Source organism: Kitasatospora sp. NBC_00039, from assembly GCF_045160625.1.
GTDB lineage: Bacteria > Actinomycetota > Actinomycetes > Streptomycetales > Streptomycetaceae > Kitasatospora.
Genome location: NZ_CP108289.1, coordinates 2563116 through 2793007, shown reverse-complemented (window position 1 = coordinate 2793007; position 229892 = coordinate 2563116). Strand labels below are relative to the sequence as shown.

The 229892-nt window shown below is 73.0% G+C and carries 199 protein-coding genes, 3 rRNA genes, 2 pseudogenes and 1 riboswitch (1 of these 205 only partly in view); of the genes and pseudogenes, 125 read left to right on the top strand and 79 right to left on the bottom strand.

Annotation, left to right across the window (positions count from 1 at the left end):
- Positions 1-217 precede the first annotated feature (217 nt).
- The 5 genes from OG286_RS12470 (at position 218) to OG286_RS12450 (ending at position 1878) form a co-directional block, all read left to right on the top strand.
- On the top strand, positions 218-586 hold the full coding sequence (locus tag OG286_RS12470) for an ATP-binding protein (protein WP_405365241.1): 369 nt from the start codon (positions 218-220) through the stop codon (positions 584-586).
- Positions 583-843, top strand: coding sequence for a hypothetical protein (locus tag OG286_RS12465; RefSeq protein WP_405365239.1), 261 nt, complete (start codon positions 583-585; stop codon positions 841-843). Before OG286_RS12470 ends, OG286_RS12465 begins: the two co-directional genes overlap by 4 nt.
- Positions 831-1073, top strand: coding sequence for a hypothetical protein (locus OG286_RS12460; protein WP_405365237.1), 243 nt, complete (start codon positions 831-833; stop codon positions 1071-1073). Before OG286_RS12465 ends, OG286_RS12460 begins: the two co-directional genes overlap by 13 nt.
- The gene (locus OG286_RS12455; RefSeq protein ID WP_396320495.1) at positions 1070-1351 is read left to right on the top strand and encodes a hypothetical protein; all 282 of its coding nucleotides are present in this window, start codon (positions 1070-1072) and stop codon (positions 1349-1351) included. Before OG286_RS12460 ends, OG286_RS12455 begins: the two co-directional genes overlap by 4 nt.
- 113 nt (positions 1352-1464) lie before the next feature.
- Positions 1465-1878 carry a DUF3592 domain-containing protein gene (locus OG286_RS12450; RefSeq protein WP_405365235.1) on the top strand — a complete coding sequence of 138 codons (414 nt, stop codon included), beginning with the start codon at positions 1465-1467 and terminating at the stop codon, positions 1876-1878.
- A 40-nt stretch (positions 1879-1918) separates the two neighbouring features.
- Here OG286_RS12450 and OG286_RS12445 read toward each other — a convergent pair whose 3' ends face one another.
- Both OG286_RS12445 and OG286_RS12440 read right to left on the bottom strand, forming a co-directional pair.
- Complete coding sequence (locus OG286_RS12445; RefSeq protein ID WP_396320572.1) at positions 1919-2638, bottom strand: ABC transporter permease; 720 nt, start codon at positions 2636-2638, stop codon at positions 1919-1921.
- A 47-nt stretch (positions 2639-2685) separates the two neighbouring features.
- Complete coding sequence (locus OG286_RS12440) at positions 2686-3612, bottom strand: ABC transporter ATP-binding protein (RefSeq protein WP_405365233.1); 927 nt, start codon at positions 3610-3612, stop codon at positions 2686-2688.
- A 192-nt stretch (positions 3613-3804) separates the two neighbouring features.
- Between OG286_RS12440 and OG286_RS12435 the strand changes: the two genes are divergently transcribed.
- Genes OG286_RS12435 through OG286_RS12400 form a run of 8 tightly spaced genes read left to right on the top strand, consistent with a single transcriptional unit; the run spans position 3805 to position 10626 of the window.
- Positions 3805-4647, top strand: coding sequence for a helix-turn-helix transcriptional regulator (locus OG286_RS12435; RefSeq protein WP_396320492.1), 843 nt, complete (start codon positions 3805-3807; stop codon positions 4645-4647).
- A gap of 9 nt (positions 4648-4656) precedes the next feature.
- Positions 4657-6072, top strand: coding sequence for a Fe-S cluster assembly protein SufB (gene sufB / locus OG286_RS12430; RefSeq protein WP_396320491.1), 1416 nt, complete (start codon positions 4657-4659; stop codon positions 6070-6072).
- A 56-nt stretch (positions 6073-6128) separates the two neighbouring features.
- Positions 6129-7373, top strand: coding sequence for a Fe-S cluster assembly protein SufD (sufD, locus tag OG286_RS12425; RefSeq protein ID WP_396320490.1), 1245 nt, complete (start codon positions 6129-6131; stop codon positions 7371-7373).
- 5 nt (positions 7374-7378) lie between these two features.
- The gene (locus tag OG286_RS12420) at positions 7379-7696 is read left to right on the top strand and encodes a bifunctional 3-phenylpropionate/cinnamic acid dioxygenase ferredoxin subunit (RefSeq protein ID WP_396320489.1); all 318 of its coding nucleotides are present in this window, start codon (positions 7379-7381) and stop codon (positions 7694-7696) included.
- A gap of 6 nt (positions 7697-7702) precedes the next feature.
- Positions 7703-8467: a Fe-S cluster assembly ATPase SufC gene (gene sufC, locus OG286_RS12415; RefSeq protein WP_396320488.1), complete on the top strand. Its 765-nt coding sequence runs from the start codon at positions 7703-7705 to the stop codon at positions 8465-8467.
- A gap of 23 nt (positions 8468-8490) precedes the next feature.
- Entirely contained in the window at positions 8491-9738 is a 1248-nt protein-coding gene (locus OG286_RS12410; protein ID WP_396320571.1) for a cysteine desulfurase, read from the top strand.
- 16 nt (positions 9739-9754) lie between these two features.
- Entirely contained in the window at positions 9755-10219 is a 465-nt protein-coding gene (sufU, locus tag OG286_RS12405; RefSeq protein ID WP_396320487.1) for a Fe-S cluster assembly sulfur transfer protein SufU, read from the top strand.
- A gap of 23 nt (positions 10220-10242) precedes the next feature.
- On the top strand, positions 10243-10626 hold the full coding sequence (locus OG286_RS12400) for a metal-sulfur cluster assembly factor (RefSeq protein ID WP_396320486.1): 384 nt from the start codon (positions 10243-10245) through the stop codon (positions 10624-10626).
- 216 nt (positions 10627-10842) lie between these two features.
- Here OG286_RS12400 and OG286_RS12395 read toward each other — a convergent pair whose 3' ends face one another.
- A complete protein-coding gene (locus OG286_RS12395) occupies positions 10843-12132 on the bottom strand; it encodes an MFS transporter (RefSeq protein ID WP_396320485.1) in 1290 nt (429 codons plus the stop codon).
- 431 nt (positions 12133-12563) lie between these two features.
- Here OG286_RS12395 and OG286_RS12390 point away from each other — a divergent pair, with 431 nt between their 5' ends.
- Positions 12564-14219: a hypothetical protein gene (locus OG286_RS12390; protein WP_396320484.1), complete on the top strand. Its 1656-nt coding sequence runs from the start codon at positions 12564-12566 to the stop codon at positions 14217-14219.
- 4 nt (positions 14220-14223) lie between these two features.
- On the opposite strand, the gene OG286_RS12385 is transcribed toward OG286_RS12390, so the two are convergent.
- The gene (locus tag OG286_RS12385; RefSeq protein ID WP_396320483.1) at positions 14224-14667 is read right to left on the bottom strand and encodes a VOC family protein; all 444 of its coding nucleotides are present in this window, start codon (positions 14665-14667) and stop codon (positions 14224-14226) included.
- 165 nt (positions 14668-14832) lie between these two features.
- On the opposite strand from OG286_RS12385, the gene OG286_RS12380 reads away from it, so the two are divergent.
- Both OG286_RS12380 and OG286_RS12375 read left to right on the top strand, forming a co-directional pair.
- On the top strand, positions 14833-16032 hold the full coding sequence (locus OG286_RS12380) for a hypothetical protein (RefSeq protein WP_405361624.1): 1200 nt from the start codon (positions 14833-14835) through the stop codon (positions 16030-16032).
- A gap of 218 nt (positions 16033-16250) precedes the next feature.
- Entirely contained in the window at positions 16251-17732 is a 1482-nt protein-coding gene (locus OG286_RS12375; RefSeq protein ID WP_405361626.1) for an alkaline phosphatase PhoX, read from the top strand.
- Positions 17733-17779: 47 nt separating this feature from the next.
- Here the strand turns inward: OG286_RS12375 and OG286_RS12370 are convergent, their stop codons facing one another.
- A complete protein-coding gene (locus OG286_RS12370) occupies positions 17780-19384 on the bottom strand; it encodes a PucR family transcriptional regulator (protein ID WP_405365231.1) in 1605 nt (534 codons plus the stop codon).
- Positions 19385-19710: 326 nt separating this feature from the next.
- Between OG286_RS12370 and pruA the strand changes: the two genes are divergently transcribed.
- Both pruA and OG286_RS12360 read left to right on the top strand, forming a co-directional pair.
- Positions 19711-21339, top strand: coding sequence for an L-glutamate gamma-semialdehyde dehydrogenase (gene pruA / locus OG286_RS12365; protein ID WP_396320479.1), 1629 nt, complete (start codon positions 19711-19713; stop codon positions 21337-21339).
- Between the two features lie 128 nt (positions 21340-21467).
- On the top strand, positions 21468-22397 hold the full coding sequence (locus OG286_RS12360) for a proline dehydrogenase family protein (protein ID WP_396320478.1): 930 nt from the start codon (positions 21468-21470) through the stop codon (positions 22395-22397).
- 94 nt (positions 22398-22491) lie between these two features.
- Here OG286_RS12360 and OG286_RS12355 read toward each other — a convergent pair whose 3' ends face one another.
- Positions 22492-23085, bottom strand: coding sequence for a Uma2 family endonuclease (locus OG286_RS12355; RefSeq protein WP_396320477.1), 594 nt, complete (start codon positions 23083-23085; stop codon positions 22492-22494).
- A gap of 149 nt (positions 23086-23234) precedes the next feature.
- Here OG286_RS12355 and OG286_RS12350 point away from each other — a divergent pair, with 149 nt between their 5' ends.
- The gene (locus OG286_RS12350) at positions 23235-23927 is read left to right on the top strand and encodes an RraA family protein (RefSeq protein WP_405365229.1); all 693 of its coding nucleotides are present in this window, start codon (positions 23235-23237) and stop codon (positions 23925-23927) included.
- Between the two features lie 12 nt (positions 23928-23939).
- Here the strand turns inward: OG286_RS12350 and OG286_RS12345 are convergent, their stop codons facing one another.
- From OG286_RS12345 to OG286_RS12335, 3 genes are all read right to left on the bottom strand, one after another.
- A complete protein-coding gene (locus OG286_RS12345; RefSeq protein WP_396320475.1) occupies positions 23940-24428 on the bottom strand; it encodes a GNAT family N-acetyltransferase in 489 nt (162 codons plus the stop codon).
- Between the two features lie 85 nt (positions 24429-24513).
- On the bottom strand, positions 24514-25809 hold the full coding sequence (locus OG286_RS12340; protein ID WP_405366049.1) for a TerD family protein: 1296 nt from the start codon (positions 25807-25809) through the stop codon (positions 24514-24516).
- A 151-nt stretch (positions 25810-25960) separates the two neighbouring features.
- Complete coding sequence (locus OG286_RS12335; RefSeq protein WP_405365227.1) at positions 25961-27373, bottom strand: hypothetical protein; 1413 nt, start codon at positions 27371-27373, stop codon at positions 25961-25963.
- Between the two features lie 425 nt (positions 27374-27798).
- Here OG286_RS12335 and OG286_RS12330 point away from each other — a divergent pair, with 425 nt between their 5' ends.
- Positions 27799-28302 carry an SsgA family sporulation/cell division regulator gene (locus OG286_RS12330; RefSeq protein WP_396320473.1) on the top strand — a complete coding sequence of 168 codons (504 nt, stop codon included), beginning with the start codon at positions 27799-27801 and terminating at the stop codon, positions 28300-28302.
- Here OG286_RS12330 and OG286_RS12325 read toward each other — a convergent pair.
- From OG286_RS12325 to OG286_RS12315, 3 genes are all read right to left on the bottom strand, one after another.
- A complete protein-coding gene (locus OG286_RS12325) occupies positions 28254-29756 on the bottom strand; it encodes a GAF domain-containing protein (RefSeq protein WP_405365225.1) in 1503 nt (500 codons plus the stop codon). The genes OG286_RS12330 and OG286_RS12325 overlap by 49 nt on opposite strands.
- 180 nt (positions 29757-29936) lie before the next feature.
- Positions 29937-31061 carry a M48 family metalloprotease gene (locus OG286_RS12320; RefSeq protein ID WP_405365223.1) on the bottom strand — a complete coding sequence of 375 codons (1125 nt, stop codon included), beginning with the start codon at positions 31059-31061 and terminating at the stop codon, positions 29937-29939.
- Positions 31058-31468: a BlaI/MecI/CopY family transcriptional regulator gene (locus OG286_RS12315; RefSeq protein ID WP_396320470.1), complete on the bottom strand. Its 411-nt coding sequence runs from the start codon at positions 31466-31468 to the stop codon at positions 31058-31060. Before OG286_RS12315 ends, OG286_RS12320 begins: the two co-directional genes overlap by 4 nt.
- Positions 31469-31583: 115 nt before the next feature.
- Here OG286_RS12315 and OG286_RS12310 point away from each other — a divergent pair, with 115 nt between their 5' ends.
- From OG286_RS12310 to OG286_RS12300, 3 genes are all read left to right on the top strand, one after another.
- A complete protein-coding gene (locus tag OG286_RS12310) occupies positions 31584-32258 on the top strand; it encodes a DedA family protein (protein WP_405361639.1) in 675 nt (224 codons plus the stop codon).
- Positions 32258-32932: a phosphatase PAP2 family protein gene (locus tag OG286_RS12305; protein ID WP_405363819.1), complete on the top strand. Its 675-nt coding sequence runs from the start codon at positions 32258-32260 to the stop codon at positions 32930-32932. Before OG286_RS12310 ends, OG286_RS12305 begins: the two co-directional genes overlap by 1 nt.
- Before the next feature lie 156 nt (positions 32933-33088).
- Complete coding sequence (locus tag OG286_RS12300) at positions 33089-33601, top strand: pyridoxamine 5'-phosphate oxidase family protein (RefSeq protein ID WP_405361641.1); 513 nt, start codon at positions 33089-33091, stop codon at positions 33599-33601.
- Between the two features lie 16 nt (positions 33602-33617).
- On the opposite strand, the gene OG286_RS12295 is transcribed toward OG286_RS12300, so the two are convergent.
- Complete coding sequence (locus OG286_RS12295) at positions 33618-33980, bottom strand: hypothetical protein (RefSeq protein ID WP_396320467.1); 363 nt, start codon at positions 33978-33980, stop codon at positions 33618-33620.
- A 168-nt stretch (positions 33981-34148) separates the two neighbouring features.
- Positions 34149-34610: a MarR family winged helix-turn-helix transcriptional regulator gene (locus tag OG286_RS12290; protein WP_396320466.1), complete on the bottom strand. Its 462-nt coding sequence runs from the start codon at positions 34608-34610 to the stop codon at positions 34149-34151.
- A gap of 117 nt (positions 34611-34727) precedes the next feature.
- Between OG286_RS12290 and OG286_RS12285 the strand changes: the two genes are divergently transcribed.
- From OG286_RS12285 to OG286_RS12270, 4 genes are all read left to right on the top strand, one after another.
- The gene (locus tag OG286_RS12285; RefSeq protein ID WP_396320465.1) at positions 34728-35969 is read left to right on the top strand and encodes an alpha/beta hydrolase; all 1242 of its coding nucleotides are present in this window, start codon (positions 34728-34730) and stop codon (positions 35967-35969) included.
- 197 nt (positions 35970-36166) lie between these two features.
- The gene (locus OG286_RS12280; RefSeq protein ID WP_405365220.1) at positions 36167-37288 is read left to right on the top strand and encodes a TIGR03364 family FAD-dependent oxidoreductase; all 1122 of its coding nucleotides are present in this window, start codon (positions 36167-36169) and stop codon (positions 37286-37288) included.
- A 12-nt stretch (positions 37289-37300) separates the two neighbouring features.
- Positions 37301-37981: a phosphonatase-like hydrolase gene (locus tag OG286_RS12275; protein WP_396320463.1), complete on the top strand. Its 681-nt coding sequence runs from the start codon at positions 37301-37303 to the stop codon at positions 37979-37981.
- A gap of 60 nt (positions 37982-38041) precedes the next feature.
- The gene (locus OG286_RS12270) at positions 38042-38179 is read left to right on the top strand and encodes a hypothetical protein (protein ID WP_405365218.1); all 138 of its coding nucleotides are present in this window, start codon (positions 38042-38044) and stop codon (positions 38177-38179) included.
- A 112-nt stretch (positions 38180-38291) separates the two neighbouring features.
- Here the strand turns inward: OG286_RS12270 and OG286_RS12265 are convergent, their stop codons facing one another.
- From OG286_RS12265 to OG286_RS12255, 3 genes are all read right to left on the bottom strand, one after another.
- Positions 38292-38741 carry a hypothetical protein gene (locus tag OG286_RS12265; protein ID WP_405365216.1) on the bottom strand — a complete coding sequence of 150 codons (450 nt, stop codon included), beginning with the start codon at positions 38739-38741 and terminating at the stop codon, positions 38292-38294.
- 79 nt (positions 38742-38820) lie between these two features.
- Entirely contained in the window at positions 38821-40770 is a 1950-nt protein-coding gene (locus OG286_RS12260) for a phosphocholine-specific phospholipase C (protein WP_396320461.1), read from the bottom strand.
- A gap of 14 nt (positions 40771-40784) precedes the next feature.
- Positions 40785-42203, bottom strand: a complete 1419-nt coding sequence (locus tag OG286_RS12255; protein WP_405361645.1) for an endonuclease/exonuclease/phosphatase family protein — start codon at positions 42201-42203, stop codon at positions 40785-40787.
- A 430-nt stretch (positions 42204-42633) separates the two neighbouring features.
- On the opposite strand from OG286_RS12255, the gene OG286_RS12250 reads away from it, so the two are divergent.
- Positions 42634-43410: an SDR family oxidoreductase gene (locus OG286_RS12250; protein WP_405361647.1), complete on the top strand. Its 777-nt coding sequence runs from the start codon at positions 42634-42636 to the stop codon at positions 43408-43410.
- A 260-nt stretch (positions 43411-43670) separates the two neighbouring features.
- On the opposite strand, the gene OG286_RS12245 is transcribed toward OG286_RS12250, so the two are convergent.
- From OG286_RS12245 to OG286_RS12215, 7 genes are read right to left on the bottom strand one after another with little or no spacing between them, the layout of a single operon-like run.
- Positions 43671-43994 (bottom strand): hypothetical protein, encoded by a 324-nt coding sequence (locus OG286_RS12245; RefSeq protein WP_396324248.1) that lies wholly within the window; start codon positions 43992-43994, stop codon positions 43671-43673.
- Positions 43995-44022: 28 nt separating this feature from the next.
- On the bottom strand, positions 44023-44343 hold the full coding sequence (locus OG286_RS12240) for a DMT family transporter (protein ID WP_396324247.1): 321 nt from the start codon (positions 44341-44343) through the stop codon (positions 44023-44025).
- 6 nt (positions 44344-44349) lie between these two features.
- Positions 44350-45024, bottom strand: coding sequence for an HAD family hydrolase (locus OG286_RS12235; RefSeq protein WP_396324246.1), 675 nt, complete (start codon positions 45022-45024; stop codon positions 44350-44352).
- A gap of 35 nt (positions 45025-45059) precedes the next feature.
- Positions 45060-46145: an ABC transporter ATP-binding protein gene (locus OG286_RS12230; protein ID WP_396324245.1), complete on the bottom strand. Its 1086-nt coding sequence runs from the start codon at positions 46143-46145 to the stop codon at positions 45060-45062.
- A 20-nt stretch (positions 46146-46165) separates the two neighbouring features.
- A complete protein-coding gene (locus OG286_RS12225; RefSeq protein WP_396324244.1) occupies positions 46166-47014 on the bottom strand; it encodes an ABC transporter permease in 849 nt (282 codons plus the stop codon).
- Positions 47002-47961 (bottom strand): ABC transporter permease, encoded by a 960-nt coding sequence (locus OG286_RS12220; RefSeq protein ID WP_396324243.1) that lies wholly within the window; start codon positions 47959-47961, stop codon positions 47002-47004. The genes OG286_RS12225 and OG286_RS12220 overlap by 13 nt, the downstream gene beginning before the upstream one ends.
- 37 nt (positions 47962-47998) lie before the next feature.
- On the bottom strand, positions 47999-49171 hold the full coding sequence (locus OG286_RS12215; protein ID WP_396324242.1) for an ABC transporter substrate-binding protein: 1173 nt from the start codon (positions 49169-49171) through the stop codon (positions 47999-48001).
- A gap of 331 nt (positions 49172-49502) precedes the next feature.
- Between OG286_RS12215 and OG286_RS12210 the strand changes: the two genes are divergently transcribed.
- Positions 49503-50318 carry a GntR family transcriptional regulator gene (locus OG286_RS12210; RefSeq protein ID WP_396324253.1) on the top strand — a complete coding sequence of 272 codons (816 nt, stop codon included), beginning with the start codon at positions 49503-49505 and terminating at the stop codon, positions 50316-50318.
- A 94-nt stretch (positions 50319-50412) separates the two neighbouring features.
- Here the strand turns inward: OG286_RS12210 and OG286_RS12205 are convergent, their stop codons facing one another.
- A complete protein-coding gene (locus tag OG286_RS12205; RefSeq protein WP_405365214.1) occupies positions 50413-51993 on the bottom strand; it encodes a phosphonate degradation HD-domain oxygenase in 1581 nt (526 codons plus the stop codon).
- Between the two features lie 253 nt (positions 51994-52246).
- Between OG286_RS12205 and OG286_RS12200 the strand changes: the two genes are divergently transcribed.
- On the top strand, positions 52247-53887 hold the full coding sequence (locus tag OG286_RS12200; protein ID WP_396324240.1) for an APC family permease: 1641 nt from the start codon (positions 52247-52249) through the stop codon (positions 53885-53887).
- A 55-nt stretch (positions 53888-53942) separates the two neighbouring features.
- Here OG286_RS12200 and OG286_RS12195 read toward each other — a convergent pair whose 3' ends face one another.
- Entirely contained in the window at positions 53943-55064 is a 1122-nt protein-coding gene (locus OG286_RS12195; RefSeq protein WP_396324239.1) for a pyridoxal-phosphate-dependent aminotransferase family protein, read from the bottom strand.
- 95 nt (positions 55065-55159) lie between these two features.
- On the opposite strand from OG286_RS12195, the gene OG286_RS12190 reads away from it, so the two are divergent.
- The 4 genes from OG286_RS12190 to glnII all read left to right on the top strand — a co-directional run bounded on the left by OG286_RS12190 (position 55160) and on the right by glnII (position 59522).
- Positions 55160-56251: an amidohydrolase family protein gene (locus OG286_RS12190; protein WP_396324238.1), complete on the top strand. Its 1092-nt coding sequence runs from the start codon at positions 55160-55162 to the stop codon at positions 56249-56251.
- A 138-nt stretch (positions 56252-56389) separates the two neighbouring features.
- Entirely contained in the window at positions 56390-57067 is a 678-nt protein-coding gene (locus OG286_RS12185; protein WP_405365212.1) for a uracil-DNA glycosylase, read from the top strand.
- 190 nt (positions 57068-57257) lie between these two features.
- The gene (locus OG286_RS12180; protein ID WP_405365210.1) at positions 57258-58253 is read left to right on the top strand and encodes an SCO1860 family LAETG-anchored protein; all 996 of its coding nucleotides are present in this window, start codon (positions 57258-57260) and stop codon (positions 58251-58253) included.
- A gap of 246 nt (positions 58254-58499) precedes the next feature.
- On the top strand, positions 58500-59522 hold the full coding sequence (gene glnII / locus OG286_RS12175) for a glutamine synthetase (protein WP_396324235.1): 1023 nt from the start codon (positions 58500-58502) through the stop codon (positions 59520-59522).
- Between the two features lie 102 nt (positions 59523-59624).
- Here the strand turns inward: glnII and OG286_RS12170 are convergent.
- The 3 genes and pseudogenes from OG286_RS12170 to OG286_RS12160 all read right to left on the bottom strand — a co-directional run.
- Positions 59625-59777, bottom strand: a pseudogene (locus OG286_RS12170) (GNAT family N-acetyltransferase); the annotation flags it as partial.
- Between the two features lie 23 nt (positions 59778-59800).
- A complete protein-coding gene (locus OG286_RS12165) occupies positions 59801-60472 on the bottom strand; it encodes a glyoxalase (RefSeq protein ID WP_396324234.1) in 672 nt (223 codons plus the stop codon).
- A 276-nt stretch (positions 60473-60748) separates the two neighbouring features.
- A complete protein-coding gene (locus tag OG286_RS12160) occupies positions 60749-61060 on the bottom strand; it encodes a putative quinol monooxygenase (protein ID WP_396324233.1) in 312 nt (103 codons plus the stop codon).
- Between the two features lie 101 nt (positions 61061-61161).
- On the opposite strand from OG286_RS12160, the gene OG286_RS12155 reads away from it, so the two are divergent.
- Positions 61162-61524 (top strand): ArsR/SmtB family transcription factor, encoded by a 363-nt coding sequence (locus tag OG286_RS12155; protein WP_396324232.1) that lies wholly within the window; start codon positions 61162-61164, stop codon positions 61522-61524.
- A 229-nt stretch (positions 61525-61753) separates the two neighbouring features.
- Here OG286_RS12155 and OG286_RS12150 read toward each other — a convergent pair whose 3' ends face one another.
- Complete coding sequence (locus tag OG286_RS12150; RefSeq protein ID WP_405365208.1) at positions 61754-63640, bottom strand: serine/threonine-protein kinase; 1887 nt, start codon at positions 63638-63640, stop codon at positions 61754-61756.
- A gap of 316 nt (positions 63641-63956) precedes the next feature.
- Between OG286_RS12150 and nadE the strand changes: the two genes are divergently transcribed.
- Positions 63957-64787, top strand: a complete 831-nt coding sequence (gene nadE / locus OG286_RS12145; protein ID WP_405365206.1) for an ammonia-dependent NAD(+) synthetase — start codon at positions 63957-63959, stop codon at positions 64785-64787.
- 219 nt (positions 64788-65006) lie between these two features.
- Complete coding sequence (locus OG286_RS12140) at positions 65007-65798, top strand: MOSC domain-containing protein (RefSeq protein WP_396324229.1); 792 nt, start codon at positions 65007-65009, stop codon at positions 65796-65798.
- Positions 65799-65891: 93 nt separating this feature from the next.
- Here the strand turns inward: OG286_RS12140 and OG286_RS12135 are convergent, their stop codons facing one another.
- The 3 genes from OG286_RS12135 to OG286_RS12125 all read right to left on the bottom strand — a co-directional run bounded on the left by OG286_RS12135 (position 65892) and on the right by OG286_RS12125 (position 68962).
- On the bottom strand, positions 65892-66533 hold the full coding sequence (locus OG286_RS12135) for a hypothetical protein (RefSeq protein WP_396324228.1): 642 nt from the start codon (positions 66531-66533) through the stop codon (positions 65892-65894).
- Between the two features lie 156 nt (positions 66534-66689).
- Positions 66690-67760: an Rv2231c family pyridoxal phosphate-dependent protein CobC gene (gene cobC / locus OG286_RS12130; protein WP_405361654.1), complete on the bottom strand. Its 1071-nt coding sequence runs from the start codon at positions 67758-67760 to the stop codon at positions 66690-66692.
- Positions 67757-68962 carry a cobalamin biosynthesis protein gene (locus tag OG286_RS12125; RefSeq protein WP_405365204.1) on the bottom strand — a complete coding sequence of 402 codons (1206 nt, stop codon included), beginning with the start codon at positions 68960-68962 and terminating at the stop codon, positions 67757-67759. Before OG286_RS12125 ends, cobC begins: the two co-directional genes overlap by 4 nt.
- A gap of 261 nt (positions 68963-69223) precedes the next feature.
- Between OG286_RS12125 and OG286_RS12120 the strand changes: the two genes are divergently transcribed.
- From OG286_RS12120 to OG286_RS12105, 4 genes are all read left to right on the top strand, one after another.
- Positions 69224-70144, top strand: coding sequence for an alkaline phosphatase family protein (locus OG286_RS12120; protein ID WP_405365202.1), 921 nt, complete (start codon positions 69224-69226; stop codon positions 70142-70144).
- Between the two features lie 5 nt (positions 70145-70149).
- Positions 70150-71475 carry an MFS transporter gene (locus OG286_RS12115; protein ID WP_405361659.1) on the top strand — a complete coding sequence of 442 codons (1326 nt, stop codon included), beginning with the start codon at positions 70150-70152 and terminating at the stop codon, positions 71473-71475.
- Positions 71472-72509, top strand: coding sequence for a TolB family protein (locus tag OG286_RS12110; protein ID WP_396324223.1), 1038 nt, complete (start codon positions 71472-71474; stop codon positions 72507-72509). Before OG286_RS12115 ends, OG286_RS12110 begins: the two co-directional genes overlap by 4 nt.
- Before the next feature lie 105 nt (positions 72510-72614).
- Entirely contained in the window at positions 72615-73523 is a 909-nt protein-coding gene (locus tag OG286_RS12105) for a hypothetical protein (RefSeq protein ID WP_405361661.1), read from the top strand.
- Between the two features lie 17 nt (positions 73524-73540).
- Here OG286_RS12105 and OG286_RS12100 read toward each other — a convergent pair whose 3' ends face one another.
- Positions 73541-74152 carry a DUF3995 domain-containing protein gene (locus OG286_RS12100; RefSeq protein ID WP_405365200.1) on the bottom strand — a complete coding sequence of 204 codons (612 nt, stop codon included), beginning with the start codon at positions 74150-74152 and terminating at the stop codon, positions 73541-73543.
- Between the two features lie 87 nt (positions 74153-74239).
- Positions 74240-75319, bottom strand: a complete 1080-nt coding sequence (locus OG286_RS12095; RefSeq protein WP_405361663.1) for an alpha/beta fold hydrolase — start codon at positions 75317-75319, stop codon at positions 74240-74242.
- Positions 75320-75437: 118 nt separating this feature from the next.
- Between OG286_RS12095 and OG286_RS12090 the strand changes: the two genes are divergently transcribed.
- Complete coding sequence (locus OG286_RS12090) at positions 75438-76163, top strand: TetR/AcrR family transcriptional regulator (RefSeq protein WP_405361665.1); 726 nt, start codon at positions 75438-75440, stop codon at positions 76161-76163.
- A gap of 68 nt (positions 76164-76231) precedes the next feature.
- Here OG286_RS12090 and OG286_RS12085 read toward each other — a convergent pair whose 3' ends face one another.
- The 6 genes from OG286_RS12085 to OG286_RS12060 all read right to left on the bottom strand — a co-directional run bounded on the left by OG286_RS12085 (position 76232) and on the right by OG286_RS12060 (position 84870).
- Positions 76232-77794: a D-alanyl-D-alanine carboxypeptidase/D-alanyl-D-alanine-endopeptidase gene (locus OG286_RS12085; protein WP_405361667.1), complete on the bottom strand. Its 1563-nt coding sequence runs from the start codon at positions 77792-77794 to the stop codon at positions 76232-76234.
- Between the two features lie 418 nt (positions 77795-78212).
- Positions 78213-79589, bottom strand: coding sequence for a cobyrinate a,c-diamide synthase (locus OG286_RS12080; RefSeq protein ID WP_405361669.1), 1377 nt, complete (start codon positions 79587-79589; stop codon positions 78213-78215).
- A gap of 89 nt (positions 79590-79678) precedes the next feature.
- Positions 79679-80284, bottom strand: a complete 606-nt coding sequence (gene cobO / locus OG286_RS12075) for a cob(I)yrinic acid a,c-diamide adenosyltransferase (protein ID WP_396324216.1) — start codon at positions 80282-80284, stop codon at positions 79679-79681.
- A 5-nt stretch (positions 80285-80289) separates the two neighbouring features.
- Positions 80290-82398, bottom strand: coding sequence for a putative cobaltochelatase (locus OG286_RS12070; protein ID WP_405365198.1), 2109 nt, complete (start codon positions 82396-82398; stop codon positions 80290-80292).
- On the bottom strand, positions 82391-83908 hold the full coding sequence (locus tag OG286_RS12065) for a cobyric acid synthase (protein WP_396324214.1): 1518 nt from the start codon (positions 83906-83908) through the stop codon (positions 82391-82393). Before OG286_RS12065 ends, OG286_RS12070 begins: the two co-directional genes overlap by 8 nt.
- Positions 83905-84870, bottom strand: coding sequence for a cobalamin biosynthesis protein (locus tag OG286_RS12060; protein ID WP_396324213.1), 966 nt, complete (start codon positions 84868-84870; stop codon positions 83905-83907). Before OG286_RS12060 ends, OG286_RS12065 begins: the two co-directional genes overlap by 4 nt.
- A gap of 95 nt (positions 84871-84965) precedes the next feature.
- Positions 84966-85097, bottom strand: a riboswitch (cobalamin riboswitch).
- Positions 85098-85348: 251 nt separating this feature from the next.
- On the opposite strand from OG286_RS12060, the gene OG286_RS12055 reads away from it, so the two are divergent.
- The 3 genes from OG286_RS12055 to OG286_RS12045 all read left to right on the top strand — a co-directional run bounded on the left by OG286_RS12055 (position 85349) and on the right by OG286_RS12045 (position 89121).
- Positions 85349-86059: a helix-turn-helix domain-containing protein gene (locus OG286_RS12055; protein WP_405361673.1), complete on the top strand. Its 711-nt coding sequence runs from the start codon at positions 85349-85351 to the stop codon at positions 86057-86059.
- 170 nt (positions 86060-86229) lie between these two features.
- Positions 86230-87345, top strand: a complete 1116-nt coding sequence (locus tag OG286_RS12050) for an alpha/beta hydrolase (protein WP_405361675.1) — start codon at positions 86230-86232, stop codon at positions 87343-87345.
- 450 nt (positions 87346-87795) lie between these two features.
- A complete protein-coding gene (locus OG286_RS12045; RefSeq protein WP_405361677.1) occupies positions 87796-89121 on the top strand; it encodes a hypothetical protein in 1326 nt (441 codons plus the stop codon).
- Positions 89122-89217: 96 nt separating this feature from the next.
- Here the strand turns inward: OG286_RS12045 and OG286_RS12040 are convergent, their stop codons facing one another.
- From OG286_RS12040 to OG286_RS12000, 9 genes are all read right to left on the bottom strand, one after another.
- Entirely contained in the window at positions 89218-90096 is an 879-nt protein-coding gene (locus OG286_RS12040; RefSeq protein ID WP_374105984.1) for a phosphatidylcholine/phosphatidylserine synthase, read from the bottom strand.
- Positions 90083-90775: a phosphatidylserine decarboxylase gene (locus OG286_RS12035; protein WP_396324209.1), complete on the bottom strand. Its 693-nt coding sequence runs from the start codon at positions 90773-90775 to the stop codon at positions 90083-90085. Before OG286_RS12035 ends, OG286_RS12040 begins: the two co-directional genes overlap by 14 nt.
- A 532-nt stretch (positions 90776-91307) precedes the next feature.
- Positions 91308-92510 carry an acyl-CoA dehydrogenase family protein gene (locus tag OG286_RS12030; RefSeq protein ID WP_396324208.1) on the bottom strand — a complete coding sequence of 401 codons (1203 nt, stop codon included), beginning with the start codon at positions 92508-92510 and terminating at the stop codon, positions 91308-91310.
- 249 nt (positions 92511-92759) lie between these two features.
- Complete coding sequence (locus tag OG286_RS12025; RefSeq protein WP_030059972.1) at positions 92760-93263, bottom strand: MaoC family dehydratase; 504 nt, start codon at positions 93261-93263, stop codon at positions 92760-92762.
- 19 nt (positions 93264-93282) lie between these two features.
- Positions 93283-94245 carry an HpcH/HpaI aldolase/citrate lyase family protein gene (locus OG286_RS12020; protein WP_396324207.1) on the bottom strand — a complete coding sequence of 321 codons (963 nt, stop codon included), beginning with the start codon at positions 94243-94245 and terminating at the stop codon, positions 93283-93285.
- 25 nt (positions 94246-94270) lie between these two features.
- The gene (locus OG286_RS12015; protein WP_396324206.1) at positions 94271-96298 is read right to left on the bottom strand and encodes a protein meaA; all 2028 of its coding nucleotides are present in this window, start codon (positions 96296-96298) and stop codon (positions 94271-94273) included.
- 10 nt (positions 96299-96308) lie between these two features.
- Positions 96309-97646: a crotonyl-CoA carboxylase/reductase gene (gene ccrA / locus OG286_RS12010; RefSeq protein WP_405361681.1), complete on the bottom strand. Its 1338-nt coding sequence runs from the start codon at positions 97644-97646 to the stop codon at positions 96309-96311.
- A 369-nt stretch (positions 97647-98015) separates the two neighbouring features.
- On the bottom strand, positions 98016-98933 hold the full coding sequence (locus OG286_RS12005) for a TetR family transcriptional regulator (protein ID WP_405361683.1): 918 nt from the start codon (positions 98931-98933) through the stop codon (positions 98016-98018).
- 182 nt (positions 98934-99115) lie between these two features.
- The gene (locus OG286_RS12000) at positions 99116-100891 is read right to left on the bottom strand and encodes a 3-hydroxyacyl-CoA dehydrogenase family protein (RefSeq protein ID WP_405361685.1); all 1776 of its coding nucleotides are present in this window, start codon (positions 100889-100891) and stop codon (positions 99116-99118) included.
- A 516-nt stretch (positions 100892-101407) separates the two neighbouring features.
- Between OG286_RS12000 and OG286_RS11995 the strand changes: the two genes are divergently transcribed.
- From OG286_RS11995 to OG286_RS11975, 5 genes are all read left to right on the top strand, one after another.
- Positions 101408-104107 carry an MXAN_6230/SCO0854 family RING domain-containing protein gene (locus OG286_RS11995; protein WP_405361687.1) on the top strand — a complete coding sequence of 900 codons (2700 nt, stop codon included), beginning with the start codon at positions 101408-101410 and terminating at the stop codon, positions 104105-104107.
- Between the two features lie 76 nt (positions 104108-104183).
- Positions 104184-105647 carry a glutamine synthetase gene (locus OG286_RS11990; RefSeq protein WP_405361689.1) on the top strand — a complete coding sequence of 488 codons (1464 nt, stop codon included), beginning with the start codon at positions 104184-104186 and terminating at the stop codon, positions 105645-105647.
- Positions 105648-105658: 11 nt separating this feature from the next.
- Complete coding sequence (locus OG286_RS11985; RefSeq protein ID WP_405365196.1) at positions 105659-106777, top strand: amidohydrolase family protein; 1119 nt, start codon at positions 105659-105661, stop codon at positions 106775-106777.
- A 271-nt stretch (positions 106778-107048) separates the two neighbouring features.
- Complete coding sequence (locus OG286_RS11980) at positions 107049-108554, top strand: S8 family peptidase (protein ID WP_396324199.1); 1506 nt, start codon at positions 107049-107051, stop codon at positions 108552-108554.
- Positions 108555-108764: 210 nt separating this feature from the next.
- Positions 108765-109130 (top strand): hypothetical protein, encoded by a 366-nt coding sequence (locus OG286_RS11975; RefSeq protein ID WP_405361691.1) that lies wholly within the window; start codon positions 108765-108767, stop codon positions 109128-109130.
- Between the two features lie 12 nt (positions 109131-109142).
- Here OG286_RS11975 and OG286_RS11970 read toward each other — a convergent pair whose 3' ends face one another.
- Both OG286_RS11970 and OG286_RS11965 read right to left on the bottom strand, forming a co-directional pair.
- Positions 109143-110036, bottom strand: a complete 894-nt coding sequence (locus tag OG286_RS11970) for a HipA family kinase (protein WP_396324197.1) — start codon at positions 110034-110036, stop codon at positions 109143-109145.
- A gap of 10 nt (positions 110037-110046) precedes the next feature.
- Complete coding sequence (locus OG286_RS11965; RefSeq protein ID WP_396324196.1) at positions 110047-110946, bottom strand: winged helix-turn-helix transcriptional regulator; 900 nt, start codon at positions 110944-110946, stop codon at positions 110047-110049.
- Between the two features lie 123 nt (positions 110947-111069).
- Here OG286_RS11965 and OG286_RS11960 point away from each other — a divergent pair, with 123 nt between their 5' ends.
- The 5 genes from OG286_RS11960 to OG286_RS11940 all read left to right on the top strand — a co-directional run bounded on the left by OG286_RS11960 (position 111070) and on the right by OG286_RS11940 (position 117456).
- On the top strand, positions 111070-111873 hold the full coding sequence (locus OG286_RS11960; protein WP_405365194.1) for an ABC transporter permease: 804 nt from the start codon (positions 111070-111072) through the stop codon (positions 111871-111873).
- 155 nt (positions 111874-112028) lie between these two features.
- Complete coding sequence (locus OG286_RS11955) at positions 112029-113036, top strand: ABC transporter ATP-binding protein (protein WP_396324194.1); 1008 nt, start codon at positions 112029-112031, stop codon at positions 113034-113036.
- On the top strand, positions 113033-114016 hold the full coding sequence (locus tag OG286_RS11950) for an ABC transporter permease (protein WP_396324193.1): 984 nt from the start codon (positions 113033-113035) through the stop codon (positions 114014-114016). Before OG286_RS11955 ends, OG286_RS11950 begins: the two co-directional genes overlap by 4 nt.
- A gap of 230 nt (positions 114017-114246) precedes the next feature.
- Positions 114247-115548 (top strand): hypothetical protein, encoded by a 1302-nt coding sequence (locus OG286_RS11945; RefSeq protein ID WP_405361698.1) that lies wholly within the window; start codon positions 114247-114249, stop codon positions 115546-115548.
- Positions 115549-116151: 603 nt separating this feature from the next.
- Positions 116152-117456, top strand: a complete 1305-nt coding sequence (locus tag OG286_RS11940; RefSeq protein WP_405361700.1) for a hypothetical protein — start codon at positions 116152-116154, stop codon at positions 117454-117456.
- A 36-nt stretch (positions 117457-117492) separates the two neighbouring features.
- Here OG286_RS11940 and OG286_RS11935 read toward each other — a convergent pair whose 3' ends face one another.
- Together OG286_RS11935 and OG286_RS11930 are read right to left on the bottom strand one after the other, a co-directional pair.
- Positions 117493-118560 (bottom strand): peptidase, encoded by a 1068-nt coding sequence (locus OG286_RS11935; protein WP_396324190.1) that lies wholly within the window; start codon positions 118558-118560, stop codon positions 117493-117495.
- Between the two features lie 31 nt (positions 118561-118591).
- Positions 118592-119014, bottom strand: a complete 423-nt coding sequence (locus tag OG286_RS11930; protein ID WP_396324189.1) for a hypothetical protein — start codon at positions 119012-119014, stop codon at positions 118592-118594.
- Positions 119015-119736: 722 nt separating this feature from the next.
- Between OG286_RS11930 and OG286_RS11925 the strand changes: the two genes are divergently transcribed.
- On the top strand, positions 119737-120672 hold the full coding sequence (locus OG286_RS11925) for a virginiamycin B lyase (protein WP_405361702.1): 936 nt from the start codon (positions 119737-119739) through the stop codon (positions 120670-120672).
- 86 nt (positions 120673-120758) lie between these two features.
- Here the strand turns inward: OG286_RS11925 and OG286_RS11920 are convergent, their stop codons facing one another.
- From OG286_RS11920 to OG286_RS11910, 3 genes are all read right to left on the bottom strand, one after another.
- The gene (locus OG286_RS11920; RefSeq protein ID WP_396324187.1) at positions 120759-120941 is read right to left on the bottom strand and encodes a hypothetical protein; all 183 of its coding nucleotides are present in this window, start codon (positions 120939-120941) and stop codon (positions 120759-120761) included.
- A 726-nt stretch (positions 120942-121667) separates the two neighbouring features.
- Positions 121668-121802, bottom strand: coding sequence for a hypothetical protein (locus OG286_RS11915; RefSeq protein WP_396324186.1), 135 nt, complete (start codon positions 121800-121802; stop codon positions 121668-121670).
- Between the two features lie 224 nt (positions 121803-122026).
- Positions 122027-122770 carry an IPT/TIG domain-containing protein gene (locus OG286_RS11910; RefSeq protein ID WP_396324185.1) on the bottom strand — a complete coding sequence of 248 codons (744 nt, stop codon included), beginning with the start codon at positions 122768-122770 and terminating at the stop codon, positions 122027-122029.
- 1231 nt (positions 122771-124001) lie between these two features.
- On the opposite strand from OG286_RS11910, the gene OG286_RS11905 reads away from it, so the two are divergent.
- From OG286_RS11905 to OG286_RS11855, 11 genes are all read left to right on the top strand, one after another.
- The gene (locus OG286_RS11905) at positions 124002-126299 is read left to right on the top strand and encodes a beta strand repeat-containing protein (protein ID WP_405365191.1); all 2298 of its coding nucleotides are present in this window, start codon (positions 124002-124004) and stop codon (positions 126297-126299) included.
- Between the two features lie 511 nt (positions 126300-126810).
- Complete coding sequence (locus OG286_RS11900; RefSeq protein WP_405361710.1) at positions 126811-127347, top strand: hypothetical protein; 537 nt, start codon at positions 126811-126813, stop codon at positions 127345-127347.
- A 62-nt stretch (positions 127348-127409) separates the two neighbouring features.
- Positions 127410-127850 carry an SRPBCC family protein gene (locus OG286_RS11895; RefSeq protein ID WP_396324181.1) on the top strand — a complete coding sequence of 147 codons (441 nt, stop codon included), beginning with the start codon at positions 127410-127412 and terminating at the stop codon, positions 127848-127850.
- Positions 127851-127990: 140 nt separating this feature from the next.
- Entirely contained in the window at positions 127991-129145 is a 1155-nt protein-coding gene (locus OG286_RS11890; protein ID WP_396324252.1) for a glycosyltransferase, read from the top strand.
- 332 nt (positions 129146-129477) lie between these two features.
- Complete coding sequence (locus OG286_RS11885; RefSeq protein ID WP_396324180.1) at positions 129478-131001, top strand: exopolysaccharide biosynthesis polyprenyl glycosylphosphotransferase; 1524 nt, start codon at positions 129478-129480, stop codon at positions 130999-131001.
- Between the two features lie 5 nt (positions 131002-131006).
- Positions 131007-132326 carry an O-antigen ligase family protein gene (locus OG286_RS11880; RefSeq protein ID WP_396324179.1) on the top strand — a complete coding sequence of 440 codons (1320 nt, stop codon included), beginning with the start codon at positions 131007-131009 and terminating at the stop codon, positions 132324-132326.
- Positions 132323-134029, top strand: a complete 1707-nt coding sequence (locus OG286_RS11875) for a lipid II flippase MurJ (RefSeq protein WP_405365189.1) — start codon at positions 132323-132325, stop codon at positions 134027-134029. Before OG286_RS11880 ends, OG286_RS11875 begins: the two co-directional genes overlap by 4 nt.
- A complete protein-coding gene (locus tag OG286_RS11870) occupies positions 134019-134933 on the top strand; it encodes a polysaccharide deacetylase family protein (protein ID WP_396324177.1) in 915 nt (304 codons plus the stop codon). Before OG286_RS11875 ends, OG286_RS11870 begins: the two co-directional genes overlap by 11 nt.
- Positions 134930-136045 (top strand): glycosyltransferase, encoded by a 1116-nt coding sequence (locus tag OG286_RS11865; RefSeq protein WP_396324176.1) that lies wholly within the window; start codon positions 134930-134932, stop codon positions 136043-136045. The genes OG286_RS11870 and OG286_RS11865 overlap by 4 nt, the downstream gene beginning before the upstream one ends.
- 65 nt (positions 136046-136110) lie before the next feature.
- Complete coding sequence (locus OG286_RS11860; protein WP_396324175.1) at positions 136111-136875, top strand: hypothetical protein; 765 nt, start codon at positions 136111-136113, stop codon at positions 136873-136875.
- Positions 136872-138035, top strand: a complete 1164-nt coding sequence (locus OG286_RS11855; RefSeq protein WP_396324174.1) for a GNAT family N-acetyltransferase — start codon at positions 136872-136874, stop codon at positions 138033-138035. Before OG286_RS11860 ends, OG286_RS11855 begins: the two co-directional genes overlap by 4 nt.
- A 46-nt stretch (positions 138036-138081) precedes the next feature.
- On the opposite strand, the gene OG286_RS11850 is transcribed toward OG286_RS11855, so the two are convergent.
- On the bottom strand, positions 138082-139296 hold the full coding sequence (locus tag OG286_RS11850) for a glycoside hydrolase family 26 protein (RefSeq protein WP_405365187.1): 1215 nt from the start codon (positions 139294-139296) through the stop codon (positions 138082-138084).
- A gap of 344 nt (positions 139297-139640) precedes the next feature.
- Between OG286_RS11850 and OG286_RS11845 the strand changes: the two genes are divergently transcribed.
- The 9 genes from OG286_RS11845 to OG286_RS11805 all read left to right on the top strand — a co-directional run bounded on the left by OG286_RS11845 (position 139641) and on the right by OG286_RS11805 (position 146565).
- Complete coding sequence (locus OG286_RS11845; protein ID WP_396324172.1) at positions 139641-140570, top strand: hypothetical protein; 930 nt, start codon at positions 139641-139643, stop codon at positions 140568-140570.
- Between the two features lie 213 nt (positions 140571-140783).
- Complete coding sequence (locus OG286_RS11840; protein WP_396324171.1) at positions 140784-142382, top strand: ABC-F family ATP-binding cassette domain-containing protein; 1599 nt, start codon at positions 140784-140786, stop codon at positions 142380-142382.
- A gap of 327 nt (positions 142383-142709) precedes the next feature.
- On the top strand, positions 142710-142943 hold the full coding sequence (locus OG286_RS11835) for a helix-turn-helix domain-containing protein (RefSeq protein WP_049658450.1): 234 nt from the start codon (positions 142710-142712) through the stop codon (positions 142941-142943).
- 231 nt (positions 142944-143174) lie between these two features.
- On the top strand, positions 143175-143981 hold the full coding sequence (locus tag OG286_RS11830) for an enoyl-CoA hydratase/isomerase family protein (RefSeq protein WP_396324170.1): 807 nt from the start codon (positions 143175-143177) through the stop codon (positions 143979-143981).
- 165 nt (positions 143982-144146) lie between these two features.
- Positions 144147-144656, top strand: coding sequence for an Asp23/Gls24 family envelope stress response protein (locus tag OG286_RS11825; RefSeq protein ID WP_396324169.1), 510 nt, complete (start codon positions 144147-144149; stop codon positions 144654-144656).
- A gap of 55 nt (positions 144657-144711) precedes the next feature.
- On the top strand, positions 144712-144903 hold the full coding sequence (locus OG286_RS11820) for a hypothetical protein (protein ID WP_396324168.1): 192 nt from the start codon (positions 144712-144714) through the stop codon (positions 144901-144903).
- Positions 144903-145262, top strand: coding sequence for a hypothetical protein (locus OG286_RS11815; RefSeq protein ID WP_396324167.1), 360 nt, complete (start codon positions 144903-144905; stop codon positions 145260-145262). Before OG286_RS11820 ends, OG286_RS11815 begins: the two co-directional genes overlap by 1 nt.
- Positions 145259-145909: a DUF6286 domain-containing protein gene (locus tag OG286_RS11810; protein ID WP_396324166.1), complete on the top strand. Its 651-nt coding sequence runs from the start codon at positions 145259-145261 to the stop codon at positions 145907-145909. Before OG286_RS11815 ends, OG286_RS11810 begins: the two co-directional genes overlap by 4 nt.
- Positions 145906-146565: an alkaline shock response membrane anchor protein AmaP gene (locus OG286_RS11805; protein WP_396324165.1), complete on the top strand. Its 660-nt coding sequence runs from the start codon at positions 145906-145908 to the stop codon at positions 146563-146565. Before OG286_RS11810 ends, OG286_RS11805 begins: the two co-directional genes overlap by 4 nt.
- A 9-nt stretch (positions 146566-146574) precedes the next feature.
- Here the strand turns inward: OG286_RS11805 and OG286_RS11800 are convergent, their stop codons facing one another.
- On the bottom strand, positions 146575-147336 hold the full coding sequence (locus tag OG286_RS11800; RefSeq protein WP_396324164.1) for an SDR family oxidoreductase: 762 nt from the start codon (positions 147334-147336) through the stop codon (positions 146575-146577).
- Positions 147337-147541: 205 nt separating this feature from the next.
- Here OG286_RS11800 and OG286_RS11795 point away from each other — a divergent pair, with 205 nt between their 5' ends.
- On the top strand, positions 147542-147967 hold the full coding sequence (locus OG286_RS11795) for a MerR family transcriptional regulator (protein ID WP_396324251.1): 426 nt from the start codon (positions 147542-147544) through the stop codon (positions 147965-147967).
- Entirely contained in the window at positions 147968-148300 is a 333-nt protein-coding gene (gene trxA / locus OG286_RS11790) for a thioredoxin (RefSeq protein WP_396324163.1), read from the top strand. It begins immediately after the preceding gene.
- An 18-nt stretch (positions 148301-148318) separates the two neighbouring features.
- On the opposite strand, the gene OG286_RS11785 is transcribed toward trxA, so the two are convergent.
- Both OG286_RS11785 and OG286_RS11780 read right to left on the bottom strand, forming a co-directional pair.
- Positions 148319-149119, bottom strand: coding sequence for an SURF1 family protein (locus OG286_RS11785; protein ID WP_396324162.1), 801 nt, complete (start codon positions 149117-149119; stop codon positions 148319-148321).
- Positions 149120-149150: 31 nt separating this feature from the next.
- Entirely contained in the window at positions 149151-150146 is a 996-nt protein-coding gene (locus tag OG286_RS11780; RefSeq protein WP_396324161.1) for a DEDDh family exonuclease, read from the bottom strand.
- Positions 150147-150324: 178 nt separating this feature from the next.
- On the opposite strand from OG286_RS11780, the gene OG286_RS11775 reads away from it, so the two are divergent.
- The gene (locus OG286_RS11775; protein WP_396324160.1) at positions 150325-151368 is read left to right on the top strand and encodes a zinc-dependent alcohol dehydrogenase family protein; all 1044 of its coding nucleotides are present in this window, start codon (positions 150325-150327) and stop codon (positions 151366-151368) included.
- A gap of 74 nt (positions 151369-151442) precedes the next feature.
- On the opposite strand, the gene OG286_RS11770 is transcribed toward OG286_RS11775, so the two are convergent.
- Positions 151443-154625 carry a hypothetical protein gene (locus OG286_RS11770; RefSeq protein WP_396324159.1) on the bottom strand — a complete coding sequence of 1061 codons (3183 nt, stop codon included), beginning with the start codon at positions 154623-154625 and terminating at the stop codon, positions 151443-151445.
- A 375-nt stretch (positions 154626-155000) separates the two neighbouring features.
- On the opposite strand from OG286_RS11770, the gene OG286_RS11765 reads away from it, so the two are divergent.
- From OG286_RS11765 to moaA, 3 genes are all read left to right on the top strand, one after another.
- Positions 155001-155357: a DUF485 domain-containing protein gene (locus tag OG286_RS11765; protein ID WP_396324158.1), complete on the top strand. Its 357-nt coding sequence runs from the start codon at positions 155001-155003 to the stop codon at positions 155355-155357.
- Entirely contained in the window at positions 155354-156964 is a 1611-nt protein-coding gene (locus tag OG286_RS11760) for a cation acetate symporter (RefSeq protein WP_396324157.1), read from the top strand. Before OG286_RS11765 ends, OG286_RS11760 begins: the two co-directional genes overlap by 4 nt.
- Positions 156965-157059: 95 nt before the next feature.
- Positions 157060-158049: a GTP 3',8-cyclase MoaA gene (moaA, locus tag OG286_RS11755; RefSeq protein ID WP_396324156.1), complete on the top strand. Its 990-nt coding sequence runs from the start codon at positions 157060-157062 to the stop codon at positions 158047-158049.
- 89 nt (positions 158050-158138) lie between these two features.
- Here moaA and OG286_RS11750 read toward each other — a convergent pair whose 3' ends face one another.
- From OG286_RS11750 to OG286_RS11725, 6 genes are all read right to left on the bottom strand, one after another.
- Positions 158139-158375, bottom strand: a complete 237-nt coding sequence (locus OG286_RS11750) for a hypothetical protein (protein WP_396324155.1) — start codon at positions 158373-158375, stop codon at positions 158139-158141.
- Positions 158376-158638: 263 nt separating this feature from the next.
- Positions 158639-159031 (bottom strand): DUF3099 domain-containing protein, encoded by a 393-nt coding sequence (locus OG286_RS11745; RefSeq protein ID WP_405361723.1) that lies wholly within the window; start codon positions 159029-159031, stop codon positions 158639-158641.
- A 159-nt stretch (positions 159032-159190) separates the two neighbouring features.
- Positions 159191-159739 carry an RNA 2'-phosphotransferase gene (locus OG286_RS11740; protein WP_396324153.1) on the bottom strand — a complete coding sequence of 183 codons (549 nt, stop codon included), beginning with the start codon at positions 159737-159739 and terminating at the stop codon, positions 159191-159193.
- A gap of 33 nt (positions 159740-159772) precedes the next feature.
- Complete coding sequence (locus tag OG286_RS11735; protein ID WP_396324152.1) at positions 159773-161170, bottom strand: metallopeptidase TldD-related protein; 1398 nt, start codon at positions 161168-161170, stop codon at positions 159773-159775.
- Positions 161170-162732 carry a TldD/PmbA family protein gene (locus tag OG286_RS11730; RefSeq protein ID WP_396324151.1) on the bottom strand — a complete coding sequence of 521 codons (1563 nt, stop codon included), beginning with the start codon at positions 162730-162732 and terminating at the stop codon, positions 161170-161172. The genes OG286_RS11735 and OG286_RS11730 overlap by 1 nt, the downstream gene beginning before the upstream one ends.
- Before the next feature lie 152 nt (positions 162733-162884).
- A complete protein-coding gene (locus tag OG286_RS11725) occupies positions 162885-164030 on the bottom strand; it encodes an MBL fold metallo-hydrolase (RefSeq protein ID WP_396324150.1) in 1146 nt (381 codons plus the stop codon).
- Positions 164031-164400: 370 nt separating this feature from the next.
- Between OG286_RS11725 and fabG the strand changes: the two genes are divergently transcribed.
- Complete coding sequence (gene fabG, locus OG286_RS11720) at positions 164401-165120, top strand: 3-oxoacyl-[acyl-carrier-protein] reductase (protein ID WP_396324149.1); 720 nt, start codon at positions 164401-164403, stop codon at positions 165118-165120.
- Between the two features lie 2 nt (positions 165121-165122).
- On the top strand, positions 165123-165890 hold the full coding sequence (gene fabI / locus OG286_RS11715; RefSeq protein WP_396324148.1) for an enoyl-ACP reductase FabI: 768 nt from the start codon (positions 165123-165125) through the stop codon (positions 165888-165890).
- 169 nt (positions 165891-166059) lie between these two features.
- Here the strand turns inward: fabI and OG286_RS11710 are convergent, their stop codons facing one another.
- Positions 166060-166734: a FadR/GntR family transcriptional regulator gene (locus OG286_RS11710; RefSeq protein WP_396324147.1), complete on the bottom strand. Its 675-nt coding sequence runs from the start codon at positions 166732-166734 to the stop codon at positions 166060-166062.
- Between the two features lie 171 nt (positions 166735-166905).
- On the opposite strand from OG286_RS11710, the gene OG286_RS11705 reads away from it, so the two are divergent.
- The 3 genes from OG286_RS11705 (at position 166906) to OG286_RS11695 (ending at position 169133) form a co-directional block, all read left to right on the top strand.
- The gene (locus OG286_RS11705; protein WP_396324146.1) at positions 166906-168207 is read left to right on the top strand and encodes a CynX/NimT family MFS transporter; all 1302 of its coding nucleotides are present in this window, start codon (positions 166906-166908) and stop codon (positions 168205-168207) included.
- Positions 168208-168274: 67 nt separating this feature from the next.
- Entirely contained in the window at positions 168275-168397 is a 123-nt protein-coding gene (locus OG286_RS11700; RefSeq protein WP_396324145.1) for an SGM_5486 family transporter-associated protein, read from the top strand.
- Positions 168398-168605: 208 nt separating this feature from the next.
- On the top strand, positions 168606-169133 hold the full coding sequence (locus OG286_RS11695) for a SixA phosphatase family protein (protein WP_396324144.1): 528 nt from the start codon (positions 168606-168608) through the stop codon (positions 169131-169133).
- A gap of 154 nt (positions 169134-169287) precedes the next feature.
- Here the strand turns inward: OG286_RS11695 and serB are convergent, their stop codons facing one another.
- A complete protein-coding gene (gene serB, locus OG286_RS11690; RefSeq protein WP_396324143.1) occupies positions 169288-170550 on the bottom strand; it encodes a phosphoserine phosphatase SerB in 1263 nt (420 codons plus the stop codon).
- Between the two features lie 324 nt (positions 170551-170874).
- Between serB and OG286_RS11685 the strand changes: the two genes are divergently transcribed.
- The 3 genes from OG286_RS11685 (at position 170875) to OG286_RS11675 (ending at position 175516) form a co-directional block, all read left to right on the top strand.
- Entirely contained in the window at positions 170875-173478 is a 2604-nt protein-coding gene (locus tag OG286_RS11685) for an FHA domain-containing protein (RefSeq protein WP_396324142.1), read from the top strand.
- 291 nt (positions 173479-173769) lie between these two features.
- Positions 173770-174867, top strand: a complete 1098-nt coding sequence (locus OG286_RS11680; protein WP_405363822.1) for a GAF domain-containing sensor histidine kinase — start codon at positions 173770-173772, stop codon at positions 174865-174867.
- A complete protein-coding gene (locus OG286_RS11675) occupies positions 174860-175516 on the top strand; it encodes a response regulator (protein ID WP_396324141.1) in 657 nt (218 codons plus the stop codon). The genes OG286_RS11680 and OG286_RS11675 overlap by 8 nt, the downstream gene beginning before the upstream one ends.
- A gap of 29 nt (positions 175517-175545) precedes the next feature.
- On the opposite strand, the gene OG286_RS11670 is transcribed toward OG286_RS11675, so the two are convergent.
- Positions 175546-176349, bottom strand: coding sequence for a hypothetical protein (locus tag OG286_RS11670; RefSeq protein ID WP_396324140.1), 804 nt, complete (start codon positions 176347-176349; stop codon positions 175546-175548).
- A gap of 149 nt (positions 176350-176498) precedes the next feature.
- Here OG286_RS11670 and OG286_RS11665 point away from each other — a divergent pair, with 149 nt between their 5' ends.
- The 7 genes from OG286_RS11665 to OG286_RS11635 all read left to right on the top strand — a co-directional run bounded on the left by OG286_RS11665 (position 176499) and on the right by OG286_RS11635 (position 182619).
- Positions 176499-177290, top strand: a complete 792-nt coding sequence (locus OG286_RS11665; RefSeq protein WP_396324139.1) for an ABC transporter ATP-binding protein — start codon at positions 176499-176501, stop codon at positions 177288-177290.
- 154 nt (positions 177291-177444) lie between these two features.
- On the top strand, positions 177445-177867 hold the full coding sequence (locus OG286_RS11660) for an NfeD family protein (RefSeq protein ID WP_396324138.1): 423 nt from the start codon (positions 177445-177447) through the stop codon (positions 177865-177867).
- A 10-nt stretch (positions 177868-177877) separates the two neighbouring features.
- A complete protein-coding gene (locus OG286_RS11655; protein WP_396324137.1) occupies positions 177878-178930 on the top strand; it encodes an SPFH domain-containing protein in 1053 nt (350 codons plus the stop codon).
- Positions 178931-179206: 276 nt separating this feature from the next.
- The gene (locus OG286_RS11650; RefSeq protein ID WP_396324136.1) at positions 179207-179965 is read left to right on the top strand and encodes a sulfite exporter TauE/SafE family protein; all 759 of its coding nucleotides are present in this window, start codon (positions 179207-179209) and stop codon (positions 179963-179965) included.
- Between the two features lie 34 nt (positions 179966-179999).
- Positions 180000-180176, top strand: a complete 177-nt coding sequence (locus OG286_RS11645; RefSeq protein WP_396324135.1) for a DUF1272 domain-containing protein — start codon at positions 180000-180002, stop codon at positions 180174-180176.
- 42 nt (positions 180177-180218) lie between these two features.
- Entirely contained in the window at positions 180219-180521 is a 303-nt protein-coding gene (locus OG286_RS11640; RefSeq protein WP_396324134.1) for a 4a-hydroxytetrahydrobiopterin dehydratase, read from the top strand.
- 100 nt (positions 180522-180621) lie between these two features.
- Positions 180622-182619, top strand: a complete 1998-nt coding sequence (locus OG286_RS11635) for a PQQ-binding-like beta-propeller repeat protein (protein ID WP_396324133.1) — start codon at positions 180622-180624, stop codon at positions 182617-182619.
- 122 nt (positions 182620-182741) lie between these two features.
- Here OG286_RS11635 and OG286_RS11630 read toward each other — a convergent pair whose 3' ends face one another.
- Entirely contained in the window at positions 182742-183272 is a 531-nt protein-coding gene (locus OG286_RS11630; RefSeq protein WP_396324132.1) for an HNH endonuclease, read from the bottom strand.
- Positions 183273-183564: 292 nt separating this feature from the next.
- On the opposite strand from OG286_RS11630, the gene tyrS reads away from it, so the two are divergent.
- The 6 genes and pseudogenes from tyrS to OG286_RS11600 all read left to right on the top strand — a co-directional run bounded on the left by tyrS (position 183565) and on the right by OG286_RS11600 (position 193144).
- Positions 183565-184833 (top strand): tyrosine--tRNA ligase, encoded by a 1269-nt coding sequence (gene tyrS, locus OG286_RS11625; protein ID WP_396324249.1) that lies wholly within the window; start codon positions 183565-183567, stop codon positions 184831-184833.
- 629 nt (positions 184834-185462) lie between these two features.
- Positions 185463-186986: ribosomal RNA gene (locus OG286_RS11620) — 16S ribosomal RNA — on the top strand.
- 276 nt (positions 186987-187262) lie between these two features.
- Positions 187263-190385 (top strand): 23S ribosomal RNA (locus OG286_RS11615).
- Between the two features lie 109 nt (positions 190386-190494).
- Positions 190495-190611: ribosomal RNA gene (gene rrf / locus OG286_RS11610) — 5S ribosomal RNA — on the top strand.
- The 16S, 23S and 5S rRNA genes sit together here, the layout of an rRNA operon.
- A 394-nt stretch (positions 190612-191005) precedes the next feature.
- A pseudogene (locus tag OG286_RS11605) lies at positions 191006-192178 on the top strand (hypothetical protein); the annotation flags it as partial.
- Positions 192179-192385: 207 nt separating this feature from the next.
- Positions 192386-193144 (top strand): hypothetical protein, encoded by a 759-nt coding sequence (locus OG286_RS11600; protein ID WP_405361736.1) that lies wholly within the window; start codon positions 192386-192388, stop codon positions 193142-193144.
- Positions 193145-193278: 134 nt separating this feature from the next.
- Here the strand turns inward: OG286_RS11600 and OG286_RS11595 are convergent, their stop codons facing one another.
- Entirely contained in the window at positions 193279-194649 is a 1371-nt protein-coding gene (locus OG286_RS11595) for a DUF1015 family protein (protein ID WP_396325813.1), read from the bottom strand.
- Between the two features lie 93 nt (positions 194650-194742).
- Here OG286_RS11595 and OG286_RS11590 point away from each other — a divergent pair, with 93 nt between their 5' ends.
- The gene (locus OG286_RS11590) at positions 194743-195459 is read left to right on the top strand and encodes a tetratricopeptide repeat protein (RefSeq protein WP_396325814.1); all 717 of its coding nucleotides are present in this window, start codon (positions 194743-194745) and stop codon (positions 195457-195459) included.
- 12 nt (positions 195460-195471) lie between these two features.
- Positions 195472-196515: an HAD-IIA family hydrolase gene (locus OG286_RS11585; RefSeq protein ID WP_405361738.1), complete on the top strand. Its 1044-nt coding sequence runs from the start codon at positions 195472-195474 to the stop codon at positions 196513-196515.
- A gap of 55 nt (positions 196516-196570) precedes the next feature.
- On the opposite strand, the gene OG286_RS11580 is transcribed toward OG286_RS11585, so the two are convergent.
- Positions 196571-196918, bottom strand: coding sequence for an SCP2 sterol-binding domain-containing protein (locus OG286_RS11580; protein WP_405361740.1), 348 nt, complete (start codon positions 196916-196918; stop codon positions 196571-196573).
- A gap of 159 nt (positions 196919-197077) precedes the next feature.
- Between OG286_RS11580 and OG286_RS11575 the strand changes: the two genes are divergently transcribed.
- The 4 genes from OG286_RS11575 (at position 197078) to OG286_RS11560 (ending at position 200082) form a co-directional block, all read left to right on the top strand.
- A complete protein-coding gene (locus OG286_RS11575; RefSeq protein WP_405361742.1) occupies positions 197078-197998 on the top strand; it encodes a hypothetical protein in 921 nt (306 codons plus the stop codon).
- Complete coding sequence (locus OG286_RS11570) at positions 197991-198227, top strand: hypothetical protein (RefSeq protein ID WP_396325818.1); 237 nt, start codon at positions 197991-197993, stop codon at positions 198225-198227. Before OG286_RS11575 ends, OG286_RS11570 begins: the two co-directional genes overlap by 8 nt.
- Before the next feature lie 53 nt (positions 198228-198280).
- Complete coding sequence (locus tag OG286_RS11565; RefSeq protein ID WP_396325839.1) at positions 198281-199087, top strand: TlyA family RNA methyltransferase; 807 nt, start codon at positions 198281-198283, stop codon at positions 199085-199087.
- A 92-nt stretch (positions 199088-199179) separates the two neighbouring features.
- Positions 199180-200082: an NAD kinase gene (locus OG286_RS11560; RefSeq protein ID WP_396325819.1), complete on the top strand. Its 903-nt coding sequence runs from the start codon at positions 199180-199182 to the stop codon at positions 200080-200082.
- 33 nt (positions 200083-200115) lie between these two features.
- On the opposite strand, the gene OG286_RS11555 is transcribed toward OG286_RS11560, so the two are convergent.
- Entirely contained in the window at positions 200116-201627 is a 1512-nt protein-coding gene (locus OG286_RS11555) for a PLP-dependent aminotransferase family protein (protein ID WP_405365184.1), read from the bottom strand.
- A 134-nt stretch (positions 201628-201761) separates the two neighbouring features.
- Between OG286_RS11555 and OG286_RS11550 the strand changes: the two genes are divergently transcribed.
- From OG286_RS11550 to OG286_RS11540, 3 genes are all read left to right on the top strand, one after another.
- The gene (locus OG286_RS11550; protein ID WP_405361746.1) at positions 201762-202436 is read left to right on the top strand and encodes a YitT family protein; all 675 of its coding nucleotides are present in this window, start codon (positions 201762-201764) and stop codon (positions 202434-202436) included.
- Between the two features lie 75 nt (positions 202437-202511).
- On the top strand, positions 202512-204245 hold the full coding sequence (gene recN, locus OG286_RS11545; RefSeq protein WP_396325840.1) for a DNA repair protein RecN: 1734 nt from the start codon (positions 202512-202514) through the stop codon (positions 204243-204245).
- A gap of 167 nt (positions 204246-204412) precedes the next feature.
- Positions 204413-205594: a glycosyltransferase family 4 protein gene (locus OG286_RS11540; protein WP_396325822.1), complete on the top strand. Its 1182-nt coding sequence runs from the start codon at positions 204413-204415 to the stop codon at positions 205592-205594.
- A gap of 39 nt (positions 205595-205633) precedes the next feature.
- On the opposite strand, the gene OG286_RS11535 is transcribed toward OG286_RS11540, so the two are convergent.
- Positions 205634-207631, bottom strand: a complete 1998-nt coding sequence (locus OG286_RS11535) for a glycoside hydrolase family 15 protein (RefSeq protein ID WP_396325823.1) — start codon at positions 207629-207631, stop codon at positions 205634-205636.
- A 738-nt stretch (positions 207632-208369) separates the two neighbouring features.
- On the opposite strand from OG286_RS11535, the gene OG286_RS11530 reads away from it, so the two are divergent.
- The 10 genes from OG286_RS11530 to OG286_RS11485 all read left to right on the top strand — a co-directional run bounded on the left by OG286_RS11530 (position 208370) and on the right by OG286_RS11485 (position 221951).
- Positions 208370-210052: a CTP synthase gene (locus tag OG286_RS11530; protein ID WP_405361749.1), complete on the top strand. Its 1683-nt coding sequence runs from the start codon at positions 208370-208372 to the stop codon at positions 210050-210052.
- A gap of 92 nt (positions 210053-210144) precedes the next feature.
- Complete coding sequence (locus OG286_RS11525; RefSeq protein WP_396325825.1) at positions 210145-210783, top strand: NUDIX domain-containing protein; 639 nt, start codon at positions 210145-210147, stop codon at positions 210781-210783.
- A 163-nt stretch (positions 210784-210946) separates the two neighbouring features.
- Positions 210947-213202, top strand: coding sequence for an AAA family ATPase (locus tag OG286_RS11520; protein WP_405365182.1), 2256 nt, complete (start codon positions 210947-210949; stop codon positions 213200-213202).
- Positions 213203-213463: 261 nt separating this feature from the next.
- Positions 213464-214579 carry an alanine dehydrogenase gene (gene ald / locus OG286_RS11515; RefSeq protein WP_396325827.1) on the top strand — a complete coding sequence of 372 codons (1116 nt, stop codon included), beginning with the start codon at positions 213464-213466 and terminating at the stop codon, positions 214577-214579.
- A 519-nt stretch (positions 214580-215098) separates the two neighbouring features.
- A complete protein-coding gene (locus OG286_RS11510; protein WP_396325841.1) occupies positions 215099-216166 on the top strand; it encodes a ParA family protein in 1068 nt (355 codons plus the stop codon).
- Entirely contained in the window at positions 216163-216759 is a 597-nt protein-coding gene (locus tag OG286_RS11505) for a hypothetical protein (protein WP_405365180.1), read from the top strand. The genes OG286_RS11510 and OG286_RS11505 overlap by 4 nt, the downstream gene beginning before the upstream one ends.
- A 320-nt stretch (positions 216760-217079) precedes the next feature.
- Positions 217080-218036, top strand: coding sequence for a segregation and condensation protein A (locus OG286_RS11500; protein ID WP_396325829.1), 957 nt, complete (start codon positions 217080-217082; stop codon positions 218034-218036).
- A 332-nt stretch (positions 218037-218368) separates the two neighbouring features.
- The gene (locus tag OG286_RS11495) at positions 218369-218962 is read left to right on the top strand and encodes an SMC-Scp complex subunit ScpB (RefSeq protein ID WP_396325842.1); all 594 of its coding nucleotides are present in this window, start codon (positions 218369-218371) and stop codon (positions 218960-218962) included.
- Between the two features lie 64 nt (positions 218963-219026).
- The gene (locus OG286_RS11490) at positions 219027-220505 is read left to right on the top strand and encodes a pseudouridine synthase (RefSeq protein ID WP_405361752.1); all 1479 of its coding nucleotides are present in this window, start codon (positions 219027-219029) and stop codon (positions 220503-220505) included.
- Between the two features lie 462 nt (positions 220506-220967).
- Positions 220968-221951: a helix-turn-helix domain-containing protein gene (locus tag OG286_RS11485; RefSeq protein WP_396325831.1), complete on the top strand. Its 984-nt coding sequence runs from the start codon at positions 220968-220970 to the stop codon at positions 221949-221951.
- Positions 221952-222092: 141 nt separating this feature from the next.
- Here the strand turns inward: OG286_RS11485 and OG286_RS11480 are convergent, their stop codons facing one another.
- From OG286_RS11480 to OG286_RS11470, 3 genes are all read right to left on the bottom strand, one after another.
- Positions 222093-222455, bottom strand: coding sequence for a DUF952 domain-containing protein (locus OG286_RS11480; RefSeq protein ID WP_396325832.1), 363 nt, complete (start codon positions 222453-222455; stop codon positions 222093-222095).
- A gap of 103 nt (positions 222456-222558) precedes the next feature.
- Positions 222559-224106 carry a mucoidy inhibitor MuiA family protein gene (locus OG286_RS11475; RefSeq protein ID WP_396325833.1) on the bottom strand — a complete coding sequence of 516 codons (1548 nt, stop codon included), beginning with the start codon at positions 224104-224106 and terminating at the stop codon, positions 222559-222561.
- Between the two features lie 3 nt (positions 224107-224109).
- Positions 224110-226365, bottom strand: a complete 2256-nt coding sequence (locus OG286_RS11470; protein ID WP_405365178.1) for a DUF4139 domain-containing protein — start codon at positions 226363-226365, stop codon at positions 224110-224112.
- A gap of 415 nt (positions 226366-226780) precedes the next feature.
- Between OG286_RS11470 and OG286_RS11465 the strand changes: the two genes are divergently transcribed.
- The 3 genes from OG286_RS11465 to der form a co-directional block, all read left to right on the top strand.
- Positions 226781-227866, top strand: a complete 1086-nt coding sequence (locus OG286_RS11465) for a prephenate dehydrogenase (protein ID WP_396325835.1) — start codon at positions 226781-226783, stop codon at positions 227864-227866.
- A 342-nt stretch (positions 227867-228208) separates the two neighbouring features.
- The gene (gene cmk / locus OG286_RS11460; RefSeq protein WP_396325836.1) at positions 228209-228922 is read left to right on the top strand and encodes a (d)CMP kinase; all 714 of its coding nucleotides are present in this window, start codon (positions 228209-228211) and stop codon (positions 228920-228922) included.
- 270 nt (positions 228923-229192) lie between these two features.
- Positions 229193-229892 carry the start of a ribosome biogenesis GTPase Der gene (gene der / locus OG286_RS11455; protein WP_396325837.1) on the top strand. The gene runs 755 nt beyond the window's last position, so 700 of the gene's 1455 nt are visible here — the first part of the coding sequence; it begins with the start codon at positions 229193-229195; its stop codon lies off the right edge, out of view.

The following is a 229892-nucleotide window of genomic DNA, read 5'->3' as shown; positions in this document are numbered from 1 at the left end:
GAGGGAACCTTCTCGCATTCGGATTAACTTTAAGAGCGGGTGCGCTATGGTCTATGTCACAGCGATCCGACGGATCGTCAGTAAGGCCTGTTTCCGGGGCAGTAGGCGCCTGCTGCCCTCGCACCGCAGAGCAGCCATGTCCTGGCCTGGCTCACGGTGACGTATCCGCCGGTGAATGCCGAGTCCCTCTCCGCTCAACCTCATCCGGAGGTCCCTCATGTGTGCCTTCAACCCGCCCGACTGGTCCGCCGCCCGCGAGGCGCTGCGCCACGCGCTGTCCGCCGCCGGATGGCCGGACGGCCTCATCCACGACGCCGAACTCGCCCTCTGTGAGCTGTTCGTCAACGCCTGGAAGCACGGGGGCAGCCCCGCCCCGGCCGTGGTCGTCGTCCTCCTCGCCACCCGCACCCTGCGGGTCTCGGTCGCGGACGACAGCCCGGAGTTGCCCGAGCCGCACGTCTCCGCCGACCCCTACGAGCTGTCCGGCCGCGGCCTGCACCTGGTCCGCTCGCTCACTCACCGCTTCGGGGCCAGTCCCCGTAAGAACGGCAAGTTCGTCTGGTTCGAGCTGGACTGCGCCGCGTGAGCGCCGCCCGCCGCACCCCGCTCGCCCCCGACGACCCCCGGATGCGTGACTACAGCGACACCCAGGTCGCCGCCCTCCTCCGTGAACTCCACACCCGAGGAGCGAAGTTCGGGATCCGCTGGGGTTCCGCCGCCACCGTCAACGGCGCCGTCGACGGCCGCATCCTGATCGACTTCGGCAACGCTCCCATCAGCACCGCCCTCAACCTCCTCCACCTGCTCCGCGACACCGAAAGGGACCAGCCGTGGGAGTCCTGATCCCGATGGTCGCCACCGGGGCGATCCACACCGAGCGCACCACCGCCCACTACCTCGCCGTCGAGCACGTCCCCGACGCCGCCCTCCAGTTGCGCCTCGCCGTGGACCTCGACGTCCACGCCGCCCCCGGCGAGCAGCTGGCCTTCCCCCTCACCCGCGACCAGGCCCACGACCTGCTCCAGTCCCTCGCCGCCCACCTCGGCCACCGCGTCCTCGGGATCCGCCGATGAGATCCGGCACCGCCGGCTTCCTCGTCGGCGCCGCGCTGATCACCCTTCTCGCACTGGCCCTCGTCACCGTGGCCCTCGGCGTGATCGCGACGATCAAGATGCCGCACCCGGACGCAGAGGCCCCGCCGCCCCCGATCAGCCGACACGGCCGGTGGGAGCTGCGCCGACTCCCCGACGGCACCTACGAGTACGCCTGGATCGCCCGCCAGGCCGGCCACTTCGGCCCCGAGATCCCTCAACCGTCCACCAAATCCGGCCGACACCGCATACCCGACTGAGCGCGACCACGAAGGCCCTCGCCGACCCGGGCGAGGGCCTCGCCGCGCCATCCCGGCGTTCTCGCCGGCGTCCGGGGAGCGGGCCTCGGCTTCTCCCCTATGCTCCGGGGTCCATGAACACAGTCGCTCTCGGGGTCGGTGCCGTGCTCGGTGTCCTCACGTGCTTCGCGGCACGGGAGACCCACCAGGTCCACCGGATCCGCAGCCGCGGCGTTCACACTGTCGGCCAGGTGCTCTATGTTCGGACCGACACCGACGGGGACGGCGACCTCCAGCACCACCCGGTGGTCCGCTTCGAACTTCCCGACGGCACGCCGGTCGAGGCGGAGAGCGCCACCGGCACGCCCCACTCCTGCCCACTCGACAGGGGAGACCCGGTCGCAGTCGCCTACCACCCGCGCCGTCCCGAGAAGATCGTCATCCTCGGTTTCGACGGCCCCGCCAGCCCGTGGCTCTACGGCTGCATAACCCTCTTCCTCGGCGGCTTCTCGGCACTACTGCTGCTGGGCGGCGTCGCCGCTCCCTGACGGCGGCTCATCGCCTCGGTGCCGGGTGCGACCGCCGGGATCACTCCCAGCGGAAGAACCGGGCGGCCGCGGCCAGGCCGAGCACCGCCCAGCCGCCCAGGATGCCGAGGTCGGCCCAGGGCACCCCGGCGCCGGTCTGGAGGACCGAGCGCAGGCCGTCCGAGAGGGCGGCGATCGGCAGCAGCTCCAGCACCGACTGCACGGCCGACGGGAACTTCGACAGCGGCACGATCACGCCGCCGGCCAGCAGCAGCAGGATGAAGACCAGGTTGGCGGCGGCCAGCGTGGCCTCCGCCTTGAGCGTGCCGGCCATCAGCAGGCCGAGGCCGGAGAACGCGGCCGTTCCGAGGACGAGCAGGGCGACAACGCTGAAGGGGTCGCCCTGCGGGGACCAGCCGAGCGCCAGCGCGATCACCGACAGCAGCGCCACCTGCAGCGCCTCGGTGACCAGCACGCACCCCGTCTTCGCGGTGAGCAGGGCCCAGCGCGGCAGCGGGCTGGCGCCGAGCCGCTTGAGCACGCCGTAGCGGCGCTCGAAGCCGGTGGCGATGGCCTGTCCGGTGAAGGCGGTGGACATCACGGCAAGTGCGAGCAGGCCGGGCGCCAGGAAGTCGACGCGCTTGCCGGGGCCCTCGACGGCGACGATGTCGACGGCGGAGAAGAGGACGAGCAGCACCGTCGGGATGATCACGGTCAGCAGCAGCTGTTCGCCGTTGCGCAGCAGCATCTTCGTCTCGAAGGCGGTCTGCGCGAGCAGCATCCGGCCGACGGGGGCGGCGCCCGGCTGCGGGGAGTAATCGGTGGTCGTCACGAGCGGAGGTCCCGTCCGGTCAGGTCGAGGAAGACGTCTTCGAGGCTGCGGCGCTGTACGGCGAGCCGCTCGGGGAGGATGCCGGAGGCCGCGCACCAGCCGGTGACGGTGGCCAGCAGCTGGGGGTCGACGGGTGCCTCGATGCGGTAGCTGCCGGGGGAGGCCTCGGTGGCGGTGGCGCCCTCGGGCAGCTCCTTGAGCAGCGGGGCGAGGTCGAGCCCGGGCGGGCCGTCGAAGCGCAGCGAGGACTCGGCGCCGCCGCGGCAGAGCTCCTCCGGGGTGCCCTCGGCGATCACGCGGCCGCGGTCGACGATGGCGACCTGGTCGGCGAGCTGTTCGGCCTCGTCCAGGTGGTGGGTGGTGACGACGACGGTGACGCCGTCCCGGCGCAGGTCGCGGACGAGGTCCCAGGTGGCGCGGCGGGCCTGCGGGTCGAGGCCGGCGGTGGGCTCGTCCAGGAAGACCAGTTCGGGGCGGCCGACCACGGCCATGGCCAGGGCGAGCCGCTGCTGCTGCCCGCCGGAGAGCCGGCGGTAGGTGGTGCGGCCGCAGGAGCCGAGGCCGAGCCGCTCGACCAGGGCGTCCACGTCCAGCGGGTGGGCGTGCAGCTTCGCGGTGTGCCGGAGCATCTCGACGGCGCGCGCCCCGGCGTACACGCCGCCGGACTGCAGCATCACGCCGATCCGGGGGCGCAGCTCGGCGCTCTGGGCGACGGGGTCGAGGCCGAGGACGCGGACGGTGCCGGCGTCCGGGCGGCGGTAGCCCTCGCAGGTCTCGATGGTGGTGGTCTTGCCGGCGCCGTTGGGACCGAGCACGGCGGTGATCGCGCCGCGCGCGAGGGTGAGGTCGAGACCGTCCACCGCGGTCTTCTCGCCGTAGCGCTTGACCAGCCCGGTGATCTGGACCGCGGGTTCGGAATGCATACCGGCGAGTGTAGAAGGCGTGAACACGGGGCCCGTCGCGGGACCCCGGTGCGGCCGCGGGGAAGGGGCGGCCGGATTGATCGTCCACGCAGGCCAGGTAAGCCTTACCTGCGTGACAGATGACACCAGTGAGGCCTGGATCACGGCTTGTCCTGTCGGAAGTAATTACGCAACACTGGTGTTGTGAAAAACATGCGCGAGCACACCACGCAGCAGGAGGCCGAGTCGGCCCCCGGCTGTGCCGTGCCCGCGACGGCGGCCGAGGTGCTGCTGGAGGGCCACCGTGCGACCCGGGACCGGGTCGCACGTTCGATCCTCGACCACGGCCCCTCCTCCGCCACCGACCTGGCGAACCGGCTCGGTCTGACCACCGCGGCCGTCCGCCGTCACCTGGACGGCCTCGCCGCCGCCGGCCTGGTCGACGCCCGTGAACAGCGGGTGTACGGCAGCCGCGGCCGGGGCCGCCCCGCCAAGGTCTTCGCCCTCACCGACGCCGGCCGGGACGCCTTCTACCAGGCGTACGACCAGCTCGCGGCCGACGCGCTGCGGTGGATCTCCGACTCGGTGGGCGGCGGCAAGGCGGGCGAGGAGGCGGTCGCCGCCTTCGCCCGGGCCCGGTTCGGCAAGCAGGGCGAGCGCTACCTCGCCACGCTGCGCCAGGCCGAGGCCGGGGAGCGCACCGAAGCGCTTGCCCAGGCGCTGAGTGCGGACGGGTACGCTGCCACCGTGCGGCGTGTTCCGTCGGCCGCGGCGAAAGCCCCGGCGGGCGCGCAGCTCTGCCAGCACCACTGCCCGGTCGCGCACATCGCCGAGCAGTTCCCGCAGCTCTGCGAGGCGGAGACCGAGGTCTTCTCCCAACTGCTGGGCACCCATGTGCAACGGCTGGCCACCATCGCCCACGGCGACGGGGTCTGCACCACCTATGTGCCGGCACCCGGTGCCGCATCGTCGCCCGCACTGCGCCCCGCAGGCCCGGGTACCGATGCAGTGCCGACTGCCGGTACGTCCACCGAAGACTCAGCGTCCGCGCGTTAGGAAGCTCGCATGACTGACACCGTTTCGCACCCGGAGCTCGAAGGCCTGGGCACCTACGAGTACGGCTGGGCCGACCCGGACGCCGCCGGCGCCGCCGCCAAGCGCGGGCTCAGCGAGGACGTCGTCCGCGACATCTCGGCGAAGAAGAACGAGTCCGAGTGGATGCTGAACCTGCGGCTCAAGGGCCTCAAGCTGTTCGGCAAGAAGCCCATGCCGACCTGGGGCTCCGACCTCACCGGCATCGACTTCGACAACATCAAGTACTTCGTCCGCTCGACCGAGAAGCAGGCCGAGTCCTGGGAGGACCTGCCGGCGGACATCAAGGCGACGTACGACAAGCTGGGCATCCCGGAGGCGGAGAAGCAGCGCCTGGTCGCCGGTGTCGCCGCGCAGTACGAGTCCGAGGTGGTCTACCACCAGATCCGCGAGGACCTCGAGGAGCAGGGTGTCATCTTCCTGGACACCGACACCGCTCTGAGGGAGCACCCGGAGATCTTCAAGGAGTACTTCGGCACTGTCATCCCGGCCGGCGACAACAAGTTCGCCGCGCTGAACACGGCCGTCTGGTCCGGTGGCTCCTTCATCTACGTCCCGAAGGGTGTCCAGGTGGACATCCCGCTCCAGGCCTACTTCCGGATCAACACCGAGAACATGGGCCAGTTCGAGCGGACGCTGATCATCGTCGACGAGGACGCCTACGTCCACTACGTCGAGGGCTGCACCGCGCCGATCTACTCCTCGGACTCGCTGCACTCCGCGGTCGTGGAGATCATCGTCAAGAAGGGCGGCCGCTGCCGCTACACGACCATCCAGAACTGGTCGAACAACGTCTACAACCTGGTCACCAAGCGCGCCGTGGCGTACGAGGGCGCGACCATGGAGTGGATCGACGGCAACATCGGTTCCAAGGTCACCATGAAGTACCCGGCCGTCTACCTGATGGGCGAGCACGCCAAGGGCGAGACCCTGTCGATCGCCTTCGCCGGCGAGGGCCAGCACCAGGACGCCGGCGCCAAGATGGTCCACATGGCGCCGAACACCTCCTCCAACATCGTCTCCAAGTCGGTGGCGCGAGGCGGCGGCCGGACCTCCTACCGCGGTCTGATCGAGATCGGCGAGGGCTCCAAGGGCGCCAAGTCCAACGTGCTCTGCGACGCGCTGCTGGTCGACACCATCTCCCGCTCGGACACGTACCCGTACGTGGACGTCCGCGAGGACGACGTGTCCATGGGCCACGAGGCGACCGTCTCCAAGGTCAGCGAGGACCAGCTCTTCTACCTGATGAGCCGGGGCATGACCGAGTTCGAGGCGATGGCGATGATCGTCCGTGGCTTCGTCGAGCCGATCGCGCGCGAGCTGCCGATGGAGTACGCGCTGGAGCTGAACCGGCTGATCGAGCTGCAGATGGAGGGCTCCGTCGGCTGACGAGCAGCCGCACGCAGTCCAGTCCGCATCGTTAGGAAGAGAGCACCACGACAGCCATGGCTGACGTCAACACCCCCACCGGCTCCACCACCGCCGGTTCGATCGAGGTCGGCACCGCCGGGGCGGGCGCGCAGCTCGCCGGCCCCGGCACCGGCCGCGCCTCCGTCCAGCAGCCGATCGACGCCCGCGTCGCGGTCAAGCCCTCCTTCGAGGTCGGCGACTTCCCGGTGCCGACCGGCCGTGAGGAGGACTGGCGCTTCACCCCGCTCCACCGCCTGAACGGCCTGCACGACGGCACCGCCGCTGCCACGGTCGAGAAGGACGGCGAAGGCACGGACAAGGTCGAGCTGAGCCTGCCGGACGGCGTCACCGCCGAGGCCGTCGGCCGCGACGACGCCCGCCTGGGCAAGGCCGGCAAGCCGGTCGACCGGGTCGCCGCGCAGGCGTTCAGCGCCTTCGAGCAGGCGCTCGTGGTCACCGTCCCCAAGGAGACGGTGCTCACCGAGCCGGTCAAGATCGACGTGCACGGCGAGGGCGGCACCCGCTTCGCCCACGTGGTGGTCGACGTCAAGCCGTTCGCCGAGGCCGTCGTGGTGATCAACCACACCGGTACCGGCACCCGCGCCGCCAACGTCGAGCTCCTGGTCGGCGACGGTGCCAAGCTCACCTTCGTCTCCGTCCAGGACTGGGACCGCGACGCGGTGCACGCCACCCAGCAGACCGCCCTGGTCGGCCGGGACGCCTCGCTGAAGTCCGTGGTCGTCACCTTCGGCGGCGACGTGGTCCGCATCCACCCGCGGGTCTCCTACGCCGCGCCGGGCGGCGAGGCCGAGCTGTTCGGCCTCTACTTCGCCGACGCCGGCCAGCACCTGGAGCACCGTCTGGTCATCGACCACGACACCCCGCACTGCCGCTCCAACGTGGTCTACAAGGGCGCGCTGCAGGGCCAGGACGCGCACGCCGTCTGGGTCGGCGACGTGCTGATCCGCGCCGCCGCCGAGGGCACCGACACCTACGAGCACAACCGCAACCTGGTGCTCACCGACGGCGCCCGCGTCGACTCGATCCCGAACCTGGAGATCGAGACCGGCGAGATCGTCGGCGCCGGCCACGCCTCCGCGACCGGCCGCTTCGACGACGAGCAGCTCTTCTACCTGCAGGCCCGCGGCATCCCGGCCGACGAGGCCCGCCGCCTGGTGGTGCGCGGCTTCTTCGCCGAGCTGGTCCAGCAGATCGGCGTCGCCGAGATCCAGGACCAGCTGATGGAGAAGATCGAAGCCGAGCTGGAAGCGGCGGTCTGAGCCAGATGAGCTTTCTCCGCGCCTGCGCGCTCAGCGAGCTCGCCGAGGACGTGCCCAAGCGCGTCGACCTCAACGGCGTGCCGGTCTCCATCGTCCGCACCGACGAGGGGGTGTTCGCGATCAACGACATCTGCTCGCACGCGAACGTCTCGCTCTCCGAGGGCGAGGTCGAGGACTGCATGATCGAGTGCTGGCTGCACGGCTCCAGCTTCGACCTGCGCACCGGCAAGCCCTCCGGCCTGCCCGCCACCAAGCCGGTCGCTGTCTACCCCGTAAAGATCGAAGGGGACGATGTGCTCGTCTCCGTCAACCAGGAGTCCTGAGTACACATGGCAACCCTTGAAATCCGCGACCTGCACGTCTCCGTCGAGGCCGAGAACGGCCCCCGGGAGATCCTGAAGGGCGTCGACCTGACCGTGAAGCAGGGCGAGACCCACGCGATCATGGGTCCGAACGGCTCCGGCAAGTCCACCCTGGCCTACTCGCTCGCCGGTCACCCCAAGTACACCGTCACCGGCGGCTCGGTGCTGCTGGACGGCGAGAACGTCCTGGAGATGTCCGTCGACGAGCGCGCCCGGGCCGGCGTCTTCCTGGCCATGCAGTACCCGGTCGAGGTCCCCGGTGTCTCGGTCTCCAACTTCCTGCGCACCGCCGCCACCGCCGTCCGCGGCGAGGCCCCCAAGCTGCGGCTCTGGGTGAAGGAGGTCAAGGAGGCGATGTCCGCCCTCCAGATGGACCCGGCCTTCGCCGAGCGCAACGTCAACGAGGGCTTCTCCGGCGGTGAGAAGAAGCGCCACGAGATCCTCCAGCTGGAGCTCCTCAAGCCGAAGATCGCGATCCTCGACGAGACCGACTCCGGCCTGGACGTCGACGCGCTGCGGATCGTCTCCGAGGGCATCAACCGGGTCCGTTCGACCGGCGAGGTCGGCACCCTGCTGGTGACCCACTACACCCGCATCCTGCGGTACATCAAGCCCGACCACGTTCACGTCTTCGCGGGCGGCCGCATCGTCGAGTCCGGCGGTGCCGAGCTGGCCGACAAGCTGGAGAACGAGGGCTACGAGTCCTACGTGAAGGGCGGCGCTTCCGAGTGACCCATACGCACGAGTCGGCGGTTCTGTCGGGTCTGCTCGACACCGATGCGATCCGCAAGGACTTCCCGGTCCTCCAGCGGCTGCTGCACGACGACAAGCCGCTGGTCTACCTGGACAACGCGGCCACCTCGCAGAAGCCGCGCCAGGTGCTCGAGGCGCTCAACGCCTACTACGAGCGGCACAACGCCAACGTCCACCGCGGCGTGCACGTGCTCGCCGAGGAGGCCACGGCGCTGTACGAGGGCGCCCGTGACAAGGTCGCGGCGTTCGTCAACGCGCCGAGCCGCAACGAGGTGGTCTTCACCAAGAACGCCTCGGAGTCGCTCAACCTGGTCGCCAACATGCTGACCTGGGCGGACGAGCCGTACCGGGTGGACGCCGAGTCCGAGATCGTCATCACGGAGATGGAGCACCACTCCAACATCGTCCCGTGGCAGCTGCTCTCGCAGCGCACCGGCGCGAAGCTGAAGTGGTTCGGGCTGACCGACGAGGGCCGGCTCGACCTGTCCAACATCGACGAGCTGATCACCGAGAAGACCAAGGTGGTCTCGTTCACCCTGGTCTCCAACCTGCTCGGCACCGTCAACCCGGTCGAGACCATCGTGCGCAAGGCCCAGGCCGTCGGCGCCCTCGTGGTGATCGACGCCTCGCAGGCCGCGCCGCACATGGTGCTGGACGTGCAGGCGCTGGAGGCCGACTTCGTCGCCTTCACCGGCCACAAGATGCTCGCCCCGACCGGTATCGGCGTGCTCTGGGGCCGCCAGGAGCTGCTGGAGGACCTCCCGCCGTTCCTCGGCGGCGGCGAGATGATCGAGACCGTCACGATGGGCTCGTCCACCTACGCCCCGGCGCCGCACAAGTTCGAGGCCGGCACCCCGCCGATCGCCCAGGCGGTCGGGCTGGGCGCGGCAATCGACTACCTGTCGGCCATCGGCATGGAGAAGATCGCCGCGCACGAGCACGCGATCACCGAGTACGCCGTCGAGCGCCTGCTGGAGGTCCCGGACCTGCGGATCATCGGCCCGCGCACGGCCGTGGACCGCGGCGCCGCGATCTCGTTCACGCTGGGTGACATCCACCCGCACGACGTGGGCCAGGTGCTGGACGAGCAGGGCATCGCCGTGCGCGTCGGCCACCACTGCGCGCGGCCGGTCTGCCTGCGGTACGGAATTCCGGCGACCACGCGGGCGTCGTTCTATCTGTACTCGACGCCGGGCGAGGTCGACGCCCTGATCGACGGCCTGCACCACGTCCGGAACTTCTTCGGCTGACAGGACGGCCCACGACATGAAGCTCGACTCGATGTACCAGGAGATCATCCTGGACCACTACCGCAACCCGCACGGCAAGGGGCTGCGGGACGGCGACGCCGAGGTGCACCACGTCAACCCCACCTGCGGGGACGAGATCACCCTGCGGGTGAGGCTCGACGGCGCCACGGTCGCCGACGTCTCGTACGAGTCGCAGGGCTGTTCCATCAGCCAGGCCAGCGCCTCGGTGCTGAACGACCTGGTGGTCGGCAAGACCGTCGGCGAGGCGCAGGCCGTCCAGGAGGCCTTCCTGGAGCTCATGCAGAGCAAGGGCCAGGGCGAGGGCGACGAGGAGGTGCTGGAGGACGCGGTCGCGTTCGCCGGCGTCTCCAAGTACCCGGCCCGGGTCAAGTGCGCACTGCTGAGCTGGATGGCCTGGAAGGACGCCACCGCCAAGGCGCTGGCCGAGCGGCCCGCCGTCGACGGCACCCCCACCAACTGACGCAGAAGAGGAGGACAGACACCATGAGCGACACCACCGAGACGCCCGCCCCTTCCGCCGAGGAGGGCCCGACCGTCATCGTCGGCACCACCGCCGGCACCGTCTCCGTCGAGGACCTCACCGAGGCCCTGATGGACGTCGTCGACCCCGAGCTGGGCATCGACGTCGTCAACCTGGGCCTGATCTACGGGATCCACATCGACGAGTCGGACGTGGCCACCATCGACATGACGCTCACCTCGGCGGCCTGCCCGCTGACCGACGTCATCGAGGACCAGGCCAAGACGGCCACCGACGGCCTCGTCCAGGACCTGCGCATCAACTGGGTCTGGATGCCGCCGTGGGGCCCCGACAAGATCACCGACGACGGCCGCGACCAGCTCCGCGCCCTCGGCTTCAACGTCTGAGATCCGTCGATCGTCAACCTGCTGCCGCGCGAATTTCTCCTTCGGGGGAATGATTCGCGCGGCAGTGGTACATCTGCCGGTGGGTGGCGAGACTGCCGCCGAGTCCGTTCGCTTTCGAGTTCCGCACGAACAGCTGGAAGCTCCGGACGGTGTGATCCACACCGAACGCCGCCGCCCGGTACGGAATCCGTACCGGGCGGCGGCGTTCGTGCTGTGTCAGGCGCGCTTCGGGCGCTTGGCCACGGCGACGGCCAGAGCGAGGCAGACGGTGGCCGCGAGGGCGACGAAGCCGCTGGTGGCGGGGAGGAGGCCGTAGCGCTGGACGAGGGCGCCGACGCCGACGATGGGCAGCGAGGACCCGAGGTAGACGATGACCCAGAGGGAGCTGAGCTCCGAGCCCCGGCGTTCCGGGTTCATCGCGGCCACGGCGGAGGTGAAGAGCGAGCGGAAGGCGACGCCCTGGCAGGCGCCGCCGAGGACGCTGCCGATGAACAGCAGTGCCGGGGTGCCGGTGTACTGGGCGGCGACGACCAGGCCGAGGCCGGCGGCCAGGCCGGTCAGCCCCAGGGCGATGACCACGCGGTCCGCGGTCGGCGGGACGAGCAGCTGGGCGAGGGCGGAGGAGCCGAGCAGCAGGGCCGCCACGACGGCGCCGGTCAGCCGGGAGTCGGTGTGCAGCAGCTTGGCGGAGAACGCCGGGGCCAGGCTGAGGTAGACGCCGAAGACCGCGTAGGAGACGAAGCCCGCACCGGAGGCCAGCAGGAACTCGTGGCGGCCGGTGCGGGGCATCCGCAGCCGCTGCGGGCGCAGGTGGGCCGGGGTGGTGATGCGCGGCGGGGAGGCCGGCGGGCGGCTGCGGCCGGGCATCCGGGGGTGGACCACGGCGAGCGGCACGCAGAGCGCCAGCAGGGCGACGGCGTGCAGCAGGAACGGCGTCAGCAGCGGGTCCGAGCCGCCGGCCAGCAGGGCGCCGACCACCGGGCCGAGCGCGACGCCGCCGGCCGAACAGGCGAGGGTGAGCTTGGCGGCCAGGGTCGGGCGCTCGGGCAGCAGGTCGCCGAGGGCGGCGCCGGCGGCGCCCGTGGACAGACCCACCGCGATGCCCTGGACGGCGCGGCCGACGGCCAGCTGCCAGAAGCTGCCGGAGGTGGCGAAGACCACGTCGCCGGCGGCGGCCAGGCCGACCGCGGGAAGGATCAGCGCGCGCCGGCCGAGGTGGTCCGACCAGTGGCCGACCACGGCCAGCACCGGGACCAGCGCGAACACGTACACCGTGAACAGCACGCTGGTGTCGAGCGCGGTCAGGGCGAGGCGGGTCTGGAGCAGCGGGTAGATCGGGGTCGCCAGGTTGGCACCGATCAGCATGAAGAGGAGGGCGGCGGCGACGAGGCCGACCCGCACACCGCGCAGCGCGTTCCAGCGGCTGATCGCGGCGAGCTGGAGCTGGGCGCGCGGCGCGAGTTCCAGGGGAAGCAGGGCCTCCGACAGTCGGCGTCCGTCAAACATCCCCGGCGCCATGACGCCGCGTAGTACGGTGGGGCTCTGCCCAATGGCAGCGGTCAGGGCTTGGCCGTCATGAGGCTCGGGCGAGCCGAGTGAGAAGCCGCCCCGGCTACGGGGTGGAGGAGTCAAATCAGGGGTCTCCTGTGAGGGGTGCCACCGCGGGCCGGTATGGCCTTGGGTGGTGGCCTTACGGAATGTTCCCTGGTGGGCGGGTATACGGACTGCGTGGTTGGGCTTCGTTGCCCGGTTGGGCCGCGCGGGGTGTGCACGGCGCCAAGCGAAGGATACGCGGTACGGCGCGCGCCCTGGGCGCGCGCCCCCGTGTCCACGCATCGGGCATGCCCGGCCTATACGCTGAGGTAGTGGACCGGCACACGGAGCTGATTCCGGTGTGCCGATCGGCTGACCGCTCGGTGTAGGGAGAACGCGCAACGATGGCCGGACGACGTCGGAAGAACGCTGGGGCCTCGTCGGCGGCTGCGCCGGGCGAGGAAGGGGCGGGCGGTGCGGTGCTGCCGGCCGACCTGGAGCTGCAGGACCTCTACGGGGCGTTCGCCGCGCACGGGCTGGACGACGAGGACCTCGACGACGCGGCCGTGCTGGTGCCGCCGGTGAAGCTGCCCGCCGAGTCGGAGCTGGCCGCGCAGGCCAAGGCCGTGCCGATGTTCGGGTACGCGCTGAAGCTGGCCCGCTGGGCCGCCCCGCACCGGACGGTGGACGAGTTCGGTGACCTCACCGGCCCGGACCGGGCGCCGGCCGCCCGGCTGCTGGGCCTGGCCCCCGAGGAGGGGGACGCCCCGGAGGAGGCCGTGGTCGAGGCGATGAGGGCCTGGTCGCTGGCCTGTGACCTGGACCTGGTCGAGATCGGCACCACCGCCGCCGGTGAGCACGTGGCCGTCCCCGGGCCGGATCTGGAGCCGGCCGAGCAAGGGGATCCGGAGACCGTCCTGGAGCTGTGGCTGACCGCCGCCGGCATCGTCCGGGAGCTGGCGGTGGAGGCGGACTCGCTGCCGGAGGAGGGCGCCGACGAGGGCGCGGCCGACGGGGCGGAGCCGACGGAGGAGGACGAGGAGCGGCTGTCGCAGGTCGAGGATGCCCGGGACGAGGCCGCCGAGCTGCTCGACGAGGCGCTGCAGGTGCTGTACGAGACGACCGCCTTCGCCGATGCCGGCAGCGAGACCGTGCCGCTCGGCGTGCTGGCCGCGCTGCTGGTCGTCCCGGAGGGGGAGGAACCGAGCGAAGAGCTGCTCGGCGACATCACCGATGTGATGGTCGCACTGGACCCGATGCTGGGCGACCTCGCCGAGCTGGGCCTGCTGGACTACCGCCCGATCGACCCGGAGCTCTTCGACGAGGAGGAGGGCGAGGAGGCCGCCCCGCCGGCCGGCCCCGCCGTCGGCGAGGAGCCGCTGGACGAGGAGGAGTCGGCCCGGTTCGGCCTCGTCCGGCTGACCCCGCTCGGCCAGTACGGCATCCGGCAGTGGCTGCTGGAGGACGGCTACGACGCTCCGCTGGTCGGCGAGCTGGCCCAGGGCGACGCCTCCGAACTGCTGCGCGCGGTCTGCGAGTCGACCAACGTGCTGCCCGACGAGGAGCTGCGGGTCTGGATCACCGGCCGGGAGCCGGTGGCGGCGGCGCGCGAGCTGCTCTCCGCGGCCCGCGGCAACGACGCGTACGCGCCGATGCGCCGGATGCTCTGCCAGCTGGCGCTGGCCATGCTGGGCGAGCCAGCCGAGCCCGCCGTCCGGGAGGTGCTGGACGACCCCGAGCTGGGCGGGGGCGCGCGGGCCTGGCTGGCCGGACTCGGGGCCACGGACGTGCCCGCGCCGGAGCGCGGGATGGTGCTCTGGACGGTGGTCGACACCTTCGCCGCCCAGCTGCTCGACACCGGCGGCGACGCCGAGCTGCTGCGCGAGCTCATCGCCGACCTGCCGGTGACCGACAACCCGGCGAGCTACTTCGGCGAGCTCTGGCGGGTCGACCACCCGTACACGGCGGACGTGCTGGAGGTGGTCGGCGAGCTGCACCTGGACCGGACGGTGGCCAAGGAGGCCCGCAAGGCGGCCTTCAAGGCGCGGTCGAAGGGGTAGTGCGTCACGGCAGGTCCAGCGAGCCGTCCTCGGTGAAGGGGAAGAACGGGTTGTGGGCCAGCTCCCAGAGGTGGCCGTCGAGGTCCTCGAAGTAGCCGGAGTAGCCGCCCCAGCTGGTCGCGGCCGGGGGCTTGACCACCGTCGCCCCGGCCGCGACGGCCGTCTCCAGGGCGGCGTCCACCAGCTCGGGCGACTCCAGGTTCACCGCGAGGGTGACGCCCCGGAACGACGGCTCGCCGGTGGCGGGCACACCCGCGTCGGCGGCCAGTTCGTCGTGCGGGAAGAGCCCGAGCACCGAGTCGGCGGTGCGGAACCAGACGATCTCGGGGCTGGATGCGGAGGAGCGCCGCCACCCCAGAGCCTCGTAGAAGCGGGTGCTGGCGTCGAGATCGGCAACCCCGAGGGTGACGATGCTGATGCGGGCGGGGAAGTCCTCGGAAGCTGTCATGCCCGACAGCGTAGGAAGCCGGACTGACAAACCCCGGCCCTGACACGGTGCCAGGCGTACCGATCCGCCTGGTGGGGCGCAGGAGCTGATGACCCGGCAGGTCGGGCCACGTATCGTGTCCGGCAGACGCGCGGGAGCGGTGAGGATTCGGGGGTGCGGCGCGGGATGACGCGGGAGAGCGGTGGCAGGCAGGACGGTCTCCGGGGAGACGGGCCGGGGCGGGTGGACGCGCGGGCGCGGGAGGACCGCTTCGCCGACCAGGAGGAGTTCGCCCGCCGTACCCTTGCCGCGGCGGACTTCCCCGTGTACGGGGTCGCCTACGGGGTGAGCCCGGAGGGGGACGCCCTGGCCGCCTTCGAGACCTCGGACGGCCTGCTCTCCTGGGTCGAGGTCCGCTCCGGCGACTGGGCCTCCGCCGACGGCCCGTACGTCACCGTGCGCACCCACCGGCCCGGCGCCGACCGGCCCGGCGCGCTGCCCGAGCTGGAGGACGTGGTCGAGGACGAGCGCGACCGGGTCTACGAGCAGCTCGGCGTGGACGAGGGCGACTGCCCCGGACGGGTCCGGGCGCTGCGCGAGTGGATCACCGTGGACGGCGAACCGCAGGCGGTGGAGGTGCACGAGGACCGGCGCGAGCTCTGGGACCGCCCTGACGTCTCCGTGCCCGGCGTCTGCCCCAAGCCCGGCGCCGGGCCGGTCTGGGCCGTCCGGCTCCGGGTGGGCGGGCTGACCGTCACCGTCTGCGGGCGCGGGGTGCCGCCAGGCGGCCTCGAACTGGCCCCGGTCGAGGACGTCGAGCGGTACCTGCGTGGCCGGACCGCGCTGTTGCGCTTGCTCGCCTCCCGGCGCGGCCGGCACGTCCCTGTCGAGGAGCGCGAACTCGTCCCGGCCACCGGGCTGGAGGCGCACCGGGCGGTGATCGAGCACGGTATCGCCGAGTCCGCCGCGATCGAGGCGCAGGTCCGGGCCGGGCGGACGCCCCGGCTGCCGCGCGGGCTGCGTGGCGAGGCCGGTGCGCTGCGCTGGGAGGCCGCGGTGCGCCAGCAGATGCGGCTCGCCTCGGAGAGCCGGGAGGAGGCGGTCGCGGCGGTGACGGCGATGGTCAACCACCTCAACCGGCTCTCCCGGCAGACCCAGTGGGTGGTCGGCACGCCGGAGGGGGAGGCCGCCGTCGAAGAGGTGATCCGCTACACGGTGTTCGCCAGCGAGGTGGCGAGCCTCCCGGCGCAGCGCGCCTGGGCGCAGCTCTGGCGGGACCGGCCGGCATGTGAGGGCGACAGCTGGGAGGAGCGGCTCGGGGAGCAGCTCTGGCTCTCGGCCTGGGAGCAGTGGCGGGCGGCGCGGGCGGGGCGGTCGCCGCGGTAGATCCCTGGTGGGCGGGCCGTGGCCGGTGCTGAACACGGCAAAGAACGGGTCATGGATTCGAATACGGTCGGCAAATGACCACGCTGACGAAGCGTCCGATTCACCGTGCGTTCACCGGGCCGGCGGAGTCTGCTGGGCGTCGGCGACCTGCCTCGACACCTCGCACGCCACGTACCGGGCCCGCCCGGTCGGCGGCCCGCCTCTCAGGAGTGACTCACATGTCGCTGTCCCGCCGGGACTTCGTCAACCGTTCCACCCTCGTCGGGGCCGGTGTCCTGATCGCCGGCAGCGCCGAGGTGCTGGCGAGCGCCCCGGGCGCGATCGCGGCCCCGGTCGGCGGCGAGGTGAAGGACGCCGCGACCGCCGACGCCGAGCGTGCCGCCGTCGGCTACGGCGCGCTGGTCAAGGACCCGGAGAGCCTGCTCTCGCTGCCCAAGGGCTTCACGTACAAGGTCGTGAACCGGGCCGGCGTCACCAAGCTGCGCACCGGCGAGTTCACCCCCAGCAACCACGACGGCACCTCGGCCTTCGAGGACGAGCGCGGTGGCAACCTCATGGTCGTCAACCACGAGCTGAGCGGTGCCCGCGCCAACTGGCCGTACCCGGTGCCGCTGACCGAGGGCCACGTCTACGACCCGGGCGCGGCCGGCGGCTGCACCATCGTGCACGCCAAGGCCAACGGCACGGTCGAGCAGTGGGTCGGCATCGCCGGCACCTCCACCAACTGCGCCGGTGGCGTGAGCCCGTGGGGCACCTGGCTGTCCGGCGAGGAGACCGAGGACAAGGCCGGCAAGAACGGCTTCACCAAGGACCACGGCTACATCTTCGAGGTCGACCCGTTCGACGACGAGTACAACGAGAACCCGCAGCCGGTGAAGGCCTTCGGCCGGTTCGCGCACGAGGCCGTCGTGGTGGACCCGAAGCGCGGCCACGTCTACCTGACCGAGGACGCCTCCAACCCCAACGGCCTGCTCTTCCGCTGGACCCCGCCGGCCGGCTTCAAGCACGGCCGCTACCAGCTGCGCAAGCTCGCCGCCGACGCCGGCGTGCTGGAGGCCTTCAAGGTCTTCGACGCGCAGGGCAAGCTGGTCGACGACCTCTCGCGCGCCACCAAGGTCGGCACCACCTACGGCGTGGACTGGGTCAAGGTCCAGGACCGCGACGCGCAGACCGTCTCGATCCGCAAGCAGTTCAAGGACGGCGAGGTCACCCGCGCCCGCAAGCTGGAGGGCATGTGGTGGGGTGACGGCGGCTTCTACTTCGTCTCCAGCTTCGCCCGCTCGGAGAGCCCGCTCCAGCACGACGGCCAGGTCTGGTTCTTCAACCCCGTCCGCCGCACCATCACCCTGAAGGTGCTGCTCGGCGTCAACACCGACGTCTGGGGCGACCACGACAACTTCGACGGCCCGGACAACATCACCGTCTCGCCGTACGGCGGCATCGTGATCGCCGAGGACGGCGAGGGCGTCTCGCACCTGTTCGGCGCCACCGAGGACGGGCTGACCTACCCGATCGCCCGCAACGAGCTGAACATCGGCACCGCCGAGAAGCCGGAGTTCAGCGAGTTCACCGGCGTGACCTTCTCGGACGACGGCCGGACGCTGTTCGCCAACATCCAGACCCCGGGCATCCAGCTGGCCATCACCGGCCCGTGGCACCGGCTGAACGAGCACAAGCGCGGCCAGGGCTACGGCGCCTGAGCCTGATGCCGTGACAGGAAAGGGGCCCGCCTCGCGCGGGCCCCTTCTCAGCTCTCTGCGGGCAGCCGCAGCTGGAGCATGGCGAGCAGCCGCTGCTGCGGCTGGGACAGGTCGATGCCGGTCACCTGCTCCGCCCGGCGCACCCGGTAGCGCAGGGTGTTGGGGTGGATGTGCAGGGCGTCCGCGGCGACCCGGACCTCGCCGAGCGCGTCCAGCCAGGCCAGCACCGACTCGGCGAGCCGGGTGCCGTGGCGGCGGTCGTACGCGGCCAGCGCGGTCAGCCGCGGGTCGCGCAGGCCGCTCCGCTCCTGCAGCAGCGCCAGCATCTCGCTGACCAGCACCTCCGCCTGGACGTCGATCAGCGCGGCGACCTCCAGGTCCACCCCGCCGCGGCCCATCGCGTCCAGGATCCGGTCCGCCTGCGCCCGGGAGTCGGGCACCCGGGCCAGACCGTCCACCGTCGAGCCGATCGCCGCCCGCAGCGGGACGCCCAGGTGGTCCCGGGCGGCCTCGACCACCTCCTGCGCCCAGCCGCGGACGGTCGTCATCGGCAGCCCGCCCGGCAGCTCGGGCAGCAGCACGTACACCCGCGACTCGATCGGGGCGAGCAGGGCGGCCCGGTGCCGGGCGGCGGTGTGCACCGAGATCAGGCCGGTCACCTCGGAGCGGGTGAGCGCCTCGGTGGTCCGTGCGCTGTACGCCAGGACGGTGGCGGGGCGGCGCAGGTCCAGGCCCAGGTGGGTGGCGAGCGACTGGGGGCCGGTCGAGCCCTCCAGCAGGCCGGTGAGCAGGGTCTGGGTCAGCCGGACGTCCGCCGACAGCTCCCGGCGGCGGCGCACCAGTTGGGCCGCCGCCACCCGGGCCGCGCCGACCAGCGCCTGCTCGGCGAGCGGGGCCAGCGGCTGGGCGCCCTCCTGGACCCAGATGGTGCCCAGCGGCTGCGCGCCGGCCCGGATGCCGATCGCCAGGCGGCGGCGCAGGCCCAGCTCGGGGTGCGGGTCGACCGCGATCGGCGTGTCCGAGCTGCGCAGGTGCTGGAAGATGCCCCACTCGCGGAGCTTGGAGAGGTAGGGCTCGGGGCCCTGCCAGCCGAGGATGGAGAGCCGGCGCAGGTCGTCCACCTCGTCGGAGTCGGAGGACCGGGAGTAGGCCAGCACCCGGCTGGAGGTGTCCTCGATCGAGACGATCCCGTTGGTCAGCACGGCGACGGTCTGGGCCAGCGAGAAGAGGTCGCCCGCGTTGTGCTCGGGGGTGCCGGTCGCGTCCGGGGCGTCCGGCCCGGCGATGACCGCGCGGGCGAGCGAGTCGAGGTGCTCCCAGCGGGTCTCCCGGCGGACCGAGAGCAGGGCCACGCCGGCCTCGGTGGCCGCCTCGCGCAGGGCGTCGGCCTGGCCGGGCGCGTCCAGCTTCACCGCGACGGCGGCCGCACCGGCCCGGCCGGCCGCGCGCAGCGCCGGGAGGGCGGCCCGGCCGCGGGCGCCGATGGCGAGGACGAGTTCGCCGGGCGCGGCGACGGGCGGGTCCTCGGGGTCGAGGATCGCGACGTCGCGGACCGGGACGTCCAGGCCCTGGGGGGCCGCCTGGAGTTCGACCAGCGGTTCGCCGAGGGACATCAGCAGTTGACGGAGCGGGAGTCCGGCGGGCTGGGACACCGGCGGTTCCTTCGTGGGATCGAACAACGGCGTACGGGTGATTTTAGCCGGGCGGACAGGGTTTCGGCGCCCGAGCGCACCGTCCGCGCGATGGGGCGCACCGTCCACGTGCAGGCGGGCACCGTCCACGCGGAGCCGCGCACCGGTCTGTGAACGGCGCAACCGTGACCGCCCCGTGATCCCTTCGTCGGTCCGGACAACGCCGTACGGGGGACTTTAGCCGCCAGGCCAATCAAGTGGGCCCCGGTGCAGGAATAGCGTTCGTCCTGTGGCCGACGTGCGACCCACGTCGGCATCCCCCATGAACCGAAGGAGAGCGTGCGCTCATGGATGCTGTGACCCAGGTCCCCGCGCCGGTGAACGAGCCGGTCCACAGCTACGCCCCCGGCAGCCCGGAACGGGCCCGCCTGGAGGCCAAGCTGAAGGAGCTGGGCGGCCAGGAGCCGGTCCAGCTGACCATGACGATCAACGGTGAGCGCCGCCTCGGCGGCGGCACCGAGATCCACGTCGTCCAGCCGCACAACCACGCGGCGAGGCTCGGTACGCTGCGCAACGCCACCCAGGCCGACGCGCAGGACGCCATCGACGCTGCCCTGGCCGCCGCCCCGGCCTGGCAGGCGCTCTCCTTCGACTCGCGGGCCGCGATCTTCCTCAAGGCCGCCGACCTGCTGGCCGGCCCCTGGCGCGAAACCCTGGCCGCCGCCACCATGCTCGGCCAGTCCAAGACCGCCCAGCAGGCCGAGATCGACACCCCCTGCGAGCTGGTCGACTTCCTGCGCTTCAACGTGCACTTCGCCCGCCAGATCATGGCCGAGCAGCCGATCTCCTCGGACGGCGTCTGGAACCGCAGCGACCACCGCCCGCTGGAGGGCTTCGTCTACGCGATCACCCCGTTCAACTTCACCGCCATCGCCGGCAACCTGCCGACCGCGCCGGCGCTGATGGGCAACGTGGTGCTCTGGAAGCCCTCCCCGACCCAGCAGTTCTCCGCGCACCTGCTGATGCAGCTGCTGGAGGCGGCCGGGCTGCCCAAGGGCGTCATCAACATGGTCACCGGTGACGGCCTGGACGTCTCCGCCGTCGCGCTGAAGCACCCGGCCCTGGCCGGCATCCACTTCACCGGCTCCACCGCCACCTTCCAGCACCTGTGGCGCGAGGTCGGCAACAACATCGCCGGCTACCGCACCTACCCGCGGATCGTCGGCGAGACCGGCGGCAAGGATTTCCTCGTCGCCCACCCGTCCGCCGACCCGGCCGTGCTGAAGACCGCGATGACCCGCGGCGCCTTCGAGTTCCAGGGCCAGAAGTGTTCCGCCCTGTCCCGCGCCTACGTCCCGGCCTCGATCTGGGCCGGCCTCAAGGACGAGTTCGCCGCCGAGGTCGACGGCCTCACCATGGGCGACGTCAGCGACCTGTCGAACTTCATGTCGGCCGTCATCGACGAGCGCTCCTTCGCCAAGAACAAGGCCGCCATCGACCGGGCCCAGGCGGACCCGTCCGTCGAGGTGCTGGCCGGCGGCACCTACGACGACTCGGTCGGCTACTTCGTCCGCCCGACCGTCCTGGTCTGCCAGGACCCGGCGAGCGAGTACTTCAAGGACGAGTACTTCGGCCCGATCCTCGCCGTGTACGTCTACGAGGACGAGAAGTACGACGAGATGCTGGCGCAGATGGAGTCGGTGTCCTCCTACGGCCTGACCGGCGCGATCATCGCCCAGGACCGCGAGGCCGTCCAGCACGCGATGCTGAAGCTGCGCAACGCGGCCGGCAACTTCTACATCAACGACAAGCCGACCGGCGCGGTCGTCGGCCAGCAGCCGTTCGGCGGCGGCCGGGCCTCCGGGACCAACGACAAGGCCGGTGCCAAGCAGAACCTGGCGCGCTGGACCTCGACCCGTTCGGTCAAGGAGACCTTCGTCCCGCCGACGGACTACCGCTACCCGCACATGGGCTGAGTGCCCGCCCCCGGACGACGCCCGGTCCCGCAGCCGGGCGCCGTCCACCGGGGCGGCGGGCCCACCCCCGGCCCGCCGCCCCGGCCCCCTCTTCTGCCACCCTTAGAAGCACCAGCCCAGGAGTCACGATGCTCCGTTCCGCCCTCCTCGCGGCCTCCCGCTCCCCGCAGGTCCGCACCGTGGTCGAGAAGTTCCCGCCGACCCACGCCATAGTCGAGCGCTTCGTCGCCGGCGAGGCCCTCGACGACGCCGTCACCGCCTGCGACGACCTCGTCGCCACCGGCCGCACGGTCACCCTGGACCACCTCGGCGAGGACACCCAGGACGCCGCCCAGGCCGCCGGCACCGCCGAAGCGTACGAGCACCTGCTCGCCGCCCTCAAGGACACCGGCCTCGCCGCCGGCGCCGAGGTCTCGGTCAAGCTGTCGGCCGTCGGCCAGTTCCTGCCGGTGGACGGCGAGAAGATCGCCCTGGAGAACGCCCGCCGCATCTGCGAGGCCGCGGCCGACGCCGGCACCACGGTGACCCTCGACATGGAGGACCACACCACCACGGACTCCACCCTCGCCATCGCGCGCGAGCTGCGGGCCGACTTCCCCTGGCTGGGCGTCGTCCTCCAGGCCTACCTGCGCCGCACCGAGGCCGACTGCCGCGAGTTCTCCGGCGCCGGCTCCCGGGTGCGCCTCTGCAAGGGCGCCTACAAGGAGCCCGAGTCGGTCGCCTTCCAGGGCAAGCGCGAGGTCGACCTCGCCTACGTCCGCGCCCTGAAGGTGCTGATGGCCGGCGAGGGCTACCCGATGATCGCCTCGCACGACCCGAACATGATCAAGATCGCCGGCCAGCTCGCCCAGTGGAACGGCCGCAAGCGGGACTCCTTCGAGTACCAGATGCTCTACGGCATCCGCCCCGAGGAGCAGCTGCGCCTCGCCGGCGAGGGCAACACCATGCGCGTTTACCTGCCCTACGGCCAGGAGTGGTACGGCTACTTCATGCGCCGCCTCGCCGAGCGCCCGGCCAACCTGACCTTCTTCCTGCGCGCCATGGCGACGCGCAGCTGAGGCCCTGCCGTGACGCGCGGCTGAGGCCCTGCTGTACCGACGGCCCGCACCCCTTGTGGAAGGGGGGTGCGGGCCGTTTCACGTCCGGGAGGTCCTAGAGGAAGTCCTTGGTGTCCAGTTCGAAGTCGAATGGTGCGGGGAGAGCGACTGAGTCACCGAACGGGGTGAGGTGGACCTCGGTGTACTCGTCGCGCAACGGCTTGCTGAACAGGCTGACCTGGGATTTCTCCCTGTCGATGAGCAGGTAGAGCGGGATGGCGGCGCGGGCGTAGCAATGCCGCTTGGTGATCCGGTCCTGGTCGGGCTTGCTCGACGTCACCTCGGCGACCATGGCGACGCCGTTCGGCTCCATCCACGGCGGGGCACCACGGAAGAGGCGGACCTCTCTCGGCGCGAAGGTCGCGTCGGGGATGACGTGGTTCTTCGGGCAAAGGCCGCCGCTGACGAGGCGTAGGCCCTTGTGGCCGGACGACTGCATGCGGACCTTGGACTTCTCCTTCACCTGGTCGATCAGCAGGTCGATGTAGTCCTCGTGATCGCCGTCCGGCGGTGGTGCCACGATGATCTCTCCCTCGATGAGCTCGGCCCGGAAGCCTTCGGGGGAGTGCAGGCTCAGGAAGCTCTCCAACAGGATGTCCTCCTGCGATGGTGAGTCCGCGATCGGTTGCTCATGCGCCACAGCACTCATGATGCCCCTCCTTCTGGTGGGAGTCACGCTAGTCAGGTGTTTTGCGCAGCTATGCCGTGCACGGCGCTTACTCACTCGATGGTGTGACGGGGAGGGGTGGCCTAGGAGCACAGTGGTGGTGAACTTGGCTGTACAGGAAAGGAGTTGGCGTGCTGAAGAGGTTTGCGGGGTTGTCGACGCCCTTGCTGGCGGATGCCTGCGTCCGGCTGGGGTTGGCGCCGCGGTCGGCGCCGGCCGGGATCGGGGCGGTGGTCGCGGGGAGCCGGATCGCGGGGCGGGCGCTGCCCGTGCGCCACTACGGGAGCGTGGACGTGTTCCTGGAGGCGTACGGCGCGGCCGGGCCCGGGGACGTCCTGGTGATCGACAACGACGGTCGGACGGACGAGGCCTGCGTCGGGGACCTCGCGGTGCTGGAGGCGCGGGCCGCCGGGGTGGCCGCTCTGGTGGTGTGGGGGCTGCACCGGGACACCCCGGAGCTGGCGGGGATCGGGCTGCCGGTGTTCAGCTACGGCAGCCTGCCGCTCGGGCCGCTGCGGCTGGACGAGCGGGAGCCGGAGGCGCTGGTCACGGCTCGGTTCGGGCCGCATCTGGTGAGCGGGGAGGACGTGGTGTTCGGGGACGCCGACGGCGTGCTGTTCGTCCCGGCCGCGCGGGCGGACGAGGTGCTGGAGACCGCCGCCGGGATCGCGCGGACCGAGCGTGCGCAGGCGGAGCGGATCCGCTCGGGCGACACGCTGCGCCGGCAGACCGCCTTCGACGACTACCTGGCGCGCCGCGCCGCCGACCCGTCGTACAGCTTCCGGCAGCACCTGCGGCGGGTCGGCGGGGCCATCGAGGAGTAGCGGTACGGGAGTTCAGAGCGTCCGGTGCATGATGTGCAGGCCGACGTAGCCCTGGGAGGGGTGGCGGAAGCCCTCGGGGAGGGTGCCCAGGATGTCGAAGCCGAGCGACTGGTACAGCTTCACCGCGTGCTCGTTGGAGGCGACCACGGCATTGAACTGCATCGCCCGGTAGCCGGCGTCACGCGCCCACGCGATGGTGTACTCGGCGAGGGCCCGGCCGACGCCGCGGCCGGAGTGGGCCGGGTCGACCATGTAGCTGGCGCTGGCGATGTGCGAGCCGTTGCCCATGTGGTTGCGGTTCATCTTGGCGGTGCCGAGCACGGTGCCGCCCTCGTCCACCGCGACGACGGTGCGGTTCGGGGAGGGGAGGAGCCACCAGTCGCGGCCCTGCTCGGAGGTCAGGTCCAGCGGGTAGGTGAAGGTCTCGCCGGCTGCGACGATGGTGTGGAAGAACGGCCAGACGGCGGGCCAGTCCTCGGTGGTGGCTTCCCTGATCAGCATGTGGACATGATCGGATACGGACGGCGGGAGCACCAGTGGTTTCCCGCCGCCCGCCGCCCGGACCGGGCGGCGGGCGGACGGCCGGTCAGAGCATCGAGGCGGCCGGCTTGACCATGGCGCGGGCGGTCTTGGCGTCGACGTACTCGCCGATCGCGGTCATCACCCACTCGCCGGAGTACTGGCGGACCAGCTTGCACATCACCACGCCGGTGTGCGGCTCGGACTGGGTGAGGTCGAAGCGGACCAGCTCCTGGCCCGAACCGGCGTCCAGCAGACGGCAGTAGGCGTTCTTGACGTCGGTGAACTTCTGGCCGGAGAAGGAGTTCACCACGAAGACCAGGCCGCAGACCTCGGGCGGCAGGCCGTCGAGGTGGACGGTGATCGACTCGTCGTCCCCGCCGCCCTCGCCGGTGAGGTTGTCGCCGGAGTGGGCGACCGCGCCGTTGAAGATTCCCAGCTTCATGAACCAGGCGGTGTCGAGCTTCTCCCGCTTGGCGTCGAAGGCGATGCAGGAGGCGTCGAGGTCGATGTTGCGACCGCGGCCGGCCGGCTCCCAGCCGAGGCCCATCCGGACGGAGGAGAGGAAGGGCTTGCCGTTCTTCTCCAGGGAGACGGAGCCGCCCTTGGTGAGGCTGACCCGGCCCTTGTCCAGGGTGACCTTGGTGAGGGAGGCCGGCGCGGCGGCGGCGGGCGGTGCGGGCGGTGTGGCAGGGGTCGGCGGCAGATTGCCGGCGAGCGCGACCCGAGGGTCGACCGGGCCGGCAGGTGCGGGTGCGCCGGGGGCCGGCGGGGCCGGGGGCGCGGGCGGTGCGACGGGCGTGGCAGGTGCGGCCGGTACGGGAGGCGCGGCCGGGGCGACGACGGGGGCGGCCGCCGCCGGGGCGGGCTCGTCGTCGACGCTGACGCCGAAGTCGGTGGCGATGCCGGCCAGGCCGTTGGCGTAGCCCTGGCCGACGGCGCGGACCTTCCAGGCACCGTTGCGCTGGTAGACCTCGACCACGATCAGCGCGGTCTCCCGGCCGAGCTGCGGCGGGGTGAAGGTGACCAGCACCTCGCCGGTGGCGGTGTCGCGGACGGTGGCGGTCGGCTCGATGCCGGCGAAGGTGGCGCCCGCCTCGTCGGGGCTGGCGGTCACCACGATCTTGGTGATGCCGGCCGGGACGGCGGTGGTGTCGATGGTGATGGCGTCCGGGGTGCCGCCGGAGGCCGGCCGGTGGGTGACACCGGGGCCGTCGGGGGCGTTGAAGAACACGAAGTCGGCGTCCGAGCGGACCTTTCCGGCGTCGGTCAGCAGCAGGCCGGAGACGTCCAGCGCCTTGGGTGCGGTGACCTCGACGGTCACCCGCGCGGCGGTCAGCGGGGCGTTGCCGCCTTGGGTCAGGACCGTGGACACGAACTCCTCCTCGGATGCGGTGGCACGGCCTTGGGGACCCGCTCTGGGGTGCCGTGCCGAGTGGTACCCACAGTAACGAACGGGGTTGTCGAGAAGAGCCCGAGCAGGCCGGTGACCTGTCAGGTTGTCGGATGGTCGGTCAGCGCGTCGCGGTGCCGCGGGTGGTGTCGGTGCCCGGTGTGGTGCCCGGTGTGGTGCCGCGGGCGGAGCCGGCGCCGGGGGTGGTGCCGGTGTCACCGTCCGTCCCGGGGGAGGAGGAGGCCGTGAACGTGCCGAGGGTGGCGACGGCCCGGGGGCGGTCGATACCGAAGGCGGAGGCGGTCCAGCTCTCGGCCGGGGCGGCCTTGCTCGGCGCATCGGCCGGCCCGGTGGGGCAGCTGCCGGGGCCCGCGGTGGGCCCGGTGCCGGGTCCGGGGGTGGTGGCGCCGGGCGGGGTGGGCAGGGGGCGGGTGCCGCGGACGCCGAAGGTGTACCGGCCGGGGCGGACGTCGGTGCCGGCCGGGGTGGTGAACCGGTACACCAGGGTGCCGCGCTCCTGGTGGGTGGTGACGACGGCGCCGGAGAGGTCGGTCCAGCCGCTGCCGGGGGCCGTTTCGCCGGGGGCGAGGCGGAACTCGGCCTGGAGCGCGGTGAGCGGCTCGGTGACGGTGAGGGTGAGCAGATGCTGGGTGCCGTCGCGGCCGAGCGGCTGGACCACGGCGGTGCCGAGGAGGGCGTGGTCCGCGTCGTGGTCGCTCGGGTCGGTCTTGTCGCCGGTGGGGGCGGCGGGTCCGGCGGGTCCGGTGGGCGCGTCGGTCGGCTGCCCGTCCTGGCCCCGGCCGGGGGCGAGGGGACCGGGCTGCGGGTACCCGGGCGTACCGGGCGCGTCGGGTGCGCCGGGAGCCGCCGGGGCGAACGGACGCTGGTACGCGGGCTGTTGGCCGGTCGGCTGGTCGGCGGGCGGCGCGGAACCGGTCGGCTGAGCGGTGTCGGTCGGCTGCGCGGTGGCGGGGTCGGCGGTCACGTCCTGGTTGCCACCCCGCGACGGGCTGCCGAGCGCCTCGGCCGACGGGGCGTCGGAGAAGGAGGAAGAGGAGGAAGAGGAGGTGAGCCCGGAGCCGGCGGGCGGCGCGGAGGCGTCCGGCGAGGCCGGGCGGGGCGCGGGTAGGCCGGGGACCGGTGAGTGCGAGGCGGTCGCGCGGGCCGAGGCCGATCCGGTGGGGCGGCCTGCGGAGCGGTCGGCCGGGCGGGGTGCGGCCGGGCCGGGCGGGGCGTCCGCGGCGGCGTCCGCCCGGTCGGCGGCGTCCGGGCTGGGCGGCGGGGTGGATCCGACCCGGGCCACCCCGGCGCGGCGGCCGATGCCCTGCTGTTCGTTGAGCAGGCAGGTGGTGGCGATGCTGATGCCGACCACGGTGGACATCGCCATCGCGGCGCCCGAGAACCGCAGGGTGGGCAGCCGGAGCCGGCCGCCGAAGGGCTTCGGCCGGCCGTGCCGGCCGTGGCGTTCGTGCTGTTCGCGCTGCCGGTCGCGCTCGTGGTGCACGCCCGGCTCGGTGTCCTCGCGCAGAGCCACCGGACCCCTCCCTCCCCGAAGTCGCCGTTGCGGTCGCAGCATTCTTCCATGCGCCGCCGCCGGGCCGAAGCGCGGTCACGGGCGGACTGCCGTCCGGGTCTGTCCGGATGGACCAGGCCCTGGCCGTCCGGAATTCCGTCCCGCCTGCGGCCGCCCGTGCGGGGGCCGCCGGTGGACGCGCGCGGGCCCGCGCCGGCAGGGGCACGAGCGTACCAGCGGGGACCGGTCGTCCGGTCGGTTCCCAGGCGGAATCGATCCACTTCGCGTAAATCCGTTCAAGGAACGGAAGTTGACGATCCGTCTGACAAGACCGGTAAGGAGTGGAGGTGTTGGGCGGGGATTATTGCAACCTCCTTGCAACCCTTGCCGGTCCGGTCGGGGTGGCGCAGGCTGGAGGCATCCCACGCCGTTCCGGAGAGACCGTCATGCCGCCCGACCCGCTGCCCGCACCCTCCAGTGCCCCTCTCGCCGCCACCCCCACGGGCGGCGATGAGGCAGGCTCCACCGCCGCTCCGGCGGCGGTGGAGGAGGAGGTGTTCATGCTGCGGATCTCGCTGGGCGAGGAGGTGGTCGGCGAGGTCCGTACGCGGTTCCGGTTCGACACCGAGCGCCCGTACGAGGTGTTGCTGACGTTCCACCTCGGCCGGCCGGACGAGGCCGATTGGGTGTTCTCACGCGATCTGCTGCGTGACGGCCTGCGCTCTCTGAGCGGTCAGGGCGACGTCAAGCTGTGGCCGGCGTACTGTCCGTGCCACGGCTCGACGTTGCACCTGGCGCTCGAATCACCCCACGGCAGCGCACTGTTGGAGGTCTCGAAGCCCCGGGTGCAGGCGTGGCTGGACCGGACGTACGTCCTTGTGTCGGAGCAGGCCGAGCAGGCCTACGGGCCGACCGACGCCCAGCTCTCCGCGCTGCTGGCCGGCGGCTGACGAAGCCTCGGCTCGGGTGCGGCGTCGTCCCCCGGGCTGCGCGGCGCCGGTAGCGGCGGCGTGCCCGGCAGCCGGACCGCCCCACTGGCCAGGCCCGCCCGCAGGCGGCGTACGGCCGGTGCCGAGGACGCGGGCAGCAGGTCGTACGGGTCGTCCGGGCCGATGACGCTGACCAGCACCGACTCGGCGAACCGGTACGGCCGGTGGGCCAGCAGGCCGCCGAGGTAGCGGCGCAGCCGGGACAGTTCCGCGCGCACGGTGACCGTCCGGCCGGGGTCGCCGAAGAGCGCGTCGGCGAGCCGCGCCGCGCTGTGGCCGTCGCGTTCGACGGCGAGCAGGAGCAGCAGCTCGGCGTGGCGCGGGCTGAGCGCGTGCGACCAACTGCCGGCCGCGCCGTGCACCGACAGCTCCGGGCGGTCGGGCCGGCGCAGGTCGAGCCGGAGCCGGGCGCCCTCCGCCTGCTCGGCCGTGACCGCTCCGCCGTCCGCCGCTCCGCCGTCCTGGGTGCGCACCAGCCGGACCAGCCAGCCGTCGGCCAGCGGTTCTATCGCGCACTCGCCGAGACCGGGCAGCCAGTGCACGGCGGCAGAGCCCCACCCCTCGGCGGGCAGCCGCAGCCGGGCGGGCGGCGGCAGACCGGCCGCGGCGGCCGTCCAGCCCGCGGCGTCCACCACCAGGGCCGGGCCGTTGACCCTGGCCAGCAGCGGGGCGGCCAGGGTGCGCAGCTGGTGCAGCGACTCCAGGCGCCGGGCCCGCAGCTCGGTCTCGGCGAGCCGGGCGGCGGTGGCGGTGAGCTGCAGCAGATAGGGGCGGACGGAGTGGGCCGGGCCGCTGAGGTTGATCGCGCCGACCAGCCGGCCGGTGCCCGGGTCGTGCACGGGCGCGGCGACGCAGGTCCAGGAGTGGTGGCTGCGGAGGTAGTGCTCGGCGGAGTGGACCTGCATCGGACGCTGGGCGCGCAGCGCGGCGGCGATGCCGTTGGTGCCGACGGTCTCCTCGATCCAGCGGGCGCCGGTGAGGAAGCCGATCCGGTCGGCACTGCGGCGCAGGCCGCGTTCGCCCTCCTGCCAGAGGATGTGGCCCTCGGCGTCGGCGATGGCGAGGATCAGCGGGGTCTGGCCGACCGGTTCGAGCAGGGTGTCGCGCAGGACGGGAAGCAGGGCGTCGAGGCCGCTGGCCCGGCGGCGGTGCTCGATTTCGGCGGGGCCGAGGTGGACGGCGGCGGCGCCGGCGTCCGGGTCGAGGCCGAGGCGGCGCAGGCGGGCCCAGGAGTCGCCGATCTCGGGGCGCGGCCCGAGGCCGGCCGGCCCGTCGTCGGCCGGCCCGTCGTCGGCCGGGGCGGCCTCCCGGGTGAGGTCGCGGGCGGTGGCCTCGGCGAGGGCGCGGTCGTGGACCTTGGCCAGCTCCGCCGCGGTCTGCGCAGTTCGGCGCTCGGGCCGTCGGGTCTGCCGCACTCGGGTTGCTCCTCGCCGCCGATCGAGGACGCGTCGGGGCCGACGCGCTGACGAAAGCGTACGGGGGCGGCCCGCTCCTGGGGACGGGGTCTGCCAAGTCGGCGCCGCGGGCAATATCAGAATGGACATGCCAACCGGCTATGGCATCGCTGACCTCGCATGATCGGAGGCGGTTGCCCTTTAGTGCATGGCCTGGTGCCGCGGGTCGGTGCCCTGTTGGGCGGCCTCGACAGTGTGGTGCAGGTCGGCGGTGGCGTCCAGCGCGGCGGCGGCGGTCAGCGCCAGGCAGGCGGCGAGCGCGAGGGCGGCGGCGCTGCGGCCGGTGCGGGGCGCGGCGGGGCACGGCAGGAGCAGGGCCGCGACCCGGCGCGGGACCGGCCCGGTGTGGGCGGCCGGGGCCAGCCGGGGCCGGGCCGGCCGGGGGGAGCGGCTCGCCGCCAGGGCGGCCCGGCCGACCGCGCGGGCGGTCACGGCGCGGTCCCCGACCCGCTCGGCGGCGGCCTCGTCGGCCCATCGCTCCAGGTGGTAGCCGAGCGGAGCGCGCAGCGGGCGCAGCGCCGGATGGACGGCGGCGGCGTGCTCGGCGAGGGCCAGGAAGAGGTGGTGGCGGGCGGCGAGGTGGGCGCGTTCGTGGGCGAGCAGGGCGGCCCGCTCGGGTGCGGTGAGGGCGCGCAGCATGCCGGCGGTGACCACGATCCGCCCCGGTTCGGCCGGCCGGCCGGGGCGGGGGAGGCGGCCGGGGAGGGCGAAGGCGTCGGCCCGGTCGTCGTCCAGGACGGCGAGCGGGTGGGGGCCTGCGGGGCGGAGGAGTGCGCGGGCGTGCTCGCCGAGCGGGGAGCGCCGCAGACCCCGGGCGCGCGCCTGGCGCACGGAGGCGGGCAGGGGGCGCATGTCCGGATGCTGGTCGTGGTCGTCCGCGTGCCGCACCCCGTCGCAGGGGCCGAGGTCGGCGCGGGCGGCGCGCAGTTCGCGGTGGCGCAGGCGCGCGGTGCGGACGCCCAGGACGGCGAGTGCGGCGAGTGCGGCGAGCGCCGGCCCGGCCAGTGCGGCCGGCAGCGCGGCCTGTGGGGCGGCGGCGGCCGGCCAGGGCAGCGAGAGGTGACCGAGGGCGGCGACCGGCGGCAACTGGAGCAGGCCGGCGGCGGCGAGCAGGCCGAGGGAGCAGAGCGTGCCGCCGGCCAGGACGGCCGCGGTGGCGGCCAGTGTCCAGGCGGCGGCCCGTGGGGTGAGCGCCTCGGCGAGGCGGCGGGCCAGTGGGGTGGCGAGGAAGGGCAGCAGCAGGGGTGCCCAGACGGCGACGATCACGGGGTCGCCGGTCCGGGGGTGTCCGCGGGGTCGCCGGCCGCGCCGTCGCCGAGGAGCTCGCGCAGAAGCCGCTCGTCCTCGGCGGAGAGGTCGGAGACGAACCGGGCCAGGACGGTGGAGCGGTCCGCCTCGCGCCCGAGTTCGGTGTGCATCCGGCGGGCGGCGAGGCCGGCCGGGTCCTGCACGGTCGGGGTGTACGCGTAGGCGCGACCCGCCCGGGTGCGCTCCACCGTGCCCTTCTCGTGGAGCCGGGCGAGGATCGTGGCGACGGTGGTCCGGGCGAGGCCGTCGCCGAGGGCCGCTTGGACGTCCTGCGGCGTCAGCGGCCGGTGCGCGGACCAGAGGGTGGCCAGTACCTCGGCCTCCAGCTCTCCGGCGGGCCGGCGGGCGGACGGTACGTCGGACATGGCGGCGGTTCCTCCAGGATTCGTCTACAGTCGTGTAGACCGTCTACGTCATTGTAGACGGTTGAGGGCGTGCTCCACTGGTGCCGCCCTCCAACGTACGGGAGGTCCGCCAGCCTTGCTCCAGTCGCCCGCCGATCCGGTCGTTCACGCACTCGCGGTGAACGTGCTGGACGCCTCGTCACTGCTCGCGTCCTTCGGCGCGCTCGGCATCGCCGTCGTGCTCTTCGCCGAGACCGGCCTGCTCGTCGGCTTCTTCCTGCCCGGCGACTCGCTGCTGTTCACCGCCGGCCTGCTCTGCGTCCCCGGCGCCACCAAGGGCCCGCAGCTGGAGCTGTACCAGGTGCTCCCTGCGGCCCTGGCCGGCGCCCTGATCGGCGCGCAGACCGGCTACCTGATCGGCCGGCGGGGCGGACGCGCACTGCTCGCCCGGACCGAGCGGAAGAGCCTCCAGCGGGGCATCGGCCGGGCCGACGAGATGCTCGCCACGTACGGGCACGGCAAGGCGATCGTGCTCGCGCGCTTCATCCCGGTCGTCCGGACGGTGCTGAACCCGATGTGCGGCGTGCTGGAGGTGCCGGTCCGCTCGTTCACCTTCTGGCAGGTGACGGGCGGGGTGTTCTGGGTGGTCGGTGTGGTCATGGCCGGCTACGTGCTCGGCTCGTCGGTGCCCAGCATCGACCAGTACCTGCTTCCCATCATCGGTCTGGTAGTAGTTGTCTCCGTGATCCCGATTGTTCTCGAATTGTTCCGCGCCCGGAAGGCCCGGCGTGACGGTGGTGACGGCCGATGATGCCTTCGACGTCCCCCCGGGCGCTCGCCGTGTACGACGGCAGCGGCATCGACGGCGGCCTCTACAGCAGGGTGGTCGGATGGGCCGACGCCGCGCCGTACTGGCTCGACCAGCTGATCAAGGTCTGGTCCGCGATCGGCCTCGGCCTGTTCGCCGTCCTGATGGTCCTCGCGTGGTGGCGGGCGCGCGGCGCCGGCCCGGGCGTGATGGCCCGGGTGCTGGCCTCGCCGCTGATCGTGGTCGTCGCCTACGTGGTGAACTCCGGCTTCAAGGGAGTGGTGGAGGAGGTCCGGCCCTGCGCGCAGCTGGGCGTGCGCGGCACCCTGGAGACCTGCCCGGGCGCCGGTGACTGGTCCTTCCCGAGCAACCACACGGTGATCGCCTTCGCCGCCGCGGCCGCGCTCTGGTTCGCCGACCGGCGGCTCGGCTGGATCGCCGGCATCGCCGCCGTGCTGATGGGTGCCTCCCGGGTCTGGGTCGGCGTCCACTACCCGCACGACGTGCTGGTCGGCGCGGCGGTCGGCGTCCTGGCGGCGATCCCGCCGGCGCTGGCCGCCGGCCGGGCCGCGCCGTTCGTCGACCGGGCCCGGGCCGGCGGGCTGCGCCCGCTGCTCGGCGCCGGCGCCGGCGCCGTGGCGGGCGGCCCGACGCCGCTGGAGGCGCAGCGGCGCTGAGAGCGGTACCGCCGCCGCGGTCCTTGTCCGGCCGGGGCGGCGGGAGGAGCATGTGAGCCGGGCGAGGGGCCCCTGTGACACGGGCCCCTCGCCCGGCTCAGTCGTGCCGGGGCGCCGCGGTGCGCCCGCCCGTGCCCGTGGAGGGAAGTGCTGCCCATGCCGTACCGACTCGACGTCACCCAGGGGGACTGGCCCGCGGAGGAGCTCCGCAACAGCGTGGAGGGACTGCTCGGCGAGGCCACGGTGCTCACCCTCGCCACCGCCGGCCACGAGCACGGCCCGCACGCCAACCTGGCCTTCTTCGCGTACGACGACGACCTCGTCCTGTACTTCGTCAGCGAACGCGCCACCCGGCACAGCCACCATCTCGCCGAGGAGGCCCGGGCCGCGGCCACCGTCTTCCTGCCGCCGCCGGTCTTCGGCGAGCAGCTGCGCGGCATCCAGCTGACCGGCAGCGCGGGGGAGGCGTGGGGGTGCCAGGCGGAGGCCGCGTTCGCGGCCTACCAGGGCCGGTTCCCGACCTTCGGGCAGGACGACGAGGTGCGGCGGCAGTTCCTGACCGGAGGCGGCGTCGCGGCGCTGTACCGGTTCCAGGTGGAAGAGCTGACGGCGGTGGACGAGCCGCACTTCGGCCGGCGCAACTACCTGCGGGCCGCGGTGGTGCGGTAGCGGCCCCGGCGGCGTGTCAGACCTCGCGGTGGGGCGCCGGGGCCGGCGTCGGGTTCGGCGTCGGGTCCGCCGTCCGGGCGGCGATGTCCGGCGCGGAGACCTCCGGCGGGCTTGCCTTCGCTGTGGTGTCCGTTTCGCTGCGGCGGCGGGTGGCGAGGTGGTACCCGAGGGCGACGATCCCCGCGCCGGCCACCGCAACGGCCTTGACGCCCGACTTGCCGGCGAACCGGGCGAGGCCGTGGCCGGAGGGCACGAGATCGCTCCAGCGCAGGACGGCCCAGACGAGGCCGGCGATGCCCATGGCCGCGAGCACGGCGGCGGCTCCGGCGGCGCGGCGCCCGCCGCGGGGGCGGGACGGTTCGGGGGTGGTTTCGGTCATGAGGTGCTCTCCGGACGGCGTCGGTGGGCCGGTGTGCGGCCCGTGCGGCATGGGGCGGGTGTGGGGGCGGCGGGTGCCCGTGCGGGCGGCCGGTGTGCGGCCCGTGTGATGTGGGGGCGGCGGGTGGTCCGTGCGAGCGAGCGGCGGGTGGCCCTGCGGGCTGCGCGCTCAGAGCTCGTCGTAGACCCCGACCAGGCCGCGAAGGACGGTCGTGACGGTCTCGACCTCCCCGGTGTCCAGGCCGTCGGTCAGCCGCTCCAGTGACTCCATCAGCGACTCGGTGCGCAGCCGGTGCCGCTCGCGCCCGGCCGGGGTGAGGGCGACCAGGGTGGAGCGGCGGTCGTGTTCCGGCCGCTCGCGGGTGACGTAGCCGGCCTCCTCCAGGCCGTTGACCAGCTGGGTGGTGGCGGCCGGGGTGGTCTCGGTGCCCGCCGCCAGCCGGCTGACCGGCAGCGGGCCTTCGTCGGCGAGCACCCGCAGGGCCCGGGCGTGGGTGAGCGAGAGTGCGCCGCGGGAGCGGGTGGCCCGCCCGCGCAGGCGGGCGTCGGCCGCGCTGAGGCTGTAGGCGGCGCGGGCCAGCCCGTCCAGGGCGAGGGCGCGGGTGGCGTCCTCGGCGGTCTGCTCCGGCATGGTCGCTTCTCCTTCTCCGGTGGTGGGGGGTTCTCCGGTGGCGGTTGACAAACAGGATAAGCATAAGGACTTAATGATTAAGTACTTAGTCATCCCGCCGAACGGAGCGTACCCGTCATGACCATGCGATCGACCGGGCAGAGCTGGGCCCTCGACCTCGCCCTCGCCCAGGGCGGCTTCGACGCGCTGCACCCGCAGGCCAAGGGCACGATGGAGCAGCTCGGCCACGACCACACCGACTTCGACAAGGTCTTCGCCCTGGTCCGCAGTGGCGCCATGCTGCCCAAGGCGTGGGCGACCGTGGCCGGCCAGGCCGAGGAGCGGGCCGCCCACCACGAGCGGGGCGGGTACCCCCGCACCGCCGCCGACCTCTATCTGCGGGCCGCCGTCATGTGGGGCCGGGCGCAGTACTCCCTCTTCGACGCGGCGGACCCGCGCAAGCGCGCCTTCCGGGAGCGGGCCGACCACTGTGTCGCCAGGCTCGGCGAGCTGCGCGGCCGCCGGGTGCGCCGGGTCGTCCTGGACTTCGAGGGCCGGCACATACACGCCCTGCTGCACCTGCCGGCCGGCGTGGTCGAGGGGGTGCCGGCGGTCATCCTCGGCCCGGGGATGGACATGATCAAGGAGGACTACATCCATGCCGCCGAGCGCTACTACACCTCGCGCGGCGTGGTCGCCCTCTCGATCGAGGGGCCCGGCCAGGGCGAGTCCCGGGCCGGCGGGCTCACCGTCGACCTCACCAACTACGAGCGCGCGATCAGCCGCTACCTCGACCACCTGGTCGGTCTGCCCGAGGTCGACCCCGAGCGGATCGGCATGTTCGGCATCAGCATGAGCGGCTACTGGGGGATGCGGGCCGCGGCCGCCGACCCCCGGCTCGCGGCGCTCGCCAGTTTCGAGGGGGTCAGCGGCGACTTCCGCACGATCTTCGACCGGGCGCAGCCCAGCTTCAAGAACAACTACATGTTCATGGCCGGCTACACCGACGAGGAGGCCTTCGACCGCGAGCTCGCTGCCCGGATGCCGCTCGGCGACCTCGTCGCGGACATCACCTGCCCGGTCCTCGTGGGAATCGGCGAGTTCGACGAACTCACGCAGCTGGAGCAGGCGATGGCGACGTACGAGCGGATCCGTGCCCCGAAGGAGCTGCGGGTCTACGAGAACGAGTTCCACCCGCTGGGCGGCGTCGCGGCCGAGGTCTTCCGCTTCGGCGCGGAGTGGCTGGAGCGGGCCCTCGACGGCGAACTGCGCGAGCCCGGGCGCGATGTGCGGCACTACGTGCACGCCGACGGCCGGACGACGGACGGCACCGCCGCCCCGGCCTGGTGGCTCGGCACCGATCCGGTCGGTGCTGCGTGACCAGGTGGCCGTGTGGCCGTGTGACCGCGTGGCCGTGTGCCCCGGTGACCGGGTGACCGCTCGGGTCGCGCCAGGCGGGGTGGCGGGGTGCCGCCCCGTCCGGCGCGGCCCGGTTGTCTGTACAACTTTTCGGTCGGTTCACCTTCGGGACCGGATCCGGACTCCTCCCGGCCACCTCGCGGCACCAGCCTGGCCGCATGAGAGTCATCGTCGTAGGAGCAGGCGTGCTCGGCACCATGCACGCCTGGCAGGCCGTCGAACGCGGCCACGAGGTCGTCCACCTGGAGCGCGAGGCCGAGGCGCGCGGCGCCTCCGTGCGCAACTTCGGGCTGGTCTGGGTCAGCGGCCGCGCGGGCGGCGAGGAGCTGGACACCGCGCTGCGCGCCCGCAACCTGTGGGAGCGGATCGGCGCACAGGTGCCCGACCTCGGCTTCCGGGCCAACGGCTCGCTCACCGCGATCCGCACCGAGGCCGAACTCGCCGTCGCCGAGCAGGCGTTGACCCTGCCCGACGCCGCCGCACGCGGCTACCGGCTGCTCGACGAGGGCGAGAGCCGGGCCGCCAACCCCGCGCTGCGCGGCAAGTTGCTCGGCGCCCTGTGGTGCGAGCGGGACGCCGCCGTCGAGCCCCGCACCGCCCAGCCCGCCCTGCGCGCCGCCCTGCTGGCCAGCGGCCGGTACACCTTCCTGGCGGGGCGCGAGGTCCGCGAGGTGATCGGCGAGAACGCCGTCCGCGACGACCACGGCGACATCCATACCGGCGACCTCGTCGTGCTCTGCACCGGCGCCTGGCTGGGTGGCCTGGTGCGCGAGCTGGCGCCTCAACTCCCCGTCCGACGCGTCCGGTTGCAGATGATGCAGACCGACCCGCTGGGCGAGACGCTGACCACCTCGGTCGCCGACGGCGACAGCTTCCGCTACTACCCCGCCTTCGCGGGCGGTGCACTGGATCAGCTCGGGGCCGCACAGCCGCAGCCGCCCGTCGCCGCCGAACACAAGATGCAGCTGCTGATGGTCCAGCGCCGCGACGGCGGCCTCACCATCGGCGACACCCACGAGTACCACCAGCCGTTCGGCTTCGACGTCGTCGAGGACCCGTACGACCACCTGGTCGGCGTGGCCGAGGAGTTGCTCAGCCGCCCGCTGCCCAGGGTCCGCCGCCGCTGGGCCGGCGTGTACGCGCAGTGCGTCGACACCACCCGCGTCGTCCACCGCGAGAAGGTCCGCGACGCCGTCTGGCTGGTCACCGGCCCCGGCGGCCGCGGCATGACCTGCTCGCCGGCCATCGCCGAGAAGACCGCCGAACTCGCCAACCTGTAAGGAAAGTTGAACATGTCTTCCGACATCCGTCTGGTCGTCCTCGACATGGCCGGCACCACCGTCGCCGACGACGGCCTGGTCGAGCAGGCCTTCCGGGCCGCCGCCGGCTCCCTCGGCGTCGAGGGTGGCAGCCCCGAGCACGCCCGCATGCTGGACCACGTCCGGGCCACCATGGGCGAGTCCAAGATCTCCGTCTTCCGGCACCTGTTCGGGGCGGAGGACAAGGCCCAGGCCGCCAACGCCGCCTTCGAGGCCGCCTACCACGACCTGGTCGACGCCGGCCACTGCACCGCCCTGCCCGGCGCGGCCGAGGCGATCGCCGAACTCCGCGGCCAGGGCCGGAAGGTCGTCCTCACCACCGGCTTCTCCCGCGCCACCCAGGACCGGATCCTGCGCGCGCTCGGCTGGGAGGCCGTCGCCGACCTCACCCTCTGCCCCGCCGAGGCCGGCCGCGGCCGCCCCTACCCGGACCTGGCCCTCACCGCACTGCTGCGCACCGGCACCGACTCCGTCCGGCAGATCGCCGTCGCCGGGGACACCGGCTACGACATGCTGACCGGCTCCCGGGCCGGCGCCTCGGTGGTGGCCGGCGTCCTCACCGGTGCCCACGACGAGGCCCGCCTGCGCGCCGACGGGGCGACGCACGTGCTCAAGTCCGTCGCCGAGCTGCCGGGGCTGCTGGCCCGGGGCTGAACGGCGGCCGGCCTCGGCGCCCCGGCCTGCGAGGGCTCCCCCGGGAGTCGGCAGCGCCGGGTGGACGCCGGATCGATCCCGGTGATCGCGGACGGACGAGGCGTCGGGGCTGCGCTGGCCCTGCGCCGTCGGCCGCGGACGGTCCGGGAGTACGGCGAGTTCCTCCTCGCGGACAACGGCCGGTTGTCGGGGCGGTAGCCCGTCCGGAGCGGGGAGTCGGGCAGGTCGACCCTCCCCTCCTGGGCGGCCGTCCCCCGCTCGGCGGGGCGTGCTGGATCCGACGCGGTCGCTGGTGGGGTGAGGACTGTCTCTAGACGCAGATCCAGCAGTAGAGACGGTGCCCCCGGCCGGCTGCGCGGCGGGCGAGGGCGGCGAGCCGGCGGAGGAAGACCGCGAGGTGGTCCGGCTCGGCCGGGTCGGCGAAGGCGTCGGAGCCGGACCATGCCACGGCGATGCCGGCCAGAGACCCGTCGTCGGGAGCGGCGAGCGCGTCCCGGAGGGTGTCGGCCAGGGTGACGGCGACGACCTCGCCGTCGCCGACCATCGCGAGCAGCCGGGTGTGCCGGGGGTCCGCGCGGGCCTCGTCGGGTGAGCGGCCGGTGAGGAGTGCTTCGGCGGGCAGCAGGTTGACCATCGGGTCCACGCCTTTGACCACGAAGCCGTCGTAACCGACGCCGAACGCTTCGTTGTCGTCGCGCTCGATCGCCCCTGCCGCTGCCCGGTCGTCGGCGGCGGCGTAGTAGCCGAAGAGAACTCCCATACGGCCGATGCTCCCACCGGTCACCGACAGCGGAGTGGGAAGTCGGGCGGGCCGACTTCCCACTCCGTGGCTCACGGGCTCAGTGCAGGGTGCCCGCGTAGCGCTGGGTGAAGCGGGTGCCGGTCGGGGCGGTGACGGTGACGTCGTAGCGGGACTGGTCGAGCGGGTAGGTGACGGTGGTGGTGGACGAGGGGCCGACGCGGACGGTCTGGGGGGTGCCCGCGTAGTCGTTGGGCGTGAGGGTGAAGGTGAGGGCGGTCCGGCCGGTGTTGGCCAGGGTGAAGGTGAGCGCCGATGCGCCGGGGGCGGCGGTGACGATGGGGACGGCGATGTCGTCCTGGTCGGCGCGGACGACGGTGCCGGCGAAGCGGCGGACGAAGCCGTCGGGGCCGTGGACGGTGAAGTCGTAGCGACCGTCGGTCGTCGAGGCGTCCCAGGTGTAGGTGCGTGCGGCGCCGGGGGCGACGGTGAACGGCGTGCCCGCGAAGGCGTACACGATGTTGGGGTAGACCGTGTACGGGAAGGCCACCGTGCCCGAGTTGGCCAGGGTGCAGGTGATCAGGCCGCTCGTGCGGTCGACGGTGAGGTCCGCCCACGGCCGGTACGGCAGCCGCCGGTGCGGGCGGGGACCGGGCTCCTGGACGGGCATCGACTGGGCGCCGGCGGCCGGCAGGGCGACACCCGGCAGCTTGGCGCCCGCGTCGGCCTTGGCCATCAGGGCGACGGTGTCGGGCAGCGACGGGATCGAGTAGTCGGGGGCGGTGAAGTCGAAGCAGCTGGTGAGGTCGCCGCAGACGGCCCGCCGCCACGCGGAGATGTTGGGCTCGGCGACACCGGTGACCTGCTCCATGAACCGCAGCACCGAAGTGTGGTCGAACACCTGGGAGTTGACGTACCCGCCGCGCGACCAGGGCGAGGCGACCCAGAGCGGCACCCGGTTGCCGAGGCCGATCGCCCGCCCCTGGGTGTACTCCTCGGGCGTGCCCGGTTCGGGGGTGGGCGGGACCATGTGGTCGAAGTAGCCGTCGTTCTCGTCGTACATCACCAGGAACACCGTGTGCTGCCAGACCGCCGGGTTCGACATCAGCGACTGGAGCGCGGTGTTGACCCAGTGCGCGCCGTAGTCCGGGCTGGCGCTGGGGTGTTCGCTGAACAGGTACGGCGCGACCAGCCAGGAGATGGTCGGCAGGGTGCCGTCCTTGCAGTGGGCGTCGAACGCGGCCGGGTCGAACCTGGTCATCGCGTTGACGTAACGCGGGTCGGTGGTGGGGAAGTTGTGGAACTGCTTGAAGTAGGAGAGGGCGTTGTCGTCGTAGTCGCCCGTCCGGTCGTCCTTGCTCGGGTTGTGGTAGACGCGCCAGCTCACACCGGCTGCCTGGAGGCGCTCGGCGTAGGTCGTCCAGTCGGCGACCGGGTTGTCCGTCACCGGGGTGTTGTCGATCCACGGGCCGGTGGTGCCGTCCCGGCCGGGACCGGCGGTACCCGTCCAGAGGTAGAGCCGGTTGGGGTCGGTCGGGCCCGCCAGCGAGCAGAAGTAGGCGTCGCAGAGGGTGAACGCGTCGGCCAGCGCGTACTGGTAGGGGATGTCGGCGCGGGTGAAGTACCCCATCGTGCGCTCGCCCTTGGCGGCGATCCACTTGTTCATCGCGCCGTTGTTGATCGCCTGGTGGCCGGTGGCCCAGTCGTGGGCGAGGCCGCCCGCGTTCTGCGCGTTGTACTTGGAGGTGTCCATGCGGTACGGCAGCATCACGCCGCCGTCGCTGCGCCCGGCGTCGGGCTGGCGGAACACGTCCGTCCCGTCCGGGAACTGGAGCGCCTGCTTGTCGCCGAAGCCGCGGACGCCGTTGAGGGTGCCGAAGTAGTGGTCGAAGCTGCGGTTCTCCTGCATGAGGACGACGACGTGCTTGACGTCGGCGATGCTGCCGGTCGAAGTGGCGGCTCGGGCGGCGGTGGCGGGGAGGCCGGTGAGCACGGCGGCGCCGGCGGCCGCGGTGGCGCCGACGAAGGTACGGCGGGAGAGTTCGGGCATCGCGAACAGGCCTCTCAGAGCTGGAAGGTGGCGACGGCGGCGGCGCAGTCCGAGGGCCAGCCGTTGCCGGCGGCGTTCGGCTCGGGCTGCGGCCAGCCGGTGGCGAGGGTGTGGGCCTCGACCGTCGTGAGCGGGCCGGCGAAGTGGACGGCGGCGATGCGGTCCTGCGGTTCCGGCTTGGTCCCGCGCTGCTTGCGGGTCGGCGACCAGGTGTTGCCCGGTGCGGCCACCGGGTCGGGGTGGGCGTGCCGGTAGGAGTCGGCCAGGCCGGCGTCTTGGAGGGCCACCGTGACGGACCAGCCGAGCGGGCCGACCCCGTTGTGGGAGGCGGCGGTGGCGGCCGTCCAGTCGAGGTGCGACGGCGAGGCGAGGTCGGCACCGAGGACGACGGCCCGCCCGGCGGTGACGTCCGCCTGGACGGCGGCGGCGAGCGCCTTGGCCTGCCGGCCGCGGGTGGAGGCGGTCTCGGCGGCCTCCACCTGGGCGGCGCTCCGGCCGTCCTGGACGGCGTACGGGCCGTAGTCGGCCTCGTCCAGGTGGGCGGCCCAGAAGCGGACGGCGCGGCCGCCAGGAAGCTGGAGGGTGGCCCCGGCGGCGGGCAGCGAGGCGGTGACGGCCGTGACGGCGGTCAGCGGGTACCGGCTCAGGATGCCCACGCTGCCGGCGCTCTGGTAGGCGTACCAGCCGAGGGCGCCGGCCAGGCTCTGGGCGGCCGTCCCGGCGGTCTCCTGGAGCGCCAGCACGTCCAGGCCCTGGGCGAGGATGACGCGCAGCTGCTTCTCCGGCGCGTCGGTGAAGGCGGCGCCCGCCTCGGCGAGGTTCCAGCTCGCCACCTTCAGGCGCAGCGGGCCGGCCGGATCGGTCACCGGGACGGTGAGCGTGAGGGCGTCGGTGACTCCGGCGGTGTCCTTGACGCCGACGAGGAGCTGAACCTCGCCGGTGGTCGTGGGCGCGGTGCCGGTCACCGTGCCGTCGGCGGCCACCGAGAGCCAGGACGGCCCGCTGACCTTGCGGAAGGTCGGCATGCCCGCCGCCCGGCACCAGAGGCCGCCGAGCCTGACGGAGACGGCGGCGCCGGGCGCGACGGCCGTCGCGGTGAGCGCGTCCACGGCCAGGTGCGGGCGGACGGGCGCGGGCTTCGGGCGGAAGGTGAACGGCGCGGTCTGGGCGAGGATGCCGTAGCCGTCCTTGGCCAGCAGGTAGGCGGTGTACGGGCCGCCGGTGAGCGCGGAGGTGTCGAGCTGGATGTCGCCGGAGGAGCCGGGGGTGTACTTCCACAGCAGCGAGCTGCCGGTGCCGGGCTGGCGGGTGCCGTCGTAGATGCCGACCCAGTTCTTGGCGTCGGGAGCGTCGGTCGTCCAGTGAAAGGTGAGCTTGTCGCCTTCGGTGGGGCTGGCGGGCGAGGCGAGGGTGAGGGAGCTGCCTGTGGCCACGAGGGTCCTTCGGGTCGGGGAGAGCGGCTAGTTGGCTGAACAACTAGACGCCTATTGACCCGAAGGGCGACATACTCCGTGTGAACGAGGCATGACCGGACGCCAGAAGGATGGACAACTCACCGTTGAGTCTTGGTCGTTGACGAACAGCGTGGTCGCTCGGGCGAGAGCCTGGTCGGCCTGGACGGTGCCGGCACGGAGATGCCCGGCAGTTCCGGGCCGCCGTCCGATCGATAACCGCACGGTTATCGCGACGGTGGCGTAGTGGCCATTGATGCGGCCTCGCGTGCACGGGAAGCTTGATCCGCCGGAGGATCGGCTGGTCACCGGCCCTGTGGGGCCGTCGGGCCGGTCCGCCGTGGGCAGTTGTGAGTTGTGAACCACCGCCGGATCCGACTACGGGACCGGCGGCGAACGGGAGGGTACGAAGATGGCTGAGCTGGACGGCAGAACCGCTCTGGTGACGGGCGGATCGCGCGGGATCGGGCGGGCGGTCGCGCTGCGGCTTGCCGCCGAGGGCGCGCTGGTCGCGGTGCACTTCGGCGGCAACGAGGCTGCCGCCAAGGAGACCGTGGCGCGGATCGAGGCCGCGGGTGGCCGGGCGTTCGCCGTGCAGGCCCGGTTCGGGGAGAGCGGCGCGGTGGACCGGCTGTTCGAGGGGCTGACCGCGGGGCTGGCGGAGCACGGTGCGGACGGCCTGGACATCCTGGTCAACAACGCGGGCATCAGCTCCGGCAGTTCGATCGGGCAGGTCACCGAGGAGGAGTTCACGCGGCTGCTGGCGGTCAACGTGAGCACGCCGTTCTTCGTGATCCAGAGGGCGCTGGCGCTGTTGAACGACGGCGGGCGGATCATCAACATGGGGTCGACGGCCAGCCGGTTCGCCGTCTCCACGCAGATCGGGTACACCGTCACCAAGGCGGCGCTGGAGTCGATGGGCCCCTCGCTCGCCAACGAGCTGGGCCGGCGGGGGATCACGGTCAACACGGTCGCGCCCGGTGCGGTGCGGACCGACATGACCGCGGCGTACACCGGGATTCCCGAGGTGGTCGCGGGCCTGGAGTCGATCACCGCGCTGGGCCGGCTCGGCGAGCCGGAGGACGTCGCCGACGTCGTGGGCTTCCTGGCGGGCCCGCAGGGGCGTTGGGTGACCGGTCAGACGGTCGACGTCTCGGGCGGCACCTACCTCGGCCCGATCGCGCCCTGACCCGAGGCCGGTAGGGGCACGGACGACAGTGCGCGCCGGGCGGTGCCGGCACCGCCCGGCGCGCACTGTCGTCCGACCTCCAGGGCCACGGGACCGATGCGTCACCGGGGGCACACCCCGAGCAGCCGGGCCACCGCTTGACTCTCGGGTGACCCGAGAAGCCTGGAGCTCGCCCGGCCGATCGAGGACCGTCCGCCGGATGACCGCGGCAACGCCGGAGCGGGAAGCCGGACCGGCCGGCCTCCCGCTCCGGGCGGGGCTCAGAAGGGGACGACCTCGTGCGGCCGCCGCGGGTCCACGCCGGGCATCGCCGTCGCCACCGCCTTCTCGAACTCGGCCTCGGTGCAGGCCTGGAACAACGGGAGGAAGATCGGGCTGGAGCCCAGCGGCCACACGGCACCGGTGCGCTTGAGCACGATGATCGGGCCGTTGCCCCAGGTCATCGCGGACTCGTCGCCGTCGAGGTACGCATCCGGCTGGGTGTCGACCGAGTACGCGAAGCCGCGGTCGGCGATCCGCCGCTCGGGGCGTTGCCACCCGTACCGCGTCTCCAGCCACGTGGCGAGGGTCTCGATGGTCAGCATGTCCGAATGCTCGCACACCCGGCGCGGCTCAGTGGCTGCCCCTCAGGTTGAGCACCACCACGCCGACGATGATCAGGGCCAGGCCCAGCCACTGCAGCCGGCCCAGGGACTCGCCGAAGGCGACGACACCTATGCCCGCCACGGCGGCCGTCCCCGCGCCCGACCACACCGCGTACGCGACCGACACCGGGATGTGCTTCAGCGCCCTGCCCAGGAGCGCGAAGGAGAGCACGTAGCCGACGGCGACGCCGATGCTCGGCCACAGGCGGCTGAATCCCTCGGTGAGTTTGAGGGCGCTGGTGGCGCAGACCTCACTGACGATGGCGAGGGCGAGCAGAAGATAGGCCATGGCCGGTCAAACCGCCGGCTCGGCGCCGAGCTTCCCGAGCAGGGCGAGGTCGGCGCGGACCAGACTGTCCAGCAGGGTGATCCGGGAGCCGTCGGGGATCGCCACGTTGCTGGACGGCACGGCGAGGACCGCGCAGCCCGCGGCGGCCGCCGAGGCGACGCCGGTCGGGGTGTCCTCGACGGCGACGCAGACCGCCGGGTCCAGGCCGAGCCGTTCGGCGGCGGCGAGGTAGGGGTCGGGCGCGGGCTTGGTACGCGGGGTGTCCTCGGCGGCCAGCGTCACGGCGAACCAGTCGCGGCCGATGGTGCCCAGCACCAGGTCGACCACCCGGCGCGGCGAGGCGGAGACGAGCGCGGTGGGCACCTGGGCGTCCCGTAGCTCGGCGAGCAGGGCCAGGGCGCCCGGCCGCGGGACAGTGGAAGCGGCCACCTTGCCGGCGAAGGACTCGCCGAGGCGGTCGGCGAGTTCGGCCTCGCTCAGCGTTGTGCCGCTGACCTTGTGCAGGTGGGCGGCGGTGTGCTCGACGGCCTGGCCGAGCACCTCGGGGGCGTCCTGGTCGGTGAGTGAGTGGTGCAGCTCGTCGGCGAGTTCGGCGGCGGCCTCCCACCAGAGGTGTTCGGTGTCGACCAGGGTGCCGTCCATGTCGAAGAGGACGGCGGCGGGCAGGGCGGATGCAGGCATGGCGGTACCTTCGGTGGTTCCTAGGAGATGGTGCTTCAGACGGTACGGCGGTCCACCAGGACCGGCCGCTCCGGCAGGGTGAGCGCGGCGCGCGAGCCGATCGGCAGGGCGGCGGCGGCCTCGGTCGGCAGGTCGGCCTTGACGTCGGTGCCGTCGTCGAGGCGGACGGTGAGCCGGGTGACGGCGCCCAGGAACGAGGCGGAGACCACGAGGGCGGGGCCGGCCACGGAAGGGGCCAGCAGCACGTTCTCGGGGCGGACCAGCACGTCCAGCGAACCGTCGGCGGGCGCGGCACCGTCCACCGCGTGCCGGCGGCCGAGCACCTCGACGCCGTCCCCGCTCCGGACGCACGGGATGCGGCTCATGGTGCCGACGAACTCGGCGACGAAGGCGGTGGCCGGGCGGGCATACAGCTCGGACGGGGTGGCGCACTGCTCCAGGCGGCCGGCGCGCAGTACCGCGACCCGGTCGGCCATCGAGAGCGCCTCCTCCTGGTCGTGGGTGACGAACAGGGTGGTGATCCCCAACTCCTGCTGGAGACGGCGGATCTCCTCGCGCAGCGACAGGCGGACCTTGGCGTCCAGTGCGGAGAGCGGCTCGTCGAGCAGCAGCACGCGCGGCTGCAACGCCAGGGCCCGGGCGAGCGCGATGCGCTGCTGCTGGCCGCCGGACATCTGGTGCGGGTAGCGGTCGGCGTGCAGCGGCAGGCCTACGAGTTCGAGCAACTCCTGTGCACGGCGCCGCCGTTCGGCCTTGCCGGTGCCGCGCATGCGCATCCCGAAGGCGACGTTGTCGGCGGCGGTGAGGTGCGGGAAGAGGCTGTACGACTGGAACACCATGCCCGCGTCGCGCTTGTGGGCGGGGATCGCGGTGATGTCCCGGCCGTCCACCAGCACCTGGCCGGAGTCGTGCTGCTCGAAGCCGGCCAGGATGCGCAGCGCGGTGGTCTTGCCGCAGCCGGAGGGGCCGAGCAGGGCGAGGAGCTCACCCGGGTGGACGGTCAGGTCGAGGCCGTCCAGCGCGGTGGTGGCGCCGAACGAGCGGCGCAGCGTGCGGAATTCGACGGTCGCGCTGCCGGGTGCGAGGGGGACGCCGGTGGGCGGGGCGGTAACCGTGGTCATGGTGGGTAACTCCGGGGGTTTCAGGAGGTGGTGGTCTTGTGCCGGCGCTCGCGGCCGACGGTGGCCAGCAGGAGCAGCAGCAGCCAGGTGATCAGCAGGCTCAGGATGGAGACCGCGACCGACATGTGGGCCTGGCTGTTGCCGACCGAGTAGATCCACACCGGGAAGGGCTGGTAGCCCAGGATCGAGGCGGCGGTGAACTCGCCGAGTACCAGCGCCAGGGTCAGGAAGGAGGCGTTCAGCAGCGCGCCGCGCAGGTTGGGCAGCACCACGGTGAACACCGCGCGCGGCCAGCTCGCGCCGCAGTTGCGGGCGGCCTCGACCAGGGTGCGCACGTCCACGGCGCGCAGGCCCGCGTCCAGTGCCCGGTAGGCGAGCGGGAGCGACATCAGCACGTAGGCGATGACCAGGACCAGCGGGAAGTCCGGGTCCTGGACGAACACGAAGGTCTGGAAGAACGGCGTGTCCGTCAGGTAGTCCGGGCCCCAGCGGAGCACGCCGATCAGGCCGGCGGTCAGCGCGACCGGCGGGACGACCAGCGGCAGGGTGCAGAGCACGTCGATCACCGGGCGCAGCTTCGGCACGCCGAGCCGGACGGCGATCAGCGCCGGCACCAGCAGGAGCAGCAGCACCAGGACGGTGACGACGGCCAGTTCGAGGGTGAGCCAGAGGCTGTCCAGGAAGCCGGGGGCGCCCAGCAGGCCGGTGTACGCCTCGAAGGAGAAGCCCTTCGGGTCGTCGACCGAGAAGTACCCGGCGGCGGCCAGCGGCACGACGAAGTAGACACCGGCGAGCAGCAGGACGGCGCCGCGCCACCAACGCACCGGGCGGCGCGGTGACTTGGTACGGGCGGAGGTCAGCTGAGCCATCGGGCACTCCGGCGCTGGAGGGGGAGGTACACGGCCATCACCAGGACGGCCACCACGATCATGTTGAGGCTGAGGGCGAGCGCGAGGTTGCCCTGGCCGACCAGCACGTTGCCGGAGAGCGCGTCCGCGATCGAACGGCTGACCAGCGGCACGGTCGCGCCGACCATGGCGGCGGCGGTTGCGTACGCGGCGAAGGCGCTGCCGAAGAGCAGCACGAAGCCGCCGAGCAGCGAGGGCAGCAGGATCGGCAGTGCGACGTGGCGCCAGTACTGCACGGTGGTGGCCCGGTTGTTGTGGGCGGCCTCGCGCCACTGCACCCGCAGGCCGTCCAGGGCCGGGGTGATGGTGAGCACCATCAGCGGGATGAGGAAGTACAGGTAGACGATGGTCAGGCCGGTGAAGGAGTAGAGCGACCAGCCGTGGTCGGTCAGGTGGAGCAGCTTGGTGACCTCTCCCGCGTTGCCGAGGGTGGCGACGAACGCGAAGGCGAGAGGCAGGCCGCCGAAGTTGGCGAGCACGCCGGAGGCGGTCAGCACGGCCTGGCGCAGCCAGCCGTTACGGGAGGTCACCACGGCCTGGGCGATCGGCAGGCCGATCAGGGTGGCGAGCAGCGCGGTGAGCGCGGACAGCTCGAGGCTGCTGACCATCGCCGTCCGGTAGGCGCCCTGGACGGAGGCGGTGATGTTGTCGAAGGTGAACTGGCCGCCACCGCCCTCCGCGTCGGTGGAGGTGGTGAAGGCGCCGATCACGATGGCGACGGCGGGCAGGCCGAAGCCGACGAGGAAGAACAGGAAGAGCGGCACGGTGGCGAGCCAGGCGCCGCCGCGGGGGCGCCGGCGGGCGCGCCGGCCGGGGGTGGTGGTCGTGGCGGTGGCGGACGCCCCCGCGCCGCCACCGAGGTCGGTGGCGGCGGGGGTGGTCGGCACCGGGGTGGGAGCCGTGGTCATAGGTGGATCAGCCCGTTCGGGTCGCTGCGGCCGGGTGTCAGCCCGCGATGGCCTTGGTCCAGTTCTCGGTCACGACCTTCTTGGCGGCCGTGATCTGGTCCTGGGTCGGGAAGGTGGTGAACGGCTTCTCGACGGTGGGCAGCTTGGCGGCGGCCGCGGCGTCCAGGGTGCCGTCCTTCTTCAGGGCGTCGAAGGTGGCCGGGGTGGCGTAGCCGCCGAGGAAGAGGTTCTGTCCCTCGGCGCTGAACAGGTACTCCTGCCACAGGCGGGCGGCGGCCGGGTGCGGCGCCCACTTGTTGATGCCCTGGTTGTAGAACTGGGCGTAGCTGCCGTCGCTGGGGACGGAGACCTTCCAGTCGACGCCCTTGTCCTTGAACTCGTCGGTGTAGCCCGCGTTCAGGTAGGACCAGTCGATCGAGATCGGGGTCTCGCCCTTCTCGATGGTGGCCGGGGTCGACTCGACCGGGTTGAAGTTGCCGGACTGCTTCAGCTTGCCGAAGAAGTCGATGCCGGGCTGGATGTTGTCCAGCGAACCGCCGTTGGCGAGCGCGGCCGCGTAGACGCCGCCGAAGGCCGAGCCGGACTTGGTCGGGTTGCCGTTCAGCGCGACCTGGCCCTTGTACTCGGGCTTGAGCAGGTCGGTGAAGGTCTTCGGACAGTTGGCGATCTTCTTGGCGTCGCAGCCGATGGAGACGTAGCCGCCGTAGTCGTTGACGGCGGCGCCGTTCGCGTCCTTCATGGTGTCCGGCACCTTGTCGAAGGTGGCCACCTTGTAGGGGGCGAGCAGGCCGTCCTTGACCGCCTGGAGCGCGAAGGCGCTGCCCAGGTCGACCACGTCGGGGGCACGGTCCTGGCCCTTGCGGGAGGTGATCGCGTTGATCTCGTCCTGGCTGGAGCCGTCCGGGTTCTCGTCCTCGATCTCGATGCCGTACTTGGCCTTGAAAGAGTCCATGATCTTGCCGTAGTTGGCCCAGTCCTTGGGCAGCGTGATGACGTGCAGCTTGCCCTCCTTCTTGGCCGCGGCGACGAGGGCGTCGATGCCGCCGAGGTCGGCGGCCGAAGCGGCGTCCTTGGCGTCCTTGGCGCCGGCCTTGGCGGCGTCGCCGGACTTCGCGGTGGACGAACCGGCGGAGCCGCAGGCGGTGAGGGAGAGCGCGGCGGCGGTCAGTACGGCCGCGAGGGCGGCGGCGCGGGCACGGTGCACGGTCACGGGTCAGTCTCCTGATCGGGGGCGTACTGCGAGAGATGTCGAGATCGGGGGATCGGGTCGCGCGAGGGGCTCTTCTGGTCCCTGGGCCGGCTGTTCGAAACCGTCCGAGTTGACTAGCCAACTTCGCTGACGGGGGTAAGTACGCCGGAGCCCGGTGACGGGAAGGTGAACGCATGGCCCAGAACCGGAGTCGGCTGTGGGAACGGTCGAATCAGGCCATCGGGGAGTGATCAACCGGATGCGATGCTTCGAAGGCGCAGCGGGATATGGTCGGGCTGTCCGCGCCGGTACGGCTGCGCAGGACACCGCCCCAGGAGGGACTTTGACTGACGTGGCACTGGAGCCCGAACGCCCCGAGGCCCCCGCTGCCTCCGCGCCCGCGCCGGCCGGCCAGGACCGCGCCACCGGAGCGCTCTATCGCAAGGTGGCCGCCGACCTGCGCGAGGCGATCACCACCGGCAGGTACGGCGAGGCCGGCCGGCTGCCTGCCGAGGGCGCGCTGGCGGAGCAGTACGGCGTCTCGCGCGGCACCGTCCGCCAGGCGCTGGCCGTGCTCCGCTCGGACGGGCTGGTCACCTCCCGGCGCGGCACCCGGCGGGTGGTGCTCGGCACCGCCCGGGTGCAGAGCTTCTCCGAGCTGCTCAGCTTCACGCACTGGGCGTACTCGATGGGCGAGGAGCCCGGCGGCATCCTGGACTCGCTGGTCCGCCGCCCGGCCGACGCCGCCGAGCGCGAGCAACTGCGGCTGGAGCCGGGCTCCGAGGTGTACGTGACCGTCCGGCTGCGCACCCTCTCCGGCACGCCGGTGATGGTGGAGCGGACGATCTACCCGCCGAGGGTCGGCGAGATCGTCGCCCAGCTGCCGGCCGACGTGGTCTCGCACACCGAAGTCCTGCGCGAGCACGGCATCCTGTTCACCGACGCCGACCACACCATCGACGTCGTCGCCGCCAACGCGGAGGACGCCAGACTGCTCGGCTGCCGCCGCGGCGGCCCGCTGCTGCGCGAGCGGCGCCGGACCACCGACCCGACCGGCACCCCGGTGGAGTGGTCCCAGGACCGCTACCTGCCGGGCACGGTGGCGTTCAGTGTGCACAACTCGCTGGCCACGTCGGCGCTTTCGCGGCACGCCCGGGAGAGCGACTGACCTGCGGCCCGGGAGCGGGTGGAGCGGGAGGCCGGCCGGTCCGACGTCCCGCTCCACCCGTGGCCGGTGCCGGCCGGGCCGCCCGCGGCGCGCCTCAGCGCATCAGGGACGCCAGCAGCGGCCGGAAGTGCCCGAAGCCCGGGGTCGCGGCGTCCGCCTCCTTGGCCTGCTCGTCCCAGCGGCGCACCGCGACGGCGTCCTCGGCGCCCGGCAGGGCGGCGAACGCGGCGGCCTGCGCCTCGTCCATCGGGCCGCCCTGCACCCGGAGGGTGTACTCGGAGGCCTCGGAGAGCCGCTCCCGGTAGCCCGGCTCGACCGCGCACAGGTAGCGCTTGGCGGCCACGTGCAGCCGGACCGGCTCGGTGACCTCCGGCCCGAACCACCGGGCCAGCCAGTCCGCCCCCGTGTCGCTGTGCCGGTTGTCCTGCCCCTGCATCAGGTCGCGCCCGTGCAGCGCCCCCTGGAAGTGCCCCACGTCGTGCAGCAGCGCGGCCGCGACCAGGTGCGGCGCGGCCCCGGCCGCCTGCGCGAGAGCGCCGGCCTGGAGCATGTGCTCGGCCATGGTGACCGCCTCACCCAGGTACTCCCCGGCGCCCTCGCCGGCGAACAGCTCGCCGATGGCGTCCAGTGCGGCGGCGCGCCGGTGCAGCACGGCGAGGGCGGACGCCAGGGAGTCGAGGTCGGCGTAGCAGCCCTGGAGGTGGCGCGAGCCGTCCTGCTCGAAGGCGGTCCGGGCATGCAGCAGACGGACGTTGTCGAAGATCAGGCAGTCGCCCCGGTCCAGCCGGAACTCCAGGCGGAGCTGCGGCCGCAGGGTGATCGCGGCGAACCGGCGGTACGCGGCGTAGAACGCCTCCAGCTCGGCGGCGTCGCCGCGCAGGGTGCCGATCGAGCGGTTGTTGAACCGCACCTCGCGGATCCGGCCCAGCGCGTCCACCTCGATCAGCGGCCGGTCGGCGCGCAGTTCGGTGGAGCGGTCGCGGAAGACGAACGGGACGGGGGTGCGGGTGAGGACGGCGAAGTCCTCCGGCGCCTCCTCGCGCAGGATCGCCGCGGCCTTGAACCCGTCCACCAGGCCGGAGTCCCCGCCGGTCGCGGAGTTCTCCAGGCAGTGCAGCAGCTGGAGGGTGGGTACCGGGTCCCGGTAGGGGTTGTCGCTGTGCGGGGCGATCGCGACGCTGGTGAAGGCGAGGTTGTTGGGGTCGGGCTCGACCCGGACGTCGAACAGCTCGCCGTAGTTGGTGACCCGTACGTACCCGAAGGTCCCGGCCACCGCGAGCACCTGCCGCTCGACGGCCGGCACCCCGCGCAGCACCGCGAAGCCGCTGCGCCGGACGGCGCCCAGCACCGCCGCCCGCTCGGCCGGGTCGGCGAGGTAGGCCGTCCAGTCGGCCTCGGGGAGGCCGCCGGCGAAGTCCGCCGCCACCCAGAGGCGCTTTTCCGCCTCCGTCCGGCCGTCCCCCTCCTGCTCCGCGCCGAGCCACTCCAGCGGGTACCGCGACCGGTGCCCGTCCGACCAGAGCACCTCCAGGTGCCCGTCGAGCTCGGTCTGCGCGGCGACGGCGAGGTCGTCGGGCAGGTCGGTGATCTGGAACAGCTTCTGCCCGTTGCGCTGGTCCCGGCAGTCGGCGCAGGGGCAGTTGTCGCGCAGCCAGTACGGCGGCAGATCGGACATGGGTCTCCTCCTCGGCGGCGTTCACATGAAGTTGTATAGCCAACTTCACGACCAGGAGCCTGCCGGGCCCCGGTGAGAACGGGGTGTCGGGACGGTGAACCCCTCGGGAACAAGAGCCCCGAGGCGTGGCCCCCGCGTGCGGCATGGCCGTTCGGGTGACGGGAGCGGGCGGCAGCGCGTTGCGGCGCGGAGGATCTGCCGGTGCTGCGGCACTGTCGGGGTGGATTCCCCCCACGTGAGAGGCGGCCGTCCCATGGCTCACCCCAGTACCGAGGCCCCGGTTGCTTCGGGGCACACCGGACTGAAGCGCGAAGTCGGCATGATCGGGCTGCTCTGGGCCTCGGTCGGGGCGATCATCGGCTCCGGCTGGCTGTTCGGAGCGGAGAAGGCGGCGGTGGCGGCGGGGCCGGCGGCACTCATCTCGTGGGGGATCGGGGCGGTGGCGATCGTCCTCCTGGCGCTGGTCCACGCCGAGCTGGGCGGATTGTTCCCGGTGGCGGGCGGTACGGCGCGGTATCCGCACTACGCGTTCGGCGGCTTCGCGGGGATGTCGTTCGGCTGGTTCACCTGGCTGCAGGCCGCGACGATCGCGCCGATCGAGGTCCAGGCGATGATCAACTACGCCCAGCACTGGTCCTGGGCGGACGGAATGCTGAACCCGAACCAGACGCTGACCACCGAAGGGTTCTTCGTCGCGGCTGCCCTGCTCGGCGTCTTCGTGGCGATCAACTTCCTCGGTGTACGGCTCCTCGCGCACACCAACAGCGTGGCCACCGTGTGGAAGGTGGCGGTCCCGATCCTGGTGATCTTCGTCCTCGGGATCACGGAGTTCCACGGCTCCAACTTCACCGTCCACGGGTTCGCGCCGGACGGTTCCAAGGGTGTGCTCGCGGCGATCAGCACCAGCGGGGTGATCTTCGCGCTGCTCGGCTTCGAGCAGGCCATCCAGTGGGCGGGCGAGAGCCGCAACCCCCGCCGGGACATCCCGCGGGCCGTCCTCGGGTCGGTGGTGATCGGCACGGTCATCTACGTCATGCTCCAGGTGGTGTTCATCGGGGCGCTGCCGCCGGAGACCTTCGCCGGCGGCTGGACGGCGCTCGACTACCCCGGCATCAGCGGTCCGTTCGCCGGCCTCGCGACGCTGATCGGCCTCGGCTGGCTGGCCACCATCCTCTTCATCGACGCGATCATCTCGCCGGCCGGCACCGGGCTGGTCTACATCACCTCCAGCTCGCGGGTGACGTACGGCCTGAGCCGCAACGGCTACGCGCCGCAGACCCTGCAGTTCACCGACAAGCGCTCCGTGCCGTGGCTGGGCCTGATCGTCGCGTGGGTCGCCGGTGTGCTCTGCTTCCTGCCCTTCCCGAGCTGGCAGCGGCTGGTCGGCTTCATCACGTCCGCCGTCGTGCTGATGTACGCGGGCGCGCCGCTGGCCTTCGGGGTGCTGCGCAAGCGGCTGCCGACACTGGAGCGTTCGTACCACCTGCCCGGCGGCACGATCATTTCGCCGCTCGCCTTCACGGTGGCGAGTCTGATCATCTACTGGGCCGGCTGGGACACCCTGTGGCGGCTGGGCCTGGCGATCCTGATCGGTTACGTGCTGCTCGGCGGCTACTCCGCGTACGCGGTGTGGAAGGGCGTGCCGAACGCGCCCCGGATGGACTTCAAGGCGGGGCAGTGGCTGCCGGTCTACCTGGTCGGCATGGGCGTGACCTCCTGGCAGGGGTCCTTCGGCGAGGGCTCCCTGGGCAATCTGCCGCTCTGGTGGGACATGCTCGTGGTGGTGGTGTTCTCCCTGGTGATCTACTACTGGGCCCTGGCGGTCGCCCTGCCGGTGGAGGAGATCGAACGGAACATCCGCGGCGTCGAGGTGGTGGACGCCGGCGGGCACTGAGCGGAGATGCGGAGCGGCCCCCGTGTGAACGGGGCCGCTCGACGTTCCTGGGGCCCTAACCGGCGGTCGCGGTCCAGGCGGCTTCGGCCGCCGCCAGGGCCGGCGAGGCGTTCGCGCCGGTCGCCGTGGCGAGGGCGGACAGGCAGCCCCGGACGGTCTCCAGGGAGGCCGCCGGCCCGTAGTGGTTCACGCGGAGCATCGAGGCGGCCAGGGCGCCGCCGCCCGGCTGGACGGGGAGCGCGGGGTCGAGGCGGAGCAGCTCGGCGGTGAGCTCGCCCGCGTGCAGGCCGTCCGGGGTGCGCAGGGTGGTGGCGACCGGGGCGGCGTGGGCGTCCTCGGGGACGAACGGGCTGAGCGTGCCGAGCGCGCGCACGCCGGCGCGGGTGGCGGCGGAGGCGGCGCGGTGGCGGGCGATCACGGCGGGCAGGCCGTCCGCGCTGATCCGGTCCAGGCAGGCGCCGAGCGCCAGCATCTCCAACTGGGCCGGGGCGTGCGGGAGTACGGCGCGCCCGGCGTCCGTCCAGCGCTCCTTCCAGTCCAGCAGGGAGAGGTAGGAGCGGCGCGGGGCGGCCGGGTTGGCGGCGATCCGCTCCCAGGCGCGCGCGGAGACCGAGACGGCCGAGACCCCGGCCGGGCCGCCCATCGCCTTCTGGCCGCCGATCACGCACAGGTCGACGCCCCAGGCGTCGGTGAGCAGCGGTTCGGCGGCCACGGAGGCGACGGCGTCGAGCATCAGCAGCGCGCCGTGCTCGCGGACCACGGCGGCGATCTCGGCGACCGGATTGGTGTTGCCGGTGGCGGCCTCGGCGTGGACGAGGGAGACGAAGTCGATCGCCGGGTCGGCGTCCAGTGCCTCGGCGACCTGTCCGGCGGTGACCGCGCTGTCGAACGGGACGGCGAGGTCGACGACCGTCGCCCCGCAGTCGCGGAGCCAGTTGCCGAAGGTCTGCCCGTACGGGCCGGTGACGATGTTCAGCGCGGTGGAGCCCGGGTGCGCGGCGCCCCGGATCGCCGCCTCCAGCGGCAGCAGCGCCTCACCCTGGGTCACGATCACGTCGGCGGTGGTGTGCAGCAGCGCGGCCACCTGGTCCTCGATGGCCGCGAAGTCGGCGGCGCCGAGCGGGGGCAGGTCGAGGAAGGGGTGCCTCTCGATGGTGATCTCGCTTCGCGCGTTCACAGCCGGCCTTTCTGGAGCGGGGTCGTTCGGGCGGGAATGAGTCTGCCGCATCTTCGCTGCTTACACGGAGCACTCCCGTCGGTAGAGTGCGGGCCATGAGCGATGCTGCGGTGCTGCACGTCAGGGGCCGGGTGCTGGTCGGTCCGGAGGACGTCCGGGACGAACTCTGGGTGGTGGACGGCAAGGTGGCGTTCACGCGTCCGTCCGGCGCCGCCGACGTCCGGACGGTGGCCGGCTGGGTGCTGCCCGGCCTGGTGGACGCGCACTGCCACGTCGGCCTGGACGCGCACGGCGCCGTCGACGCCGCCACCAGCGAGAAACAGGCGGTCACCGACCGTGACGCCGGCACCCTGCTGATCCGCGACGCCGGCTCGGCCGCCGACACCCGCTGGATCGACGACCGCGAGGACCTGCCCCGGATCATCCGGGCCGGCCGTCACATCGCCCGCACCCGCCGCTACATCCGCAACTACGCGCACGAGATCGAGCCCGGTGACCTCGCCGCCTACGTCCGGGCCGAGGCCCGGCGCGGCGACGGCTGGGTGAAGCTGGTCGGCGACTGGATCGACCGCGAGCGCGGCGACCTCGCCGCCTGCTGGCCGGGCGACGCGCTGGCCGAGGCGATCGCGGCGGCGCACGAGGAGGGCGCGCGGGTGACGGCACACTGCTTCGCCGCTGAGTCTCTGCCGGACCTGCTGGCGGCCGGAATCGACTGCGTCGAGCACGCCACCGGGCTGACCGAGGAGCTGATCCCGGTCTTCGCCGAGCGCGGCGTCGCGATCGTCCCGACCCTGGTCAACATCGCCACCTTCCCGGCCCTGGCGGCCGGCGGTGAGAGCAAGTTCCCGGCCTGGTCCGCGCACATGCGCCGGCTGCACGAGCGCCGCTACGCCACCGTGGGCGCCGCGCACGACGCGGGCATCCCGGTCTTCGTCGGCACGGACGCGGGCGGCTCGCTCGCCCACGGCCTGGTCGCGGACGAGGTGGCCGAGCTGGTGAAGGCCGGGCTGACCCCGGCCGAGGCGCTGTCGGCGGCCAGTTGGGGCGCGCGGCGGTGGCTGGGCCGGCCGGGCCTGGAGGAGGGCGCTCCGGCCGACTTCGTGGTCTACGACGAGGACCCCCGTACCGACGTCCGGGTGCTCGCGGACCCGCGGCTCGTGGTGCTGCGCGGGCGGCGGGTGGGGTGATCGTGCGGCGGCCGGGGCGGTCGGCGGGGTGGGCTGCCGGGGCGGTCGCCCGGGCGGTCGTGGGGTGATCGTCTCCTCCGGCGCTCGAAGATCATCCGGGTGAACGCGCTGTCGGTGTAGGCCGATAGGGTGGCGACCATGGCACCGCGTCCACTGAACGAGATCGTCGAACCCGGCTGGGCCGCCGCGCTGGAGCCGGTCGCCGGGCGGGTCGCCGCCATGGGCGACTTCCTCCGCGCCGAGCTGGCCGCCGGCCGCGCGTACCTGCCCTCGGGGCCGAACGTGCTGCGCGCCTTCCAGCAGCCGCTCGCCGACGTGCGGGTGCTGATCGTCGGGCAGGACCCTTACCCGACTCCCGGCCACGCGGTGGGGCTCAGCTTCTCGGTCGGGCCCGAGGTGCGGCCGATCCCGGCCAGCCTGATCAACATCTTCCAGGAGTACGGGAACGACCTCGGCCTGCCGCAGCCGTCCACCGGGGACCTCACCCCGTGGACGCAGCAGGGCGTCCTGCTGCTGAACCGCGCGCTGACCACCGCGCCGCGCAAGCCCGCCGCCCACCGTGGCAAGGGGTGGGAGGAGGTCACCGAGCAGGCGATCCGGGCGCTGGTGGCGCGCGGCGGCCCGCTGGTGGCGATCCTCTGGGGGCGCGACGCCCGAAACCTGCGTCCGCTGCTGGGCGAGGTGCCCGCGATCGAGTCCGCGCACCCGAGCCCGTACTCGGCGAACGGCGGCTTCTTCGGCTCGCGGCCGTTCAGCCGGGCCAACGAACTGCTGGTGCGGCAGGGGGCGCAGCCGGTGGACTGGCGGCTGCCGTAACGAGCCGCGGGGCAGGCAGCTTCGGGCGTCAACCTCACTCGAACGAGTGAAATGACGTTCTGTGTGACTCGTGTGACGGATTGTTCGAGAAGACTGGCGGCTCGTCGTTCGGAGTGCCAGCCTCTTGCCCCGCCCTGCGGGTGATGTCGGAGGCGCGCTCCACCGAGACCACCAGCCGTGGGGTACCGCCATGCCTTCTTCCGTCCGTTCCTCCCGCTCCCTCGCCGCCGCGGTCGTCGTGGTGTCGGCGCTGATGGCCGTGCCGTCGGCGCACGCCACCGGGCCGGCACCCGCGCCCTCGTCGGCACCGGCCGGCAAGGCGCGCGCCGTCACCGCCGAACTCGACCTGGACGTCAGCCTGTTGAACAAGGCGGTGGACGTCCCGGTCGACATCGCGCTCAACAAGGTCGAGACCCCGACCCAGCGCGACGGTTCCGTCCTCACCGCCAAGGTCGACGGCGTCGACCAGCAGGGCCCGGTCACCCTGGTCAAGGCGGACGTCGGCAAGGCGGTGACCAGGTCCGATGCCAAGGGCACCTACGCCTCCGTCAAGCTGGTCAATGCCGACGTGCACGCCCCCGGCCTGCCGGCCACCGCCCTGCTCGGCCTGGAGGCGCTCAGCTCCGAGGCCACCTGCCCGGTCGACGGGCAGCCGACCGCCGACGTGGTCGCACCCGCCAGGCTGACCGTCCTCGGCAAGCCGGTCACCCTCAGCCTGTACGGGCCGACCAAGGTGGACGTGCCGTTGGTCGGCAGCGTCTCGGTGGAGTTCTCGAAGCGGAGCACCACCTCGACCACGGCCGCCGCCTCGGCCCTGGAGGTGGAGATCGAGGTGAACCCGCTCAACCTCAACGTCGCCAAGGTCACCGGGAAGATCACCGTCGCCTCGGTGAGCTGCGAGAAGCCGGCCGCACCGGCCGCGACCCCCACCCCTTCCACCGCCGCTCCCTCCGCCCCGCTGCCGACCGGCACCCCGGCCGTCCAGCCCGTCGCGGACGCCACCACGGCCGCCGCCGCCCCCCGCGCGGCCACCGCGAGCCCGTCCGGCACCGGCGCCGGCCTCGCCGCCACCGGCGGCAGCGACAGCACGGGCCCGCTGGCCGTCGGCGCCGCCGCCCTGGTCGCGGCCGGCGGCTGCGCCCTCTGGGCCACCCGCCGCCGGGCCGCGCATGCCCGCCGGCACTGACACCCGGACCGTGCCCCGGTACCCATCCGCGCCGTCGGCCGGTACTGGTACCCGGACCGTCGGCCGGTACTGACACCCGCCCTGCCCGCGGGCCGGTGCGGGGTGCCACGCACGGCACTCCCGCACCGTGACCGTGCCGACGCGGACGGTTGGTTCACCTGGGTGTTACATAAGAGGAACAACCGGGAAACGGCGGCTTGCGACGCTACGCGGGCACCCACCACCCAGTTTGCGAGGTTCACCGCCGTGGCAATCAAGGCCGAGTACATCTGGATCGACGGCACGAAGCCGACCGCCAAGCTCCGCTCCAAGACTCGGATCCTGGCCAACGCGGACAAGATCCCCACCTGGGGCTTCGACGGTTCCTCCACCAACCAGGCCGAGGGTCACGCCTCGGACCGGGTTCTCGAGCCGGTTGCCACGTACCCGGACCCGATCCGCGGCGGCGACAACATCCTCGTCCTGTGCGAGGTCAACGAGATCGACGGTACCCCGCACGAGTCCAACACCCGTGCGCTGCTCCGCCCGATCGCCGAGCAGTTCGCCGCTCAGGAGTCGATCTTCGGCATCGAGCAGGAGTACACCTTCTTCAAGGGCTCCCGCCCGCTCGGCTTCCCCGAGGGCGGCTTCCCGGCCCCGCAGGGCGGCTACTACTGCGGTGTCGGCGCCGAGGAGGTCTTCGGCCGCGAGATCGTCGAGCTGCACATGGACCGCTGCATCGACGCCGGCCTCGCGCTCTGCGGCATCAACGCCGAGGTCATGCCCGGCCAGTGGGAGTTCCAGATCGGCCCGGTCGACGCGCTGACCGTCTCCGACCACATGTGGGTCGCCCGCTACCTGCTCTACCGCACCGCCGAGGAGTTCGGCATCGACGCCACCCTCGACGCCAAGCCCGCCCGCGGCGACTGGAACGGTGCCGGCGCGCACACCAACTTCTCCACCAAGGCGATGCGCGAGAGCTACGACGCGATCATCACCGCCTGCGAGTCGCTCGGCGCCTCGCAGGAGAAGGTCCTGGAGCACGTCACCCAGTACGGCGCCGACATCGAGTCCCGCCTGACCGGCAAGCACGAGACCGCCCCGTGGAACGTCTACAGCTACGGCGTCTCCAACCGCGGCGCCTCGGTCCGTATCCCGTGGCAGGTCGAGGTGGACCAGAAGGGCTACATCGAGGACCGTCGCCCGAACGCCAACGTCGACCCCTACGTGGTGACCCGCCTCCTGGTCAACACCTGCTGCTCCGCCCTGGAGAAGGCCGGCCTCGTCTGAGCCGCCTCCCACCGAGCACCCCGCCGGGCCTTCCCTCCACGTGAGGGGAGGCCCGGCGGCCGTTTCCGCTCCGGCCGGTGGACGAACCCGGCCGGAGCCCGCTCGGCCCGCCGGGAGGAGCACGGCGTCGTCGGATTCTGCGCCGAAGCGCAGGCCTCCGGGCCGCTCGGGCAGACCTCGTTCCGGGGTCCAGCGGTACAGGAAGCGTTCCACCAGGAGTTCGTACCCTGCGGCACGCGCCGCGCCGTCCCGGGCGGCTGTGAGGCAAGGGATCGCGGCTACTCGGCGTAGGGCCGGTCGGTTCCTTGGGCGCTGTAGCCGAGGCTCCAGACGTAGCCGTCCGGGTCGGTGAAGGTGTCGGCGGTGCTGCCGAGGACGATGCGGTGCGAGCCGGTGCCGTCGGCGGGGACGCCGAGGTCCTTGGCCAGGGCACGGCGCTTGTACAGCGCCAGCTTGACGGGGCTGGACTGACCGGGGGCGAACTCGGTGTACTTGCCGCCGAAGCTCTTGGCCACGGTCAGACCGCGGCTGACATAGAACTGCTTGGTGGCCTTCACGTCCTCGACGCCGAGCAGCAGGACCACCTCGTCGATCTCGCGGGTGGCGGGGCCGGTGTCCTTCTTCGCCGAGGTCGCGATCTTCCAGATCGTCCCGTCCGGGGCCTGGACGACGCCGCCGTAGCCCCACAGCGACTTCGCGGCGGGCTTCAGCACCGTGGCGCCCGCGTCCACGGCGGCGGCGACGAAGCCGTCGACGGTGGCCGGGCCGGACACCGTGAGCGCCAGGGTGAAGCCGCGGAATCCGGCGGAGTGCGCCTCGGACGCCCGCAGGCGTATGTACGCGTCCACACCGAAGGCGCTGTAGAAGCGGTGGGCGGCCTCGGGGTCGGCCACCTCAAGGGTGACGGACGCGAGGGACGTGGGGGCTGCGATGGAAGCGGTGGTTGCCATGACCATCACGCTAGGGGTTGCGCTGCGGCCGGGGCTTCTCGATTCCTGACCGGTCTCGCGACCTGCTTCGCGACGCCCGCCGGTACCCCCGCCACCTTGATCGCCGAGCCTGCCTCGTGGGCCGGCCCGACGCGGCACGGGCTGCACCCTGCGCGTCACCGCCGTGCCCGCGGTGCGCCGCCGACTCCTCGACCGCTGCCGGGGCCTCGGCGGAACCGGGGCGATTTCCGGCGCAGTGCGAAGCCCGCCGGGTGTGTGCGAACCGCCGGGCGCACCCTAGGCCCCGGGGTACGGGCTCCGCATCGTCAGGAAGCGGATCTCCAGATCGCCGGTCAGGTAGTCCATCCGGCGCTCCCAGAAGTCGCGCAGGTGCGGCAGTGCCAGGTGGGCGTCGAGGTCGGCCTGGCTGCGCCATGCCTCGTAGAACACGAAGACACCGGGCTCGTCGCGGTCCTCGTGGAAGTGGTACTCCAGGCAGCCCGGCTCCTGCCGGGTGGGCTCGACGAAGGAGAGCAGCAACTGCTTGAGCTCCTCGGCGCGTTCGGGCTTGGGCCGGGCGATGCCGACGAGGGTGACGAGCTGGTCCATCCGGGTTCTCCCCCTGCTTCAGGTACGACGTCGGTCGTACCTGCCGGACGGTAGCAGGCGCCGGAGGTACGATTCAAGGCGTACCTGAGGAGGTCGCCGCCATGCCCGACGAAGAAGGCCACCCGGCCGTCGAGGAGATCGAGCTCGGCAGGGTGCTGTCCGCGCTCGCCGACCCGCTGCGCCGCCGGGTGGTGCGCGAGCTGGCTGCCGCGCCGGACGGCACGGCGCGGACGTGCAGCTCCTTCGGGCTGCCCGTCTCCAAGGCGACGGTCACGCACCACTTCCGCACGCTGCGCGAGGCCGGGCTGATCCGCCAGGTCGACGGGGGGAACAGCCGGATGGCCAGCCTTCGCCGTACCGACATCGAGGCCCGCTTCCCCGGCCTGCTCGCCATCCTGGTCGCCGAGGCCCAGGTGAAGGCGGATGAGGGAGCCGAGGCGGCCAAGGGGGCCAAGAGGGGCTAAGGGGCAAAGGGGGCCGAGGGGGCTGAGGGGGCCGAGGGGGGAGACGGGGCCTAGCCGGGAAGGGTCGGCAGGGTGGGGGAACTGCCCCTTGGGGCACGGTTGATCCGCATTCGAGCACGTCCGACGAGCCCTGGATCTGCACCATCAACGCCCTCGGTTCCGACGGCGTGACGACGTGGTCCCGTGACCGCACCAAAAAGGGATTCGTCAACTGGTGGTACGTCAAGTCCTAGGGAATCCTGAACTCCTGGGACTTGTTGCCGGGGGTGCAGGTGACCATGGTGACCTGGTTGCCCGCGCCGTTGTCGGTCAGGCAGTTGGACCCCATGTACTCCGCGAGACGGTAGGCGCCCGGCGTACTCGCGGCGGTGATCTTCCAGCTGCTCAGGTAGCTGAAGCCGCTGGAGAGCGACACCCGCCCGTCCGTCTCCTGGACGAGGGCGGCGCCGCTCAGGTTGCACGGGTAGAGGTGGTACCAGCCGCCGGGGTCGGGGTCCGAGCGCACCCAGCCGTATGCGGTGTTCCCGTCCATGATCACGGCCTGGCCGCCCGACGGGGTGTCCTTGGAGAGGCCGAGCTTGCGGCCGGACGCCACGTTGACGATGGACCCCCACTTGGTGCCGCCGCAGCCCGGCGGAGTGCTGGGCGTCTGCGGGGCCGGGTTGGCGGGCGGGGGCTGGTCCGCGGGTGCGGAGGTGGTGGCCGGCGGGGCGGGGGTGTTGGCCGGGGGCTGCGTCGCGCCGCCGCCGGTGCCCGCCCCGCCTCCGCTGCCGCCGGCGGTGCCGCGCGGCGGGGTGCCCTGGCCGCCGGCCGAGGCGCCGGCGGTGGGCGCCGTCGCCCCCGCCTGGTTGCCGCCGCCCGGGGCAGGCTGTGTCGCGGGTGCGGGGGTGGTGGCGCCCGGCGTCGCCGTCCCGGTGGGCGCAGGGGTGGCCGGCGGCGTGGTGGCGGGCGGGGTCGCCGGCGGGGTGGCGGGGGTGTCCGCGATCGTGGACGCGACCACGGAGGGCTGGGCGCCGGACGTCTTCGCCTCGGACCGGAACGGCGTGTGGTCGATCAGCAGGGCGGTCGTGGTGCCGGCCGTGATGATCACCGGTATGACGATCGGGACGAGGAACCCGCGCCGTCTGCGGCGGGTGCCGGGCTCGGTGGCGTCACGGGACCCGACCTTGCCGACCTCACCCGCCGCCTTCGCGGGCTCCTTGGGTGTCCCGGGGGTCTCAGGTGTCCCGGGCGTCTTGGGCGTCTTGGGTGCCGGAGCGGCTGCTGGAGCGGCCGACGCATTCGGCTCGGCCCCGATCGCGGCGCGCGCCGCGGCCGCCATCGCGGCGGCGTCGGCGAAGCGGTCCTCCGGCTTCTTGGCCAGCGCGGTGGCGACGAACGCGCGGACCTCCCGCGGGAGGTCCGCCGGCAGCTCCGGCGCGGGATCCCGGATGTGCTTGAGTGCGACCTCCAGCACCGTCTCGCCGGTGAACGGCGGCTCCCCGGTGAGCAGTTCGTAACCGACCACGCCGATCGAGTAGAGGTCCGAGGCCGGCGTGACGGCCTTCCCCTCGGCCTGTTCGGGGGCCATGTAGAGTGCCGTCCCGATCACCGCGTGGGAGGCCGTGATCCTGGTGCTCGCCACGGCCCGCGCGATGCCGAAGTCGGTCACCGTCAGCCGGTCGTCGGGCCGGGCCATCAGGTTGGACGGCTTCACGTCGCGGTGCACGATGTCCTGCCGGTGCGCGGCGTGCAGCGCGTCCAGCGCGGTGGCGAGCAGCCCGAGCGCCCGCGCCGGGGCCATCGGGCCGCCGTCGGCGAGCACCTTGTCCAGCGGCCGCCCGTCCACCAGCTCCATGACGATGTAGGCGACTTGGTCCTCGGAGTCGTCGCCGCTCTCGCCGTAGTCGTGGACGTCCACGATGCCGGGGTGCTTGAGTGCGGCCAGCAACTGGGCCTCGCGCCGGAACCGCTTGACGAACGTGCCGTCCTCGACCAGCCCCGGATGCAGGATCTTCACCGCGACCTGCCGTGCCAACACCTCGTCGTCGGCCCGCCAGACGGCGCCCATGCCCCCGCCGCCGATGCGCTCGGTCAGCGTGTAGCGCCCTCCGAGCACGGTTCCCCGGCTGCTCAATGCCCCGCCCCCATGTCATGCCCCGGCCCAAAAGGTCACTGCGCGCACAGTCTGCCAGAGGCGTCAGGCCCCCCGGTCGTGTGAGTGCCCATGCTACGGATCGCCCCCGACGGATCGTCAGCGGGTGTGTGCGCGAAGGGCGGACGGAGGACGGGCGTAGGACGGCGGCCGCGAGGGCCGCCTTCCGGCCGGTGCGGCGCGTCGCACCGGCGTCGGCGGGCCCGGCCGGCGCCTGCCCGGTGGGCCGTCCCGCCGGGCATGGGGGCTGAGTAGGGTGGGTGCGACAGTACCTCGTGAACCAGACCAAGGAGCAGACGTGAGCGAGTCGGCGCCCATCGCCGTGCAGCAGGAGATCGCCCGGGAGCTGGAGGTCGCCGAGACCTTCGAGGCCGAGCGGGAGATCGAACGCCGGGTGGCCTTCCTCGCCGAGCGGCTGACCTCCACCGGTCTGCGCTCCCTCGTGCTGGGCATCAGCGGCGGCGTCGACTCCACCACCGCCGGCCGGCTGTGCCAGCTCGCGGTCGAGCGGGCCCGGGCCGCCGGGCACGAGGCGAGGTTCCACGCGATGCGGCTGCCCTACGGGGTCCAGGCCGACGAGCACGACGCGCAGCTCGCGCTCTCCTTCATCCGGGCGGACGACGTGCTCACCGTCGACATCAAGCCCGCGAGCGACGCCGCGCTCGATGCCGCGGTGGCCGCCGGACTGGCCTTCCGTGACCCCGCCCACCAGGACTTCGTGCACGGCAACATCAAGGCCCGCCAGCGCATGATCGCCCAGTACGCGGTGGCCGGCGCGTACGACGGCCTGGTCGTCGGGACCGACCACGCGGCGGAGGCGGTCTCCGGCTTCTTCACCAAGTTCGGTGACGGCGCCGCCGACCTCGTCCCGCTGACCGGCCTGACGAAGCGCCGGGTGCGCGCCGTCGCGGACGCGCTGGGCGCGCCCGCCGAACTGGTGTGGAAGGTGCCGACGGCCGACCTGGAGACCCTCGACCCGGGCAAGGCCGACGAGGACGCGCTCGGCGTCACCTACGACGACATCGACGACTTCCTGGAGGGCAAGCCGGTGGGCGAGCAGGCCTTCGAGACGATCGTCCGCCGCTACCGCCTCACCGACCACAAGCGCCGGCTGCCCATCGCACCGTAGGCGGCCCGGGTCGGGACGGCGGCCCCCGGACCCGGTCCGGCGCCGGCCCGAAAGACCGGCCCCGAAGTCCGAGCCCGAGGACCGAGCCCGAGGACCGAGTCCGAAGTCCGAGTCCGAAGTCCGAGCCCGAAGATGGGCTCTGAAAGACCGGCCCCGAACTCGGTCCGGGTGGGGGACACTTCGCGGTACTGAGGCACTGCAGCGGGCGGAGGCGGCGGCATGAGGATCGGGACGGTGGACCGGCTCCGGCGGTACCCGGTGAAGTCGATGCTGGGGGAGGAGTTGGGCGAGGCGGCCGTGTCCGAGCGCGGGCTGCACGGGGACCGGGTGCTGGGGCTGCTCGACGCCGAGAGCGGGAGGGTGGCGAGCGCCAAGAACCCGCGGCTCTGGGCGGGGATGCTCGGGTTCACGGCCGTGCTGGACGTCGGCGGCGTCGTGATCACCGGGCCGGACGGCCGGGTGGTGCGCGAGACCGAACTCTCCGGGCTGCTGGGCCGCAAGGTGAGCCTGGTGGGCGAGCGCCCCGCCGGTGCGACCGTCGAACGGGCCGTCCCCGAAGAGGTGCTGGCCCGTGGGACCTCGGCGGAGGTCGCCGTCACGGAGAACGAGATCGGCCGGGCCGCCCCCGCCGGGACGTTCTTCGACTTCGCCCCGCTGCACCTGCTCACCACCTCCACCCTGGACGCCGTGGCGGCCGGGGCGGAGCGCTACCGCCCCAACCTGGTGATCCGCACCGAGGGCGAGGGCTACGTGGAGAACGAGTGGGTGGGCCGTGAGCTGCGGATCGGTCCGGACCTCCGGCTGCGCGTCCTGGTCCCCACTCCCCGCTGCGCCGTCCCGACCCTCCCGCACGGCGAACTGCCGCGCAGTACGGGGGCGCTGAAGGTCCTCGCCGCTCAGAACCGGCTGGTGCCGCTGGAGGGGATGGCCGCGCTGCCCTGCGCAGGCGTGTACGCGCAGGTGGTGGAGCCCGGGAGGGTGCGGGTGGGGGACGCGGTCGCTCTCTGCTGACGACTGCGGCGGCGGCGTCCGGCGCCGGCACGGAGCGGTCTCCACTCCACGCGATCGGGACACGGTGGGTGGCCGACTGTCGGCCGACGGCGGTCAGACGCCGGGGACGGCATCCTTCGCGCTGGTGTGCCAGTTGGTGACGACCGGCTTGTCGACCTTGATGGAACCGACGGGAATGCTCACCGGGTTCGGGTCCGTGTGGCCGATGGCGACGATGACGTCCTTGAACTCGACGGCCTGGTTGTCCTTGGTGCTCTTGGGGTTGATCCCGGCGTAGGCGACCGTGGAACCGCTGAGCGTGATCGGCGTGCCGACGGCCTGCTCGGCGTTGGCGGCCTCGATGCCGCCCGAACCGAAGGCGATGACCGGGTGCTCGCCCGACAGGACACAGGTGATACCCGGCTTGGCCTTGGCGGTGATCTGGAGGTAGCCACCCGCCTGGGTCTCCAGCTTGGCGCTGAACGTGAGGTCGTTGGCTCCGCAGGCCTGGCCGTAGCCGGTCTTGTCGCCCGCCCCCGGGGCGGCGGCCGAAGGCTTCGCCGACTTGGCCGGCGCGGCGGACGTCGGCGCGGCGGACGCCGGCGCGGCAGCCGGGGGAGTGGTGGTCGCGGCGGAAGCGGTCGTCGGGGCGGGGCCCGCAGCGGACGGCGCGTCACCGTTCTCCGGGCCGCAGGCGGTGGCGGCGGCCGCGAGTGCGGTGACCGCAAGGGCGGTGAGGGCGATTCGCGCGCGCATGGAGGTCCCAACTTCCGTCTGTCGAGGGGGGATCGCTGTCTGCCTCCACGCTGGGGCCGGGTTGATCACCGGCTGGTGCGTGAAGTGTCCCGGTCCTGTCCCAGGACCGAAGTCGGCGCTCGGCGTCGGGGCTCGGATCAGGCGTCGGGGCTCGGGTCAGGGGTGGGGCCCGGGCATACGCGCACCGGCACCCGACACCGCGTCGAGCGCGGCCAGGAAGCGGTCCGTCGTCGCCGCGTCCCGGACGGCGATCCGCAGCCAGTCGGGCCCGAGGCCGGGGAAGGTGTCGCCCCGGCGGACGGCGAAGCCGTGCTCACGCAGGCGCTCGCGGACGGCGGCGGCGCCCGGCAGTTCGATCAGGACGAACGAGGCGGCCGGCTCGCCGTGCACCCGGACGGACGGGAAGGCGGCGAGGCCTTTCAGCAGGTGGTCGCGGCAGAGCGCGAGGTCCTGGGCGGCCTGCTCGGCCTCGGCCAGGGCCTCGGGCGTGCTGCACGCCTCGGCGGCGGCCAGCGCCGGGGTGGAGACCGGCCAGAGCGGCTGGGCGGCGCCGAGGGCGGCGATGAGCGGCGCCGGGCCGAGGGCGTAGCCGATGCGCAGGCCGGCCAGGCCCCAGGTCTTGGTGAGGCTGCGCAGGACGACCACCCGGCCGGGCAGGTCCCGTACGGCGGCGAGGGATTCGGTCTCGCCGGGCACGGTGTCCATGAAGGCCTCGTCGATCACCAGCGTGCGGCCGGGGCGGGCGAGGGCGGCGAGGGCGGCGGCCGGGTGCAGGACGGAGGTCGGGTTGGTGGGGTTGCCGAGGACGACGAGGTCGGCCTCCGCCGGCACCGCACCCAGCCGGAAGCCGTCCGAAGGCGTGAGCAGCACCCGGTCCACGGCGTGCCCGGCGTCCCGCAGCGCGGCCTCCGGCTCGGTGAACTGCGGGTGCACGACGACAATGTGACGTGGCGTCAGGACGCGGGCCAGCAGGACGAATGCCTCCGCCGCCCCCGAGGTGAGCAGCACCTCCTCCACCGGCCGACCGTGCCGGGCGGCGACGGCCGCGCGGGCGGCCGTCCCCTCGGGGTACGCCGCGAGGCCGCCGAGCGTCGCCGCGAGGCGCTCGCGGAGCCACTGCGGGGGCGTGCCGGTCCGGACGTTGACGGCGAGGTCGACCAGGCCGGCCCCGTCGTCGCGCACCTCCGCGTCACCGTGGTGGCGGAGGTCGGGGTCGGGGGTGGTCACGAGTGCTCTCCATCGGCATGGGGAAGGGGCAGCCCGGGGATCCGCACGAGTGCGTAGCGGTCGGAGGCGGGCGGCGCGTAGGCGAGCCCGTCCCCGAGCGCGACCAGGGCGACGGCCTCCCGGCGGGAGGCGAGTTCGACGGCGGCCCGGAGGCAGTCCTCGGCGGTGAGCCGCCGGGCGGCCGGCCGCAGCAGCTCGGCGGCCACCGCCAACGCGCCCGGCGCGCCGACCACCACCGACGCCCGCCGCAGCTCCGCCTCGGCGCGCGGGACGATCAGGTCGCGCTCCCCGGGGCCGAGGCCGATCACCGCGAGCCGGCCGCGTACGGCCGCGCGGGCGACCGCCACCGTCGCCGTGGCCGACTTCCGCTTGGGGACGACGAGTTCGCCGCCCGGTGCGCTCGCCAGCGCGGCCGCCTCCGCCACGCTCATGGTGCCGACCGCCTCGCCGACGGACGCCGACGGGTTGGGCACCGCGACGGCCGACAGCTCCTCGGCCGTGTGCTCGTCCACCGGGAGGCCCAGCAGGGCGGCGGCCCGACGGACGGCGGGGTGACCGCCCTTGCCGGACAGGGTCGAGAGCCGGGCGACGGCGGAGGCCGGCAGCCCGGCCTCCCGCAGCGTGCGGCGGATCAGCCGGGTCACCTCGGGCGCCGCGGCGGCCTCGCGCAGGCCCACCCCGACGACCAGGCCGCCCGCGCGCGGTCCCGGGGGGCGGGTCGGCGGCGGGGGGCAGACCAGGACGTCCTCGTCCCACTCGGGGAAGTCCCACCCGGGGAGGTCGTGGCGCCCGACGCTGGCGTCGTGCCCGGCGCCGGCCGGGCGGGCAGGGGTGCGCGGGTCGCGGGCCCGGCCGCTGGTGATCACCGGGCAGGTGTCGAGGAGGGCGGACACCTCGCCCGCCAGGTCGTCCGCGCCCCCGGCGGCCCCGGTCAGCGACACGGCGAAGCGCCGCTCCGGGTCGACGCAGACCACGCCGGGCAGGGGACGGCCGGCGGGCGTACGGCGGAGCAGCAGCCGTACCGTCGCACCGACGGGCGCGAAACAGACCAGCTGCCGGCAGCCGCGCAGGGCGGTCTCCAGGAGCTCGTCCGCACCCTCGCCGTCGTCCTCCGCCAGGAGGACCAGGCTGTCCGGCCAGAGCCGGTGCACCGCGTCGGCGAGCGGGCGACCCGCCTCGCCGAGGGCCAGCAGCCCGATCACGTCGCGTTCCCTTCACCCGGTAGCCGCCCATGAGCCGCTGAACAGCCGCTCGACAGCCGTTCGCCGGTCCACGAGATCCCACCACGGTCGCGACGAACGGGTCAATCGGGGCGCCTGTGACCTCCGCCGCCCCCGCGCGGCGGCTGTTCGCCTGTTCTTCACCTTCCTTGTGCCGTGACCGCCACCGCCCGGCTCCTACTGTTCTCGGCGCTCCAGACCCGGCAGTTCCCGACGGCAGTTCCCGACGCAACGGAGGACACCATGCCCTTCGCACGAACCCGCACCAGTGACAGCGAAGCCCGCACCGGCGGCACCCGCCCCCGCCGCACCCTCACCGCCCTGACGGCCGGCCTCGGCCTGGTCGCCGGCTCGCTCGGACTCTGGGCGGCCACCGGCTCCAGCGCGCAGGCGGCGACCCTCCCCACGCACGACCACGTGGTCGTGGTCGTGCTGGAGAACCACGCCTACTCGCAGATCATCGGCAGCTCCGGCGCGCCGTACATCAACAACACCCTCAAGGCCGGCGGCGCCACCCTCACCCAGTCGTTCGGGATCACCCACCCGAGCGAGCCCAACTACTACCAGCTGTTCTCCGGCTCCAACCAGGGCCGCACGGACGACAGCTGCGTGCCGGTCGGTTCGATCAACAAGCCCAACCTGGGCTCCGAGCTGATCGCCGCCGGCAAGACCTGGGGCAGTTACAACGAGGGCCTGCCGAGCCAGGGTTCGACCACCTGCAGCAGCGGCAAGTACGCGCAGAAGCACAACCCGTGGTTCGGCTTCAGCAACGTGCCGACCAACACCGCGTACACCTTCACGCAGTTCCCGACCGACTACAGCACCCTGCCGAAGGTCTCCTTCGTCGTGCCGGACCTCTGCAACGACATGCACGACTGCTCGGTCTCCACCGGCGACACCTGGATCCAGAACAAGCTCGGCGCGTACGCGGCCTGGGCCAAGAACAACAACAGCATCCTCGTCGTCACCTTCGACGAGGACAACAGGCTCTCCGGCAACCGCATCCCCACCGTCTTCTACGGCGCGCACGTCACTCCCGGCGCCACCACCGCCACCACCTACAACCACTACAACGTGCTGCGCACGCTGGAGGACCTCGCCGGGCTGACCACCCACGCGGGCAACGCCGCCTCGGCCGCCACCATCACCGGCATCTGGAACTGACGCCCGTGTACGTCGCGGAATCCCGCAGCCCGAAGGCCCCCGCCGCCCCGGCCCCCCGGCCGGGGCGGCGGGCGGCCGCCGCCGTGCCCGGCACCGTGCTGGCCCTGGGCACCGTCAGCCTGGTGACCGACGTCTCCTCGGAGATGGTCAGCGCGGTGCTGCCGCTCTACCTGCTCACCGGGCTCGGCCTCTCCCCGCTCGGCTTCGGGCTGCTGGACGGCATCCAGAACGGGTTCAGCGCTCTGGTCCGCCTGGCCGGCGGCCACCTCGCCGACCGGCGCGGCGCCGACGGCGCGCCCCGGCACAAGGCGGTCGCGGCGGCCGGGTACGGGCTGTCGGCGCTCTGCAAGCCGCTGCTGCTGCTCGTCCACACCGTGCCGCTGATCGGTGCGGTGCTCGCCGTCGACCGCACGGGCAAGGGGCTGCGCACCGCGCCCCGGGACGCGATGATCTCGCTCGCCACCGAACCCGCCCACCGGGGGCGGGCGTTCGGTGTCCACCGGGCGATGGACACGGCGGGCGCGCTGCTCGGACCGCTCATCGCCTTCCTGGTGCTCCGCCTGGCCGGCGGGCCGATGCTCGCCGACGGCGGCGAACGGCACGGCTACGACGCGGTCTTCACGGTCAGCGCCTGCGTCGCCCTGCTCGGTGTGCTGGTACTGCTGCTCTTCGTCCCGGGCCGCCCGGCGCCGGCCGACGACGGGCCGGCTCCGGCTCCCGGCCTGCGCGCCGGCCTCGCCCTGCTGCGCCTGCCCGGCCTGCGCCGGCTGGCCCTGTGCGCGGTGCTGCTCGGCCTGACGACCGTCAGCGACTCCTTCCTCTACCTGCTCGTGCAGCGCCGGCTCGGCCTCGCCGTCGACCTCTTCCCGCTGCTGCCACTCGGCACCGCCGCGGCCTTCCTGCTGCTGGCCGTCCCGCTCGGCGCGCTGGCCGACCGGATCGGCCGCCGCCGGCTCTTCCCGGCTGGCCACGGCCTCCTGCTGCTGGCGTACGGGCTGCTGCTCTCGCCGCTGCGCGGGCTGCCCGTGGTGGTCTGCGTGCTCGTCCTGCACGGTGCCTTCTACGCCGCGACCGACGGCGTGCTGGCCGCCGCGGCCGCCGACGCCGTCCCTGCCGCGCAGCGCGGCGCCGGGCTGGCGCTGGTCGGCACCGGGCAGGCGCTGGCCCGGTTCGCCTGCTCGCTGGTGTTCGGCGCGCTGTGGAGCGCGGTCGGCGGCAGCGCCGCACTGGCCTGGTCGGCGGCCGCGCTGGCCGGCTGCGTCCTCGGGGCCGCCTTCGTGCTCCGGGACTCCCACGACGTCCCCGCCACCGACTCCGAGGTGCCCTCGTGACCCCACCGCTCCAAGGCCGTACCAGGGTGCTGATCCTGCTGGCCGCCGTGCTGCTGCTCGGCTCGGTCGGCACCGGAGCCGTGCTCCACGCGTCCGGCCAGTCGGCCCGCAAGGACCAGGTGCAGCCCGGCGGCCCGGTGGTCACCCCCGGCCCGGTCCTGCTGGGGAAGCCGTCCGGCGGGCGGCAGCTGGTGTTCCGCAACATGGCCTGGGGCCCGCACCGCGACGAGCTCGCCACCGTCCCCGCCGACCACCCGGACGGCCCGCGCACCTCCTCCGGCGTCCAGTGCCTGCGCTTCTACACGGCGGGCGGCACCGGCATCTGCCTCCAGGCCGAGCGCGGCGCGCTGCAGGACACCTACCGTGCCGTCGTCCTCGACGACCACCTGCGTGAGCTGCGGTCCTTCCCGGCCGCCGGCATCCCCACCCGCTCCAGGGTCTCGCCCTCCGGCCACCTCGCCGCCTGGACGGTCTTCGTCAGCGGCGACTCCTACGCCGGCACCGACTTCTCCACCCGCACCTCGATCGTCGACGTCCGCGACGGGAACCTCAGGGAGAACCTGGAGGCCTTCGACCTGATCAAGGACGGCAAGCCGGACCGGGCGCCCGACGTCAACGTCTGGGGCGTGACCTTCGCCGACGACGACACCTTCTACGCCACCGCGGCCACCGGCGGCCAGACCTACCTCGTCCGCGGCGACCTCGCCGCCCGCACCCTCACCACCCTCCACCAGAACGTCGAGTGCCCCTCGCTCTCCCCGGACGGCACCCGGATCGCCTACAAGAAACGCGTCCCCGGCCTGCCCGCGGACGCGCCCTGGCGGCTCTACGTGCTCGACCTGGCCACCATGACCGAGACCGCCACCGCCGAGCAGCGCAACATCGACGACCAGGCGGTCTGGACCGACGGCTCCACCCTGCTCTACGCCCTCCCCGGCGACTTCGGTGCCGACCTGTGGAGCGTCCCCGCGGACGGCACCGGCTCGGCGCGGCGGACGATGGAGGCGGCCGTGGCCCCGGCCTATCCGGGCTGAGAGGGGCGGTTGGCAGCTCCCGGACCCACGAGCGTAGGGTCCACGTCGGGCGGTGCGAGTGGCGCGCGAGGCCCGAGTGGTGCGAGGCGGGGGAGCTGGGGAGCGGTGAAGGAAGCAGGGCGCGCCGCGCCGGAACGGATGGTGAGCGACTCCTGGCCGGCGCTGCACGGCCGGCCGGTGCTGCGACGGACGGTCGCGGTGGGCCTGGTGCTCTTCGTGGCGGTCACGGCGGCCCTGGCGGTCCGCGGCATCAACGCGCTCACGCTGGGCCGGGGCGTCATCGAGACCGACCGCGACCGCGCCGAGCTGCTCGCCGGTCTCCACCCCTCCCAGCACCCGGGCGCGGGGCGGTACTACGTGCCGGTGGGCGCGGTGTACACGCGGACGGCCGACGGCGCGCCCGTCGCGTACCTGCACTACCGGCTGGCCGGCGGCCAGGACGTCGGGCTGGGCGACTTCCTGCGCACCTACGACCTGCCGGTGCCGGGCCCGATTGCACCGCTGCCGTCCGACCTGGCGGCCGCGCTCGGCGGCGACGAGCCGGCCGAGGCGCCGGAGCTGCCCGGGGCGGTGACCGCCGTCCCCGGCCCGACCACGCCGCCCACGCCCGGCCCGACGGCCACGCCCACCCCCACAGCCACCCCCACGGCCACTGGCACGGTGACGCCCGCGCCTGACGTGACGCCCGACGTGACGCCTGACGTGACGCCTGAGGAGACCGAGCCGGCCCTGCCGGCCGAGCCGGTCGCCTCGCCGTGCCCGGCGGACGACACCGAGGAACCCGCCCCGGCCGCCTTCCCGGCCGAGGAGCCGCAGCCCACCCCCGCCGATCCCGTGCCCGCCGATCCCGCGCCGGCCGTGCCCCCCACGCCCACCGCCACGGCGACGCCCGCCCCCACGCCCACTCCCGGGCCGGCACCCGCCCGCCTCGGCCCGGGCCGGCGGATCTACGTCGCCGCCGACCCCGGAGGCCTCCCCGGCGCGGCCGACATCTACGTCCGCGCCACCGGCTGACCCCGCGGCCCCGCTCCTCAGCCGACCCCGGCGACGGTCATCGCCAACGACAGGACCAGCGCGCCGAGCGCGCCCGCCGCACCGAGCAGCCGCAGGCCGCGCCGGTCGTCGTCCGCACGGACGTGGCGCACGGTGGCGGTGGCGAACGCCAGCCCGCCGGCGACGAACCACGGCCCCCACAGGTAGAGGTACCAGCGGCTCAGCCCGAGCAGTGCGGGATCGAAGGAGACGGCCCCGGCCTCGACCAGCAGCCCGTGCGCGACGAAGAGACCGCCGTGCCAGACCAGCAGGACCGTCGCACCGCCGCCGCAGAACACCAGGAACCGGCCGGTCCGCTGGCCGCACGGCCTGACCAGGCCGATGCCGACCACCGCCCCGAAGAGCTTGAGGAACCCGGTCACCCACAGGACGGCCAGGAACCACGGCACCCCGTCGCGGGCGAGCTGCACCAGCTCCGGCGCCACCGTCGACTCCGCGCCGACCGTGCCGCCCAGTGCCCAGACGAAGCTGGGGACCGCGAACAGGACGCCCCACACCGTCACCGCGTACCCCGGCCACCGGCCCGGACGCGGCACCGGACGCGGCACCGGGTGGACGGCGGCGGCACCGGGAGAGGTTTCGATCTGCATGGGCTTCACGGTGCCGGACCGGAGCCGGCGGCACGTCGTCTGCACGGAGGAGCGCCTCCCCCCGAGGAGCTACCCCCACGCCGGCGTTCACCGGCCGGCGGTGTGGAAGCCGCCGGTGACGACGGGCCGGACCTTGGCCAGCATCAGCTCCAGGAACCGGTCGGGGTGCTGGAAGGACGCGAAGTGGCTCGCGTCCTCGATGAGGGCGAACTCCTTGACCGGGGCCTGGACATCGTCGAAGAAGCGCTTGGCGCGGTCGGTCGGGGTGAGGACGTCCCGGTCGCCCTGGAAGACGAAGAACGGCAGGTCGAAGCGGGTGCCGTCGGCGCGGTCGTCGAACCCGGCGGTGGCGGGGAGGATCCGCTCGGAGAGCTTCATGCCCTTGCCGAGGGTGCCCAGCTCGCCGAGGCTGTGCAGCGGGGAGAACCAGAGCGACTTCATGACCACGGACTTCATGGTGGAGAAGGTCAGCGGGTCGGCGGTGGCGACGATCTTGGCGTAGGCGCCGTGCTGCTCGGCGGTCCAGGTCCGCAGGTCGGGGCCGATCTCCTCGACGGCGGCGAGCTCCTTGCGCTTGCCGGCGGCGTGCAGCCGGGCCAGCAGGGCCAGGTGGCCGCCGGTGTCGCGGCCGGCGTCGTGGATCTTCTGGTCGGTGCCGACGTAGGCGCTGTAGCGGTCGGGGTACTGGCGGGCCAGGCGCAGTCCGAAGGTGCTGCCGAAGGAGTTGGCGACGAGGAGGACCTGCTCGACGCCGAGCCGGGCACGTGCGTGGTCGGTGACCTCGACGGCGTCCTCGTACATCCGGGTGAAGCTCAGCTCGCCCTGGCCTTCGGCGCCGCCGCGGCCGAGGGTCTTGCCGGCGCCGCGCATGTCCCAGCGGACGATCGTGAAGTGCTTCTCCCAGGCCCGGGTGCGCGGCCCGTAGATCGCGTTGGAGGCGCCGGGCCCGCCGTGGATCTCCAGCATCACCGGGTTGGTGCGGTCCTCGCCGCGGATCGAGATCCACTGCTCGATCCCGCCGATACGGACGAAGCCCTGCTCGTCGATGCCGTTCGGCGTGTCGATCCGCATCAACCGGGCGCCCGCGGCCTGCTTGATCCGGCGGTGGCCGAGGGCTGCGGCCACGGGGGCGGCGACGGCGGAGGCGAGGAGAACGGTGCCGAGCATGGGGCGACTCCCTTGAACTGTGTATCGGATACGCAATTGAGTGTATGTTATACACAGTTCTGAGAGGGCGTCAATCGCCCGCCGGAACAGCACGAGAACCACAAGGGAGCTGGCGCGTATGGCCGGGAGCCGGGAGAAGAAGCGCGACCCGAAGGCGAGCCTGGCGCTGCTGTGGGGGGAGCAGGGCCAGCCCCGCCGCGGTCCGAAGCCCTCACTGACCGCCGAGCGCATCGTCGCCGGCGCCATCGAGGTCGCCGATGCGGAGGGCCTGGACGCCGTCTCCATGCAGCGGGTCGCCACCGAGCTCGGCGTCACCACCATGGCGCTGTACCGGTACTTCCCCGGCAAGGCCGAACTGGTCGACCTGATGGTCGACTCCGCCCTCGGCGCGCCCCCCGGGTCCATCGGCCGCCAGGACGGCTGGCGCCCCCGGCTGACCGAGTGGGCCCGCCAGTGCTGGGCGCTGTACCGCCGCCACACCTGGATCCTGGCCGCCACCGCCATGCGCCGCCAGCTCATGGGTCCCAACCAGCTCGCCTGGATGGACTCCGCCCTGGCAGCCCTCGCCCCGACCGGGCTCTCCGCGGCGCAGCAGCACGACACCGTGCTGCTGATCATCGGCCACATCCGCAGCCTCGCCCAGCAGCTCGTCGACGCGGACGAGGAAGGCGGCGAGGAGTGGAACCGGCTCGCCGGCGAGGTGCTGGAGCGCCACGGAGACCGGTTCCCCGCACTCACCGCGGCGATCGCCGCCGGAGCCTTCGCCCCGCAGAGCGGCGACCCGCTCGACTTCGGCCTGGAGCGCATCCTCGACGGGGTCACCCCCCTGGCCGATCAGGGCTGAACCCCTGCGGACCGGCGAGGGCCCCGGCTGCCTGGCAGCCGGGGCCCTCGTCATCCTGTGGTGCGGTGTCAGGACCGCGCCTCCGCCTGCTCCTGGAGGAGGCCGGCGATCCGGTTCAGGTCGTTGAGTACGTCGAAGAAGGTGTTGATGTTCGGGGTGGAAGCGCCGTTCACGGCCAGGTAGAAGGTGTGCAGCCGGCCGTGGCCCGCGGCGAGGTAGCCGCCGAGGGTCTCGCCGCCGACGGCGAGCCGGTCGTTGACCGCGTCGTAGCCGATGACGGAGCCGGGCTTGGCCCACACCTTGCCCTTGCCCGGGCAGGTCGGACAGCCGTCGCAGGCACTGGCGAGTGAGCCGTCCACGCCGAGGATCGGCAGCGCCTCCCGGAACCGGTCGGCGTCGGCGGTGCCCTGCCAGTAGTGCAGGATCTCGTTCTCCACGTCAGGGGTGACCCGGTCGACGGGGTTGCCGCCGCGGCCGTCCAGCAACTGCACCTTGGTCGGGTCGATCCCGGCGCCGGCCAGGAAGTCCCTGAGGACGGGGAAGCCGTCCGCGCACTGGTGGCTGCCGGTGGTGACGGCCATCAGGCAGATGCCGAGGTTGGCGCCGAGGTTGTGGCTGACCTTGAGGATCAGCCGGGCGTACTGCTCGTAGACCGGGGAGACGTACGCGGCGACGCGCTGGGTGCCGTCGTAGGAGTCGGGCAGCAGGTCCGTCGGGTTGGGGCCGGTGGGCGCGGCGGTGACGGTGACGCCGGCGCGGGCGAGCGCCTCGATCAGAGCGGTGCGGCCGAAGGCGTTCGGGTCCTGCACGTGGGAGACCCGCAGGGTCGGCGGCGCGTCGGCCGCGATGGTGCCGGACAGGGTGATGTGCGTGCCGTCCGGGGAGGCGGAGACCGCGATGTCGGTGGTACCGCCGGCCTCGACCGTCCGCACGGTCGACTCCACCTGGTACGGCGCGACCTGCGGCCGCCAGCTGAGCTGGGCGGGCTGTCCGGGGGTGGTGGCGGTGGACAGCAGGTCGATCAGGTTGTCGTTGACGATCAGCGGGGTCGGGGTGGGGTCCAGCCCGGGATCGGGGGCGAAGAGCCGGGGGTCGATCGCGACGTCCCCGTGCACCTCGGTGATGCCGGATGTACGCACCTGCCGGGCGATCGAGTCGAGCCCGGCGAGCGGGTCCTCGGGGGTGAGTGTCGCGCCGGGGACGTCGTCGGCGTAGGTGTGGTCGATCGGGGTGAAGTCGACCGAGCCGTCCGGCTTCGTCCGGCCGCCCATGGTGAGGTCGCCCTGCGCCACCAGGGCCAGCGACCCGTCCAGAACCGACCCGGAGCGGTTGCCGATGGCCTGGACGGGGGTGGTGAACCGGTGGTCGCCGCCGAGCGTGTGCCAGGTGCCCGAGACGCTGACCAGCTTGGCCGTCGAGCCGGGGATGAAGAACTGGTTCGGGAACCGCGAGTGGATCACCTCCCCGGTCGTGTCGTCGATCTCCAGCAGCCCCCACTGCGCATGCTCGTACGCCGGCTTGCCCATGATCGCGAGGATGTCGGGGCTGAGACCGCCGTCCTGCGCGGGCGCCGCGCTCGCGGGGCCGACCGTCACCACCATGGCCGCCACCGTCGTGACGGTGGCGGCCATGGCACGCCAAGTCCGCGCAAACGTTCTCGATCTCATCAACCCACCTCTTCCGGGCGCACACCAGCCGCCCTGACGGCCATTCAGCCCGGGAGGAATACCGCCCCGCCGTGCCTCCCGAACCCACGCGCAGGCCGTTCACCTGCATGCTTCACCCGTCCGGGTTCTTCGGGGGCCGCCGGTCTCAGGAGACGTGGCCGGACAGGGCCGGCGGGTGCCGGTCGTAGGTCGCGCCCACGCGGCCGAGCAGGACACGGCCGGGGAGCAGGCCGCCGAGGGCGAGGGTGGCGTCGCGGACCAAAGAGGAGCGGGTGCGGCAGGCCGATACCGGTTGCGAAAAAGGGTGATATGCGGTTGTCAGTCCCTATCCTGACGCCCGGGGTCAAGGAAACCACCGGACTCGAGGGCCCGTCGGCTGCGCTCAGCCCGCCCGGTGCGCGGCCGCGGCGGCCGCGAAGGAGGCGGCGAGCTGCGGTGATCCTGCCCAGTGCAGGTGCAGATACGAAGCGTGAACGTTGTCGGGGGTGCGGCCGGCGAAGCCCTCGGTGCGCGGACCGGCCGGCAGCCGCCAGCCCCAGGCCGGCCGTTCGCCCGCCGCGGGCTCGCAGACCGTGCGGTGGAACTCGTGCCCGCGTACCCGGGTGCCGGCCGGCGCCAGCGGCGAGTCGTGGAGTGCGACGGCCTCCCGGTAGCCGAGGGTCAGCCGTTCGGTCATCCGGGCCGCCGTGTCCAGCACGCCGCACATCGGCAGGCCGTCCAACTCCCGCCCGAGGTAGAGCAGTCCGGCGCACTCGGCGGCGATCGGCGCACCCGAGGCGGCGAACGCGGCGATCGCTGTGCGCAGTTGGGTGTTCGCGCTCAGCTCCCGGACGTACAGCTCGGGGAAGCCGCCGCCGATCACCAGACCGGCCGTGCCTTCGGGCAGCCCGTCGGCGTGCAGCGGGTCGAACGGGACCACCTCGGCGCCCGCCGCGGTGAGCAGCTCGGCGTTCTCCGCGTACGAGAAGGAGAACGCGGCGCCGCCGGCCACCGCGATCCGGGGCGTGCCGGCGACCGGCGTGACCTCGGCGGTGGCGTCCCAGGGGGCGGCGTCCAGCGGGGGAGCGGTCCGGGCCAGCGCCAGCACCGCGTCCAGGTCCACCGAGGCGGCGATCAGCCCGCCCATGTCGGCCACCGCCTTCAGGGCCTCCGCCGAGCGCTCCACGGCCGGGATCAGGCCGAGGTGGCGGGACGGCGTGGCGACCGCCGCCGAGCGGCGCACCGCGCCCAGCACGGGTACGCCGGAGCCCTCCTCCAGCGCCTCGCGGAGCAGCAGCTCGTGCCGGTCGGAGGCGACCCGGTTGAGGATCACCCCGGCGAGCCGGACCTCCGGGTCCCAGGAGGCGAAGCCGTGCACCAGCGCGGCCACCGAGCGGGACTGCGAGGAGGCGTCCACCACCAGCACCACGGGTGCCCGCAGCAGCTTGGCCACGTGGGCGGTGGACGCCAGCTCGCCGCGCCCGGACGCGCCGTCGAACAGCCCCATCACGCCCTCGACCACCGCCACGTCCGCGCCGGCCGCGCCGTGCAGGAAGAGCGGCGCGACCCGCTCCGGCCCGCACATGAACGCGTCCAGGTTGCGGCCCGGCCGGCCGGCGGCCAGCGCGTGGTAGCCCGGGTCGATGTAGTCCGGGCCCACCTTGTGCGGGGAGACCGCCAGCCCGCGCGCGGCGAGCGCGGCGATCAGACCGGTGGCGACGGTGGTCTTGCCGGAGCCGGAGGACGGCGCGGCGACGACGAGACGGGGGATGGTGTTCAACGGCCTACCACTCTCAACGGGCTGCCACTCTCGACGGCAGGCCACTCTCGACGGCCTGCCATACTCAACGGCAGGCCACTCTCAACGGGCTACCACTCGATACCGCGCTGGCCCTTGCGGCCGGCGTCCATGGGGTGCCTGACCTTGGTCATCTCGGTGACCAGGTCGGCGAAGTCGGTCAGCGCCTCGGGGGCGTACCGGCCGGTGATGACGACGTGCTGGCTGCCGGGGCGGTCCTTGAGCACGGACACCACCTCGTCCGGGTCGATCCAGCCCCAGTGCATCGGGTAGGTGAACTCGTCCAGCACGTAGAAGCGGTAGGTCTCGGCGGCGAGGTCGCGCTTGACCTGCTCCCAGCCCTCCTTGGCGGCCGCCTCGCTGTCCGTCTCCATCTCGCTGGAGCGCTGGATCCAGGACCAGCCGGAGCCCATCTTGTGCCAGTCGACCGTGCCGCCCTCGCCGGAGGCGCCGAGCACGCGCAACGCGTTCTCCTCGCCGACCTTCCACTTGGCGGACTTCACGAACTGGAAGACCCCGACCGGCCAGCCCTGGTTCCAGGCCCGCAGCGCCATGCCGAACGCGGCGGTGGACTTGCCCTTGCCGGGGCCTGTGTGCACGGCCGTGATCGGCAGCGTGCGGCGCTGACGGGTCGTCAGGCCGTCCTCGGGAACGCTCTCGGGAACACCCTTGGGCATCGGGATCAGGCCGCCTTTCGTATCGCGTGGGTGGAGCGGTTCTCACGGACGAGCGAGGCCACGCCCTCGGCGCGCAGCTCGTCCAGGGTCACGGCGGAGGCGCCGAGTTGCGCCGCCAGCGTACGGGCCAGGCCGAGCCGCACCGGCCCGGACTCACAGTCCAGCACCACGCTCGCCACGCCGTGCGCGGCCAGCAGTCCGGCCGCCCGCCGCGACTGCGCGACGGCGTCCCGGGCGCCGGTGGCCCGGCCGTCGGTCACCACGACCAGCAGCGGACGGCGGTGCGGGTCGCGCATCCGCTCGACCCGCAGCACCTCGTGGGCGCGCAGCAGTCCGGCCGCCAGCGGGGTCCGGCCGCCGGTGGGCAGCGACTCCAGCCGGGCCGCGCCGACCTCGACGGACGAGGTCGGCGGCAGCGCCAGCTCGGCGGACGCGCCGCGGAAGGTGATCATGCCGATCTTGTCGCGGCGCTGGTAGGCGTCCATCAGCAGCGAGAGCACGGCGCCCTTGACGGCGGTCATCCGCTGCCGGGCCGCCATCGAGCCGGAGGCGTCCACCACGAAGAGCACCAGGTTGGACTCCCGGCCCTGGCGGACCTGTTCGCGGAAGTCGTCCTTCTGCAGCAGCAGCGCCCGGGACGCCCGCCCGCGCGCCACCTGGTGCGGCGCGGCGGCTTGCAGGGTGGCGCTCAGGTGCAGCCGGGCCAGCCGGCCCTGCGGGCGGCGGGCGCGGATGGTGTGGCCGCCGTCGGTCTCCGCGGGGGAGCGGCGGCCCTGGGCGCCCTTCCCGGTGCCGTCCACCCTGAACAGCTTCGTGCGGTACGGGTCGCCGGCCGCCACCGGGGCGGACTCCCGCGCGGGGGCGGGGTGCTGGGCCGGCACCGGCTGCTGCTCGGGGGCGTCCTGGGGTGCGTCGGGGGCGGGGGCGGGGGCGTCGGCGCCCGCGGGGGCCTCGGGCCCGGCCGGCTCGGGTGCGCCGCCGCCGCCGTTGTCGGGGCCGCCGCCGTCCGGGCCGGGTCCGTCGTCCTCGGGGCCCTCCGGCCGTGGGTCGTCCGGTCGCGGGTCCTCGGGCTGGGGGTCCTGGGGCTGCGGCTCCTCGGGCTGGGCGTGCTCCTCCAGCGTCCGGTCCAGCTGCTCCTCGTCCAGCCCCGGCGCGTCGAAGGGGTTGCGCCGGCGGCGGTGCGGCAGTGCCAGCTGGGCGGCCTTGCGGACGTCCTCCTCCAGCACCTCCGTGCGCCCGGCCCAGGCGGCCAGCGCGACGGCGGTGCGCGCCATCACGATGTCCGCGCGCAGCCCGTCCACCTCGAACGCGGCACAGACGGCGGTGATCTGACGGAGCGCCACATCGGTCAGCTCGACCTTCGGCAGCAACTCCCGTGCCACGGTGATGTGCTCGGCGAGTGCCCGCTCGTCCTCGGCGAACCGCGCGGCGAACCCGGCCGGGTCGGCGTCGTACGCCAGCCGGCGGCGGACCACCTCGGCGCGCTCGGCCGGCTCCCGGGTGGCAGCGATCTCGACGGTCAGGCCGAACCGGTCGAGCAGCTGCGGCCGCAGCTCACCCTCCTCCGGGTTCATCGTCCCGACCAGCAGGAACCGCGCCGCGTGCCGCACCGAGACGCCCTCGCGCTCGACGTACGAGCGGCCCATCGCGGCTGCGTCCAGCAGCAGGTCCACCACGTGGTCCTGGAGCAGGTTGACCTCGTCGATGTAGAGCACGCCGCGGTGCGCCTGGGCCAGCAGCCCCGGCTCGTACGCCTTGACGCCCTCGGCGAGCGCCCGCTCCAGGTCGAGCGAGCCGACGATCCGGTCCTCGGAGACGCCGACCGGCAACTCGACCAGCCGGGCCGGGCGTTCGGACGCCGGCAGGCCGCCGTGCGCGCCGTCCGGGCAGTGCGGGTCCGGTGCGGCCGGGTCGCAGGCGAAGCGGCAGCCGTCGACGGTGGCGATGGACGGCAGCAGGCCGGCCAGCGCGCGCACCATGGTCGACTTGGCGGTGCCCTTCTCGCCGCGCACCAGCACGCCGCCGACGGCCGGGGAGACCGCGTTGAGCAGCAGCCCGAGCCGCAGGTCGGCCATACCGACGATCGCGGTGAAGGGGTAGCGGACGTCACTCATGATTCTCCAAGGGGGCCCCGGGCGGCAGGAACGGCAGCGAACCCGCGGCCGGCACCCCGCCCTCGATCAGCTTCCACAGCGCGTCGGTGTCCGCGTGCTCCTCGATCAGGTCGCCCAGCCGGTCGAGCCGGGCCTCTCTCGCCTCGGCGAACGAGACGTCCGGCGCGGGCACGAACGCCCGGCCCGACAACCCGGCCACCTCGCGCAGCAGTTCGCGCCGGAACCCGTCGTTCTCCAGCGCACCGTGCCACGTCGTGCCCCAGACCGCCCCCACCCGGCAGCCGTCCAGGAACGGTGTGCCGCCCTCGACGGACACCACCCCGTGGTGGATCTCGTACCCCTCGACCCGCTGCCCGTACGCCTCACCGGCCGGCCGGCCGAGCACCTTCTCGGCGCCGAAGCGGACGCGCGTGGGCAGCAGCCCGAGGCCGTCGACGGCGCCGGACTTGGACTCGACCTCGTCCACGATGGTGCGCGCCAGCATCTGGTAGCCGCCGCAGACCCCGAGGACCGGCAGCCCGGCCGCCGCCCGCGCCTTGAGCGCCGGCTCCAGGCCGCGCTCGCGCAGCCAGGCCAGGTCGGCGACGGTGGCGCGGGTGCCGGGCAGCACGACCAGGTCGGCGTCGGCCAGCTCCTCGGGCCGGGCGGCCCAGCGGACCAGGACGCCCGGCTCCTGGGCCAGCGCGTCCAGGTCGGTGAAGTTGGAGAGCCGGGGGAAGCGCACCACGGCCACCCGCAGCACGTCCGCGCCGAGCGGCCCGCGGCCGGCGGTCCGGTCGACCACGGTCGACAGGTCGAGCGAGTCCTCGGCGTCCAGCCAGAGGTCCGGCAGCATCGGCAGGGTGCCCAGCACCGGGCGGCCGGTCAGCTCGCGCAGCATCTCCAGGCCGGGCGCGAGCAGCCGCGCGTCGCCCCGGAACTTGTTGACGAACCAGCCGGCCACGTGCCGCTGGTCCTCGGCCGAGAGCAGCGCCAGCGTCCCGTACATCGCGGCGAACACGCCGCCGCGGTCGATGTCGCCGACCACCACGACCGGCAGCCCGGCGGCGGTGGCCAGGCCCATGTTGGCGATGTCGCGGTCCCGCAGGTTGATCTCGGCGGGCGAGCCGGCGCCCTCGCAGACCACCACGTCGTAGCGGCGGCGCAGGTCGGCCAGGCACTCCAGGGCGCGCTCCAGCAGGACGGGCTTGCGTTCGCGGTAGTCCAGCGCGCCCACCTCGGCGACCGGGCGGCCGAGCAGCACCACCTGGCTGCGGCCGTCCGCGCCCGGCTTGAGGAGCACCGGGTTCATCGCCGCCTCGGGCTCCACCTTGGCCGCCTGGGCCTGCATCGCCTGGGCGCGGCCGATCTCGGCGCCGTCGGCGGTGACGAAGGAGTTCAGCGACATGTTCTGCGCCTTGAACGGCGCCACGGCGACACCCTGCCGGGCCAGCCAGCGGCAGATGCCCGCGGTGACCACGCTCTTGCCCGCGTCCGAGGTCGTTCCGGCGACCAGAAGCGCGTTGCTCATGCGTTCCCCCTCCTTCTCGTGAAAGCCCGGATCACCAGGTGCCCGGCCACGGTCGTACCCAGTGCCAGCGCGCCCACCCTGCGGGAGAGCCGGCAGGCGCGCTCGATGTCGTCCACCGTCACCGGCCGCAGCTCCTCGCCCAGCACCGGCCGGTGCTCGATGCGCTCGCCGTAGCGCAGGGTGCCCCCGAGCCGGACGCCGACCGCTCCGGCGAAGGCCGACTCGGCCTGGCCCGCGTTGGGGCTCGGGTGCGCGGAGCCGTCCCGCCGCCAGACCCGCCAGGCGGTCCGGGGCTCGGGCGCGGCGGCCACCGTGAGCAGGGCGGTCAGCCGGGCGCCCGGCCAGCCCGCCACGTCGTCCAGCCGCGCCGAGGCCCAGCCGAACCGGGCGTGCCGCGGCGAACGGTGGCCGACCATCGCGTCCAGGGTGTTGACGGCCCGGAACGCCAGCAGCCCGGGCGTGCCCGCGACCGTGCCCCAGACCAGCGCGTTCACCACGGCGTCGGCGGTGTTCTCGGCGACCGACTCGACCACCGCGCGGGCGATCTGCTGTCCGTCCAGCGCACTCGGGTCGCGCCCGCACAGGTGCGGCAGCCGCGCGCGGGCCGCCGTCAGATCGCCCGCGGCCAGCGAGCGGCCGATGGTCCGGGCCTCACGGGTCAGCGAGGTGCCGCCGAGCACCGTCCAGGTCGCGGCGGCGGCCAGTGCGGCCCGGCCCAGCGGCCGGCGGCCGAGGACGCGCTCGGCGGCCACCGCGCCGGCGGCGACGGTGCCCACGCAGAGCGCGGTGTAGGCGGCGCCGGCGGCCCGGTGGTCGCGCCAGAGCCGCTTCTCCAGCCGGCCGGCCGCGCTGCCGAAGACGGCCACCGGGTGGCCGCGGCGCGGGTCGGCGAACCGGGCGTCGGCGAGATACCCCGCGACGGCGCCCAGCGCGAAGGCGGCGGCGCGGGTCAGCGGGCGCACGGCGGACAGCAGAGGGCTCGGAGGGGCGGGGCAGCCTGCATGGCGTGCATGTCCTCACTCAGGGTCCGCGCCCTGGATCGACGTACCGGGGGCGAGAGTCTCCTGGCTTCCGGGTCGAACGCACTTCCGGGCCTTCCAGCGGCTTCTGACGGCCCGCCGTGGCATCGTCCGGACGTGCTCCCCGGTGACAGTGGCGGGACCGCGCCGGACTCTCACCGGCTTCCTCTGCATGCCTCCGTATTGGCTGAAGGATCCCATCACGGGGCCGAACCGCGAGTCAACCAAGGTCACGGAGGGTTTGGTCACACGGTCTCCCCGTTTCCCGCCCCGTTCCCGTCCCCGTCGCTACCTCCGATCGCCACCCCCCGCAGGGGCATGACAGCCTGTGCGATCGTCCAGCGGCCTGTAGGCCCCTACAGTCGCGCTTCGTGCGTTCGGCGGCTGGGGCGGTCCGACCGCCGACCCCTACCGTCGGGCCATGCGACGAAGACAGCCCCCCGCCGTGCCCCCGGTGCCCTTCTCGCCCGCGGCCGCCCGCGCGCATCGCGCCGGCCTCGGCCTGACCCCCGAGCGGGTGGCCGAGGGCATGGCCGCGCACGGGGTGCGGCTGCTGCCCGCCCATGTGCTCGGCTGGGAGAGCGGCGAGCTGCGCCCGACCGAGGAGGAGTTCATCGCGCTGGCCCGCGCCCTCTGGTGCCCGCCCGCCCAGCTGATGGGGGTCCTCCCGGCCGGGCTGAGGGACTTCCGGGTCGCCCGCGAGCTCAACCAGGAGCACGCGGCCCGCAGGATCGGCATGGCCCTGCACCACTACCGGCGGGCCGAGGCCACCGGCGTCTGGGACGGCGACCAGGAGCAGACGTACGCACTCGCCCGGGTGCTCGGCCTGACCCTGCGCGAACTGGTCGCCGTGACGGGCCGTCGGGAGGAGCTCGACCAGCGGCTGCGGCAGTGCGTGGACGGCCGCTGGCAGGCGCACGTCAGGGCGATCGGCCGGATCGTGCCGGTGCACGAGGGCGACCTCGCCGCCGTGCTGACGGTGCTGCAGAACGAGAACCAGGTTTCCTCCCACTGGGGCGCCGGCAGCTGGGGCCCCCCGGTTCCGGTGGCGCGGAGCGAGCAGCCGGAGCAGCCGCTCGGCGAGCGGTTCTGGGAGCTGCTCGGGCGGCTGGGGACCGAGATCCCGGTCTGAGGGGCTCTCTCGCCCGCGCATGCGCACGCGGTCCCGCCCGCGCATGCGAGCGCCGTCCCGGCACGGGCCCGGCATGACCCGGACGGCCGTGCCCGGTGGCCGGGCGCCGCCCCCGCGAGTGGACTGGTGGGTACAGTGCCCAGTCCACGACCAACAGAGCGGGGAGCGATATGCGTTGGGGAACCGCAGCCGCCGTGGCGGCCGCCGCCGTCGGTGCCGGGGCCGTCGTGCTGGTCATCGGCCGAAGGGCCTCCGAGCGAATGGTCCGCCCGTCGGAGGCCCGGGGGCGGGCCGCCGGCCCCGTCCTGGTCCAGGCCCTCGCCCCCGGGCGCGTCACCTTCACCCGCAGCCCGGAGAGCACCCGCCCTGGCCGCTGGGCCGTCGAGTGGGGCGACAACGGGCACGCCGTGGTCGACGAGATCCTGCACAGCGACGAGCGGGGCGTCACCCGGCGGCTGGCCCGCGCGGACCGCGGCACCCTGACGCCCGGCACCGCGGTCCGCTTCACCCCCCGCGTCCACCTCGGCGACCCGACCGGCGCCCTCGGCCTGCCGTTCACCGAGACCACCGCGGCGGGCGAGCTGGGCGCCTTCCCGGCCTGGTACGTCGACGGCAGGCGCGGCACCTGGGTCGTGCTGATCCACGGCGCCGGCGCCGACCGGCAGCAGACCCTCCCGGTGCTTCCGCTGCTGGACCGGCTCGGTCTGCCCGCCCTGGCCGTCACCTACCGCGGGGACGCGGGCGCGCCCGCCTCCCCGGACGGCCTCGGCCACTTCGGCGAGACCGAGTGGCGGGACGTCGAGGCGGCCGTGCGGCTCGCCCTGGACAGTGGCGCCGGGCGGATCATCCTCTACGGCTGGTCGGTCGGCGCCACCATCGCCCTGCAGACCGCCGCCCGGTCCGCCTGGGCCTCCTCGATCAGCGGCCTGATCCTGGACTCGCCCGTCCTCGACCTGCCCGCCACCGCCCGCCGGGGCGCCGCCCGGGCCGGCTTCCGCGGCGCCGCCGCCGAGCTGGGCGCCCTCGCGGCAGAGGGCCGCACCGGCGTCGACCTGGCCGACTTCGCGCGAATCGCGGACGGTACCGACCTGCGGGTGCCCACCCTCGTCCTGCACGGCCCGGACGATCCGGTGGCGCCCTGGCAGGCCGCCGCCCGGCTCGCCGGCCGCCGCTCCGACGTGGTCGGACTCCAGCCCGTCCCCGGCGGCGACCACGCGGCCCTCTGGAACGCCGACCCGGCCCGCTACGAGGAGCACCTCCGCCGCTGGCTCACGCCGCTCCTCTGATCCCTGGTGGCGCCCCCGGCGGCGCCCCGGCGGCCGAGCTGGGCCGCCGGGGCGCCGTGCCGCCTTCACCGGCCGTCTCCGTGGCCTCCTCGCCCCCTTTTCTTCCTCCTCCCGCCCGTCACGGCGCTTGCATGACGTGCCCACGCCACACAGATCCGGCCAGGCGGTTTGGCCTCTGTTGCCCGATCTTGTGGACCCCCCCGCGCCCGCCTCCCGGTGCCCGTGGCGAACCGGATGTGACAGAAGGCCGGTACAAGGGGAAGACTGCACGACGTGACGTCTCGGAACCCGCGCGACCGTGATGCCCCGCTCCCGCCGACGATCGGTTCCGGTGCGACGGTTACCCGTCTCCCCGGAACGGCCCACCACCCCGCCGGCGCCCGGCCGGGCGGCCCCGGCGTACCCCGCCGACGAGGCCCCGCACCCGCTCCCGGCCGTGGCCGGGTCCCGGTGCCCGAGGGCTTCCCCGCTCCCGCCGAGCTCGCGCCGCTGGCCCGGCGGATGCTGGTCGACGCCGTCCGGATCGCCCGCTGGGCCGGTGAGCTCGCCGAGGTCGACAAGCGTGGCGAGCTGCTCCCCGAGGACGCCCGCGCGGCCGGCCGCGCGCTGGCCATGACGGTCGGCGCCGCCGCCAACGCGTGGGGCCAGGCCCTGCTGGTCGGCCTGGTCGAGGCCCGGGACGGCGGCGCAGCCCCCGGCTGGCGCCTGCACGCCTGGGAGTACGACGACGAGGCCGTGGTCCGCGGCTGGTCGGCGTTGTTCGACGCCTGGACACTGCTCGCCCCGGTGCCGCCGGCCGCCCTGCGCGGCGTCTTCGCGGTGCTCGCCGGGCAGGCCGTCGACCAGGCGCCGCAGCTGCTCTCCTTCCTGCACCTGGTGGCCGGCCCGGTCGCCGACAGCGAGCTGCTGGAGCTGCTGCGCCGCGGCCTGGACGAGCGCCGGGTCGGCGGCGGCACCGGGGCGCTGGGCCTGTCGCCCGTGCCGCACGCCGCGTCCGCCGTCTCGGCCGTCCGCGGCACCTGCCGCGAGCCGCAGATCGACACCCCGGCCGCCACCGCCGACGTCGCCGCCGTCCTGGACTGGATGCTGGACGGCCTGGCCGCCGTCGGCGCGGTGGTCCGCAAGGACGAGGCGGCCGAGCTGTCCCCGCTGGGGCACTGGGCGGTGCGGGCCAAGCTGGAGGAGATCTGCACCGTCGCGCAGACCGCCGCCGGCCACATCGAGCAGAGCGCCTTCGAGCTGCTCAACGCCTGCGCCGACTACTCGCCGGGCCCGGCCCGCGCCGAGTTCCGCGCCTGGGTGGCCGCCCGCCCGGCCGACCGCGCCGTGGCCGAGCTGCTGGACGCCGCGCAGGGTGACGACGCCCTGGTGCGCGGCCTCGCCTTCGAGGCGCTGCGGGTGGCCGGTTCCACCGCCGAGCAGGCCGTGCGGGCCGCCGTGGACGAGCCGGTGCTGCGCCCGTACGCGCTGCTCTGGCTGGCCGAGCAGTCGGACGAGGGCGTGGCCCCGGCGGACGTGCTGGGGGCGGAGGACGCCGCCTGGCTCTGGGTGGACACCGCCGCGGCCGTACTGGACCACGGGGAGACCGAGCTGCTGGTGGGCCATGTCGAGGGCGCCTCGGCCGGTGACCCGGTCCGGCTGTTCGCCCGCGCCCGGCAGTCCGGGCACCCCCGGGCGGCCTCGGTGCTGACCGCCGTCTCCGGGGTCCACCCGGACCCGGCCGTGGCCCGCGCGGCCCGCCGTTCGGCCTTCAGCGTCCACCGCGGCGGCGCCTGAGCCGCGGGAACGGCCGCGTCGCCCGGACGACACCGGACACGACGAAGGGCCCGGATCCGTTCACCGGATCCGGGCCCTTCGCCGTGCGTGTCGTGATCAGTCGAGCCGCGACTCGGCGCGGCGCGCCCGCACGTCCCCGACCTTCTGGCCGACCTTGCGCCGGATGACCAGCAGCGGGGCCATCGCGGCCAGCGTGATCTGGCCGTAGGCGCCGATGTGCAGCAGGTAGTCGCCGCCCTTGAGGCCGGTCGCCCAGGCCGCGAGGCAGCCGATCGAGAGGACGATCCAGCAGAGCGTGGCGGTGGCCAGCAGCCCCTGCGGCTTCGGGTACTCGATCCGGCTCATCATCAGGTACGCGGTGCCCGCGATGGCCAGCAGGCCGGGCAGGAACGGCGGGTCGAGCAGCACGATGGCGATCACCGTCATGGCGCCCATCGGGCAGGGCATGCCCTGGAACACCCCCGGCCGCATCTTCACGGCCGAGAAGCGGGCCAGCCGCAGCACCACGGACAGCAGCACCGTGAGCGCGATCAGGGCCGAGAGCCGGCTGTCGGAGCCCGGCGAGACCATGCCCCAGACCGCGACGAAGTAGGCCGGCGCGATGCCGAAGCTGATCAGGTCGGCCAGGTTGTCGAGTTCGGCCCCGAGGGCCGAGGAGCGCAGCTTGCGCGCCACCAGCCCGTCGAAGAGGTCGCACATCGAACCGATCAGCAGCAGCGTCACCGCGGTGGCGGCGCTGTGCTTGTCCGGCGCGGCGTCCGGGTTGGTGATGTGCGGGACCAGGACCCCGGTGGTGATCGAGTAGATCGCCAGGAAGCCGCAGACGGCGTTCCCCAGGGTCAGGAAGTCGGCGGTGGACAGGTGCTGCGGAGAGCGCGGAGCACGCAGCTCGCGGTCGCGCGCCCAGCGGCGGCGGCGCAGGGCCGTCTCCTCGTCGTCCAGACCGACGATCGTCTCAGGTTCAGTCACGGTCAAGGCGCGTCACCCCGGCTGTGGTCTTCTGGCCGACCTCGACGCCGACCTCGACGCCGGCCGGCAGGTAGGTGTCGACCCGGGAGCCGAAGCGGATCAGACCGATCCGATCGCCCTGCTCGACCTTGGTACCGGCGTCCACGTACGGCACGATCCGGCGGGCCACGGCCCCCGCGATCTGCACCATCTCGATGTCGCCGAGTTCGGTGTCGAAGTGCCAGACGACCCGCTCGTTCTGGTCGCTGTCCTTGTTGAACGCGGGCACGAAGCCACCGGCGACGTGCTCGACGGACGTCACCGTGCCGGGCAGGGGCGCCCGGTTGACGTGGACGTTGAGCGGGCTCATGAAGATCGCGACCCGGGTGCGGCCGTCCGGCCAGGCGTCGATGCTCTGCACCACGCCGTCGGCGGGCGAGATCACCGTGCCGGTGCCGATCTCACGCTCGGGGTCGCGGAAGAACCACAGCATGCCCGCGCCGAGCGCACAGGCAGGAACAGCCGCCAGGGCCCACTTGCCACTGCGCCGGGTGAGGGCGGTGGTCACGGCGGCCGTGGCGAGGGTGGGGACGAACCAGGGGGTGGCTCCGCGCGCGATGGTCACGCGGGGTCGCCGGCCGGCCGTCGTGGCTGCGAGGGCATCGCGGTCCGTGACGGAGGTGTGAGGGGACGGGCTGATGGGCATCGAAGACCTTTGTCGCGGGGGATCATGGCCGCTGGACGGGGGCCACCGCGGGGATCGAGTAATAGAGGGACGGCTGCTGTCCCGGTGGATGCTATCGGGAGCACACGGTGGGTGGGCAACCCGCCTGCTCGTTCATGTGTCCTGCGTGAGGCGTCGTCGCGCCTCCTTGGTATACGACCGTAGCTCGACCCGCTCCGGTTCCCAAGGGTCCGCACGGGGCGGGTGACTCTTGTCTCAACGGGTGGGCCGGCGGAACCGGGCGCGGCGTGGCGCCGTACCCCGGGTGGGGGGTGGTGCCGCCGTCCGGCGGGGCGGGTGAGGGTGCGCCGAAGCGGCCGCAAGGCGCGTGACAGCAGCTGTACGCCCTGCGGCCGCTTCGGGAGCCGTGCCGGACCCCAGGCGGACCAGGCCGGGGCCGTGGTGGGCACGGCGGGGTGCCGGGACGGGCCCGCACGCCCGTCGTCCGGCCGTCAACGGGCCGTTCTCCCGACCCTCGGCGCGTCGCCGCACCCGGGGGCCGGGTCACCGTCGGTCACTCCGCGATGCGGTACTCCTCCAGCAGGCGGCGGCCGACGATCATCTTCTGGATCTCCGCAGTACCTTCACCGATGAGCAGCATCGGGGCCTCGCGGTAGAGGCGCTCGATCTCGTACTCCTTGGAGAAGCCGTAGCCGCCGTGGATGCGGAAGGCGTCCTCGACGACCTCCTTGCAGTACTCGGAGGCGAGGTACTTGGCCATGCCGGCCTCGAGGTCGTTGCGCTCGCCGCCGTCCTTCTTGCGGGCGGCCATCACCATCATCTGGTGGGCGGCCTCGACCTTGGTGGCCATCTCGGCGAGCTTGAACTGGATCGCCTGGTGCTCGGCGATCTTCTTGCCGAAGGTGGAGCGCTGCTGGGCGTAGGAGATGCCCAGCTCGAAGGCGCGGCGGGCGACGCCGCAGCCGCGGGCGGCCACGTTGACGCGGCCGACCTCGACGCCGTCCATCATCTGGTAGAAGCCCTTGCCCGGGACGCCGCCGAGGACGCGGTCGGCCGGGATGCGGACGTCCTGGAGCACCAGCTCGGTGGTGTCGACGCCCTTGTAGCCCATCTTCTCGATCTTCCCGGGCACGGTGAGGCCGGGGACGGCCGGGTTCGGGCCGAAGCCCGCCGTCTTCTCGATCAGGAAGGTGGTCATGTTCTTGTACGGGGAGCTGCCGCCCTCGTCGGTCTTGCAGAGCACCGCGACCAGGGTGGACGTGCCGCCGTTGGTCAGCCACATCTTCTGGCCGTTGAGGACGTAGAAGTCCCCGTCCTTGACGCCCTTGGTGGAGATGGCCGAAACGTCGGAGCCGAGGCCGGGCTCGGACATCGAGAAGGCGCCGCGGATCTCGCCGGCCGCCATTTTCGGCAGGAAGTAGTCCTTCTGCTCCTGGGTGCCGTGCGCGTTGATCATGTGCGCCACGATGAAGTGCGTGTTGACGATGCCCGAGACGGACATCCAGCCGCGGGCGATCTCCTCCACCACCAGGGCGTAGGTGAGCAGCGACTCGCCGAGGCCGCCGTACTCCTCGGGGATGGTGAGCCCGAAGAGGCCGAGCTGCTTCATGCCCTCGACGATGGCGGTGGGGTACTCGTCCTTGTGCTCCAGCTCGGTCGCGACCGGAATGATCTCCTTGTCGACGAAATCCCGCACGGTGGCGAGGATGTCCCGCTGGATCTCGGTGAGGCCGTCGGTCTGTGCGAGGCGTCCCATCGTGCGGCTCCTGTGGCGAAGAGAGAAGGGGTGTCGCGCGGCGCTCCCTCGAAAGGGTGGCGGCGGGCGACGGGAGGGTGGGGGAGAGCAAAAAAGCGGGGGGGGGGGATTGCCGGGGGCCCTGCCGGCGTGGCTGCGGCAGCAGGGCCCCCGTTCCGGGTGGGGATCGGCCGATGACGGCGGCCTACCCGTCCGGGGTCCAGGAGCTCCGAGGTTCCGGGAGCTCCGGGGTCCGTGGGTCTCCCGGGCTCAGGAGAGGGGAGTGGGACGGCCGGGCTGCTCGCCGCCGCGCTCCTTGATGTACGTCTCGGTCGGCACCATCACCTTGCGGCGGAAGATGCAGACGACCGTGCCGTCCTGCTTGTACCCCTTGGTCTCGACGTAGACGATGCCGCGGTCGTCCTTGGACTTGGACGGCCACTTGTCGAGCACGGTCGTCTCGCCGTAGATGGTGTCGCCGTGGAAGGTCGGCGCGATGTGCCGCAGCGACTCGATCTCCAGGTTGGCGATCGCCTTGCCGGAGACGTCCGGGACGGACATGCCGAGCAGCAGCGAGTAGATGTAGTTGCCCACCACGACGTTCTTGCCGAAGTCCGTCGTCTTCTCCGCATAGTTGGTGTCCATGTGGAGCGGGTGGTGGTTCATGGTGAGCAGACAGAAGAGGTGGTCGTCGTACTCGGTGACCGTCTTGCCGGGCCAGTGCTTGTAGACCGCGCCGACCTCGAACTCCTCGTAGGTGCGTCCGAACTGCATCTCAGTGGTCCTTAGGGGGTCAGGCCTGCGGGGGCTCGAACTTGGAGGTGCGCTGGAAGCCGGCGGCGCGGCCCTTGCCCGCGATGACCAGGGCCATCTTGCGGCTGGCCTCGTCGATCATCTCGTCGCCGAGCATCGCGGAGCCCTTGGCGCCGCCCGCCTCGGAGGTGCACCAGTCGTAGGCGTCGAGGATCAGCTCGGCGTGGTCGTAGTCCTCCTGCGAGGGCGAGAAGATCTCGTTCGCGGCGGCGACCTGGTCCGGGTGGAGCACCCACTTGCCGTCGAAGCCGAGCGCGGCGGCGCGGCCGGCCACCTCGCGGTAGCCCTCCTGGTTGCGGATCTGCAGGTAGGGGCCGTCGATGGCCTGCAGGTCGTTGGCGCGGGCGGCCATCAGGATGCGCATCAGGATGTAGTGGTAGGCGTCGGCCGGGTAGCCCGCCGGCTGCTCGCCGACCACCAGGGACTTCATGTTGATCGAGGCCATGAAGTCGGCCGGGCCGAAGATGATGGTCTCCAGGCGCGGGGAGGCCTCGGCGATCGCGTCGACGTTGATCAGGCCCTTGGCGTTCTCGATCTGCGCCTCGATGCCGATCTTGCCGACCTCGAAGCCCATGGTCTTCTCGATCTGGGTGAGCAGCAGGTCCAGCGCCTTGACCTGCTCGGCGTCCTGGACCTTCGGCAGCATGATGCAGTCGAGGTTCGGGCCGGCGCCCTCGACGACCGTGATCACGTCGCGGTACGTCCAGTGGGTGGTCCAGTCGTTGACCCGGACGACCTTGGTCTTCTTGCCCCAGTCGCCGTTGTTCAGCGCGTCGACGATGTTGTGCCGGGCGCTCTCCTTCACCAGGGGGGCGCAGGCGTCCTCCAGGTCGAGGAAGACCTGGTCGGCCGGGAGGCCCTGGGCCTTCTCCAGGAAGCGCGGGTTGGAGCCCGGCACGGCGAGGCAGGAGCGGCGGGGGCGCAGGCGGTTGACGTTAGCCATGAGGGGTGGTCGGTTCCTTCCGGGATCAGCTGCTGGACGCGGCGGGGGTCGGCGTCCACGGCTGGAGCCTGTTGGCCAGCCGGATCTCGTCCACGATCCGGCCGATGATGGTCGTGATGCCGAAGTCCTTCGGGGTGAACACGGCGGCGACGCCGGCGGCCTTGAGGGCCTCGCCGTCCGCTGCCGGGATGATGCCACCCACGATCACCGGGACATCCTCCACCCCGGCCCGGCGCAGCCGGTGCAGGACGTCGGGCACGAGCTCGGAGTGGGCGCCCGAGAGGATCGACAGGCCGACGCAGTGCACGTCCTCCGCGACGGCTGCGGAGACGATCTGCTCGGGCGTCAGCCGGATGCCCTGGTAGACCACCTCGAACCCGGCGTCGCGGGCCCGGACGGCGATCTGCTCGGCGCCGTTGGAGTGCCCGTCCAGTCCGGGCTTGCCGACCAGCAGGCGCAGCTTGCCGCTGCCCAGCTCGGCGGCGGTCGCGGCGACCGCCGCACGGACGGCGGCCAGCTCGCCGCCGGGCTCGGCCGCCACGGCGACCGGGGCGCCGCCGACGCCGGTGGGCGCGCGGTACTCGCCGAAGACCTCGCGCAGGGCGAAGGACCACTCGCCGGTGGTGACCCCGGCGCGGGCGCAGGCGAGCGTCGCGGTCATCAGGTTGGCGTCGGTGGCGGCGACGGCCTTGAGCTCCTCCAGCGCGCGCAGCGCCGCGCTCTCGTCGCGCTGCTCGCGCCACTTCTCCAGGGAGGCGAGCACGGACTGCTCGGAGGCCGGGTCGACCACCATGATCGCGGTGTCGAGGTCGGCCGTGAGCGGGCTCTCCTCGGTGGTGTCGAAGCAGTTGACCCCGATGATCTTGTCCTCGCCGGACTCGATCCGGGCCCGGCGGGCGGCGTGCGAGGAGACCAGGTTGGACTTCAGGTAGCCGGACTCGACGGCGGGGATGACCCCGCCCATCTCCAGCACCTTGGCGATCTCGGCCTCGGCGCCGGCCAGCAGCGCGGCGGTCTTGGCCTCGATCACCTCGGAGCCGTTGAAGATGTCCCCGTACTCCAGCAGGTCGGACTCGTAGGCGAGCACCTGCTGGATGCGCAGCGACCACTGCTGGTCCCACGGCCGCGGCAGGCCGAGCGCCTCGTTCCAGGCGGGCAGCTGGACGGCCCGGGCGCGGGCGTCCTTGGAGAGCGTGACGGCGAGCATCTCCAGCACGATCCGCTGGACGTTGTTCTCCGGCTGCGCCTCGGTCAGGCCCAGCGAGTTGACCTGGACGCCGTAGCGGAACCGGCGCTGCTTCGGGTCCTGGATGCCGTACCGCTCCAGCGTGACCTTCTCCCAGAGCTGGGCGAAGGCGCGCATCTTGCACATCTCCTCGACGAAACGCACGCCGGCGTTGACGAAGAAGGAGATCCGGGCGACCACCTCGCCCATCCGCTCCGCCGGCACCTGGCCGGAGTCGCGGACGGCGTCCAGCACCGAGATGGCGGTGCACATCGCGTAGGCGATCTCCTGGACCGGGGTGGCCCCGGCCTCCTGGAGGTGGTAGCTGCAGATGTTGATCGGGTTCCACTTGGGGATGCTGCCGACCGTGTAGGCGATCATGTCGGTGATCAGGCGCACCGAGGGCCCGGGCGGGAAGACGTGCGTCCCGCGCGAGAGGTACTCCTTGACGATGTCGTTCTGGGTGGTGCCGGTGAGCTTGGCGATGTCGGCGCCCTGCTCCTCGGCGACCACCTGGTAGAGCGCCAGCAGCCACATCGCGGTGGCGTTGATCGTCATCGAGGTGTTGGTCTGCTCGAGCGGGATGCCGTCGAACAGGGTGCGCATGTCGCCGACGTGGCCCACCGGCACGCCGACCCGGCCGACCTCGCCGCGGGCGAGGATGTGGTCGGAGTCGTAGCCGGTCTGGGTCGGCAGGTCGAAGGCCACGGAGAGGCCGGTCTGGCCCTTCGCGAGGTTCCGCCGGTACAGCGCGTTGGAGTCGCTCGCGGTCGAGTGCCCCGCGTACGTGCGCATCAGCCAGGGCCGGTCACGCTTCTGATCGGTCATCGGATCGCCCTTAGATGTCGCGGAAGCGGTTGATGGCCGGCAGGTGCTTCTCGCGCAGCTCGGCGTTCCGGACGCCCAGGCCCTCGGCGGGGGACAGGCAGAGCACGCCGACCTTGCCCTGGTGCTTGTTGTGGTGGACGTCCAGCGCGGCCTGGCCGGTCTGGTCGAGGCTGTAGACCTTGGAGACCGTCGGGTGGATCTTGCCCTTGGCCACCAGGCGGTTGGCCTCCCAGGCCTCGCGGTAGTTGGCGAAGTGCGAGCCGACGATCTTCTTCAGCGACATCCACAGGTAGCGGTTGTCGTACTGGTGCATGTAGCCGGAGGTCGAGGCGCAGGTGACGATGGTGCCGCCCTTGCGGGTGACGTAGACCGAGGCGCCGAAGGTCTCGCGGCCGGGGTGCTCGAAGACGATGTCGACGTCCTCGCCACCGGTCAGCTCGCGGATCCGGCCGCCCAGGCGCTTCCACTCGCGCGGGTCCTGGGTGTTCTCGTCCTTCCAGAACTTGTAGCCCTCGGCGGAGCGGTCGATGATCGCCTCGGCGCCCATCGCCCGGCAGATCTCGGCCTTCTGGTCGTTGGAGACCACGCAGATCGGGGTGGCGCCGCCGGCCAGCGCGTACTGGGTGGCGTACGAGCCGAGGCCGCCGCTGGCACCCCAGATCAGGACGTTGTCGCCCTGCTTCATGCCCGCGCCGTTCTGCGAGACCAGCTGGCGGTAGGCGGTGGAGTTGACCAGGCCGGGGGAGGCGGCCTCCTCCCACGTCAGGTGGGCGGGCTTGGGCATCAGCTGGTTGGTCTTCACCAGGGCCAGCTGGGCCAGGCCGCCGAAGTTGGTCTCGAAGCCCCAGATCCGCTGCTCCGGGTCCATCATCGTGTCGTTGTGGCCGTCCGAGGACTCCAGCTCGACGGAGAGGCAGTGGGCGACCACCTCGTCGCCCGGCTTCCAGGCGTTGACCCCGGCGCCGGTGCGCAGCACCACGCCCGCGAGGTCCGAGCCGACCACGTGGTACGGCAGGTCGTGGCGCTTGGTCAGCGGCGAGAGCCGGCCGTAGCGCTCAAGGAAGCCGAAGGTGGAGACCGGCTCGAAGATCGAGCTCCACACGGTGTTGTAGTTCACCGCGCTCGCCATGACGGCGACCAGCGCCTCACCGGGGCCCAGCTCGGGCAGGGCGACATCGTCGAGGTGAAGGGACTTGCGCGGGTCCTTGTCGCGGCTGTCGAGGCCCGCGAACATCTGCTCGTCGTCCTTGTGGAGCGTGACGGCTCGGTAGGACTCGGGGAGCTTGATCGCGGCGTAGTCCTCCGACGTGGCGTTGTCGCTGAGGATCGCGTCGAGGATTTCCTGCATGGCTGCCTCCGAAGGCGTACCTGTGTGAGGGGCACAGGGCGTCTGGGGGAGCCGGGAGCGGACACCGGCTTCGCTGAAATGGGTGGTGGGTGGTGTGGCTGGTGGGCCTGGTGTGCTGGGCACAGCTCCCGGGGTGTGGGAGCGCCTGACACGGCGCGCCGAGGTGGGGAGCCGCGGCGCCGCGGACTGGTGGGTAACAAGGTAGTGGCACCCTGTGCCACTCGTAAAGACACCGGGTGTCATCAATTCGGGTGGATCAAATCCGCGTTCGAGCGCCGGTGCGCGGGTGCGCGAAGGGCCCGCACCGGCACTCCGGTGCGGGCCCTCGAAACCGCCCTGCGTGGCTGTGACCTGCGAAAATGCTGGAGGTCAGGCCTCCCTGGCGCCGCTCAGCGCCGCCCTGATGCTGTCCAGCACGACGTCCAGCGGGGCGTCGGTCCGGGCCACTGTGATGAGTACCTCACCTCCGGGGCTGGCACTCAGTGCGCTTGCGGCAGCCACCTCCAGCCCCGTCACACTGGCACCGGGTGCCACCAGTGACCCGCGCCGGCGGGCACCGGGGGCGGAGGCGGCCCAGAAGGTCCGCCGGATCACCTCGAAGGAGTGGTCCAGCTGCGCCTCCACGTCCCCCCGGCCGCCGGCCCGCAGCCAGCGCCGCAGCACGTGGTTGTGGGCCGCGACGACGGCCGCCGCCGACACCTCGGCCAGCATCGAGTCGTCCTCGCCGCCGTGCTGCCAGCCCGAGGGGATCTCCCCGGCGGTGTCGAACCGCCCCAGCAGGTACCGGGTGAAGAGCCGCTCGTACCGCGCCACCACGGCGATCTCCCGCTCGCGCAGCGCCGGTACCTGACGGATCAGCTGGTACCGGGCGACCGAGACGGCCGGGGTGGAGGCGTACATCCGGAGCACCTCCTTGATGCCCCGGCAGACCACGTCCAGCGGGTGCTCCTCGGGCTCGGCGCTGGCCAGCAGGTCGGCCACCCGGACCAGGGTGTCGTCGTGGTCCGGGAAGATCGCCTCCTCCTTGGACCGGAAGTACCGGAAGAACGTCCGCCGGGCCACCCCGGCGGCCGCGGCGATCTGGTCGACCGTCGTCTCCTCGTAGCCCTGCGAGGCGAACAGCTCCATCGCGGCGGTGGCCAGGTCCTGGCGCATCTGCTGGCGCTGGGCGGCTGCCCGGCGGCTGCCCGGACCCCCGTCGGAGGCGGCGGGGCCGGAGCCGGCCGGCCGGTCGGCGCCGCGCGCTGCGGCGGCGTGCTGCGGGGAGGCTGACTGAACCCGATCCATGCCCGGAACGCTACACGTCCCGGCGGCCGCCGCCGCGGGCCTTCCCCGCCGCACCGGCGCGACCGGGCCGGTCACGGCCGGTCTGGGCCAGCGGGCGGACACCGTCCCGGGGCTCCAGCCCGGCCGCGCCGCGCCGCCGGTCACCGCGGCGCCGGGAGCCGGCCCGCCGGCCGAGGGCGTGGTCACCGGCGCGCGTGGTCGCGGAAGCCGCGGCCGGTCTTGCGGCCCAGGCAGCCGGCCGCGACCAGGTGCTCCAGGAGCGGCGCCGCGGCCAGGCCCGGCTCGCGGAACTCCTGGTGCAGCACCTTCTCGATGGTCAGCGAGACGTCCAGGCCGACCACGTCGAGCAGCTCGAACGGGCCCATCGGGTAGCCGCAGCCCAGCTTCATCGCGGTGTCGATGTCGTCCACCGTCGCGTAGTGCTCCTGGAGCATCCGCACCGCGTCGTTCAGGTACGGGAAGAGCAGCGCGTTCACGATGAAGCCGGCCCGGTCGCCGCACTCCACCGGGTGCTTCTTCACCCTGGCGCACAGCTCCAGCACGGTCGCGGTGACGTCCGGCGCGGTGAGCACCGTGGAGACCACCTCGACCAGCCGCATGGCCGGCGCGGGGTTGAAGAAGTGCATGCCGATCACGTCCTGCGGCCGCGAGGTGGCCGAGGCGCAGCTGATCACCGGCAGCGAGGACGTGGTGGTGGCGAGCACCGCGCCCGGCTTGACGATCTTGTCCAGGGTGGCGAACAGCTCGCGCTTGACCTGCAGGTCCTCGGCGACGGCCTCGACCACCAGGTCGACGTCGGCCAGCTCCGTGTACTGCCCGACCGGGGTCACCAGCTCCAGCGCCGCGTCCCGCTGCTCCGGGGCCAGCCGGCCCTTGGAGACGGAGCGCTCCAGCGACTTCGCCAGCTGCGCCTTGGCCCGCTCCGCCTTCTCCGGGCTGCGGGCGGCAAGCAGCACCCGGTACCCGGCCTTGGCGAACACCTCGACGATGCCGGTGGCCATGGTGCCCGAGCCGCAGACGCCGACGCTGCGCACCTCGCGGCCCGGCACCTCCGCCCGCGCCGGCCCGGTGGCGGCGTCGACCGCCCTGGACGAGCCGGGCGCCTCGTAGGTGTAGAAGCCGCGGCCGGACTTGCGGCCCAGCAGCCCGGCCGAGACCAGCTGGCCGAGGATCGGCGCGGGCGCGTGCAGCCGGTCCCGGGACTGCTCGTACATCGCCTCCAGGACGGTCCGGGCGGTGTCCATGCCGATCAGGTCGAGCAGGGCCAGCGGGCCCATCGGCAGGCCGCAGCCGAGCCGCATCGCGGCGTCGATGTCCTCCCGGGTGGCGTACCTGGACTCGTACATCGCGGCGGCCTGGTTCAGGTACGCGAAGAGCAGCCCGTTCACCACGAAGCCGGCCCGGTCGCCGGCGGCCACCGGCTCCTTGCCGAGGTCCCGGGCGAACGCCGCGGCGTCCTCGGCCACCTGCGGGGCGGTCAGCACGGTGCGGACCACCTCGACCAGCTTCATGGTGTGCACCGGGTTGAAGAAGTGCAGGCCCAGCACCCGCTCCGGGCGGGCGGTGGCGGCGGCGATCCGGGTCACCGACAGCGCGGTGGTACCGGTCGCCAGCACCGTGCCCTCCGGGCAGATCCGGTCCAGCTCGGCGAAGATCTCCCGCTTCAGCTCCAGCTGCTCGGGCACCTCCTCGATCACGAGGTCCGCCTCGGCGGCGGCGGCCAGCGCGTGGCCGACCGAGATCCGTGCGAGCAGCGCGGCCCGCTCCTCGGCGGTGATCCGCTCCCGGGCCACCGCGTGCGCGGTCGCCTCCTCGATCCGGGCCAGCGCCCGGGCGGCGGAGTCCTCGTTGGCCTCGATGCCGATCACCCGGCGGCCGCTCTTCGCGACCGCGACGGCGACGCCGGCACCCATCGTGCCGAGGCCGACCACGGCGACTGTGGGGAAGGGACGCTCCATCTGTCCTGACTCCTTGTCATAAGGGCCCGCGCGCGCTCCGGCGGACGCGCCGTCGGAGGAGGGTCCGCGCGCGGGGGCTGGGGAGATGACGGTTGCGGCCACCGACGCAGCCGCCGGTCCGCTCCGGCCGTGCTGCGGGTGTGCCGTGGTACTCAGGCGCTCAAGGTGAAGGAAGCGGCTCTGATACGAGGAGAGAATCCGGCCCCGCCGCGATCCGCGGCACCGGCCGGTGAAGGACGCACCACGCGCCCGCCGCGAACGCGACGACCGCGGCCCCGTCGGTGCGGCTCCCGAAGCCCGACGGTGGTGCGTGCGGCCACTGTAGCGAAGCTACTGGCCAGTAGGAAGAGGGCGGGAGCGCCCGGCCGGAAATTCGTTCGGCGCGGCCGGGCGCGTTCGCTAGGGTGAGCGGCGCGGGGGCGGCTCCGCGGCGTGCTTCCTTCTCCTCATCTCCTAAATGACCCGAGTGCGCCCACTCTCCGCCCCCGCTTCGTCGTATCTCCGGGGGATCCACCAGTGAAGAAGAAGCAGAACACCGCCACGCCCGACACCGGCCTCGACGAGCTGCTGCTGCGGCGCCACGGCGCCGTCGCCGTCACGGGGGGTGCACCGCAGGGGGAGCGCGATCCGTGGAGCGCGCGGGGGCTGCTCGCTCTGGAGGCCGACCTCGCGCAGCGCGGGTACCTGCTCACCGGGCCGCTGCGGGCGGCGCTCGGCCGGCTGCGGCCGGCCGCGCTGGGGGAGGCCGGGCAGGCGCTGCTGCGGGGGCTCGACGGGCTGACCGGTGCGGACCGGCGGCACCGCCCGCTGTTCCGCCGGTTCCCCGACGGGGTGCCGGACCACGCGCACGGCTACTACTCCGCGAACGTCCGCGCGTTCCTGCTCAACCAGCCGAACCAGCCCTGCGCCTCCTGCGAGCGCACCGGCGCCGAGTGTGGCGTCGGCGCCCTCGCACCCTGCGCCCACCTGCTCTGCGGGGACTGCTACGACGACCTCGGGGCCTTCGACGACGGCCGGGCCTGCCCGCTCTGCGCCACCCCGATCGCCGCCGAGCGCTACCTGCCGCTGGACGCGAAGGCCGTCCGCAACGCCGCCCGCGAGCACGGACCGGACGCCAGGCTGCGCCCGCTGCGGCTCGCCGAGGGCGGCGACCAGGCCGCCGTCGCCGTCGCCGAGCTGCGCCGTCTGCTGGAGCGCCGCACCCCGCTGAACCCCCAGGACCGCGAGGACCTCGCACTGCTGCTCCGGTTCGCCCCCGCCGACCCGGCCGGCTGGCTGCCCGCCGGCATCCCCGTCCGGGAGAGCCGCGCCACCGTGCTGGCGGCCCTGCTCCACCGCGACCGCGACGCCGTCCGCCCGCTGCTCGCCGCCCACCTCACCACCGCCACCGACGTGCTCCGGCTGGTCTGGGCGTGGTCCGGCGCCGAGCCCGACCTGCTGCCCGCCACCGCCAAGGGCCTGCGGCTGCGCAACCTGCCCCGCCCGCTCCGCCGCGACCTGCTGGCCGTCCTCGACGCGCTCCCGGTCGGCACCCTCGCCGAGGACCTCGGCCGGCACCGCCAGGCCTGGCTGCGCGCCGGCGAGCTGCTGCACCCGTACGAGCACCGCGAGCGCTTCCCGTACGCGGCCGCCGCGTTCGCCGTGCTCCGGCAGAGCGACCTCGACCTGCACGGCCTCGGCCCGCAGCTGCGCGAGGCGCCGGCGCCGCTGCGGGTCAACGAGACCCCGGCCGGTCACACCCGGCTGGTCGTCACCACCTTCGCCGCCCGGGTCGAGCAGGCCCTGGCCGGCGGCGACGTGCCCGCCGCCGTCCGGCTGCTGGCCCGCCGCCCGGGCGAGCTGGTCCGCCGGCTGCACCACCTGCTGCGGGTGCACGCCTCCTGGCGCCCCGGCGAGCCGCTGCCCGCCAAGCTCGCCGAGGAGCTCCCGGCCGCGCTGCGCAGGGTCGCGCCCGGCCCGCTGCTCGGCGCGTACGGGCGGCTGCGCGCACCCCGCGAGATCGGCGAGCGCCGGCTCTACTTCCCGCGCGGGCGGGTCGCGCTGGCGCACGCCCGCGACGACTGGGGCACCGCCGTCCCGGCCGCGCTCGGCGCACCCGTCTGCACCCTGATCGAGGCCGAACTGCTGCGCCGCGCCGGGCAGCACGAACGCCTCGACGTCGCCGTGCTGGACGACGGCCTGGCCGACCTGGTGGTCCCGTTCGCCGAGCGGGCCAGTGCCAGGACGCTGGTCGCGGTGCCGCGCGGCAGTATCCAGAAGCTGCCCGACGGCGGGCGCGTCCGGCTCTTCCTGCACTGGATGCAGCAGCCGCACCAGCGGGTCGACCTCGACCTTTCGGTGGCGTTCTACGACGAGCACTGGCAGTTCACCGGCCTCTGCGACTACACCCACCTGGTGCACGGCCCGCGCGCCGCCGTGCACTCCGGGGACTTCACGTCCGCCCCGCCGCCGCACGGCGCCAGCGAGTTCGTCGACCTCGACCTGTCCGCGCTGGCCTGCCGGGGCGACCGGTACGCGGTGGTCGTCGTCTTCGCCTACAACGACATCCCGTTCGAGGACCTCACCGACGCCTTCGCCGGCTTCATGGAGCTGGACACCTCGGCGGCGAGAGCGTACCGCAAGGACCGGTTCCACCCGCAGGCCGTGCGGCAGCGGCTGGACCTCGGCGGCGACGCCAAGGTCAGCGTGCCGATGATCGTCGACCTGGAGCGGCGCAGCTACACCTGGACCGACCTCAACACCAGCGCCTCCGGCGGCTTCCACAACGTCTGGCGGTACCGGGACCGGATCGGCACCCTCGCCGGGGACGTGACGGCGCACTTCGCCGAGGGCTCCCGCGCCACGCTCTGGGACCTCGCCGTCGCCACCGCCGCCGCCCGCACCGACGAGGTGCTCGTCCGCACCCGCGGCGGTGCGCTCGACGGCTACCGCCGCGCCGCCGACGAGCCGGTGACGGCCTTCGCCGAGCGGGTGCGCGCCCGGCACCTGCCGGACGAGCAGCAGGGCGGCCCAGCCGACGACACCGCCCTCGGCCTGGCGGAACGGCTCGCCGGAGCCAGGGCCTTCACCGCCCTGGTGCACGCCGACGTGCCGGCGCCGGCGGGCCTCGGCGGCGCCCTCTACCGGCTGTACCCGGGCCGGCTGGACGAGGCCCCGGACACCCTGGAGCGGCTGACCGCGGGGGATCTGGTGGCCCTGTTCGCCCCGGACGAGTGAACGGGCGGACAGGCGTCCGCCCGTTCCACCCGATAGGGGAGTACCGCGCGTCCAACTCCCGGGGCAGCATGGAGGTATGAGCACCGGAACCGTCGCCGCCGGCCAGGCCGAGCCCGCTGCCGAGCCCACCGGCGAGCCCCACGGGGGGCCCGCCGCCCCGGGCGCCGGCGCCGTCGCCCTGCCGCCGCGCGCCGAGCGAGCCGAGCGGGCGCAGGCGGCGGTCGAGCGGCTGCGCCCGGCCGGCGTCGACGCGGTGGCCGTCACCTGGGTGGACAACGCGGGCATCACCCGGGTGAAGGCCGTCCCGTTGGCCGGCCTGGCGCACGCCGCCCAGTGGGGTATCGGCGCGGCGCCCTGCTTCGACGTGTTCCTCGCCGACGACACGATCGTCACCAGCCCGCTGATCGGCGGCCCCACCGGGGACCTGCGCCTCTACCCGGACCTCGACCGGCTGGTCCCGCTGGCCGCCCAGCCGGGCTGGGCCTGGGCGCCGGGGGAGCGGTACACCCAGGCGGGCACCCCGCACCCGGGCTGCCAGCGGCTGTTCGCCCGCCGGATGACGGCGGCGGCCGCCGGGCGCGGGCTGAGCCTCAAGGCCGGCATCGAGGTCGAGTGGGTGGTGGCGCTCGCCGGGGAGCCGCAGGAGGAGCCCCGCTACCCGACGGCCGGCCCGGCGTACGGCATGCACCGGCTGACGGACCTCTCCGACTACCTCCGGGACGTCCTGCGCGCCCTCGCCGAGCAGGGCCTGACGGTGCTGCAGATCCACCCCGAGTACGCCCCGGGCCAGTTCGAGGTCTCGGTCGCCCCCGAGGGGCCGGTCGAGGCCGCCGACACCACCGTCCTGGTGCGCCAGACCATCCGGGCCGTCTCCGCCCGCCACGGCCTGCGGTCCTCCTTCGCCCCGGTGGTCGAGGCCGGCTCCGTCGGCAACGGCGGCCACCTCCACCTCAGCCTCTGGCGCGACGGGCGGAACCTCGCCCGCGGCGGCTCCGGCCCGCACGGGCTGACGGCCGAGGCCGAGGGCTTCCTCGCCGGGGTGCTCGGCGCCCTGCCCGAGCTGCTGGTGCTCGGCTCCTCCAGCCCGGCCGGGTACCTGCGGCTGGTGCCCTCGCACTGGGCCGGCGCCTACCAGTGCTGGGGCCTGGAGAACCGGGAGGCCGCCCTGCGGCTGGTCACCGGCTCCTCGGGGGAGCGGTCGACCGCGGCCAACGCCGAGATCAAGTGCTTCGACGCCACCGCCAATCCCTACCTGGCGGTCGGCGCCGTGCTCGCCGCCGGCCTCGCCGGGCTGGACCAACGGCTCGCGCTGCCACCGGAGTTCACCGGGGACCCAGCCGCCGCCGCGCCCGGCACGGTGCCCCGTCTGCCGGCCGCCCCGGCCGAGGCGATCGCGGCCTACCGGAAGTCGGCGGTGCTCCGCGAGGCGCTCGGCGAGCCGCTGTACGAGGCGGTGCTGGCCGTCCGCACGGCCGAGAGCGAGCAGTACGCCGAGGCCACGCCGCAGGAGCTGGTCACGGCCACCCGCTGGCGGTACTGAGAGCCTTCGCGATGCCCTCGCTGGACGTCCCGGCCCTGGTCGACCACCACTGCCACAGCGTGGTGGCCGCCGACCTCGCCGACGACGCCTTGGCCGGGCTGCTCACCGAGTCCGACCGGCCGCCCGCGCCCGGCACCTCGCCGTTCGACAGCGCGCTCGGCCTGGCCGTCCGACGCTGGTGCCCGCCCGCGCTCGGCCTGCCCGCGCACACCCCCGCCGCGGACTACCTGGCCCGCCGTCGCGAGCTGGGAGCCCCCGAGGCCACCCGCCGGCTGCTGGCGGCCGCCGCGCTGGACACCTGCCTGGTGGACACCGGGCTGACGGCGGCGGCGGGCCACCCGCTGCTGCCGCTCAGCGAGTTCGCCGGTGCGTCCGGTGCCCGGGTGCGCGAGGTGGTCCGGCTGGAGCCCGTCGCCGAGTCCGTGCCGGCGGGCGCCGGGGCCTGGCCGTTCGCCGTCCGCGAGGCGCTGGCGGCCGCGGCCACCGGCGCGGTGGCGGTCAAGTCGGTGCTGGCCTACCGCAACGGCCTGGCGGTGCCCGCGGTCCGGCCCGCCGCGACGGCGGTGACGGCCGCTGCGGGGCGGTGGCAGCGGGCCGGGCGCGGCCGGCTGACCGACCCGGTGCTGCTGCACCACCTGCTCTGGACGGCCCTGGACGTCTGCGCCGAGCTCGGCCTGCCGCTCCAGCTCCACGCCGGCTTCGGCGATCCCGACCTCACCCTGCACCTGGCCGACCCGTCGCTGCTCACCGACTTCGTCCGGGCCGCCGAGCCGAGCGGCGTGCCGCTGGTGCTGCTGCACGGCTACCCCTACCACCGGCAGGCGGCCTGGCTGGCCCAGGCCTTCCCGAACGTCTACACCGACCTCGGGCTGACCGCCTCCTACGTCGGTCCCCGGGTGGCGGCCGTGCTCGGGGAGATGCTGGGGCTGGCGCCGTTCGGCAAGCTGCTCTTCTCCACCGACGCCTACGGGTTGCCCGAACTGTACCTGGTCGGCGCGGCCCAGTTCCGGCACGGCCTGGGCGCCCTGCTGGACCGCTGGCGGGCCGACGGTGCCTGCTCGGCCGCCGACGCCGAGCGCCTCGCCCGTCAGGTGGCCGCCGACAACGCCCGCCGCCTGTACCGGCTCTGACCGCGGCGCCGGACCGCCCCGCGAGGCATCGGCCCCACGTGAATTGTGGATCGTCCACGCTCTGGCGCGGGAAATCGGCGGAAGTCCGGATATTCACTTTATGGATTGACGGTGGGTCGGCGGGGGAGGAGCCGCAACCCTCGGAAGTGGTCGAACGGTGTCGATTAGATGACTACCTCTTGCGGATTGCAACGCATGTTCACTAGCGTCCCGATCATTCCAGTGCATCTGTCAACCGCAGCTGCATGACGACTCGGGAGGGCCAACCCCTATGAGTGTTCCTCGGATCAGCCGGACCCGGTACGCCGCGGTGGGCGTTGTCCTCGCCACGGCCGGTGCCCTGGCGCTGCCTGCCGGTACCGCCGTCGCGGCCACCGGGGCCGAGCCGACGACCGGGCCACTGCTCAGCTACGTTGTCAACACCCAGGCCAACCACGGCCAGGTGCAGAAGGTCGAGAAGGCCATCACGGGCCTCGGTGGCTCCGTGGTGTACTCCTACGAGCAGATCGGCGTGGTGATCGCCCGCTCGAACGACACCAAGTTCGCCGCCAAGCTGCGGCTGGCCAAGGGCGTCCAGTCGGTCGGCACCAGCCGCACCAAGGGCATCACGGCCGCCGACACGCAGAAGGCCGAGGTCGCCGCCGAGCCGACCGCCGCGGCCGCTGCCGCTGCTGCCGCCGCCGGCCAGGAGCCCAACTGGGCCAACCAGTGGGACATGCGCCAGATCGGCGTGGACAAGGCCCACAAGATCTCGCTCGGCAGCAACAAGGTCACCGTCGGTGTCCTGGACTCCGGCATCGACGCCAACCACGAGGACCTCAAGGCCAACGTGGACGCCTCGCAGTCGGTCTCCTGCATCGACGGCGGCAAGCCGAACACCGCCTTCGACGCCTGGCAGCCGGGCCCGGACGGCGACCACGGCACCCACGTGGCCGGCACCATCGCCGCCGCCAAGAACGGCAAGGGCATCGAGGGCATCGCCCCGAACGTCAAGCTGGCCGCGGTCAAGGTCGTCGACGACGGCGGGTTCATCTACCCGGAGTACGCGATCTGCGGCTTCGTCTGGGCCGGTGAGCACAAGTTCAAGGTGACGAACAACAGCTACTACGTCGACCCGTGGATGTTCAACTGCCAGAACGACGCCGACCAGGCGGCGATCACCACCGCCGTCCGTCGCGCGATCGAGTTCTCGCAGCGCAAGGGCGTCCTCAACGTGGCCGCGGCGGGCAACGAGAACATCGACCTCGCCCACAAGACCACCGACGTGAGCAGCCCGGACGACACCACGCCCGGCACCCGTCCGGTCACCGCGGACTGCCTCAGCCTGCCGACCGAGGTGGACGGCGTCGTCGCCGTCTCCTCGGTGGGTGTCAACGGTGACAAGTCGTACTACTCCAGCTACGGCAAGGGCAAGGTCACCGTGGCCGCCCCCGGTGGCGACCGCCTGTACCAGATCCCGGACACCCCGGACAAGAACGGCCGCACCCTGTCCACCCTGCCGGGTGGCAAGTACGGCTACATGCAGGGCACCTCGATGGCCTCGCCGCACGCCGCCGGTGTGCTCGCCCTGCTCGCCAGCACCTTCCCGTGGGCCAGCCCCGAGGAGCTGACCGAGATGCTGACCAGCCAGGCCGAGTCGCACGCCTGCCCGTCGGCCCCGTTCAACCCGGGTGGTACCGGCGCGTGGGCCGCCACCTGCGAGGGCGGCGCGGACGACAACGGCTTCTACGGCGCCGGCATCATCAACGCCGAGAAGGCGGTCCAGTGGTGGCGCTGACGCGCTGACGCGCTGACGCGCTGACGCGCTGACGCGCTGACGCGCTGACGCGCTGACCGGGTGACCGGCTGAGCCGACGACGCCGAGGTGGGGAGCGGGACTCCGGTCCCGCTCCCCACCTCGTTTTGAGTACGGGTACTCAGGCGATGGCCCGGCGGTGATCGCCAGAATGGGGCCACCGACGGCACCAGGCACGAGGAGCGGAACACCATGGCGCAGACCTACCCCGGATGGCAGGCCCCGGCCCGTCCGAACGGCGAACGGGTCTGGCCGTGGCTGCTGTTGGGGATCGCCGAGCTGCTCGCCGCCGCTCCGATGCTGACCCTGATGTTCGGTGGCGGCCTGGTGGTCGGTGTCATGGGGCTCGCCTCCGGCTCGACCGTGGCCACCGTGCTGGGCGTGGTGCTGCTCCTGCTGCTCGGCCCGGCGCTCGGCCTGGCGCTGCCGGCCCTGGCCCTGTTCTCGCCGTCCGTGCGCCGGATGAACCGGGCCGCGCTCTTCGCGCTGCACTGCTTCGGCCTGCTGGTCGGCACGGCGGTCGAGTACGTCGGCTGGATCCGCCCGGCGATGGGCTGACCGGTCCGGGCCTCACTCGAAGTGGTGGTCCCAGACCGTCTCGACCGAGGGCTTGCCGTGCAGGTCCGGCACCTCCTGGAGCCAGGCGGGCCGGCCGGCCCTCGTCCGGGCGGCCCGTCGGATTTCGGCCTCGCGAAGCTGCTCGGGCGTGGGGAAACCGTCCGGCAGCCACTCGGCGGAGAGCCCCGCGCGGGCGGCGAGGTGCGTGACGTACGCGTGCCGCAGCGCGTCCACCGAGTCGAAACCGGGTTCGTCGGCCAGCCACTCGTCCGGGACGAGCGCCAGCACCTCCTCCAGCAGCCCGGCGGTGACCAGCGGTCCGAGCTCCTCGTCGGCCAGCCGGACGTCGGGGGTGCAGCCGCCGAGCGCGTGGGCACTGAGGTCGTACCGCTTGCCGACGGCGGCCCCGGCGCTGGACCAGCGGTGGTGGAAGACCAGTGCGGCGCCGTTGTCGATCAGCCAGAGCTTCCCGTGCCAGACCATCAGATTGGGGTTGTGCACGGTGCGGTCGACGTTGCCGGTGAGCGCATCCAGCCAGATCACCCGGCCGGCCTGGACGGGGTCGACCGGGATCATGCCGGGCCGGTAGTCGCGGGCGCCGGGCAGCAGGTCCATCCCGAGGTTGAGCCCGCCGCTGGCTCTGAGGATGTCCTGGATCTCGGCGTCGGGCTCGCTCTCGGCGACCGCCGGGTCGAAGTCGACGAGCCGCAGTTCGGGCACCGGAAGGCCGAGCCGCCGGGCCAGTTCGCCGACGATCACCTCGGCCACCAACGCCTTGCGGCCCTGGGCGGCGCCGGTGAACTTGACCACGTACGTGCCCAGGTCGTCGGTCTCCACCACGCCGGGGACGGAGCCGCCGGCCCGCAGCGGGTCGACATAGCGCATTGCTGTCACCTGATCGAGCACACCGGCCACCCTAACCCGGCAGACCCCGGGCCGGGCCGGCCACCTCCCGCGCATCCGCGAGCGCCTGGCGGACGGCGCCCGGGATGTCGGTGACCGGGAAGGCCACCCGGCGCACCACCCGTTGGCGGTCCAGCACCAGCACCGCCCGCTTCAGTCGCAGGCCCTGGCCGACGTGGAAGGTGGGCAGTCGCAGCGTGGCCGTCAGCCGGACGTCCAGGTCGGAGAGGAGCGGGAACGGGATGTCCTCCGCCTCGGCGAACTCCCGCTGCTCGTCCGGCCGTTGGGTGGAGATCCCGCGCAGTGCCAGGCCGGCCTCGCGGAACTCGGGGTACGCCTCGCGGAACAGCCGGTTCTCCAGCGTGCAGCCGACCGCGCCGGGGATGTCCCCCCAGCCGGCCGGCAGCGGTGCGGGCCGCCCGGTGGCGGGGTAGCAGAACAGCACGGTGGCGCCGGCCGCCGGGTCGACCGGGTCCAGCTCGCCGCCGGTGTGCACGGGCAGGGTCAGCTCCGGCAGCCGGGTGCCGGGCAGTGCGGCCAGCCGCGCGACCTCGGCGCTGTCTTGCGCGGCCGAGCCGGAGAGCGAGCCGTCGCCGAGCAGCCAGCGGTCGGCCCAGTCCTGCATCGCCACCAGGACCGGCAGCAGCGCCCGCCCGGATTCGGTGAGCCGGTACTCGTACCGGACAGGGCCGCTCTGGTAGGGCACCCGCTCCAGGACGCCGGCCTCGGTGAGGTGGCCGAGCCGCTCGGTGAGGACCTTGCGGGAGATGCCCAGCTCGTGCTGGAGCTCGTCGAAGCGCAGCCGGCCGCGCGCCGACTCGCGGACGACCAGGATGCTCCACCAGTCGCCGATCACCGCCGCCGACTGGGCGATCGCGCAGCTGGCGTCGCGCTCTGGCACGTCTCTGAGCACCGTCGCTCCTCTTCCCGTCCGGACGGTCCATCCTTGCACCCCCTTGCGGGTTCCGAAAGGGAACTTGTAAGTTCCCATTAGAAACTCAAGGACTTCGAGCCCGTGAGAGGGAAAGGGGGGCACATGCCCGTCGCCTGGGCGACCCTGCGCCGGACCTGGACGATGACCAGCCGGGCCTACCCGTGGTCGTACGCCGTCGGCTGCCTGCTGATCGGCGTGTTCACCATCGGCCTGTCCTACCTGGGCCTGCACGCCATCGGCGGCGGCTCGGTGGCCGAGGACTTCACCGCCCGCACCGGCGGCGCCGACTACCTCGGCTACATCGCGATCGGCGCCGCCGGCTACATGTTCACCGTCAGGATGCTGCTCTGGAGCAGCAAGGCGCTGATCACCGAGCAGCGCCAGGGCACCCTGGGCGCGCTGCTGATCGCCCCGGCCGGGCGGCTGCCGTACCTGCTCGGCTTCACCGGCTTCGCGCTGCTCAACACCGCCGTCGAGGTCGGCCTGCTCGGCGGGTTCGCCGCCGTCCTCGGCGTCACCCTGCCCGCCTGGCACCCGCTGGCCGCCCTCGCCGGCGTCGTGGCGCTGGCCGCCGCCGTCTTCGCGGTCGCGGTCGTGCTCGGCGCGCTGATGATCGTCGCCGGCGAGGCGCACATCTCGCAGAACACCGTCTTCCTCGCCGTCTCGCTGCTCTGCGGCATCACCTTCCCGAACAGCTACCTCCCGGCGCCCGCCCAGTGGCTGGCCGAACTGCTGCCCGTCACCTCCGCCATGGACGTGCTGCGCGACGCGCTCGGCCAGGGGCGGCCGCTCACCGACCTCCTCCCACGGCTGGTCACCTGTCTCGCCCTCAGCGCCGGCTACCTGCTGCTCGGCCTGCGGCTACTGCCCGCCGCCGAGCGCCGCGCCATCGAACGGAGCTTCTGACCCGTGACCGAGCGACCCGTGACCGAGGGGCCCGTGAGCGAGCGACCCGTGACCGAGGGGCCCGTGACCGCGCGACCCGCGACCGACAGACCCGTCACCCGGAGACCCGAGAACCGGCCGACCCGTACCCGCCGCCGACCCGAGGAGCCGCTGGCATGATCCGCACCCGCGCCCTGCGCAAGACCTTCCGCACCCGCGACAAGGGCCTGTTCGGCCCGCGCACCGTGAAGACCGCCGTGGACGGCCTCGACCTGGAGATCCCGCCAGGCCGGGTCACCGGCCTGCTCGGCCTCAACGGCGCCGGCAAGACCTCCACCATCAAGATCCTCGCCACCCTGCTCCACCCCACCTCCGGCACCGTCACCCTGGACGGCCTCGACGTGGTCGAGCACGCCCGCGACGCCCGCCGCCGGATCAACCTGATCGCCGGCGGCGAGCGGATGGTCTACGGCAAGCTCACCGGCGCCGAGAACCTCCGCTACTTCGGCCACCTCTACGACGTCCCCAACCCCGTCCTGCGCCCCCGGATCGGCGAACTGCTGGAGCTCGTCGGCCTCACCGACGCCGCCGACACCCCGGTGGAGCGGTACTCGCGCGGCATGACGCAGCGGCTCTCGATCGCCCGCGGCCTCATCAACGACCCGGCGTACCTGCTGCTGGACGAGCCCACCCTCGGGCTGGACGCGCCGATCGCCCGGGACCTGCGCCGGGTGGTCGCCTCGCTCGCCGCCGAGGGCCGGGGCGTGCTGCTCACCTCGCACTACCTGACCGAGGTCGAGGAGCTCTGCGAGCACGTCTACGTGATCTCCGGCGGCCGCCACCTCGCGGCCGGCAGCCCGGCGGAGCTCAAGGCGGCGACCGGCAGCCACCGCAGCGTCCGGGTCACCGTCACCAATCCGTCGCCCCGGCTGGAGTCCGCCGTCGCCGACTTCGCGGGCCGCCTCGGCGTCGCCGCGCAGCTGGAGGCCACCGGGGAGGGCGCCCTGCTGGTCACCGTCCGCCACCCGGAGGACGTGGCCGGCCCGCTGGCCGGGGCGATCGTCGCCGCCGGCGGGTCGATCGGCGGCCTCGAGGTCACCGAGGCCAGCCTGGAGGACGCCGTCCTCGCCCTCACCGACTCCGCGCCGGCTCCCGCGCGGCCCCGGTCGGCGGTGGCCGCATGACCGGCCTGCCGCCCACCGACGCCCTGCTGCTCGGCCTGGCCGACCGGAGCGTCCGGTCGCCGCACCTCGCGGGACGCACCCTTCCACCGCCGCTCCCGGGCACCACCCGCCGCCCCCGGCCCCGGCCCGGCGGCCGGGACCGGCGCCGGGGGCGCACGCTGCGGCACGCCGGCAAGGTGTTCGCCGCCGAGGCGCTGAAGCAGCACCGCACGCTGTTCGGCCAGCCGCTGGTGGTCGCCTCGATGCTGGTCTGGCCGCTGCTCCAACTGGCCGCCACCTACTACACCTTGCACCCGATCGCGGCCGGCTCGGCCGCCGCCGCCCGCTGGCCGCTCGCCTCCGACCCGGCCCGGCTGCTCGGCTTCCTCGCCACCGGGGCGCTGGCCTGGGCGTTCTTCTTCTCGCTGGTCCAGTCCGCGTGGAACTTCGCCTTCGAGCGCACCACCGGCACCCTGGAGCTGCTCTTCCTCTCGCCCGCCGACCGGCTGGTCCTGATGCTCGCCAACGGTGCCGGTGCACTGCTGCAGAACGCCTGGCTGCTCACCTGCTTCCTGGGCGCCGCCGCGTTCGGCTTCGGTGCCCTGGACGTCGCCGGGCCGTGGATGTACCCGGTGGTGGTGCTGGCCCTGCTGCTGCCCGCAGTGGCCTGGGGCGCGCTGCTCAACAGCCTGATGGTGTTCTCCCGGGACTCCACCTTCGTCTACACCGTGCTGGACGACCCGATGTGGTTCGTCGCCGGCGTCCGGCTGCCCGCCTTCGCCCTCCCCGGCGTGCTGCGCGTACTCGGTGCGGCGCTGCCCCTGACCGGCAGCCTGGCCGTGGTCCGCGGCGCCCTCCTGGAGGGCCGGGGCCTCGGCGAGCTGGCGCCGGGTCTGGCCTGGCTGGCGGTGCTCTGCGCGCTGCTGCTGACGGGCGCGGCCGTGGCGCTGCGCCTCGGCGAGGCGCGGGCCCAGCGGACCGGAGGCCTCCGGCTGGCCTAGTTGTACTGCAACCGCATCTGGCGCGACCGACGACCCGCTGCCTCGTGGCTGTGGCTGATGCGCTGACGGTCGAGCAGGTCGAGTGTTCGACGCGCCTCCTTCGTCTCCGCGAGTCATCGACTGCGGAAAGTAGCGGCCGGACTACCGTGGGGTCACCATGTGTGATCTCGGGTCGCTCCGCGCCACTCCCGGTCTCGGGGCGGGCCACCACGGCCGAAAAGGGTGTGCCCATGCAGTTCGCTTCCAGTCGTTCCCGCCTCAGCAGGGCCCTTGTGGCGATGTGCGGGACGTCCGCGCTGCTCGCCTCGTCTGCCGTGGTCGGCTCCAGTGCCGCCGCCGAGGCGCTCTCTCCCGGGAGCAGCCCCTCCGGCGGGGGCGAGGTCATCACCGTGACGACCGCCAAGGTCGGCGCGCCCGGGAATCCCGCGGTGGGTGTCGTCCCGTTCACGGACGCCGTCTACCAGTCGTGCGCCGACGCCCCCAAGACCCCCGGCGACTGCCTGATGGTCGGCGGGGTCGGCTACCCCTACGAGATCGGGCAGGTGGAGGTCACCGTCGAACGGTGGGTGGCGTTCCTGAACACGGTCGATCCGAGAGGCCGCGATTCCCGTGGTCTCTACGACGAGACCGAGAGTTCGTCGGCGTGGCCGAAGTACGGCCAGATCAACTTCTCTCCCACTGCCCCCCGCGGCCGCCACTACTCGGTGGCGTATGCGGAATGGGCGGACAAGCCGTACGGATTCGCGAACTTCCTGAGGGCGGCGCGCTTCGCCAACTCGCTCTACAACGGTCGGCTGATCTCCAAGAAGGCCGGCAGCGACGGCAGCTTCAGCTACGTCAGCTACCAGGTCGAACTGTCGGCGCGAACCGAGAGCGGGATGTACGACCTCTCTCGCCCGGAGGCGACCCGCTCCCGTGATTCCGGCTTCGTCGTACCGAGCCAGGACGAGTGGATCAAGGCGGCCTACTACGACCCGAGCGGTGGCGGCACCCACTCCTACTGGAAGTACCCGACCAACGCAGGAGTCTTCGGCGACGGTGACGCGACCGCCCCTCACCCCACCGTCCTCAACCCCACCACCGGAGACGTCGCCAACGCGACGGACCAACCACTGGCCTCGTACCACGCCACCGGCCGGCCTGCACCGAACTGGTGCCCGGGCCAGGTGCCGTCCGAGACATGTTCCACCGTCAACCCGATCGGGCTTGACCCCCTGGCCTACGCCGCCCTCTACCAGGGCAGCCTCAGCACGGTCGGCCAGGCGAGGAGCACCTCGCCGTGGGGCACTCTGGACCAGGGTGGCAACGCGGTCGAATGGACCGACACGATCACAGCGCCCCCGTCCGGACGGAACTCCGCGCGGGTCTGGCGGCGGTTGCACGGCGGCATCTCCAACGCGTCGGCCTACCAGATGTGGCCCTCGGCGGTCGGACTGCAACCGCAGGACAACGTGTTCTACAACCACACCTACCCGTGGCTGGGCATCCGGATCGGCGTGATCGGCGACCTGAAGGTCGGCAGGCCTCAGTGAGAACACCGGCGCTGCCGTCCTGGCGCTGGGCCCGAAGGGCCGACTCGCCGGTGGGCTGCCCTCCGTTGTTCCATCGATCACGGTGAGCACCGGTTCGAGCGGGTCGGCTCGGCCGGGTGATCTTCCGGCGGCAGACCGCCTTCACCGGCCGACCCGCCCGAGCCCCTTCGCGTGGGACGGCCGGTGAACGGCGCTCTGCGCCACGGCGGAGCCGGTCCGGATCGACGTGCGGACGGCTCCGTCGACCTGTGCCTGAAGGGCCTGTCGAGCGCATGAGGTCGGCGACGTTTGGGCGGGTCAATCCGGCCAGGAGCCCGACACGCTGAACTGGCATCACTTCGTACAGAAATCTGCGTCCAATATGGCGCATTTGATACGTTTCGAGTCATGTTGAGAATGGTGGACGTGACGGCGAGACTCGCCGCTGAAAGCTCAGGCATCGCCCGGGTGGGCGCTGACCGTCGTGTGGGCAGCAGTCAGGGGCCGGCCGGTGCGCCGGCATGCCGTCCTGGCGCGCTCCGGGCCCCGGGTGCCGGCCGTCCGGTCGCGAGCGGACACATCCGCACCCGCAGGCGGTGCCGCCTGCCACACGCGGTCTGTGCCATGGTCCTTGCCCTCACATCCGCGCTGACCTGGGTCGTCATCGGTCCGTCCGACACCGCCCGGGCCGCGACCGCGTGTACGGCGAGTCTGTGCGTCCTCAACCCGAGCGCCGAGAACGCCCTGTACGTCCACCCCGGTAGCGTGCAGGTCACCGGCAGCATTCTGGTCAACTCGACGAACAGTCAGGCCGCGCTCGTCAGCGGCGCCACCTCGGTCACCGCGACCGGGGGCACCATCGGCGGCCCGGCGGCACCGGCCGGCTTCGCCACGTCGGCCGGCGGCTCGTACAGCCCGGCCCCGACCAACCAGCCCGCCGTCACCGACCCGTACGCCGCCCTGGCCCAGTGCCCGGCCGCGGCGGCCTGTCCCACGACACCGAGCCTGCCGTATCCCGTCGTCAACCATGTCACCGGGAACCAGACGATCAGCCCCGGGGTGTACACCAGCATCTCGAGCCTGGCCGGCACGCTCACGCTCAATCCCGGCACGTATGTCGTCACCACCGCCCTGACGATCTCCGGCGGGAAGCTGGTCGGAAACGGGGTGACGATCTACCTCGCCTGCCTGACCTACCCGGTGGCGTGCGCGGCGCCCATCGGCGGGGCGTCCTTCACCGACCAGACCGGAGGCAAGTCCACCCTCAGCGCACCGACCACGGGGGCCTTCGCCGGTCTGTCGATCATCGCCGACCGCAACAACACCGCGCCGGTCACGGTCTCGGGAAACGGCTCGTGGATCACCGGCGGCGGCGCGATCTACACCGCCGCGGGGAAGCTGGCGGCCGCATCCGGCGGCAAGGCCAGCTTCACCCGCGCGGTCGTGGACACCGTCGAGACCAGTGGCAGCAACAGCTCCCAGCTCACCGTCATTCCGACCACGGGCACGTTGTCGATCAGCGTGCCGTCCGCAGCGTCCCTCGGCAGCGCGGCGCCCGGTGGCACCGTCGGCGCGGCCCTCGGCTCGGTGACCGTCTCGGACCAGCGAGGACTGGCCACCACCACGTGGACGGCGACGGTGTCCGCCACGAACTTCCACACCGGTGGCGCCACGTCCGCCGAGACGATCACCACCTCGAACGTCTCCTACTGGTCCGGGCCCGCGACGAACACGAACGGCACCGTGACGGCCACGCCGGGCCAGGCCGACGCCTCGGCCAAACAGGCCCTCGGCAGTTCGAGAACCGCCTTCGGCTGCACCGGCAACGGGAACAACTCCACGAGCTGGAGCCCCACGGCAGTGATCACGATCCCCGCCGCCGCGGTGGCCGGCACCTACACGGGCACCGTGACCCACTCCGTCGCCTGATGTCCCCCCGACCGCGCATACCGGCGCGGACCGGGTTCAGCTCACCCGTCTGCGGCGCGCCACCCCGTAGCCGCAGACGGCCAGCAGGACGACGGCTGACACACCCGCGGTGATGCCCGGCATCATCGAAGCGGAGTCCACCGCGTCGGGAGTGACCGACGCTCCGGCCTGGGAGCCGCTGGGGAAGGTCACGGTGGCCGTGACGGTGCGTTGGATCAGACCGCTGGCCAGTGTGAGGCGGACCTTCCAGGGGCCGTCGGGAAGCTGCCTGTCCAGGAGGACGGTGACAGGCTCGGTGTCGCCGACGCCCAGTGTGGTGCCGAGGTTCGCCGTGAAGGGACCGGCGCTGAGCGATCCCGGCCCGTCGGTCATCGACATGGATCCGGTCAGGTCGAGGGCGCGCTTGCCGGTGTTGTGGACCTTGGCCACCACCTTCGGGACGCCGTCGGGCGCGCGCGCGGGAGTCAGCCCCTCGATCTGGAAGTCGGACGGCGGCTCGCCTCCGGGACCGACATCGAGGTAGATCCGGACTCCCACGCGGTTGACCAGGCGGACGTTCGCAGCGGGGCCGGCACGGCCCGCGACCTGCGCCCAGAGAACCGCGTACCGCTCGCCGGCGGACGCCTTCGGCGGCACCCGGACGTTGACCCGGACCACGACCGTGCTGTGCGCCGGGACGTCGCGCACGGCGGACGGCGGCGCGGAAGGCCGGGCGGCCCCTGCCGTCTCCGGTGTGCCGCAGTCCGTCGCCCCGGCGGACACGTCCGACTCCGAGGTGCAGTCGTCCACCGAGACCCAGGTCGTGAGCTCGTTCGGAGTGCGGTCGGCCTCGGCGGCGAAGGTGCCGTCGTTGATCGCGGCGGCGCCCGCGTAGAGGTCGACGTGCTGGTCGACATCGGAGGTGTTCGTCACCTGCACCCGGCGGTGGATGACGCTGCCGGGCGCGAGGTGGTCCACGATGTACAAGTGTGCGCGCGGGTCGGGTTCACGGTCCCGGGGCGCGTCGAGCAGCTTGAGGCCGATGCTGTCCTCGGCGGTGGAAGGCGGCGTATCGCCCCGGGCGCCGGCCGCATCGGTGCTCGGGCCGTAGGCCAATGCGAGCACCGCTGCGGCCGTGCACAGCAGGCGGGCCGGGCTAGAGGATCGAATGTGTCACCGTTCCGGTGTAGGTGCCGTTCACCGCGCCGGCAGGGATCGCGACGACGAGGGTGGGGTTCCAGGTCGCGGAGTTGTTGCCGGTGCCCCCGGCGAGGCCGTAGGCGGTGCGGCTGCTGTCGAGGGTCTGGGCCTGGCCCGCTGTGGCCTGACCGGGCGTGAAGATGCCCAGGCCGGAGGTGGCGCTCGCGGTTCCCGACCAGTAGGAGACCGCACTGGCCGGGACCGTCTCCGCGGTTGTGGCCCCGCCGGTCGTGAAGCTGCTGGAGATCACGGACGCGGTCCAGGAGGCCGTGAGCAGGGCTCGGGTGTCGGTGGCTGTGACATTGCCCAGTTGTCCGCTGACGGAGCTTCCGGGCAGCCCGCTCCCCAAGCCCGCCGAGCCCGGGACGGAGATCGCCAAGGAACCACCTGAGACAGAGAACGTGACCGTCGTGTCTCCCGGCGCGGCGCTGGCCACTCCGGCGACGGCGACAACTATCGCGGCTCCGGCGGCCACGGAATATCGGATACGCATGGGCTCTCCTTCGTCGTCCAAGCCCGGAACGGCAGCGATACGAGTGCCGCCCCAGTAGCGACTCATATGATTATCCGCACACGCACAGCGGCCAAACATCGTTCCCTCGTTCGGTCGAACGCGACCACGAGAGGATTTCGCTCGGATCGGACCGGGAAGCGAACGCATCATCGACCGCCAGAAGGACTTGCGAAATACAGTCACATGAGAGGTGCCCTACCGGAGTCCGAAGGAGAATTCACTCCAATCACTGTTTTTGACATGGACTCAGTGGGGATTGTACGTGTGCAGCGCGGCCGCGAAAGCGATATCGGCCCGAGCCGCGTGTTGCGGTATCGGGCGGCTGCGCCGCCTCTCCCCTTACAAGCCCGACGCCGGTGATGCGTGTCATGCCGGCGCTCCGGCTCCTGCGGTGTCCTTCGGAAAGGTGTCCCATGTCCCACCGCCCCGGCCGCCTCAGGCGGCTCTATCGTGCGCTCGCCGTCCTGGCCTTGACGGCCGCCGTCGGCGCGCCCGGCAGCGTCGCCTTCGGTGACTCCCCGCAGCATCCCAGACCCGTGCGCCCGTGGGTGAAGTCCTGCCTCCGGCACGGGGGGCCGGGAGGGCTCGTGAGCTGCCTCGCGAAGCACAACCGGGGGCCGTCAAAGCCCCGCCTGACCGCCACCATCGACGAACTGGCGACACCCACCTCCGATTCGGCCCCGGTCGGCATCACTCCGGGGCCGGACGACGCCCTGTGGTTCACCGAGAATGCCGCGAACAAGGTGGGGCGCGTCACCACGACCGGCTCGTTCACCGAGTACTCGGTGCCCACCTCCAACGCGGGGCCGGCCGAGATCGTCACCGGGCCGGACGGAGCCCTGTGGTTCACCGAGTCGAACGCCGATAACATCGGCCGGATCACCACCGGCGGTACCTTCACCGAGTACGCGCTCCCGACCTCGGGTGCCTACCCGTGGGGCATCACCGTCGGGCCGGACGGCGCCCTGTGGTTCGCGGAGCCGGGCGCCAACAACATCGGCCGGATCACCACCGGCGGTTCGGTGACCGAGTACGCGCTCCCGACCTCGGGCGCCTACCCGCTGAGCATCACGGCCGGGTCGGACGGCGCCCTGTGGTTCACCGAGGTGCTGACCGGGGGCATCGGACGGATCACCACTGGCGGTTCGATCACCGAGTACACGGTTCCCGCACTGGACTCACTGCCCATCGGCATCACCTCAGGGCCGGACGACGCCCTGTGGTTCACCGACGCCGGAGCAGCGCAGATCGGCAAGGTCACCACCGCGGGCGTGTTCACCGGCTATGACCTCACGGACGTCCTCTTCCCGTTCCCGTGGGGCATCACCACCGGGCCGGACGGCGCCCTGTGGTTCACCGAGAACGTCGGCAACGACATCGGGCGGATCACGACGACGGGGACGATCTCCGAGGTGTCGATCCCGACCTCCGGCGCGAGCCCGTTGGAGATCGCCACCGGCTCCGACGACAACCTCTGGTTCACCGAGAACACCGTGAGCCAGATCGGAACGGTAACCCCCTGACAGCGTCGGCGGGGTGAACAGTCACCCGGCCGGTCCCCGCTCCGCCAGACCCCGGCGGAGCGGGGACCGGCGTCTGTCCGCGTGGATCAGCCCCGTGACGAGGTCAGGGCAAGGCGACGAAAGGGGGTGAGGAACGTCCGGGCGACCGGGGTGTCGAGCCGGTAGGAGACGTTGGTCGCGTAGCACGGGCCGTCCCCGGTGATGGTGGCGACCGGCAGGCGCCTCCCCTCGATCTGGCGAAGTTCGGCCCGCCGGAGTCCCCGCGGCACGCGCCGCCGTTGCCCTGCGGCGCGGTCATCGCCAGGCGCATCCACGGAGTGTTGAACGCGTCGAAGGTCACCGGGCCTTCAGCCGGACGCCGCCGCCAGGGGGGCGGCCCACCGGGGCCGCGCTGGGCCTCCTGGGTGCCGTAGCCGGCCACCGTGAACGATGTGGGGTTCAGCTGCTGCGGGCCGAGCGTGTCGAGCTTCCGGCCGTGGGCAGGGCGGCCGGCGCCCACTCGGGTGCTTTCGGTGGGCCGAGCGCGCATCATGGCGCCCGACGAGCACCCGCGTCCCGTTGTGCTGGTGCCGGACCTGCGGATCACCGCCGCTGGGGTGGGCGACAGCATCGTGTGCGCGTTCACCGGGGACCTGCACCTGGACAGCGGGTACCACGTGCGACGTGCCCTCGAGAGGCCCCCGGCCGGGGACCGGCCGTGACCGCCGTCCACCCGCCTCCGGCGTCCGGCTGTCGACCTCCAGCGGCTTGAACACCCTGCTCCTCGCCGCCCGCGCCCGCGGCGTGCCGCTGGTCCGGGCGGCTCCCAGCCCGACACGGTCCTCACCATCTATCCCGGTCCGCCGGGTCCGGATGCTCCTCGATGAGCTGGACCGTTGCGTGCAGGACCAGCCCGGCCTCGTGGGCGTCTTCGAGGGCGGCCGTGATGGCGTCGTTTCGGGCCTTGGGCGTCAGCTCCAGGAGACCCTCGGGCCAGGTGCCGGGCGGTACGACGGTCAGGAGGATGCCCCCTCGGCCTCGGCGGCGTCCAGCCATCGGTCGGTGACCTCGACGGGGGAGGCGGGCTCCCACACCTGGCGGCCGCCGACCGGGCGGACCAGGCAGGCCTCGGGCCGCAACGCCGACACCACCGATGCCGACGAGGTCGGCCTCGGTGGTGTCGGCGTGCAGCGTCATGGCACCCACTCTGCGACATCCCCCGCATCGGTGCCGGGGCGGGAAGGCGGACATCGTGCTTCCGGCTGCCCTCCCGGCCTCCACCGGTCGCTCGCGACCATGTGCGAGCCCGGGCGGAGACACTCTCCACCCGGGCGGCTGAAGGCCTGCACGGCGCGTCCGCCGAGCGGAGTGGCCGTTAGATACCGGGGCCGGCCACGTAGGTGAAGGCGCCGACGTCGGTGACGGAACCGCCGGTGGTGGTGACCACGACGTCGGCCGCGCCGGCGGTGCCGGGCGGAGTGACGATGGTCAGCTCGGTGGCGCTGATCACCGCGAACGGTGCCAGGGTGCCGTCGACGGTGACCGACCCGGTGGTGGTCAGGTTGGTTCCGGTGACGGTGACCGCGGTGCCACCGGAGGTGGGGCCGGAGGTCGGCGTCAGAGTGGTGATCGTGGGCGGGTCCACGTAGGTGTAGGACAGCCCGTTGTTGGTGCCGCCCGCGGTGGTGACGCTCACCGAGACCGATCCGGCCGCCGCCCCGGCCGGCACGACGGCGGTGATCTTGCCGTCGGAGACCACGGTGGGACTGGCGGCGTTGGCGCCGAAGTTCACGGCGGTCGCGGTGGACAGGCCGGTGCCGGTGATGGTGACGGTGTCACCGCCGGCGGTGGCCCCGGACGTCTCGGTCAGCGAGGCCTTGAACGGCGCGCCGATGTAGTAGAACGACAGCGGGTTGCTGGTCCCGCCGCCGGTGGTCACGGTGACGCCGACCGTGCCGGCCCCCGAGGGCGAGATGCAGGTGACCGAGGTGGGCGTGTTGGCGGTGATGGTGGCCAGCTTGCTGCCGAAGTGCACGGCGGTGGCGCCGGACAGGCCGGTGCCGGTGATGGTGACCGTGGTTCCGCCGGCGGTGGATCCCTGGTTCGGGCTGATAGGCATGGTGTTCCTCCTGGACGATGGCTGGAACGAGTGGGAGTGGAACCGTCCTCGGCACTGCGACGGCCCATGGCACCGACAAGCTGAGCGACGGGAGGTCAACTGGCTTGCTTGTCTTGGGGGTTCATCGACGAGACCGGTCTCCGGCTCGGTGGTCACACGGGACGGCCGAACAGTCGATGTGGCCACATCGAACTCCGGAGCCCGGACGGCGCCCGTGGGAACCAGGGCCGTCGCGGCTGCCGATGGCTCGGCTCAGACCGATCTGACGGTGGTGAAGGTGTCCGGGTGAGGTGCACGCCGGACCGAGAACCGGCCCGCCCGCTGGCAGTCCGGAGAAGGCGGGCCGGGTGAGGACCTGGGCCCTGATCACATGTGATTCGCCGCACCGACTGGTGAACCCAGCCCTCTGCGGGGGTGCCCATCGCGGCGGCAGCCCTGGTGGGCTGACGGTGGGCCGACTGCCGCTCCCCCGGAGAGGGATGGGCGCCAACCGGTTTGGATGCGTACAGTAATCCATTTGCCGGACAGCGGCCGCAATAGTCCTGACGGGGCATCACCCGAATGGCCGAGCGTCCGTAGTCGCGAAAACGCCCCCCGGCGGTAACCTGCCGGCGAGGCGCGCTGTGACCTGCGCATCTCGGCCCGGTTGTACCCGCGGCAGTCAGCGATTGGCGGCCCGCGGTCGATTCTTGGCCGAGCGTCGATTCCCCGCCCGCGCGCCGGGCGGCGATCGGTTCCCCTGCCGCGCGACGCACGGCAGCGGGCAGGGGGAGTGACTGCCGATGCGGCACGCTCTGCCATTCGGGTGATGCACCGTCGGGGCTATTGCGGTCGTCGTCAGGCAAATGGATTACTGTACGCATCCAAACCGGTGTGCGCCCTCCCTCCTTCGGGGGAGCGGTAGTCGGCTCATCGTCGGCCCGAAAGGGCGGGGTCGGGGTGAATGGCGCCCCATGGGCACCCCGTGGAGGGCCGGACCTGCCAACCGGTCCGGCGAACTCACACTCCGTCCCTTCTCCACCACCGTCCGATCGGCCCGGGCCGGAGATCTCCGGCAATGCCGGCCCCCGCAAGCCCACTGCAGACGGCGGCTCTCGGCAGCGTGATCGCGCTGTTCTCCCTGGTCAACGACACCACGTCGCCCCCCGGCCATCCCGCCCGGGGGATCGACCCGGCGTCCACCCCCTCGTCCCGGGGCCGTGCACACCACCTCCACCAATAAGGACCCCGCATGACGAAGTCCCAGAGTCCACATCCTGTCGCCGCACCGACGGCGGCCCTGTCCGTGCCGTCGTTGGTTTCGCTCACCCCCAACCAGGGTTCCGGCAGCGGTGGCACGACGGTCACGATCAGCGGCGGCGCCCTCACGGGTGCGACGGCCGTGAAGTTCGGCACCGCGAATGCGGCTTCGTACTCCGTCCTGTCGGACACGGTGATCAGCGCCGTGTCCCCGGCGGGCACCGGTACGGTGCAGGTGACGGTGACCACCGCCGGCGGGACGAGCAACGGCCTGCCCTACACCTACGCGGCGCTACCGGCACCGTCGTTGGTTTCGCTCACCCCCAACCAGGGTTCCGGCAGCGGTGGCACGACGGTCACGATCAGCGGCGGCGCCCTCACGGGTGCGACGGCCGTGAAGTTCGGCACCGCGAACGCGGCTTCGTACTCCGTCCTGTCGAGCACGGTGATCAGCGCCGTGTCCCCGGCGGGCACCGGTACGGTGCAGGTGACGGTGACCACCGCCGGCGGGACGAGCAACGGCCTGCCCTACACCTACGCGGCGCTACCGGCACCGTCGTTGGTTTCGCTCACCCCCAACCAGGGTTCCGGCAGCGGTGGCACGACGGTCACGATCAGCGGCGGCGCCCTCACGGGTGCGACGGCCGTGAAGTTCGGCACCGCGAACGCGGCTTCGTACTCCGTCCTGTCGGACACGGTGATCAGCGCCGTGTCCCCGGCGGGCACCGGTACGGTGCAGGTGACCGTGACCACCGCCGGCGGGACGAGCAACGGCCTGCCCTACACCTATGTGGCGGTACCGACGCTGACGTCGGTGACGCCGGGCCAGGGTCCGTCGGCGGGGGGCACCACCGTCACCCTCGCGGGTGCCAACCTGAGTGGTGCGACATCGGTGAAGTTCGGCGGCACGGCGGCCACGTCGTTCACGGTGGTGTCCGCCTCCCAGATCACCGCCACCGCGCCGCCCGGCAGTGCCGGCCCCGTTCTCGTCACGGTCACCACGCCGGGCGGGACGAGCAACAGCGTGCCCTACTTCTACCTGAGCGCGCCGGTCCTGACCTCGCTCAGCCCGGACCAGGGGCCGGTCTCCGGCGGCACCACGGTGACCCTGACCGGTGCGAACCTCCTCGGCGCGAGTGCCGTGTCGTTCGGCGGCACGCCGGCCACGTCGTTCACGGTGGTGTCGGCGACCCAGATCACCGCGACCGCTCCGGCCGGCACCGGTACGGCGCAGGTGACGGCGACCACCGCCGGCGGGACCGGCAACGCGCTGCCCTACGGTTACGTGGCCGCCCCGACGCTGACCGGTCTGGTGCCGAGCCAGGGGCCGGTTTCGGGCGGCACCACCGTGACCCTCACCGGCACCAACCTCACCAGCACGACCGGCGTCGTCTTCGGCACCACCTCTGCAGCCTTCACGGTGGTGTCGGCGACCCAGATCGCCGTGACCGCTCCGGCGGGCACCGGTACGGTGCAGGTGACGGTGACCACCGCCGGCGGGACGAGTAACGGCCTGCCCTACACCTATGTGGCGGTACCGACGCTGACGTCGGTGACGCCGGGCCAGGGTCCGTCGGCGGGCGGCACGACCGTCACCCTCGCGGGTGCCAACCTGAGTGGTGCGACATCGGTGAAGTTCGGCGGCACGGCGGCCACGTCGTTCACGGTGGTGTCCGCCTCCCAGATCACCGCCACCGCGCCGCCCGGCAGTGCCGGCCCCGTTCTCGTCACGGTCACCACGCCGGGCGGGACGAGCAACAGCGTGCCCTACTTCTACCTGAGCGCGCCGGTCCTGACCTCGCTCAGCCCGGACCAGGGGCCGGTCTCCGGCGGCACCACGGTGACCCTGACCGGTGCGAACCTCCTCGGCGCGAGTGCCGTGTCGTTCGGCGGCACGCCGGCCACGTCGTTCACGGTGGTGTCGGCGACCCAGATCACCGCGACCGCTCCGGCCGGCACCGGTACGGCGCAGGTGACGGCGACCACCGCCGGCGGGACCAGCAACGCGCTGCCCTACGGTTACGTGGCCGCCCCGACGCTGACCGGTCTGGTGCCGAGCCAGGGGCCGGTTTCGGGCGGCACCACCGTGACCCTCACCGGCACCAACCTCACCAGCACGACCGGCGTCGTCTTCGGCACCACACCGGTCGCCTTCACCGTCGTCTCCTCCACCCAGGTCACCGCCGGCGCCCCGCCGGGAAGCGCGGGTCCGGTGTCCGTCACGGTGACCACCGCCGGCGGTACCAGCAACAGCCTCACCTACACCCGGGTCGAGCCGCCGAGCATCTGACGTCCGACCGACGGTGCGCGACTTGCGTGGGCGTTCGTCGACTGTTTGCGCCGCCCACCGCGATCACCTCGCGGTGGGCGCAGTCGGCGAGACACGCTCGGTGTAGCCGGACGTTGGCCATCGACGAGCGTCGCACGGTGCGGGTGAGGGGGTCAGCGGCCGTTTTGGGTCCACAGGGTTGCGGCGACGGTGGGCCCCTGGTGGTCGATGCCGGGTTTCGCGGCGACTCGAACCAGGCGAGGGAGGCTGCTTGTGTGACCAGGCAGTAGGCGGAGCCGACGTGGACCAGGCCCTGAGCGTCACGGAGTCGCCCAGGGCCTGGCGGCTGGCCTGGTCGAGGCACTGGTCGGGGGCGGGCGCCTTCTGAGGCGGCGCCCCACCCCTTGACCTGTGCGACGAGGACGGCGGTTGAGTTGCGGGTGAAGCAGGCGTTCTGGGTCGTGAGGTCGTGGCCGGCCTGGAGCTCACTGGGGTCGTCGGAGTTCCGTGGGCCTGCCTCGGCTCGAAGTCCATGCTCGCGCCCTGGCAGATGCCGTCCAGCTCGGGCATGGTGATCGCGGTGTCGCGGTGGCCCACCGTCCAACCCGAGGAGTCGGCGTCCGTGGTCGGCGGCGGGGAGAACTGCTCGGCGGTGCCGGACGCGGTCGGCGGGGCGGAGGTGGCCGGCGCGGACACGGTCACCGTCACGGTCCCCTGCGGTGGGGGCGGCGGGGTCGTTGCGGACGCGGCAGAGGTGTTGAGCGGGGCCGGCCGCAGGACGATGCCGGCGAGCAGGCCCAGCGCCACGGCCAGGACCCGGACCAGCATCCACGGAATCCTGCGGGCAAGGGGCAGCCCGGACGACGAGCAAGACCTCATACCCCTCGGCGTCCCGGAGATCCGCCGGCTGATCGGACACGTCGTCGTCACGCCCCGCCACTATGGCAACGACCGTCATCTGCAGTGGTCACGCTTCCGACGACGCAGCCAAGCCCGGGCCCGCCGCTCGCACTGCAAACGCCGAGGCCACAACCCCCAGATGCGGTTGCAGTGCCAGGGCAGGCCCTGATGCCCCTGCTGTGGTTGGCTTGCCGGTGAAACCGCAGTCCGAGGAAGAAGGAGAGCAGGACCATGGGACAGGTGCAGGCCACCACCGAGCGGGTCTACGACGCCGCCCCCGAGCGGGTGTACGAGGCGCTGGCCGACTACCAGGTGACCCGCCCCAAGCTGCTGCCCGCGCAGTACAGCGAGTACGAGGTCCGGGCGGGCGGTACCGGTGCGGGCACCCAGGTGCACTGGAGGCTCCAGGCCACCGAGAAGCGGGTCCGGGACTGCCTGTTCACCGTCTCGGCGCCGACGCCGGACCAGTTGGTGGAGAAGGACGCCAACTCCAGCATGGTGATCACCTGGACGGTCTCCGCGGTCGGCGAGGGCCGGTCGAAGGTCACCGTCTCGGCCACCTGGCAGGGCGCGGGCGGCATCGGCGGCTTCTTCGAGCGGACCTTCGCTCCGAAGGGCCTCAACCGCATCCACGACCAGGTGCTGGCCAACCTGGCCGCCGAGGTCCGCTGACCCGGCGCCCGATTCGGGCGGATCTTCGATGAGTTCGTCCACCCGTACGACCACCAAGCCGTACGGGTGGACGGCCACCACCTGCGGGTGACGGCAAGCCCCCGGCGCGGCTGAGCCACCCTAGGCTCGCCGCCGTGCATATGACGATCCTTCACATTTCGCAGCCCGTCGACGGCGGAGTCGCCCGCGTCGTCGTCGACCTGGTCCGCGGCCAGCGCGAAGCCGGCCACCGGGTGCTGGTCGCCTGCCCGAGCGGCGGCCGGCTGGCCGGGGAGGCTACCGCGGTCGGCGCGCTGGTCCACGACTGGCCCGCCCGCCGGTCGCCCGGCCCGGCCACCGCCGCCGAGGCGTGGCGGCTGCGCCGGATCGTCCGGGCCGCCGCACCCGACATGGTCCATCTGCACAGCGCCAAGGCCGGCCTGGCGGGCCGGCTGGCCATCCGGGGCGCGGTGCCGACCGTCTTCCAGCCGCACGCCTGGTCGTTCGCCGCGGTCGACGGCGCGCCGGCCGCCGCCACCGTGCACTGGGAGCGGTACGCGACCCGCTGGGCGCACCGGCTGCTCTGCGTCAGCGTCCAGGAGCGGGCCGACGGCGTCGCGGCGGGCCTGCACGCCGACTGGGCGGTGGTGCCCAACGGCGTCGACGTCCGCCATTACGCGCCGGCCGAGCGGCGGGCCGCCCGGATCGCGCTCGGGCTGGACCTGGATGCCCCGCTGGCGGTCTGCGTGGGCCGGCTGTGCCGGCAGAAGGGCCAGGACGTGCTGCTCGCCGCCTGGCCCGAGGTGCTGCGCCGGGTGCCGCAGGCCCGGCTTGCGCTGGTCGGCGGCGGTCCGGACGAGACCGTCCTGGCCGACACCGTGCGGGAGTCCGCCGAGCCGTCCCGGGTCCGGCTGGCCGGGGACGTCCCGGATCCGCGGCCGTGGCTGGCGGCGGCGGACCTGGTGGTGCTGCCGTCGCGCTGGGAGGGGATGGCGCTGGCCCCGCTGGAGGCGATGGCGGCCGGCCGCCCGGTGCTTTTGACCGATGTGTCCGGGGCCCGGGAATGCCTCCCGCCGGCCGAGCGGAAGCAGGCCGTGGTGCCGCTCGAGGATGCCGATGCGCTCGCCACCCGAATGGCCGAAGCGCTGTCCGATCCGATCGAGTGCGAGCGGCGCGGCGCACGCCTGCGCGACCATGCCGCGGCCCGTCATGACGTGCGATCGGTGGTCGAACAGGTGGACGCGCTCTACCGGGACCTGCTGGGGGCCGGGCTGGCGGCGGGACGGCGCCGTGCCCGTGTCCCGCAGCGGATCTGATCGTTTCACATGCCGTGAATGCCGGTCGCTCTGGCGCTGTCGTATTCGCACCCTCAACCGGTTGTGGGTGAGGCGTGAAGTCGGAATTACCTATTAATGGGTGGCTGGAATGAAATGGCAAGTCAACTTCCAGCATTCTATCCCGCGTTCGGTGATGTCTGATTTTACCTGCATCATTTCGGTTTCACGCCGGAAATTCGCGAGAAAGCCGCCAGCGGCAGCACGAGCAGGAGCTGCCAGGACCGCGCCCACCGGGCCGGGACGGCCGGTCTGGGCCAGCCGGCGCCGGGAGGCCGTCACTCCGGGTGCACAGCAGGGGAGTTCGTGCGCTGATGACCATTGACCACAACAGCGTGCCACGGCCCGGCCGGCCCCTCTCCGGCGCGCACCGGCCCGCCACCGGCCTGCTCGACCGCCCGGCCCGGTCCGCCCAGACCCGTAGCGCCCCGCCGGCCCGCCGCCACCGCCGGCCGGTCCGCTCCCGGCTCGCCCTGCCCGCCGCCCTGGCCGCGGTCGACGCCTTCGCGCTGTGCAACGCCACCGGGATCGCCAACCGCGCGCTCGGCCCGGCGGTCCGGGTCGAGCCGCTGCTCGGCGTGGCCGCCCTGCTGCCGCTGCTGCTCGTGCTCAACCTGGCCGCCGGCCTCTACCGCACCCGGCTCACCCTCTCCGTCCTCGACGAACTCCCGGCGCTGACCGTCCGGGCCGTGGTCGCCACCGCCTTCGCCGTCACCCTGGCCGGCTGCCTCCACGGCCGCTGGCCCGACTGCGGCCCCGCCACCCCGACCCGGCTGACCGCCCTGCTCGGCACCCAGCTGCTGCTCGCCGTCTGCGGCCGCGCCCTGCTCTACCACCTCGTCCGCCGGATCCGCCGCAGCCGCCCCAGCCCCGTCCTGGTGCTCGGCGCCGGCCGGCTCGGCCGCCGGGTCGCCGCCGCCCTCAGCGAGCGCGGCGAGTACGGGATGCGCCCGATCGGCTTCCTCGACGCCGACCCGCCACTGCTGGCCGGCGACACCGACCTGCCCGTCCTGGGCGGCCGCGAGGTGCTGGAGCGCGAGATCCGCCGCCACCGGATCCACCACGTGGTCGCCGCGGCCGGCGCCGCCGACGAGGCCGAGACCGCCGCCGCCCTGCGCGACGCCGCCAGGCTCGGCTGCCAGGTCTGGCTGGTGCCCGCGCTGCGCGAGTACGGCTCGCTGGAGACCGGCCGGCCCACCGGCGGCGACCACCTCTGGGGCTTCCCCTGCCTGCGGGTCGGCCGCCCGGCGATGCGCCGCCCCGGCTGGGCCGCCAAGCGCGCCCTCGACGTGACCGCCGCCGGCCTCGGCCTGCTCGCGCTCGCCCCCGTGCTCGCGCTCTGCGCCCTCGCCGTCCGCTTCGACACCGGCCCTGGCGTGCTCTTCCGCCAGCAGCGCACCGGGCTCGACGGCCGCGTCTTCACCGTCCTGAAGTTCCGCACCCTGCGCCCCAGCAACGAGCACGAGTCCGCGACCCGCTGGAACATCGCCCAGGACCACCGGATGGGCGCCGTCGGCAAGTTGATGCGTCGCAGCTCCCTCGACGAGCTGCCGCAGCTGTGGAACGTCCTGCGCGGCGACATGAGCCTCGTCGGCCCGCGCCCCGAGCGCCCCTACTTCGTCATGCGGTTCAGCCAGGCCTACCCAGAGTACGCGGACCGCCACCGCGTCCCGGTCGGCCTCACCGGCCTCGCCCAGGTCAACGGCCTGCGCGGGGACACCTCGATCGAGGACCGGGCCCGCTTCGACAACCGCTACATCGAGAGCTGGAGCCTCTGGCAGGACGTCAAGGTCCTGTGCCGCACGGCGGCCCTGATGCTCCACCCGGACGGGAGCTGACCCGCGTGGCCCTCACCCTCACCGCCGTCCCCCGACCCGCCCGGGCCTTACGCCGGGCCGGGACGGCCCTCCTGGAACGGCCCAGCCTCCTCGCCGCCGCCACCGTCCTGCTGGTCTGCGTCCCCACCGGTGAGAAGGACGTCGCCGCCGCCGTCCACGTCACGGCGGCCGACCTCGCCTCGCTCGCCCTGGTCGCGCTCACCGCCGCCGGCCTGCTGCGCGGCCGCACGCCCATGATCGGCCGCACCGCCGCCGTCCGGTTCGGCGCGATCGTGGCCGCCGCCGCCGTCGCCACCATCGGCTCCATCGACCCGGCCACCAGCCTCACCGGCTTCGTCCGCCTCACCCAGGTCTTCGTCCTGGTGCCCGCCGCCGTGCTCTGCGCGCTGCGCGACCGGACCGACCAGCGGCTGGTCCTCGGCTCCTTCGTCGCCGCCGCCCTGATCCAGGGCGTGGTCGGCGCCCACCAGTACCTCACCCGGACCGGCGCCTCCTACACCGGCCAGCCGATCCGGGCCGTCGGCACCTTCGGCGCGCTCGACGTCATGGCGATGTCCACCGTCGTCAGCTACGGCCTGCTCGCCGCCCTCGCCCTCGCCCTCGCCGAACGCGGGCCCGGCGGCGACCGGCGGCTGCGCCGCGTCATGTACGCGGCCGCCGCCTTCCTCGCCTTCCCGCTCGCCGTCTCCTTCAGCCGCGGCAGCTGGATCGCCACCGGCGCCGCCGCCGTCGTCCTGCTGCTGCGCGCCGACGCCCGGCTCGCCGTCCGCAGCGCCGTCCTCGCCCTGGCCGCCGGCGTGGTGCTGGTCGGCGGCCTCGGCCTCGGGGGCTCCGGCGTGACCGCCCGGCTCACCTCGATCGGCTCCGTCGCCGCCGCCCCCGACCAGTCGGTCTCCGACCGCTACGACCTCTGGTCCACCGCCGAACGAATCTGGCAGGACCACCCGGTGAGCGGCGCAGGCCCCAAGGCGTTCCAGCAGCTGCGCGACAGCCACGCCCCGCTGCGGCTCTCCTCCGGCAGCGACGCCGCCGACGCCACCATCGGATTCCAGCGCGAACCGCTGCTCTCCCCGCACAACATGTACTTCCTGGTCCTCAGCGAACAGGGCCTGATCGGGATCGTCGCCTACGCCGCCCTCTTCCTCGGCCTGCTCCTCGGCTGCCTGCGCCGCGCCTCCGGCCCCGGCCTCGCCGCCCTGGCCCTGCTGGTCTGGGTGCTGGTCGACTTCCTCTACGCGGACATCGGCGGCACCACCACCGTGCTGACCTCCGTCGTCCTCGGCCTCGCCGCCCGTGCCGCTGCTCCGGAGGCCGCCGCCCGATGACCACCGACCAGCCGGCCGCACTCGCCCCCACGCTGCCGGCCCCCCGGACCGCCCCCGCCGGGACCGACGCCGCCCCCCGGCGGGGCTTCCTCGCCAAGGCCTTCGGCGTCACCGCCGTGCTCAGCGCCGCCGGCTCCGGCCTCGGCCTGCTCCGCGACCTGCTGCTGGCCCGCTACTGCGGCGCCAACCAGGGCACCGACGCCTTCCTGGTCGCCTGGACGGTGCCGGAGACCGCCGCGCCGCTGCTGATCGAGGACGCCATGTCCTTCCTCATGGTGCCCGCCTTCGCCCTCGCCCTGGTGCTGCGCGAGGAGCGGCCCGACGGCCCCGACCCCGTCCGCCAGCTGGTCCGCGCCACGCTGCCCTGGCTGCTGCTCGCCCTGAGCGCGCTCTCGCTCGGCGCCGCGCTCGGCGCCGACCAGCTGGTCGACCTGCTCGCCCCCGGCCTGGCCAACCCCGCTCTCGCCGTCACCTGCACCCGGATCACGGCGTTCACCGTGCTGCCGTTCGGCGTGGCCGGCTACCTCGCCGCCGCGCTCCGGGCGCACCACTGCTTCACCGCCCCGGCCGGCATCTACGTCGCCTACAACCTCGGCATCCTCGGCGTGCTGCTCAGCTGCCACGCGCTCTGGGGCGTCCGCTCCGCGGCGATCGGCGTCGCCCTCGGCAGCCTGCTGATGGCCGGCCTGCTGGTGAGCCCGTTCCTGCGCCGGCTGCGCACCGGCCGCGCCGCCAGGGGCCGCCGCTCGCGCCACGCGCTGGTGCTGATCCCGCTCGCCCTGCTACCGGTGGCCGCGTTCACCTTGACCCGGCAGGCGCAGGTCTTCATCGAGCGCTTCCTCGGCTCCGCGCTGCCGCCGGGCACCATCTCGCACCTCAACTACGCCGCCAAGGTCTCCCAGCTGGCCATGACGGCGGCCATCCTGATCTGCACCGTCACCTTCCCGCTGGTCGCCCGGGCGCTCGCCGCCGGGGATCTCACCGCCGCCCGCGACCGGGTCGAGAAGGACCTCGGCCAGGCCGCCGCCGTCGTCCTGCTCGGCACCGCCTTCCTGCTCGCCTGTGCGCCCTCGGTGGTCGCGCTGCTCTTCCAGCGCGGCGCCTTCGGCCCGCAGGACACCGCCGCCACCGCCGCCGCCATCCGGGTCTACAGCTTCGGCCTGCCCGCCCAGGCGCTGATCGGCGTGATGATCCGCCCGTACTTCTCGCTCCGCCCGGTGGTCCGCCGGGCCGGCGACCCGGGCAGCGACGACGGCGGCCGCCGGCTGCTCGACTGGTACCCGGCCGCCGCCATGGTCCTCGGCCTGGTCGTCACCGTCGTCGTCGGGCTGCTCAGCACCTCCCGCTTCGGCGCCCTCGGCCTGGCCGCCGGCAACGCGGCCGGGATCACCACCACTGCCGCGCTGCTGCTGCGCGGCCTGGTCCTGCGCGGCATCGCGCTGCGCCTGAGGCTGGTCCTCGGCGGCTACGCCCGGTTGCTGGCCGCCGCCGCCGGCGCGGCCGTCCTCGGCACCCCCGCGGCCGCGTTCCCCTCCGACCCTCTGCTCTCGACGCTGCTCGGGGGCCTCACCGTGGTGCTGGCCTTCGCCGCCCTCGGCACCGGCCTCGGTGCCCGCGAGGTGCGCGGACCGGTCCTCGCCGCCGTCCGGGCCCTGTGCCCGCCACCTGTCGCCGATGAAGGGAAGCTTCCCCATGGACGTTGAACGGGGTTCCCTCCGTTCGGCCCTGTCGGGCGTTCGCCGCTCAGCCGCGCCGACGGCAGCCGGCCCGCGCGCCGACGCACCGCGCAAGGGCGTCCGCCGTCCCCAGGCACCGCTGCCCGGCAGCCGCCGACCAGTCCCGGCCCCGCCCGGCCCGCAGAGCTCCTCGCCGTGGATCCTGATGTACCACTCGGTGGCGGTCGAGGAGGAGGACCCGTACCAGCTGACCGTCAGCCCCGAGCGGTTCGCCGAGCAGATCGCCTGGCTGCACCGGCGCGGCCGGCGCGGCGTCTCGGTCCGTGAGCTGATGCGGGCCCGGGCCGCGGGCAAGGACGAGAAGCTGGTCGGCCTCACCTTCGACGACGGCTACGCCGACTTCGCCCGGTACGCCGTACCGATTCTGCAGGCGTACGGCTTCACGGCCACCGCCTACGTGGTCGCCGACCTGCTCGGCCGGGCCAACGACTGGGACACCGAGGGCCCGCGCAAGAAGCTGCTCACCGTCCAGGAGGTCACCGAACTCGCCGCCGCCGGCTGGGAGATCGGCTCGCACGGGCTCGGCCACCAGTCCCTCCCCGGCCTGTCCGCCGACGTCCTCGCCACCCAGACCCGGGAGAGCCGCCGGGCCCTGGAGGAGGTCGTCGGCGGCCCGGTGACCGGCTTCTGCTACCCGTACGGCGCCGTCGACCTGCCCGCCGCCCAGGCCGTCCGGGACGCCGGCTACGACTACGCCTGCGCCATCGCCCACTCCCCGCTCACCGGCCGCTACGCGCTGCCCCGCTGCTACGTCGGCGACCGCGACGGCGCCTTGCGGCTGCGCGCCAAGCGCGGCCGGCACCGGCTCCGCGACACCGTCACCGAGTTGCGCCGCAGCCGCCTGGCCTCCCGCTGGGAGGGCGGGCGGTGAGAGTGCTGCACATCGTCACCGGCCTTGCCTCCGGCGGCGCCGAGCGCCAGCTCCAGCTCCTGCTGCGGCACCTGCCCGCGCACCAGCACTGCGAGGTGGTCGCGCTGACCAACCCCGGCACGGTGGCCGCCGCGCTGCGCGCCGAGGGCGTCACCGTCCACCACCTCGCCATGCGCGGGAACCGGGACATCGGCGCACTGCCGCGGCTGGTCCGGCTGATCCGCGCCGGCCGCTACGACCTGGTGCACACCCACCTCTACCGGGCCGGCCTGTACGGGCGCCTCGCCGCCCGCCTCGCCGGGGTCCGTGCTGTGGTGGCCACCGAGCACTCGCTGCACGCGGGGGTGATCGAGGGCCGCCCGGTCACCCGTGGCGTCAAGGGCCTCTACCTGGCCGCCGAACGACTCGGCACCACCACGGTCGCGGTGTCCCGGCAGGTCGCCCAGACCCTGCACGCCTGGGGCGTCCCGGCGGCCCGGGTCGAGCTGATCCCCAACGGCATCGACACCGCCCGCTACCACCGCCCGGACGCCGACCGGGCCGCGGCCCGCGCCCGCCTGCGCGCCGAACTCGGCCTCCCGCCCGGCAGCTGGGTGGTCGGCGGGGTGGGCCGGCTGGTCCCGGGCAAGCGCTTCCACGTCCTGCTGGAGGCACTCGCCGAACTGGACGGTGCAGCGCGCCTCGTCCTGGTCGGCGAGGGCCCCGAGCGCGCCGCCCTGGAGCGGCGGGCCGCCGAGCTCGGCGTCCGGGACCGCCTGGTGCTCACCGGCGAGCGCGACGACGTCCCCGAACTCCTCACCGCCCTCGACGTGCTGGCCGCACCCTCGACTGCGGAGACCTTCGGCCTCGGCGTCCTGGAGGGCCTCGCCGCCGGCCTCCCCGTCCGCCACAGCGCCTGCCCGGCGCTGGACGAACTGCCACCCGCCGCTGCCCCGCAGGCCCGTCGGATCCCCTCCGACGCCGCGGCCTACGCCACCGCGCTGGGCGAGTTGCGCCACCTCAACGACCACAACAGCGACCCGCTGCCCCGCCCTCCGGCCGTCGGCCACTACGACATCGCCCGGGTGGCCGCCGACCTCGGCGCCCTCTACGACCGCCTGGCCCCCGCTTGAGCCGCTGGCCGCCCCCGACCCGCCGCGCCGCCGGCCCGGCGGCCCTCATGTCCAAGGAGCACCCCATGTCCGAACCGCGCCGAAGCGCCCGCAGCCTGGCCCGCCACTGGTGGCCGTTGGTCCTCGCGGTGCCGCTGGGCGCCACCGGCGGCGCCGGGTACGCCGCGGTGGCCCACCCCTCGTACGCCGCCAATTCCTATGTGATCGTGGTGCCGCAGAACCCGGGGGAGAGCGTCACCGCGGTCAACTTCGCCCAGGCGTACGGCCGGCTGGCGGGCCAGCCGCAGGTGCTCGCCGCGGCCGCCGCCGAGACCGGCCGGAGCCGCACCCAGCTGGAGGCCCTGGTGCACGGCACCACCTCCCCGGACGCCCCGGTGATCGAGATCACCGGCACCGGCGGCCGACCGCAGGAGGCCGTCGAGGCCGCCGACGCGGTGGCCCGCTCGCTGGTCGCCTTCGCCAACGGCAGCACCAAGGAGACCGGTGTCCGGCTGGTCCCGCTGGCCCCGGCGGCCGAGCCGGACCGGCCGACCACCCCCTCCGCCGAACTGGACGTCGCGGTCGGCGGCGCGGCCGGTGTGCTGATCGGCGCGCTGGTGATGATGACCCGTCGCCGGGGCGGCGACGGGCCCGCACCCGAGGCCGTGGCCGCGCCGACCGCCCCGCGCCCGCGCACCGAGGAGCCCGCGGCGGCCCGGGACGAGGCCCGGGACGGGGCCCCGGCCGCCCCCGCCAAGGCCCCGGCGGGCAGGGCCGAGCCGGCCGAGCAGACCGGCAAGAGCGACAAGGCCGACAAGAGCCAGAAGGCCGCCGCCGGGAGCGGACGATGAGCACCGGGGCCGCCCCGGCCACTGGTCTCCCCGCCCCGCCCGCCGCACCGGGCTGGACGGCCGAGCTGCGCCGGGAGGACGAAGCCCTCGACGTCCTCGCCGAGGAGTGGGACGACCTGGCCACCCGCTGCCGGACGGCCACGTTCTTCCAGGCCGCCGCCTGGCAGCGTTCCTGGTGGCGCCAGTACGGCCGCCCGGGCGAGCTGCTGGTGGTGCTGGTCCGCCGGGACGGCCGGCTGGTCGGCGCGGGTGCGTTCCGGCGTCGCCGCGGCCCGCTCGGCGGCCTGACCGGCCTCGGCGACGGCCTGGTCGACTTCACCGATGTCCTGCTCGACGACGACTGCGCCGACCGCGCCGCCGCCGAGTTCGCCGCCGTCCTCCCGCTCACCCGCCCCTGGCACAGCCTGGAGCTGCGCGAGGTGCACCCCGAGGCGGCCGTGCAGCGCGTGTTCGAGCAGTGGCCAGGCCACCGGCGCCGGTTCGCCGACTCGCTCTGCCAGTACCTCCCGGCCGTCCCGATGGACCAGCTGCTCAAGCGGCTGCCGGGCAAGACCGCCCAGCGCAACCGGGTCAAGCTGCGCAAGATCGCCGAGGTCGGCGTCGAGGTCCGCCCGACGCCGCCGGAGGAGGTGCCCGAGGCGCTGGAGGGCCTGCTCCGGCTGCACTTCCTGCAGTGGCAGGAGCGCGGCGTCACCGCGGAGCACCGCACCGAGCGGTTCGCCCGCCACCTCGCCGAGTCCACCACGGGCCTGGTCGCCACCGGCCGCGCCGCCGTGCACCAGTTCCGGCTGGACGGCGAGCTGGTCGCGGTCAACCTGCTGCTGCTCTGCCCGTCCTTCAGCGGCCTCTACCTGTACGGCGCGCACCCGAGGCTGCGCGACCGGCTGGACATCGCCGGGCTGCTGTTCGGCGCGGCGCTGGACGAGACGGTCGCGGCCGGGATCCCGGTGATAGGCCTGCTGCGCGGCCAGGAGCCGTACAAGCAGCGCTGGCGGCCGGACGGGCGGCCGAACCAGCGGCTGCTCCTCGGCCCGCGCGGGCCCGCCCCCGCCGCCGGCGCCCGGGCCGGCACGGTGCGGGCCCGGCAGGTCGCGGTGCACGTGCTGAACACCCGGCTGCCGAGGCTCAAGGAGGCGTTGCTGGCCCGCCGCCGGAGCTGACCTGGTCCCGGCCGGCAGGCCCCGTTCACCGGGCCCCGGCGCCGGGTCAGCGCCGGGCGGGTCCGCCGGCCGGCGACGGGCTCGGCGAGGCCGTGGGCGAGGCCGACGGTGAGGCCGACGGTGAGGCCGACGGTGAGGCCGACGGCGACGGAGCGGCCGACGGAGCAGCCGACGGGGTGGCCGTCGCCGTGGGTACCGGGGCCGCCGGCGGCACGGTGACCGGGGCCCCCTTGGACCCGGCCATGAGGTTCTTGAACCGGGCGCTGGACCGCGGGTTCTTGTCACACTGCCAGAACCCGTGCGGGCAGTAGTCGGTGACGGTCTGGTAGCTGGTGTCGTGGGTGCGCATCCACTCCACCATCCGCTGCACGTACTCCGGGTTGTCCCCGTTCCGGAACAGCCCCCACTCCGGGTACGAGACCGGTTTGCCGCGCTTGGCCGCGAACTCCACCTGGTCCTGCAGCCCGTACGGCTCGCGCACGTAGTCGTCGAAGGTGGCGCCGGCCGGCTGGTCGTAGCTGTCCATGCCGATGATGTCGACCACGTCGTCGCCGGGGTAGCACTTGGTCCACGGGATGGCGTCCGCCCCCCGGTTCGGGGCGAAGTCGAAGCGGAACCGCTGCCCGGGCACCGATCGCATCACCGAGACGATCCGCCGCCAGTACGTCTTCCAGGCTGCCGGGTCGGGCTTGCAGCGGTGGGTGTAGGTGACGCCGTTCATCTCCCAGCCGAGGGTGAGCACGGTGTCCGCCCCGCCGAGCGCGACCAGCCGGCGGGCGAGCTTGAGGAAATGCAGGTCGAAGTCCCCGCGCGCGCCCTGGGCGAGCAGCCTCGCCACCTCGGCGTCCGGCACGTTGCCCTCGTTGGGCACCAGCATCGGCACGCCGAGGACGAGCATCCGGGCCGGGTCGGCGAGCCGCCACTGCGACCACATGCCGAGCACCACCGGCTCGCCCTCGATGTCGGCCCAGCCGTTTCCGGCCAGGTAGGTGTGGCCGACCTGCATGTTGGCGTTGTTCAGCCATTGCGCGTACCGGCCGAGCTGCGGGATGTAGTTGTCCCAGGAGCCGACGAAGGCACCGAACGGGGGCTCGTGCTGCGGCCGCTGGACGACCGGCCGGGGCGCCGCGCCGCGCGGCTGGACGGCGACGGAGGAGAGGCTGTGCCGGTCGGTCTGGCTGAGCGGCGTCCCGGCCGGCACGCCGGCGGTGGTCAGCAGCAGCAGGGCGGCGCCGGCCAGCGTCAGGCGGCCGTATCGCATGGTCTCTCCTCCGGGCGTCGCAGAACGGGGCAGGATCGACGGAGCGTGGTGCCCCGTTCGCAGACAGTAGGCCCAGGAGGCATCGGAAAAGCCGAATGTCACCCCAAAGTGGGCGATATTCGAACGCGGTCTGCCTCAACGTGCCGTGTATCACCTCTGTAACAGTCCGAGCGGCCCCGGGAGCCCTACCGCAGCGGGCCGTGCGGAGCGGTGGCGGGCCCGACGGCGCAGGTCGGCGGGCGGGTCCGGGGGAGGCCCGGGATCCGGCCGGTCCTCGTTCCACCGTTCGGACGCGAGGGAAAGTCCGGCTGACTCGTGTGGGTGCCGAAAGGTACGCTCCGCCCGTGTCCTGGAAGCCGCTGCGTGTTCTCACCCCCCGATCGATCCTTCCTGCCCTGGCGGTACTGCTGGTCCTTGTGGCGGGCGCGGCCGCGCACGCCAACAAGCCGGTGCCGTTCGGGGACCGGGTGGCCGAGCCGGGCGGAGCGGACGCCAGCCCGGTCAACGCGCAGTCGCTGAGCGCGGCCGACCTGGAGCTGAAGGTGGGCCCCGGCCTGGAGGCGTACAACCGCTCCACCGGCGAACACGCCTGGTCCTACCGCCGCGAGGGCGCCACCGCGCTCTACCTGTCGATGGCGGGCGAGAGCGCCGTGGTGGTCTGGGACGACGGCCTGGTCACCTCGGTACGGCCCGGTGACCACGAGGTGCGCTGGCACCGCGCCGTCCCCGGTCTGGCCGACTGGCTGCGCGGCGACGGCGAGCCGGGAGCCGACAAGCGCACCGAGGAGCAGCGCAAGCAGCTGGCGACGGAGCGCGCCGCCGCGGCCCTGCACACCGTCCAGCAGTCCGCACCCTGGGTGGCGGTGGTCACACCCAACCTGACGATGGGTTTCCGCGACGGCGACGGCGACCTGCGCTACAACTCCAAGCCGGCCGGCAACTGCGTCTACGACCCGATGCGCACGGTCGGCACGGACTTCGCGGTGCTGGTCCCGCGCACCTGCACCAACAGCAGCGGCCAGCCGGTCTCCGGGGGCATCAACGGCTACCGGCTGGACAGCACCGGCTGGGTGCTGAACGCCGGTCCGGCGGTCTCGCTGAAGGCCCTGGACGGCCGCCGGGTGCTGATCTCGGACGGCCCGATCGTCGGCCCCAAGGTGTTCGACACCCAGGCCGCCGCCCCCGAGTCCGCCTGCGGAAGCCCGTCCGAGCCGTTCGCCGCCGTCCGCCCGCAGGGCACCTGCGCGGCCCCGGAGGCGGGCTCCCAGCCGTAGCCGCGCTCCCGGGCGGTACCCCGGGCCGGTAATTCTCCGGGCCCCCTCGCGGGGCCCGGTAGACTTGCCGTCATGGCTGTTCTCTCCGGGCACTAGCGGGCGAGCGGCGCCGCCCCGAGCGGTCTGCCGGTCCACCGACGACGCCCCCTTCCGCTGCCCCGGTCCTGAGCCCCGCCCAGGTGCCCGCCCACGTCCCAGGAGTAGTTCCCAGCCATGATTTCCGCCAACGCCCTTGAGCTGCGCGCCGGTGCCCGGGTCCTGATCGAGTCCGCGAGCTTCAAGGTCGCCCCCGGCGACCGGATCGGCCTGGTCGGGCGCAACGGCGCCGGCAAGACCACGCTCACCAAGGTCCTGGCCGGCGAGGGCCTGCCGGCCGCGGGCACCGTGACCCGTTCCGGCGAGGTCGGCTACCTCCCGCAGGACCCGCGCACCGGCGACCTCGACGTCCTCGCCAAGGACCGCATCCTCTCCGCCCGCGGCCTCGACTCCGTGCTGAGGAAGATGCGCGAGAACGAGGACCGGATGGCCAACGGCAAGGGCGCCACCCAGGAAAACGCGATGAAGAAGTACGCGCGCCTGGAGACGGAGTTCCTCACCAAGGGCGGGTACGCCGCCGAGGCCGAGGCCGCCACCATCGCCGCCGCGCTGGGCCTGCCGGACCGCATCCTGGGCCAGCAGCTGCACACGCTCTCCGGCGGTCAGCGCCGCCGCGTCGAGCTGGCCCGGATCCTCTTCTCCGACTCCGACGTGCTGCTGCTCGACGAGCCCACCAACCACCTCGACGCCGACTCGATCGCCTGGCTGCGGGACTTCCTGAAGACGTACAAGGGCGGCTTCATCGTCATCTCGCACGATGTCGACCTGGTCGAGACGGTCGTCAACAAGGTCTTCTACCTGGACGCCAACCGCTCCGCGATCGATGTCTACAACATGGGCTGGAAGCAGTACCAGCAGCAGCGCGAGGACGACGAGAAGCGCCGCAAGCGCGAGCGGGCCAACGCCGAGAAGAAGGCCGCGACGCTGAACGCGCAGGCCGACAAGATGCGCGCCAAGGCCACCAAGACGGTGGCCGCGCAGAACATGGCCCGCCGCGCCGAGAAGCTGCTCTCCGGTCTGGAGCAGGTCCGGCAGAGCGACAAGGTCGCCAAGCTGCGCTTCCCGGACCCGGCCCCCTGCGGCAAGACCCCGCTGACCGCCGCCGACCTCTCCAAGTCCTACGGCTCGCTGGAGATCTTCACCGGCGTCGACCTGGCCATCGACCGCGGCTCGCGCGTCGTCGTGCTGGGCCTCAACGGCGCCGGAAAGACCACCCTGCTGCGGATGCTGGCCGGGGTGGAGAAGCCGGACACCGGCGAGGTGATCCCGGGCCACGGCCTGAAGATCGGCTACTACGCCCAGGAGCACGAGACCCTGGACCCGGAGCGCACGGTGCTGGAGAACATGCGTTCCTCGGCCCCCGACACCGACCTGGTGCAGATCCGCAAGATCCTCGGCTCGTTCCTGTTCTCCGGCGACGACGTCGACAAGCCGGCCGGGGTGCTCTCCGGCGGTGAGAAGACCCGCCTGGCGCTGGCCTCGCTGGTGGTCTCCAGCGCCAACGTGCTGCTGCTGGACGAGCCGACCAACAACCTCGACCCGGCCAGCCGCGAGGAGATCCTCGGCGCGCTGCGCGAGTTCAGCGGCGCGGTCGTGCTGGTCACCCACGACGAGGGCGCGGTCGACGCGCTCCAGCCGGAGCGGATCATCCTGCTGCCGGACGGCGTGGAGGACCTCTGGAGCCCGGCGTACGCCGATCTGGTCTCGCTCGCCTGACCTGGAGTAGACGCTTGGTCCCCTCTTTGGACCAGAAAAACTAGTCCTTACGGCGTGTCCGGGAATGAAGAGGTCCTGGATTCCGTTTGAGGAGCTTCCGTCGGCCCGCCACTCGATCGTGGTCGGGCCGACGCTGCTGATCAGCCCTTTCGCGCCGGACAGCGTAATCCGCCCGGGGGCGTGCACTCTGCGTGAGCGCCGTTGTGCGCTCGGATCACCACCGGTGGACCGCGCATTCCCGACATCGACCTTGCCGAATGGGTGGCCAGGACGCTGTGGATGGGTGATCATGGGAATCTGACCGAGCAACGCTACGAGGAGGCACGGGTGGCCGAGACTCTGAAAAAGGGCAGCCGGGTGACCGGTGCCGCGCGTGAGAAGCTCGCGGCCGATCTCAAGAAGAAGTACGACTCCGGGGCGAGCATTCGCGCTCTCGCGGAGGAGACCGGTCGCTCGTACGGCTTCGTGCACCGGATGCTGAGCGAGTCCGGAGTGATCCTCCGGGGCCGCGGTGGTGCCACGCGGGGCAAGAACAAAGCTACTGCTGGAGCCAGCTCCTGACGGTCCGTCAGTCCATCGGCGGATGACTCGGCGGCAGGGCGTCGACCGGGGAGGCGACCGTTGGTCGTCCGCCCCCGGCCCGTGCGAACCGGCCGCCGATCGTCATGCCCGCCCGCGCCGCGCTCCGGCGCCCCCGTTCCTTCCGCAATCGAGTGCGCCGCCGCCCTGCCGCTGCGCTTCCAGGTTTGTTACTCTCCGGTAGCCAAGTCCCTCGCCACCGGAGGTCCCCGCATGACCGCTCCCGCCACCGACCCGCAGGCCCCGAGCTGGGAGCAGGACGGCGTACGCCTGGAGATCGACGGCGAGCTCGCCGTCGTCACCCTCTGTCAGCCCCAGCGGCGCAACGCCCAGTCGCCCGCGATGTGGCGCGCCCTGACCGCTGCCGGCCGCCAACTGCCGGGCGGCGTCCGGGTGGTGCTGCTCCGAGCCGAGGGCGTCTCCTTCTCGGCCGGCCTGGACCGCGCGATGTTCACCGCCGAGGGCATCCCCGGTGAGCGCACCTTCCTCCAGCTGGCCGCCGCCGAGGACAAGGACCTCGACGACACCATCGCCTCCTACCAGGAGGCCTTCACCTGGTGGCGCCGCCCCGACCTCGTCTCCATCGCCGCCGTCCAGGGCCACGCCGTCGGCGCCGGCTTCCAGCTCGCCCTCGGTTGCGACCTGCGCGTCGTCGCCGAGGACGTCCGGTTCTCCATGAAGGAGACCTCGCTCGGCCTCGTGCCCGACCTGGCCGGCACCAAGCCGCTCACCGACCTGGTCGGCTACGCCCGGGCCCTGGAGATCTGCGCCACCGGCCGCTGGGTGGGCGCCGAGGAGGCCGCCGCCATCGGCCTGGCCAACCTGGCCGTCCCCGGCGCGGAGCTCGACGGTGCCGCCCGTGACCTCGCCGCCGCGCTGCTGGCCGCGCCCCGCAGTGCCGTCATCGAGACCAAGGCGCTGCTCCAGGGCGCGGGTGGGCGCTCGTACGACGAGCAGCGCTCGGCCGAACGGGTGGCGCAGGCCCGCCGGCTGCGCGACCTGGCCGGTATCGGCGACTGACCGCAGCCCTTCTGCCGAAAGCCCGGCTCCCGGGGCCCCCGCGAGCCGGGCCTTCGGCGTTCCCGGCCTCCGCGGGGTGGCGCTCCGGGGGCGGGAATCGTGGCGAAATGCCAGAGTTGGAGCGATTTGCGATATAGCTGGAGCCGTACGACGGGAGAAGCGCCCATGCCTGACACTCCGACGCCCGCCACCATGCACAAGAACCCCCCGGCCGCTGCCGCTGCCGCAACGCCGTCCAGCAGCGACAGCAACAAACCGGTCAACGACCGCGGCCGCACCGCGCTGGCCGTAGGCGTGATCGAGAAGATCGCCGGCATGGCCGCCCGCGAGGTCCCCGGCATCCACGCCCTCGGCTCCGGCCTCTCCCGCACCTTCGGCGCGATGCGCGACCGGGTGCCCGGTGGCAGGTCCAGCATCGGGCGCGGGATCAAGGCCGAGGTCGGGGAGAAGCAGACCGCCATCGACATCGCGCTGGTCGTCGAGTACGGCGTGGTCATCCCCGACCTGGCCCGCCAGGTCAGGGAGAACATCATCGACGCGGTCGAGCGGATGACCGGCCTGGAGGTCGTCGAGGTCAACATCGCGGTCAACGACGTCCACCTGCCCGACGAGCCGGATGTCGAGGAGGAGGACGAGGAGACCGTCCCCCCGGGCCAGCGGCCCAAGCTGAAGTAACGCAGTCGGGGGCAGCCCGCGCGGCGGGGAAGCAGCGGAAGACGAGGTGGAGCGGATGAACCTGGCCATCGTCGGCCTGGTGGTGGGTATGGCCCTCGGCTTCGCCGGCTATTTCGGCGGGTTCGCGGCGTTCCTGCTGGTGGCCGCACTGGGTGTGGTCGGCTTCGTGGCCGGGCGGCTGCTGGAGGGTGACATCGAACTCGGTGACCTCGGCGACCTGCTGCGCGGCCGCGACCGGCGCCGTTGATGGCGGCCCTCGCCACCCCCGTCTCCGGCACCCCTCGGTGCGAGCCCGGCGCCCGCGGCCGGCTCCGCGTCGCCGACCGGGTCTACGCCCGGATCGCCGCCCGGGCCGCCCGCGAGGCGCTCGCCGACGCCTGGCGAGGCCGGGCCGACCACGGCAGTCCGCCGAAGGTGTCGGTCTCCGTGCCCGGCTCCACCGTCCTCGTCCGGGCCGTCGTCGACCTGCCCTTCCCCGCCGACCTCGCCGCGCTCGCCCGCGCCGTCCGCGACCGGATCGCCGCCCAGGTCGGCGGGCTGACCGGGACCCGCGTCAGCGAGGTGGTGGTGGTCGTCGAGAAGTTGGTGCCGAGGGCAGCGGCATGACGGAACAACTGCCGGAAACCCAGCCCGTGGAGCCGCCGGGCGAACCGCCCGCGCCCGAGGCGGTGAAGGTGCCCCGGCTGCGGGCGCCGCGGACGGCCGCCGCGGTGGTCGTCGCCGTCGTGGCACTGGTGCTCGGCGGGGCGCTGCTCTACGACGTGATCGCCGTCCGCACCGGCCACCCCGCCCGGCGCTGGCGCGCCGAGATCGGCGACGAACTGGCCACCCGGCATCTGGACGACCTCTGGGTCCTGCTCGGTGCCGGGGCCGCCACCCTGGTCGGCGCCTGGCTCCTCTGGCTCGCGTTCGCCCCCGGGCTGCGCCGCTGGCTGCCGCTGCGCCCGCACGGGGACACCGCCGCCGCCATCGATCGGGCCGGCGTGGGCACCCTGCTGGCCGACCGGGCTGCCGGCCTGCCGGGCATCGAGCACCTCACCGTACGGATCAACCGCCGCCGGGTGAACGTCGTCCTCGACGGACCGGCCGACCCGGCCTCCGTCCAGCGGCAGCTGCGGGAGGAGCTGGCGCGGGTCACCCTGGCCCGGCCGCTCCGGCTCGACGTGCGGACCAGGCGCGGCCGGGCCCGCCGCGGCGGGGCGACGGCCGGGCCGGAGAGTCCCGGCGTACCCGGGACGGGAGGGGCGGGATGAGCCGGTCCACCGTCAACCGGGTGCTGCTCGGTGTGGCCGGGCTGGTGCTGCTGGCCGCCGGGGTGCTGGTGCTGGCCGGCGGCCTCGACCTGTACCGGCGGCTGGGGGTGGACCCGCCGAGCTGGTGGCCGCTCACCTCGCCGGACCAGCCGGTGGTCAGCGCGTACTCGCGGACCGAGTGGGTGAATCAGTCCTGGTGGGCGGACCGGTCCTGGTGGTGGGCCGTCGTGATCGCCGGGCCGGCGATCGTGGTGGCCGGTGCGGCCTGGTGGCTCTTCGCGCAGCTGAGGCGCAGCGGCCCGGCCACCGTCGCCGTTCCCACGCCCGGCGCGTCCGGGCTGCGGCTGCGGCTGCGCAGCCGGGCGCTGGAGGAGGTGCTGGAGACCGGCACGGTGGCGCTCCCGGAGGTCGAGCGGGCCGGCGTCCGGCTGGTCCGGGGCCGCCGGCACCCGCGGCTGCGGGCCACCGTGCGGCTGACGCCCGGGGGTGATCCGGCGGCCCTGGTCGAGCACTTCGAGACCGGCCCGCGCAGCGACGCCCGGGCCAGCCTCGGCCTCGCAGGGCTGCCGGCCGACCTGCGGGTCCGGGTGGCGGCGGCGAAGCCGGCCGCCACGCCGAGGCGCGGCGGCCGGCGCAAGCACCCGCGGGTCCGGTAGACCCGCGGATCAGAGGCCGCGCAGGGCGCCGCCGTCGACGGGGAGCATCACGCCGGTCAGGTAGGAGGCGGCGGGGGAGAGCAGGAAGGCGGCGGCCTTGCCGAACTCCTCCGCCGTCCCGTAGCGGCCGAGCGGGATGGCGGCGTTGTGGCGGGCGCGGGCGGCGGCGGCGTCGCCGCTGAGGGCGTCCAGCTCGCGCACCCGGTCGGTGTCGATCCGGGCCGGGAGCAGCCCGACGACCCGGATGCCGCGCGGCCCCAGCTCGTCGGCGAGCGACTTGGCGGCCATCGCCAGGCCGGGCCGCAGCCCGTTGGAGATGCCGAGGCCCGGGATCGGCTCGCGGACCGAGCCGGAGAGCACGAAGCCGATCACGCCGCCCTCGCCGAGCACACCGGCCGCGCTGCGGGCGATCCGCAGGGCGCCCAGGAAGACCGACTCGAAAGCGCCGCGCCAGGCCTCCTCGGGGACGGCGGTCACCGGGCCGGCCTGCGGGCCGCCGACGCTGATCAGTACGCCGTCCAGCCGGCCGAAGCGCTCGACGGCCGAGGCGATGAGGTGGTCGGCGGTCGCGGGGTCGGAGTTGTCGGCGATCAGGCCGTGGGCGGCATCCGGGCCGCCGAGGGCGTCCACGGCGGCTTCGACGGACTCCTTGCTCCGCCCGCTGACCAGCACCCGGGCACCGTCGGCGGCCAGCTCCCGGGCGGCCGCGAAGCCGAGGCCCCGGGTGGCGCCGGTGACCACGTACACCTTGTCCTTCAGTCCAAGATCCATGGCCCCCATCCTGCCGGGTGCGGGGGCGGACGGGGTAGCGGCGGGGGCAGGGGCGGCCGGGACGGCCGCTGTGTGGCCGGATCGGTGCCCCGCCGGCCGGAAGTCGCCGGCACCGAGGGCCCGCCCGTGCTGGCGTTGACGTCGGCGTCAAGGTCTACCGTCGTTCCCGGCGGCGTTCGGAAGCGGCCGGGAGGGCAGGTGCGTGATGCGGATCGGCGAGCTGGCGCAACGGGCGGGGACGACCACCCGGGCGCTGCGGTACTACGAGCAGCTCGGGCTGCTGCCCGCCCGGAGGGCCGGCAACGGCTACCGCGCGTACGGCGAGGACGATCTGCGGCTGCTCCGGCAGATCCGCACCCTGCAGGACTTCGGGTTCGGGCTGGAGGAGACCCGCCCGTTCGTGGAGTGCCTCCAGGCGGGCCATCCGGAGGGGGACTCCTGCCCGGCCTCGCTGGAGGTCTACCGGCGCAAGCTGGCCGAGCTGGACGACTGCATCGGCCGGTTGCAGGAGGTCCGTACGCAGGTGGCCGAGCAGTTCGCCCGGGCCGAGCAGGCCCGTGACGAGCTGGCGGCGGAGGCCGGCGGCCGGGCGCCGCAGTGCGAGTTGGCGATCGAGTGGGAGGAGCGGTAGATGGTGCGGATCACGGGCGTGCCGGCGGTCACGGACGAGACGTTCGCCGCCGAGGTGCTGGCGGCCGAGGGGCCGGTGCTGGTGGACTTCACGGCGGACTGGTGCCCGCCGTGCCGCCAGATGGTGCCGGTGCTGGCGGACATCGCGCGGGAGGAGGCGCACCGGCTGACGGTGGTCAGCCTGGACGTGGACCACAACCCGCAGACGCAGGCTGCGTACGGCGTGCTGTCGATGCCCACGCTGATGGTGTTCCGGGGCGGCGAGCCGGTGAGGGCCGTGGTCGGCGCCCGGGCCAAGGCCCGGCTGCTGCGCGAGCTGGAGGACGTCCTGTAACGATCGGCGGGGCCGGCGCTACGCCGGCACGGCCTCCGGCTCCGCCTCGGCCTCGGCGGCCTCCTTGCCGCGGTCCTTGGCCTCGCGACGGGCCATCACCCAGACCCCGACCGGGATCAGCGCGGTGAACAGCCACCACTGGATCGCGTACGCCATGTGCGGGCCGATGTCGGAGTGGTTGGGCTCGGGCAGCAGCTCGGGCTGGTCGGCGGGGGCCGGGGCGGTGGCGGTGAGCTCCAGGTAGCCGCCGAGCAGGGTCGCGCCGGTCTCCTGGGTCTGCTGCTCGGTGCTGATCAGGTTGAACTGGCGGTCCGGCAGACCGGCCCGGTCGCGGATGCCGCTGCCGGCCGCGGTCTCGTCGGCGCGCATCCGGCCGGTGAGGGTGACCTCGCCGGCCGGGGCGGCCGGCACCGACGGGTAGGCGGCGGCGGAGTCGCCGGACGCCACCCAGCCCCGGTTGACCAGGACGGTGCCCCTGCCGTCGGAGAGCCTCAGCGGGGTGATCACGAAGTACCCGATCTTGTCCCCGCCGGAGCCGGTCCGCTTGCGGACCACGAACTCGTGCGCCGGGTCGTACTCCCCGGTGGCCGTCACCGACCGCCACGTCAGGCTCTTCGGCACGGCGAAGCCGGGCGTGGCCGACAGCGTGTCGTACGGGACCGGCGACGCGGTGAGCGACGTGGCGATCAGCTCGTTGCGGGCCACCCGCGCCTCGTGGCGGTGGTACTGCCAGATCCCCAGCTTGATGGTGGTGGGGACCATCAGGAGGGCGATCAGCAGGGTGATCAGCCAGCGCCGGGAGAGGAGAAAACGGTACACACGGGCACGGTACGCCCACCTCACAACCGGATCACGCACCGGGGTGCGGGGCGACCTCGCGCAGCAGTTGGAGGAAGGCGTCCTCGCCGACCACCGGGGTGCCGACCTCGCGGGCCCTGCGGGCCTTGCCGCTCCAGCTGCCGGGCTCGTTGGTGACCAGCAGGCTGGTGAGCCGGCTCACCGAGGTGGCGATGTGCAGGCCGGCCTCGACGGCGCGGTCCTCCAGCACCTCGCGGTCGGTCGCGGTGTCGCCGGTGAACGCCACCCGCATGCCCTGCACCAGCGGCTTGCCGTCCTCCCAGCGCCCGGGGTTCGGGTACGGGCACGGCGGGCGCTTCTTCGCCTGGCGGTAGGAGGAGCCCGTCCATGAGCTGCGGGCGGCGGAGACGGGCTCGTCCTGGCCGAGGTCGGTGACGGCTACGCAGTTCTGCAGCGGCAGCGGGACGCCGCCGCTGCGGGCCAGGTGGAGGCTGGGGCGGAACGCCTCGGCGAGCACCCGGGCGTCGTCCAGGGCGTTGTGCGCCTGGCGCTGCTGGACGCCGAAGTAGGCGGCGAGCGAGGCCAGCTTGCCGTTGGGCAGCGGCAGCCGCAGGTCGCGGGAGAGCACCATGGTGCAGAGCCGCTGGTCGACCGGGGCGTGCCGGCCGGCCCGGGAGAACTCGCGGGAGATCATGTTCCAGTCGAAGAGCGCGTTGTGGGCGACCAGGACCCGGCCGCGCAGCCGCTCGGCGAAGTCGTCGGCGATCTCCGGGAAGGTCGGCGCACCCGCCAGCACCTCGTGGGTGAGGCCGTGGATCCAGACCGGGCCGGGGTCGCGCTCGGGATTGACCAGGGTGTACCAGTGGTCGGTGACCTCGCCCTCGGCGTCCAGCTGGTAGACGCCCGCCGAGATGACGCGGTCCGAACGGCCGAGGCCGGTGGTCTCGACGTCCACCACCGCGAAGCCCTCGGCGGGGGCGGCGGAGCGCTGGGCGGGGACGGGGACGGCCCGCGGCGCGCCGGACGTCTCGGGCTGGATCGCATGCATGGTCAAACAGAATAAGCGCCGCGGCGGTGGGGGCCGGTCGAAATGTGGCGAAGGCCGCCCGGAGTGAGCGGTTCGGCGGGCCGGAATAGAGTGGGCAGCGTATTCGTCGTACACCCAGTCGAATATCCCCTGGCTGCCCAACACCCCCGCGCAGCCGATTTCCGAAGGACGAACGCTCATGCGCGCCACCGTGATCCACGGCCCCCACGACATCCGGATCGAGTCCGTGCCGGACCCGGTGATCCAGAACCCGACCGACGCCGTGGTCCGCGTGGTGAATGCCTGCATCTGCGGCAGCGACCTGTGGGCGTACCGGGGCGTGGCCGCCAGGGTGGCCGGGCAGCGGATCGGGCACGAGTTCCTCGGTGTGGTCGAGGAGACCGGCGCCGAGGTGAGCGGCTTCAAGCGGGGCGACCTGGTCGTGGCGCCGTTCGTCTGGTCGGACGGCAGTTGTGACTTCTGCCGCGAGGGTCTGCAGACCTCCTGCCCGCACGGCGGCTTCTGGGGCCAGGTCGGCTCGGACGGCGGCCAGGGCGAGGCGGTGCGCGTCCCGTTCGCCGACGGCACGCTGGTGGCCCTGCCCAAGGACGCGGCGGGCGACGAGAAGCTGCTGCCCAGCCTGCTCGCCCTCTCCGACGTGATGGCGACCGGGCACCACGCCGCCGTCTCGGCGGGCGTTCGGCCGGGCGCGACCGTGGCGGTGGTCGGCGACGGCGCCGTGGGCCTGTGCGGCGTGCTGGCGGCGCAGCGGCTCGGCGCGGGCCGGATCATCGCGCTCGGCCGGCACACCGCCCGTACCGACCTGGCCCGCCGGTTCGGTGCCACCGACGTGGTCGCCGAGCGCGGCGAGGCCGCGATCGAGGCGGTCAAGGAGCTGACCGGCGGCCAGGGCGCGCACGCCGTGCTGGAGGCGGTCGGGACCGAGGAGTCGATGCGCACCGCTGTCTCGATCACCCGCGACGGTGGCGCGGTCGGCTATGTAGGGGTGCCGCACGGCGGCAGCGCGGGCGTCGACATCGGTCAGATGTTCGGCCGAAACGTTTCGCTCAACGGCGGCGTCGCCCCGGCCCGCGCCTACATCCCCGAGCTGCTGCCGGACGTCCTCTCCGGCGCCATCGAGCCCGGCCTGGTCTTCGACCGCACGATCGGCCTGGACGACGTCCCGGACGGCTACCGGGCGATGGACGACCGCTCCGCCCTGAAGGTGCGGATCGCGTTCTGACCGTTCCCCGACCGCATGACACCGGCCTGTGCCCCTCGGGGCACAGGCCGGTGTCATGCGAGCAGCCGGACGGGTCAGACGTAGTAGCCGAGGACGTCCGCGATGAGGTGCGTGCCGGTCCAGGCGCCGTTGAAGAACATCACCCGGCCGGCGTCGTCGAGCGGTACGACGACGAGGTTGGGTGTGGTGACGCCGCTGGTGGTCCAGTTGAGGTTGCTGGAGGTGGGTTGCGGCGAGCCGGAGGCCCAGGCGATCAGGTGTCCGGGGCCGTCGGTCTCGGTGGCGGTCACGTTGAGCACTGCGGCCTTGGCGCCGGCGGGTACGTTGCCCCGGCCCGCGACCTGGACGGAGACGGTGCTGCGGCCGGGGACCTTGTCGGTGCCGGTGCGGCCGATGGCGTCGCGGGTGTCGAGCAGCCGGTCGGGGCTCACGGGGGTGAACGTGGAGCCGGTGGCGTCGTCGGTGTAGTAGCCGAAGACGTCGGCGATGAGGTGGGTGGTGCTCGGCGAGGCGTTGAAGAGGTTGATCTTGCCGTCGGGGCCGAGGGGCACGATGACGAGGTTGGGTGTGGTGACGCCGGGGGCGGTCCAGTTGAGGTTGCTGGAGGTGGGCTGCGGCGAGCCGGAGGCCCAGGCGATCAGGTGTCCGGGGCCGTCGGTCTCGGTGGCCGTGACGTTGAGCACTGCGGCCTTGGCGCCGGCGGGTACGTTGCCCCGGCCCGCGACCTGGACGGAGACGGTGCTGCGGCCGGGGACCTTGTCGGTGCCGGTGCGGCCGATGGCGTCGCGGGTGTCGAGCAGCCGGTCGGGGCTCACGGGGGTGAACGTGGAGCCGGTGGCGTCGTCGGTGTAGTAGCCGAAGACGTCGGCGATGAGGTGGGTGGTGCTCGGCGAGGCGTTGAAGAGGTTGATCTTGCCGTTGGGGCCGAGGGGCACGATGACGAGGTTGGGTGTGGTGACGCCGCTGGTGGTCCAGTTGAGGTTGCTGGAGGTGGGCTGCGGCGAGCCGGAGGCCCAGGCGATCAGGTGTCCGGGGCCGTCGGTCTCGGTCGCGGTCACGTTGAGCACTGCGGCCTTGGCGCCGGCGGGTACGTTGCCCCGGCCCGCGACCTGGACGGAGACGGTGCTGCGGCCGGGGACCTTGTCGGTGCCGGTGCGGCCGGTTCCGTCGCGGGTGTCGAGCAGGCGGGACGGGCTGACGGTGTGGAAGGTCGTCCCGGGGGAGATGACGTTGACCAGGTGGAGGTTCTGGTGGCTGTCGCCGTAGACCAGACCGCCGCCGAAGCGGTCGACGCTCCACGGGTTGAAGAGGCTGCTCTGACTGAGGCGGGTTTTGAGGGAGCTGGTGACCGGGATGCCGGTGTGGAAGTCCACCACGGTGCTCCGGGCGGCGCCAAATTCCGCGTAGACGAGGAAGCCGTTCCCCATGCCGACGGCGCGCGCCGGGACCTCGATCGGGCGGCTCGTACCGTCCGGCCGCAGTAGCCCCGCCGATCCGGCCGGTCCGTCGAACGAGCAGTCCCAGTAGAGCCAGCCGCCGGCGGACATCAGGTGGGTGATCCGGCAGTCCTTGCCGGTCTGCAGAGTCCGGGTCTGCTGGGTCGTCAGGTCACGGACGACGATTTCTCCGGGAGTGCTGCCCGGGGTGAGCAGCCGGCCGCCGTCGATCGTGCCGATGGCGGTGGAGGCCGTCGCGATGGGCGTGTCCGGGGTGGCGCTGTCGATGTCGAGCACCGCGAGCGAGGATCCCGGGTACTGGGAGGTGTCCAGGAGCACGAAGCGGCCGTCCGCGACGACGATCCCCTCGCGGTAGGGGAGGGTGTCCAGGTTGATTTCCCGGGCCTCCTGACCCCGGCGCACGATCATGCCGCGGATGCTGAGGTGGACCACCCGACCGTCGCCCGTCCCCTTCATGTCCGTGCAACTGTCGGAGCCACCACAGGAGATGGAGTGATCCAGGAAACCGGTGGTGCCGAGGGACCGGCGGGCCGACATGGTGGACGGAGAGCCGAGGGTGACCTGCTGCCCGTAGAAGCCCGCGCCGAGGCTGTTGCCGCTCTCGGCGCTGATCAGGGTATTCGCCGACAGGTTCAGGGAGTCCAACCTGTAGGACTCCGGCATCACCTTGTAGTTCATCGGGATGGTCGAGGGTGCTGCGCCACCCGCGGCCGTGACCTTGCGGACCGTCCAGTCGGCGCCGGTGTCGCCGCCTTCGACGAGCGCCGTGCCGTCGGGGGCCTGGACGATGGTGGGCGAGGCGTGCGACAGCACCGAGACCGGAGCACCGCCCCCGACCGGCGTGGCCTTCAGCTCCCGCTCGACGGGGACCGCCGATTCGTGGTTGTCGTAGGGCGGGCGCCCGACGCTCAACAGCCAGTCGCCGGACAGCCCGAGTGCGAGGGGCTGGTCGTAGTAGCTGACCGGGATGGTCTTCTCGGGGGCGTTCAGGTCGGCCCGGGAGAGGATGTGGACCTTGCAGTCGCCGCCGAGCCAGGCGATGTGCGCGGCGTCGACCGCGGTCAGCGCCTGGCAGATCTGGTCGCCTCCCCAAGGCTTGGGGAGGGGCGGCGATACCCGGACGGCGCCGGTGTGGGTGTCGGCCAGGCCGATCCGGTATTCGCCGTTGACGGATGTGCCCAGCGCCGCCTCGTTCGCATCCCCGCCCAGGTAGTCGGTCCAGCCCCATTCGACTCCGGCGTCCTGCCCGTTGGCGACGGGCAGGACCGAGGTGCCGCCCTTGCCGTCGGCGCGGAGGAAGACCGTGGATCTTCCTGCCGAGGCCGACGAGTTGGTCAGGGCGAGGACGGCGTCACCGTAGACACCCCGGAGGCTCGCCGTGTCCGGGGTGTTCAGGACGGTGACGGAGCCCGAGGCCATGTCCTGGAGCTTCCAGACCTTGCTTGGCTGGCGTGGGTCCATGTCGACGGTGACGTCCGATCCCGCGCCGTGCAGGCCGGGATCGGTTTGGCCGGGGTCGTAGGCGCCGACCACTGTGGTGGCACCGGTGTCGTAGGCGGTCCAGGCGAAGGTGGCGTCCTGCGTGGTGTGCAGGAAGCCCTTGGTGCCGGCCGCGAGCAGGGTCTCCGTCCGCGGCTGGGGCAGTGGCCGCCCGGGGACGACGAGTTCGGGGAGGGCGGCCGGGTCGGCGCTCGGGGCCGCCGGAGTGGCGGTGGCGGTGGGGAGCGGGCCGGCGAGGGCGAGGACGGAGGCCAGGAGTGGCATCGCGAGGAGTCGGGCCGGGGTGGTTCTGAGGTTCACGTGGTGGATTTCCCCCTGGAGAAGGCGGGGTCAGTTCCTCGGCAGTGTCCGAAAACTGACGGAACGCCGGGTTGCCGCCTGGATGTGCACACAAAGGTATTACTTCGTGAAGATCACATGAGTGGCTGGAGGCTACCACCGTGTGGTGACAGTGGGGATGGGGGTCGGTCGTACGCGTCAGGGCCCCGTCAGAATGGTCTGATTTCAGCCAATTGACTAGCGCGAGAGGGTGAACGGCTGGCTGATCGCGGTCAACCCCTTTCCGGGCGGGCGGGACGCTCCTAGCATTGCGCGGCGCGCATTCGGACTGTGACGCCCCTCACGTCCGATCGTTCCCCTGGTGCGACCAGCACGCCGAAGGAGTGAGGAGAGAGAGTGGAATCGCCGCCGATCACCACTGCCCCTACGGAAGTCCGACTCATCGAGGAGAGCGAAGAGTTCCGAACCCTGCGGCGCTCGTTCCGGAGCTACGCGTTCCCGGTCACCATCGGCTTCGTCCTCTGGTACCTGCTGTACGTCCTGCTCTCCTGCTACGCGCCCGGCCTGATGGGCACCAAGGTGGTCGGGCACGTCAACGTCGCCCTGGTCCTCGGGCTGCTGCAGTTCGTCACCACCTTCGCCATCGCGGCCTGGTACGCGCGCTACGCGGACCGGCGGCTCGACCCGCCCGCCGCCGCGATCCGCGAGGCCCAGGGCGCCGTGGTCCACGCCCCGCGGGAGGCCGCCGAATGACCCTGCTCGCCATGTCCGCCACCGAGCACCGCGGCCTCACGATGACCCTGTTCGGGTTCTTCGTGCTGGCCACCCTCGGCATCACCGTCTGGGCCGGGCGACAGACCAAGGACGCCGCCGACTTCTACGCCGGGGGCCGCGGCTTCACCGGCTTCCAGAACGGCCTTGCCATCTCCGGCGACTACATGTCGGCCGCGTCCTTCCTCGGTATCGCCGGGGCCATCGCGCTCTCCGGCTACGACGGCTTCCTCTACTCGATCGGCTTCCTGGTCGCCTGGCTGGTCGCGCTGCTGCTGGTCGCCGAACCGCTGCGCAACGCCGGCCGGTACACCATGGCCGACGTGCTCGCGTTCCGGATGAGGCAGCGGCCGGTGCGCACCGCGGCCGGGATCTCCACCATCGTGGTGTCGATCTTCTACCTGCTGGCCCAGATGGTCGGCGCCGGGACGCTGGTCGCCCTGCTGCTCGGGGTCAACGGGGACGGTGCCAAGCAGCTGACCATCGTCGCGGTCGGCGCGCTGATGGTGATCTACGTGGTGATAGGGGGGATGAAGGGCACCACCTGGGTGCAGATCATCAAGGCCGTGCTGCTGATCGCCGGCACCGCGCTGATGACCGTCCTGGTGCTGGCCAAGTACCACTTCAACCCCTCCGCGCTGCTGGGCGCCGCCGCCGACGCCAGCGGCAAGGGGGCCGCGTTCCTGGAACCGGGGCTCAAGTACGGCGTCAGCGGAACCAGCAAGCTCGACTTCCTCAGCCTCGGGATCGCGCTCGTGCTCGGCACCGCCGGGCTGCCGCACATCCTGGTCCGCTTCTACACCGTGCCCACCGCCAAGGCCGCCCGGAAGTCGGTGCTCTGGGCGATCGGGATCATCGGCGGCTTCTACCTGATGACCCTGGCGCTCGGCTTCGGCGCGGCGGCCCTGGTCGGCCCCAAGGCGATCAAGGCGGCCAACGCGGCCGGCAACACCGCTGCCCCGCAGCTCGCCGAGGAGCTCGGCGGCGGCGCGGGCACGACCGGCGGCGCGATCCTGCTGGCGGTGATCTCCGCGGTCGCCTTCGCCACCATCCTGGCCGTGGTGGCCGGCCTCACCCTTGCCTCCTCGGCCTCCTTCGCCCATGACCTGTACGCCAACGTCATCCGGCGGGGCAAGGCCACCGAGAAGGAGGAGGTGCTCTCGGCGAAGTGGGCCGCCGTCGCCATCGGCGCGGTCGCCATCGTGCTCAGCCTCTTCGCGGGGAAGCTCAACACCGCCGCGCTGGTCGCACTGGCATTCGCGGTGGCCGCCTCGGCCAATTTGCCGACGCTGCTGTACTCGCTGTTCTGGAAGCGGTTCACCACCGCGGGCGCGGTCAGCTCCGTCTACGCGGGCCTGATCACCTCGGTGACGCTGGTCCTCTTCTCGCCGGTCGTCTCCGGCGGCAAGAACTCGCTCTTCCCGCACTCCGACTTCCACTGGTTCCCGCTGGAGAACCCCGGCCTGGTCTCCATCCCGGTCGGCTTCCTCGCGGGCTGGATCGGCACCCTGCTCTCCAAGGAGAAGGCCGACCCGGCGAAGTACGCTGAACTGGAGGTCCGCTCGCTGACCGGGCTGGGCGCCCACTGACGCACGGGCGATGACTAAGCTGGCCCGGCCCGCCGAACGCGGCGGCCGGGCCGGCCGCTTTTCCGGGCCGGCCGCGAACTCGGGAAGGGATCGCCGTGCTCCTCGACACCTTCGGCCGGCAGGCCGTCGACCTGCGGGTCTCCCTCACCGACCGGTGCAACCTGCGCTGCACCTACTGCATGCCGGAGGAGGGTCTGCAGTGGCTGGCCAAGCCGGACCTGCTCACCGACGAGGAGATCGTCCGGCTGGTGACGATCGCGGTCCGCGACCTCGGCGTCCGGGAGGTCCGGTTCACCGGCGGCGAGCCGCTGCTGCGGCCCGGGCTGGTCGGCATCGTCGACGCCTGCGCGAGGCTCGAACCGCGCCCCGAACTCTCCCTCACCACCAACGGCATCGGTCTCGCCCGGACCGCCGCCGCGTTGCACGCGGCCGGCCTGGACCGGGTCAACGTCTCGCTCGACACCCTCGACCCGGACACCTTCCACACCCTCACCCGCCGCCACCGCCACCAGGACGTCCTGGACGGGCTGGCCGCCGCCGAGGCCGCCGGGCTGGCGCCGGTCAAGCTGAACGCCGTGCTGATGCGCGGGATCAACGACCACGAGGCCCCCGAGCTGCTCGCCTGGTGCCTGGAGCGCGGCTACGAGCTGCGGTTCATCGAGCAGATGCCGCTGGACGCCCAGCACGGCTGGGACCGCTCGGCGATGGTCACCGCCGAGGAGATCCTGGACCGGCTCGCCGCCCGATTCACGCTCGCCCCCGAGCCCTCCGCCCGCCGTGGCGCGGCGCCGGCCGAGCGCTGGGTGGTCGACGGCGGCCCGGGCCGGGTGGGCGTGATCGCCTCCGTCACCCGGCCGTTCTGCCGGGCCTGCGACCGCACCCGGCTGACCGCCGACGGGCAGGTGCGCAACTGCCTCTTCGCGACGGGGGAGACCGACCTGCGGACGGCGCTGCGCTCGGGCGGCGGCGACGCCGAGATCGGCGAGCTGTGGCGCGCGGCGATGTGGGGCAAGAAGGCCGGAGCCGGGATCGACGATGCGGAGTTCCTCCAGCCCGACCGGCCGATGTCGGCGATCGGCGGCTGAGTGAGGCCTGGCGGGGCCGGCGGAGCCGGAGACGCCGACCGGTGGCCGGTGGCCTGGGGCCGAGCGAACCCGAAGGGGCCGCGCGGGGGCTACTCGCCGTCCTCGGGGGTCCAGTCGGCGAGGGCGACGACCTCCTTGAGGAAGCCGCGCACGCCGAGGAACTGCGCGAGGTGCTCGCGGTGCTCCTCGCAGGCCGCCCAGGTCTTCCGGCGGTCCGGGGTGTGCAGCTTGGGGTTGTTCCAGACCAGAACCCAGCGGGCGTCCGCCCGGCAGCCCTTGGCGGAACAGACCGGCGTCTGCGGCTGGGGGGTGTCCGGGGAGAGCATCGGGCCGTCCTCAAGCGGTGGGCGGGTGTGGTCACCGCCAGTCTTTCACGTGCCCGGACGGCTTCCGGATCCGGGCATGGCGACGCCGGGCAGCCACGGGGGGAGCCGCCCGGCGTCGGTCCGTCGCTCCGACGGGGGATGCGGAGCGCGTACGCAGTATGTCACGGCAGGACCCTCGGATGGGGAGGTCTTGCATGATTAATCTGAGGTTCTTTTGAGCTTTCTGCTGGGGCAGTTGGCGGAAACTCTGCCAAAACGGACAGTCAGCTCGGGTTCTGTGGAGAATCAGTGGGTGCACTCTCTGTCACATCCGTACCGTGCGACGCATTCGCCCCACCGGCACCACCGGTACCGCCGGGCCCGAGCATCAGCGGAACGTCCGGCGGCATGTCGAAGGTGCTCGGCAGGCCGGGCGCCCTCTCCCGGCCCGCGTTGGCGATCAGCACCGCGAAGTACGGCAGCAGCACGCCGCCCGCCAGCGCGGCGACCGCCAGCCACCGCTGGATGTCCCACAGGATCACCCCCAGCAGGACGCAGACGGTGCGGAGCAGCATCGAGGCCACGTAGCGGCGCTGCCGCCCGCGGACGTCCTCGGAGAGGCTGCTGCGCGCACCCGTGATCCGGTAGACCTCTCCACCGTCGGCGCTCTTGCCCATGTCCTACCGCCCTCGTCCACGCACCCGCGCGTCTCGCCGCGCGGCCACCTCACGGTACGCCGCGCGGGAACCGGCGACGAGACCGGGGCGGACGGACACGCGCCACCGGGGCCTGTCCGGCCCATCAGGGCGGGCCGCAGGGGCCGGACCGGACGCGCCCTACCGCGTCTGGGAGAGGTACTCCGGCGGCACCGCGTCGGTCAGCCAGACACCGTTGGCGCTGATCCGGAACTCGTGGCCGGACGACACCATCGCCGCGGCGTCGACCGTCAGGACCACCGGGCGGCCGTGCCGGGCACCGACCCGGGTGGCCGTGTCGGTGTCGGCGGAAAGGTGGACGTCCTGCCGGGCCATCGGCCGCAGGCCCTCGTGGAATATCGACGCAAGGTTCCGGGTGGCGGTGCCGTGGAACAGCACCGCCGGGGGCTCGGCGGCGGTCAGACCGAGGTCGACCGCCACCGTGTGCCCCTGGCTGGCGCGGATCGAGAGACCGTCCTCGGAGAAGGCGAACCGGCGCTTGTTGTTGGTCGCCACCACGTGGTCCAGCTCGGCCCTGGTCAGCCGGTTGCCCCTGGCCGCCAGTGCGGCGAGCAGGACGTCCACCCGGACCCAGCCGGCCGCGTCCAGGGTGATCCCGACCCGCTCGGGTTCGTGCCGCAGGATGCGGGAGAGCATCTTGCTGGTCCTGACCGTGCGCTTCTCGTCCACTTCTCTCTCGATCCTTCCCCCGTGGCAGCCCGGCTACGAGGCCTGGCTGACCGAACTCATGTTGAAGTCCGCGACCCGCACCGGCGGCATCGCCGTCCGGGTGAACCAGTCGCTCCACTCACGCGGCAGGCACCGCTCGGTCCGGCCCACCTCGGTGATCCGGCCGAGCAGCTCGACCGGCGACTCGTTGAACCGGAAGTTGTTCACCGCGCCGACGACCTCGCCGTTCTCCACCAGGTAGACGCCGTCCCGGGTGAGGCCGGTGAGCAGCAGCGTCGCCGGGTCCACCTCGCGGATGTACCAGAGGCAGGTGAGCAGCAGGCCGCGCTCGGTACGGGCGATCATCTCGTCCAGGGTCGGCGCGGCCGTCTGGTCGGCCGTTTGCAGGACGAGGTTGTCGATCGCCGGCTTCAGCGGCAGGCCGGTCAGGCCGGCCGAGTGCCGGGTGGTGATCAGCTCGGCCAGCTCGCCGTCCCGGATCCAGTCGGTGGCGGTCAGCTCCACGCCGTTGTCGAAGACCGAGGAGTCCCCGGCCGTCGAGTGCGCGAGCACGAACGGTGCCGCCTCCAGGCCAGGCTCGGCCGGGTCGGAGCGCAGCGTCAGCGGCAGCTTGGCCAGCTTGTCGCCGATCCGCGTTCCTCCGCCGGGCCTGGAGAACACCGTCCGCCCTTCGAAGGCGTCCCGGCCGCCGGAGGACCAGCTCAGGTAGATCATGAGGTCGGCCACGGCCGAGGGCGGCAGCAGCGTCTCGTACCGGCCGGCCGGCAGGTCGACCTTGCGCGCGCCCCAGGCCAGCCGCTTGGTCAGCTGGGCGTGCAGGTCGGCGACGTCCACGTCGGTGAAGTCCCGGGTGGCGGCGCCGGCCCAGGCCGAGCCGGTGAGGTCGGCCGTCTTGGCGTTCACCTCGACCATGCCGGTCGGCTGGTCGTGGCGCAGCCGCAGGCCGGTGGAGGTGCCCAGGTAGCTGGAGACCAGCTCGTGCCGGGCGAAGCCGTACAGCAGCTCGCCCTGCGCGGCGGCCCGGGCGAAGGCCTCGCCGAGGGCGGGTGCGAACGCCGCGAACACCTCGATCGAGGTCTCGGCCGGCGGCTCGGTGAAACGGGGGGAGGACGGCCGGTCGGCGATCAGCGGCTGGGCGTCCTCGGCCGGACCGGCAGCCCGGGCGGCGTCCTCCGCGGCCCGGACCAAGCCCTCCACCTCGTCCGCGGTGACGGCCTCGCGGGAGACCACCCCGGAGGCGGTGCCCTCGGCCCCGGCCACCGTGGCGATCACGGTGAGGCGGCGGCCGCGGGTGACCCCGTTGGTGGTGAGCGCGTTGCCGGCCCAGCGGAGGTTGGCGGTCGACTCCTCGTCGGCGATCACCACGCAGCCGTCGGCGCGGGAGAGGCCGAGCGCCAGCTCGACGAGTTCGTGGGGCTGCGTCGCGGCCATCAGTGACCCGCCTCCTGCTGGGTGTTGAGCACGTTGACGTTGCGGAACAGCGCGGACGGGCAGCCGTGGCTGACCGCCGCGACCTGGCCGGGCTGCGCCTTGCCGCAGTTGAAGGCACCGCCTAGGACGTAGGTCTGCGGGCCGCCGACGGCCGCCATCGAACCCCAGAAGTCGGTGGTGGTGGCCTGGTAGGCGAAGTCCTTGACCTGGCCCGCGAGCTCGCCGTTCCTGATGGCGTAGGCGCGCTGGCCGGTGAACTGGAAGTTGTAGCGCTGCATGTCGATCGACCAGGAGCGGTCGCCGACGATGTACAGGCCGTTCTCCACGCCCGCGAACAGGCCCTCGGTGGACGGGCCGCCGGCGGCCGGCCGGAGCGAGACGTTGGCCATCCGCTGCACCGGGACGTGGGCGGGGGAGTCGGCGAACGCGCAGCCGTTGGAGCGGTCGAACCCCTTGAGCTTCGCCATGCCGCGGTCCAGCTGGTAGCCCACCAGGACGCCGTCCTTGACGAGGTCCCAGGACTGGGTGGCGACGCCCTCGTCGTCGTAGCCGATGGTGGAGAGGCCGTGCTCGGCGGTGCGGTCGCCGGTGACGTGCATCAGCTCGGAGCCGTACTTCAGCGAGCCCAGCTTGTCGAAGGTGGCGAAGGAGGTGCCCGCGTAGGCGGCCTCGTAGCCGAGCGCCCGGTCCAGCTCGGTGGCGTGGCCGATCGACTCGTGGATGGTCAGCCAGAGGTTGGACGGGTCGATCACCAGGTCGTAGCGGCCGGCCTCGACGCTCGGCGCCTTCATCTTCTCGGCCAGCAGGACGGGGAGTTCGGCCAGCTCGGCGTCCCAGTCCCAGCCGGTGCCGGTCAGGTATTCGAAGCCGCGCCCGACCGGCGGGGCCAGGGTGCGCATCGAGTCGAAGGCCCCGGTGCGCTCGTCCACCGAGGTGGCCTCCAGCGTCGGGTGCAGCCGGATCCGCTGCTGGGTGGTCACGGTGCCGGCGGTGTCGGCGTAGAACTTGTTCTCCTGCACCGTCAGCAGCGTGGCCTGGACGTGCGAGACGCCCTCGGCGGCCAGCAGCCGCGAGCTCCAGCCGGCGAGCAGCGCCGTCTTCTCCGCGTCCGGTACCTCGAAGGGGTTCACCTCGTACGCGGAGACCCAGGTGGCGTCCGGGTAGACCGGCTCGTCCGCCAGCTCGACCCGCTCCTTCGACCCGGCCGCCCGGCTGATCCCGCCGGAGAGCCGGGCCACCGCGACGGCCTGCTCGGCGACCTTCGCCGCCGCGGCCGTGGTGAGGTCCACCCCGGCGGCGAAGCCCCAGGCGCCGTCCAGCAGCACCCGGACGGCGAAGCCGAGCTGGACGCTGTCGGAGGTGCCGGCCGGCCGGGCGTCGCGCAGCCTCCAGGAGGCGCTGCGGACCCGCTCCAGCCGGAAGTCGGCGTGCGCGGCCCCGAGTTCACGCGCCCGGGTGAGGGCGGCGTCGGCCAGGGCGTGCAGCGGGTAAGCGAGGAACAGCGGGTCGACGGCGCGCCCGGGCGCGGCGCCGGCACTGCTGGTCGGGGGGATCGGAGGCAATCGGGCTCCCTGGTCGGAGGGGCGGCGGTGCGGGCGGCCCCGGACAGGGGTACCCGCACCGCATCATTTCCCGTCCACAGGGATTGGGCCAGCGCATTTCGGCGGTGACACGCGCCGTCCGGCCCTGCGGCCCGTACGCCTCGGCGGGGGCGTCAGACGACGCTCTCCCACCAGCCGTCCAGCTCCGGCGGATTGTCGACGTCGACGCGCTCGCCGGGGCGGGGCACCGCCAGCGGTACGGCCTGCTGCTTGGCCTCCGTCAGCAGCCGCTCGATCGGCTCGGACCACGGGTGCAGGCCCAGGTTGAAGGTGCACCAGTGGACCGGGACCAGCAGGCCGGCGTTCAGTTCGCGGTGGGCGAGGACGGCGTCCTCCGGCGTCATGTGGATGTCCGCCCAGGCCGCGTCGTACGCGCCGATCTGGACCAGCGCGGCGTCGAACGGGCCGTGCTGCGCGCCGATCTCGGCGTAGCCCTCGAAGTAGCCGGAGTCCCCGGTGTAGAAGACCTTGCGGGTGGGCCCGGCGATCACCCAGGAGCCCCAGAGGGTGGTGTTGCGGGTCAGGCCGCGGCCGGAGAAGTGGTGGGCCGAGGTCAGGGTGACCGCCAGCTCGCCGAGGGTGCAGGTCTCGTCCCAGTCCAGCTCGATGATCCGGTGCTCCGGGACGCCCCAGCGGCGCAGGTGACCGCCGATGCCGAGCGGCACCGCGAACGGCGCCGACTGGCTGCGCACCAGCCGCTTGACCGTCGCCATGTCCAGGTGGTCGTAGTGGTCGTGCGAGATCAGCACCGCGTCGACCTGCGGCAGCTCCTCCAGCTCGACCGGCACCGGGTGCAGCCGCTTCGGGCCGACGTGCGCCGAGGGGGAGCAGCGCTCGCTCCAGACCGGGTCGAGCAGCACCCGGGTGCCCTCGATCTCGACCAGTGCGGACGCGTGTCCGTACCAGGTGATCTCCACGCCCTCGGCGGCCGGGCGCGGCCCGGCGGCGGGGCGGACGGTCGGCACCGGGTGCGCGGGCACCCGGCCCTCGCGCTGGAACAGCATCCGGCGCACGGTGTCCCGGTCGAAGTCGGGGGCGGACTTGGCCCGCGCCAGCGTCGACGGCGCGTTGTGGAAGACGCCGTCGCGGTACTGCGGTGAGTCGCGCACCCGCTCCTCGCGCTCGCCGTCCGGCCGGCGCCCGAACGCCGCCGGCAGGTCGCGCAGCGACCAGGCGGCCGCTCCCGCGCCGGCCGCCAGGGCGGCCAGGGCCAGCAGTCGTCCGCGCCGGTGGGTGGTACCGGGCCGTCCCTCGATCATCCGCGCTCTGCCTTCGCTCGTCGGCCTCGTCCGTCGCCGGGGCCGCCGGGGCCCTTCCAGGGAAGCGGTGCGGTCGGCCCCGCTTGTCCGCACCACGGGGGCAACGGGTACGCGGCGGGACATGTTCCCGTGCGCCCGGTGCGGACGGGCCCGTGCGCAGGTCTCACGGGAAGCCACAACGACCCGTGTGCGGCCGGTGTGCCGTCCGTGTGCAGCACGTGAACTCGGCATGGGCGCGGATTGTCGGATTGCGACAGTTCCGCCGGTGAGGCGCTGTGGGAGCTCGATTCGTCTCCGCCCCGGGCCGACCGATAGCGTCACACTGCGTACGCAATCCGACGTACGCACCCTTACGGAGAGAGGTGGATCGTTGAGCCGCTCGGTTCTCGTCACCGGAGGAAACCGGGGCATCGGCCTCGCGATCGCCCTGGCCTTCGCCGAGGCGGGCGACAAGGTCGCCATCACCAGCCGCTCGGGTGAGGTGCCCGAGGAGCTGGCCAAGCACGACGTCCTCGCGGTGCGCTGCGACATCACCGACAGCGCCCAGGTGGACGCGGCGTTCACCGAGATCGAGGCCAAGCACGGCGGTGTGGAGGTGCTGGTCGCCAACGCGGGCATCACCCACGACACCCTGCTGCTGCGCATGTCCGAGGAGGACTTCACCTCCGTCGTGGACACCAACCTCACGGGTACGTTCCGGGTGGTCAAGCGCGCCTCCAAGCTGATGATGCGCGCCCGCAAGGGCCGGGTCGTGCTGATCTCCTCGGTGGTCGGCCTCTCCGGCTCGCCGGGCCAGGCCAACTACGCCGCCTCCAAGGCCGGCCTGGTCGGCTTCGCGCGCTCGCTGGCACGCGAGCTTGGCCCCCGCAACATCACCGTCAACGTGGTCGCCCCCGGCTTCGTCGACACCGACATGACCGCAGTGCTCAGCGACGAGCGCCGCGCGGAGATCGTCTCGGGCGTGCCGCTGGGCCGTTACGCGGCGCCCGCCGAGGTCGCCTCCACCGTGCGGTTCCTCGGTTCGGACGAGGCCGCGTACATCACCGGAGCCGTCATTCCCGTCGACGGCGGATTGGGCATGGGTCACTGAACATGAGTGGAATCCTTGAGGGCAAGCGGATCCTGATCACCGGAGTGCTGATGGAGTCCTCCATCGCGTTCCACACCGCCAAGCTCGCCCAGGAGCAGGGCGCGGAGATCATCCTCACCGCCTTCCCGCGCCCGACCCTCACCGAGCGGATCGCCAAGAAGCTGCCGAAGCCGGTCAAGGTGCTGGAGCTGGACGTCTCCAGCGAGGAGCAGCTGGCCGGCATCGCCGACCAGGTCCGCGAGCACCTGCCGACCCTGGACGGCATCGTCCACTCGATCGGCTTCGCCCCGCAGGACGCCCTGGGCGGCAACTTCCTCAACACGCCGTGGGAGTCCGTCGCCACCGCCATGCAGGTCTCGGCGTTCTCGCTGAAGTCGCTCACCACGGCGCTGCTGCCGCTCATGCAGGACGGCGGCTCGGTGGTCGGCCTGACCTTCGACGCCCAGTTCGCCTGGCCGAAGTACGACTGGATGGGCCCGGCCAAGGCCGCGCTGGAGGCCACCTCCCGCTACATGGCCCGCGACCTCGGCGAGCGCAACATCCGGGTCAACCTGGTGTCGGCCGGCCCGATCGGCTCGATGGCCGCCAAGTCCATCCCGGGCTTCGGCGACCTGGCCGCGACCTGGGACGCCCGCTCTCCGCTGAAGTGGGACCTGAGCGACCCGGAGCCGGCCGGCCGCGGCGTCGTCGCCCTGCTGTCGGACTGGTTCCCGAAGACCACCGGCGAGATCGTCCACGTGGACGGCGGCCTGCACGCCATCGGCGCCTGACGGCCCCCACACACCGACGCCGCTGCCCGGCACTCCCTCTGGGGGTGCCGGGCAGCGGCGTTCGCTTTCTCGGACGGCGGCACGGCGCACGGCGGCAGCCGGCTGCCCGGTGCGTGACGCCGACGACGGCACGGCGGGGCCGGGGCCCGGGCGGGCCCCGGCCGTCGGGTCAGGAGTCGGAGGGGGCGCAGGCGCCGATGGCGCGGCCGGCCTCGACGGAGGCCCGCTGGGGGTCGCCGGCGCGGATGGCGTCGAGGATCTCGTCGTGGCCGAGGTAGCGCTCGGCGATCAGTTCGGGGCCGACGTCGTGGCGCAGGTGGGCGCGGGTGACCTCGCCGAGGTCGGCGTAGAGGGCGGCGAGGACGTCGTTGTGGGCGGCGGCCACGACGGCCTGGTGGAAGGCGGCGTCGGCCTGGACGAAGTCCTCGGCGTCGCCGGACTGCCAGGCGTCCTCGCGGCGGGCGAGCGCGGCGTCCAGCAGGGCGAGGTCGCGGTCGGTGCGGCGGGTGGCGGCCAGGCCGGCGGCGGAGGTCTCCAGGGTGACCCGCAGTTCGGCCACCTGGGCCTGGTCGGCGCCGGCGAAGCGGCGGTGCATGACCCCGGCGAGCTCGCTGGTCGCGAGGACGTAGGTGCCCGAGCCCTGGCGGATGTCCAGCAGGCCGTTGTGGGCGAGGGCGCGGACGGCCTCGCGGACGGTGTTGCGGGCGACGCCGAGCTGTTCGACGAGGGCGGCCTCGGTGGGGATGCGCGAGCCGACGGGCCACTCGCCCGAGGTGATCTGGGCGCGCAGTTGCGCGATCACCTGGTCGGACAGCGGGGTGCGCCTCGGTGAGGACAGCGCCACGGGGACTCCTTGCGGCTTCGGGTCGGCGACGGCGGGGGCGGCGGCCGGTGGGTGGGTGGGTCGGTTGGCGTTCGGGTGGTGGGGCGGGGTCCGGACGGTGCTTCAGGGGGTCGGGACATCATGCCAATTCAAAGATGCGCTAATTCATCCCATCATTCTATGATGGCTCCCATGCCTCCCGCAGCAGACACCGCCACGTCCCCGCGAACCGGGGCCGGACCGCAGACCGAGCGGCCCACCGCCACCGCCTCCCCCTCCTCCGATCGGAGCAAGTACCTCGGCTGGCTGTTCGCCGTCGCGATCGCCGCCGCCGCCTTCAACCTCCGCCCCGTGGTCACCAGCCTCGGGCCGCTGCTCCGGCAGGTCACGGCCGACCTCGGAATGAGCCCGACGGTGGCCGGCCTGCTCGCCGCCGTCCCCTCGCTGTGCTTCGCCGTCTTCGGGTTCACCGCCCCCGGCATGGCGCGCCGGCTCGGCCCGATCGCGGTCGTCACCGCGGGCATGGGCGCGATCACGGTGGGCGCCCTGACGCGTTCCTTCGCCGGCGGCACGGTGGTCTTCCTGCTGCTCACCGCGCTGGCGCTGGCCGGGGTGGCGGTCTCCAACGTGCTGATCCCGGTGGTGATCAAGCGCTACTTCCCGGACCGGGTCGGTCCGATGATCGGCCTGTACTCGATGGCGCTGTCGGCCGGCACCTCGCTGGCCGCGGCCGTCACCGTCCCGATGACCAGCGCGCTAGGCGGCGACTGGCGGGTCGGGCTCGGCGTCTGGGCCGCGCTCGGCGCGGTCGCCCTGGTGCTCTGGCTGGTCGTCGCGGCGGTCAGGCGCGAGCGCGGCGACAAGGCCTCCGCCACGACCACCGAGCGGCTGCCGATCACCCGCAGCCGCACCGCCTGGGCGATGGCCTGCTTCTTCGGCCTCCAGGCCACCGGCGCGTACGCGGTGATGGGCTTTCTGCCGATGATCTTCCAGGACGCCGGGGTCTCCAAGGGCACCTCCGGGGTGCTGCTGGCACTCACCATGGCGGTCGGCGTGCCGGTCTCCTTCGTGCTGCCCAACCTCGCCGCCCGCCGCGGTGACCAGCGGCTGTTCGTCGTCGTGCTGGCCTCCTGCGGCATCGCCGGGTACGCCGGGCTGGCGCTGGCCCCGGCCGGCGGCGCCTGGCTCTGGGCCACCCTGGTCGGCCTCTCCAACTGCGCGTTCCCGCTGGTGCTCACCATGATCGGCCTGCGTGCCAGGACCGCCGGCGGGGTGGCCCAGCTCTCCGCCTTCGCCCAGGGGGTCGGCTACCTGATCTCCATCCCCGGCCCGATCCTGATCGGCCGGCTGTACCAGGCCACCGGCGACTGGTACCTGCCGCTGGGCTTCCTCGGCCTGCTGCTGGTGCCGCAGATGCTCTTCGGCCTGCGGGCGGCGCTGGCCCGGCACATCGAGGACGAGGCGGTGCGCCCCGCCGCACCCGCCAGGGCCTGACGGGCGGCCGGCGCGGGCCCGAGGGGCCGGTGCCCGACGGGCATGGCCGGGGTGGGAGAATCCGGTCATGCCCGTACTCGAACCGAACCCCACCGACGGCCACAAGAAGCTCGGCCAGCTGGCCGCGGTGATCGCCGGCATCGTCGTCCTGCTGATCATCGTCGCCAACGTGGCCCAGAACCTCGGCTGACGCCCGCCCGGGACACCCGGCCGACCGACGACCGACGGCCACCTCCTGCCGGCCGCCGGGCGACCTCCTGCCGGCTGTCGGGCGACCTCCCGTTGGCCGGCACGCGAAGCCCCGGCGAACGGCGCATGATGGCACTCTCCACTCCTGAGAGTGGCGGCATCCGGGAGCATCGCGCCCCTCGGCGGCTTTTCTGCCAAGCTTGCTGGGTATGAGCGCCGAAACGCCCCGCAGGATCATCGTTCTCCGCCATGCCAAGGCCGACTGGCCCAACGGCGTCGACGACCACGAGCGGCCGCTGGCCGACCGGGGCCGCCACCAGGCCCCGGACGCCGGTCGCTGGCTCGCCGACTCCGGCATCAACCCCGACTACGTGCTCTGCTCGACGGCCCTGCGTACCCGTGAGACGTGGAAGCTCGCCGCGCACGAGCTGCCGAAGCGCCCCCGGAAGACCGTCTACGAGGACCGGGTGTACGACGCCAGCCCCGGCGAGATCATCACCGTCCTCCAGGAGACGCCGGAGGAGTACGCCGACGTGGTGCTGGTCGGCCACAACCCCGGTGTGCTCGGGCTGACCCAGGTGCTGGCCGGGGACGAGGGCGACCGGGACGCGCTGGAGCGGCTGCGGCTCGGCGGCTTCCCGACCGCCGCCATCGCGGTGCTGAGCTTCGGCGGCTCCTGGAAGGGCGTCGAGCCGGGCGTGGCGGCGCTGGTCTCGTACTTCACGCCGCAGGACTGACACCCGCGCCGGACCCGGTACGCGCGGACCGACGGCCGGTGCGCCGCCGGCGCTGACGGCCGGTGCGCCGCAGGACTGACACGCGCAGGACCGATCGGACGTACGTGAGGGGCGCGAGGACGTGGTCCTCGCGCCCCTCACGCCTGTGCGGGAGCTACTCGGTCGGCGTGCCGTGCAGGACGTCGGCCGCCTCGACCTCCTCGCGGGTGATGCCCAGCAGGTAGAGCACGGTGTCCAGGAAGGGCACGTTCACCGCGGTGTCGGCGGCCTCCCGCACCACGGGCTTGGCGTTGAAGGCCACGCCCAGCCCGGCCGCGTTCAGCATGTCGAGGTCGTTGGCGCCGTCGCCGATCGCCACCGTCTGCTCCAGCGGCACCTTGGCCTGCTCGGCGAAGCGGGCCAGCCAGCGGGCCTTGCCGGCCCGGTCCACGATCTCGCCGACCACCCGGCCGGTGAACTTCCCGTCCACCACCTCCAGGGTGTTGGCGGCCGCGTAGTCCAGCCCCAGCTGCTCCACCAGGTGGTCGGTGACCTGGGTGAACCCGCCGGAGACCACCGCGACCTGGAAGCCCAGCCGCTGGAGCGTCCGGATCAGGGTGCGTGCCCCCGGGGTGAACCGGACCTCCGCGCGCACCTTCTCGGTCACCGCGGCGTCCAGGCCGGCCAGCAGCGCCACCCGGGCGCGCAGCGACTCGGCGAAGTCCAGCTCGCCGCGCATCGCCGCGGCCGTCACCTCGGCGACCTTCTCCTCGCAGCCCGCGTGGGCGGCGAACAGCTCGATCACCTCGTCCTGGATCAGGGTCGAGTCGACGTCCATCACGATCAGCCGCTTGGCCCGGCGCTCCAGGCCGGCCGCCACCACGGCGATGTCCACCCGCTGGGTGGCCGCCTCCTGGGCCAGCGCGGCGCGCAGCTCGTCGGTGGCGACGCCCGAGACGGCCAGCTCGACCGCGGTCACCGGGTACTTGGCCAGCCGGAAGACACGGTCGATGTTGCCGCCCGCGGCGGTGATCCGGGAGGTGAGCGCGGCGGTGGCGGAGGCGGTCAGCGGGTGGCCGAGCACGGTGACGTGCGAGCGGCCCTCGCGGCGCGGCCGGTTGTCGCCGATGCCGGAGATGATCTCGGCCTGGAGCTTCTGCTCCTCGGCCCAGCGGTGCACGGTGGAGCGCAGCTCGCCCTCGACGCCGGGGGCGCCGCCGGCCGGCGGGGTGACCAGGGCGCACAGCGTTATCCGGCCACGGGTGACGACCTGTTCGATGTCGATCACGTCGACGCCGAATCCGGCCAGGGTGGCGAAGAGGCCGGCGGTGATGCCGGGGCGGTCCTTGCCGAACACCTTGACGAGCAGGGTGCGCTCGTCCTCGGTCCGGGGCTGCGGGGCGGGGAACGGCTCGGCGGCCAAGGGCGATGCGTTCATGATGCCTCCCACGCTACCCGCCGTCCGGCGACGTCACGGCACCCGTCCGCGTCGTGGACGGGACGGAGGACGGGACGGAGGACGGGCCCGGGAGGGAGGTACGGGAGGTGTGCGCACCACCCCCGTGACCGGGCGGTTGCGCAGAGGTGACGGCCAGGGGTGATGGCGGGGCCGTCCGCGAATCGTTGCCGCCTGGTCACAGTCACCGGGGGTGACTTTCGTCAACGGGTGACGGGCTGGAATGATTCCCCCGTCAGAATCAGGACGTCGCACCCCCGGTCGGGGGCCACAATCGGGGGACCGAGAGAGCGGGGCAGGCGAGCAGTGCCGCAACTCGTCATTGAGATCAACGGACAGCAGCGGACTCTGGAGCCGGGGCGGTCCTACACCATCGGGCGCAACCCGCAGTCGGACTTCCCGTTCGACGACGCCAGGGTTTCCTGGCACCACGCCACCATCTCCTTCAACGGGGCGGGTTGGCAGCTCGACGACCACGGGAGCACCAACGGCACCTACACCGGCGGCGCCCGCACCATGCAGGCCCAGCTCTTCCCCGGTGCGGTGGTCAACCTCGGCAACGCCGAGAACGGTCCGCGGCTCGGGTTCTCCGCGCCGGCCCAGGCCGCCGCGCAGGCCCCCGCCTGGCACGAGGCCGCCACCAGCCGCAGCCACGCCCCGGCGCCCCAGCCGCCCGTCCAGCAGCAGCAGCCGATGCAGCAGCAGTGGGCCCAGCAGCCCCCGGTCCAGCAGCAGCCCCAGCAGCAGTGGGGCGGGCAGCAGCCCGTCCAGCAGCAGTGGGGCGGCCAGCCGCAGCCGCAGCCCTTCCCGCAGCAGCAGGGCTTCCCGCAGCCGGACCCGCACGGCGGCTTCCCGCAGCAGCACGCCCCGCAGCACGACGCCGGCGGCCCGCAGCCGACGATGATCCGCAGCCTGACGGCCGGGATGAACACCGTCCGGATCGGTCGCGCGCTCGACAACGACATCGTGGTCTCCGACCTCCAGGTCTCCCGCCACCACGCCGAGCTGCGCCAGTTGCCCGACGGCCGGTACGAGATCGTCGACCTCGGCAGCCACAACGGCATCTTCCTCAACGGCCAGCGCGTCCAGCGTCAGCTGATCGGCCCGCAGGACCGCCTGACCGTCGGTCACTCCAGCTTCGTCCTGGTCGGCGACCAGCTGCAGGAGTTCGTCGACACCGGCGCCGTCTCCTTCTCCGCCCGCCACCTGACCGTCGAGGTCGACTTCAAGGGCGGCAAGAAGGTCCTGCTCAACGACGTCAGCTTCGGCGTTCCGGAGAAGTCCCTGGTCGCCGTCATCGGCCCGTCCGGCTCCGGCAAATCGACCCTGCTGCGCGCCCTCACCGGCTACCGCCCGGCCGACCGCGGCGACGTCCTCTACGACGGCCGCAACCTCTACAAGCAGTTCGCCGAACTGCGCTCGCGCATCGGCCTGGTGCCGCAGTCGGAGATCCTGCACAAGGAACTGACCGTCCGCACCGGCCTCAAGTACGCGGCCCGGCTGCGCTTCCCCGGTGACACCGAGGCCGCCGAGCGCGAGGCGCGGATCGACGAGGTGCTCTACGAACTGCGCCTCGACAAGCGCGCCGACAACCGGATCACCGCCCTCTCCGGCGGCCAGCAGAAGCGCGTCTCGGTGGCCCTGGAGCTGCTGACCAAGCCGTCGCTGATCTTCCTGGACGAGCCCACCTCGGGCCTCGACCCGGGCATGGACCGCGAGGTCATGCAGATGCTGCGCGGCCTCGCCGACGACGGCCGCACCATCCTGGTCGTCACCCACTCGGTGGCCGAACTGGCGCTCTGCGACCGGCTGCTGGTGATGGCGCCGGGCGGTTCGGTGGCCTACTTCGGCCCGCCGGACGAGGCGCTGCACTTCTTCGGGTACGAGACCTGGGCCGACGTCTTCCAGGCCTTCGAGAACTACCCGGACCACGACTGGGCCGGCCGCTACCGCGGTTCGGTGCACTACCAGCAGTACTCCGCCGACGTGGACGCCGGTGCGGTGCAGTCCGCCCAGATCGTCCAGGAGGCCATCCGCCCGCCGAAGCCGCAGAGCTGGGGCTCGCAGTTGTGGACGCTGATCCGCCGCTACGTGTCGGTGCTCGCCTCGGACCGCGGTTTCCTGGCCCTGTCGGTGCTGCTGCCCGCGGTCATCGGCGCGGTGAGCGTGCTGATCCCCAACGAACCGGGGCTCGCACCCAACCCGAAGACGCAGCTCCACCTCAACAGCGGGGCCGCGACGATCATGCTGATCCTGGCGATCGGCGCCTGCTTCTCCGGATCGGCCAACTCGGTCCGAGAGTTGATCAAGGAACGGGCGATCTACGAGCGAGAACGAGCCACCGGGCTCTCCCGCTCGGCGTACATGATGTCCAAGATCATCGTGCTGGGCTTCTTCAGCGTGATCCAGGGCGCCATCATCTCCGCCGTCGGCTTCCTGCCGCGCAAGCTCCCCGAGCACGGTCTGATCATCGAGAACCTGCCGGTGATCGAGATGACCATCGGCATGATCCTGCTCAGCTTCGCCGCGATGATGTTCGGCCTGATGATCTCCGCGCTGGTCAAGACCGCCGAGAAGACCATGCCGCTGCTGGTCATGTTCGCGATCGTCCAGGTCGTCTTCACCGGCTGCCTCTTCCAGATCTTCGGCAAGCCCGGCCTGGAGCAGGCCGCCTGGCTGATGCCGGCCCGCTGGGGCACCGGCATCGTGTCCGTCACGCTCAACCTCTCCGAGCTCATGGGGCCCTGGAACAAGGACTTCCAGCACCCGGACCACGACCCGCTGTGGAAGCACACCGTCGCCCAGTGGTGGATCGACGCGGGAGCGCTCATCGCGATGTCGATCGTCATCGGCGTCATCGTGACGCGCCTCCAGCGCCGCCACGAGCCCGAGGTCATGCAGAAGGGCTGACCCCCCTCGCCGCACCCCCAGGGGCGGCTCTTCCCGGCGACGGGGAGGGCCGCCCCCCGGCGTCTCGCCCTAGGTCCTGCGACCTGGTCCCCGCGCGCCCCCGGACCGACGCGGCGGCGCGCCCGGCGGCGGTAGTTTGGCGGTATGCCCACCCCGCCCAGTGACCGCCGCCCCCGGACCGGTCTGCTGCCCGTCGACCGGATCCCGATCGGCCCGCCGCCCGACGGCCCGCTGCCCGCCTGCGAGCCCTGCCTCGCCGGCATCGAGGCCGTCAGCCGGGCCCTTCTCGCGATGAGCCGCCACCTGGAGGTGCGCGAGGTCCTGCGCCGGATCACCGCCTCCGCCCGCGGCCTGCTCGACGCCGAGTACGCGGCCCTGGGCGTGCCCGACGACCACGGCGGCTTCGCCCAGTTCGTCGTCGACGGCGTCACCGACGAGCAGTGGAAGGCCATCGGCCCGCTGCCCCGCCAGCACGGCGTACTCGCCAAGATGCTGCACGAGACCGGCCCCACCCGCCTCGCCGACGTCCGCAAGGCGCCCGCGTTCGAGGGCTGGCCCGCCGCCCACCCGGAGATGGACGCCTTCCTCGGCATGCCCGTCCTCGACACCGACGCCGCCGAGGACGAATCGCAGGTCATGGGCGTCATCTTCCTCGCCAACAAGCGCGGCGGCGGCGGCTTCACCGACCACGACGAGGAACTGCTGCGGATCCTCGCCGCCCACGCCGCCCTCGCCCTCTCCAACGCCCGCCTCTACGAGCGCAGCCGCGAACTCACCCTGGCCGGCGAGCGCGCCCGGATCGCCCACGACCTGCACGACGCCGTGTCGCAGAAGCTCTTCTCGCTGCGCCTCACCGCCAAGGCCGCCGCCACCCTGGTCGACCGCGACCCGGCCCGCGCCCGCGCCGAACTCGCCGAGGTCGCCCGGCTCGCCGCCGAGGCCGCCGACGAACTGCGCGCCGTCGTCGTCGAGCTACGGCCCGCCGCCCTGGAGGAGGACGGCCTCAGCGCCACCCTCGCCTCCCAGGTGCAGGTCCTCGACCGCGCCCACAGCGCCGACGTCGCCTTCGCCGCCGACGGTGTGCGCGCCCTGCCGCCGGCCCAGGAGGCGGCGCTCCTGCGGGTCGCCCAGGAGGCCCTGCACAACGCGCTGCGCCACTCCGGCGCCCGCCGGGTCACCGTCACCCTGGCCGGCACGCCCGCTCGCGGCGCCGTCCTGCGGGTCCGTGACGACGGCCGGGGCTTCGATCCCGAGTCCGTGCGCCGGGCCGGCCGCCACCTCGGCCTCGCCTCGATGCGCGACCGCGCCTCCGCGGTCGGCGGCATGCTCACCCTGGACTCGGCCCCCGGCGCGGGGACGGTCGTCGAGATGGAGGTCCCCGGTGCCTGACACCACACCAGCGATCCGCGTCCTGCTGGTCGACGACCACCAGGTCGTCCGCCGCGGCCTGCGCACCTTCCTGGAGGTGCAGGACGACATCGAGGTCGTGGGCGAGGCCGCCGACGGTGCGGAGGGCATCGACCGGGCCCGCGAACTCGACCCGGACGTCGTCCTGATGGACCTCAAGATGCCCGGCGTGGACGGCATCGAGGCGCTGCGCACGCTCAAGGGCGAGGGCAGCCGGGCCCGGATCCTCATCGTCACCAGCTTCACCGAGCACCGCACGATGGTCCCCGCCCTGCGGGCCGGCGCCGCCGGGTACGTGTACAAGGACGTCGACCCGGAGGCGCTGGCCGGCGCGATCCGCTCGGTGCACGCCGGCCACGTCCTGCTCCAGCCCGAACTGGCCGAGGCGCTGCTCGCCGACGATGGCCCGCGCCCGCCGCAGGGGCGCGGCGGCACCCTGACCGAGCGCGAGCGCGAAGTCCTCGGCCACATCGCCGACGGCCGCTCCAACCGGGAGATCGCCCGCAGCCTGCACCTGTCCGAGAAGACGGTGAAGACGCACGTCTCCAACATCCTGATGAAGCTGGACCTCGCCGACCGCACCCAGGCCGCCCTCTGGGCCGTCCGGCACGGGGAGGCGCGGGAGGGGTAGCGCGCGGAGGCCGCCGGCCGAGCAGGGGGTCAGCGGGCGTCGCGCTCGTCGACCAGGGCGTTGTACGCCGCTACCTGGGCGCGGCGGGCGGTGCGGCGCAGGGGGTCCAGGACGGCCTGGCGGGAGGCCATCTCGGAGGCGCTGACCGCGGCGCCGTGGCTGTCGGAGGCGATCGCGAGCAGCGCGGCGACCTGCCGGGCCGACTCCAGGACGCGGACGGCCCGCGGCGGGTACCCGGGGGCGAGCAGTTCGGCGTGGCCGCGCCGGCGGTAGGCCTCCAGTGCGCGCAACGCCTCCGGGCCGGCGCCGGCGACGTCGAGGCGGGTGAGCAGCAGGGTCGCCTCGCGCAGGCCGTCCGCGAGCTCACGCTCGGCCTCGTGCAGCGACGGCACGTCGGCCGGCGGGGTGTCGTTCACCTCGGCGCAGCGCCAGAGCACCGTCGCCGAGCGGTCCCCGGCCGGGCCGAACACCTCGACCTCGGGGACCAGCCCGAGCGGCACCCCGACCGCCAGCACGGCCTCGCCCGCGCCGAGCGCCCGGTCGTTGAACGCCGGCGGGCCGGCCAGCCCGAGCGGGTGCCCGGCGCTGGGCAGCGCCAGCCGCAGGCCCTTCACGCCCAGCACCCGCAGCCGTCCGAGCGCCCAGGTGAGTCCGTGCCGCTCGCCCGGAGCGTCCCCGGGCAGCCCGGTCACCCGGTGGCTCTCGTCGGCTCCGAGGACGGCCGCGGCGGCGTTGTCGGGCGGCACCAGGCCGGCCAGCAGGGCGTTGCCCCAGGCGGTCAGCCGCCCTGAACGAGGCTCTTCGTACGGATTGTCGGCAGGAGTCGCGAGCATCCGGCCAGCCTACGGAATCGGCGGTCATCCGCGTGGCGTAGGTTTGCCCATGCGTGTGCGGCGCACCCCACTCCGTGCCACCCGGCCGCCGGAGTAGGCTGCCCGCCCGCACCGACGGCCGTGATTTCTGTTTTGGGGAAGGCGTAGGCATGAGCGACGTGCTGGAGCTGGTGGACGTATCCGTGGTCCGGGAGGAGCGCGCACTGGTCGACCAGGTCTCGTGGTCCATCTCGGAGGGCGAGCGCTGGGTCATCCTCGGCCCCAACGGCGCGGGCAAGACCACCCTGCTGCAGATCGCGTCCACGTACCTCTTCCCGACCTCCGGCAAGGTGTCCGTCCTGGGCGAGAAGCTCGGCGAGATCGACGTCTTCGAGCTGCGCTCCCGGATCGGCCTGGCCGGCGCCGCGATGTTCGACAAGCTGCCCGCCGAGCAGACCGTGCTGCAGACGGTGCTCACCGCCGCGTACGGCATGACGGTCAGCTGGCAGGAGAAGTACGAGGAGTCCGACGAGTCCCGCGCGCTGGTGCTGCTGGACCGCCTCGGCATGTCCAAGCTGACCGCCCGCAAGTTCGGCACCCTCTCCGAGGGCGAGAAGAAGCGCACCCTGATCGCGCGCGCCCTGATGACCGACCCCGAGCTGCTGCTGCTGGACGAGCCGGCCGCCGGCCTGGACCTCGGCGGCCGCGAGGACCTGGTCCGCCGCCTCGGCGCGCTGGCCCAGGACGAGTTCGCGCCGGCCATGGCCATGGTCACCCACCACGTCGAGGAGATCGCCCCCGGCTTCACCCACGTCCTGATGATCCGTCAGGGCAAGGTGCTCACCGCCGGCCCGATCGACACCGAGCTGACCGCGCGCAACCTCTCCAAGTGCTTCGGCCTGCCGCTGACCCTGGAGCGGCACGGTGACCGCTGGTCCGCCCAGGGCCTGCCGCTCGGCTGAGGCCCCGCGGGCGCGTCCGGCCGGAGGGTTCCCAACCCGCCTGGCAGCACGGAACTCCGCTGAACTGGGACCGGTCGCACGTGCGACCGGTTTCCGCCCCTCCACCTGCGGGAACTGTCCGCCTCGAAGGCCCTTCGCTCCCTAGGATGGACACGTGGACAGCTGGATCTGGTGGCTCCTGGCCGCCGTCGGCCTCGGCATACCGTTGGTGATCACCGCGATGCCGGAGTTCGCCATGTTCGCGGTCGGCGCGCTCGCCGCGGCCGGCGTGGCCGGGCTGGGAATCGGGGTGGTCTGGCAGGTCCTGACCTTCGTCGCGGTCTCGGCCGGGCTGCTGGTGGTGGTCCGCCCCATCGCGTACCGGCAGATGCAGAAGGGCCCGCAGGTCAAGATGGGCATCGAGGCGCTCAAGGGCGCCACCGCGGTCGTCGCGGAACAGGTCGACGGGGAGGGCGGACGGATCAAGCTCAACGGCGAGATCTGGTCGGCCCGCGCGCTCAACCCCGGCAGTGTGTACTCGCCGGGGCAGCAGGTCGACGTCGTCGAAATCCAGGGCGCGACCGCCCTGGTCGTCTAGGGGAGAGTCCGTGGAACCCGTCCTTATCGTCCTGGTCGTCCTGGTCGTGGTGGCCTTCATCGCGCTGATCAAGACGATTCAGGTCATCCCGCAGGCCAGCGCCGCGATCGTGGAGCGCTTCGGCCGCTACACCCGGACGCTCAACGCGGGCCTGAACATCGTCGTCCCGTTCATCGACCGGGTCCGCAACCGGATCGACCTGCGCGAGCAGGTCGTGCCGTTCCCGCCCCAGCCGGTGATCACCCAGGACAACCTGGTGGTCAACATCGACACGGTCATCTACTACCAGGTGACCGACCCGCGGGCCGCCACCTACGAGGTCGCCAGCTACATCCAGGCCATCGAGCAGCTCACCGTCACCACGCTGCGCAACATCATCGGCTCGATGGACCTCGAATCCACCCTGACCTCCCGTGAGGTCATCAACGCCGGTCTGCGCGGGGTGCTGGACGAGGCCACCGGCAAGTGGGGCATCCGGGTCAACCGCGTCGAGCTGAAGGCGATCGAGCCGCCGACCTCCATCCAGGACTCGATGGAGAAGCAGATGCGCGCCGACCGTGACAAGCGCGCCGCGATCCTCACCGCCGAGGGTGCCCGGCAGGCCCAGATCCTGCGGGCCGAGGGTGAGAAGCAGGCCGAGGTGCTCAAGGCCGAGGGTGAGGCCCAGGCCGCGGTGCTGCGTGCCGACGGTGAGGCGGCCGCGATCCGGACGGTCTTCGAGGCCATCCACGACGGCGACGCCGACCAGAAGCTGCTCGCCTACCAGTACCTGCAGACCCTGCCCGAGCTGGCCAAGGGCGACTCCAACAAGCTGTGGATCATCCCGAGCGAGGTCGGCGACGCGCTCAAGGGCCTCGGCGGCGCGTTCACCGGCCTGGCCGGCAACGGCGGCGTGAACGGCGGCGTGAACGGCGGTGCGGTCGCGGCGCCCGGCGCGCCGGCGTCCACCCAGGTCCCGCTGGACCCGGCGGCCGGCCCGCGCCCGCTGGACACCGACACCAAGGGCGCCGCCCGCCCGCGGGTCGACCCGGCCCGCGAGTACCGCAAGATCGACCCCGAGTGACCGGCTGAGCCCGGACCACCGCGCGCCGAGAGCCCGCCCCCCTTTCGTGGGGGCGGGCCCTCGGCCGTTCCGGCGGGTCTGCGTCGTGTGCGTCCCGTGGATCCGGCGAGTCTCTGTGCCCGCTTCACCGCTGTGCCCGCTTCACCGCTGCGTCCGCCTCACCGCTGTGCCCGCCCCGACGGTGTGTTGTACATCCCGAATCGTGGGCGGTTCTGGTAGGCCCGGCCCGACGTCCGGCATGATCGCCTCGGACAGGACCGAGACGAGAGGTGACCCATGACGCTCTGGGAGGCGATCGCCGTCCTGGTGGCGGGCGTCGGAGCCGGGATGATCAATGTGATCGTCGGCTCCGGGACCTTGATCACCTTCCCCGTCCTGCTCGCCGTGGGCATCCCGCCGGTCACCGCCAACGTCTCCAACTCCTTCGGCCTGGTGCCCGGTTCGCTCAGCGGCGTGATCGGCTACCGGCGGGAGCTGGCCGACCAGGGCCGCCGGCTGCTGCGCCTCGGCACCGCCTCGCTGCTCGGCGGGCTGGTCGGCGCGGTGCTGCTGATCGAGCTTCCGAGCGCCGCCTTCGACGCGATCGTGCCGGTGCTGATCCTGCTGGCCCTCGTCCTGGTGGTGATCCAGCCCCGGGTGGCCAAGGCGGTCGCCGCCCGCCGCAGGCCCGGGGGAGACCCGGACGGCGGCCCGGTGCTGCTCGGCGGCGTCTTCCTGACCGGCATCTACGGCGGCTACTTCGGCGCCGCCCAGGGCGTCCTGCTGCTGGCGCTGATGGGCATGCTGCTCCAGGAGGGCCTCCAGCGGATCAACGCCGTGAAGAACGCCCTGGCGATGATCGTCAACGGCGTCGCCGCGGTCTTCTTCCTCTTCACCTCCACCGTCGACTGGGCCGCCGCCGGCCTGATCGCCGTCGGCTCGCTCTGCGGCGGGCTGGTCGGCGCCAAGGTCGGCCGCAAGCTGGCGCCGACCGCACTGCGCGCGATCATCGTGGTGGTCGGCCTGGCAGCCGTCACCAAGCTGCTCATCAGCTGATCTTTCGTCAGATCTCTTCACCCCGGAGGACGTCATGGCCCTGGAGATGCGCGACACCTGCGAGCGTTGCGCGGTGTCGCTCACCGCGGACGGCTCCGCCTTCATATGCTCCTTCGAGTGCAGCTTCTGCGCGGAGTGCACCGAGGCGATGGCCGCCACCTGCCCCAACTGCGGCGGCGAGCTGGTGCCCCGTCCGCGCCGGAAGGCCTGACGCCCCACCTCCGATTTCCACCCGACGCACGGGAGCGGTCCGATGAGCAGCAGAGCACGCCTGACCGAAGACGAGATCACGGCCGCCCTGGCCGGTCTGCCGCAGTGGACCCGGGACGGCGACACCATCGTCCGTACCGCCGACGCCCGGGACTTCCCGGCGGCGATCCGGGTGGTCGTCGCGGTCGCCGAACAGGCCGAGGCGCTGGACCACCACCCCGACATCGACATCCGCTGGCGCACCCTCCGCTTCGCCCTCTCCACCCACAGCGCCGGCGGCCTCACCACCCTCGACCTCACCCTCGCCGCCCGTATCGACACCGCGTTGAGCGCCGAAACCGCCTGAGCCGCCTTCACGCCGGGACCGGAAGGGGCCGCTCCGGGGCGCTCCGGGGGGCGTGAGATGCTGACTGCCGCACTGCTGGCGGTCGGGAGGGACGGAACGGATGGCTCAGGATCCCCTCGGAGACGCCCAGCAGCAGCCGTGGTACCCGCAGCCGGCCCAGCAGCAGGAGTGGCCGGCCGGGTATCCGGAGCAGCAGTGGCAGAGCGCCCACGGGTACGGATCCGGCACCGGCAGCGAATACGGTCAGGCGGGCTACGGCCAGTCCGGGTACGGTCAGGCGGGATACGGCGAGCCCGGGTACGGCCGGTCCGGGTACGGCGGGCCCGGCCACGCGGAGAGCGGTTACGGGGAGAGCGGCTACGGTCAGGCCGGCTACGGCGAGACCGGGTACGCCCAGGGCGACGGCCACCCGGGCGGGCAGCACCAGCCGTACTACCAGTACGCCGATCACGAGCAGCAGCAGTACGCCCCGTACGCCGTCCCGCAGCAGCCGGCCGGTGGAGAGCTGTACGCGCCCGCGGGCGCCGAGTACTCCGCCGACGGGTACGTGCACCTCGAGCCCGAGCCGGAAGCCGAGCCCGAGCCGGCTGCTCCGGCCTCCGCTGCGGTCGCCGCGGAGGCCGCCGACCCGGAGCCGCCCGCCCGCCGGTCGGCCGGACGCCGGGGCGGTGGCCGTGGTGGGAACACCGGCGGCAGCGGCGGCACCGGTGCCGGCAGCGGCGGCGGATCCGGCGCTGCGCGCAACGGGCTCGCGGCCAAGGCCCGGGCCGCCGCCGACGCGGTGGTCTCCGCCGAGCACGCGCCCAGCCGCCGCGCCCTGACCATACGGGCCGGCGCCGGTGTCGCCGCGCTCGGCGTGCTGGTGGTGGCCGGCCTGATGGTCGGCATCGAGGGCGGCGGCAGTGCGTCCGCCGGCGGCGAGCCCGGTTTCGCCGTCGCCCACACCAAGGCCTGGGCGGCCCAGCCCGCCGCCGCACTCCAACCGGGCGCCGACGACACCCTGGTCGGCAGCTGGCTGCTGACCGACGCGCTGGTGCGCGCCGACGCGACCGGTGTCCACGCCTACGACCGCGCGGACGGCAAGCCGACCTGGTCGGTCGAGCCGCCCGCCGCCGGGGCCGTCCCCTGCGGCCTCTCGCCGAGTGTGAACACGGCCGGCCTCGGCGCTGCCCTCTTCCGGCCCCAGGCCGACCCGAAAACCCCGTGCACGCTGGTGGCTGCCGTCGACACCAAAGCCGGCAAGACCGCCTGGACCAAGACCGTCTCCGAGGCCAAGGGCGCTTACAACGCCCATGTCGGCGTCACCGACGACAAGGTGATCGCCGTCGGCGACGACCGCGCCGTCGCCTGGGAGTCCGCCGACGGCAAGGACGTCTGGCAGTACACCGGCCAGGGCAAGTTCTGCACCCTCTCCGGCGGCGTCGCGGGCAAGACCGTCATGGTCGCCAGCACCTGCGCCGACTCCACCCCCGTCGACCAGGCCGTGTCGCTCAACACCGCCGACGGCAAGGTGAGCTGGTGGCGCGGCCTGAACAACCAGCCGAAGACGGTGACGGTGCTCTCCGCCGAGCCGTCCGTCGTCCTCACCACGGGGGAGAAGCCCGGCGACGACAAGGTGTTCGCCTGGGGCGCCGCCGGTGACCCGGCCGCCGAGATCCCCGTGGCGGCGGGAGAGGGCCGGCTCGACGTCGCCCACGGCGCGTTTTCGGCCACGCCCGGCGTCTTCTTCCAGGACCGGACGATGGTCACCACACGTGTCCCGGTGAACGGTGGCGGCGCCGTCTCCGTCCTGGGCTACGACCTGGACACCGGGCAGCAGCGCTGGAAGACCGCCGCCAACGAGAAGGGCGTCGTCCGGGCGGTCGGCGTCGACGGCGGCGCGCTGCTGCTCGCCGCCGACGAACGCCTCGACCAGCCGGCCCACCTCAGCCGCTTCGCCCTGGCGGGCGGGCAGGAGGCGGTCGGCGGCAACTTCCCGCCGGGCACCGGTTCGCTGCTGGTCTCCGGCCGGGTGCTGATCGGCGGCGGCCAGGTCGTCGCGGTGCCCGAGCACGCGGCCACGTTCGGCACGGCGGCCGGCTACCAGGCCAAGGGCTGAGGGCCAAGCCCCAAACCCAGGGCCCAGGGTCCAGGGCCCAAGCCCCAAGCCCAGGGCCCGAGGGCCGAGGGCGGGCACACGCCCGCCTCAGGCCGCGGTGCCGACCGAGCCCTGCGCGAAGGCTACGCAGCTGAGGGCGCCACCACCGCTGCCGCCGGGAGCCACTGGGCCAGCTCCCGGACGTCCGAGCCGCGCAGGCCCAACGCCAGCATCAGAGTCGCCTGCGGGGTCGGCACGAACGGCTTGCGCAGCAGCTTCATCCCGGCCTGCTCGGGCGTCCGGTCCGCCTTGCGCTGGTTGTCCTCGGCACAGGCGGCCACGGTGTTCAGCCAGCTGTCCGCCCCACCCCGCGACCGGGGCTGCAGGTGGTCCACGGTGGTCGCCCGGCGCCCGCAGTAGGCACACAGGTGCTGGTCGCGGACCAGCACCCCACGGCGCGACCACGGAGCCTGTTGTCGGAACGGCACCCGTACGTACCGTTGCAGTCTGATCACCCGGGGCACCGGGACGGTGACCCCCGTCCCACGGACGCTCCGCAGCGGGTGCGCCTGCTCCACCACGGCCTTGTCCTGGAGTACCAGGACCACGGCACGCTGGAGCGACACCGTCGTCAGGGGCTCGTAGCTTGCATTCAGAACCAGCGTGCTCCGCACCTCGGCCCACCCTTCCGGAGGCGTGCCACGGCGGCACGACCGTCTCCACACACGTCACTGCCGCCGCACGGCGGTGGGACCACTCTGAAGGGGCTCCGGGCCGACGAACAACGGAATTTCCGGTGTCGGGCCGGGGCGGCGGGGGCGTCGGCACGTTCCCGCCGGGCCGCCTCGGCGAAAAGTCGCTGGCCGGGACCGCGTAGGCTCTACAACGCTGGAGCCGTTCCGTACCGGGGCCCGACCGAACCGGGTCCGCACCGGGCGGACGCCCGATCGAAGGAGAAGCGTGACCGTGACGGACATCGTCGACGAGCTGCAGTGGCGCGGGCTGATCGCCCTGTCCACTGACGAGGACGCACTGCGCAAGGCGTTCGCGGACGGCCCGGTCACGTTCTATTGCGGCTTCGACCCGACGGCCCCCAGCCTGCACCTCGGCAACCTGGTGCAGATCCTCACCATGCGCCGCATCCAGCAGGCGGGAAACCTCCCGCTCGGCCTGGTCGGCGGCGCCACCGGCCTGATCGGTGACCCGAAGCCCACCGCCGAGCGCGTCCTCAACGACCCCGAGACGGTGGCCGGCTGGGTCGAGCGCCTGCGTGGCCAGATCGCGCGCTTCCTCGACTTCGAGGGTCCGTACGCGGCGCGCATGGTGAACAACCTGGACTGGACCTCCGGGATGTCGGCCATCAGCCTGCTGCGCGACGTGGGCAAGTACTTCCGCGTCAACAACATGATCGCCAAGGAGGCCGTCGCCCGGCGGCTCAACTCCGACGCGGGCATCAGCTACACCGAGTTCAGCTACCAGATCCTCCAGGGCATGGACTTCCTGGAGCTGAACCGCCGCTACGGCTGCGCCCTGCAGACCGGCGGCAGCGACCAGTGGGGCAACCTCACCGCCGGCACGGACCTCATCCGCAAGGCCGCCGGAAAGTCCGTGCACGCGCTGGCCACCCCGCTGATCGTCAAGGCCGACGGCACCAAGTTCGGCAAGACGGAGTCCGGCACGGTCTGGCTGGACCCCGACCTCACCACCCCGTACGCCTTCTACCAGTTCTGGCTGAACGCGGACGACCGGGACGTCTCCAACTTCCTGCGGATCTTCAGCTTCCGCTCGAAGGCGGAGATCGAGGAGCTGGAGCGCGAGACCGCCGAGCGCCCGGCGGCCCGCCTCGCCCAGCGCGCACTGGCCGAGGAGCTCACCACGCTGGTCCACGGCGCGGAGCAGTACGAGCGCGCCGTCGCCGCGTCGAAGGCGCTGTTCGGCCAGGGCGACCTCGCTGACCTGGAGGCCCCGACCCTGGCCGCCGCGCTGGCCGAGGTCCCCAAGGCCGAGGTGGCCGAACTCCAGCCCGTGGTCGACCTGTTGGTCGCCGTCGGCCTGTCGCCCAGCCGCTCTGCCGCCCGCCGGACGATCAAGGAGGGCGGTGCCTACCTCAACAACGTCAAGGTGACGGACGAGGAGGCGGTGCCCACCGAGGCCGACCTGCTGCACGGGCGCTGGCTGGTGCTGCGCCGCGGCAAGCGCAACCTGGCCGCGGCGGAGCTGGTCCAGGCCGGCTGAGCGTGGCTGAAACGCATGACCGCTGACCTGCGGTTCTGAACACCGAGGGCCGGATCTGGACAGATCCGGCCCTCGGTGTTTGACTCGACCGTCCGGCTGGCCTAGTGTTGGACGAGTCGCTTGAAGCGGGCAGGTGCACGGGGAGGCCGAGAGGTCACCGCGGACCAGCCGGGGCGGCCATCACACTCAGCAAGTCCCAACTTTCACTCGATGCCCATTCAATTGGGTTGGTTGGCGTTTTCGTCGACCGGTGAAGACGGGGAATTTCGAGCCAGTCTCGAAATGCGCTAACGTGGAGGTCGCCGCAGAAAGCGGACCTGGCCGGCCAGGATCGGATGAATGAAACTCCGGAAAACGGAGCGGAAAACATCTGGTAAGCTGGAAATACGAACGAAGCGCCCGGAGGGCCCGCTGGAAGGCGGTCCGAAGGAAGTGTCCGTTCCTTGAGAACTCAACAGCGTGCCAAAAGTCAACGCCAGATATGTTGACATCCCCGGCCTCGGTCTTCTGATCGGGGTTGGAGATTCCTTTATGAAGTAAACACTAGCGAGGACGCAGTGCGCGGGGCCGCCCTATTCCGGTGGTTGCCGTGCCGCTCGACGCGAGTGCGGCCCGATTACGGGCAGACATTCACGGAGAGTTTGATCCTGGCTCAGGACGAACGCTGGCGGCGTGCTTAACACATGCAAGTCGAACGGTGAAGCCCTTCGGGGTGGATCAGTGGCGAACGGGTGAGTAACACGTGGGCAATCTGCCCTGCACTCTGGGACAAGCCCTGGAAACGGGGTCTAATACCGGATATGACCTGGGACCGCATGGTCCTGGGTGTAAAGCTCCGGCGGTGCAGGATGAGCCCGCGGCCTATCAGCTTGTTGGTGGGGTAATGGCCTACCAAGGCGACGACGGGTAGCCGGCCTGAGAGGGCGACCGGCCACACTGGGACTGAGACACGGCCCAGACTCCTACGGGAGGCAGCAGTGGGGAATATTGCACAATGGGCGAAAGCCTGATGCAGCGACGCCGCGTGAGGGATGACGGCCTTCGGGTTGTAAACCTCTTTCAGCAGGGAAGAAGCGCAAGTGACGGTACCTGCAGAAGAAGCACCGGCTAACTACGTGCCAGCAGCCGCGGTAATACGTAGGGTGCGAGCGTTGTCCGGAATTATTGGGCGTAAAGAGCTCGTAGGCGGCCTGTCGCGTCGGATGTGAAAGCCCGGGGCTTAACCCCGGGTCTGCATTCGATACGGGCAGGCTAGAGTGTGGTAGGGGAGATCGGAATTCCTGGTGTAGCGGTGAAATGCGCAGATATCAGGAGGAACACCGGTGGCGAAGGCGGATCTCTGGGCCATTACTGACGCTGAGGAGCGAAAGCGTGGGGAGCGAACAGGATTAGATACCCTGGTAGTCCACGCCGTAAACGTTGGGAACTAGGTGTTGGCGACATTCCACGTCGTCGGTGCCGCAGCTAACGCATTAAGTTCCCCGCCTGGGGAGTACGGCCGCAAGGCTAAAACTCAAAGGAATTGACGGGGGCCCGCACAAGCAGCGGAGCATGTGGCTTAATTCGACGCAACGCGAAGAACCTTACCAAGGCTTGACATATACCGGAAACGGCTAGAGATAGTCGCCCCCTTGTGGTCGGTATACAGGTGGTGCATGGTTGTCGTCAGCTCGTGTCGTGAGATGTTGGGTTAAGTCCCGCAACGAGCGCAACCCTTGTTCTGTGTTGCCAGCATGCCTTTCGGGGTGATGGGGACTCACAGGAGACTGCCGGGGTCAACTCGGAGGAAGGTGGGGACGACGTCAAATCATCATGCCCCTTATGTCTTGGGCTGCACACGTGCTACAATGGTCGGTACAAAGGGCTGCGATGCCGCGAGGCGGAGCGAATCCCAAAAAGCCGGCCTCAGTTCGGATTGGGGTCTGCAACTCGACCCCATGAAGTTGGAGTTGCTAGTAATCGCAGATCAGCATGCTGCGGTGAATACGTTCCCGGGCCTTGTACACACCGCCCGTCACGTCACGAAAGTCGGTAACACCCGAAGCCGGTGGCCTAACCCGTAAGGGGAGGAGCCGTCGAAGGTGGGACCAGCGATTGGGACGAAGTCGTAACAAGGTAGCCGTACCGGAAGGTGCGGCTGGATCACCTCCTTTCTAAGGAGCAATATGCCGCTTGCAGGCGAATGTTCTGCACGGTTGCTCATGGGTGGAACGTTGACTATTCGGCACATCAGGTAGGGCCTGTTAGTACTGCTTCGGCGTGGAACACAGAGCACTGCGTGATGTGTCGGGCACGTTGTTGGGTCCTGAGGGAACGGCCGTATGGCTGTTGCTTCAGAGATGCCGGTCCCACTGAAGAGATCCGTTCGGGTCTTGGGGGTGGGTGACTGGTCGTTGTTTGAGAACTGCACAGTGGACGCGAGCATCTGTGGCCAAGTTTTTAAGGGCGCACGGTGGATGCCTTGGCACCAGGAACCGATGAAGGACGTGGGAGGCCACGATAGTCCCCGGGGAGCCGTCAACCAGGCTTTGATCCGGGGGTTTCCGAATGGGGAAACCCGGCAGTCGTCATGGGCTGTCACCCATACCTGAACACATAGGGTATGTGGAGGGAACGCGGGGAAGTGAAACATCTCAGTACCCGCAGGAAGAGAAAACAACCGTGATTCCGGGAGTAGTGGCGAGCGAAACCGGATGAGGCTAAACCCAGGTGGTGTGAGACCCGGCAGGGGTTGCCACTTGGGGGTCGTGGGATTTTTCTTGACCGGTCTGCCGGCCGGTCGGCGAGTCAGAAACCGTATGGATAGTCGAAGGACATGCGAAAGGTCCGGCGTAGAGGGTAAGACCCCCGTAGACGAAATCTGTGCGGCTCGTTTGAGAAACTCCCAAGTAGCACGGGGCCCGAGAAATCCCGTGTGAATCTGGCGGGACCACCCGCTAAGCCTAAATATTCCCTGGTGACCGATAGCGGATAGTACCGTGAGGGAATGGTGAAAAGTACCGCGGGAGCGGAGTGAAATAGTACCTGAAACCGTGTGCCTACAAGCCGTGGGAGCGTCGGACATGCAGCTTGCTGTGTGTCTCGTGACTGCGTGCCTTTTGAAGAATGAGCCTGCGAGTTTGCGGTGTGTAGCGAGGTTAACCCGTGTGGGGTAGCCGTAGCGAAAGCGAGTCCGAATAGGGCGTTTGAGTTGCACGCCCAAGACCCGAAGCGGAGTGATCTAGCCATGGGCAGGTTGAAGCGGAGGTAAGACTTCGTGGAGGACCGAACCCACCAGGGTTGAAAACCTGGGGGATGACCTGTGGTTAGGGGTGAAAGGCCAATCAAACTCCGTGATAGCTGGTTCTCCCCGAAATGCATTTAGGTGCAGCGTCACGTGTTTCTTGCCGGAGGTAGAGCACTGGATAGGCGATGGGCCTCACCGGGTTACTGACCTTAGCCAAACTCCGAATGCCGGTAAGTGAGAGCGTGGCAGTGAGACTGTGGGGGATAAGCTCCATGGTCGAGAGGGAAACAGCCCAGAACACCGACTAAGGTCCCTAAGCGTGTGCTAAGTGGGAAAGGATGTGGAGTCGCAGAGACAACCAGGAGGTTGGCTTAGAAGCAGCCACCCTTGAAAGAGTGCGTAATAGCTCACTGGTCAAGTGATTCCGCGCCGACAATGTAGCGGGGCTCAAGCACATCACCGAAGTCGTGTCATTGCAGCATGAAGGGCCAACGCCTGCTGTGATGGGTAGGGGAGCGTCGTGTGCCGGGTGAAGCGGCGGTGGAAACCAGTCGTGGACGGTACACGAGTGAGAATGCAGGCATGAGTAGCGATACAAGAGTGAGAAACTCTTGCGCCGATTGACCAAGGGTTCCTGGGTCAAGCTGATCTGCCCAGGGTAAGTCGGGACCTAAGGCGAGGCCGACAGGCGTAGTCGATGGACAACGGGTTGATATTCCCGTACCCGCTTTGAAGCGCCAACGCTGAACCTCTTGATGCTAAGCCCGTGAAGCCGGCCCGGAGTCTTCGGACAATGGGACGTGGTGGAGCCGGTGACCCAATGGGGTAGTAGGTGAGCGATGGGGTGACGCAGGAAGGTAGTCCAGCCCGGGCGGTGGTTGTCCCGGGGTAAGGGTGTAGGACGAACGGTAGGCAAATCCGCCGTTCACATAGTCTGAGACCTGATGCCGAGCCGATTGTGGTGAAGTGGATGATCCTATGCTGTCGAGAAAAGCCTCTAGCGAGTTTCATGGCGGCCCGTACCCCAAACCGACTCAGGTGGTCAGGTAGAGAATACCGAGGCGTTCGGGTGAACTATGGTTAAGGAACTCGGCAAAATGCCCCCGTAACTTCGGGAGAAGGGGGGCCATTCCTGGTGACGGCACTTGCTGCCAGAGCTGGGGGTGGCCGCAGAGACCAGCGAGAAGCGACTGTTTACTAAAAACACAGGTCCGTGCGAAGCCGTAAGGCGATGTATACGGACTGACGCCTGCCCGGTGCTGGAACGTTAAGGGGACCGGTTAGCTTGGATTCGTCCAGGCGAAGCTGAGAACTTAAGCGCCAGTAAACGGCGGTGGTAACTATAACCATCCTAAGGTAGCGAAATTCCTTGTCGGGTAAGTTCCGACCTGCACGAATGGCGTAACGACTTCTCGACTGTCTCAACCATAGGCCCGGTGAAATTGCATTACGAGTAAAGATGCTCGTTTCGCGCAGCAGGACGGAAAGACCCCGGGACCTTTACTATAGCTTGATATTGGTGTTCGGTTCGGCTTGTGTAGGATAGGTGGGAGACTTTGAAGCAGCAACGCCAGTTGTTGTGGAGTCGTCGTTGAAATACCACTCTGGTCGTGCTGGATGTCTAACCTGGGTCCGTGATCCGGATCAGGGACAGTGTCTGGTGGGTAGTTTAACTGGGGCGGTTGCCTCCTAAAGGGTAACGGAGGCGCCCAAAGGTTCCCTCAGCCTGGTTGGCAATCAGGTGTTGAGTGTAAGTGCACAAGGGAGCTTGACTGTGAGACTGACGGGTCGAGCAGGTACGAAAGTAGGGACTAGTGATCCGGCGGTGGCTTGTGGAAGCGCCGTCGCTCAACGGATAAAAGGTACCCCGGGGATAACAGGCTGATCTTCCCCAAGAGTCCATATCGACGGGATGGTTTGGCACCTCGATGTCGGCTCGTCGCATCCTGGGGCTGGAGTAGGTCCCAAGGGTTGGGCTGTTCGCCCATTAAAGCGGTACGCGAGCTGGGTTTAGAACGTCGTGAGACAGTTCGGTCCCTATCCGCTGTGCGCGTAGGAGTGTTGAGAAGGGCTGTCCCTAGTACGAGAGGACCGGGACGGACGAACCTCTGGTGTGCCAGTTGTCCTGCCAAGGGCATGGCTGGTTGGCTACGTTCGGGAGGGATAACCGCTGAAAGCATCTAAGCGGGAAGCCTGCTTCGAGATGAGCACTCCCACCTCCTTGAGAGGGTAAGGCTCCCAGTAGACGACTGGGTTGATAGGCCGGATATGGAAGCCCTGTGAGGGGTGGAGTTGACCGGTACTAATAGGCCGAGGGCTTGTCCTCAGACGCTCGCGTTCACTGTGTGGTTCCCGGGTAGCGAACAGCTATCGCCGGCGAACACAAGAAACACTTATCAACTGAAAAGTGTGTTTCGCTGAATACCCGATAGGGTTTCGGTGGTCATAGCGTGAGGGAAACGCCCGGTTACATTCCGAACCCGGAAGCTAAGCCTCACAGCGCCGATGGTACTGCAGGGGGGACCCTGTGGGAGAGTAGGACGCCGCCGAACAATCATTCAAGGCCGCGGCCCCAGCGATTCGCTGGGGCCGCGGCCTTTTGTGTTTTGCGAACGTGTACAACCCCGACAGATCGGGACTTCCGCCCAGGCGCGGGGCGTCCCGGGATGTCGGACAATGGAGTAGGTGCGCGGCCAGGAGGCCGGCATCGAACCGCGTGAGGGCAGTGGTGTGTCGCCCAGGCCGCGGTGGAGCTGAGCAGCAGAAGGAGTCGCCACAATGTCGAACCAGCCCCAGGACCGTCCCGAGCGTCGATCGGACGACGGCCGCGGCTACGAGCCCCGGTCTCGCGGGGGCTGGTCCAACGACCGTGGTCCGCGCCGCGACGACCGTGACGACCGTCCGCGCCGTGACGACCGCCCTTCCGGTGGCGGTTACAACCGCGACCGTGACGACCGCGGCGGCTTCCGTCGCGACGACCGCCCTTCCGGCGGTGGCTTCCGCCGCGATGACCGTCCGTCCGGTGGCGGTTTCAACCGTGACCGCGATGACCGTCCGCGTCGTGACGACCGTCCGTCCGGTGGCGGCTTCCGTCGTGACGACCGTCCGTCGGGTGGCGGCGGTTTCCGTCGGGACGACCGTCCCGGTGGCTTCAACCGTGACCGTGACGACCGTCCGCGTCGTGACGACCGTCCGTCCGGCGGTGGCTTCCGTCGTGACGACCGTCCCTCTGGCGGTGGTTTCAACCGCGACCGTGACGACCGTGGCGGCTTCCGTCGTGACGACCGTCCGTCGGGTGGCGGCGGTTTCCGTCGGGACGACCGTCCCGGTGGCTTCAACCGTGACCGTGACGACCGTCCGCGTCGTGACGACCGTCCGTCCGGTGGCGGCTTCCGTCGGGACGACCGTCCGTCCGGCGGTGGTTTCAACCGCGACCGTGACGACCGTGGCGGCTTCCGTCGTGACGACCGCCCCTCCGGTGGCGGTTTCAACCGTGACCGCGATGACCGTCCGCGTCGTGACGACCGCCCCTCCGGTGGCGGCTTCCGTCGGGACGACCGTCCGTCCGGCGGTGGTTTCAACCGCGACCGTGACGACCGTGGCGGCTTCCGTCGTGACGACCGCCCCTCCGGTGGCGGTTTCAACCGTGACCGTGACGACCGTCCGCGTCGTGACGACCGTCCGTCCGGCGGTGGCTTCCGTCGGGACGACCGTCCGTCCGGCGGTGGTTTCAACCGCGACCGTGACGACCGTGGCGGCTTCCGCCGCGACGACCGCCCCTCCGGTGGCGGTTTCAACCGTGACCGCGATGACCGTCCGCGTCGTGACGACCGTCCGTCCGGTGGCGGCTTCCGCCGTGACGACCGTCCGTCCGGTGGCGGCGGTTTCCGCCGTGACGACCGTCCCGGTGGCTTCAACCGTGACCGTGACGACCGTCCGCGTCGTGACGACCGTCCGTCCGGCGGTGGCTTCCGTCGTGACGACCGTCCCTCTGGCGGTGGTTTCAACCGCGACCGTGACGACCGTGGCGGCTTCCGCCGCGACGACCGTCCGTCCGGCGGTGGTTTCAACCGCGACCGTGACGACCGCGGTGGCTTCCGCCGCGACGACCGTCCGCGTCGTGACGACCGCCCGTCGGGCGGCTACAACCGCGACCGTGACGACCGCGGTGGCCGGGACTACGACGACCGCCGGGGCAACTACGAGCCCGTCAAGCGTCTGCCGATCCCGGAGGACGTCACCGGCTTCGAGCTGGACGCGGACGTCCGCCAGGAGCTCAAGAGCCTGCCCAAGACGCTCGCCGACGACGTCGCCCGCAACCTGGTGATGGTCGCCCGTCTGCTGGACAGCGAGCCGGAGGAGGCCTACCAGTTCTCGCGCGTCGCGCTGCGGCTGGCCTCCCGCGTGGCCGCCGTCCGTGAGGCGGCCGGCTTCGCGTCCTACATGACGCAGCGCTACTCCGAGGCGCTGACCGAGTTCCGCGCCGCCCGCCGGATGACCGGCCGGGCGGACCTGTGGCCGGTGATGGCCGACTGCGAGCGCGGTCTGGGCCGTCCGGAGCGGGCGCTGGCGATGGCCGGCGAGCCCGAGGTGAAGCAGCTGGACAAGGCCGGCCAGGTCGAGATGCGCCTGGTCGCGGCCGGTGCCCGCAGTGACATGGAGCAGTTCGACGCGGCCGTCGTCACCCTGCAGAGCCCCGAGCTGGCCTCCAGCTCGGTGCAGCCGTGGACCGCGCGCCTGCGGTACGCCTACGCCGAGGCGCTGATCGCGGCCGGCCGTGCCGACGAAGCCCGTGAGTGGTTCGCCAAGGCGGCCGAGGCCGACAGCGAGGGTGCGACCAACGCCTCGGAGCGACTGGCCGAGATCGACGGTCTGGAGTTCGTGGACGCGCTCGACCCGGAGCTGGACGAGGACACGGAGCAGGCCGAGGCCCCGGCGAAGCCGCGTGGCGGCGGTGTGGCGGACGAGCGGGAGATCTTCGAGGACGAGGAAGACGTCGAGGAGTTCTACGACGAGGACGACCTGGAGATCGACGAGGACTTCGACGGCGTGGCGCCGGAGCGGTCCACCGACGCCAAGGCCTGAGGCCCTGAGGCCTGAGCCCTGAAGCCTGAGGTCAAGCGGTACTGACTGAGTGAGGCCCTGCCTCGCCCCGGGAGATCCCGGGGCGAGGCAGGGCCTCACTGCTTTCGGAGCGGCGTCCGAACCGGCTTTTCGGGTCAGCCCAGTTCGAGGCTGCGCAGGACCAGCCCGGTGGCCGGTTTCGGGCCGAAGGACGTGGACTTGCGCGGCATGGTGACGCCCTGCTCGGCGAGCCGGCGGACCACGCTCTCGCGCACCGGGTGCAGCAGGACCGCGGTGCCGCCGCTGCGGGCGGCCTCACGCTCGGCGGCCACGGCGGTGTGCAGGTAGCCGATGTCGTCCGGGCCGTCGGGGACGCGCCAGGTGTGGTCGAGCAGGGTGGCGTGCAGGACGGTCGCGTCCAGGTGGCGCCACTCCTCCGGCCGGTCCTGCGGCACGGTGGCGTCGAGCAGCTCTTCGTCGGGTTCGCCGACCAGCCAGAACACGCCCTCGCCGCCGGTCAGCAGGAAACTGCTGCCGCCGTGCCGCTTCTGCTCGGCGAGGGACTGCAGCGCCGTGTCCAGCGGGCCGGGCACCTCCTTGACCTGCCAGCGGTCGTCGAGCTTCTCCAGCGCCTCGGTGACCGGCAACCGGTACAGCACCCGGTGGATCGCCCGGACCTTCAGCGGGTAGCGGGCGGTGTCGACCAGCAGCACCAGGCCGCGGTCCCACGGGCTGCGCGGTAGGTGACGGTGCTCGCGCTGGAGCCGCAGGTACATCTCCCAGCGGTGGTGGCCGTCGGCGATCAGTGCCCGGCAGGTGGCCAGGTCGCGGCCGATCTCGGCGATCTCGGCGGGGTCGGTGACGGCCCAGAGATGGTGGTGGGTGCCGTCGGTGGTGGTCGTGGTGAGCAGCGGCTCGCCCTGGACAGCGCGTTCGACCACGCCGGCCGCGCCGCCGTTGCCCCGGTAGGTGAGCAGCAGCGGTTCGAGGTTGGCGCGGGTGGTGCGCATCAGGCCGACCCGGTCGGCGACCGGCCGGGGCATCACGTCCTCGTGCGGGAGGACGACGCCGGCCTCGCTTCCGCTGACGGCGAGGGCACCGATCAGGCCGCGCTGGAGCAGCTCCGGGGAGTCGCCGCCGGCGGGCACGCGCTGCTCGTAGACGTACAGCGCGGGCTCCGGGTCGGCGGCCAGGACGCCTTCGCGCTGCCAGTCGCGCAGCAGCCGGGCGGCGTGCCGGTAGCGGGTGTCGCGGTCGGGGCGGTCTCCGGCGTCGTCCGGTTCGGGGCGCGGCAGGATCAGCCGGACCACGTTGTGCGGGTCGGCCGTCTCCAGGTCGAGCCGGCGGCCGGGGTCGACGACGTCGTACGGGGGCGAGGTCACCGCGGCCAGGGTGCCGACCCGGTCGGGGACGTATCGGAGGCCACGGAAGGGGGACAGGGACAGACCTGCGGTGGCGACGTGACCGGGATCGCCGGGGCCGCCCTGCGGAGACTCCGCTCCGCTTTCTGCACTGGGGGTGCTCATTCTGGGCATCGTAACCGGGTACGCGTTGTTCAGAGATCGGAACACCCGTGCTGGTCGGTGGGGCGGGTGTCGTGACCGAGGGCGAGGTACGGCGTGAGCGAGCGCAGCGGCGGGCAGGAGCGGGTGGACGGCGGCAGCGGGGGCGCGGACGGCTCCCCGGGCGGATTCGCAGGCGATGGGGGCTCCGACGGGGGCGGGGTCCCGGCGCAGGGTCAGGCGGGGGAGCCCGTGGGGGACGTGTACGAGTGGTTCCGCCGGGGCGGGAAACTGCTGGCGCAGGGGCACCCGGCCGCCGCCGAGCAGCTGCTGGCGCGGGCGGCCGCGGCGGAGCCGCACTCGCGCAGCATCCGGGAGACATTGGCGAGAGCGCAGTTCGACGCGGGTTCGTACGCGGCGGCGCTGGAGAACTTCCGGGCCGTCGCCCTGGCCGATCCGTCGGACGACTACGCTCAGTTCGGGTGGGGCGTCGCGGCCGCGCGGCTGGGCGACTTCGAGACGTCCGCCGAGCACCTGGCGTTGGCCGTGGCGATGCGACCGGAGGCCGACCACTACCGGGCCGCGCTGCGGCAGACCCGGGCGACCCTGGCGGCGCGCGCGGGCGCGTTCGGACCGCTGCTGCCCGGGGCACCGGGGTACCTGGAGCCCCCGCGGGCCGGTGACGGCTCGCAGGCCGTGCCCGGCCCGGACGACTCGGACGTCCCGGACGGCCCGGACGACTCGGGCAACCCGAAAGGCCCGGACGCCACGGGCGGGCGGCGCGGCACGCATGGCACGGATGACACGGATGACGGCGATCGACGCAGTGAATGAGGTAGAGCAGGCATGACCGAGACGGCCACCACCGCGCGAAGGACCGCCCCCGGCGGGAGCGGGCTCCCGCTGACCGAGGCGTACGACACGGCGCTGCTGGACCTCGACGGTGTGGTGTACGCCGGGCCGCACGCGATCGAGCACGCGGTGGCGTCTCTGGCCTCCGCGCGGACGGGCGGGATGCGGCTGGCGTACGTGACCAACAACGCCTCCCGCCCGCCCCGGGTGGTGGCCGCGCACCTGACCGGGCTGGGCGTGCCCGCCGAGCCCGCGGACGTGATCAACTCGGCGCAGGCGGCCGCCCGGGTCGTCTCCGAGAAGGTCCCGGCCGGGTCGAAGGTGCTGGTCGTGGGTGGTCCGGGCCTGGAGGAGGCGCTGGCCGAGCGTGGCCTGGTGGCCGTCCGCACGCTGGCCGAGGAGCCGCTCGCGGTGGTCCAGGGCTTCGACCCCTCGGTGGGGTGGCAGCACTTGGCCGAGGCGTCGTTCGCGATCCAGAGCGGGCTGCCGTGGGTGGCGTCCAACCTGGACCTGACGGTGCCGCAGGCACGCGGCATCGCGCCGGGCAACGGCACGCTGGTCGCCGCGGTGCGGGCGGCCACGGGCGTGGAGCCGGAGGTGGCGGGCAAGCCGCTGCCGCCGATGCACCGGGAGACGGTGCTGCGGACGGGGGCGCGGCGGCCGTTGGTGGTCGGGGACCGCCTGGACACCGACATCGAGGGCGCGTTCAACGGCGGGGTGGACAGCCTGCTGGTCTTCACCGGGGTGACGACGGCCGCGCAGCTGCTGGAGGCCCCGGTGGAGCACCGGCCGACCTACCTGTCGGCGGACCTGCGCGGGCTGCTGGCCCCGCACCCGGAGGTGGCCGGGCAGTCGGGCGGCGGCTTCGGCTGCGGCGGCTGGGTCGCGGCGGTGCAGGACGGCGAGCTGCGGTTCGCGGCCACCGGTGAGGACCGCTGGGACGGGCTGCGGGCGCTGTGCGCGGCGGCCTGGACGGCGCTGGACGCCGACGGCGGGCCGGCGGACGGCCGGAAGGCGCTGGCCGAGCTGGGCTTCTGAGGGCCGTCCGGCAGATGCCGGGCCCCTGAGGCCGCGCCTGGGGCCCGGGGCCTGGTCAGAGCAGGGTGCGCAGCCGCAGCAGGTCGCGGAAGCCCGCCTCCAGCTTGACCCGGCCGCCGGCCCAGGCGGACGCGAAGTTGAGCCGGCCGTCGACCATGGCGACCAGGTCGTCGCTGCTCATGGTGAGCCGGATCTCGGCCTTCTCCGTGGGGGCGCCGGGGGCCTCGGTGACGTCCTCGATGCGGCCGTCGCGCAGCCGGCCGGTGAAGGTCAGGTCGAGGTCGGTGATCCGGCAGGTGAGCGAGCGGTCGAGGGCGGCGGCCTTGCGGACGTCTCCGGTGGACTTCGCCATGTTCCGGCTGAGCTGCTCCAGTGCCGCGCGGCACTCCTCGGCGTTGGCCATGGCGGCTGGTCCACTCCCTGTACGGCGGCGACTGCGGTGACTGCGGGGTCACGGTACCGCAGGAGGGTTTTGGCGGTAGCGTCGTCTGTGGGGTGCCCGGAACGGTCCGGGCACCGACGGCGACGAAGCAATGCGCGCAGGCGCTAAGGAGGCACCCGGATGCTGCCGAAGACGGTGCGGGGAGCGGTGGATGTCGCCGCCGGGCTGGTGGAGGAGGTCGGCAAGCGGGTCGTCGGGACGGCGGCCGGGTTGCTGGAGAAGGGCGGGCTCGACGTCGCCGAGCTCGAGCGCCGGCTGGGTGGGCAGTTCCCGCCGTCCGCCGAGTCGCTGCAGACGCTGGCCGAGGAGGCGTTGACCGCCGGGCGGGCCGGGGTGGACCTGGCCGTCGGGGTGGCGCGCGGCGAGGTGGAGAAGGCCTTCGAGCGGGTCGGTGACCAGGTGACCAAGGTCGGTGTGGTGCTCGCCTACCTGGAGAGCAAGCTGCGCGAGGTCGAGGAGGAGGGCGTCGCGCCCACGCCGAAGCCGGGGGCCGGGGCGGAGGAGCCCGGGCCGGCGCCGCGGGCCGACGGGCTGTTCGGGCAGGGCTGGGAGCGTGAGGACGAGCCGGCGGCGCCCGTGGCCCGGGCGGTCGGTGAGCCGATAGTGGCCGAGCGGGTGGAGGTCGACGCGCCGGTCGAGGTCGATCCCCCGGTGCCGCCGGCGCGTGCGGGGCGGGCGGTGCAGGAACCGGCGGCGGAGAGGCCGGCGAGGAAGGCCCCGGCGAAGCGTGCGGGCGCCTCCGAGCCCGCGTCCAGGGCCGTGTCCAAGACTGCGTCCAAGACGCCCTCGAAGCCCGCCCCGAAGCCCGCGGCGAAGAAGGCGACCGCGAACAGGACGACCACGACGAAGGCGACCGCGAAGAAGGCGGCCGCCGACACGACGACGGTCCGGAAGCCGGCCACCAGGGCCGCGGCCACGGAGAACGGGGCCGCCAAGGACGCGGCGGCCAGGAAGGCCGTCACCAAGAAGGCGGCGGTGAAGAAGACCGCGGCCGTCAGGAAGACCGGCGGCGCGAAGAAGCCCGAGCAGCCCGATGCCTGACCTCGACCCGGCCGTCGCGGCTCGCGCCCCCGCCGCGGGCACGCCCGGCGCCGTGGGTGAACCCCTCCCGCTGGGCGTCGAGCTCACCCCGACCGGCCACCCGGCCGTGGACGCCGGGCTGGCCCGGCTGGAGGCGCTGGACGGGGTACCGACCGACGCGCACGTCGCGGTGTACGAAGATGTTCACCAGCGGCTGACCGACACGCTGGCCGCGCTCGACCGGGAATGACCCGCCGGGGATGACCCGCAGAACCACCTGTAGGAGCTGAAACACCAGTGGCAGTGGCACGACGCCGTCTCGACGCGGAGCTGGTCCGCCGCAAGCTGGCCCGGTCGCGCGAGCACGCGTCCGAGCTGATCGCGGCCGGGCGGGTGACCGTCGGCGGCACCACCGCGACCAAGCCGGCCACCCAGGTGGAGACCTCGGCGGCGGTCGTGGTGGCCAAGGACGAGAACGACCCGGACTACGTCTCGCGCGGCGGCCACAAGCTGGCCGGCGCCTTCGCCGCCTTCGTGCCGCAGGGCCTGGTGGTCGAGGGCCGCCGGGCGTTGGACGCGGGCGCGTCCACGGGCGGCTTCACCGACGTGCTGCTGCGCGCCGGGGCGGCGCACGTGCTGGCGGTGGACGTCGGCTACGGGCAGCTGGCCTGGTCGCTGCAGAGCGACGACCGGGTGACGGTGATGGACCGCACCAACGTGCGCGAGCTGACCGTGGACCTGATCGGCGGCACGCCGGTCGACCTCGTGGTCGGCGACCTCTCGTTCATCTCGCTCGGCCTGGTCCTGCCCGCGCTGGCCGGCTGCGCCGCCGAGGACGCCGACCTGGTACTGATGGTCAAGCCGCAGTTCGAGATCGGCAAGGAGCGGCTCGGCAGCGGCGGGGTGGTGCGCAGCCCGCAGCTGCGTGCCGAGATGGTGCGCCAGGTCGCCGGGCAGGCCTGGGAGCTCGGGCTGGGTGTGCGGGCCGTCACGGCGAGCCCGCTGCCGGGGCCGTCCGGGAACGTCGAGTACTTCCTCTGGCTGCGCCGGGACGCCGAGCAGTTGGACCCGGCGGAGGCGGACCGGGCCGTCGCGGAGGGCCCCCGATAGGGTGCTCTGCGGACGTCCGGTCCGTCATGCTGGGTGACGCGGCCGAACCGGGCCGAGGGCGACCCGGCAGCCGTAGGGAGAGGGCAGCGGGCATGAATGATGAACGTACGGTCTTCCTGATCGCGCACACCGGCCGGGAGGCGGCGCTGCGCAGTGTCGAGGGGCTGGTGCACGGCCTGCTGAAGGCGGGGATCAGAATCCGGCTGCTGGCGGCCGAGGCGGTGGACCTGGATCTGCCGGACGGGGTCGAGCGGGTGGCCGGGGGGCCGGGTGCGGCGGACGGTTGTGAGCTGATCCTGGTCGCGGGCGGGGACGGGACGCTGCTGCGCGGTGCGGAGCTGGCGCGCGAGCACGGGCTGCCGATGCTGGGCATCAACCTCGGCCGGGTGGGCTTCCTCGCCGAGGCCGAGCGGGACGATCTCGCGGTGGTGGTCGAGCGGGTGGTCGACGCCGACTACGAGGTCGAGGAGCGGATGACCCTCGACGTGATCGTCCGGACCAACGGCGATGTGGTGCACCACGACTGGGCGTTGAACGAGGCGTCGATCGAGAAGGCGTCCCGGGAGCGGATGCTGGAGGTGGTGACCGAGGTGGACGGCCGCCCGGTCTCGAACTTCGGCTGTGACGGGGTGGTCTGTGCGACGCCGACCGGCTCGACGGCGTACGCGTTCTCCGGCGGCGGGCCGGTGGTCTGGCCGGAGGTGGAGGCGCTGCTGATGGTGCCGATCAGCGCGCACGCGCTGTTCGCCCGGCCGCTGGTGACGTCGCCGGACTCGGTGCTGGCGGTGGAGGTGCAGCCGAAGACGCCGCACGGGGTGCTCTGGTGCGACGGCCGCCGTTCCGTCGAACTGCCCGCCGGGGCACGGGTGGAGGTCCGCCGGGGCCAGACGCCGGTGCGCCTGGCGCGGCTGCACCGGGCGCCGTTCACCGACCGCCTGGTGGCCAAGTTCGCGCTTCCGGTGACGGGTTGGCGCGGGCGGGCGGAGACGCACTGAATCCACCGCAGGCCACGGTGAACTGACGCTTCGTCAGACTGCCAGTGGCTGGCTGTCGTCGGCGGCCTCGCTCCACCGGCCGCCGGCGGCCGCCCGGGTGGCGAGCGCCGCGAGGCGTTCGACGGCGGCCGGCACGGCCGGGGCCGGCAGGGTGAGCGGGATCCGGATGTGGTGCTCGAACGCGCCGTCCGAGCCGAAGCGGTTGCCCGCGGCGATCCGGACGCCACCGTGCTCGCCCGCCAGGGCCAGCGCCGCGCCGGAGACACCGCCGGTGGAGACCCAGAGCACGAGCCCGCCGGGCGGGGCGGCGTAGCGCCACTCGGGCAGGTGGGCGGGCAGTGCGCGGGCGAAGGCGTCGGCGGTGGCCCGCATCCGGTCCAGCTGATGGGCGCGGACGGCGGCCAGCGGCTCGCCCAGCAGCTCGGCGGCGATCAGCTGGTCCAGCACCGGGGCGCCGACGTCGCTGTAGACGCGCTCGGAGGCCAGCCGGCGGACCAGGGCGGGGGCGGCCCGGACCCAGCCGATCCGCAGACCGCCCCAGAGCAGCTTGCCGGCCGAGCCGACCGTGACCACCTGGGCCGACCGGTCCAGCGCGGCCATCGGGCGGGGGAGTGCGGCGTCGTCCGGGACGCCCCAGCCGAGTTCGGCGGTGGTCTCGTCGACCAGCACCACGGTGCCGGCGGCGCGGGCGGCGGCCAGCAGTTCGCGGCGCTGCTCCTCGGAGACGAGGGCGCCGGTCGGGTTGTGGAAGTCCGGGATCACGTAGGCGACCTTGGGCGCGGCGCCGTGCAGCACCCGCCGCCACTCGGGGAGGTCCCACTCCGGCTGCCGGGCCGCACCGCCGGGCCAGGCGTACGGGACGGGGACGAGGCGGGCGTCACCGCGCCGCAGTGCTTGCAGCGTGTGTGCGTAGCTGGGCGCCTCGACGGCGACCCGGTCGCCGCGGCCGATCAGCGCCCGCTGGACGAGGTGCAGGCCGCCCATCGCGCCGATGGTGATCAGGATCTGGTCGGGGGTGGTGGGCAGTCCGCGCTCGGTGAAGCGGCGGGCCACCGCCTCGCGCAGCACCGGGACGCCGGTGGGGAAGTGGCCGTGTCCGGCGGCGTACGCGGGCAGCTGCTCGACGGCCCGGGAGGAGGCCGCGCCGAGGAAGGGCTGCGGGGCGGGCAGCGCGGCGACGCCGAGGTCCAGGGTGTGGCCCTGCTCGTCCGGCGGCACCGGCTGCAGTGCGTCGCCGGGCGGCGGCGCACCCTCGGGCAGGGCGGTCCAGCTGCCGGATCCGCGCCGGCTGCGCAGGTAGCCGTCGGTGCGCAGGGCCTCGTACGCGGTGGCCACGGTGGTGCGGCTGAGCCGCAGGGCGAGGGCCAGTTCGCGTTCGGCGGGCAGCCGGGCGCCAACCGGCAGCCGGCCTTCGGAGACCAGCAGCCGGATCTGCCCGGCCAGGGTGCGGTAGGCGGGCCGGCGGGAGGCCGGGTCGGGCAGCCGGGCGGTGGAGAGCAGCCGGGCGAGCGCGGCGGCGGTGACGGTGGTGTGCCAGTCGGCCATGCTGATCAGTCCACTTGCTTGGAATTGGCCCTGGAGCGGGCTTCATTGGCCTGCCCATCATGGCAGGGCGGCCATGGAGTCCGCCACCGCCGGCGGCGAGGCCCCGGGGTGCAGCACCACCCGCAGGAGACCAGATGGCCACCACCACGCCCACGCCCGTCCCCGCCGGGACCTCCCTCGCCGTCCGCCTGCTCGGTGACACCCATGCGCTGGGCCGCCGGCTCCCGCAGCTTGCCGTCGGCCTCTGGCTGTACGGGACGAGCATGGGGCTGATGCTGCGCTCCGGGCTCGGCCTCGACCCCTGGGACGTCTTCCACCAGGGCCTCCAGCGCACCGCGGGCCTCTCGGTGGGCACCTGGGTCACCATCTGCGGCGCCCTCGTCCTGCTGCTCTGGATCCCGCTGCGCCAGCGCCCCGGCCTCGGCACCGTCGCCAACGTGCTGGTGCTCGGCGCGGCGATGGACGTCACCCTGAGGGTGGCCGGCACACCCGGCCCGCTGCCGGCCCGGATCGCCCTGATGACCGCCGCGATCCTGCTGAACGGCCTGGCCACCGGCCTCTACATCGGCGCCCGCTTCGGCCCCGGCCCGCGCGACGGCCTGATGACCGGCCTGCACCGGCGTACCGGCCGCTCGCTGCGGCTGATCCGGACCGGGATCGAACTGGCCGTGCTGGCCGGCGGTGTCCTGCTCGGCGGCACCGCCGGCGTCGGCACCGTCGCGTACGCGCTGGCCATCGGCCCGCTCGCACAGTTCTTCCTGCGGTGGTGCACCGTCCCCACCAGTGCGCAAACTTCCCGGAAGGGATGAACTTGCGGGCGCAGAGTTGCCGCTCGTCGCGCGGCGGGGGTGGAACCTCGTAAGGTCGTCACCGTGTTGGACGAGATGCGGATACGGGATCTTGGGGTCATCGACGACGCGGTGGTCGAACTGGCCCCCGGCTTCACCGCCGTGACCGGTGAGACCGGCGCCGGCAAAACGATGGTGGTGACCAGCCTCGGGCTTCTGCTCGGCGGCCGCGCCGACCCGGGCCTGGTGCGCAACGGCGCCGGGCGCGCGGTCGTCGAGGGCCGCCTCGAGCTGCCCGTCGGCTCCCCGGTGGCCGCCCGCGCGGCCGAGGCCGGCGCCGAACTGGACGACGGCGCGCTGCTGATCAGCCGGACCGTCTCCGCCGAGGGCCGCTCCCGGGCGTACGTCGGCGGCCGGGCCGTGCCGGTCGGGCTGCTGGCCGAACTCGGCGAGGACCTGATCGCCGTCCACGGCCAGACCGACCAGCAGCGGCTGCTCCGCCCGGCCCGCCAGCGCGGCGCCCTGGACCGCTACGCGGGCGACGCGGTGGCCGAGCCGCTGGCCCGGTACCGCGAGGTCTACCGCCGGCTGCGCGAGGTCTCCGCGACCCTGGAGGAGCTGACCACCCGGGCCCGCGAGCGCGCCCAGGAGGCGGACCTGCTGCGCTTCGGCCTGGACGAGGTCGCCGCCGCCGAGCCGGTGGCCGGCGAGGACGCCGAACTGAGCGCCGAGGCAGAGCGGCTCGGCCACGCCGACGCGCTCTCCTCCGCCGCCACCCTGGCCCACGCCGCCCTGGCCGGCGACCCGGCCGACCCGGAGGCGCTGGACGCCGGCACCCTGCTCGCCCAGTCCCGCCGCGCCCTGGACGCCGTCCGCCACCACGACGAGCGGCTCGCCACCCTCGCCGACCGGCTGAACGAGGTCGGCTACCTGCTCGCCGACGTGGCCGGCGACCTGGCCGGCTACGCCGACGACCTGGACGCCGACCCCGTCCGGCTGGCCGCCGTCGAGGACCGCCGGGCCGTCCTGGCCCAGTTGCTTCGCAAGTACGGCGGCCCGGAGAACTCCCTGGCCGAGGTGCTGGCCTGGGCCGAGACCGGCTCCGCCCGGCTCCTCGAGCTCGACGGCGACGACGAGCGGATCGACGAGCTGGGCGCCCGGGAGACCGCGCTGCGCGCCGAGCTGGCCGAGCTGGCGGCCGAGGTCTCGGCCGCCCGGCACGCCGCCGCCGGCCGCTTCGCCGAGGCCGTCTCCGCCGAACTGGCCGAACTCGCCATGCCGCACGCCCGGGTCACCTTCTCGATCAGCCAGGTCGACGACCTGTCCGGGATCGAGATCGAGGGCCGCACCGTCGCCTACGGACAGCACGGCGTGGACGAGGTCGAGGTACTGCTCGCCCCGCACCCCGGCGCCCAGCCCCGGCCGATCGCCAAGGGCGCGTCCGGCGGTGAGCTGTCCCGGGTGATGCTCGCCGTCGAGGTGGTCTTCGCCGGCGCCGACCCCGTCCCCACCTACCTGTTCGACGAGGTGGACGCCGGCGTCGGCGGCAAGGCCGCGGTCGAGATCGGCCGCCGCCTCGCCAAACTGGCCGAATCCGCCCAGGTCGTGGTGGTCACCCACCTCCCGCAGGTCGCCGCCTTCGCCGACCGGCACCTGGTGGTCGAGAAGACCAACGACGGCACCGTGACCCGCAGCGGTGTCAAGGTGCTGAACGACGAGGAGCGGGTGCGCGAACTCTCCCGGATGCTGGCCGGACTCGAGGATTCCGAGCTCGGCCGCGCCCACGCGGAGGAGCTGCTGGCCGCCGCCAGGGCGCCGCGCCACCGGTAGCCGGCGCCGGCGGCCCCCTGCGGACCGACGGCGACGCGCCCTGGTGGCGCCGACTGTCCAAGAGGGCCGCCGACCTGGCATGGTGGCGGCTGGACACTGGCTTTCCAGTCCCGAGCGTCGCTGGCGGGAAATCCTCGCACCGCGGCGCGCGAACCTGATCGAGTCGGATGCGAGACGACGTGGACCATTCCGCCGCCCGGGCCGCCGCGGCCGCCCCAGAACCGGGTCAGCTGCACGTGGTGCTCGTCCTGGCCGCCAGTACCGGCGGCATCGGTGCGCACGTGCGCTCCCTGGCACAGGGCCTGGTCGCGCACGGAGTGGCCGTGACGGTGTGCGCGCCCGCAGGCACGGACGCGCTCTTCGGCTTCTCCCGCACCGGCGCCAGATTCCACCTGGTCGACATCACCCCCACCGCGGGAGCCCGCAGCGACGCCACCGCGATCGGCGAGCTGCGCCGGGCCTTCACCGGCGCCGACGTGGTGCACGCCCACGGCCTGCGCGCCGCGCTCCTCTCCGACCTGGCGCTGCGCACCGCCGGCCGCTTCCCGGGCCTGCGCCCGGAGACCCCGCTGGTGGTCACCTCGCACCACGCGCTGCTGGCCACCGGCATGGAGCGGCGGCTCCAGCGGCTGATGGAGCGCCGGGTGGCGCGCGCCGCCGACCTGGTGCTCGGCGCCTCCTCCGACCTGGTGGCCCGGGCCCGTGAGCTGGGCGCCACCGACGCCCGCCTCGGGCCGGTCGCCGCCCCGCCGATGCCGGAGGGCCGGCTGGAGCGGGCCGAGGCCCGGGCGGCGCTGCTCGGCGACGGCCCGGACCGCCCGCTGCTGCTGGCGGTCGGCCGGCTCGTCCCGCAGAAGGCCTTCGGGCTGCTGCTGGACGCCTGCCGGGAGCTGGCCGCGCTGGACCCGGAGCCGCTGCTGCTGCTCGCCGGGGACGGCCCGGAGGCCGCCCCGCTGCGCGAGCGGGTGGCCGCCGAGAAGCTCCCCGTCCGCCTGCTCGGCTACCGCACCGACGTACCGGACCTGCTGGCCGCCGCCGACGTGGTGGTCGTCTCCAGCCGCTGGGAGGCCCGTTCACTGGTGGTCCAGGAGGCGATGCGGGCCGGCGTGCCGGTGGTCGCCACCGCCGTCGGCGGCGTCCCCGAACTGGTCGGGGACGCGGCCGTGCTCGTCCCGCCCGGCGACGCGGCCGCGATCGGCCGCGCCGTGCGCGAGCTGCTCGCCGACCCGGCCCGCCGCGAACGGCTGGTGGCGGCCGGCCGGCAGCAGGCCGAGACCTGGCCGGACGAGGCCGCCACCGTCGCCCAGGTGCTCAGCACCTACGACGAGCTGGTCCAGCGCACCGGCTAGGTCCCGTCCGCCGGGATCGACCGGACAGGACCCGCCCGCTCAGACGGTGGCCTGCTCGGCCCGGTCGGCGGCCAGGCCGTCCGGCTGGGCGGAGAGGTAGGCGCCGCCGCAGGCCGTGAGCCGCAGCGCGGTGTCGATCAGCGGGACGTGGCTGAAGGCCTGCGGGAAGTTGCCGACCTGGCGCTTCTCCCGCGGGTCCCACTCCTCGGCGAGCAGCCCGATGTCGTTGCGCAGGGCCAGCAGCTTGTCGAAGAGCTCGCGTGCCTCCTGCACCCGGCCGATCATGGCGAGGTCGTCGGCCAGCCAGAACGAGCAGGCCAGGAAGGCGCCCTCGTGGCCGGAGAGGCCGTCCACGTTGTTGCCGCTCTCGTCGTGCGTCGGGTACCGCAGTACGAAGCCGTCCTCGGTGGAGAGCTCCCGCTGGATGGCCTCGATGGTGCCGATCACCCGCTTGTCGTCCGGCGGGAGGAAGCCCACCTGCGGGATCAGCAGCAGCGAGGCGTCCAGCTCCTTGCCGCCGTAGTACTGCGTGAAGGTGTTGCGCTCCGGGTCGTAACCCTTCTCACAGACGTCCCGGTGGATGGTCTCGCGCAGCTCGCGCCAGCGCTCCAACTGGCCGTCGGAGGGCGCGTCCTCGGGGGTCTGCTCCAGCAGCTTGATGGTGCGGTCGACGGCGACCCAGGCCATCACCTTGGAGTGGACGAAGTGCCGACGCGGGCCGCGGACCTCCCAGATGCCCTCGTCCGGCTCCTGCCAGTGGTCCTCCAGGTACTCGATCAGGCGCAGCTGGAGGTGGTGGGCGTGGTCGTTGCGGACCAGGCCGGTCATGTGGGCCAGGTGCAGGGCCTCGACCACCTCGCCGTAGACGTCCAGCTGGAGCTGGCCGGCCGCGCCGTTGCCGACCCGGACGGGCTGGGAGCCCTCGTAGCCGGGCAGCCAGTCGAGCGAGGACTCGGTGAGCTCGCGCTCGCCGGCGATGCCGTACATGATCTGCAGGTTCTCCGGGTCCCCGGCGACGGCGCGCAGCAGCCACTCGCGCCAGGCCTTGGCCTCGTCGCGGTAGCCGGTGCGCAGCAGCGAGGAGAGCGTGATCGCGGCGTCGCGCAGCCAGGTGTAGCGGTAGTCCCAGTTGCGTTCGCCGCCGATGTCCTCGGGCAGCGAGGTGGTGGGGGCGGCGACGATGCCGCCGGTGGGGGCGTAGGTGAGGCCCTTGAGGGTGATCAGGGAGCGGATCACGGCCTCGCGGTAGGGGCCCTGGTAGGTGCACTGGCCGGCCCAGTCGTGCCAGAAGCCGGCCGTGGCGTCGAGCATCTCCTCGGCGTCCGGGGCGGTCGGCGGGTCCAGGTGGGAGGCCTGCCAGGTGAGCGCGAAGGCGATCCGCTCGCCGGCCGTGACGGTGAAGTCGGCGTAGGTGGTGAGGTTGCGCCCGTACGTCTCGGCCTCGCCGTCCAGCCAGACGGAGTCGGGGCCGGCCACGGCGACGGTGCGGTGGCCGCCGTCGGCCTGCTCGACCCGGTGCACCCAGGGGACGATCCGGCCGTAGCTGAACCGCATCCGCACCGCCGAGCGCATCCGGACCGTGCCGGACAGGCCCTCGACGATCCGGATCACCTGGGGGACGGAGTCCCGGCCGGCCAGCGGGCGCGGGGGCATGAAGTCGATCACCCGGACGCTGCCGCCCCGGCAGTCCCACTCCTGCTCCAGGATCAGCGAGTCGCCCCGGTAGCGGCGCCGGTCGGCGGGGACGGCCGGCGCGGCCGCGGTGGGCGGCGGGACGCGGAGGTCGCCGGTGTCGGTGAAGCGCGCGCGCGGTGCGGCCGGGGCCGGGGCGGCCGCCGGGGCGGGCAGCTCGGTGTCGACCACTTCGGCCGGGCCGATCCGCCAGAAGCCGTGTTCATCGGTGCCGAGCAGGCCGGCGAAGACCGCCGGCGAGTCGAAGCGGGGCAGGCACAGCCAGTCGACCGCCCCGTCCCTGCTGACCAGGGCGGCGGTCTGCATGTCCCCGATGAGTGCGTAGTCCTCGATACGGCCGGCCACGTGGATCTCCAGTTCGCAATGTGGTCACGACGCATCGGCGATCCGGGGAGAGCCAGCGGGTCTGCGGGGCCGGGGCCGCCCCCGGGACGTCCGGCCTGCCGATGGGTGCCGGCGGGCCTTGCTGGAGTGTCCGCGCGAGGCTCGGTCGAGCCCCCGGAGTGGGTGGGGAGGGGCTCGAATACGGGGAGGTCCGGTCGCGCATCGGGGACCGAGAGGTTTCCTGACCCTCCCACGCCCTCCGCGTGCTCGTGCTGTCGGCGATGCGTCCGTGCAGCTTACGACGGACGAAAGGGGCGAAGCACGCGGGCGCAGCCCCGTGTGGCGCCACAATTCGGCGGAAATGCCGTGCATCGCGGGGGTGGCGGGCAGGATGGCCCGGAAGGATCACCACCGGGTGGCCCGTCGGGAGGGCTGGTCATGGCCCGGACGAGTGCCGCCGGGTGGCCCGCCCGGGCCGGTCGTGAAACCGGTGTGACCCATGCGCCGTATGGTGCGCCTGTTGTGCGCCCGGTGGTGCGCCGGGCGTGCGTCCGAGGACACCGGGTGTGCCCGGAACGCGTCCCGGCCGGGTCACTGTTACCCTGGTATCCCGTGGACCGGTGGGATCAAACGCCCCGGACCAGCCGAACCGACGACCCCGCGAGCGACGTGCACCGCACCCCCGCTCCGGTCGGTTCAGGCGAGCCGCGAGCCTCCCGCCCACGTCACCTTCGACACGCGACCCACGGGAGCCCCCTCTTGGCACAGCCCCATTCCGGCAAGGCATCGAACGGCCGCGCCGTGACGACCAAGCACCTCTTCGTCACCGGGGGTGTCGCCTCGTCGCTCGGCAAGGGCCTCACCGCCTCCAGCCTGGGCGCCCTGCTCAAGGCCCGTGGCCTGCGTGTGACGATGCAGAAGCTCGACCCGTACCTCAACGTGGACCCGGGCACCATGAACCCGTTCCAGCACGGTGAGGTCTTCGTCACCGACGACGGCGCCGAGACCGACCTCGACATCGGTCACTACGAGCGGTTCCTCGACACCAACCTGCACGGCTCGGCGAACGTCACCACCGGCCAGGTGTACTCGACCGTCATCGCCAAGGAGCGCCGCGGCGAGTACCTGGGCGACACCGTCCAGGTGATCCCGCACATCACCAACGAGATCAAGTCCCGGATCCGCCGGATGGCGACCGAGGACGTCGACGTGGTGATCACCGAGGTCGGCGGCACCGTCGGCGACATCGAGTCGCTGCCCTTCCTGGAGGCCGTCCGCCAGGTCCGCCACGAGGTCGGCCGGGACAACGTCTTCTTCGTGCACGTCTCGCTGCTGCCCTACATCGGCCCCTCGGGCGAGCTGAAGACCAAGCCCACCCAGCACTCGGTGGCCGCGCTGCGCAACATCGGCATCCAGCCGGACGCCATCGTGCTGCGCGCCGACCGCGAGGTCCCGCAGGCCATCAAGCGCAAGATCTCGCTGATGTGCGACGTGGACGAGGAGGCCGTGGTCGCGGCCATCGACGCCAAGTCGATCTACGACATCCCCAAGGTGCTGCACGGCGAGGGCCTGGACGCCTACGTCGTCCGCCGCCTGGACCTGCCGTTCCGCGACGTCGACTGGACCACCTGGGACGACCTGCTGCGCCGCGTCCACGAGCCGCAGCACATCGTCAAGGTCGCGCTGGTGGGCAAGTACATCGACCTTCCGGACGCCTACCTGTCGGTGACCGAGGCGCTGCGCGCCGGCGGTTTCGCCAACAACGCCCGGGTCGAGATCAAGTGGGTCACCTCGGACGACTGCACCACGCCCGAGGGCGCACAGGAGCACCTCGGCGACGTGGACGCGATCTGCATCCCCGGTGGCTTCGGCGACCGCGGGGTGGACGGCAAGGTCGCCGCGATCACCTACGCCCGCGAGAACAGGATCCCGCTGCTCGGCCTCTGCCTGGGCCTGCAGTGCGTGGTCATCGAGGCCGCCCGCAACCTGGCCGGCCTGCCCGAGGCCAACTCGACCGAGTTCGACGCGGCCGCCAAGTACCCGGTCGTCTCCACCATGGCCGAGCAGCTGGCGATCGTCGACGGCAAGGGCGACCTGGGCGGCACCATGCGCCTGGGCCTCTACCCGGCCAAGCTCGCCGAGGGCTCGATCGTCCGCGAGGTCTACGGCGGCGAGCAGTACGTCGAGGAGCGCCACCGCCACCGCTACGAGGTCAACAACGCGTACCGCGCCGACCTGGAGAAGACCGGTCTGCAGTTCTCCGGCCTCTCCCCGAAGGGTGACCTGGTCGAGTACGTCGAGTACCCGCGCGAGGTGCACCCCTACCTGGTGGCCACCCAGGCCCACCCGGAGCTGAAGTCCCGCCCGACCCGGCCGCACCCGCTCTTCGCGGGCCTGGTGAAGGCGGCCATCGAGATCAAGACGGCGGACGCCTCGGAGTAGGCCGTCACCGTTCACCGAACGGCGGCCCCGCGATTCCCGCGGGGCCGCCGTTCGGCGTTAGATTGTGTCGTACTGACGAAAAGGGGAGACTGATGGACGACCAGGGCATCTTCGACGTGGCGGAGGAGTGGGAGGTCCGGGGGAGCGACACGCCGTTCCAGGGCAAGGTCACCGGCGTGCGCACCGAGGAGGTCCGGATGCCCGACGGCAGCTGGGCCCGCCGCGACTACCAGACCCACCCCGGCTCGGTCTCCGTCCTCGCGCTGGACGACCAGCAGCGGGTGCTCATCCTGCGCCAGTACCGCCACCCCGTCCGCCAGCGGCTCTGGGAGCTGCCGGCCGGCCTGCTCGACGTGCCCGGCGAGAACCCGCTGCACGCCGCCCAGCGCGAGCTGTACGAGGAGGCGCACTGCAAGGCCGGGGCCTGGCGGGTGCTGGTCGACTTCTACACCTCGCCCGGCGGCACGGACGAGGCGCTGCGGCTCTTCCTCGCCACCGACCTCGCCGAGGCCGAGGGCGAGCGCTACGAGGCGCACGGCGAGGAGCTCGAGATCGAGACCGCCCGGGTGCCCGTCGCGGAGCTGGTCCGCCTGATCCACGCCGGCGAACTGCACAACCCCACCCTGATCACCGGCACCCTCGCCGTGCACGCGGCGCTCACCGGCCCCGGCGGCCTGGACGCGCTGCGGCCCGCGGACTCGCCCTGGCCGGCCCGGCCCTTCGAGGCCTGATTCCGGGAGCCGCGCCCCGCGGTTGATCCGCCGGGGTGATTTACCGGTTCGTACGACCGGATGTCACCTCGGCCGAGCCGGACGGCCGAACTACGCTTCGCAGACAGGGCGCCCCTGCCGGGCCGCCTCCGCTGAGCACTGGGTGACGTCGGGAGTGGCACGGGTGGCGAGAAAGACGGCGACCATGGAAGCGGGCTCCGGCGCACCCGCCGAGGGCGTTCCCGGGTTGGACCGGCTGCCCGCCGGGCCTGCCCTGCTCGTCGGCAGGCGCGCCGAGCTGGCCGCGCTGCGGGCCGCCGCCGCGCGGCCCGCCGAGGGCCGCAGCCCCGTCCTGGTGCTGGCCGGCCGCCCCGGCTCCGGCCGGACCACACTGGCGGCCCGGTTCGCCGTCACCGTCGCCGCCGACTACCCCGACGGCGTGCTCTTCGCCCGCCTCTCCGCCCCCGACGGCGGCCGCGTGCCGCCCGCCCGGGCCGCCCGGCGGCTGCTGGAGCAGCTCGGTGCCGACGGTGCCGGCGTGCCGTTGCCCGGCGCCGTCGAGGACGGGAGGGACGAGCCCGCCTGTGTCGCGCTGCGCGAGGCGCTGGCCGGGCGGAAGGTCCTCATGGTGCTGGACGACGTCCGGGACGCCGGGCAGGTCTGGCCGCTGCTCGCGGACGAGCCGGGCTGCCTCGTCCTGGCCACCACCGCCGGGCCGCTCACCGGGATCGAGGACATCGACCCGGTCATCCTCGGCGGGCTCGACCGGCAGGCCTCGGGCGAACTGCTCGGCGACCTGGTCGGCGGCACCAGGATCAGCTGCGACCCGGTCGGCGGGGCCGACCTCGCGGAGGCCTGCGCCTCCCGGCCCGCGGCGCTGCGGCTGATGGCCGGGTGGCTGCGGGGCAACCCCGAGCTGGCCGTCACGGACGCGGCGCGGGAGCTGGCCCGGGCGGTGCGGGAGGCGGACGGGACGGTGGCAGGCCAGGCGGCGGGGACTGCGGCGGCCAAGGCGGCGGGAAAGGCGGCGCAGGGGGCGGGGAAGGAGGGGAGACCGGACGGTACGGGTGTGCCGGCGAAGGACCTTGTAACCGGCGGGCAGGACTCCCCGGTCAAGGACGCCCCGGCCATGGACGTCCGGGCGGGGAAGAACGGGAAGCGCCCGTCGGCCGAGGAGCGGGCCGGACGGGGGAAGCGGCCGGCCGCCGGGGGCGGGAGGTCCGCGGATGCCGAGGCCGGGAAGCCGGCCGACAAGCCCGCCGACGGGCCGCTCGGCAAATCACTCGACAAGCCGCTCGACAAGCCCGCCGTGCCGCCGACCGGCCCGGCGGCCTGGGTGAAGCCCGGGCCCGAGCCCGCCGAACCCGTCCCCGTCCCGGACAACGACCCGCTGATCGGCGCGTTCACCCTCCTCTACGGGACGCTGCCGGCCGCCCAGGCCCGGATGCTGCGGTCGCTCACCCTCGCGCCCGCCCAGACGGCGGACCTGCGCACCGCCTCCGCCCTGGTCGGGTGCCCGGCGCCGGAGGCCGCCACGATGCTGGCCGCGCTCGCCGAGCGGGAGCTGCTCGGCGAGGAGGCGCCCGCCGCCGACGGCACCCCCCGCTACCGGGTACCCGGCCGGCTCTACCCCCGGCTGGTCCGGCTGCGCGAGCGCGAGGACCGGCCCGCCGCGGTCGAGCTGGCCAGGGCGCGGCTGCTGGAGCGGCTGGTCCGGCTCACCGAGGCGGCCCGCGCCCTGCTCGACCCGGCCGCCGGCCCCGCGCCGGCCCCGCTGCCCGGCCCGCTGAGACTGCGCTCGGCCGCGCAGGCCCGGCAGTGGCTGCTCGGCGAGCGCGACGTCCTGCTCGGCGCCGTCGCCGACGCGATCGGCCAGGGAGACCTGGACGGCTCGGCAGGCCGGCTGGTCACCGCCCTGCTCCGGTCGCTGCCGCTGACCGGCGCCGCCGCCCCGGCCGATCTCTACCAGCTGCACGAGCTGGTGCTGACGGTGGCCGAGCGGCACGGGAAGCCCCGCCGCGCCGCCGCCGCGCTGCTCAACCTGGGGGACCTCCAGGCCGCCGCCGGCAGCTGGGAGCAGGCCGCCGGTCACTACCGCGCCGCCCTGGACCACGCACGCTCCGCCGACGACGAGCCGCTCTGTGCCCGCGCGCTGGAGGGCGCGGCCGGTTGTCACCGGGCGCTTGGTGACGCGGTACGTGCTGCCGACTGGTACGGCCGGGCGCTCGGCCTGCGGCAGTCCATGGGCGACCAGGCCGCCGAGGCCCGGCTGCTCGCCCGCGTGGCTGAGGCGCACACCGCGCAGCGCCGCTTCGAGGAGGCCGAGCGGGAGTACCGGGCGTCCCTGTCGGTGCTGCGCCGGCTGGGCGACGAACCTGGGCAGCAGGCGGTCGGCGCCTCCCTGGCGGACCTGCGGGAACGCCTCGACGCCGGGTGGTAGTGCGCGGTTCGGGAGTATCGTCAGAGATGCCCGGTTGAGACACCATTGGTAGGAAGATCACTGGGGAAGCCTACGAACCTGCCAATGTGTCCGGCAGATTTATTCACTTTGGAAGGCTGACACGCCGCCTGGGCTTCATTACACTCGAACTCAGTCGCGCAGCGATCCGTGCCCCGGTGTCTTCCGGAGGTCTCCCCACGTGCGCGTCGCCCGCCGGTCTTCTCCGGTAGGGACCCCCATGGCAAGAGGACGTGTTTAGCCGTGAAGGTCGGCATCCCCCGCGAGGTCAAGAACCACGAGTACCGCGTGGCCATCACGCCCGCCGGCGTGCATGAGCTGGTCCGCAACGGACACGAGGTCTACATCGAGGACAACGCCGGTGTCGGCTCCTCGATCCCCAACGAGGAGTACGTGGCCGCCGGCGCCACCATCCTCCCCACCGCCGACGAGGTGTGGGCCACCGCCGACCTGCTGCTGAAGGTCAAGGAGCCCATCGCTGAGGAGTACCACCGTCTGCGCAAGGGCCAGACCCTCTTCACGTACCTGCACCTGGCGGCCGACCGCGCCGGCACCGACGCGCTGGTCGCGTCCGGCACCACCGCGATCGCGTACGAGACCGTGCAGCTCGCCAACGGCGCCCTGCCGCTGCTCGCCCCGATGTCCGAGGTCGCGGGCCGGCTGGCCCCGCAGGTCGGCTCGTACCACCTGATGCGCCCGGCCGGCGGCCGCGGCGTGCTGCCCGGCGGCGTGCCCGGCACCCACCCGGCCAAGGCCGTCGTCATCGGCGGTGGCGTCTCCGGCTGGCACGCGGCCACCATCGCCATCGGCATGGGTTACGAGGTGACCCTGCTCGACCGCGACATCAACAAGCTGCGCGAGGCCGACAAGGTCTTCGGCACCAAGATCAAGGCCATCGCCTCCAACTCCCTGGAGCTGGAGAAGGCCGTCCTGGACGCCGACCTGGTGATCGGCGCCGTGCTGATCCCGGGCGCCAAGGCCCCGAAGCTCGTCACCAACGAGCTGGTCTCCCGCATGAAGCCGGGCTCCGTGCTCGTCGACATCGCCATCGACCAGGGCGGCTGCTTCGAGGACTCGCACCCGACCACGCACGCCGAGCCGACCTTCCAGGTCCACAACTCGGTCTTCTACTGCGTGGCCAACATGCCGGGCGCCGTCCCGAACACCTCCACCTACGCGCTGACCAACGCGACGCTGCCGTACGTCGTCGAGCTGGCCAACCGTGGCTGGAAGGACGCGCTGCGCCGCGACCCGGCCCTGGCCAAGGGTCTGAACGTGCACGAGGGCCAGATCACCTTCGGTGCCGTCGCCGAGGCCTTCGGCCTGGAGTCGGTCTCCCTGGAGAGCATCCTCGTCTGATCTCGTCCTCCCAGGTCGGTACGGGTCCGCGCCCTCGCAGGCGCAGGCCCGTACCGACCGTGGCCGTTCCCCGCGGGGCGGCCCGCAGGCCCCCGACCCTCCCTCCTTCCCCGTCGGCGGACAGGAGGGGCCCCATCCTGGGGTCGGGGGCTTCGGCATGCCCGTGAACGGGCGGTTGCGTGGGTGGGTCGCTCTGTCGTCAATTTCTGTGGGTCGCGTCACCCGACCGCAGAAACGTTAGGGTCAAGGGCCCGCGCATCCCTTGACAGAGGGATGCCCGATAGTCGACACATCCTGCCCACTACCGTGGATTGTGTTGCTGCGAACGCCTTGAACGGCCTAGAGTCGCAAACCGTCGGCATGCTGCCACGCTGACGAATCGACATAGAGTCCTGGATGCCCAAGGAGGTAAGACGACTTGTGAATGAGTCGACATTTGCTCCCGGGGGTGGTCAGCCAGGACCGGCGGAGCACACCGCCGGCCAGCCGAGTGAGGAGTCCGGGGCCCGGCAGGCCACCGTGGGCTCGGCCGAGGTCGGCTCGGTCGCACTCCGTACCTTCGAAGCACGCCAGAACACAGCACAGGTGACCACGGTGACCGACTACGACGCCGATCTGCCGGCCCACGGCCTGGCCTACGGCGAGTTCGCCTACGGCGCCTACGACGACCCGGACGCCGAGTACGAGCCGGACCCGGAGTACGCCGCCACGCTGGCCCCCGACGCCGCGCGCCAGCGCCGCGAGCGGGTCGGCCCGACCGGCCGTCCGCTGCCGTACTTCCCGATCCCCGCGCCGGTGGCCGAGCACGGCCCCGCGCAGATCATCGCGATGTGCAACCAGAAGGGCGGCGTCGGCAAGACCACGTCGACCATCAACCTGGGCGCGGCGCTGGCCGAGTACGGCCGCCGCGTGCTGCTCGTCGACTTCGACCCGCAGGGCGCGCTCTCGGTGGGCCTCGGCGTCAACCCGATGGAGCTCGACGTCACCGTCTACAACCTGCTCATGGAGCGGGGCCTGACGGCCGATGAGGTGCTGCTGAAGACGGCCGTGCCGGGCATGGACCTGCTGCCGTCCAACATCGACCTCTCCGCCGCCGAGGTGCAGCTGGTCAGCGAGGTGGCCCGGGAGTCCGCGCTGGCGCGCGCGCTGAAGCCGCTGCTGTCCGACTACGACTACGTCATCATCGACTGCCAGCCCTCGCTGGGCCTGCTGACGGTCAATGCCCTGACGGCCGCTCACAGCGTCATTGTCCCGCTGGAGTGCGAGTTCTTCGCCCTGCGCGGCGTCGCGCTGCTCACCGAGACCATCGAGAAGGTCTGCGAGCGGCTCAACCCCGAGCTGCGCCTGGACGGCATCCTGGCCACCATGTACGACTCGCGCACCGTGCACAGCCGCGAGGTGCTGGCCCGGGTCGTCGAGGCGTTCGGCGACCACGTCTTCCACACCGTCATCGGGCGGACCGTGCGCTTCCCGGAGACCACCGTCGCCGGCGAGCCGATCACCACGTACGCGACCAACTCGGTCGGTGCCGCCGCCTACCGTCAGCTCGCCAGGGAGGTGCTCGACCGGTGCCGCCCCGCCGAGTGAGTCTCCCGGGTGCCGACGAGCTGTTCCGGACCACCGGGGGGATGGCGCTGTCGCCGTCCCTCGCGCCGCGTCCGGCCTCCGAGGCTCCCAGACCGGAGACCGCACGGACCGTCAACGGTGCTGGCACGGACGGTGCCGAGGACGCCGAGGGCGGCACCGAGGAGCGCCGGCCGTCGACGGTCGGCACGCCGGGCGTCTCGGGCGGTATGCCGGGCACGGCGCCGGGCGGTACGCCGGCCGGAGTGTCGGTACCCGGTCCGGCGCAGCCGGGCGGTGCCCAGGGAGCCGGTGCCGGGCCGCGCCAGCACGCGGGTGCCGCCGAGGAGCAGGCGGGCGGCGCGGGACGCCCCCGTCCGCGTGGCCGGGCACCGCGCCGCCCGAGCGGGCGGGAGCGGCACGACGAGAAGATCACCGTGTACGTGTCGGCCGAGGAACTGATGGACCTCGAACACACCCGCCTGGTGTTGCGCGGGGAGCACGGGCTCGCGGTGGACCGCGGCCGGATCGTCCGGGAGGCCATCGCGGTGGTGCTGGCCGACCTGGAGCAGCGCGGCGAGGCGAGCATCCTGGTGCGGCGGCTGCGCGGGCGCTGAGCCGGCGCCTGCGGGTGCTGAGCGGCGCTTGCGGGTGTGCGCGGGTGCTGTGGCGGGCGGCTTTGTGCCTGCGGGTGCTGTGCGGCCGCTTGAGGGCTCTTTGCGGGCGCGCTGAGCCGCCTGCAAGGGTCGGGCTGCCCTGGCGTCTGTCGGGCGCTGGGCCCTGCGCCGGGTGCGGTGTGTTCTCTGCTCTCTGCTGCGGTGGGCGGTGGCGCCTGCGGCTGCGCCCCCGCGGTCGGAGGTGTGCGCCGAGGTTGCGGGCGGCGTGTCGGTGGCCCCGGCGTGGGGCGGGCGGCGTGGCCGGGTGAAGATGGACCGTCATGCCGAGCAGCCCCGAATCCTCCGTCGCCGCCGCCGGGACCGTCGGGCCCGCCGATGAGTCGCGGGGCGGCTTCCGGGTGCGGCTGGACAACTTCGAAGGCCCCTTCGACCTGCTGCTGAGCCTGATCGCCAAGCACCGGATGGACGTCACCGAGGTGGCGCTGGCGACGGTCACCGACGAGTTCATGGCGTACATCCGGGCCATGGGCGCGGATTGGGACCTGGACGCCGCGACCGAGTTCCTGGTCGTCGCCGCGACCCTGCTCGACCTCAAGGCCGCGCGGCTGCTGCCCGCCGCCGAGGTCGAGGACGAGGAGGACCTCGCCCTGCTGGAGGCGCGCGACCTGCTCTTCGCCCGGCTGCTGCAGTACCGGGCCTACAAGCGGGCGGCCGCCGTGTTCGGCGAGCGCTGGGCCGCCGAGCTGCTCCGGCGGCCGCGGACCGCCGGGCTGGAGCCCGAGCACGCGCAGCTGCTGCCCGAGGTCGTGATCAGCATCGGGGCGGAGCGGTTCGCGCAGCTGGCGGCGAGGGCCATGGCGCCGAAGCCCGAGCCGGTCGTCTACGTCGACCACATCCACACCCCGCCGGTCAGTGTGCGGGAGCAGGCCGGGCTGGTGGTCGGGCTGCTCACCGCGCTGGGCGAGGCCTCGTTCGAGCGGCTGGTCGAGGACGCACCGGACAACCTGGTCGTGGTCGCACGGTTCCTGGCGCTGCTGGAGCTGTACCGGGAGCGGGTGCTCGCCTTCGAGCAGCCGGAGGCGCTGGGCGAGCTGCTGGTGCGGTGGGTGGCCGAGGCGGACAGGGGCGCGGTCGAGGTGACGGACGAGTTCGACCGGCCGGCGGGCGAGCAGCCGGGCGGGCCGGGGCGGGGTGGGTCGGAGCCGGGCGGGCCGCAGGGGGACGGTCTGGAGCGGGGCAGGCTGGAGCGGGTCGGGCCGCAGAAGGAGGAGCGATGACGTCTGGGACGGATGCCGGAGGGCGGCCGGCGCGGCGTCCGCTCTGGGTGCCCGGGCAGCCGCGGACCGAGGAGTGGCTGGAGCCGGCGCCGGGGCTCGGTGTGGGGGTGCCCGGCGAGGTGATGCCCGGCGAGGTGGTGTCCGGCGAGGGCGGGCTCGACGAGGTGGCTGCTGGGGGATCGGCGGCCGGTGGGTCGGTAGCCGGCGAGCAGGCTCGGGCCGAGGTGCTGGTCGTGCACCGCAAGTCGGCCCCGACGACTTCCGGTGCCGGCGAGGTTCTGTCCGAGGAGGAGCCCGGGCTCGGGCTGAAGGCGGAGCTGGAGGCGATTCTGATGATCGTCGACGAGCCGGCCGGCGAGGCCCACCTGGCGTCCGTGCTGGAGCGGCCCCGGGCCGACGTGGCCGAGGCGCTGCGTGAGCTGTCCGCCGAGTACACCGCCCAGGGCCGGGGCTTCGACCTGCGGCTGGTCGCCGGCGGGTGGCGGTTCTACAGCCGGACCGAGTGTGCGCCGGCCGTCGAGCGGTTCGTCCTGGACGGCCAGCAGGCCCGGCTCTCCCAGGCCGCTCTGGAGACGCTGGCGGTCGTCGCCTACCGTCAGCCGGTGTCCAGATCGCGGGTCTCGGCCGTCCGTGGTGTGAACTGTGACGGCGTGATGCGTACCCTGGTACAGCGAGGACTGGTGGAAGAGGCCGGATCCGAGCCCGAAACAGGTGCGATCCTGTATCGGACGACGAACTACTTCCTGGAACGGATGGGGCTCCGCGGCCTGGATGAGCTGCCGGAGCTCGCTCCCTTCCTGCCCGAGGTCGACGACGTGGAAGCGGAGTCCCTGGAGGGCACGATGATCGCGGAGGCGGTCGCCGCCGCTGCCGTGCAGGCCGCGGGTGGCAGTGGCGAGGCCGATCGGGCTGCGCCTGATCGGTAGGGGGCGGTGAGGTCGGCCGAAACGACCGCACAGCCCAGACGGAAAACGACGTACGGACACTTTGATGCGTAGCAGTGGCAACGGCAGGAACAGCAGCGGCGGCGGCAGCGGTCGTGGCGGACAGGGCGGGGGCCGGGGCGGCGGCAGCGGCTCCTACGGGGGCGGAAGCGGCTCCGGCCGTGGCGGCTCGGGCTCGTACGGCGGCGGGTCGGGCTCCTCGCGTGGCGGCTCGGGCTCGTACGGCGGCGGCTCCGGCTCCTCGCGCGGCGGCTCGGGCTCGTACGGCGGCGGGTCGGGCTCCTCGCGTGGCGGCTCGGGCTCCGGCTCCTATGGCGGTGGCTCGGGTTCGCGTGGTGGCTCGGGTTCGTACGGTAGCGGTTCGGGTTCGCGCGGTGGCTCCGGCCCCTACGCCGGTGGCTCGGGTTCGCGCGGCGGCTCCGGTTCGTACGGCGGCGGTTCCGGCTCCTCACGGGGCGGGTCGTACGGCGGCGGGTCGGGTTCGCGTGGCGGCTCCGGTTCCTACGACCGCCGTGACGACCGCCGGGACGACCGCCGCTACCCGGACCGTCCGCTGCGGCCCGAGGAGCGTCGCTACGACCGCCCCGAGTACGGCGGCGGCCCCAACGCCACCCCCGCCCGTGGCGGCTACACCGGCCGTCGTCCCGGCCCGGCCCCGCGTCCGCGCCGTGAGGGCCAGGGCGCCCCGGGCGACCCGCGCCGTCAGCCGCAGCGTTCGCGCGAGCTGCAGGCCAAGATCGAGGACGCGGTGCTGGCCCGGCACGACAAGCCGGCCGTGAAGCTTCCCAAGACCTTCGGCGAGCCCGAGGGCGAGCGCCTGCAGAAGGTGCTGGCGCGTGCCGGTATCGGCAGCCGTCGGGCCTGTGAGGAGCTGATCGAGCAGGGCCGCGTCGAGGTCAACGGCAAGCGGGTCACCGAGCAGGGCAAGCGGGTCGACCCGGAGAAGGACGAGATCAAGGTGGACGGCCTGACCGTCGCCACCCAGTCGTTCCTCTTCTTCGCGCTGAACAAGCCGGCCGGCGTGGTCTCCACCATGGAGGACCCGGACGGCCGCCAGTGCCTCGGCGACTACGTGACCAACCGGGAGACCCGGCTGTTCCACGTCGGCCGCCTCGACACCGAGACCGAGGGCATCATCCTGCTCACCAACCACGGCGAGCTGGCCCACCGTCTCACCCACCCGCGGTACGGCGTGACCAAGACCTACCTGGCCGCCATCCAGGGGCCGATCCCGCGCGACCTGGGCAAGCGGCTGGCGCAGGGCATCGAGCTGGAGGACGGGTTCGCCCGCGCCGACAGCTTCAAGGTGGTCTCCAACGTCGGCAAGAACTACCTGGTCGAGGTGACCCTGCACGAGGGTCGCAAGCACATCGTCCGTCGGATGCTGGCCGAGGCCGGGTTCCCGGTCGAGAAGCTGGTCCGCACCCACTTCGGTCCGATCGCGCTGGGCGACCAGAAGTCCGGCTGGCTGCGCCGTCTGACCAACCCCGAGGTCGGCCAGCTGATGCACGAGGTCGGTCTGTAGACCGGTCGGCATATTTAGGTGGACCGGTCTGCATATTCTGCGGGCCGTCCGCCGTGCCGCGCTGTTCGTCGGCGTCTGCGGTTCGCTGTCCGCCGACCGCTGACCGCTGACCGCCGCGTCTGTGCGGCTCCGTATGCCCGCCGTCCGGCGCCTGCCTCGTTTCTGTAGACCGGTCGGCATAGATCGGTAGACCGGTCTGCATATTCGGGCGCTTCGGGCGACGCCGCCGCGGCGCTGCTGGGCCTATGGCGTCATGCCGTGTCCTGAGGGCCTCCCCGCCGAGTGGCGGGGAGGCCCTCACGCCGTTCGGCGGGTTCTGCTGTGAGCCGGGACGCATCGCCTGGTCATCGCCTTGCCAGCGTCATGATCCGTGGCCGAGGATTGCCACCTGACCACGACCCGCCGGGTGGCGGGACTGCGCCACTTCGGCGCGGACGAGGGGCGAGACGGGGGAGCGGCGTCGTGTCCGATGCACCACTCAGCGCACTGGGACTGGCCGTGCCGGACGGACAGGTCTACGCGGCGCTGGTGGCCAATCCGCAGTCCACGGCGGAGGACCTCGCGGCCGGCTGCGGGCTGACCCTCCAGCAGAGCATCCGCGCGCTGGACCGGCTGGCGCAGCACGGCATGGCGACCCGGGCACCGGTGGACCGGCACCGGTTCCTGCCGGTCGCCCCCGACGTCGCGATCGGCACGCTGATCGGCCACCGGGAGTCCGAACTGCGGCACGCCCGGGCCGAGATGCACCGCCTGATGGACGCCTTCCGGGAGGCCTCGCGCTACACCGACCCGGCGCATTCCGTCGAGGTCCTCACCGGCGGCGAGGCGATCGCCCAGCGGCTGGAGCACATCACCGAGACCAGCCAGTACCAGGTGCGCGGCTTCGACTGCCCCCCGTACATCCAGGACCCGGTGGCCAACATCCCGTTGCAGCGGCAGCGGATGAAGGAGGGGCTGCGGTTCCGGACCGTCTACGACCGGGAGGCCGTCGCCTGGCCGGGCCGGTTGGAGAAGAACATCCTGGTCGGCGTCGCGGATGGTGAGGAGGCGCGGGTCCGGCCGGTGCTTCCGATGAAAATGATCATGTCGGACGACCGGATGGCGATCATCCCGATCAGCGTCGGCGACAGCGTGCTCGACGCCGCCTACGTGATCCACCCGTCCGCATTGCTCCAGGCGCTGGACACGCTCTTCGAGGCGGAGTGGGAGCGCGCCGTCCAGCTCCAGGCCGCGCTCGGCGCGGCCGAAGGGGCGCTGGAGCCGGAGGCCGACCACCGCAAGCTGCTGGGCCTGCTGGCGGCCGGCCTCACCGACGAGTCGATCGCCCGCTCCCTCGGCTGGAGCGCCCGGACCACCCAGCGCCGGCTGCAGAGCCTGATGCGCGAGCTGGGCGCCACCACCCGCTTCCAGGCCGGCATGGCGGCCCGGGAGCGGGGCTGGCTCTGAGGACGGGCGAGTCCCGGGCGTCGGGTCCCCGGGGGGCGGGTCCCCGGGCGTCGGGTTCGGGTACGGGGCCGGTTCCGGGGTGGAGCCGGTTCCGGAGGGGGCCGGCTGAGGGCGGGGCCGGGTTCGGGCGGAGTGCGCCGGTCAGCTCCAGGGGGTGAGGCTCGCCCAGCGGCCGTCCGGTCCGCGCTCGACCTTCTCCAGGCCGACCACGGCGGACCGGTTCAGCCGGCCGTAGATGTGCGGGAACAGCACGCCGGGCGTGGCACCGGGCGGCGGTGCGCCGTTCGGAGCCTCCCACTTGACCATCGGCTCCACCAGCGCCTCCTCGATCAGCAGCACCATCAGCGGCTCGCGGGCGTCGGCGAAGAAGGCGTTGGCCACCGCGAGCGCCGTCTGCTCGTTCGCCGAGCAGTGGATGAACCCGTCGGTGAGCAGCGAGGCGGTGGCGTACGGCCGGCCGGGGTCGGCCAGCCAGTCGTCCAGGGGGGCGAGGTGCAGGATCATGTTCCTGTTGTACCCGAGCTTCCGGTCGGACCAGGGTTTGTACCCGGGCTTGTGGCCGGGACAGTTCCTGGGCGGCCGTCAGGACGGCGGGTCGGGGCAGCGGTCACAGGCCCGCCACCTTCGCGGACGCGGAGACCTCGTAGACCAGCGTGACGGTCCGGCGTGCACCCGGGCCGAGCGGCAGGTCCCAGCGGACGATGCCCTCGGCGTCGAAGGCGTCCGGGGCCGGGGAGCACTCCTCCTTGCGCAGCCGCACCTCGACCGCCGACACCTCGGAGACCGGGACCCGTTCGCGGACCGTGACCAGCTGCTCGTCCCGCTCCTCGGGGCCGGAGAACCGCGAGAGGTGCAGCCGCACCGTCCGGGTGGTCACCGAGCGCTGGGTGAGGCCGGAGGTCGCCTGGCGCTCCTCGGTCTCACGGACCACCCGGTATCCGTCCGAGCTGCCGAACGCCAGCTCGGCGTCTGCGCCCACGGCCGTGAAGGACAGCTCGCCGCGGCCGGTGAAGCCGCTGCCGCGGACCAGCTCGACCGGCCCGGCGAGCAGCGCGTGCCCGGCCGCGTTGCGGAACCGGACCACCTGGGTGACCAGCGGGGACAGCTCCGGGGCGCACGCGTACTCGCTGCTCGCCGGAGCCGTGAAGGAGCCCAGCGGGACCCGGTGCGCCCGGCCGTCCGACGGCACGGTGGCCGGTGCGGGGGCGCGCAGCACCCGGACCTCGCCCCCGTCGTCCACTCCCGGCACCGCCTCGGACGGGCCGAGCGTGCTGATCGCCTCCTCGCGCAGCTCGACCTCGACCGTGCGGCGCTCCTCGGCGCTGCGCTCGCGCAGCGTCAGCACGTCCTCGGTGAGCGAGGGCGGGGCGGTGGCCAGGGCCGAGCGGGCGGTGGAGAGGGTGAGGCGGGCGCCCGTCCAGTCCTCGCCGGTGCGCTGCCACACCACGGCCTCGGACTCCAGTCGCAGCGCGCCGTCGGCGAGGGTGGCGCGGTAGGAGGGCCGCCAGACCGCGCACGGCACCAGGTGGCTGACGGTCAGCCGGACCGGGCCGGCGTCGCCCGCCTCGACGGTCAGGTCCAGGTGGGCGACCAGTTCGGCGGGCTCCTCCTCGGCCTGGTCGAGCGCGTTGTGGGCCTGCGAGCGCTGCTCTTCCAGGTCGCGCAGCCGGGAGCGGACGGCCCGCAGCTCCTCGCCGTACCGCTCGCGCTCGGCGTCCACCCGGTCCAGCTCGCGCGCCCAGCGGGCCCGCTCGACCTCGCCGATGCCGGCGCCCTCACCGACCTCGCGCAGCAGGTCGGCGGAGAGCTGGGCGAGCAGCGCGAGGCGGGCCTGGATGCGTTCGTGCAGCTGGTCCTCGCGGCGGGCCTGCTCGTCGAGCTCGTGGACGCGGTGGCGCAGCGCGGAGTCCTCCGGGCCGGGTGGCAGCGGGGCGCGCGGGGTCCAGGCGCGCACGATGCGGGCGTCCAGGACGCGGGTGGCGGGGTCTCCGGTCTCGGCGCGCAGGGTGCGGTCGACGGCGAGGGCGGTGATCGGGCCGAGGCGCAGCCGCTGGACGCCGGCGGCGAGGTCGAGGGTGACCGTGCGCTCGACCTGGCTGCGGTCCTCCAGGCAGGTGACGGCGGTGACCGGGAGGGGGATGGTCTCGCTGCTCATCGTTCAGTTCCTCCGGTTTCCGCCGACGATGGCCTTTCCGGCCGGGATTCTGATCTGGTAGCCGCCGTCGAGCTCGGCCCGGCCGCCCGGTGGCAGTTCGACCCGCCAGAGCCGGGTGCTGGGCGGGCACTCCGGGGACGGCACGGCGGGTGCGTGCCAGTCGGCCCGCTCCTCGATCCGGATGTCGGCCTCGCGGCTGACGGGTACGCGCTCGCGGACCTCGACGGTGACGGCCTGGCCGAGCCGGTTCGCCAGCTCCACGTGCACGCGGTGGTCGAGCACGGTGCTGTTGTTCAGCATGCCCGCCGTGGACTCGCGCAGCTCGGTGCGGCGCGCGACCTCGATGCTCTCGGTGACGCCGGTGCCGAGCCGTTGCGTGCCGCCCGGCGCGAGGGTGGGCAGCGCCGCGGTGAGCAGGAACTCGCCGTCGACGGTGACCTCGACCGGGCCGGCCAGGACGGCCTGCGCGGTCCGGTTGGCGAGCACCAGCGTGCCGTACACCGTCTCGTCGACCGCCGGGACGGTGACGTACTCGGCGTGGACGGAGAGCGGGATCTCGCCGACGGTGACGGTGTGCCAGGTGCTGTCGGACGGGATGTCGGCGGGGGCGGCGGCGTCGAAGCGGTGGTCGAAGGAGCCGGCCGAGACGCGCGGCGGCACGGCGTGACGGGGGAGCGGCAGGGTGGTCACGGCCCGGGCGGCGGTGGTGGCCGGGGACGGGGCGCCGCCGGGACGGCCGGCGGAGGGCGGGCGGAGGGTGCCGCGGTGGTCGGCGGACGCCTCGGGTCCGGCCAGGACCAGGGCGGGGTAGTCGAGGAGCGCGGCGTCGGGGGCCGGGGGAGCGAACGGGGACTGCGCCCCGGTGTCCGCCTCGGCTTCGGCGCCCGCCAGGGCCTCGGCGCCCGCCAGGGCCTCGGTGGTCCAGGCGGGGGCGGCGGCCCGTGTGGTGCGGGCCCGGCGGGCGAGGGGGGCCGGGGCCGACGCGGCCGCCGGCGGGGCGGGCATCGGGGCCGGCATCGGGCCGCCGGGCTGCGGAGGCGGGGGCGGCGCGCCGTACCCGGCGAAGCCGGGGGTCGGCAGACCCGGCGCCTCCACGGCCCGGCTGCCGCCCGGGCGCGCGGGGAGGGGCGCTGCCTGGGCGACGGGAATCGCGGGACGCGGCGGGGCGCCTCCGGCGACGGCGAGCGGGCGCCGGGGCTCGGGGCGGGGGCCGGCGGCGTCGTAGCCCGCGAAGAGGTCCGAGAGGCCGGCCGGGGGTTCGCGCCAGCCCGAGGGCGGAGCGGGGGGCTGGCTGCGGCCGATCCGCAGCGAGCGCAGCCGGGGAAGGTCGGTGCGGCGGTCGAGGTCGGCGGTGGAGAGGGCGAGGCGGACGCCGGTCCAGTCCTCGCCGGTGCGCTGGGCGACGGAGGCGCGCAGGACCAGCTGCCCGGTGTCCGAGCCCTGCCGGTACGACAGGCGGTAGGCGGGTACCCAGCGGGCGGCGGGGACGCCGTACTCGAGTTCGATGTCGAGTTCGGTGGGGGTGGGGGTCCCTGCGTCGGGGGTGGGCGGGCCGCCGGGGGTGGGCTGGGTGTCGGGGGCTGTCTCGGTGTCGGGGGCGGTCTCGGCGTCTGGGGTGGGCGGGGTGAGGGTGAGCAGGACGGTCGCGGAGGTCTCCACGGGCTGGGCCGGCCCGGCGGTGGACGAGCGCTCCAGCCGGTCGGTGAGCAGCGCGGTCTCGTGTTCGGCGAGTTCGAGCTCCCGGGCCAGCTTCTCGGCCCGCAGGTGGAGCCGGGTGAGGCGGTCGTCGACGAACTCGGCCAGCTCCAGCCAGGCGTCGGCCGGGGTCCGGCGCAGTGGCTCGTCGCGTCGTCGCTGCGGCGGCACGGCGCGCAGTGCGGCGGTCTCGGCGATCGCGGTGAGGACCAGCCGGCGCCGCTCGCGGACCGCGTGCTCCTGCTCCCTGGCCTCCTCCAACTGACGCTTCAGTTCGGGCAGTTCGGTGGGGCTTCGGAGTTCGGCGACCGGTTCGAGCCGGGCCTCGGTGACGGCGGTGCCGGGCGGGCCGTCGATCACCCGGGCCCGCAGCGACCGCCCGTCGATCACCCGGGGCAGACCGGTCAGCCGGAGCCGCCCGTCCGGTGGCAGGGTCACCCGGGCCCGCCGGCGGCAGACTGCGCCGGAGGCGTAGACCACGACGGAGTCGAGCACCGACGGGTGGGCCGGTACCGCCGGTCCGTCGGAGTGCTCCCTGTCGTCCGCGCTGTGCTGATCGTTCACCCGGTCTACCCCTTCGTTCGCGCCGCTCGCGCCGACTCGCGCGCTGCCGCCCCTTGAGCGGTCAGTCTGCCTCGCTTCGGCGTGGGCGTCCTCGGATTTCGCCCGTGCGTCCGGGCCCGTGTCCGGGCCCGGTTCTCCGTCCGTGCCTGCGTCTGCGTCCGTGCCTACGTGTGTGCCTGCCCCTGTGTCTGCCCCTGGGCCTGAACCTGGGCCTGAACCTGGGCCGGCCTCCGTGCTGGGAGTGATGGGTGAGGTCCTGTGCGTGCGGTCCTTTGCGTGAAGGGGGACGGGGACGGGATCGGAACGGTTGCGGTCGGCCGGTGGGCGCTGCCGGGCCGTGGCCGCAAGGGCGGTGGGGATGCGAGAGGATGGGCGGGCACGTCCAGGCCAGCCCCGTGAGGAGAGCCAACCCGTCATGCGCACTGCCGTCGTCGTCGGTACCGGACTCATCGGCACGTCCGCCGCGCTCGCCCTGACCGGCCGCGGACTGACCGTCCATCTGGAGGACGCCGACCCGGACGCGGCCCGCACCGCGGCCTCGCTCGGCGCCGGCACCACCGAACCCGCCGACGGCCCGGTGGACCTGGCGATCATCGCCGTGCCGCCCGCACTGGTCGGCAAGGTGCTCGCCGACTGCCAGCGGCGCGGCCTGGCCCGCTGGTACACGGACGTCGCCAGTGTGAAGGCCGGGCCGCGTGCCGAGGTCGCCGCGCTGGGCTGCGACACCGTCCACTACATCGGCAGCCACCCGATGGCCGGGCGCGAGCGCTCGGGGCCGCTGGCCGCCCGCGCCGACCTGTTCGAGGGCCGGCCCTGGGTGCTCACCCCCACCACCGACACCGACACCGAGACGCTCAACGCCGTCCTGGAGCTGGTCGCCCTCTGCGGCGCGATGCCGATCGTGATGGACGCCGCGGCGCACGACCGCGCCGTGGCGCTGGTCTCGCACGCCCCGCAGCTGGTCTCCTCGCTGGTCGCCGCCCGGCTGGAGAACGCCGACGAGACGGCCATAAGGCTCTCCGGCCAGGGCGTCCGGGACGTCACCCGGATCGCGGCCTCCAACCCCGGCATGTGGGTGGACATCCTCTCCGCCAACGCCGGCGCGGTCGCCGACATCCTGGAGGAGGTCGCCTCCGACCTCGGCGACACCGTCACTGCGCTGCGCGCGATGCAGGCCGCCGGGGAGGGCGAGCGCCAGGCCGGCGCGGCCGGGATCGAGGCCGTGATGCGCCGCGGCAACACCGGCCAGGCCCGCATCCCCGGCAAGCACGGCGCGCCGCCCACCCGGTACGAGACGGTGGCCGTCGTGCTCGGCGACCAGCCCGGCGAGCTGGGCCGCCTCTTCGGCGAGGTCGGCGCGGCGGGCGTCAACATCGAGGACGTCGACATCGAGCACTCGACCGGCCAGCAGGTCGGCTTCGTCCAGCTGTCGGTCGCCCCGTCGGCGGTGAAGCCGCTGACGGCGGCACTGCGGTCGAGCGGGTGGAGCGTCCGGGACTGAGTCGGGCCCGGGCGGTGGGCGGCGCCGGGGTGACCGGTGCCCGCCGGGGTCGCGGCTGATCCATGGCGGCGAGCGGGTGCGGTCGGTGGGGTGCGGTCGGTGGGGTGGGGTCGGTGGGGTCGGTGCGGACGGTTCGATGGGGTTCGGACGGTTCGGCGGGTATGCGGGTCCGGCCGGGGGCTTGCTCGGGGCTTGCTGGGGCGTCGGGCGGGCCCGGACAACGGGCGGAGCTGGGTCCGGCGGCAGTCCATTAACCTTGAGGGAGACATTCCCCGGTTTTCGCGCTGCGCGGATTCACGCCGCGCAGGTGCCGGGCCCCAGGATCAGAGAGAGGTTCGCCCCGTGGACACTGCCGACCGAGCGCACGCCCCGGTCGTCGTCGCCATCGACGGACCCTCCGGCTCCGGCAAGTCGACCGTCTCCCGGGCGGTCGCCGCCCGGCTCGGGCTGAGCTTCCTGGACACCGGTGCGATGTACCGGGCGATGACCTGGTGGATGCTGGCCAACGACATCGACGTCCACGACGCCGAGGCCGTGGCCGTCGCGTGCGGCAAGCCGGTGATCGTCTCCGGCACCGACGCGGACGGTCCGACGATCACCGTCGACGGGCAGGACGTCTCCGGTCCGATCCGCGGCCCCGAGGTAACCGCGCAGGTCAGCGCCGTGGCCGCGGTGCCGGCGGTGCGGGCTCGGCTGGTGGAGCTGCAGCGCGGCTGTGCCGAGGTCGCCGAGCGCGGCATCGTCGCCGAGGGCCGGGACATGGGCAGCGTGGTGTTCCCGGACGCCACCGTCAAGGTCTTCCTGACCGCCTCCGAGGCGGCCCGCGCCGAGCGCCGGGCGGCCGAGCTGCGCGCCAAGGGGGTCGACGAGGCCACCATCACCGCGATGGCTGCCGACCTGGCCCGCCGGGACGCTGCCGACTCCACGCGGAAGACCGCCCCGCTCACCCAGGCCGCGGACGCGGTGCTGGTGGACACCAGTGAGCTCACCCTGGAGCAGGTGATCGGCACGATTGCCGCGCTGGTGGAGGAACGGGCCGGGCTCTCGGCGGTCTGACCGTGGGGTCCGGCTGTGAGGTCGGGCCGTGGGATTCCGCTGTGAGGTAGGGCCGGGGATCCGGCTGTGAGCTCCGACCGACGGCTCCGGCCGCGGGGTTGGCCGTCGGTCCGGCCTGTGGGCCGGACCGCGGCACGATCAACTGACCGCCGCACCAAAGCGGGGCGCCACCGAGGCGCTTCGCTCGTAGTACTCGCGCTGCCCCGACCGGGGCAGGTACGCACGGCGCGCCCCTGGGAAGGGCCGGGCCGGGAAACGGAAAACACGAACATGACCGCAGAGCACTCCGCCACCGGACACGGTGAGCTGGACGCCGCCGAGTACGCCGAGTTCATGGCGCTCGCCGCCGAGGAGGGTTTCGACCCCGAGGACGTGGACGGCCTCGGCGACGGCAGCCACGTGCCGCTGCCGGTGCTGGCCGTCGTCGGCCGCCCGAACGTCGGCAAGTCCACCCTGGTGAACCGCATCATCGGCCGCCGTGAGGCCGTCGTCGAGGACAAGCCGGGCGTCACCCGCGACCGCGTCAGCTACGAGGCCACCTGGAACGGCCGCCGCTTCAAGGTGGTCGACACCGGCGGCTGGGAGATCGACGTCCTCGGCATCGACGCCATGGTCGCCGCCCAGGCCGAGCTGGGCATCGAGACCGCCGACGCGGTGCTGTTCGTCGTCGACGCCACGGTCGGCGCGACGGACACCGACGAAGCCCTGATCAAGATCATCCGCCGGGCCGGCAAGCCGACCGTGCTCTGCGCCAACAAGGTCGACGGCCCGTCCACCGAGGCCGAGGCCGCCTACCTCTGGTCCCTCGGCCTCGGCGAGCCCTACCCCGTCTCGGCCCTTCACGGCCGTGGCTCCGGCGATCTGCTCGACGCCGTGATGGCGGCCCTGCCCGAGGCCCCGCCGCAGCTCTTCGGCGACCTCGCGCCCGGCGGCCCGCGCCGCGTCGCGCTGATCGGCCGGCCGAACGTCG

Coding starts and splice junctions, on each gene's coding strand:
- OG286_RS12100 (WP_405365200.1), bottom strand. CDS start 74,152: ATGCAGATCGAAACCTCTCCCGGTGCCGCCGCCGTCCACCCGGTGCCG.
- OG286_RS12390 (WP_396320484.1), top strand. CDS start 12,564: ATGGCCGGACGACGTCGGAAGAACGCTGGGGCCTCGTCGGCGGCTGCG.
- OG286_RS11945 (WP_405361698.1), top strand. CDS start 114,247: ATGCAGTTCGCTTCCAGTCGTTCCCGCCTCAGCAGGGCCCTTGTGGCG.
- OG286_RS12400 (WP_396320486.1), top strand. CDS start 10,243: ATGAGCGACACCACCGAGACGCCCGCCCCTTCCGCCGAGGAGGGCCCG.
- OG286_RS11830 (WP_396324170.1), top strand. CDS start 143,175: ATGACCGCTCCCGCCACCGACCCGCAGGCCCCGAGCTGGGAGCAGGAC.
- pruA (WP_396320479.1), top strand. CDS start 19,711: ATGGATGCTGTGACCCAGGTCCCCGCGCCGGTGAACGAGCCGGTCCAC.
- OG286_RS11990 (WP_405361689.1), top strand. CDS start 104,184: ATGAGCACCGGAACCGTCGCCGCCGGCCAGGCCGAGCCCGCTGCCGAG.
- OG286_RS11665 (WP_396324139.1), top strand. CDS start 176,499: ATGAGCGACGTGCTGGAGCTGGTGGACGTATCCGTGGTCCGGGAGGAG.
- OG286_RS12005 (WP_405361683.1), bottom strand. CDS start 98,933: ATGGATCGGGTTCAGTCAGCCTCCCCGCAGCACGCCGCCGCAGCGCGC.
- OG286_RS12240 (WP_396324247.1), bottom strand. CDS start 44,343: ATGGCCTATCTTCTGCTCGCCCTCGCCATCGTCAGTGAGGTCTGCGCC.
- OG286_RS11670 (WP_396324140.1), bottom strand. CDS start 176,349: ATGCTCGCGACTCCTGCCGACAATCCGTACGAAGAGCCTCGTTCAGGG.
- OG286_RS12245 (WP_396324248.1), bottom strand. CDS start 43,994: ATGCTGACCATCGAGACCCTCGCCACGTGGCTGGAGACGCGGTACGGG.
- OG286_RS11940 (WP_405361700.1), top strand. CDS start 116,152: ATGGTCCTTGCCCTCACATCCGCGCTGACCTGGGTCGTCATCGGTCCG.
- OG286_RS11585 (WP_405361738.1), top strand. CDS start 195,472: ATGACCGAGACGGCCACCACCGCGCGAAGGACCGCCCCCGGCGGGAGC.
- OG286_RS12355 (WP_396320477.1), bottom strand. CDS start 23,085: ATGAGTGCTGTGGCGCATGAGCAACCGATCGCGGACTCACCATCGCAG.
- OG286_RS12180 (WP_405365210.1), top strand. CDS start 57,258: ATGCCTTCTTCCGTCCGTTCCTCCCGCTCCCTCGCCGCCGCGGTCGTC.
- OG286_RS12220 (WP_396324243.1), bottom strand. CDS start 47,961: ATGACCACGGCTCCCACCCCGGTGCCGACCACCCCCGCCGCCACCGAC.
- OG286_RS11635 (WP_396324133.1), top strand. CDS start 180,622: ATGGCTCAGGATCCCCTCGGAGACGCCCAGCAGCAGCCGTGGTACCCG.
- OG286_RS11735 (WP_396324152.1), bottom strand. CDS start 161,170: ATGGCCGCGACGCAGCCCCACGAACTCGTCGAGCTGGCGCTCGGCCTC.
- OG286_RS11780 (WP_396324161.1), bottom strand. CDS start 150,146: ATGCATGCGATCCAGCCCGAGACGTCCGGCGCGCCGCGGGCCGTCCCC.
- OG286_RS12385 (WP_396320483.1), bottom strand. CDS start 14,667: ATGACAGCTTCCGAGGACTTCCCCGCCCGCATCAGCATCGTCACCCTC.
- recN (WP_396325840.1), top strand. CDS start 202,512: ATGCGGATACGGGATCTTGGGGTCATCGACGACGCGGTGGTCGAACTG.
- OG286_RS11825 (WP_396324169.1), top strand. CDS start 144,147: ATGCCTGACACTCCGACGCCCGCCACCATGCACAAGAACCCCCCGGCC.
- trxA (WP_396324163.1), top strand. CDS start 147,968: ATGGTGCGGATCACGGGCGTGCCGGCGGTCACGGACGAGACGTTCGCC.
- OG286_RS12450 (WP_405365235.1), top strand. CDS start 1,465: ATGAACACAGTCGCTCTCGGGGTCGGTGCCGTGCTCGGTGTCCTCACG.
- OG286_RS11855 (WP_396324174.1), top strand. CDS start 136,872: ATGAGCACCGGGGCCGCCCCGGCCACTGGTCTCCCCGCCCCGCCCGCC.
- OG286_RS11900 (WP_405361710.1), top strand. CDS start 126,811: ATGCTCGCGCCCTGGCAGATGCCGTCCAGCTCGGGCATGGTGATCGCG.
- OG286_RS11870 (WP_396324177.1), top strand. CDS start 134,019: ATGGACGTTGAACGGGGTTCCCTCCGTTCGGCCCTGTCGGGCGTTCGC.
- OG286_RS11680 (WP_405363822.1), top strand. CDS start 173,770: ATGAGCCGCCACCTGGAGGTGCGCGAGGTCCTGCGCCGGATCACCGCC.
- OG286_RS12280 (WP_405365220.1), top strand. CDS start 36,167: ATGAGAGTCATCGTCGTAGGAGCAGGCGTGCTCGGCACCATGCACGCC.
- OG286_RS12285 (WP_396320465.1), top strand. CDS start 34,728: ATGACCATGCGATCGACCGGGCAGAGCTGGGCCCTCGACCTCGCCCTC.
- OG286_RS11815 (WP_396324167.1), top strand. CDS start 144,903: ATGGCGGCCCTCGCCACCCCCGTCTCCGGCACCCCTCGGTGCGAGCCC.
- OG286_RS11760 (WP_396324157.1), top strand. CDS start 155,354: ATGACCCTGCTCGCCATGTCCGCCACCGAGCACCGCGGCCTCACGATG.
- OG286_RS12090 (WP_405361665.1), top strand. CDS start 75,438: ATGGCCGGGAGCCGGGAGAAGAAGCGCGACCCGAAGGCGAGCCTGGCG.
- OG286_RS12290 (WP_396320466.1), bottom strand. CDS start 34,610: ATGCCGGAGCAGACCGCCGAGGACGCCACCCGCGCCCTCGCCCTGGAC.
- OG286_RS12120 (WP_405365202.1), top strand. CDS start 69,224: ATGCCCTTCGCACGAACCCGCACCAGTGACAGCGAAGCCCGCACCGGC.
- OG286_RS12140 (WP_396324229.1), top strand. CDS start 65,007: ATGAGGATCGGGACGGTGGACCGGCTCCGGCGGTACCCGGTGAAGTCG.
- OG286_RS11775 (WP_396324160.1), top strand. CDS start 150,325: ATGCGCGCCACCGTGATCCACGGCCCCCACGACATCCGGATCGAGTCC.
- OG286_RS12015 (WP_396324206.1), bottom strand. CDS start 96,298: ATGACCGATCAGAAGCGTGACCGGCCCTGGCTGATGCGCACGTACGCG.
- cobO (WP_396324216.1), bottom strand. CDS start 80,284: ATGCCCAAGGGTGTTCCCGAGAGCGTTCCCGAGGACGGCCTGACGACC.
- OG286_RS12345 (WP_396320475.1), bottom strand. CDS start 24,428: ATGCTGATCAGGGAAGCCACCACCGAGGACTGGCCCGCCGTCTGGCCG.
- OG286_RS11980 (WP_396324199.1), top strand. CDS start 107,049: ATGAGTGTTCCTCGGATCAGCCGGACCCGGTACGCCGCGGTGGGCGTT.
- sufD (WP_396320490.1), top strand. CDS start 6,129: ATGGCTGACGTCAACACCCCCACCGGCTCCACCACCGCCGGTTCGATC.
- OG286_RS11650 (WP_396324136.1), top strand. CDS start 179,207: ATGACGCTCTGGGAGGCGATCGCCGTCCTGGTGGCGGGCGTCGGAGCC.
- OG286_RS11560 (WP_396325819.1), top strand. CDS start 199,180: ATGAATGATGAACGTACGGTCTTCCTGATCGCGCACACCGGCCGGGAG.
- OG286_RS11525 (WP_396325825.1), top strand. CDS start 210,145: ATGGACGACCAGGGCATCTTCGACGTGGCGGAGGAGTGGGAGGTCCGG.
- OG286_RS11810 (WP_396324166.1), top strand. CDS start 145,259: ATGACGGAACAACTGCCGGAAACCCAGCCCGTGGAGCCGCCGGGCGAA.
- OG286_RS11580 (WP_405361740.1), bottom strand. CDS start 196,918: ATGGCCAACGCCGAGGAGTGCCGCGCGGCACTGGAGCAGCTCAGCCGG.
- OG286_RS12135 (WP_396324228.1), bottom strand. CDS start 66,533: ATGCGCGCGCGAATCGCCCTCACCGCCCTTGCGGTCACCGCACTCGCG.
- OG286_RS12275 (WP_396320463.1), top strand. CDS start 37,301: ATGTCTTCCGACATCCGTCTGGTCGTCCTCGACATGGCCGGCACCACC.
- serB (WP_396324143.1), bottom strand. CDS start 170,550: ATGAACGCATCGCCCTTGGCCGCCGAGCCGTTCCCCGCCCCGCAGCCC.
- OG286_RS11550 (WP_405361746.1), top strand. CDS start 201,762: ATGGCCACCACCACGCCCACGCCCGTCCCCGCCGGGACCTCCCTCGCC.
- OG286_RS12250 (WP_405361647.1), top strand. CDS start 42,634: ATGGCTGAGCTGGACGGCAGAACCGCTCTGGTGACGGGCGGATCGCGC.
- OG286_RS11465 (WP_396325835.1), top strand. CDS start 226,781: ATGCGCACTGCCGTCGTCGTCGGTACCGGACTCATCGGCACGTCCGCC.
- OG286_RS12300 (WP_405361641.1), top strand. CDS start 33,089: ATGCCGTACCGACTCGACGTCACCCAGGGGGACTGGCCCGCGGAGGAG.
- OG286_RS12055 (WP_405361673.1), top strand. CDS start 85,349: ATGCGACGAAGACAGCCCCCCGCCGTGCCCCCGGTGCCCTTCTCGCCC.
- OG286_RS12020 (WP_396324207.1), bottom strand. CDS start 94,245: ATGGCTAACGTCAACCGCCTGCGCCCCCGCCGCTCCTGCCTCGCCGTG.
- OG286_RS11705 (WP_396324146.1), top strand. CDS start 166,906: ATGCCTCCCGCAGCAGACACCGCCACGTCCCCGCGAACCGGGGCCGGA.
- OG286_RS11910 (WP_396324185.1), bottom strand. CDS start 122,770: ATGCCTATCAGCCCGAACCAGGGATCCACCGCCGGCGGAACCACGGTC.
- OG286_RS12235 (WP_396324246.1), bottom strand. CDS start 45,024: ATGCCTGCATCCGCCCTGCCCGCCGCCGTCCTCTTCGACATGGACGGC.
- OG286_RS11955 (WP_396324194.1), top strand. CDS start 112,029: ATGATCCGCACCCGCGCCCTGCGCAAGACCTTCCGCACCCGCGACAAG.
- OG286_RS11500 (WP_396325829.1), top strand. CDS start 217,080: ATGCCGAGCAGCCCCGAATCCTCCGTCGCCGCCGCCGGGACCGTCGGG.
- OG286_RS11745 (WP_405361723.1), bottom strand. CDS start 159,031: ATGGGCAAGAGCGCCGACGGTGGAGAGGTCTACCGGATCACGGGTGCG.
- OG286_RS11540 (WP_396325822.1), top strand. CDS start 204,413: ATGCGAGACGACGTGGACCATTCCGCCGCCCGGGCCGCCGCGGCCGCC.
- OG286_RS12070 (WP_405365198.1), bottom strand. CDS start 82,398: ATGAGTGACGTCCGCTACCCCTTCACCGCGATCGTCGGTATGGCCGAC.
- OG286_RS12085 (WP_405361667.1), bottom strand. CDS start 77,794: ATGGCCGCCACCGTCACGACGGTGGCGGCCATGGTGGTGACGGTCGGC.
- OG286_RS12455 (WP_396320495.1), top strand. CDS start 1,070: ATGAGATCCGGCACCGCCGGCTTCCTCGTCGGCGCCGCGCTGATCACC.
- OG286_RS11750 (WP_396324155.1), bottom strand. CDS start 158,375: ATGCTCTCCCCGGACACCCCCCAGCCGCAGACGCCGGTCTGTTCCGCC.
- OG286_RS12155 (WP_396324232.1), top strand. CDS start 61,162: ATGCCCGACGAAGAAGGCCACCCGGCCGTCGAGGAGATCGAGCTCGGC.
- OG286_RS11595 (WP_396325813.1), bottom strand. CDS start 194,649: ATGAGCACCCCCAGTGCAGAAAGCGGAGCGGAGTCTCCGCAGGGCGGC.
- OG286_RS11840 (WP_396324171.1), top strand. CDS start 140,784: ATGATTTCCGCCAACGCCCTTGAGCTGCGCGCCGGTGCCCGGGTCCTG.
- OG286_RS11875 (WP_405365189.1), top strand. CDS start 132,323: ATGACCACCGACCAGCCGGCCGCACTCGCCCCCACGCTGCCGGCCCCC.
- OG286_RS11820 (WP_396324168.1), top strand. CDS start 144,712: ATGAACCTGGCCATCGTCGGCCTGGTGGTGGGTATGGCCCTCGGCTTC.
- OG286_RS12440 (WP_405365233.1), bottom strand. CDS start 3,612: ATGCATTCCGAACCCGCGGTCCAGATCACCGGGCTGGTCAAGCGCTAC.
- OG286_RS11975 (WP_405361691.1), top strand. CDS start 108,765: ATGGCGCAGACCTACCCCGGATGGCAGGCCCCGGCCCGTCCGAACGGC.
- OG286_RS12000 (WP_405361685.1), bottom strand. CDS start 100,891: ATGGAGCGTCCCTTCCCCACAGTCGCCGTGGTCGGCCTCGGCACGATG.
- OG286_RS11805 (WP_396324165.1), top strand. CDS start 145,906: ATGAGCCGGTCCACCGTCAACCGGGTGCTGCTCGGTGTGGCCGGGCTG.
- OG286_RS12395 (WP_396320485.1), bottom strand. CDS start 12,132: ATGTTTGACGGACGCCGACTGTCGGAGGCCCTGCTTCCCCTGGAACTC.
- OG286_RS11905 (WP_405365191.1), top strand. CDS start 124,002: ATGACGAAGTCCCAGAGTCCACATCCTGTCGCCGCACCGACGGCGGCC.
- OG286_RS12205 (WP_405365214.1), bottom strand. CDS start 51,993: ATGTCCGATCTGCCGCCGTACTGGCTGCGCGACAACTGCCCCTGCGCC.
- OG286_RS12050 (WP_405361675.1), top strand. CDS start 86,230: ATGCGTTGGGGAACCGCAGCCGCCGTGGCGGCCGCCGCCGTCGGTGCC.
- OG286_RS11495 (WP_396325842.1), top strand. CDS start 218,369: ATGATCGTCGACGAGCCGGCCGGCGAGGCCCACCTGGCGTCCGTGCTG.
- OG286_RS12225 (WP_396324244.1), bottom strand. CDS start 47,014: ATGGCTCAGCTGACCTCCGCCCGTACCAAGTCACCGCGCCGCCCGGTG.
- fabI (WP_396324148.1), top strand. CDS start 165,123: ATGAGTGGAATCCTTGAGGGCAAGCGGATCCTGATCACCGGAGTGCTG.
- OG286_RS12065 (WP_396324214.1), bottom strand. CDS start 83,908: ATGAGCAACGCGCTTCTGGTCGCCGGAACGACCTCGGACGCGGGCAAG.
- OG286_RS12185 (WP_405365212.1), top strand. CDS start 56,390: ATGGCACCGCGTCCACTGAACGAGATCGTCGAACCCGGCTGGGCCGCC.
- OG286_RS12165 (WP_396324234.1), bottom strand. CDS start 60,472: ATGGCAACCACCGCTTCCATCGCAGCCCCCACGTCCCTCGCGTCCGTC.
- OG286_RS11950 (WP_396324193.1), top strand. CDS start 113,033: ATGACCGGCCTGCCGCCCACCGACGCCCTGCTGCTCGGCCTGGCCGAC.
- OG286_RS12375 (WP_405361626.1), top strand. CDS start 16,251: ATGTCGCTGTCCCGCCGGGACTTCGTCAACCGTTCCACCCTCGTCGGG.
- OG286_RS12035 (WP_396324209.1), bottom strand. CDS start 90,775: ATGCCCATCAGCCCGTCCCCTCACACCTCCGTCACGGACCGCGATGCC.
- OG286_RS11490 (WP_405361752.1), top strand. CDS start 219,027: ATGCGTAGCAGTGGCAACGGCAGGAACAGCAGCGGCGGCGGCAGCGGT.
- OG286_RS11860 (WP_396324175.1), top strand. CDS start 136,111: ATGTCCGAACCGCGCCGAAGCGCCCGCAGCCTGGCCCGCCACTGGTGG.
- OG286_RS11795 (WP_396324251.1), top strand. CDS start 147,542: ATGCGGATCGGCGAGCTGGCGCAACGGGCGGGGACGACCACCCGGGCG.
- OG286_RS11700 (WP_396324145.1), top strand. CDS start 168,275: ATGCCCGTACTCGAACCGAACCCCACCGACGGCCACAAGAAGCTCGGC.
- OG286_RS11600 (WP_405361736.1), top strand. CDS start 192,386: ATGGTCGCCCGTCTGCTGGACAGCGAGCCGGAGGAGGCCTACCAGTTC.
- OG286_RS12445 (WP_396320572.1), bottom strand. CDS start 2,638: ATGCTGCTCGCGCAGACCGCCTTCGAGACGAAGATGCTGCTGCGCAAC.
- OG286_RS12360 (WP_396320478.1), top strand. CDS start 21,468: ATGCTCCGTTCCGCCCTCCTCGCGGCCTCCCGCTCCCCGCAGGTCCGC.
- OG286_RS11575 (WP_405361742.1), top strand. CDS start 197,078: ATGCTGCCGAAGACGGTGCGGGGAGCGGTGGATGTCGCCGCCGGGCTG.
- OG286_RS12330 (WP_396320473.1), top strand. CDS start 27,799: ATGCCGCCCGACCCGCTGCCCGCACCCTCCAGTGCCCCTCTCGCCGCC.
- OG286_RS12230 (WP_396324245.1), bottom strand. CDS start 46,145: ATGACCACGGTTACCGCCCCGCCCACCGGCGTCCCCCTCGCACCCGGC.
- OG286_RS11890 (WP_396324252.1), top strand. CDS start 127,991: ATGACGATCCTTCACATTTCGCAGCCCGTCGACGGCGGAGTCGCCCGC.
- OG286_RS12260 (WP_396320461.1), bottom strand. CDS start 40,770: ATGCCCGAACTCTCCCGCCGTACCTTCGTCGGCGCCACCGCGGCCGCC.
- OG286_RS12025 (WP_030059972.1), bottom strand. CDS start 93,263: ATGCAGTTCGGACGCACCTACGAGGAGTTCGAGGTCGGCGCGGTCTAC.
- OG286_RS12470 (WP_405365241.1), top strand. CDS start 218: ATGTGTGCCTTCAACCCGCCCGACTGGTCCGCCGCCCGCGAGGCGCTG.
- OG286_RS11800 (WP_396324164.1), bottom strand. CDS start 147,336: ATGGATCTTGGACTGAAGGACAAGGTGTACGTGGTCACCGGCGCCACC.
- OG286_RS12435 (WP_396320492.1), top strand. CDS start 3,805: ATGCGCGAGCACACCACGCAGCAGGAGGCCGAGTCGGCCCCCGGCTGT.
- OG286_RS12265 (WP_405365216.1), bottom strand. CDS start 38,741: ATGGGAGTTCTCTTCGGCTACTACGCCGCCGCCGACGACCGGGCAGCG.
- OG286_RS12160 (WP_396324233.1), bottom strand. CDS start 61,060: ATGGACCAGCTCGTCACCCTCGTCGGCATCGCCCGGCCCAAGCCCGAA.
- OG286_RS11960 (WP_405365194.1), top strand. CDS start 111,070: ATGCCCGTCGCCTGGGCGACCCTGCGCCGGACCTGGACGATGACCAGC.
- sufC (WP_396320488.1), top strand. CDS start 7,703: ATGGCAACCCTTGAAATCCGCGACCTGCACGTCTCCGTCGAGGCCGAG.
- OG286_RS11725 (WP_396324150.1), bottom strand. CDS start 164,030: ATGATCGAGGGACGGCCCGGTACCACCCACCGGCGCGGACGACTGCTG.
- OG286_RS11695 (WP_396324144.1), top strand. CDS start 168,606: ATGAGCGCCGAAACGCCCCGCAGGATCATCGTTCTCCGCCATGCCAAG.
- OG286_RS11475 (WP_396325833.1), bottom strand. CDS start 224,106: ATGAGCAGCGAGACCATCCCCCTCCCGGTCACCGCCGTCACCTGCCTG.
- OG286_RS12315 (WP_396320470.1), bottom strand. CDS start 31,468: ATGTCCGACGTACCGTCCGCCCGCCGGCCCGCCGGAGAGCTGGAGGCC.
- OG286_RS11640 (WP_396324134.1), top strand. CDS start 180,219: ATGAGCAGCAGAGCACGCCTGACCGAAGACGAGATCACGGCCGCCCTG.
- OG286_RS12190 (WP_396324238.1), top strand. CDS start 55,160: ATGAGCGATGCTGCGGTGCTGCACGTCAGGGGCCGGGTGCTGGTCGGT.
- OG286_RS12295 (WP_396320467.1), bottom strand. CDS start 33,980: ATGACCGAAACCACCCCCGAACCGTCCCGCCCCCGCGGCGGGCGCCGC.
- OG286_RS12305 (WP_405363819.1), top strand. CDS start 32,258: ATGCCTTCGACGTCCCCCCGGGCGCTCGCCGTGTACGACGGCAGCGGC.
- ccrA (WP_405361681.1), bottom strand. CDS start 97,646: ATGCAGGAAATCCTCGACGCGATCCTCAGCGACAACGCCACGTCGGAG.
- OG286_RS11480 (WP_396325832.1), bottom strand. CDS start 222,455: ATGATCCTGCACCTCGCCCCCCTGGACGACTGGCTGGCCGACCCCGGC.
- OG286_RS11555 (WP_405365184.1), bottom strand. CDS start 201,627: ATGGCCGACTGGCACACCACCGTCACCGCCGCCGCGCTCGCCCGGCTG.
- OG286_RS12200 (WP_396324240.1), top strand. CDS start 52,247: ATGGCTCACCCCAGTACCGAGGCCCCGGTTGCTTCGGGGCACACCGGA.
- OG286_RS12420 (WP_396320489.1), top strand. CDS start 7,379: ATGAGCTTTCTCCGCGCCTGCGCGCTCAGCGAGCTCGCCGAGGACGTG.
- OG286_RS11850 (WP_405365187.1), bottom strand. CDS start 139,296: ATGCGATACGGCCGCCTGACGCTGGCCGGCGCCGCCCTGCTGCTGCTG.
- OG286_RS12030 (WP_396324208.1), bottom strand. CDS start 92,510: ATGGGACGCCTCGCACAGACCGACGGCCTCACCGAGATCCAGCGGGAC.
- OG286_RS11895 (WP_396324181.1), top strand. CDS start 127,410: ATGGGACAGGTGCAGGCCACCACCGAGCGGGTCTACGACGCCGCCCCC.
- OG286_RS12380 (WP_405361624.1), top strand. CDS start 14,833: ATGACGCGGGAGAGCGGTGGCAGGCAGGACGGTCTCCGGGGAGACGGG.
- OG286_RS11645 (WP_396324135.1), top strand. CDS start 180,000: ATGGCCCTGGAGATGCGCGACACCTGCGAGCGTTGCGCGGTGTCGCTC.
- OG286_RS11885 (WP_396324180.1), top strand. CDS start 129,478: ATGACCATTGACCACAACAGCGTGCCACGGCCCGGCCGGCCCCTCTCC.
- OG286_RS11985 (WP_405365196.1), top strand. CDS start 105,659: ATGCCCTCGCTGGACGTCCCGGCCCTGGTCGACCACCACTGCCACAGC.
- sufU (WP_396320487.1), top strand. CDS start 9,755: ATGAAGCTCGACTCGATGTACCAGGAGATCATCCTGGACCACTACCGC.
- OG286_RS12095 (WP_405361663.1), bottom strand. CDS start 75,319: ATGCTCGGCACCGTTCTCCTCGCCTCCGCCGTCGCCGCCCCCGTGGCC.
- OG286_RS11570 (WP_396325818.1), top strand. CDS start 197,991: ATGCCTGACCTCGACCCGGCCGTCGCGGCTCGCGCCCCCGCCGCGGGC.
- sufB (WP_396320491.1), top strand. CDS start 4,657: ATGACTGACACCGTTTCGCACCCGGAGCTCGAAGGCCTGGGCACCTAC.